General features: G+C 37.1%; 183 protein-coding genes and 1 riboswitch (2 of these 184 running past the window's edge). Of the genes, 102 read left to right on the top strand and 81 right to left on the bottom strand.

The genetic code is table 11. From position 1 onward, the window contains the following. Window positions 1-1,449: the 5' portion of a signal peptide peptidase SppA gene (gene sppA, locus O0931_RS07905; RefSeq protein WP_269415024.1), read on the bottom strand. Its footprint begins 318 nt before the window's first position; the window shows 1,449 of its 1,767 coding nt (coding positions 1-1,449); it begins with the start codon at window positions 1,447-1,449; its stop codon lies beyond the left edge, outside the window. Between the two features lie 52 nt (window positions 1,450-1,501). Between sppA and folK the strand changes: the two genes are divergently transcribed. After that, entirely contained in the window at window positions 1,502-1,996 is a 495-nt protein-coding gene (gene folK / locus O0931_RS07900; protein WP_269415023.1) for a 2-amino-4-hydroxy-6-hydroxymethyldihydropteridine diphosphokinase, read from the top strand. A gap of 15 nt (window positions 1,997-2,011) precedes the next feature. Beyond that, the gene (locus O0931_RS07895) at window positions 2,012-2,401 is read left to right on the top strand and encodes an Hpt domain-containing protein (RefSeq protein ID WP_269415022.1); all 390 of its coding nucleotides are present in this window, start codon (window positions 2,012-2,014) and stop codon (window positions 2,399-2,401) included. On the opposite strand, the gene pssA is transcribed toward O0931_RS07895, so the two are convergent. Further along, entirely contained in the window at window positions 2,398-3,087 is a 690-nt protein-coding gene (pssA, locus tag O0931_RS07890) for a CDP-diacylglycerol--serine O-phosphatidyltransferase (RefSeq protein WP_269415021.1), read from the bottom strand. The two genes, O0931_RS07895 and pssA, sit on opposite strands and share 4 nt — an antisense overlap. A 74-nt stretch (window positions 3,088-3,161) precedes the next feature. After that, on the bottom strand, window positions 3,162-4,874 hold the full coding sequence (rho, locus tag O0931_RS07885) for a transcription termination factor Rho (protein ID WP_269415020.1): 1,713 nt from the start codon (window positions 4,872-4,874) through the stop codon (window positions 3,162-3,164). A 420-nt stretch (window positions 4,875-5,294) separates the two neighbouring features. On the opposite strand from rho, the gene pyrF reads away from it, so the two are divergent. The 6 genes from pyrF (at window position 5,295) to O0931_RS07855 (ending at window position 9,797) form a co-directional block, all read left to right on the top strand. Then, window positions 5,295-6,125: an orotidine-5'-phosphate decarboxylase gene (pyrF, locus tag O0931_RS07880; protein ID WP_269415019.1), complete on the top strand. Its 831-nt coding sequence runs from the start codon at window positions 5,295-5,297 to the stop codon at window positions 6,123-6,125. Window positions 6,126-6,385: 260 nt separating this feature from the next. Continuing rightward, window positions 6,386-7,294: a DMT family transporter gene (locus O0931_RS07875; RefSeq protein WP_269415018.1), complete on the top strand. Its 909-nt coding sequence runs from the start codon at window positions 6,386-6,388 to the stop codon at window positions 7,292-7,294. 82 nt (window positions 7,295-7,376) lie between these two features. Next, window positions 7,377-7,580 (top strand): hypothetical protein, encoded by a 204-nt coding sequence (locus tag O0931_RS07870; RefSeq protein ID WP_269415017.1) that lies wholly within the window; start codon window positions 7,377-7,379, stop codon window positions 7,578-7,580. Between the two features lie 343 nt (window positions 7,581-7,923). Then, window positions 7,924-9,207: a DUF2851 family protein gene (locus O0931_RS07865; protein ID WP_269415016.1), complete on the top strand. Its 1,284-nt coding sequence runs from the start codon at window positions 7,924-7,926 to the stop codon at window positions 9,205-9,207. A gap of 48 nt (window positions 9,208-9,255) precedes the next feature. Beyond that, on the top strand, window positions 9,256-9,471 hold the full coding sequence (locus O0931_RS07860) for a hypothetical protein (RefSeq protein WP_269415015.1): 216 nt from the start codon (window positions 9,256-9,258) through the stop codon (window positions 9,469-9,471). 107 nt (window positions 9,472-9,578) lie between these two features. Beyond that, the gene (locus O0931_RS07855; RefSeq protein WP_010601800.1) at window positions 9,579-9,797 is read left to right on the top strand and encodes a PspC domain-containing protein; all 219 of its coding nucleotides are present in this window, start codon (window positions 9,579-9,581) and stop codon (window positions 9,795-9,797) included. Between the two features lie 62 nt (window positions 9,798-9,859). On the opposite strand, the gene O0931_RS07850 is transcribed toward O0931_RS07855, so the two are convergent. Further along, complete coding sequence (locus O0931_RS07850) at window positions 9,860-10,516, bottom strand: ankyrin repeat domain-containing protein (protein ID WP_269415014.1); 657 nt, start codon at window positions 10,514-10,516, stop codon at window positions 9,860-9,862. Window positions 10,517-10,984: 468 nt separating this feature from the next. Between O0931_RS07850 and O0931_RS07845 the strand changes: the two genes are divergently transcribed. Continuing rightward, window positions 10,985-13,576 carry an FtsK/SpoIIIE family DNA translocase gene (locus O0931_RS07845; RefSeq protein ID WP_269415013.1) on the top strand — a complete coding sequence of 864 codons (2,592 nt, stop codon included), beginning with the start codon at window positions 10,985-10,987 and terminating at the stop codon, window positions 13,574-13,576. Between the two features lie 58 nt (window positions 13,577-13,634). Continuing rightward, a complete protein-coding gene (gene lolA1 / locus O0931_RS07840) occupies window positions 13,635-14,285 on the top strand; it encodes an outer membrane lipoprotein periplasmic chaperone LolA1 (protein ID WP_269415012.1) in 651 nt (216 codons plus the stop codon). Between the two features lie 372 nt (window positions 14,286-14,657). Here lolA1 and O0931_RS07835 read toward each other — a convergent pair whose 3' ends face one another. Continuing rightward, window positions 14,658-15,884 carry a multidrug effflux MFS transporter gene (locus O0931_RS07835; RefSeq protein WP_269415011.1) on the bottom strand — a complete coding sequence of 409 codons (1,227 nt, stop codon included), beginning with the start codon at window positions 15,882-15,884 and terminating at the stop codon, window positions 14,658-14,660. Window positions 15,885-16,032: 148 nt separating this feature from the next. On the opposite strand from O0931_RS07835, the gene O0931_RS07830 reads away from it, so the two are divergent. Both O0931_RS07830 and O0931_RS07825 read left to right on the top strand, forming a co-directional pair. Then, window positions 16,033-16,803, top strand: a complete 771-nt coding sequence (locus O0931_RS07830) for a queuosine precursor transporter (RefSeq protein ID WP_269415010.1) — start codon at window positions 16,033-16,035, stop codon at window positions 16,801-16,803. A gap of 15 nt (window positions 16,804-16,818) precedes the next feature. Continuing rightward, a complete protein-coding gene (locus O0931_RS07825; protein WP_269415009.1) occupies window positions 16,819-17,274 on the top strand; it encodes a hypothetical protein in 456 nt (151 codons plus the stop codon). Between the two features lie 75 nt (window positions 17,275-17,349). Here O0931_RS07825 and O0931_RS07820 read toward each other — a convergent pair whose 3' ends face one another. From O0931_RS07820 to O0931_RS07810, 3 genes are all read right to left on the bottom strand, one after another. Continuing rightward, window positions 17,350-18,594 (bottom strand): homoserine dehydrogenase, encoded by a 1,245-nt coding sequence (locus O0931_RS07820; RefSeq protein ID WP_269415008.1) that lies wholly within the window; start codon window positions 18,592-18,594, stop codon window positions 17,350-17,352. 258 nt (window positions 18,595-18,852) lie between these two features. Further along, window positions 18,853-19,911, bottom strand: a complete 1,059-nt coding sequence (locus tag O0931_RS07815; RefSeq protein ID WP_269415007.1) for a homoserine O-acetyltransferase family protein — start codon at window positions 19,909-19,911, stop codon at window positions 18,853-18,855. A 35-nt stretch (window positions 19,912-19,946) separates the two neighbouring features. Beyond that, the gene (locus O0931_RS07810; RefSeq protein WP_269415006.1) at window positions 19,947-21,278 is read right to left on the bottom strand and encodes an O-acetylhomoserine aminocarboxypropyltransferase/cysteine synthase family protein; all 1,332 of its coding nucleotides are present in this window, start codon (window positions 21,276-21,278) and stop codon (window positions 19,947-19,949) included. Window positions 21,279-21,564: 286 nt separating this feature from the next. Then, a riboswitch (SAM riboswitch) is annotated at window positions 21,565-21,675 on the bottom strand. Between the two features lie 203 nt (window positions 21,676-21,878). Between O0931_RS07810 and O0931_RS07805 the strand changes: the two genes are divergently transcribed. Then, window positions 21,879-22,508, top strand: coding sequence for a hypothetical protein (locus O0931_RS07805; protein WP_269415005.1), 630 nt, complete (start codon window positions 21,879-21,881; stop codon window positions 22,506-22,508). Between the two features lie 75 nt (window positions 22,509-22,583). Beyond that, entirely contained in the window at window positions 22,584-22,883 is a 300-nt protein-coding gene (locus O0931_RS07800) for a hypothetical protein (RefSeq protein ID WP_269415004.1), read from the top strand. A 94-nt stretch (window positions 22,884-22,977) separates the two neighbouring features. Here the strand turns inward: O0931_RS07800 and queG are convergent, their stop codons facing one another. Then, a complete protein-coding gene (gene queG, locus O0931_RS07795) occupies window positions 22,978-23,916 on the bottom strand; it encodes a tRNA epoxyqueuosine(34) reductase QueG (RefSeq protein WP_269415003.1) in 939 nt (312 codons plus the stop codon). A gap of 150 nt (window positions 23,917-24,066) precedes the next feature. Here queG and O0931_RS07790 point away from each other — a divergent pair, with 150 nt between their 5' ends. Next, a complete protein-coding gene (locus O0931_RS07790; protein ID WP_269415002.1) occupies window positions 24,067-24,273 on the top strand; it encodes a hypothetical protein in 207 nt (68 codons plus the stop codon). Between the two features lie 59 nt (window positions 24,274-24,332). Here the strand turns inward: O0931_RS07790 and O0931_RS07785 are convergent, their stop codons facing one another. The 3 genes from O0931_RS07785 to O0931_RS07775 all read right to left on the bottom strand — a co-directional run bounded on the left by O0931_RS07785 (window position 24,333) and on the right by O0931_RS07775 (window position 28,136). Continuing rightward, window positions 24,333-25,841: a bifunctional GNAT family N-acetyltransferase/carbon-nitrogen hydrolase family protein gene (locus O0931_RS07785; protein WP_269415001.1), complete on the bottom strand. Its 1,509-nt coding sequence runs from the start codon at window positions 25,839-25,841 to the stop codon at window positions 24,333-24,335. A gap of 347 nt (window positions 25,842-26,188) precedes the next feature. Beyond that, window positions 26,189-27,211, bottom strand: coding sequence for a Holliday junction branch migration DNA helicase RuvB (gene ruvB / locus O0931_RS07780; protein ID WP_269415000.1), 1,023 nt, complete (start codon window positions 27,209-27,211; stop codon window positions 26,189-26,191). Between the two features lie 31 nt (window positions 27,212-27,242). Continuing rightward, a complete protein-coding gene (locus O0931_RS07775; RefSeq protein WP_269414999.1) occupies window positions 27,243-28,136 on the bottom strand; it encodes a 3-hydroxyacyl-CoA dehydrogenase family protein in 894 nt (297 codons plus the stop codon). Between the two features lie 415 nt (window positions 28,137-28,551). Between O0931_RS07775 and O0931_RS07770 the strand changes: the two genes are divergently transcribed. The 6 genes from O0931_RS07770 to O0931_RS07745 all read left to right on the top strand — a co-directional run bounded on the left by O0931_RS07770 (window position 28,552) and on the right by O0931_RS07745 (window position 41,556). Further along, window positions 28,552-31,662 (top strand): SusC/RagA family TonB-linked outer membrane protein, encoded by a 3,111-nt coding sequence (locus O0931_RS07770; RefSeq protein WP_269414998.1) that lies wholly within the window; start codon window positions 28,552-28,554, stop codon window positions 31,660-31,662. 12 nt (window positions 31,663-31,674) lie between these two features. Next, on the top strand, window positions 31,675-33,270 hold the full coding sequence (locus O0931_RS07765; protein ID WP_269414997.1) for a SusD/RagB family nutrient-binding outer membrane lipoprotein: 1,596 nt from the start codon (window positions 31,675-31,677) through the stop codon (window positions 33,268-33,270). 14 nt (window positions 33,271-33,284) lie between these two features. Then, entirely contained in the window at window positions 33,285-34,250 is a 966-nt protein-coding gene (locus O0931_RS07760; protein ID WP_269414996.1) for a DUF1735 domain-containing protein, read from the top strand. A gap of 90 nt (window positions 34,251-34,340) precedes the next feature. Further along, entirely contained in the window at window positions 34,341-35,423 is a 1,083-nt protein-coding gene (locus tag O0931_RS07755) for a TlpA family protein disulfide reductase (protein WP_269414995.1), read from the top strand. Window positions 35,424-36,846: 1,423 nt separating this feature from the next. Further along, window positions 36,847-40,026: a SusC/RagA family TonB-linked outer membrane protein gene (locus O0931_RS07750; RefSeq protein WP_269414994.1), complete on the top strand. Its 3,180-nt coding sequence runs from the start codon at window positions 36,847-36,849 to the stop codon at window positions 40,024-40,026. Between the two features lie 24 nt (window positions 40,027-40,050). Continuing rightward, the gene (locus O0931_RS07745; RefSeq protein WP_269414993.1) at window positions 40,051-41,556 is read left to right on the top strand and encodes a RagB/SusD family nutrient uptake outer membrane protein; all 1,506 of its coding nucleotides are present in this window, start codon (window positions 40,051-40,053) and stop codon (window positions 41,554-41,556) included. Window positions 41,557-41,613: 57 nt separating this feature from the next. Here the strand turns inward: O0931_RS07745 and pdxH are convergent, their stop codons facing one another. Next, window positions 41,614-42,264 carry a pyridoxamine 5'-phosphate oxidase gene (gene pdxH, locus O0931_RS07740; protein WP_269415435.1) on the bottom strand — a complete coding sequence of 217 codons (651 nt, stop codon included), beginning with the start codon at window positions 42,262-42,264 and terminating at the stop codon, window positions 41,614-41,616. 46 nt (window positions 42,265-42,310) lie between these two features. Here pdxH and O0931_RS07735 point away from each other — a divergent pair, with 46 nt between their 5' ends. After that, entirely contained in the window at window positions 42,311-42,874 is a 564-nt protein-coding gene (locus O0931_RS07735; protein WP_269414992.1) for a YqgE/AlgH family protein, read from the top strand. Window positions 42,875-42,931: 57 nt separating this feature from the next. Here O0931_RS07735 and purE read toward each other — a convergent pair whose 3' ends face one another. After that, a complete protein-coding gene (purE, locus tag O0931_RS07730; RefSeq protein ID WP_269414991.1) occupies window positions 42,932-43,414 on the bottom strand; it encodes a 5-(carboxyamino)imidazole ribonucleotide mutase in 483 nt (160 codons plus the stop codon). Window positions 43,415-43,468: 54 nt separating this feature from the next. Next, the gene (locus tag O0931_RS07725; RefSeq protein ID WP_269414990.1) at window positions 43,469-44,608 is read right to left on the bottom strand and encodes a 5-(carboxyamino)imidazole ribonucleotide synthase; all 1,140 of its coding nucleotides are present in this window, start codon (window positions 44,606-44,608) and stop codon (window positions 43,469-43,471) included. 54 nt (window positions 44,609-44,662) lie between these two features. Here O0931_RS07725 and O0931_RS07720 point away from each other — a divergent pair, with 54 nt between their 5' ends. Next, window positions 44,663-45,853 (top strand): BaiN/RdsA family NAD(P)/FAD-dependent oxidoreductase, encoded by a 1,191-nt coding sequence (locus tag O0931_RS07720; protein WP_269414989.1) that lies wholly within the window; start codon window positions 44,663-44,665, stop codon window positions 45,851-45,853. 41 nt (window positions 45,854-45,894) lie between these two features. Here the strand turns inward: O0931_RS07720 and O0931_RS07715 are convergent, their stop codons facing one another. After that, entirely contained in the window at window positions 45,895-46,611 is a 717-nt protein-coding gene (locus O0931_RS07715; RefSeq protein ID WP_269414988.1) for a hypothetical protein, read from the bottom strand. A 150-nt stretch (window positions 46,612-46,761) separates the two neighbouring features. On the opposite strand from O0931_RS07715, the gene O0931_RS07710 reads away from it, so the two are divergent. After that, complete coding sequence (locus O0931_RS07710; protein ID WP_269414987.1) at window positions 46,762-47,277, top strand: glutathione peroxidase; 516 nt, start codon at window positions 46,762-46,764, stop codon at window positions 47,275-47,277. Window positions 47,278-47,361: 84 nt separating this feature from the next. Here the strand turns inward: O0931_RS07710 and mnmA are convergent, their stop codons facing one another. Then, entirely contained in the window at window positions 47,362-48,453 is a 1,092-nt protein-coding gene (mnmA, locus tag O0931_RS07705; protein ID WP_269414986.1) for a tRNA 2-thiouridine(34) synthase MnmA, read from the bottom strand. 185 nt (window positions 48,454-48,638) lie between these two features. Here mnmA and O0931_RS07700 point away from each other — a divergent pair, with 185 nt between their 5' ends. The 4 genes from O0931_RS07700 (at window position 48,639) to O0931_RS07685 (ending at window position 54,124) form a co-directional block, all read left to right on the top strand. Next, entirely contained in the window at window positions 48,639-50,924 is a 2,286-nt protein-coding gene (locus O0931_RS07700; protein WP_269414985.1) for a GH92 family glycosyl hydrolase, read from the top strand. Window positions 50,925-51,358: 434 nt separating this feature from the next. Then, window positions 51,359-52,036, top strand: a complete 678-nt coding sequence (locus O0931_RS07695) for a response regulator transcription factor (RefSeq protein ID WP_269414984.1) — start codon at window positions 51,359-51,361, stop codon at window positions 52,034-52,036. Continuing rightward, window positions 52,033-53,289: a sensor histidine kinase gene (locus O0931_RS07690; RefSeq protein WP_269414983.1), complete on the top strand. Its 1,257-nt coding sequence runs from the start codon at window positions 52,033-52,035 to the stop codon at window positions 53,287-53,289. The genes O0931_RS07695 and O0931_RS07690 overlap by 4 nt, the downstream gene beginning before the upstream one ends. Before the next feature lie 79 nt (window positions 53,290-53,368). Continuing rightward, window positions 53,369-54,124 (top strand): phosphatase PAP2 family protein, encoded by a 756-nt coding sequence (locus O0931_RS07685; protein WP_269414982.1) that lies wholly within the window; start codon window positions 53,369-53,371, stop codon window positions 54,122-54,124. 1 nt (window position 54,125) lies between these two features. Here O0931_RS07685 and O0931_RS07680 read toward each other — a convergent pair whose 3' ends face one another. From O0931_RS07680 to O0931_RS07615, 14 genes are all read right to left on the bottom strand, one after another. Continuing rightward, window positions 54,126-56,315 (bottom strand): TonB-dependent receptor, encoded by a 2,190-nt coding sequence (locus O0931_RS07680; RefSeq protein ID WP_269414981.1) that lies wholly within the window; start codon window positions 56,313-56,315, stop codon window positions 54,126-54,128. Between the two features lie 351 nt (window positions 56,316-56,666). Continuing rightward, complete coding sequence (locus tag O0931_RS07675; protein ID WP_269414980.1) at window positions 56,667-59,252, bottom strand: glycoside hydrolase family 3 C-terminal domain-containing protein; 2,586 nt, start codon at window positions 59,250-59,252, stop codon at window positions 56,667-56,669. 262 nt (window positions 59,253-59,514) lie between these two features. Further along, window positions 59,515-60,450: a glycoside hydrolase family 43 protein gene (locus O0931_RS07670; protein WP_269414979.1), complete on the bottom strand. Its 936-nt coding sequence runs from the start codon at window positions 60,448-60,450 to the stop codon at window positions 59,515-59,517. Between the two features lie 10 nt (window positions 60,451-60,460). Next, the gene (locus O0931_RS07665) at window positions 60,461-62,395 is read right to left on the bottom strand and encodes a glycoside hydrolase family 97 protein (RefSeq protein WP_269414978.1); all 1,935 of its coding nucleotides are present in this window, start codon (window positions 62,393-62,395) and stop codon (window positions 60,461-60,463) included. A gap of 3 nt (window positions 62,396-62,398) precedes the next feature. After that, window positions 62,399-63,937: an alpha-N-arabinofuranosidase gene (locus O0931_RS07660; protein ID WP_269414977.1), complete on the bottom strand. Its 1,539-nt coding sequence runs from the start codon at window positions 63,935-63,937 to the stop codon at window positions 62,399-62,401. A 6-nt stretch (window positions 63,938-63,943) separates the two neighbouring features. Beyond that, on the bottom strand, window positions 63,944-65,944 hold the full coding sequence (locus O0931_RS07655) for an alpha-L-arabinofuranosidase C-terminal domain-containing protein (protein WP_269414976.1): 2,001 nt from the start codon (window positions 65,942-65,944) through the stop codon (window positions 63,944-63,946). Between the two features lie 331 nt (window positions 65,945-66,275). Next, complete coding sequence (locus O0931_RS07650) at window positions 66,276-68,543, bottom strand: GH92 family glycosyl hydrolase (protein WP_269414975.1); 2,268 nt, start codon at window positions 68,541-68,543, stop codon at window positions 66,276-66,278. Window positions 68,544-68,589: 46 nt separating this feature from the next. After that, window positions 68,590-70,110: a glycoside hydrolase family 28 protein gene (locus O0931_RS07645; RefSeq protein ID WP_269414974.1), complete on the bottom strand. Its 1,521-nt coding sequence runs from the start codon at window positions 70,108-70,110 to the stop codon at window positions 68,590-68,592. Window positions 70,111-70,127: 17 nt separating this feature from the next. Next, window positions 70,128-72,347 (bottom strand): alpha-N-acetylglucosaminidase, encoded by a 2,220-nt coding sequence (locus O0931_RS07640; protein WP_269414973.1) that lies wholly within the window; start codon window positions 72,345-72,347, stop codon window positions 70,128-70,130. Between the two features lies 1 nt (window position 72,348). Beyond that, a complete protein-coding gene (locus tag O0931_RS07635; protein ID WP_269414972.1) occupies window positions 72,349-73,569 on the bottom strand; it encodes an acyltransferase family protein in 1,221 nt (406 codons plus the stop codon). An 81-nt stretch (window positions 73,570-73,650) separates the two neighbouring features. Then, window positions 73,651-74,634, bottom strand: a complete 984-nt coding sequence (locus O0931_RS07630; RefSeq protein WP_269414971.1) for a purple acid phosphatase family protein — start codon at window positions 74,632-74,634, stop codon at window positions 73,651-73,653. 97 nt (window positions 74,635-74,731) lie between these two features. Continuing rightward, window positions 74,732-76,330 carry a RagB/SusD family nutrient uptake outer membrane protein gene (locus tag O0931_RS07625; protein WP_269414970.1) on the bottom strand — a complete coding sequence of 533 codons (1,599 nt, stop codon included), beginning with the start codon at window positions 76,328-76,330 and terminating at the stop codon, window positions 74,732-74,734. Between the two features lie 30 nt (window positions 76,331-76,360). Beyond that, window positions 76,361-79,393 carry a SusC/RagA family TonB-linked outer membrane protein gene (locus O0931_RS07620; RefSeq protein WP_269414969.1) on the bottom strand — a complete coding sequence of 1,011 codons (3,033 nt, stop codon included), beginning with the start codon at window positions 79,391-79,393 and terminating at the stop codon, window positions 76,361-76,363. 65 nt (window positions 79,394-79,458) lie between these two features. Continuing rightward, a complete protein-coding gene (locus O0931_RS07615) occupies window positions 79,459-80,343 on the bottom strand; it encodes an inositol oxygenase family protein (protein WP_269414968.1) in 885 nt (294 codons plus the stop codon). 539 nt (window positions 80,344-80,882) lie between these two features. On the opposite strand from O0931_RS07615, the gene O0931_RS07610 reads away from it, so the two are divergent. From O0931_RS07610 to katG, 6 genes are all read left to right on the top strand, one after another. Next, on the top strand, window positions 80,883-81,887 hold the full coding sequence (locus O0931_RS07610) for a LacI family DNA-binding transcriptional regulator (protein ID WP_269414967.1): 1,005 nt from the start codon (window positions 80,883-80,885) through the stop codon (window positions 81,885-81,887). A gap of 111 nt (window positions 81,888-81,998) precedes the next feature. Then, entirely contained in the window at window positions 81,999-83,624 is a 1,626-nt protein-coding gene (locus tag O0931_RS07605; protein WP_269414966.1) for a sodium/sugar symporter, read from the top strand. A 59-nt stretch (window positions 83,625-83,683) separates the two neighbouring features. Beyond that, the gene (locus tag O0931_RS07600; RefSeq protein ID WP_269414965.1) at window positions 83,684-85,096 is read left to right on the top strand and encodes a glycoside hydrolase family 28 protein; all 1,413 of its coding nucleotides are present in this window, start codon (window positions 83,684-83,686) and stop codon (window positions 85,094-85,096) included. Between the two features lie 290 nt (window positions 85,097-85,386). Beyond that, complete coding sequence (locus O0931_RS07595) at window positions 85,387-86,433, top strand: LacI family DNA-binding transcriptional regulator (protein WP_269414964.1); 1,047 nt, start codon at window positions 85,387-85,389, stop codon at window positions 86,431-86,433. A 52-nt stretch (window positions 86,434-86,485) separates the two neighbouring features. Further along, on the top strand, window positions 86,486-87,661 hold the full coding sequence (uxuA, locus tag O0931_RS07590; protein ID WP_269414962.1) for a mannonate dehydratase: 1,176 nt from the start codon (window positions 86,486-86,488) through the stop codon (window positions 87,659-87,661). Between the two features lie 436 nt (window positions 87,662-88,097). Continuing rightward, window positions 88,098-90,374, top strand: coding sequence for a catalase/peroxidase HPI (gene katG, locus O0931_RS07585; protein WP_269414961.1), 2,277 nt, complete (start codon window positions 88,098-88,100; stop codon window positions 90,372-90,374). Between the two features lie 77 nt (window positions 90,375-90,451). Here katG and O0931_RS07580 read toward each other — a convergent pair whose 3' ends face one another. After that, window positions 90,452-94,528 (bottom strand): hybrid sensor histidine kinase/response regulator transcription factor, encoded by a 4,077-nt coding sequence (locus O0931_RS07580; RefSeq protein ID WP_269414960.1) that lies wholly within the window; start codon window positions 94,526-94,528, stop codon window positions 90,452-90,454. A gap of 329 nt (window positions 94,529-94,857) precedes the next feature. Between O0931_RS07580 and O0931_RS07575 the strand changes: the two genes are divergently transcribed. From O0931_RS07575 to O0931_RS07550, 6 genes are all read left to right on the top strand, one after another. Further along, window positions 94,858-97,842, top strand: coding sequence for a SusC/RagA family TonB-linked outer membrane protein (locus O0931_RS07575; protein WP_269414959.1), 2,985 nt, complete (start codon window positions 94,858-94,860; stop codon window positions 97,840-97,842). Between the two features lie 4 nt (window positions 97,843-97,846). After that, the gene (locus O0931_RS07570; protein WP_269414958.1) at window positions 97,847-99,478 is read left to right on the top strand and encodes a RagB/SusD family nutrient uptake outer membrane protein; all 1,632 of its coding nucleotides are present in this window, start codon (window positions 97,847-97,849) and stop codon (window positions 99,476-99,478) included. 91 nt (window positions 99,479-99,569) lie between these two features. Further along, a complete protein-coding gene (locus tag O0931_RS07565) occupies window positions 99,570-100,685 on the top strand; it encodes a SusE domain-containing protein (protein WP_269414957.1) in 1,116 nt (371 codons plus the stop codon). Between the two features lie 17 nt (window positions 100,686-100,702). Then, window positions 100,703-101,734 (top strand): glycoside hydrolase family 53 protein, encoded by a 1,032-nt coding sequence (locus tag O0931_RS07560; RefSeq protein ID WP_269414956.1) that lies wholly within the window; start codon window positions 100,703-100,705, stop codon window positions 101,732-101,734. 134 nt (window positions 101,735-101,868) lie between these two features. Beyond that, window positions 101,869-104,409 carry a cellulase family glycosylhydrolase gene (locus tag O0931_RS07555; protein ID WP_269414955.1) on the top strand — a complete coding sequence of 847 codons (2,541 nt, stop codon included), beginning with the start codon at window positions 101,869-101,871 and terminating at the stop codon, window positions 104,407-104,409. A 13-nt stretch (window positions 104,410-104,422) separates the two neighbouring features. Then, window positions 104,423-106,852 carry a DUF4982 domain-containing protein gene (locus O0931_RS07550; RefSeq protein WP_269414954.1) on the top strand — a complete coding sequence of 810 codons (2,430 nt, stop codon included), beginning with the start codon at window positions 104,423-104,425 and terminating at the stop codon, window positions 106,850-106,852. A gap of 522 nt (window positions 106,853-107,374) precedes the next feature. On the opposite strand, the gene O0931_RS07545 is transcribed toward O0931_RS07550, so the two are convergent. The 3 genes from O0931_RS07545 to O0931_RS07535 form a co-directional block, all read right to left on the bottom strand. Further along, complete coding sequence (locus O0931_RS07545; protein WP_269414953.1) at window positions 107,375-107,668, bottom strand: hypothetical protein; 294 nt, start codon at window positions 107,666-107,668, stop codon at window positions 107,375-107,377. A gap of 110 nt (window positions 107,669-107,778) precedes the next feature. Beyond that, the gene (locus O0931_RS07540) at window positions 107,779-108,129 is read right to left on the bottom strand and encodes an oxygenase MpaB family protein (protein WP_269414952.1); all 351 of its coding nucleotides are present in this window, start codon (window positions 108,127-108,129) and stop codon (window positions 107,779-107,781) included. 2 nt (window positions 108,130-108,131) lie between these two features. Continuing rightward, complete coding sequence (locus O0931_RS07535; protein WP_269414951.1) at window positions 108,132-108,623, bottom strand: hypothetical protein; 492 nt, start codon at window positions 108,621-108,623, stop codon at window positions 108,132-108,134. 284 nt (window positions 108,624-108,907) lie between these two features. On the opposite strand from O0931_RS07535, the gene O0931_RS07530 reads away from it, so the two are divergent. The 13 genes from O0931_RS07530 (at window position 108,908) to O0931_RS07470 (ending at window position 129,449) form a co-directional block, all read left to right on the top strand. After that, window positions 108,908-109,150, top strand: a complete 243-nt coding sequence (locus O0931_RS07530) for a hypothetical protein (protein ID WP_269414950.1) — start codon at window positions 108,908-108,910, stop codon at window positions 109,148-109,150. A gap of 304 nt (window positions 109,151-109,454) precedes the next feature. Continuing rightward, on the top strand, window positions 109,455-112,124 hold the full coding sequence (locus O0931_RS07525) for an alpha-L-rhamnosidase (RefSeq protein WP_269414949.1): 2,670 nt from the start codon (window positions 109,455-109,457) through the stop codon (window positions 112,122-112,124). Window positions 112,125-112,269: 145 nt separating this feature from the next. Then, window positions 112,270-112,896, top strand: a complete 627-nt coding sequence (locus tag O0931_RS07520) for an RNA polymerase sigma factor (protein ID WP_269414948.1) — start codon at window positions 112,270-112,272, stop codon at window positions 112,894-112,896. 69 nt (window positions 112,897-112,965) lie between these two features. Further along, complete coding sequence (locus O0931_RS07515; RefSeq protein WP_269414947.1) at window positions 112,966-113,985, top strand: FecR family protein; 1,020 nt, start codon at window positions 112,966-112,968, stop codon at window positions 113,983-113,985. A gap of 76 nt (window positions 113,986-114,061) precedes the next feature. Then, window positions 114,062-117,478: a SusC/RagA family TonB-linked outer membrane protein gene (locus tag O0931_RS07510; protein WP_269414946.1), complete on the top strand. Its 3,417-nt coding sequence runs from the start codon at window positions 114,062-114,064 to the stop codon at window positions 117,476-117,478. A gap of 10 nt (window positions 117,479-117,488) precedes the next feature. Continuing rightward, complete coding sequence (locus O0931_RS07505; RefSeq protein ID WP_269414945.1) at window positions 117,489-119,018, top strand: SusD/RagB family nutrient-binding outer membrane lipoprotein; 1,530 nt, start codon at window positions 117,489-117,491, stop codon at window positions 119,016-119,018. A gap of 64 nt (window positions 119,019-119,082) precedes the next feature. Next, entirely contained in the window at window positions 119,083-120,717 is a 1,635-nt protein-coding gene (locus O0931_RS07500) for an alpha-L-fucosidase (RefSeq protein ID WP_269414944.1), read from the top strand. 19 nt (window positions 120,718-120,736) lie between these two features. Then, on the top strand, window positions 120,737-123,034 hold the full coding sequence (locus tag O0931_RS07495; RefSeq protein WP_269414943.1) for a glycoside hydrolase family 20 protein: 2,298 nt from the start codon (window positions 120,737-120,739) through the stop codon (window positions 123,032-123,034). Then, the gene (locus O0931_RS07490) at window positions 123,035-124,351 is read left to right on the top strand and encodes a gluconate:H+ symporter (RefSeq protein ID WP_269414942.1); all 1,317 of its coding nucleotides are present in this window, start codon (window positions 123,035-123,037) and stop codon (window positions 124,349-124,351) included. Between the two features lie 19 nt (window positions 124,352-124,370). After that, the gene (locus O0931_RS07485; protein WP_269414941.1) at window positions 124,371-124,841 is read left to right on the top strand and encodes a RidA family protein; all 471 of its coding nucleotides are present in this window, start codon (window positions 124,371-124,373) and stop codon (window positions 124,839-124,841) included. A gap of 5 nt (window positions 124,842-124,846) precedes the next feature. Continuing rightward, window positions 124,847-125,959 carry a D-TA family PLP-dependent enzyme gene (locus tag O0931_RS07480; RefSeq protein WP_269414940.1) on the top strand — a complete coding sequence of 371 codons (1,113 nt, stop codon included), beginning with the start codon at window positions 124,847-124,849 and terminating at the stop codon, window positions 125,957-125,959. A 9-nt stretch (window positions 125,960-125,968) separates the two neighbouring features. Then, window positions 125,969-127,039: a dipeptidase gene (locus tag O0931_RS07475; RefSeq protein ID WP_269414939.1), complete on the top strand. Its 1,071-nt coding sequence runs from the start codon at window positions 125,969-125,971 to the stop codon at window positions 127,037-127,039. Window positions 127,040-127,049: 10 nt separating this feature from the next. Continuing rightward, window positions 127,050-129,449 carry a glycoside hydrolase family 3 N-terminal domain-containing protein gene (locus O0931_RS07470; RefSeq protein WP_269414938.1) on the top strand — a complete coding sequence of 800 codons (2,400 nt, stop codon included), beginning with the start codon at window positions 127,050-127,052 and terminating at the stop codon, window positions 129,447-129,449. A gap of 15 nt (window positions 129,450-129,464) precedes the next feature. On the opposite strand, the gene O0931_RS07465 is transcribed toward O0931_RS07470, so the two are convergent. The 5 genes from O0931_RS07465 to O0931_RS07445 all read right to left on the bottom strand — a co-directional run bounded on the left by O0931_RS07465 (window position 129,465) and on the right by O0931_RS07445 (window position 133,181). Beyond that, entirely contained in the window at window positions 129,465-129,899 is a 435-nt protein-coding gene (locus O0931_RS07465; protein WP_269414937.1) for a DUF4833 domain-containing protein, read from the bottom strand. A 203-nt stretch (window positions 129,900-130,102) separates the two neighbouring features. Next, a complete protein-coding gene (locus O0931_RS07460; protein WP_269414936.1) occupies window positions 130,103-130,537 on the bottom strand; it encodes a GtrA family protein in 435 nt (144 codons plus the stop codon). Next, complete coding sequence (locus O0931_RS07455) at window positions 130,530-131,222, bottom strand: CDP-alcohol phosphatidyltransferase family protein (protein ID WP_269414935.1); 693 nt, start codon at window positions 131,220-131,222, stop codon at window positions 130,530-130,532. Before O0931_RS07455 ends, O0931_RS07460 begins: the two co-directional genes overlap by 8 nt. A 150-nt stretch (window positions 131,223-131,372) precedes the next feature. Continuing rightward, complete coding sequence (locus O0931_RS07450; RefSeq protein WP_269414934.1) at window positions 131,373-132,179, bottom strand: phytanoyl-CoA dioxygenase family protein; 807 nt, start codon at window positions 132,177-132,179, stop codon at window positions 131,373-131,375. A gap of 213 nt (window positions 132,180-132,392) precedes the next feature. Beyond that, window positions 132,393-133,181 carry an SDR family NAD(P)-dependent oxidoreductase gene (locus O0931_RS07445; RefSeq protein WP_269414933.1) on the bottom strand — a complete coding sequence of 263 codons (789 nt, stop codon included), beginning with the start codon at window positions 133,179-133,181 and terminating at the stop codon, window positions 132,393-132,395. A gap of 351 nt (window positions 133,182-133,532) precedes the next feature. On the opposite strand from O0931_RS07445, the gene xth reads away from it, so the two are divergent. Beyond that, window positions 133,533-134,303, top strand: coding sequence for an exodeoxyribonuclease III (gene xth / locus O0931_RS07440; protein WP_269414932.1), 771 nt, complete (start codon window positions 133,533-133,535; stop codon window positions 134,301-134,303). 93 nt (window positions 134,304-134,396) lie between these two features. Then, window positions 134,397-134,675: a hypothetical protein gene (locus O0931_RS07435; protein ID WP_269414931.1), complete on the top strand. Its 279-nt coding sequence runs from the start codon at window positions 134,397-134,399 to the stop codon at window positions 134,673-134,675. 87 nt (window positions 134,676-134,762) lie between these two features. On the opposite strand, the gene O0931_RS07430 is transcribed toward O0931_RS07435, so the two are convergent. Beyond that, window positions 134,763-135,062: an RNA recognition motif domain-containing protein gene (locus O0931_RS07430; protein WP_269414930.1), complete on the bottom strand. Its 300-nt coding sequence runs from the start codon at window positions 135,060-135,062 to the stop codon at window positions 134,763-134,765. A gap of 408 nt (window positions 135,063-135,470) precedes the next feature. On the opposite strand from O0931_RS07430, the gene O0931_RS07425 reads away from it, so the two are divergent. From O0931_RS07425 to O0931_RS07405, 5 genes are all read left to right on the top strand, one after another. Next, the gene (locus O0931_RS07425; protein WP_269414929.1) at window positions 135,471-136,343 is read left to right on the top strand and encodes an OmpA family protein; all 873 of its coding nucleotides are present in this window, start codon (window positions 135,471-135,473) and stop codon (window positions 136,341-136,343) included. 647 nt (window positions 136,344-136,990) lie between these two features. Then, a complete protein-coding gene (locus O0931_RS07420) occupies window positions 136,991-137,557 on the top strand; it encodes a UbiX family flavin prenyltransferase (RefSeq protein WP_269414928.1) in 567 nt (188 codons plus the stop codon). A 120-nt stretch (window positions 137,558-137,677) separates the two neighbouring features. Further along, window positions 137,678-139,000, top strand: a complete 1,323-nt coding sequence (mtaB, locus tag O0931_RS07415; RefSeq protein WP_269414927.1) for a tRNA (N(6)-L-threonylcarbamoyladenosine(37)-C(2))-methylthiotransferase MtaB — start codon at window positions 137,678-137,680, stop codon at window positions 138,998-139,000. A 240-nt stretch (window positions 139,001-139,240) separates the two neighbouring features. Then, window positions 139,241-140,389, top strand: a complete 1,149-nt coding sequence (locus tag O0931_RS07410; RefSeq protein ID WP_269414926.1) for a prolipoprotein diacylglyceryl transferase — start codon at window positions 139,241-139,243, stop codon at window positions 140,387-140,389. Window positions 140,390-140,445: 56 nt separating this feature from the next. Then, complete coding sequence (locus O0931_RS07405) at window positions 140,446-141,237, top strand: inositol monophosphatase family protein (RefSeq protein WP_269414925.1); 792 nt, start codon at window positions 140,446-140,448, stop codon at window positions 141,235-141,237. Window positions 141,238-141,483: 246 nt separating this feature from the next. On the opposite strand, the gene O0931_RS07400 is transcribed toward O0931_RS07405, so the two are convergent. The 5 genes from O0931_RS07400 to O0931_RS07380 form a co-directional block, all read right to left on the bottom strand. Next, complete coding sequence (locus tag O0931_RS07400; RefSeq protein WP_269414924.1) at window positions 141,484-142,035, bottom strand: NifU family protein; 552 nt, start codon at window positions 142,033-142,035, stop codon at window positions 141,484-141,486. An 86-nt stretch (window positions 142,036-142,121) separates the two neighbouring features. Further along, window positions 142,122-143,468, bottom strand: a complete 1,347-nt coding sequence (gene purB / locus O0931_RS07395; RefSeq protein ID WP_269414923.1) for an adenylosuccinate lyase — start codon at window positions 143,466-143,468, stop codon at window positions 142,122-142,124. Window positions 143,469-143,600: 132 nt separating this feature from the next. Continuing rightward, window positions 143,601-143,798 (bottom strand): hypothetical protein, encoded by a 198-nt coding sequence (locus O0931_RS07390; RefSeq protein WP_269414922.1) that lies wholly within the window; start codon window positions 143,796-143,798, stop codon window positions 143,601-143,603. Window positions 143,799-143,936: 138 nt separating this feature from the next. Next, entirely contained in the window at window positions 143,937-144,155 is a 219-nt protein-coding gene (locus O0931_RS07385) for a hypothetical protein (protein ID WP_269414921.1), read from the bottom strand. A 134-nt stretch (window positions 144,156-144,289) separates the two neighbouring features. Further along, window positions 144,290-144,508, bottom strand: coding sequence for a hypothetical protein (locus O0931_RS07380; protein WP_269414920.1), 219 nt, complete (start codon window positions 144,506-144,508; stop codon window positions 144,290-144,292). Window positions 144,509-144,707: 199 nt separating this feature from the next. Between O0931_RS07380 and O0931_RS07375 the strand changes: the two genes are divergently transcribed. The 4 genes from O0931_RS07375 to O0931_RS07360 all read left to right on the top strand — a co-directional run bounded on the left by O0931_RS07375 (window position 144,708) and on the right by O0931_RS07360 (window position 147,577). Next, complete coding sequence (locus O0931_RS07375) at window positions 144,708-145,274, top strand: RNA polymerase sigma factor (RefSeq protein WP_269414919.1); 567 nt, start codon at window positions 144,708-144,710, stop codon at window positions 145,272-145,274. A 5-nt stretch (window positions 145,275-145,279) separates the two neighbouring features. After that, on the top strand, window positions 145,280-146,374 hold the full coding sequence (locus tag O0931_RS07370; RefSeq protein WP_269414918.1) for a serine protease: 1,095 nt from the start codon (window positions 145,280-145,282) through the stop codon (window positions 146,372-146,374). A 164-nt stretch (window positions 146,375-146,538) separates the two neighbouring features. Further along, window positions 146,539-147,174, top strand: coding sequence for a peroxiredoxin (locus O0931_RS07365; RefSeq protein ID WP_269414917.1), 636 nt, complete (start codon window positions 146,539-146,541; stop codon window positions 147,172-147,174). A gap of 205 nt (window positions 147,175-147,379) precedes the next feature. Beyond that, the gene (locus O0931_RS07360; protein ID WP_269414916.1) at window positions 147,380-147,577 is read left to right on the top strand and encodes a cold-shock protein; all 198 of its coding nucleotides are present in this window, start codon (window positions 147,380-147,382) and stop codon (window positions 147,575-147,577) included. 94 nt (window positions 147,578-147,671) lie between these two features. Here the strand turns inward: O0931_RS07360 and O0931_RS07355 are convergent, their stop codons facing one another. From O0931_RS07355 to O0931_RS07340, 4 genes are all read right to left on the bottom strand, one after another. After that, window positions 147,672-148,856 carry a class I SAM-dependent methyltransferase gene (locus O0931_RS07355; RefSeq protein WP_269414915.1) on the bottom strand — a complete coding sequence of 395 codons (1,185 nt, stop codon included), beginning with the start codon at window positions 148,854-148,856 and terminating at the stop codon, window positions 147,672-147,674. Between the two features lie 107 nt (window positions 148,857-148,963). Then, window positions 148,964-150,229, bottom strand: a complete 1,266-nt coding sequence (locus O0931_RS07350) for an aspartate kinase (protein WP_269414914.1) — start codon at window positions 150,227-150,229, stop codon at window positions 148,964-148,966. Window positions 150,230-150,232: 3 nt separating this feature from the next. Beyond that, window positions 150,233-150,700, bottom strand: coding sequence for a GNAT family N-acetyltransferase (locus tag O0931_RS07345; RefSeq protein WP_269414913.1), 468 nt, complete (start codon window positions 150,698-150,700; stop codon window positions 150,233-150,235). Between the two features lie 8 nt (window positions 150,701-150,708). After that, window positions 150,709-151,410, bottom strand: a complete 702-nt coding sequence (locus O0931_RS07340; RefSeq protein ID WP_269414912.1) for a YggS family pyridoxal phosphate-dependent enzyme — start codon at window positions 151,408-151,410, stop codon at window positions 150,709-150,711. A gap of 132 nt (window positions 151,411-151,542) precedes the next feature. Here O0931_RS07340 and O0931_RS07335 point away from each other — a divergent pair, with 132 nt between their 5' ends. From O0931_RS07335 to O0931_RS07315, 5 genes are all read left to right on the top strand, one after another. Continuing rightward, window positions 151,543-151,860, top strand: coding sequence for a DUF4296 domain-containing protein (locus O0931_RS07335; protein ID WP_269414911.1), 318 nt, complete (start codon window positions 151,543-151,545; stop codon window positions 151,858-151,860). Between the two features lies 1 nt (window position 151,861). Further along, a complete protein-coding gene (locus tag O0931_RS07330) occupies window positions 151,862-154,240 on the top strand; it encodes an endonuclease MutS2 (RefSeq protein ID WP_269414910.1) in 2,379 nt (792 codons plus the stop codon). Window positions 154,241-154,309: 69 nt separating this feature from the next. Beyond that, entirely contained in the window at window positions 154,310-155,392 is a 1,083-nt protein-coding gene (locus O0931_RS07325) for a PQQ-dependent sugar dehydrogenase (RefSeq protein WP_269414909.1), read from the top strand. A gap of 312 nt (window positions 155,393-155,704) precedes the next feature. Beyond that, the gene (locus O0931_RS07320) at window positions 155,705-156,406 is read left to right on the top strand and encodes a CoA transferase subunit A (protein WP_269414908.1); all 702 of its coding nucleotides are present in this window, start codon (window positions 155,705-155,707) and stop codon (window positions 156,404-156,406) included. Between the two features lie 172 nt (window positions 156,407-156,578). After that, a complete protein-coding gene (locus O0931_RS07315; RefSeq protein ID WP_269414907.1) occupies window positions 156,579-157,241 on the top strand; it encodes a CoA transferase subunit B in 663 nt (220 codons plus the stop codon). A 175-nt stretch (window positions 157,242-157,416) separates the two neighbouring features. Here O0931_RS07315 and O0931_RS07310 read toward each other — a convergent pair whose 3' ends face one another. Then, window positions 157,417-158,064, bottom strand: a complete 648-nt coding sequence (locus tag O0931_RS07310) for a YceH family protein (protein WP_269414906.1) — start codon at window positions 158,062-158,064, stop codon at window positions 157,417-157,419. Window positions 158,065-158,293: 229 nt separating this feature from the next. On the opposite strand from O0931_RS07310, the gene O0931_RS07305 reads away from it, so the two are divergent. Genes O0931_RS07305 through O0931_RS07295 form a run of 3 tightly spaced genes read left to right on the top strand, consistent with a single transcriptional unit; the run spans window position 158,294 to window position 162,028 of the window. Continuing rightward, window positions 158,294-158,917, top strand: a complete 624-nt coding sequence (locus tag O0931_RS07305) for a (2Fe-2S)-binding protein (RefSeq protein ID WP_269414905.1) — start codon at window positions 158,294-158,296, stop codon at window positions 158,915-158,917. Further along, window positions 158,914-159,897, top strand: a complete 984-nt coding sequence (locus O0931_RS07300) for an FAD binding domain-containing protein (protein WP_269414904.1) — start codon at window positions 158,914-158,916, stop codon at window positions 159,895-159,897. The genes O0931_RS07305 and O0931_RS07300 overlap by 4 nt, the downstream gene beginning before the upstream one ends. A gap of 1 nt (window position 159,898) precedes the next feature. Then, complete coding sequence (locus O0931_RS07295; RefSeq protein WP_269414903.1) at window positions 159,899-162,028, top strand: xanthine dehydrogenase family protein molybdopterin-binding subunit; 2,130 nt, start codon at window positions 159,899-159,901, stop codon at window positions 162,026-162,028. A 69-nt stretch (window positions 162,029-162,097) separates the two neighbouring features. On the opposite strand, the gene O0931_RS07290 is transcribed toward O0931_RS07295, so the two are convergent. From O0931_RS07290 to O0931_RS07275, 4 genes are all read right to left on the bottom strand, one after another. Then, on the bottom strand, window positions 162,098-163,708 hold the full coding sequence (locus O0931_RS07290; protein ID WP_269414902.1) for a S8 family peptidase: 1,611 nt from the start codon (window positions 163,706-163,708) through the stop codon (window positions 162,098-162,100). Between the two features lie 154 nt (window positions 163,709-163,862). After that, window positions 163,863-164,456 carry a DUF4142 domain-containing protein gene (locus tag O0931_RS07285; RefSeq protein ID WP_269414901.1) on the bottom strand — a complete coding sequence of 198 codons (594 nt, stop codon included), beginning with the start codon at window positions 164,454-164,456 and terminating at the stop codon, window positions 163,863-163,865. Window positions 164,457-164,527: 71 nt separating this feature from the next. Continuing rightward, a complete protein-coding gene (locus O0931_RS07280) occupies window positions 164,528-164,974 on the bottom strand; it encodes a GNAT family N-acetyltransferase (protein WP_269414900.1) in 447 nt (148 codons plus the stop codon). Between the two features lie 122 nt (window positions 164,975-165,096). Continuing rightward, a complete protein-coding gene (locus O0931_RS07275; protein WP_269414899.1) occupies window positions 165,097-165,588 on the bottom strand; it encodes a YajQ family cyclic di-GMP-binding protein in 492 nt (163 codons plus the stop codon). A gap of 75 nt (window positions 165,589-165,663) precedes the next feature. Here O0931_RS07275 and O0931_RS07270 point away from each other — a divergent pair, with 75 nt between their 5' ends. From O0931_RS07270 to O0931_RS07260, 3 genes are all read left to right on the top strand, one after another. Then, the gene (locus O0931_RS07270) at window positions 165,664-166,278 is read left to right on the top strand and encodes a hypothetical protein (RefSeq protein ID WP_269414898.1); all 615 of its coding nucleotides are present in this window, start codon (window positions 165,664-165,666) and stop codon (window positions 166,276-166,278) included. 97 nt (window positions 166,279-166,375) lie between these two features. Next, window positions 166,376-168,433, top strand: a complete 2,058-nt coding sequence (ppk1, locus tag O0931_RS07265) for a polyphosphate kinase 1 (RefSeq protein ID WP_269414897.1) — start codon at window positions 166,376-166,378, stop codon at window positions 168,431-168,433. Window position 168,434: 1 nt separating this feature from the next. Continuing rightward, a complete protein-coding gene (locus O0931_RS07260; RefSeq protein WP_269414896.1) occupies window positions 168,435-169,316 on the top strand; it encodes a Ppx/GppA phosphatase family protein in 882 nt (293 codons plus the stop codon). Between the two features lie 228 nt (window positions 169,317-169,544). Here O0931_RS07260 and O0931_RS07255 read toward each other — a convergent pair whose 3' ends face one another. The 5 genes from O0931_RS07255 to O0931_RS07235 all read right to left on the bottom strand — a co-directional run bounded on the left by O0931_RS07255 (window position 169,545) and on the right by O0931_RS07235 (window position 174,543). Further along, window positions 169,545-169,910, bottom strand: coding sequence for a DUF5655 domain-containing protein (locus O0931_RS07255; protein WP_269414895.1), 366 nt, complete (start codon window positions 169,908-169,910; stop codon window positions 169,545-169,547). A gap of 9 nt (window positions 169,911-169,919) precedes the next feature. Further along, window positions 169,920-170,645, bottom strand: coding sequence for a 6-phosphogluconolactonase (gene pgl, locus O0931_RS07250; RefSeq protein WP_269414894.1), 726 nt, complete (start codon window positions 170,643-170,645; stop codon window positions 169,920-169,922). 103 nt (window positions 170,646-170,748) lie between these two features. Further along, window positions 170,749-172,263, bottom strand: a complete 1,515-nt coding sequence (gene zwf, locus O0931_RS07245) for a glucose-6-phosphate dehydrogenase (protein WP_269414893.1) — start codon at window positions 172,261-172,263, stop codon at window positions 170,749-170,751. A gap of 24 nt (window positions 172,264-172,287) precedes the next feature. Further along, window positions 172,288-173,703 carry an NADP-dependent phosphogluconate dehydrogenase gene (gene gndA, locus O0931_RS07240; RefSeq protein WP_269414892.1) on the bottom strand — a complete coding sequence of 472 codons (1,416 nt, stop codon included), beginning with the start codon at window positions 173,701-173,703 and terminating at the stop codon, window positions 172,288-172,290. A gap of 81 nt (window positions 173,704-173,784) precedes the next feature. Continuing rightward, complete coding sequence (locus O0931_RS07235; protein ID WP_269414891.1) at window positions 173,785-174,543, bottom strand: ROK family protein; 759 nt, start codon at window positions 174,541-174,543, stop codon at window positions 173,785-173,787. A gap of 158 nt (window positions 174,544-174,701) precedes the next feature. Here O0931_RS07235 and O0931_RS07230 point away from each other — a divergent pair, with 158 nt between their 5' ends. The 7 genes from O0931_RS07230 to O0931_RS07200 all read left to right on the top strand — a co-directional run bounded on the left by O0931_RS07230 (window position 174,702) and on the right by O0931_RS07200 (window position 185,948). Further along, complete coding sequence (locus tag O0931_RS07230) at window positions 174,702-175,925, top strand: sterol desaturase family protein (RefSeq protein WP_269414890.1); 1,224 nt, start codon at window positions 174,702-174,704, stop codon at window positions 175,923-175,925. Window positions 175,926-176,526: 601 nt separating this feature from the next. Next, window positions 176,527-179,709, top strand: coding sequence for a SusC/RagA family TonB-linked outer membrane protein (locus tag O0931_RS07225; RefSeq protein WP_269414889.1), 3,183 nt, complete (start codon window positions 176,527-176,529; stop codon window positions 179,707-179,709). A 10-nt stretch (window positions 179,710-179,719) separates the two neighbouring features. Beyond that, window positions 179,720-181,288 carry a SusD/RagB family nutrient-binding outer membrane lipoprotein gene (locus O0931_RS07220; protein ID WP_269414888.1) on the top strand — a complete coding sequence of 523 codons (1,569 nt, stop codon included), beginning with the start codon at window positions 179,720-179,722 and terminating at the stop codon, window positions 181,286-181,288. 16 nt (window positions 181,289-181,304) lie between these two features. Then, window positions 181,305-182,813 carry a DUF5689 domain-containing protein gene (locus tag O0931_RS07215; RefSeq protein ID WP_269414887.1) on the top strand — a complete coding sequence of 503 codons (1,509 nt, stop codon included), beginning with the start codon at window positions 181,305-181,307 and terminating at the stop codon, window positions 182,811-182,813. Window positions 182,814-182,906: 93 nt separating this feature from the next. After that, window positions 182,907-184,316, top strand: a complete 1,410-nt coding sequence (locus O0931_RS07210; RefSeq protein WP_269414886.1) for a calcineurin-like phosphoesterase family protein — start codon at window positions 182,907-182,909, stop codon at window positions 184,314-184,316. 16 nt (window positions 184,317-184,332) lie between these two features. After that, the gene (locus O0931_RS07205) at window positions 184,333-185,232 is read left to right on the top strand and encodes a glycerophosphodiester phosphodiesterase family protein (protein WP_269414885.1); all 900 of its coding nucleotides are present in this window, start codon (window positions 184,333-184,335) and stop codon (window positions 185,230-185,232) included. Between the two features lie 23 nt (window positions 185,233-185,255). Next, entirely contained in the window at window positions 185,256-185,948 is a 693-nt protein-coding gene (locus O0931_RS07200) for a GDSL-type esterase/lipase family protein (RefSeq protein ID WP_269414884.1), read from the top strand. Here the strand turns inward: O0931_RS07200 and bioD are convergent. From bioD to O0931_RS07180, 4 genes are all read right to left on the bottom strand, one after another. Continuing rightward, window positions 185,940-186,548 (bottom strand): dethiobiotin synthase, encoded by a 609-nt coding sequence (bioD, locus tag O0931_RS07195; RefSeq protein ID WP_269414883.1) that lies wholly within the window; start codon window positions 186,546-186,548, stop codon window positions 185,940-185,942. The genes O0931_RS07200 and bioD overlap by 9 nt on opposite strands. Then, window positions 186,541-187,671: an aminotransferase class I/II-fold pyridoxal phosphate-dependent enzyme gene (locus O0931_RS07190; RefSeq protein ID WP_269414882.1), complete on the bottom strand. Its 1,131-nt coding sequence runs from the start codon at window positions 187,669-187,671 to the stop codon at window positions 186,541-186,543. Before O0931_RS07190 ends, bioD begins: the two co-directional genes overlap by 8 nt. Before the next feature lie 66 nt (window positions 187,672-187,737). Further along, window positions 187,738-188,187, bottom strand: coding sequence for a DUF4890 domain-containing protein (locus tag O0931_RS07185; RefSeq protein ID WP_269414881.1), 450 nt, complete (start codon window positions 188,185-188,187; stop codon window positions 187,738-187,740). A gap of 69 nt (window positions 188,188-188,256) precedes the next feature. Next, a complete protein-coding gene (locus O0931_RS07180; protein WP_269414880.1) occupies window positions 188,257-189,033 on the bottom strand; it encodes an XRE family transcriptional regulator in 777 nt (258 codons plus the stop codon). 133 nt (window positions 189,034-189,166) lie between these two features. On the opposite strand from O0931_RS07180, the gene O0931_RS07175 reads away from it, so the two are divergent. Continuing rightward, window positions 189,167-189,517: a GIY-YIG nuclease family protein gene (locus tag O0931_RS07175; RefSeq protein ID WP_269414879.1), complete on the top strand. Its 351-nt coding sequence runs from the start codon at window positions 189,167-189,169 to the stop codon at window positions 189,515-189,517. Between the two features lie 441 nt (window positions 189,518-189,958). Here O0931_RS07175 and blaB3PEDO read toward each other — a convergent pair whose 3' ends face one another. From blaB3PEDO to O0931_RS07160, 3 genes are all read right to left on the bottom strand, one after another. Beyond that, window positions 189,959-190,816, bottom strand: a complete 858-nt coding sequence (blaB3PEDO, locus tag O0931_RS07170; RefSeq protein WP_269414878.1) for a PEDO-2 family subclass B3 metallo-beta-lactamase — start codon at window positions 190,814-190,816, stop codon at window positions 189,959-189,961. Between the two features lie 67 nt (window positions 190,817-190,883). Beyond that, window positions 190,884-194,033, bottom strand: coding sequence for a peptidase MA family metallohydrolase (locus O0931_RS07165; protein ID WP_269414877.1), 3,150 nt, complete (start codon window positions 194,031-194,033; stop codon window positions 190,884-190,886). 119 nt (window positions 194,034-194,152) lie between these two features. Next, window positions 194,153-196,597: a transglycosylase domain-containing protein gene (locus O0931_RS07160; RefSeq protein ID WP_269414876.1), complete on the bottom strand. Its 2,445-nt coding sequence runs from the start codon at window positions 196,595-196,597 to the stop codon at window positions 194,153-194,155. A 351-nt stretch (window positions 196,598-196,948) separates the two neighbouring features. Here O0931_RS07160 and O0931_RS07155 point away from each other — a divergent pair, with 351 nt between their 5' ends. From O0931_RS07155 to O0931_RS07140, 4 genes are all read left to right on the top strand, one after another. Next, a complete protein-coding gene (locus tag O0931_RS07155) occupies window positions 196,949-197,827 on the top strand; it encodes a polyphosphate kinase 2 family protein (protein ID WP_269414875.1) in 879 nt (292 codons plus the stop codon). A 130-nt stretch (window positions 197,828-197,957) separates the two neighbouring features. After that, the gene (locus O0931_RS07150) at window positions 197,958-198,362 is read left to right on the top strand and encodes a VOC family protein (protein WP_269414874.1); all 405 of its coding nucleotides are present in this window, start codon (window positions 197,958-197,960) and stop codon (window positions 198,360-198,362) included. Window positions 198,363-198,476: 114 nt separating this feature from the next. Then, window positions 198,477-199,559, top strand: a complete 1,083-nt coding sequence (locus tag O0931_RS07145; protein WP_269414873.1) for a PAS domain-containing sensor histidine kinase — start codon at window positions 198,477-198,479, stop codon at window positions 199,557-199,559. 487 nt (window positions 199,560-200,046) lie between these two features. Further along, window positions 200,047-200,229, top strand: a complete 183-nt coding sequence (locus O0931_RS07140) for a hypothetical protein (RefSeq protein ID WP_269414872.1) — start codon at window positions 200,047-200,049, stop codon at window positions 200,227-200,229. Window positions 200,230-200,449: 220 nt separating this feature from the next. Here O0931_RS07140 and O0931_RS07135 read toward each other — a convergent pair whose 3' ends face one another. The 4 genes from O0931_RS07135 to O0931_RS07120 all read right to left on the bottom strand — a co-directional run bounded on the left by O0931_RS07135 (window position 200,450) and on the right by O0931_RS07120 (window position 204,065). Continuing rightward, complete coding sequence (locus tag O0931_RS07135) at window positions 200,450-201,115, bottom strand: HAD family hydrolase (protein ID WP_269414871.1); 666 nt, start codon at window positions 201,113-201,115, stop codon at window positions 200,450-200,452. A 103-nt stretch (window positions 201,116-201,218) separates the two neighbouring features. Next, the gene (locus tag O0931_RS07130) at window positions 201,219-201,737 is read right to left on the bottom strand and encodes an RNA polymerase sigma factor (protein WP_269414870.1); all 519 of its coding nucleotides are present in this window, start codon (window positions 201,735-201,737) and stop codon (window positions 201,219-201,221) included. A 489-nt stretch (window positions 201,738-202,226) separates the two neighbouring features. After that, on the bottom strand, window positions 202,227-202,874 hold the full coding sequence (locus tag O0931_RS07125; RefSeq protein WP_269414869.1) for a phosphatase PAP2 family protein: 648 nt from the start codon (window positions 202,872-202,874) through the stop codon (window positions 202,227-202,229). 66 nt (window positions 202,875-202,940) lie between these two features. Continuing rightward, on the bottom strand, window positions 202,941-204,065 hold the full coding sequence (locus O0931_RS07120; protein WP_269414868.1) for a Gfo/Idh/MocA family protein: 1,125 nt from the start codon (window positions 204,063-204,065) through the stop codon (window positions 202,941-202,943). A 517-nt stretch (window positions 204,066-204,582) separates the two neighbouring features. On the opposite strand from O0931_RS07120, the gene O0931_RS07115 reads away from it, so the two are divergent. Both O0931_RS07115 and O0931_RS07110 read left to right on the top strand, forming a co-directional pair. Further along, entirely contained in the window at window positions 204,583-204,882 is a 300-nt protein-coding gene (locus O0931_RS07115; protein WP_269414867.1) for a GNAT family N-acetyltransferase, read from the top strand. A 121-nt stretch (window positions 204,883-205,003) separates the two neighbouring features. Beyond that, window positions 205,004-205,276 carry a hypothetical protein gene (locus O0931_RS07110; RefSeq protein WP_269414866.1) on the top strand — a complete coding sequence of 91 codons (273 nt, stop codon included), beginning with the start codon at window positions 205,004-205,006 and terminating at the stop codon, window positions 205,274-205,276. Here O0931_RS07110 and O0931_RS07105 read toward each other — a convergent pair whose 3' ends face one another. After that, window positions 205,277-205,627, bottom strand: a complete 351-nt coding sequence (locus O0931_RS07105) for a hypothetical protein (protein ID WP_269414865.1) — start codon at window positions 205,625-205,627, stop codon at window positions 205,277-205,279. A gap of 206 nt (window positions 205,628-205,833) precedes the next feature. On the opposite strand from O0931_RS07105, the gene O0931_RS07100 reads away from it, so the two are divergent. Beyond that, window positions 205,834-208,539 carry a PQQ-dependent sugar dehydrogenase gene (locus O0931_RS07100; RefSeq protein WP_269414864.1) on the top strand — a complete coding sequence of 902 codons (2,706 nt, stop codon included), beginning with the start codon at window positions 205,834-205,836 and terminating at the stop codon, window positions 208,537-208,539. Window positions 208,540-208,587: 48 nt separating this feature from the next. On the opposite strand, the gene O0931_RS07095 is transcribed toward O0931_RS07100, so the two are convergent. Then, the gene (locus tag O0931_RS07095) at window positions 208,588-209,325 is read right to left on the bottom strand and encodes a LytR/AlgR family response regulator transcription factor (RefSeq protein WP_269414863.1); all 738 of its coding nucleotides are present in this window, start codon (window positions 209,323-209,325) and stop codon (window positions 208,588-208,590) included. A 376-nt stretch (window positions 209,326-209,701) separates the two neighbouring features. Between O0931_RS07095 and O0931_RS07090 the strand changes: the two genes are divergently transcribed. Genes O0931_RS07090 through idi form a run of 3 tightly spaced genes read left to right on the top strand, consistent with a single transcriptional unit; the run spans window position 209,702 to window position 211,968 of the window. After that, window positions 209,702-210,595: a MerR family transcriptional regulator gene (locus O0931_RS07090; protein ID WP_269414862.1), complete on the top strand. Its 894-nt coding sequence runs from the start codon at window positions 209,702-209,704 to the stop codon at window positions 210,593-210,595. Beyond that, window positions 210,592-211,428 (top strand): phytoene/squalene synthase family protein, encoded by an 837-nt coding sequence (locus tag O0931_RS07085; RefSeq protein ID WP_269414861.1) that lies wholly within the window; start codon window positions 210,592-210,594, stop codon window positions 211,426-211,428. Before O0931_RS07090 ends, O0931_RS07085 begins: the two co-directional genes overlap by 4 nt. Before the next feature lie 21 nt (window positions 211,429-211,449). Continuing rightward, the gene (gene idi, locus O0931_RS07080; RefSeq protein ID WP_269414860.1) at window positions 211,450-211,968 is read left to right on the top strand and encodes an isopentenyl-diphosphate Delta-isomerase; all 519 of its coding nucleotides are present in this window, start codon (window positions 211,450-211,452) and stop codon (window positions 211,966-211,968) included. A gap of 129 nt (window positions 211,969-212,097) precedes the next feature. On the opposite strand, the gene O0931_RS07075 is transcribed toward idi, so the two are convergent. The 3 genes from O0931_RS07075 to O0931_RS07065 are packed head-to-tail and all read right to left on the bottom strand — an operon-like array spanning window position 212,098 to window position 213,426. Further along, window positions 212,098-212,835 (bottom strand): DNA-formamidopyrimidine glycosylase family protein, encoded by a 738-nt coding sequence (locus O0931_RS07075; protein WP_269414859.1) that lies wholly within the window; start codon window positions 212,833-212,835, stop codon window positions 212,098-212,100. 1 nt (window position 212,836) lies between these two features. Next, entirely contained in the window at window positions 212,837-213,040 is a 204-nt protein-coding gene (locus tag O0931_RS07070) for a KTSC domain-containing protein (RefSeq protein ID WP_269414858.1), read from the bottom strand. A gap of 5 nt (window positions 213,041-213,045) precedes the next feature. Next, a complete protein-coding gene (locus O0931_RS07065) occupies window positions 213,046-213,426 on the bottom strand; it encodes a hypothetical protein (RefSeq protein WP_269414857.1) in 381 nt (126 codons plus the stop codon). Window positions 213,427-213,556: 130 nt separating this feature from the next. Between O0931_RS07065 and O0931_RS07060 the strand changes: the two genes are divergently transcribed. The 5 genes from O0931_RS07060 to O0931_RS07040 all read left to right on the top strand — a co-directional run bounded on the left by O0931_RS07060 (window position 213,557) and on the right by O0931_RS07040 (window position 217,505). Further along, window positions 213,557-213,751 (top strand): hypothetical protein, encoded by a 195-nt coding sequence (locus tag O0931_RS07060; protein WP_269414856.1) that lies wholly within the window; start codon window positions 213,557-213,559, stop codon window positions 213,749-213,751. An 81-nt stretch (window positions 213,752-213,832) separates the two neighbouring features. Beyond that, entirely contained in the window at window positions 213,833-214,624 is a 792-nt protein-coding gene (locus O0931_RS07055; RefSeq protein WP_269414855.1) for a HipA family kinase, read from the top strand. After that, a complete protein-coding gene (locus tag O0931_RS07050; protein WP_269414854.1) occupies window positions 214,602-214,985 on the top strand; it encodes a DUF3037 domain-containing protein in 384 nt (127 codons plus the stop codon). The genes O0931_RS07055 and O0931_RS07050 overlap by 23 nt, the downstream gene beginning before the upstream one ends. Before the next feature lie 38 nt (window positions 214,986-215,023). After that, complete coding sequence (locus O0931_RS07045) at window positions 215,024-216,937, top strand: AAA domain-containing protein (protein ID WP_269414853.1); 1,914 nt, start codon at window positions 215,024-215,026, stop codon at window positions 216,935-216,937. A gap of 190 nt (window positions 216,938-217,127) precedes the next feature. Continuing rightward, window positions 217,128-217,505, top strand: a complete 378-nt coding sequence (locus O0931_RS07040; RefSeq protein ID WP_269414852.1) for a response regulator — start codon at window positions 217,128-217,130, stop codon at window positions 217,503-217,505. Here the strand turns inward: O0931_RS07040 and O0931_RS07035 are convergent. Then, complete coding sequence (locus O0931_RS07035) at window positions 217,498-219,351, bottom strand: DNA topoisomerase 3 (protein ID WP_269414851.1); 1,854 nt, start codon at window positions 219,349-219,351, stop codon at window positions 217,498-217,500. The two genes, O0931_RS07040 and O0931_RS07035, sit on opposite strands and share 8 nt — an antisense overlap. A gap of 70 nt (window positions 219,352-219,421) precedes the next feature. Here O0931_RS07035 and O0931_RS07030 point away from each other — a divergent pair, with 70 nt between their 5' ends. Then, on the top strand, window positions 219,422-219,904 hold the full coding sequence (locus O0931_RS07030; protein ID WP_269414850.1) for a hypothetical protein: 483 nt from the start codon (window positions 219,422-219,424) through the stop codon (window positions 219,902-219,904). A 51-nt stretch (window positions 219,905-219,955) separates the two neighbouring features. On the opposite strand, the gene O0931_RS07025 is transcribed toward O0931_RS07030, so the two are convergent. Further along, window positions 219,956-220,795: a murein L,D-transpeptidase catalytic domain family protein gene (locus O0931_RS07025; RefSeq protein WP_269414849.1), complete on the bottom strand. Its 840-nt coding sequence runs from the start codon at window positions 220,793-220,795 to the stop codon at window positions 219,956-219,958. A 206-nt stretch (window positions 220,796-221,001) separates the two neighbouring features. Here O0931_RS07025 and O0931_RS07020 point away from each other — a divergent pair, with 206 nt between their 5' ends. Continuing rightward, window positions 221,002-222,462 carry an SDR family oxidoreductase gene (locus O0931_RS07020; RefSeq protein WP_269414848.1) on the top strand — a complete coding sequence of 487 codons (1,461 nt, stop codon included), beginning with the start codon at window positions 221,002-221,004 and terminating at the stop codon, window positions 222,460-222,462. A 137-nt stretch (window positions 222,463-222,599) separates the two neighbouring features. Here O0931_RS07020 and O0931_RS07015 read toward each other — a convergent pair whose 3' ends face one another. Together O0931_RS07015 and O0931_RS07010 are read right to left on the bottom strand one after the other, a co-directional pair. After that, window positions 222,600-224,510 (bottom strand): DUF3857 domain-containing protein, encoded by a 1,911-nt coding sequence (locus tag O0931_RS07015; protein ID WP_269414847.1) that lies wholly within the window; start codon window positions 224,508-224,510, stop codon window positions 222,600-222,602. Then, window positions 224,507-226,480 carry a DUF3858 domain-containing protein gene (locus tag O0931_RS07010; RefSeq protein WP_269414846.1) on the bottom strand — a complete coding sequence of 658 codons (1,974 nt, stop codon included), beginning with the start codon at window positions 226,478-226,480 and terminating at the stop codon, window positions 224,507-224,509. The genes O0931_RS07015 and O0931_RS07010 overlap by 4 nt, the downstream gene beginning before the upstream one ends. 180 nt (window positions 226,481-226,660) lie before the next feature. Here O0931_RS07010 and O0931_RS07005 point away from each other — a divergent pair, with 180 nt between their 5' ends. Continuing rightward, window positions 226,661-227,608: an exonuclease domain-containing protein gene (locus tag O0931_RS07005; protein WP_269414845.1), complete on the top strand. Its 948-nt coding sequence runs from the start codon at window positions 226,661-226,663 to the stop codon at window positions 227,606-227,608. 94 nt (window positions 227,609-227,702) lie between these two features. After that, complete coding sequence (locus tag O0931_RS07000) at window positions 227,703-229,562, top strand: M1 family metallopeptidase (RefSeq protein WP_269414844.1); 1,860 nt, start codon at window positions 227,703-227,705, stop codon at window positions 229,560-229,562. Window positions 229,563-229,742: 180 nt separating this feature from the next. On the opposite strand, the gene O0931_RS06995 is transcribed toward O0931_RS07000, so the two are convergent. Beyond that, window positions 229,743-230,686: the 3' portion of a trans-sulfuration enzyme family protein gene (locus tag O0931_RS06995; RefSeq protein ID WP_269414843.1), read on the bottom strand. It continues 172 nt past the right edge of the window; 944 of the gene's 1,116 nt are visible here — the last part of the coding sequence; its start codon lies off the right edge, out of view — the gene reads right to left on this strand; the stop codon is at window positions 229,743-229,745.

The following is a 230,686-nucleotide window of genomic DNA, read 5'->3' as shown; positions in this document are numbered from 1 at the left end:
GTATGCCTTGCTCTTCTTTCTTCCATCAGCCACCCGACTCACAAAACCACTGTAAATTCTGTTTAATTCATTTTGAATTATAAACCGTTCACCCGCTGTCATCGGACGGTTGGTTGCCATTATATCTGCATACTTACCGGTTTTTACACCATCGAATGTAATGCCCAGTTTATTGGTCATCAGGTTTTGGAAATTTGGTATAATGCCAAATACGCCAATGGAACCTGTAATGGTATTGGGTTGAACGAATATACTATCTGCCGCACAACCAATATAATATCCGCCGGAAGCGGCTACATCACCAAATGAAGCGATAACCGGTTTTTCTTTTTTAGCCAATACAATTTCTCTCCAAATCACATCAGATGCTAAAGCACTTCCGCCCGGCGAATTAACACGCAAAACAATTGCTTTAATGTCATCATCTAAACGGGCTTTACGAATGGCTCTTGAAATACGTTCTGAGCCAATTTGATTATCAGAACCTTCGCCACCTGTAATTTCTCCATTGGCATAAATGACAGCAACTTTATCTTTTCCCGAACCTGTTGAACTGTTATTTTTTGCGTAATCATTTATAGAAACTGAACTGATGGCTTGTTTTTTGGTTTTTCCAGATAAAGCTTTCAATTCTTCCAGGATTTCATCCTTATATTTCAAGCCGTCAATCATTTTAAAACCAAGCGCATCTTTCGGCGCCCTGATTTTATAATTATCTGCAATGCTGTAAAGGCTGTCTTTTTGAATGTCTCTCGTTTGCGAAATATCGGTTAAGAAAGTATTGTACAGACCGCCAACATAAGCTGTAACCTGTTTGCGGTTATAATCGCTCATCTTATCTAAAATAAAAGGCTCAACAGCACTTTTGTAATTACCTACACGGATAACCTGCATTTCCACACCAACTTTTTCGAGTGTGCCTTTGAAAAAGGTCAGTTCAGAACTGAAACCTTTAAATTCTAATGCGCCTTCCGGATTTAAATAAACCTTATCTGCTGCTGACGCAATGTAATAAGCGCCCTGCGTGTAAACTTCACTATAGGCCAGTATTTTTTTATGAGATTTTTTGAAGTCGATTAATGCGTTTCTAACCTCGCGCATGGTTGCAAAACCAGCATTAGGACTGCTAACATTAAGATAGATGCATTTTACATTGTCGTCATTTTTTGCCCGCTGAATAGATTTTAAAAGGTCGTTCAAACCAATTCCATCTTTTTCTTCACCACCGACAATCGGCAGGTTACCGAATGGATTTTTAGGCGTACGTTCTGTAATTGCCTGATCCAGGTTTAGATAGAGAACTGAATTGGTGTCTACGCTAACAGTTTTATCATCATCTACCGAAGAAATGGCTGCGGCAATAATGATGAAGCAGATAAAAAACAGGATTACAATTGAAAGGAAAAAGCCCAACATTGATGCAAATAAATACTTAAAAAATTCTCTCATTTAAATGTTTTAATTTTGTGAGGTAAATATATAAAAAATACAAGCGCTTAATATGGCATTAGAGCACACAATTGCTTATTTGTTACTCGGTGGAAACTTAGGAGACCGGGAGAAAAACCTGGAACTTGCGATTCAGCTTTTAAATGAAGAAGCGGGTACTGTTGTTTCAGTTTCATCTGTTTATGAAACCGCTGCGTGGGGAAAAAAAGACCAGCCCGATTTCTTGAATCAAGCCATTGCATTAACGACGGATTTAAATGCCATGCAGCTATTGGATAAGGCTTTGGAAATTGAACAAAAATTAGGCAGGATAAGAAAAGAAAAGTGGGGTGAAAGATTGATCGATATTGATTTAATTCTATACGGCGAAGACGTAATACATATTGAAGGAAAACTTCAGGTTCCTCATCCGCACATGCAAAACAGGAAATTTGTAATGCAGCCCATGGCAGAAATTGCTGCACATGTTAAACATCCTGTTTTCGGAAAATCTATGTCAGAGCTTGCAGAAAATATTGCAGATGATTTGGATGTTAAAAAGTTGTAAGCCTTTTGACTGGATATGGACGATAACAAAACGCATAAACCCTTAGATTTTTCCTATCTTATCGAAATGGTTGGCCACGACCCCGAAACCATGATTGAAGTTTTCGAAACCTTCTTAGAAGAAACGCCGATTTATATGGCAGAACTTGAAAATGCTTTATCAAACAAAGACTGGAGGCGGGTAACAGATTATGCCCACAGGATAAAACCAACTTTAACTTATATAGGGCGTTCTGATGTTAAAGATTTCATCCAGTCTATTGAAGGTAATGTGAAGAAAGCAGCAGATTTAAATTCAACTTTTGAACAAGTTGAAAAGCTTCGGTTGGTTTTAGATGTTGTTTATATTCAGATTCAGGGGGCAATTGCAGAAGTTAAAATAAAGTATAATATTCAACTTAATTAATTCAATGTTACATTTGCCAATCTGAAATGTAATATCGACATGGCAATATAAAGCACCAAAACAAAAGGTATCGCAGCAAACTGAAGAAATGCAATTAAAACAGCTGATATGATCAGGAATAAAAATTTGATTTTATTTTTCGCCCAGCTTAAATCGTTGAATTTTAATGAGAAAATTTTTAGTTCGCTAACCAGTAGAAAACTGGTAATTGCGGTTATCGCAATCAGCAGGATAGAAGAACCGATAACCTGGGGATAATCTTTTGCGATATAAGGTAATGAGCAGATAAAAAGCGTATTCATGGGTGTGTTTAAACCAATAAAGTCGTTGGTTTGCCTTTCATCATTATTAAATTTAGCTAAGCGTAAAGCAGAGAAAATGGTAATGAAAAAACCCAGGTAAGGCATGTATTCTGAAGAATAATCGCTTACTTTCAGCAACTGGAACATAATAACTCCTGGTAAAAAACCAAAACTTACCATATCGGCCAGCGAATCGAGATCTTTTCCGATAGCCGATTTTACATTTAACAAACGGGCAACCATTCCGTCGAAAAAATCAAAAATACCGGAAAGAATTACAAAATAGGCTGCGGTTTCTAAATCGCCTTTGAATGCAAAAACAATTCCAATACAACCGGAAAACAGGTTTGCACAGGTAATTGCATTGGGGAGATGCCTTTTCATATAATTAATGGAAGATGGAAGATGGAGATGGAAGGGATACCTTAACCATTTACCATCTCCCATTTTACCTATTACTAGCTGTTCATTGAAATTAAGAATTCCTCGTTGCTTTTTGTACCTTTTATCTGAGCTTGTACAAATTCCATTGCTTCCTGGCTGTTCATGTCTGCCAGGTGATTGCGTAAAATCCAAACACGTTGCAGGGTATCTCTGTCGTGCAATAAATCATCGCGGCGAGTACTGGATGCCGTAATGTCAATAGCCGGGAAGATACGTTTATTCGATAATTTACGATCTAACTGTAACTCCATGTTACCGGTACCTTTAAACTCTTCGAAAATAACCTCATCCATTTTAGAACCTGTATCCGTTAATGCAGTTGCCAAAATCGTTAATGATCCACCATTTTCAATGTTACGGGCTGCACCAAAGAAGCGTTTTGGTTTGTGCAGGGCATTTGCATCAACACCACCAGATAAAATTTTACCGGATGCCGGAGCAGTTGTATTATAAGCCCTTGCTAAACGGGTGATTGAATCTAAAAGGATAACCACATCGTGCCCGCTTTCTACCAAACGCTTGGATTTTTCCAGAACGATATTGGCAATTTTTACATGGCGTTCAGCCGGCTCATCAAAAGTAGAGGCAATAACCTCTGCTCGTACACTTCGAGCCATATCAGTTACCTCTTCAGGGCGCTCATCAATTAAAAGAATAATCAAATAAACTTCAGGATGATTTTTAGCAATTGCATTGGCCACTTCTTTCAGCAAATTGGTTTTACCTGTTTTTGGCTGTGCAACGATTAAACCACGTTGTCCTTTACCAATTGGTGTGAATAAATCCATAATACGGGTAGAATAATTATTCGTATCCGTAAAAAGATTTAACCTTTCTGTCGGGAAAAGCGGTGTTAAATAATCAAATGGAACACGGTCGCGCACTTCGGCAGGAATTCTGCCATTGATAGTTTCTACGCGAACCAATGGGAAATATTTTTCACCCTCTTTCGGCGGGCGGATGCTACCTTTTACAGTATCACCGGTTTTTAGGCCAAAAAGTTTAATCTGAGACTGAGACACATAGATATCATCAGGCGAAGTTAAGTAGTTATAATCTGCGGAACGCAGGAAACCATAACCATCGGGCATAATTTCTAAAACACCCTCGTTTGTAATAACGTTATCGAAATCTAAATTCGAATAACTATTTTCGTTTTTATGGTGATTGCCACCACCAGGTTGTTTCTGCTGACGGTTATCGTCGCGCTGCGCCTTGTCTTTTTGTTCAGGCCTTTGCTTTTGAGTTGCAGGAATAACCTCAGCACTTTCTTCAATTAAAGCAGAAATTGGTTTACTGCCAATCTCTTCTTGTTCAGAAATTCTATCCGGCTGCCTTTCAGGTTGCTGTTGATGTTGTGGTTCATCAAATAAAGTAACCGAATCTCTTCTTCTTTCGATTGGAGCTGCAGGTTCATCTTTACTTAATCTTGCTCTTTTTTTTGCTGGTTTTTCTGCTGTCGAAGTAGCCGCCGCCGAAGCCGCAACTTTCGGCGCTTTCTCAGCTTTAACTGCTTTTGTTTTTGGAGCTGATGCAACTGCAATTTGCTCGCTTTCGCTATATGGGTCTGCACCCGCTTTAGCGGCATTTATAATTTCCTGTTGGTGTAAAAGCACTTCAACAAGGTCAATTTTTCTAAGGGATTCGGCACCTTCAATGCCATAAGATTTTGCCAGCTCACGTAATTCTGGTGTAAGCTTATCATTTAATTCTGTTTTGCTAAACATTCTAAATATATATGTTTCAAGAAATTTTTCATTTATTTATAACAGATGTTTCCTGCTATAAATCTGCACGGGCTTAAATATCTATTTGCGCAAGCCCTGCGGTTTTTATTGTGTATAAATTCTTAAGGCTATAAAACTAAATGAGCTGATTATTGGATGTACTCAAAATGTTTCATAATTGTTTACAAGCTGAATAAAAACGATAAATCGCTTTCAAAAAATGGTAACAAAAAACAAGTCTTGATAAATTTTTTCTGGGATATTCAGATAAACGGTTGAGAATTATGTTGCAATTGTATGTATTTGAAACGTAATCCGCAAGAAAAAGTTTAAAATGTTTATAAAAATAATTAATGTGAAGATATTTTTATCACTCAAAAAACTTAAAAAACCTCATATTTGCAGCAAATAAGCCACAATATGACTAAGCAACAACTTTTCGGGCAGATACAGAAAAAACGCTCATTTTTATGTGTTGGATTGGATTCTTCTTTAGATAAAATCCCTAAGCATCTGCTAAAATACGAAAATCCGATTCTGGAATTTAATAAACAGTTGATTGATGCCACAAAAGATTTATGTGTAGCCTACAAACCAAATACTGCTTTTTATGAGTGTTACGGTAAAAAAGGATGGGAAACCTTAACCGAAACCTGGAAATACATCCCTCAGGATATTTTTTCAATCGCCGATGCAAAACGGGGCGACATTGGAAATACTTCTGCCATGTATGCAGAAACTTTCTTTAATGAAAAATCTTCTGAAATGAGTTTTGATTCGGTTACGGTTGCGCCTTATATGGGTAGCGATTCAGTTACGCCTTTTCTTAATTTTAAAGATAAATGGGTTATACTATTGGCTCTAACATCAAATTCTGGTCATGCTGATTTTCAGTTGCAGGAAATTGGCGGCGATAAACTTTTCGAAAAAGTATTAAAAACCTCGCAGCAATGGGCAACCGATGAGCAAATGATGTACGTTGTTGGTGCAACTCGTGGCGCTGCATTTGCCGATGTGCGTAAATTGGTTCCGAATCATTTTCTTTTAGTGCCTGGAGTTGGTGCACAAGGCGGCGATTTACAGGAGGTTTGTAAATACGGTTTAAATTCGCAATGCGGATTATTAATCAATTCATCACGCGGAATTATTTATGCGGGTAGTGGCGAAGATTTCGCTGAAAAGGCCAGGGAAGAGGCCTTGAAATTGCAAAAAGAGATGGAGCAGATTCTGGTTAATGCTAAACTGTTATGATTTTATTTTACCACAAAGGCACCAAGAACACAAAGAAATAATTTTTGTGATTTTTAGTTTTTGTGTTAATTAAATCCGGCGATAATTTTATTTTACCACAAAGGCGCCAGGTACATAAAGAAATAATTTTTGTGACTTTTAGTTTTTGTGTTAATTAAATCCGGCGATGATTTTATTTTACCACAAGGAACAAAGAAATAATTTTTTGCCTTTGGGTCTTTGTGGTTAATCTTCTTTTCTTTGTGGTTAATTGCCCGGTTATGAAAACTAAAATAGATTTAAAACTTATACTTGCTTTAACAGGCGTTGCCTTGATTTGGGGTACAACTTACCTGGGCATCAGGGTTGCAGTCGAAAGCATTCCGGCCTGGTACGTAACGGCTATTCGTCAAACGATTGCCTCGCTAATTATTCTTATCATTCTGATAAAACAAAAAGAATTGAAATGGATTGGCTGGTCGGGTTTCAAAAGACAAATCTTGCTTTCTATGTTGATGGTGGTTATTGCAAATGGTATGACAACCGTTGCCGAAAAAACTATACCGAGTGGTTTAACCTCCCTGATAAATGCAACCTCGCCATTACTGGTTTTTTTAGGTTGTGTGTTTCTGGGTATTCAAAAACCAAGTTTAAAAGGCTTCATTGGCGTATTTATAGGCTTCCTGGGAATTGTTTTTATTTTCAGAGACGGCATTAGTGATTTATTAGAACCAGGTTACCGAAATGGGATACTATCATTAGTAATTGCCGTTTCCGGCTGGACAATCGGAACGATTTATTCCAAAAAACACAGCGGAAAACCACAGTATATATTCTTAAATCTTTTCTATCAATTTATATTCTCCGCAATTGTTCAATTTGGCTTAGCCTTAATTTTTTCGGGCAAGGCTGATGTCGGTTCATGGAAAACCGGAAGTATTTTTGCGGCAGTTTACCTGGCAATATTTGGCTCAGTTTTAGGTTATTTCTGCTACCATTATGCACTGAAGAAAGTTTCTGCATCAGAAGTTTCTATCCTTACCTATTTTAATACAGTTATTGCAATATTCTTGGGTTGGTTAATCCTTAACGAACATGTCGACCTGGATTTAATCGTTGCAACGATTTTGATAATTGCAGGCGTTTTTATAACGAATTACAAAAAGAAAACTGAAGTGAAAGTGGTTTAAAATGATTATGTTTATTCAATTAAAATTTGTTTATGAATAACCAATTTTCAATATAGATTTCGAGTCAATTGTTGCTTATGTAATGCAACTATCAGAATTTGAAAAAGATAAACTTTTGGCAGCTTTACTTGAAAATCAATTGCCAACTGTAAACGAAGAGGTTTCAGTATGTTCGCAAGCCTCAACAAAAAACAAAGAATTTGAAAAGAAGTGGAATAAAAGTTTAACTTCAGCGCAATTCAAAAATACTGCCATTCAACACCTTGATAGTTTACCTTGGAAGTAGTCGTAAATTTCCATCCCTCGGTTTTAAAATATTTTAATGAATTAATTGATAAACTATTCTATTATAGTTATTTTTTGTAGATAGAAAGCGCTATAGAATACGTAGCTAAATTAATTTCACTGGCAGAAAATCAAATTCATAAAAAGATACATCAGAAAACTCCCATCAATTTCATTATTCGGTGATTACTTTGCAAGTTTTAATATAAATCAAAGAACTACATGGTATTTTGTTTTTGAAAAGTTTGATAATCGCTATCTTATCACTTAGGTTTTTAATAATTATACCAAAGAAGCTGAAAATTTATTCTAAAACTTTTAAGAATATTTCATTATCTTTAATAATGAATTTTCCGGAAGATTTTCTACATTATGTTTGGCAATTCAGGTCGTTCGATAATAATGACCTGACAACTGCTGATGGAGAAAACCTGAAAATCCTGCATCAGGGTTTTCTCAATAAAAATGCCGGTCCTGATTTTAATAATGCGAAGGTGCAGTTAGGCGAAACAGTTTGGGCGGGGAATATAGAAATCCACATTAAATCTTCTGATTGGTTAAAGCATAATCACCAAAGTAACGCGAGTTATGAAAACGTAATTCTCCATGTGGTTTATGAAAATGATGTTGAGATTAAAAGAATTGATGGTTCTGTTTTGCCTGTTCTGGAACTAAAAAACCGTATTGCTGATGCGTTAATTGAGAAATATGAAAACCTGTTTCTGACCCTTACAGACTTTCCGTGCATTGCCCAAATTCGGCATGTCGATAAATTAATAGTCGATTCATTTTTATCCCGCACATTGGTTGAACGGTTTGAGCAAAAAACCCAGGCTGTGATGGAAACGTTAAATGAGTTAAATGGAAACTGGGATGAAACTTTTTACCGTTTCATAGCCCGTAATTTTGGTTTTAAAGTTAACGCATTGCCATTCGAGCTTTTTGCCAAAGCCCTTCCCCAACAAATTTATAGTAAGCACAAAAATAATCAGCTGCAAATTGAGGCATTGGTTTTTGGTTCAGCAGGTTTTTTAAACAACAAATTTGATGGAGAATATCCGATAAAGCTTCAACAGGAATTCCGGTTTTTACAGAAAAAATACAACATCAAACCCATTGAAGTGTCCATCTGGAAATTTATGCGGATGCGGCCACAGAATTTCCCGACTTTGCGTTTGGCACAGTTTGCAGCGTTGATTGTGAAATCAAATCATTTATTCTCAAAGGTAATGGAGGTACGGGAAGTTGCCGGATTGCGCCGGTTATTTGACGACCTGCCCGTAAACGATTACTGGAAAACACATTATCATTTCAAAAGCGAAGCAGTAAGTGTAAGCACCCAAATTGGTAAAACATCTGTCGATAATATTTTATTAAATACAGTTGCTTTATTTTTATTCGCTTACGGTAAACATACCGGAACACAATTTTACATCAGCAGGGCGATAAAATTATTGGAAAGCTTGCCTGCAGAGGAAAATGCAATTATTGAAAGATTTGATTCAGCAAATGTGAAAATAGATAACGCTTTTGCATCACAAGGTATTTTACAATTAAAAAAACAATATTGCGATCAGAAAAAATGCCTTTCTTGCGGTATTGGGATTAAAATTTTAAAGCAAGCCTGAATCCTTTAATTTAATGAAACTTTCTACCTTTAAATCCGTTTATTCATTATGAAATTCCCGCAAGAGCTCAAAGAAATTTATCCCGATAAAATTATAGAAGTAAGAGGCAATGCTGATGCTTTGACTGTAATTTTGAACGCAGGTGTTGATATAGAAAAGTTCAAAAATGAACTTAAGAAAAAGTATTCCGGTTTAGAAGAACAGCAGATTTTGTTTATTAAACATGAAAATAAACAAGATTTTGAGAAGTTGATTTTAGGGTAATCTGTTTTTTATCGGTTTTTAATCAAATATTATTGTTAAATTAGTTTTGGAAACGACTAATTATCTTTCTTTAATTTATTAAGATTCAAATAATTAAATAACTTAAAATGTTCCAAAGAATTATAACATATTTTGAACAGCAGAGTTTCGGGGTTTCTACCTACTTGGCGAACAAGCTTAATATGAGCACGGCTAAAGTTCGTTTGTTTTTTATTTACTCTTCGTTTCTGGCTGTAGGTTTTCCCATATTATTTTATTTTCTGGCCGCCGTTGTGCTCGATATCAGAACCTATATGAAAAAAATGCGGTTAAGGATTTGGGAATAATTGAGTTGCCAGTTAGCTGTTTTTACCGTTTTTTAAACTGAAAACTTAATATTGAAAACTGATTAGTCATCATCCCTCAAAATCTCTGCAATCTCATGGTAACCTTTCTCCGCTGCTAAATCGGCCGGAAGTTTTCCGCCTTCCATGCGCAAACTGACTTCTGCGCCGTGTTCTAAAAGTAAAATAATTAACTCAATATTTCCTAATTGTGCTGCGGTATGTAAAGGCGCTAAACCGGCTTTTTGGCAAACATTTGGGTATGCACCGGCATCCAGCAGCATTTTGGTAATGTTAATGTTATTGGCTGCAACAGCGGAATGTATCGGGAAAACATTAAATCCGTTTTTTGATGCCAAATTTACGTCAGCGCCTTTTAACACCAAAAATCTGGCTAAATCTTCATGACCAAAATAACACGCTAGGCCCAATGGTGTAAAACCATCTTCAGAAAACTCGTTAACGCTATCCGGATTTTGAAAAATGAGTAAAGTTGCAGCATCAAATTTGCCAACAGCACAGGCTTCAAACAAAGTCAGGTTATCCGTAAACTCAGCAATTAAATCGGCAATTTCCTGCTTTTTGTAATAGCAAGCTAATAATAAAGGTGAGATATGATGTGAGGTATCAATATTTGCTAATTTGGGATTTTGTATTAAAATTTCTTTTACGGCCTGTAAATTCCCTGCTTCTATTTGTTCTTCGAGCTGCGCTATGTTCATATAATGAATTTTGTTTCAAATAACCGATTTAAATTAACAAAAAATTAATAAAGTGCAGAAATTTTTGCTAAAATATATATACATACCTTCCGGTTTTCAAAAAATATAAAGTTTATAAAAAAATCCCGTTTTACCTCTCCAGGCAAAACGGGATAAACCTAAAACAAAATCCGCTTCATTCGAAAACGTAACAAATGTGCATTGTTGAAATAATAGACTAAATTTTTTGCTTGAGGTTTAATTACGCTTAATAATTTTATTTAATTTAAGGCTGATTTAAAACACAGCAGAAACAATTAAATATTTTAATTTCCGCTACCTTATATATTTTTTCAGGTAGAGGAGGGAATGATAAAATTGTTTGCTATAGCAGCAATCGTGAATAGATTATTTTTTTTTCATAAGGCTTTCATGAATGCTGCGCAGTTTTATCTAAGTTTGTTCAATATTAAAACATTACGATAGAAAATGGCGGTCAGGGGAAACCAGTTTAAAACCAACACATTCAGAGATAAAGGTGCTGAAAATGCGCCGGGCAGAGCGTCTTCAAGTCGCCAGCCTAAAGAAAAGAGAGAATATCTGCCGAGTTTCGACTTGCAGGATGGGCGTGCTGTAAAAATTGCAGGTTTGTTTTTTGTTATACTTTCACTTTATTTTTTAATCGCGTTTACATCGTATTTATTTACCTGGCAGGATGACCAGAGTTATGTAATTGATGCTAACGGCGGCTGGAGTAATTTATTTAAAACGGCCGAAGAACTTAAAGATTCGGGCGTAGTTATTCCTGTGGTACAAAACTGGTTAGGTAAATTCGGCGCCTTATTGTCGCATCAATTTATTTACGAGTGGTTTGGTATTGCGTCATTTTTATTCGTTTTAGCTTTCTTTATTATTGGATACAGGTTGTTATTTAAAGTTAAAATCCTATCTATTTCTAAAACATTAGGTTATAGCTTTTTCTTTTTACTGTTTATATCGTTGACATTAGGTTTTGCGCATAGTTTTTGGTCGGAGGCGCCGCATTATGTTGAAGGAGAATTTGGTTATTGGAGTAATAAATTACTCGCTGCGCAAATTGGTGCTGCCGGTGTTGCAGGATTAATCGCTTTCGCCGGATTAACAATTTTAATTATCGCTTATAATATCGATTTCAAACTTCCGGAACGTAAAAAGAAAGAAGTTTATCTGGACAACGAAACACCTGATTATGTAAACGAGGTACGCGAGAAATTTGCTCAAAACAGTGCAGCTGAAGAACCATCTGAGCCGATTGAATTTCCTATACGTGAAAAGCCACCGTTGAATAACGACCGCCGACCACAAAATGTTGTTATACAGCCAAGTCGTTATGAAGGAAAAGAAGCAGAAGAAGAGGTGATAGCGCCGGTGGTTTTATCACCGTTGGCTACGAATTTACCATTAACTACTGCAGCAGCAATGCCTTTAACAGTTGAGTCGACCGTTGAAGAAGAAAAAGAGCCGGTTTTTACCATCGAGAAAACCGAAGAAGATAAAAAATCGGACGATTTGGTTGAGCAATTCGGCAATTATGATGAGAAGCTGGATTTATCGGGCTACAAATATCCAACAGTTGATTTATTAGAGAATTACGGCACTAATAAAATTTCTGTTAATGCAGAAGAATTAGAAGCGAACAAAAACAAAATTGTAGAAACGCTTAATCATTATAATATAGAAATTGATAAAATTAAGGCTACGATTGGTCCAACGGTAACGCTATACGAGATTATTCCTGCACCGGGCGTAAGGATTTCTAAAATCAAAAACCTGGAAGATGATATTGCCCTTTCACTGGCCGCTTTAGGTATTCGTATTATTGCGCCTATGCCCGGAAAAGGTACAATTGGTATCGAGGTTCCAAATCAACACCCGGAAATGGTGCCCATGCGCAGTATTTTAAATACCGAAAAATGGACATCCAATACCATGGATTTACCGATCGCCTTAGGTAAAACCATCAGCAACGAGGTTTTTATTGCCGATTTAGCTAAAATGCCCCACTTGTTGGTTGCCGGTGCAACGGGTCAGGGTAAATCGGTTGGTATTAATTCTATTCTTGTTTCCTTGTTGTTTAAAAAACATCCGGCTCAATTGAAATTTGTACTGGTTGATCCGAAAAAGGTAGAATTGACTTTATTTAATAGAATTGAGCGTCATTTTCTGGCAAAGCTTCCCGGAGAGGCCGATGCAATTATTACGGATACCAAGAAGGTTGTAAATACGCTGAATTCTTTATGTATTGAAATGGACCAGCGTTACGATTTATTGAAAGATGCCCAGGTTAGAAATTTAAAGGAGTATAACGATAAATTCATTAAGCGTAAGCTTAATCCAAATAACGGACATCGGTTTTTACCTTTCATTGTGCTGGTTGTAGATGAGTTTGCTGATTTAATGATGACAGCAGGTAAAGAAGTAGAAGCGCCGATTGCCCGTTTAGCACAGCTGGCCCGCGCCATTGGAATCCATTTGGTTCTGGCCACACAGCGGCCTTCAGTAAATATTATTACAGGTACCATTAAAGCCAATTTCCCGGCCAGACTGGCGTTTCGGGTATTGTCAAAAATCGATTCACGTACCATTTTGGATAGCGGGGGTGCCGATCAGTTGATTGGGCGCGGAGACATGCTTTTATCTACGGGGAGCGACTTAATCAGGCTACAGTGTGCTTTCGTTGATACACCGGAGGTGGATAGGATTTCTGAATTTATCGGTAACCAACGTGGTTACGCAGACGCATATCAGCTGCCTGAATATATTGATGAAGCAGGAGAGGGTAGCAAAGCAGATTTCGATCCTAATGAGCGTGATAAGTTTTTTGAAGATGCTGCAAGGCTGATTGTCTTGCACCAACAGGGCTCTACCTCACTTATTCAGCGTAAATTGAAGTTGGGTTATAACCGCGCAGGTAGAATTATCGATCAATTGGAAGCTGCAGGTATCGTTGGTCCGTTTGAGGGCAGTAAAGCCCGGGAAGTTTTATATCCCGACGAATATTCTTTGGAACAATTCTTGAATAGCATGGACGATAAGAGTTAGATTAAACCAATGTTTAAAAATCTGCTCTAAGGTTTTAAAGAAAATATAAATAGATAAGATGAAGAAATTAATTTCAGCATTATTGGTTGTCGTTGCCTTTACAACATCAACTTATGCTCAAACAGATGCGAAAGCCAAAGCTATTTTAGCAGAAGTAAGTAAAAAATACAAGTCGTATAATATTGTAAAAACTGATTTCACTTTCACTTTAGATAATCCGAAAGCGAAGGTTAAAGAAACGCAACAAGGCACATTGTATGTTAAGGCCAATTCAAATAAATACAAAGTGGCTATGACCAATCAGGAGTTGTTCAGTGATGGTAAAAGCCAGTGGACTTACCTTAAAAAGGATAAAGAGGTTCAGGTAAGCAGTATTGATCCAAATAGTGATGCCATTAATCCGGCTAAAATTTTCACCGTTTATGAAAAAGGCTTTAAATACATTTACACAGGAGATGAAAAAGTTGGTGCAAAGACCTATCAAATGATTGATTTAACACCTGTTGATGCAAAAAAATCAATTTTTAAAGTTCGTTTAAGTATTGATAAAGCTGCTAAACAAATTGCAAATGTTGTTTTATTCGATAAAAACGGAAATAAATATACGTATAATGTGAAAACTTTTTCACCAAATGTAAATGTACCGGAAACTACATTCGCTTTCGATGCCAAGAAGTATCCGGGCGTTGAAGTAGTCGATTTAAGGTAATTTGCTTTACGCTTTACAGAATAAAATTTAGAGAAGGTTCAGTTGGAAACAGCTGAGCCTTTTTCGTTTAACAACTAAAATACCTAAGCCGGTCGGTCATTAATTTTAATTATTTAATCAAATAGCGAATATGTTCTTAGGTTTCTAAGGTGGTAAAAAAATGATAAGCAATGACTGCATTTTTAAGGTTCACCATCTAAGACACCTAAGCAAGCAGCAATAACCCCTTATTCTAAAAAAAATAGCTGTTCGAAGGTTTCTAAGGTGGTTGAAAAATTGATAAGTAGTGATGTGGTTTGCCACTAAGACACCTAGGTTTTGGCAATCGATAGCTTATTGAAGAACCTTTAAGGCAGGGTTAATCACCTGATTTTAATGCCCGACAACTGCCGTATCTGCTGATGCCTCAATTTCAGTTTTAATAAATCTTCCACCAACCAGTAAACAAAATAGAGCAATAAATGCCGCAATAGTCATAACCAAAGGCATTGGAACAACAGAATGTTCGCTAAATAAACTTACCATTACAGACGCTAAGGCACCTAAACCCATTTGTAAAGCTCCCATTAAGGCAGATGCACTACCGGCATTCTTGCTGAATGGTGCCAGCGATAAAGCTGCTGCATTTGGGTTAATAAAACCTAAGCAAGAAAGAAATAAGGCAATAAATCCAATTGTTGAATACAGGTTTAGCCAATCGTTTAAAGCAAATACCAAAAATATTAAACTAAAAGTACATTGTGCCAATAAAGCCCATGTTACAATCTTCTTACTGCTGAACCATTTTAAAATCAAGCTGTTTAACTGGCTTGAACCAATAAAGGCTACTGAAAGTAAAGCGAATATCCAACCATAACCCGTTTTACTTACTTCATAAATTTTCATGAAAACCGTTGGTGATGAAGAAACATAGGCAAACAGACCTGAAAAAGTAATTGAACTGATTAAAGCGTAGGTGTAAAACTGAGGTTCTTTTAAAACGGTTAAAAAGCTATTTAAGATAGGTCTTGGTTTTAAAGAGTAATTTGGATCAGGTTTGTAGCTTTCAGGTAATTTAAAAATAGATGCCAACAACATTAAAATCGCCATGAAACCAAGAAATACAAAAACATATTTCCAGCCTAACGCTGAAATTAAATAACCGCCGGCTGTGGGGGCAAGCATTGGCGAAACCGCTATAACCAACATTAATGAGGCAAATACTTTCGGACTTTCTTCAACCGAGAATAAATCACGGACCATCGCAACCGATGCAACTGCTGTTGCACAACTGCCAATGGCCTGTACAAAACGCAAAATAATGAGCTGATTAACATCGGTAACGGCTAAACATAAAAATGATGATAAAATATAGAGTGCTAAACCGAAATATAAAGGTTTCTTACGCCCGAATTTATCGAGTAACGGGCCGTACAAAAGCTGACCGGCAGAAATTCCAATGAAGAAACTGGATAAGGATAAGGCAACGGTAGATTCAGTGCTTTTCAAATCTTTGGCAATATCTACGAAACCGGGCAGATACATATCAATTGAAAAGGGGCCAAGCGCGGCCAATGAACCTAAAATAAGAATGAGATAGAAGTGCTGTTTCTTAGCCATGTTTTGTGAATTTTTTCCGAGGCGCAAAGATTGGGAGATTAAATTTCTAAACCTATTTTTAAGGTCGAATGATTGTAAAAAGTAACGATTTTAAAATTTAACGTAGAAAACGTGAATCTGATTTGATTTATCTTTAGATTTATGCATTATGACTTTTAAAACTAAAGAAAGCCGTTTACTTCTCATTCTGGGAAGTTTTTTTGTGGCAAACGCAATACTATCAGAATTTATAGGTGTTAAATTATTCAGCGTTGAAGAAACATTGGGCTTTAAAAAGTTCGATATCAATTTGTTTGGCGTTCCTAATTTGTCGTTTGTGATGTCGGCGGGTGTACTAACCTGGCCAATCATTTTTATTATGACAGATATTATCAACGAATATTTCGGTGTTAAACAAGTCCGGTTTTTATCCATTCTGACATCTATTCTAATTGCATTTGCATTTATTGTAGTTTGGGGTTCAATGCATTTAAGCGCCGCAGATTTTTGGGTGCATCAGAATATCAATGGTGAAGATTTGAATATGAACAACGCATTTGCAGGTATTTTCGGTCAGGGCATGTGGATTATTGTAGGTTCAATCATTGCTTTTATCATTGGCCAGTTAGCCGATGTTTTAATTTTTCATCGGATTAAAAAAATAACAGGAGAGCGGGCTCTATGGTTACGTGCTACTGGTTCGACGCTGGTTTCACAGCTGATAGATAGTTTCGTTGTTATTTTTATTGCATTTTACCTAAACCCACAATATCATTACAGCTGGCAAATGGTTGCAGCAATTGGTCTGGTTAACTATACTTATAAATTCATTGTAGCCATTTTAATGACACCAATTCTCTACATCGTTCACGCGATAATTGATGGTTATCTGGGAAAAGATTTAGCTAAAAAATTGATGGAAATGGCTGGCAGAGGGTAGTTTAATTCAGAAATTATGAAATCAAAAATTTTGCTATTTATAGCCTTCACATTTTTATATGCCTGTAAGGAAAAATCTGAGCAGGCAGCAGACAACGAACAGACCATTCAGGGTACATGGAGGTTGGTTTCAGGGAAAATTGTCGATAAAAACTCAGGCAAAACGAGTAACTATCCAATGGATTTTCAAATGATTAAAATTATTAACCGTACGCATTTCGCCTTTCTGAAACATAGTTTAAATCTTAAAGATAGTACTGGTTTTGATGCAGGTGGAGGAAGCTATAGCTTTGATGATGGCAAATACACAGAGCATCTTGAATATTACAGCAATAAAAACTGGGAAGGTAAAACATTCGATTTTAAACTTAGCCTGATAAATGATACATTAATTCAAACGGGGGTAGAAAAAGTTGAAAAAGAGGGTATAGAAAGGAGGATAATAGAGAAATATATCAAAGAAATTAAATAATGCAAAAGGTCGGACTCGCTCCGACCTTTGTGCTTAACAACAAAACAAATAAAAAAATTAACCTTATAAAATTTCTTAAAGCGCAGCCAATTCTTCTGCGTATACGTTATTGGCAACCTGCTCTTGCTTGTAGATTTGTCGGCCGGTGTAGGCCACAAATACATTTTTGTCTAAAAGCAAATCGCGGTTTTTTATCAAGCTGTTTAATTTTACCGTACCAATTACATATTTAAACTCGCTCGCAGCATAACGCTCACTGATGTTATCGAACTCTAATAGGCTTACTAAATCTTCATCAGCATAACGAAGGTAAACCTCAAGTAAAATATCTTCAGTATGTTTTACACCATTTTCAGAGTGATATTTTTTATACTCGTAACGATAATCATAACGTAAAGCAGCAATATCGGAAAGTACAGCAGCTCCGGTTGGATGGCCACCGGCACCTTTACCAAAAAAAAACTGCTTATCGGCAAAAGCCGCCTGAACAGTTACCGCATTGTATTCGTTTTCGACATTGTATAGGAAATCATCCTTAGCGACCAGTTTTGGCAGAACGTAAGTAACGATGTCTTTCGTATTTACTTTTCGGGCGGTTGGAACTAATTTAATTTTAAAGTTCTTTTCACGGGCATATTTAATGTCATGCTGGGAAAGATTTTGAATACCGATATTCAGAATCGCATCAGGATTAACGAACAAGCCATAAGCATGAGCGGTTGCAATAGCAAGTTTATATTTGGGATCGTAACCACCAACATCTAAAATCGGGTCGGTTTCGGCAAAACCCAAATCCTGTGCTTCTTTTAGTGCTGAATTATAACTCTGATTTTCATTAAATATCTTTGATAAAATATAATTTGATGAACCGTTAAAAATACCACTTAAGGCATGGAAAAGTTCATTATCATAGTATTCCTCCAGGTTTCTGATAATTGGAATACTGCCACAAACCGCACCTTCATATAATAGAGATGTTCCGTGCTTTTGCTGCAAATCGACCAATTCTTTTAAATGTGTCGCAATCATTTTCTTATTCGCTGAAACTACGTTTTTGCCATTTTTCAAAGCAGCAGTTACAATCTCATAAGCAGCATCGGCATCATTAATTAATTCAACAATGGTGTTGATTTCTGAATTATTCAGAATTTCGTTTTTGTCGGTTGTAAATAAATCTTTATTAAGTGTACGTTTCTTTCTTGAGTCTTTTATCGCTATTTTGATGATTTCAAGATTCAGGTTCTGGCTTTGAATAATATCCAATAAACCTTGCCCTACAACTCCGAAGCCAAATAATCCAATTTTTAAATTCTTACTCATGTGTTTTTATAGTATCAAGTATCAAGTAGTTAGTATCAAGTATCAAGTATCGAGTCGTTAGTGTCAAGTAGTTAATATAAAGGCCGTATACTGATTAAATTTCGCTACTCAGTTTGTTATGTTTTCTTTGCCGAAGAAGGACCGGTCAGCACGGTATTAATTTTCTGATTTTTCCGTGTTTTAGTATTTCCGTGGGCTGATTAATGTTTGAATACCTTTTAATTTTCGCTTTGGCCTTTATGTCTTAAAATTTCAGCTTTAAGCGGTGTGCTGCAGCTTAATAATCTTCTTATTCCTGCTCTCTTTTATAAAAGTGCCGATGATATTTGTTAAAGCATTTGTTTCGATTAAGAACCCGTCGTGGCCGTATTCTGAATGAATTGCAATAAATTCCGCATCTTTAATTTGATCAGCCAGGTATTTTTGTTCAGAAATGGGGAATAAGAAATCATTCTCAATGCCAATAACCAAAGTATTTGCTTTTATTAACTTCAAGGCTTCGGCAATTGATTTCCGGTTGCGGCCAACATTATGACTGTCCATTGCTTTAGTTAAATAATAATAACTGTATGCATTAAACCGGTTTATCAATTTCTCACCCTGGTAATTCTGATAAGAGGCTGCCCTGAAATTATCTGTTTTATCATTCACACTTTCCACTTGAGTGCTGCCATAGGCCGTGTAGGTTCTATAGCTTAAAAGGGCAATGCTACGAGCCGTTTTTAAGCCTTTGCTGCCGCCGTCAGGTTTGTTTGCATAAAACGTTCTATCCGTTGTAATGGCCAAACGCTGACTCTCATTAAAAGCGATTCCCCATGGTGAATGTACGGCATTGGTCGCTACCAAAATCAGATTTTCAAATCGGTTAGGTTCAATAATTCCCCATTCAACAGCCTGCTGACCACCCAGAGAACCGCCAATTAAAAGTTTAATTTGTGCTATACCTAAATGTTTTGCCAGCAATTGGTGGGCTGAGACAAAATCGCGTATTGTAAATTGCGGAAATGATAAATAATAGGGTAAACCAGTTACAGAATTTATACTTAAAGGATTGGTTGTGCCATAATTAGAACCAAGTATATTTGCGCAAACGATATAATGTTCGTTAGGGTTAAATAAAGCATTTGGTCCGAATAAACCTTCCCACCATTCAAAAACATCGGCATTTGCGGTTAGTGCGTGGCAAACCCAGATAACATTATCCTTGTTCGCATTCAATTTTCCATAAGTTTGATAGGCAATTTGCAGGTTACGGATTTTCTTGCCGCTTTCTAATTTAAATTGTTTGGAATAGCTATATGTTGATGCTGTGCTCATTATAAAAGTGTAATGTCGTAACTAAAATCTGGATATTATGCTTGTAAAGTTTCAGCGTTTGTGTAAGCAGCAATAGCGGCAAAAGCCTGTTCGAAATCTGCTTTAATATCGTCGATATGCTCAATACCAACCGAAACCCTCAGGGCATTTGGTTTTACACCTGCAGCTAACTGCTCCTCATCACTTAATTGCTGATGGGTTGTTGCCGATGGCTGAATGATTAAGGTTTTTGCATCTCCCACATTTGCCAAATGAGAAACCAGTTTCAGGCTGTCGATAACTTGCGTCGCGTTTTCTTTCGTACCATTCAGCTCGAATGACAAAACACCTCCAAAACCATTGCTTAAATATTTCTTTGCCAGATTGTTATATTTACTGCTTGCCAAACCAGGGTAATGTACTTCTTTAACAGCAGGATGATTTTCCAGCCAGGTTGCCAGTTCCAGGGCATTATCTACATGGCGTTGAACACGTAACGACAAAGTTTCCAATCCTTGTAATAGCAGGAATGAATTAAAGGGAGAAAGCGCCGGTCCTAAATCTCTTAAGCCTTCCACACGGGCACGGATAATGAATTGAATATTGCCGAAAGGCCCCCCGATCCCGAAAACGTCGTTAAAAATCAATCCGTGGTAGCCTTCAGACGGTTCCGTAAATTGATGGAATTTTCCGTTGCCCCAATTGTAAGTACCCCCGTCTACAATCACACCACCAATACTGGTGCCATGTCCGCCAATCCACTTTGTAGCAGATTCTACAACAATATTTGCACCGTGTTCTAAAGGTTTAAATAAGTATCCGCCGGCACCAAAAGTATTATCAACCACTAAAGGAATATCATATTTCTTTGCAATGGCTGAAATTTTTTCAAAATCAGGCACGCTGAATGCGGGATTTCCAATGGTTTCGAGGTAAATGGCTTTTGTTTTTTCTGTAATTTTTTGCTCAAATTCTTCAGGAACATCCGGATTGGCAAAATCAACGTGAATACCTAATCGCTTAAAAGAAACTTTAAACTGATTATAAGTTCCCCCGTAAATATGTGAAGAAGAAACGAAACTGTCGCCAGCCTCCAAAATATTATGCAATGCAATAAACTGTGCGGCCTGCCCAGACGCAACCGCTAATGCAGCAATTCCACCTTCTAATGCAGCAATTCGTTTCTCAAAAACATCAGTTGTCGGATTCATTAAACGGGTGTAAATATTTCCGAATTCCTTTAAGGCAAATAAATTAGCGCCATGTTCGGCACTATTGAATCCATATGAAGTTGTTTGATAAATCGGAACCGCTCTTGAACCTGTTGTTGGATCTATTTCCTGTCCGGCGTGTAATTGTAATGTTTCAAATTTATATGTAGTTGACATTTTTTCTAATAATTAAGTGAATGAATACTAAATGATTGAGCTTATCAGGTTTTGGTTATAAGAACTTATAATCCTAAACTCAAGATAATCGTAGTAGGGTGTACCCTTGGCAACAAGGGCCTTCCTGTTTGAGCAGAAACAAAAGAGGAAGATTTTTAAATTACAATATGCAACAGCACATACCGGTAACCGCTTGCATATCACAACAAATCAAAGAAATTTCTACCTGCTTTAGGCTTAGATCGGGTTCGCTTTGCGATTGAAGATTTAATGTTTTCATCTTTTTAATTTATATCTCCAAATAACACCATGTTACTTGGTCAGGAATTGGCACCTTCTCTTTCTGAGGGTTGCCAGTGGGTCAGGGAGCCAGTCTCTCGCCACTTCTTTATAAATCAATCCGATTAAAGATTGACTTTTATTTAGCTGTCTGCCAAATAATATTTCAAATGTCTGAATTAAATTTCAAACAACAAAATTAAATTTTGAATTTTTATTAACTAATTGTCAGCCAGGTTAATGTTTTTTAAAAATGAAACCGATGAACAGACATAATATTTAACTTCAAAACTTTATGTTTGTATTACCTATCTAATCATAATGAAAAAAATAAAATCTATCTCACTGGTATTGTTATTTGCAATATCAGGATTAACAGTTCAGGCGCAATTCGGCGGCTTGAAAGATAAATTATTAAAAGTCGGGACCGCCCAGGGTGCTAAGGCATTGGGCGTTGATAAGTTTTTAAAACAGCCTGCTGCGATTACCACATCCTTTGAAGATGTAAACCGTGAAGGTGAAAAGATGCCTGATTTCAATGCAAATGCAAAGTTTCAGCCTTTATATTTATTACCTAAAAATCCGGACGGAGGTTATGTTTTATGTGAAGGCTTTTATGAAATGACTAACAAAAGCTATTGTTTAAAAGCAGGTACTTTTGCTCCATCGAAGGGCGATGGTTACATGTTTGCTCCTGTTCTGGGTCCGAAAGAAGCGATTGTTGTTTCAATCTTAAAAAGTGCGGAAAAACATGCTGATGTTGAACAACATGATATTCAGGCATTGCTTTGGACGATTATTGCCAGAACAAAGTTTTCTGATTTCAACGGTACCATTAAGCTTACAGCGCTGAAACTTTTAACACCTCAACAGCTAACGCAATTGGAAGGCGGTGCGCTGGGTGTTTTGCCGTTTGATGTAATGGAAAAAGCCAAAGATCAATTACCTTAAGGCGTTAAAGCGGTTTTCGAAGCCGAAAACAATATACGCCAGTTGGTATCTTCCGGCAATTATACTTATGCCGATATGGAAAAATATGCTATTATAGCCGGGATGGCACCACCGAGAGCGGATGTTCCGAGCGGCATCTGGACTAAACATCCTGATGGGTATTATGTACGCTATTTTCCTTCGGGTTATTCAATTACGAAAGTTCAGGTTTACGTACCCAAAGAATTATTGGCTAATGGAAATAGGGTAATTTATGATGCGGCGGGGGATATTGCCTGTCCTGCAAATACAGGTTCACAGCGTTTAGCGCAAACCAATGAGCCATTAAACGCGAATTATGCGGCAAAATTGGTTACGATTTGTAATCCAAAATAAAATAAAGTTTAAGGTGAGATAACTTGTTTAACCATCATTTTCAAAACGTAAAGCAATCTTTACTGCCGGTTTGAGTGCTTTACGTTTTTTTTAATCAGTCTTCTGACTTCAAGAAATCGATATTTCTTTTTAAACCGGCAAATTTTGTTCTTTTAACCGCAGAGCCTTTAAAAACTTTCTTAAAAACTTCATCGGTAATTTCTGTGAGCTCTTTAGCACTTAGTTCAAGTAAGCCGTTTTCAGGTTTAAACGCTTTTTCATCATGCGCTTTGGAAAACCGGTTCCAGGGGCATACATCCTGACAAATATCACAGCCAAACATCCAGTTATCCATTTTATCTTTAAACTCAGCCGGAATTTCATTTTTCAGTTCAATGGTCAGGTAGGAAATACATTTCGAACCATCAACAACCTGCGGCGCGATTATAGCGTCGGTAGGGCAGGCATCTAAACATCTGGTACAGGTACCGCAATGGTCGGTCTGGAAAGGGTGGTCGTAATCCAGTTCCAAATCTATTATCAGCTCGGCCAGAAAAAAAAAAGAGCCATTTTGTTTACTGATGAGATTGGTGTTTTTTCCAACCCAGCCAATTCCTGACCGTTGTGCCCATGCCCGGTCAAGAACGGGCGCAGAATCAACAAAAGCCCTTCCTGATACTTCACCAATATTTTCTTCAATGAAAAACATTAAAGTTTTTAATTTATCCTTAATTACGGTATGATAATCCTGGCCATAAGCATACTTCGAAATTTTCGGCGCATCGCTATCCGCTTGTTTATCTTCAGTATAATAATTAAGAGATAAAGAAATTACCGATTTTGCATCATCTACCAATAGCCGGGGGTCTAGTCGTTTATCAAAATAATTTTCCATGTATTTCATCTCGCCATGAAGATTATTATTCAGCCAATGCTCTAATCTGGGGGCTTCAGATGCTAAAAATTCTGCTTTAGAAATACCACATGCCATAAAGCCGAGGCGAAGGGCTTCATTTTTTATAAGCATACTGTATTTTGCGGAATTATTAGACATGATTTTACAAAGATAGGGCTTAAGATTAAAACCTTTTACTTAATTTCTTGTTGTTAATTTGAAAGCTGAATTAATTAATTATGAGCCACGTGATTTTCAATTATTGAATTGGAAAGCTTTCAGGCTTATTTAACGCAATAAATTTTAATAATGGAAAATATAGATCCTAAACATACGGAAAGCGGAGAAGCTCCAAAACCGATAGAAAAAGATTATGAAAGCCATAAAGCAGATCCGGGACCTGCAAAGCCTGCTGTTACAGAGAAGGATGAGGATGGTGCAGGATCAGTACTTAAATGGATTTTACCAATTGCAGTGATTATTGGTTTAATCGTATGGTTTGCAATGAGAAAATAATAGCTTTAGTACATTTGAAATGCCGGTTAGTGATGTGACCGGCATTTTTTTGTTAATGGTTATTTTAATAATTTCGTTTGATACAAATCTCTTCTTCTGTCTTTTAAGACTTTCACTGTTCCATAATGGTGCAACTCATCTAAAAGATGTAAATCAACATCGACCACTAAAACCATTTCTGTATTGGGCGTTGCTTCAGCTTTAACTGCATTGGTTGGAAAAGCAAAGTCAGAAGGGGTAAATACGGCCGATTGAGCAAACTGGATGTCCATATTATTTACCTTAGGCAAATTACCAACGCAACCGGCAATAGCCACATAACATTCATTTTCTATGGCTCTGGCTTGAGCACAGTGCCTTACTCTCGTATATCCGTTCTGTGTATCGGTTAAAAAAGGTACAAATAGAATCTGCATACCCTGATCAGCATAGATTCTGCTCAATTCGGGAAATTCGACATCATAGCAGATTAAAACACCAACTTTACCGCAATCTGTATCAAAAACCTTAACCTTATCACCGCCAATCATGCCATAGTATTTTTGTTCATTCGGGGTGATATGGATTTTACGGTATTCATCTATTTTACCGGTTCTGTGGCATAAATAAGTCACATTGTAAAGTTTTCCGTTTTCCAGTAAAGGCATGCTTCCGGTAATGATATTTACGTTGTAACTCAATGCATATTCATGCATTTTATCTACAATTTCCTGCGTTTTTTCTGCCAGTTTTCGCATCGCCTCAATTTCCGGTAAATGGTTGTATGGCTGGAGCAGCGGTGTGTTAAATAGTTCAGGAAACATGATGAAATCGGATTTATACCCGCTAAGTGCGTCGACAAAAAACTCCACCTGTTCGTAAAATGCCAGCATATCCGGAAACAAACGCATTTCCCATTGCACTAAGCCCAGTCGTATCGTCATTGCCGAACGGGCAGAAGCGTCAACACCTTGGTAGTAAATATTATTCCATTCAATTAGTGTTGCAAATTCTTTCGATTCGTGGTCGCCGGGTAAATAATTTTTAAGTACTTTCCTTACGTGGAAATCGTTTGATATTTGAAAAGTTAGCGTTGGATCGTAAATTTCCTTCGCTTTTACCTTATCAATATATTGCCTCGGGCTCAAGGTTTCAGCATAAGCATGATAACCCGGAATTCGACCACCTGCTATTATACTTTTAAGATTTAAGCTTTCGCAAAGTTCTTTTCTGGCTTCGTATAACCTTCTGCCTAAACGTAAGCCACGATATTCCGGATGTACGAAAATTTCAATTCCATATAAAGTATCTCCGTTGGGGTCGTGAGTGGTAAAGGAATAATCACCGGTAATTAACCTGTAAGTATGTTTATCGCCGTATTCGTCGTAATTCACAATAATTGCTAAAGAACAGGCAACTACCTTATCGTCTACAGCAATACAAAGCTGACCTTCAGGAAAAATTTTAAGCAGTTTATCAATACTTGATTTTGGCCATATAGAACCTCCCATGCCGTCGTAAGCCTGGGTCATAGATTCTTTTAAGTCGGCGTAATCTTCTGAGCTTAATTTACGTAATTCAATATTCATTTTGTTTGGTTTATATGGTATGAACGGACAAGTAGGGGAAATGTTTGCTAGAAAATGGTTTCCCGGTGATATTTGCAGAAAAGGAGCGCAGATTTTCGGGGATAAGCTTATGATTCAAATAAAATATGATATTGAATATAAAATTTTTATTTCCCGCAGATTTACGCAGATAAGGAGCGCAGATTTTCGGGGATAAGCTTATGATTCAATGAAATATAATATTGAATATAAAATTTTTATTTCCCTTAGATTTACGCAGATAAGGAGCGCAGATTTTCGGGGATTAAAAATAATGATTCAAATGAAATATGATATGTTTTAAATCTGCGGGAAAAAAATTTACAACTTTAAAATAACTTCCCTGTTTGTCCCGGATAATTTTTCTTAAGGTGTTTATAAGCGGCTTCGGTAACTTCACGGCCGCGGGATGTACGCATGATGTAACCTTCCTGAATTAAAAACGGCTCATAAACCTCTTCAATTGTACCTTCATCTTCGCCAACTGCAGTTGCAATGGTTTTTAAACCAACGGGTCCTCCTTTAAATTTGTCGATAATGGTTACCAAAATTTTATTATCCATTTCATCTAGTCCATGCTCATCAACATTAAGCGCGTTTAAGGCATAACGGGCAATTTCGGTGTCAATATTTCCATTACCTTTTATCTGGGCAAAGTCTCTCGTTCTGCGAAGCAATGCATTTGCAATACGAGGTGTTCCACGACTTCTTCTGGCAATTTCGTATGCGCCTTCATCGTTAATTGGTGTTTTTAAAATATCAGAAGAACGAAGAACGATGGTGGTTAAAAGTTTAGCATCATAATACGCTAACCTCGCATTGATGCCGAATCGTGCTCTTAATGGTGCAGTCAGTAATCCCGACCGGGTTGTAGCACCAACTAAAGTAAAAGGATTTAAAGATATCTGTACGGAACGCGCGTTAGGGCCGGTTTCCAGCATAATGTCTATCTTAAAATCTTCCATTGCCGAATACAGGTATTCTTCTACTAAGGGTGATAAACGATGGATTTCATCGATAAAAAGAATATCGCCGGTATCTAAACCGGTTAGCAAACCAGCCAAATCACCTGGCTTATCTAAAACAGGACCGGAAGTAACTTTGATACCGGCGCCCATTTCATTTGCTATTATATAAGATAATGTTGTTTTTCCTAATCCGGGAGGACCATGAAGCAATACATGATCTAAAGCCTCACCACGAAGTTTTGCTGCCTGAACAAAGATTCGTAAGTTTTCCATCACTTTTTCCTGTCCGGTAAAATCTTCAAAAGCCTGTGGCCGTAAAACCCTTTCGATATCTCTGTCGGTGGGTGTCAGGTTGCTTGCTTCGGGATCAAGATTCTCATTCATAAAGCAAATATAAAATTAAATGCTAAAAAAATTAGGATTTTTTAAATTTGCCGGCAATTATCAGATCTTTTGATCCGTTAGCATATTCATAAAAACCTTCGCCTGTTTTAATACCTTTTTTACCGGCCGCAACCATATTGACCAAAAGCGGGCAGGGTGCATATTTTGGATTACCAAAACCATCATATAAAACTTTCAATATGGCCAGACAGACATCTAAACCAATAAAGTCGGCCAATTGTAATGGTCCCATCGGGTGTGCCATTCCGAGTTTCATAACCGTATCAATTTCGTATACGCCAGCAACACCTTCATGTAAGGTGTAAATCGCTTCATTGATCATTGGCATTAAAATCCGGTTTGCCACAAAACCAGGATAATCATTTACTTCAACGGGCGTTTTCTGCAAACTTTCTGAAAGCACCATTATTTTTTCAGTCGTTTCATTACGTGTCTGGTATCCCCTTATCACTTCAACAAGTTTCATTACCGGAACCGGGTTCATGAAATGCATGCCAATTACGTTATCACCACGGTTTGTAACTGCCGCAATTTGGGTAATTGATATTGACGACGTGTTTGAAGCTAAAATTGCATCAGCTGGGGCGAATGCATCTAAATCTTTAAATATTTTAAGTTTTAATTCAATATTTTCTGTAGCCGCCTCAACAACTAAATCAGCTGCTTTTACACCGGATTCAATAGAAGTGAATGTTTTAATGTTCTGTAATGTTTCTGATTTTTGTTCTTCAGTTAACGTTCCTTTAAGAACCTGCCTGTCGAGATTTTTCTGTATGGTTTGTAATGCTTTGTCTAAAGCATTTTGATTGATGTCTATCAAATTTACGCTGTATCCGAACTGTGCAAATGTATGTGCAATACCATTTCCCATTGTTCCGGAGCCTATAACAGATATGTTTTTCATTAGGTATGTATTTTAGTTATGTTTTTGTTTTATTGTTTTTATGTTTTGTTGTGTTTACCTGAAATTTTCAAAAAAAATCAATAAAAATAAACGCTCTTATTAAAAATTAATGAAAAATTCCAGATAAAAAAGGATTTTAACAATGTTAAACCTGTTTATCGGTATAAAACCGGCGTATGTCGTTTCTTAAAATTTTAGTTGTTTTCAATATTCTTTATTAGTTGTCGAATTGTTAATCATCACGTTTGTTCGAAAAGAACCAGAAATCTGCTCAGCATTTCTAACAAGATGAAAAAATTTGACTAATCATTTTTTTTGGAACAGTAAACAGCAGGAGTTCTCCGGTTCTACTCAACCATGTTATGATTAATTCTTCAAATATATTATTAACTATTTAAACTAAAATTAAATGTAAATGAAAAGAAAACTACTAAAGTGTTTGTTATTCTTTATGATCTTGCTGGCTACAAAAGTTTCCGCACAAGACAGAACTATTACCGGTATGGTAACGGCTAAAGATGACGGCTTACCCATCCCAGGGGTAAGTGTGAAAGTAAAAGGAACCGTAACGGGTGCTACATCTGGTGCAAACGGAAGGTATTCCATAAAAGTTCCGGCTGGTAAAATTGAACTGGTATTTAGTTTTGTTGGCTACAATTCCAGAGAAATTGCTGTTTCCAACAACAGTCTTGACGTTGCTTTGGAATCAGATACCAAGAATTTAGATGAAGTTGTTATAACCGCGGGCGGTGTTAAGCGGGCTGCAAGAGAGCAAGGTTATGCTTCTACAAGAATCGATGCTGAGACGCTAACTGCAGGCAAATCTCCAACACTTGCCGGTGGTTTAGTAGGTAAAGTGCCTGGATTACAGATTAGTGCTGTAAGCAGTGGTGTAAATCCAAATTATCGTTTGGTTTTGAGGGGAAACCGTTCAATTACCGGTAATAACCAGGCTTTACTGGTTTTAGATGGTGCTGTTGTTCCCAATTCATTATTAGGCAATATTAATCCTGATGATGTTGAAGATATTACGGTATTAAATGGTGCTAGTGGTGCTGCATTATATGGTTCAGATGCGTCAAATGGAGCGCTAATCATTACTACAAAAAAAGGTAAGATTGGCACACCTGTGATTAAAGTATCGAACACAACTGCATTAGAGCAGGTGAGTTTTTATCCTAAGCTGCAAAATAGCTTTGGTTCCGGATCCACATCCGGCGCTCAGGTTTATGAAGCAATTGAAAACCAGCAGTACGGGCCTGCTTTTGATGGCTCTGTCAGAGAGATTGGCCGTTTAACAGAAAGCGGGCAGCAGCAGTATACAGTGTACTCCTCTAGAAATGACAAATATGATTTCTGGGATATCGGTGTGTCCAATCAAACAGATATTTCATTGTCATCTGCAACAGAAACATCTTCAACCTACTTATCTGCACAATATTTAAATGGTGCCGGTACAACTCCAAAAGATAAGTTTACAAGAGCTTCGCTCAGGTTTAATGGTTCAAGGAATTTCTCAAAAAAGTTTTCTGCTAACTATAATGCAAGTTACATACAGAATAAATATGATATTACCAGTGCAACCTCTACGGTTTATAACAATTTATTAAATACACCCGCCCAGATACCTTTACTGGATTATTCTAACTGGCAGGATCCTACAAGTTGGGGTAATCCTGATAATTATTATAACGATTATTATGAGAATCCATATTGGGCCATTGATAACTACAGACAAAATACAAAAAATGATTATTTAACAGGTTTATTAGAGTTGAAACACAAAACGACTGATTGGCTGGATTTTACTTACAGGGCCGCATTAAGTAATCGTTATTACGAAAATAAAAATAATACAATGGGTTATACGTATACACAGTATACTTTAAGCCACTCGGCAAAGACTAATGAGGGTAGTGCGGTAAGTGATCAGATGTTATCTACAAGCAATTTCAGTACAGACTTTTTTGCCAATATCAAAAAAGACATTAAGGATTTTTCTGTAAATGCTTTACTAGGTGCTTCTTTGAAAAGTTATAATTATAAATATTTAAATGCTTCAGGTAGTGGTTTGAAAGTACCTGAATTGTATAATTTGGGAAATATCACCGGTACACCATCTGCTGATGAATCCAATTACAATACGCGTCAATATGGTTTATGGGCTGATTTAACCTTTGGCTATAGAAAATATTTATATGTGCACTTAACCGGTCGCAATGACTGGGTTTCTGTTTTAGCCCCTGCAAACAGGTCATTCTTTTATCCGGCGATAGATGTATCCTTCATTCCGACTGATGCTCTCGAATTCTTAAAAAACATTAAGGTTATCGATTACATTAAAGTTAGGGCTGGTTTATCTAAAGTTGGTAACGTGAATGTGGGTAATTCAACTAACGGAGGTGCATATTCTTTGGAGTCTGTTTTTAATTCACAAACAGGCTATGGTTATGGCACGGGGTATACGCCGAGTTCGAGGGTTGTGTCGAACAATTTAAAACCAGAAATAACCACAGGTTATGAAGCTGGTATGGATTTTAGGCTAATGAAAGGTGCAATAGATGGAAAAGTAACTTACTATAATACCAGCTCAACAGGACAGGCAATTGAAGCCGGTATTTCAGCTACTACAGGTTACACTAGTTTCTTGTTGAATACCGGAGAGTTAACGAACGAAGGCTGGGAAACTGAATTACATTTTAATCCGTTTAAAAAAGGCAACTGGAATTTAAGAATCGGCGGTAATTACACTTACCTTGATAATAAATTAGTGTCATTATCTAATGATTTAACCAGAATTGGTGCGAGTGGAAGCACAACAATTTATGGTCAGGTAGGTTCTATATATCCTGTTATTATCGGCAGTGATTATATTCGCGATACTGAGGGACGGGTTGTTGTAGATAAGAATACAGGTAACCCAGTAGGTACTACCCAAGGTAATATTCTGGGCAATACCGTTCCTAAAAACAGATTAGGACTGGATTTTCAATTGAGCTATAAAGGTTTGACTTTTTCAGGCTTATTTGAATACCGTTCGAATTATGTTCAGTATGCGAGTTCGGGTTCTACCTTCGATTTCACCGGTTCATCTGCCAGAAGTGCTTACTACAACCGGGAAAAATTTGTATTTCCAAATTCATCCTATTATGATTCAACTTCAGGTACCTATGTTGCTAACAACAGCATTACTGTATCTGATGGCGGTGCAGGTTTCTGGACAAGCAGCACACTTAATACTGGTGTAACAAGCAACTATGTTTATTCGGGCAACTACTGGAAATTAAGGGAGCTGATGTTAGCATATAAAATTCCATCATCATTACTTCACGGTTTAAAGTTTGTTAAATCTGCTACCATTAGTGCACAGGGAAGGAATTTGTTCATTTGGTTGCCTAAATCAAATCAGTATGCCGATCCGGATTACAGCAATAATGGTTCTGATAGTAATGCTGTAGGTATTACCTCATTATCGCAAACACCTCCAACAAGATATTATGGTGCAACCATATCATTAACTTTCTAATACAAAAGAATTATGAGAAGAATTTTAAAATTATCAATCCTGATAATAGCAATATTTACGGCGTCTGGCTGTAAAAAGAGTTATCTGGACATAAACACAAATACAAATGCTGCAACGTCATCAACACCTGAACTGGTTTTGCCGGCAGCACTAAACAATACGGCGTCAAATTTTATAACCTATTTTGATTTTGGTGCATTTACGGCGGGTTATGAGGCAAATGCGGGTGGCTATTCGTATGCGGGCTCAATTGTTTTAACTTATAACTGGAATGCATCTTCCAATAACGGATTATTTAATAATGCATTTTCTGATTTGCGCAGTTACCAGTACATCATTAATTCTACAACAGGTGTAACTAAATATGCGCTATACAATGCTGTAGCCAGAATTATGAAATCTTATTATTATCAGATTTTAATTGATGAATACGGACGCATCCCTTACAGCGAAGCTTTGCAAGGTTCGGATAATGTAACGCCAAAATATGATGATCCTGCAGTTGTTTATCAATCGCTGGTGACTGAAATAGATGCTTCAATTACACAACTGAAAACTTATGGCTCAAATTCAGCAGTTACTGCTTTGGGTACCGCTGATATAATGCTTGGTGGTAGTGTTACGAAATGGATTCAATTTGCAAATAATATCAAACTTCGTATTTTAACCAGAGCACAAAACAGCTCTATATCCTCATTTGTATCAACAGCATTCGGAACATTTTCTTCTGAAGGGTTTTTAACAGATGATGTAGTTGTTAATCCGGGCTATGTAAGTACCAGTGACAGGCAAAATCCTTTATGGAATACCTATCACTCTACTTATACCGGTACTAACGGTTCATACGCCGCTTCAAGAATTCCAACGACTTGGATGTATTCATTTTATAACGGAACAAAATTAAACGACGCAACTCGTGGAGGTTTAATTTATAAAAACTTTGCTTCAGGCAGTACACCGATAAATCAATTGGGCAATGAAACGAATGTTCCTTCCTGGATTTCTGGTAACAATGCTTGGTATATTGGTACCGGAACAGGTGTATCTGCAACAGAAACCCAAGGGATTTTAAAGAGCAGGGTAATGGGCCAGTTGTTAATGCCGGCTGCCGAAACTTATTTTCTTTTGGCTGAGGCAGCATTAAACGGTCGGGTTTTATCCGGAGATGCAGCCACAAATTTTGATAGTGGCATTAAAGCTTCTTACAATTATCTGCAAAAAACTGGTGCATCAACCGCTTCTGCAACTGCGGCAGCCCAAACGGCTTACTTAACAGCTTATAAAGCAGCAAATGCTAACAGTTACCTGGTTAATTACAATCTTGCTGCAACAAATGCACAAAGATTAGAAGCGATTATTACTCAAAAATACATTGCTTTAAATTTTGTTAATGGTTTTGAGGCATGGCAGGAGTATAAAAGAACAGGATATCCTACGGTTTCCGGAACAGGTGCAACCACAACATTTGCTTCAACCCAATCTATCGGAACTACAGGCGACAGGTTACCTGTTAGAAGCATTTATCCTACGACCGAGTACAATTTGAATCCTAATGTTCCTGCAGGTTTAAATCCGTTTACAAGCAAAATTTTCTGGGATAATAATTAACGATTAGAAAAAAAATGAAAAAATACTATAGCATATATTTGATGGTAATGGCATTTGGAATGTGCGTTATTTCATCATGTACCAAAGAAGAAGGAGTGTTCTCAGAGGATGGATCCAGTGGTATTATCGAATTGGCGGACTTGCCTTCAAGAACGAGTTCAACAGTTTATTCAATTGTAACTAAATCTTTTGATGCGGCTACAGAGATAGATTTTCCGGTAACGATAAATTATACCGGAACGGCCGGAGCACCAAGTGATATTACTTTAAATGTTGCCATAAACGATGCAGCAGTTACTACTTACAATTCTGCAAGTTCTACCAGTTATATCATTTTACCGACTACTTTATATACGGTATCGTCAAATACGGTTACGATACCTGCCGGTTCCAAAAAAGGTACTTTTCTTATTAAATTGAAAACGGCATCGTTTGATTTTAGTAAATCTTATGCATTGGGCATTTCAATCACATCGGCAAGTGCAGGTACAGTTAGCGGAAACTACAGTACGGGAATTTTTAGGGTAGTAGCCAAGAATGCATATGAGGCAAATTATGCGGTTACCGGCTGGCTTTTTCACCCTACAGCAGGTAGGGCTATTAATGCAACCTATGCAGTGAGCACTTTAGGGATTTCAAAATGCTCCGTACCATTTGGTGATCTTGGCGGATCAAACTATTATTTCTCGTTCGATGTAAGTGGTTCAACATTAACCAACTATGCACCGATTGGTTCTACGCCAACTGGATTAGGCAGCGGTTTTATGACTGCCGATCAACCCGGTGCGAGCGCTACATGGGTAAATTCATCCGGTGCTGCCGATAAACCAGGTACTTCGCCCTGGTTGCATTCAACTTATAACAATAGCTATGACGCAACCAATAAAACTTTCTATATGCATGCAGGTTATGTTGCATCGGGCGGTACAGGTCAGGCAAGCTGGACGCGTCAAGTTTATGAGAAGTGGGTTAGAAAATAAATTCCGGATATTTTTAGTTAATGATATTAGGGGAGGCTTCAGAAGAAGTCTCTCTTTTTATTAATTGGTGACCAGGTTATACCTTTAATTATGAAATTTAATCTGAAAAACTACTTAGTATTTATAACCATATTCTTTTTAGCGTGTGAAAAAAAGGAAAATAAAATTATTGTAAATCAGAAAGTAGGGTTAGGCGAATTTTTGTATTTATCCGTTTCGGACAATGAAGGAGATTCTAAAATAATTGACTCTTTTAAGGTGGCGGACAACAAACAGCCTACGGTTTTTTTTATAAACGATGATGCCCCGAAAATGTATTCTATAACATCGAGCTTTAACAATTATAAGGTAGACTTTATAAAAGATAATAAAGTTATTGAAGTAGATGTCGATTTCTTTGCCAGGAACAATCGGGTAAAGAATTCTCCGGCAACTCAAAGCATTATAAAATTCAATGCGCTACAGGCGAAACTAATCAGTCAGCTTTCAAAGCTGGAAAAAGCTAAAGATTTGCAAAATAGCATTGCATCCAGAAATTCTTTGCGAAAAAAAATAGAACTTAACTACATTAATTATGCTGATTCAGTAAAAAATCCGATAGCTTTCATGTTAATTTACAATAACGTCGATTTTGGAAATCAGTATAATTCTTTATCAAAATTTATGGCCAGGGCTAAAGTTAAATTCGGGTCTTATCAGCCATTTATTGCACTAGGGAAAAAAGTCGAAAACTATTTAAGTGTGATGAAGGAAGAACTTTTAGTAGGGAATAAGTTTCCTGATTTTAAATTGCCCGGGGCAAATAATGAAGAGGCGGTTTTAGCGGATAAAGGAAAATTTACATTTATAGACTTTTGGGCTTCCTGGAACCCACATAGCTTAGTTTATACCAAGCCTAAAATTGAAGTTTTTAATGTGTTTGATAAGGCTAAATTAAGAATGGTAAGTGTTGCGTTAGAACCTGACAGAAAAGTTTGGCGAAAATATCTTGAAGACAATAAAATAAACTGGCAAAATTTAATTGATATTGAAATGTGGAATGGTAAGGCAATTAATACTATAAAATTCGATAGCATTCCTTCAAATTATCTGATAGCACCAAATGGTAAAATTATTGCAAAATCAATTAAACCTGATTCATTACGCATTGTATTAAATAAGTTTGTAAAATAGAAATTTCAGGATGCAATTATCGTATCCTGAAATTTAATAACTGTTCAGTTATTACACTTTAAAATGTTGATTTACAAAAAATTATAGTTAAAAAATGTTAAATAAACCGGCGAAGATTTACGCTGATTTTGTTTATCGATACATACTAATTATTCGTCGATACACGTTTTAAAAAAGACTTATTTCCCCAGATATTTGATATATCAAGAAAAACAAAAAGCAATTAATTTGCTTTATAAGAAAGAAATAGCCGTTTAGATTTCAATGAAATTAAACGTTTTTATAAAAGTACTTCCTAGTAAATTTAGGTTAGTTAATGATTAGTTAAAATAGAGATATGGCCGGATGGCGTATCTCTATTTGTTTTTATAAGGAAGTTTCAAGGTAAATCTTAGAGCAATAGCCTTATTTTAATGATTTTTAATCTTTTTTTAACCGATTTTAATGTGGTTTTAATATTCTAAATAGGATTTGTATATAATTGTCTGTTATTTATGATTAAAATGCGAATTGTTAAGTAGTTATTTTTTGCACTAATCATTATATCTTATCTACCTGCCTGATTTGTTTTTTATTCAAAATTGACGATGTAATCGTTGCTTAATTGAATTTATATTTTATTCATTGGTCAATAATTTCTTGGTATAATGCCCGATGCGGATACAATTGAATTGGTATTATTAAAATTGTATTAAGAGATTTTATAAAGTTAAAAGAACGAATTATTGAAGTTTATCGTAAAATAATAGGATCGGTATTTAATCACTTTCAATCATTCTGATTCGCTAAAGATACTTCCCTATAAATTAGGTTAGTTAATAATTAGTTAAATAGAGATTTTGCCGGATGGCGGGTCTCTATTTGTTTTTTATGCTCATAATTCTATTCTTTTCAAAAATTTCCTTTTAGCTTGTTAACAAATAAAAGTGTTAAACTTTTGAATATTTTTTGTATAAATTTCTTTTTTTTGTTATCCTTGCGGTCGCCGGAGCTACAGTGATGTTGTATTTTATGCGAATGTTATAGTTATATTACCAACTATGTCATTGTTATAAATATATTATTGAAATTCCAAACCAAACATTCACTAACTAACTTAAAAATATATAGTTGTTTTATCGGTGTAATTTGTAATTTCTTATGGCCTAACTAGCTTTTAAAGAATTTACTATATCAGATTACATTTGTTAATTACAGCTCAAATTCAACAGCAATGTCAATTAATTTTATCAAACGAATTTTGCAGTATAAATAAAATTTATACCTGTTAAAATGATTACGTCGTATTGTTTACCTGATTAAGTTTTAATCTGTAAAATATTATGACATGTGTAAACACCTAAATTTAAAATTCAGCTGCCTGATAAACCAGATCGCTTATTTTATAAATCAATCAAATTTATTCACAACTAAATTCATGTAAATGAAAAAACAATTACTTTTAATTTTTATCTTGAGTTTTATTACGCTTAGCAGCGTTTTTGCTCAAAACAGAACAATTACAGGTAAGGTAACCAGTGCCGATGACGGACAAGGTTTACCCGGCGTATCTGTAAGTATTGTAGGTAGTCAGGGAGGTGTATCAACTTCAAATGACGGGTCTTTTAAAATTAATGTACCTGCATCAGCAAAGGCTTTACAATTTTCAATTATCGGTTTTACAACCAGAACAGTAAATCTGACAACTTCTACTATTGTTAGTGTATCGTTAGAAAGCGAAGCCAGGAATTTACAGGACGTTGTCATTAATGTGGCATACGGTACCGCAAAAAAAGGTGCAATTACGGGTTCTGTTTCTAATTTAAGCGCTGCAGATCTGGAAAAAAGAACGGTTACGAATATTACTGCTGCTCTTCAAGGTTCTGCGCCTGGTATAAGTGTTGCCGCTTCGAATGGTCAGCCAGGTAGTTCTGCAGGCATCAGAATTCGTGGTTTTGGATCTTTTTCAGCTTCGAATACACCACTTTATGTATTAGACGGGTCTGTTTATGATGGAAGCATTGGTGATATCAACCAGAATGATATTGAAAGTATTTCTGTTCTAAAAGATGCATCATCTTCTGCATTATATGGTGCGAGAGGTGCTAATGGTGTTGTATTAATTACAACAAAACGTGGTAAAATGGGCGAGCCTAAAATTGGCGCAACTGTTGTTCAGGGTTTTTCTGAGCGGGGTGTACCTGAATATGAGCGTGTAAATGCGTTCGAATATTATCCTTTGGTATGGCAAGGCATTAAAAATAACTTAATGTACACAGCCACTCCGGCTTCTACCGAATCTGCGGCTTCTACAAAGGCATCTGCTGATGTATTCACAAACTTAGTTTACAATCCATTTAATGTTCCAGGAAATCAAATTGTTGGAACAGATGGTAAAATTAATCCGAATGCCTCATTATTATATGATGATTTTGACTGGTATAAAGCAATGGCCAGAACAGGTAAAAGAACAGATGCAAATTTAAACTTATCTGGTCGGAATGATAAAACTGATTACTTCGTATCGATGGGATACTTAAAAGATCAGGGTTTTAACATTAAATCGGATTATCAAAGATTTAATGCCAGGGTTAATGTAAATTCTCAGGTTAAATCATGGTTAAAAACAGGTTTAAACGTATCCGGTTCATTTACAACTGCCAATACCGCTAATGATGCCGCTACGGGTAGTGGTGCTAGTTTTATCAATGCCTTCAGTTTTGCAAGAGGTATCGGTCCGATTTATCCGGTTCATGCTTTTGATGCTTCAGGTAATCCGATAATGAATAGCTTAACGGGTGCTCAATGGTATGATTATGGTCTTCACCCAGGTGCAGTATCTCGTCCTTCAGGAGCTTCTCCAGGCCGACATGTTGTTTATGAAACCTTATTGAATGAGTACTTAAACAGAAGAAACCAGGTTAGTGCCAGATCATATGTTGAAGTTAGGTTTTTAAAGGATTTTACTTTTGTACCAACATTCAGTGTTGATTTAAGAAACAGTAACACGAACACTTATCAAAATCCAACGGTAGGTGACGGTCAGACACAAAAAGGTTACAAGTCGCAAAGTACGAACACAATTTTATCTTATACATTTAATCAGGTATTAAATTATAATAAAACTTTTGGAAATCATACTTTCTCCGGCTTAGTGGCCCATGAAAACTATGATTATAACTACCGTACATTCAATGCAAGCAGAACAGGCTTAATATTAGAAGGAAATACAGAATTTGCTAATTTTGTTAACTCTAATAGTTCAGGTGGCCAGGCAGATAACGATCGAATTGAATCTTATTTCTCTAAATTCGCCTATAATTACAAAGAAAAATATTTTTTGGATGCATCGATAAGACGTGATGCTTCATCTAGATTCTCTGCTCAATCACGATGGGGAACTTTCTTTTCTGTAGGTGGCGGTTGGGCAATCAATAAAGACTTTTTTCAAAACGTTTCCTGGTTAGATGATTTAAGACTAAAAGCCTCATATGGACAAGTGGGTAATAATGCAATATTAAGTGATGGTAGTAACGTTTATTATGCAGACAGGGCGTTTTATGATTTAGGTTTTAGTAATGGAACCGAACCAGGCGCACTTCTAACTTCAGTTGCAAATCCAACTTTAAAATGGGAATCTCAAAATACATTTAATACTGGCGTAAGCTTTTCTTTATTCAAGAAAAGACTATATGGAGAAGTAGAATATTTTAAAAAGAATGTTAATAATTTATTATTCAGCGTTCCACAACCACTTTCTGATCCGGTTACATCAATTAACAAGAATATTGGTTCGATGTATAATGCTGGTGTGGAGATTATGCTTGGTGCTGATGTTGTAAGGACAAAAGATTTTACCTGGAATTTATTAACCAACTGGACTTTCCTTAAAAACAAAGTAACTAAATTACCGGCTGAAACACCAACAATTGTTAGCGGAACTAAAAGACGGGAGGTTGGATATGATTATTACCAATTCTGGTTAAGACAATATGCCGGTGTAGATCCGACAGATGGTGCGGCACTATATATTCCGGATTATACGACAACTATTTTGCCAGCGAATAAAAGAACTGTTAATGGTGTAGAATATGTTACCACTCAATCAAATGCTTTGTTTGACCGTTCCGGTAGTGCAATTCCTGATTTAATGGGCTCTTTCACCAATACCTTCAGTTACAAAAATTTATCATTATCCGTTTTGGTTAATTACCAAATTGGTGGCAAATTTTATGATAGTGTATACGCAGGTTTAATGACAACTTCTGCTTATGGTGCTGCCCTGCACAAAGATTTATTACAAGCATGGACTCAAACTAATACATCGAGTAATATTCCGAGAGCAGATTTTGGTAACTCAACAAATATTAGTGCTGCTTCTACCAGATGGTTAATAGATGCGTCTTATTTAGCAATCCGTAATGTTAACCTTTCTTACAGCTTACCGAAGGCCTGGCTTAGGAAAGTCGATTTAAGTAATGCAAGGTTATTTGTAACGGGGGAAAACTTACATTTATTCTCGAGAAGAAAAGGTTTAAACCCGTCAGAGTCATTCGATGGTACAAACTCGAACCTTTATCCGCAAGCAAGAATTCTTAGCGTTGGTTTAAATGCTTCATTTTAATTTTAATACTAATATCAAAAAGATATGAAAAAAATAATTTATTCAGTGGTTTTAGCCTTTTTATTTTTAGGTGAAACTGGTTGTAAAAAAGAATATCTTCAAACAACACCAACAGATAAAGTTGATAATACCTCTATATTTTCAACAGCTGCAAACGCAAGTGTTGCCTTAAATGGTATCTATCGTTATATGTTTGAAAGAACAACTACAACATCAAGTAATGCACAGGGTAAACCGGGCGTAGCCGGTATCCTTTTAGGGATTGATTTCATGGGTGAGGATGTACATCAGGCAAATGCAACCTGGTTTACTTCAACCGGCGAAGGTACCTATGTTGCTGCCCGTACGGATAATGCAGCAAGTAACCTTTATTATTATCGCACATTCTTCAGAATGATTGGTAATGCAAACTACATTATTGATAATATTGATGCTGCAGAGGGTACCGTTACCGAAAAAGCCAGGGTTAAAGCCGAAGCTTTAACTTTAAGAGCTTATGCATATTCTTATTTAGTTCAGTTTTATGGTACCCGTTATAACGCAGCTGCAAAACCAAATACACAGTTAGCCGTTCCACTACCATTAAAATCTACTGATACCAAAATGCCAAGGGTAAGTGTAGAAGCTGTTTATACAGCTATTGTTGCTGATCTAGATGCTGCAATTGCGTTAAACGCAACTGTAGTTCCAAATAAAACACATGCCGGCGTTTGGGTATCGAAGGGATTAAGAGCAAGAGTTGCTTTAACGATGCAAGATTATCCAAATGCTATCAAATATGCCAAAGAGGTAATTGATGGTAACCAATTTCCATTAATGAGTCAGGCTGATTATCAAACCGGCTTTAACAACCTGGGCTTATCAGAATACATGTGGGGTGCTAATCCAACTACTGAACAAGGTGATACATTTGGTTCATTTTATGCTCAAATTGCCTATAATGCAAATACCACTTATCAAAGGGGTACACCTAAAATGATAAACCAGGCACTGTATAACCTTATTGGTGCTAACGACGTAAGAAAGAAAATGTGGGAGCCTGCACCAACCGCGGCAAATTTCCCATTACCTACAACAGCCTTTGTTAGAAGGGCGTATATGAGTAGAAAGTTCTCTGTTAAAGCCGTAGGCGACCCATCTTTAGGGGATGTGCCATGGATGAGAAGTGCAGAAATGCATTTGATTTTGGCTGAAGCTTATGCAAGAAGCGGACAAGATGCATTAGCGCAAACTGCACTATTTGCATTGGTATCTAAACGGGATTTAACAGCGGCAAAATCAGCCAATACCGGTACAGCTTTAATTGATGAGATTATGGTTAATCGCAGAGTTGAGTTGTGGGGAGAAGGCTTCAGATACCTTGATTTAAAACGTTTAAATCTCGGCTTAGACAGAACAGCTGTTCCTAACTTTGTTGCGACTTCAGTAAACAATGTAATGGTAATACCAGCGGGAGATCCTAGATTCTTATTTTTGATCCCTCGCGATGAAATTAATGCTAACCCTAATATTGGTCCACAAAACCCATAAAAACAGCATGTCTTTTCAATAAAAAAGGTTCTCAGTGTAAAAGCTGAGAACCTTTTTTTATGGGGCTAATCTTGTTTTAATCCAGCTGCCTTTTACCAATTCAAAATTTATTCTGTCGTGCAACCGGCTTCTTCTCCCTTGCCAGAATTCTATTCGTGTTGGTTTAACTATATAACCACCCCAATGTGCAGGCTTAGCAATGGTTTTACCTTCACTTTTTGATTTCAGTTCTTCAAACTTTTCTTCTAAGAAAGTCCTGTTTGGTATTACCTGGCTTTGAGGTGAGGCTACCGCACCAATCTGGCTTGCCACCGGGCGGGTTAAAAAATAGGCCTCTGAAGTCTCTTTATCTAATTTTTCTACGGTACCCTCAATTCTTACTTGTCGTTCTAAATCCGGCCAGAAGAAAACCAGCGCCGCGTAAGGATTTCTTTTCAATTCTTTACCTTTAGCACTTAAATAATTGGTAAAAAATCTAAATCCATCTTCATCTACGCCTTTTAATAAAACAATTCTTGCATCAGGTTTCCCCGATTTATCAGCAGTAGCTAAGGTCATTACGTTGGGCTCATAAACCTGTGCGTTAACGGCATGATCAAACCATTTTTTAAATTGAACAATCGGGTTATTGTCTACATCAGCTTCATCTAATGTGGCGCTTTTATAATCCTGGCGCAGGTTTTGTAGAAATTCATTTGTAACTTGCATAAAACAAAAATAGGCATCTTTTATGATGCTGCAAATGATTATCATCATGCTTAATAATATTAAACCGAAAACTGGCCGTTTACTGATCTCCGAACCTTTTATGGCTGACCCTAATTTTAAACGGTCTGTCGTTTTATTAACCGAACATGGCGAAGATGGAACAGTAGGTTATATTTTGAATCAGTTGGGTAATTTACTTTTAAAAGATGTGGTTCAGGATTTATGGGCGGCAGATAATCTAATCTACTTTGGCGGTCCGGTCGCTTCAGATACACTGCATTTCATTCATCGTGCTTATGATAAATTACTAAGCGGTGAAGAAATGGGTAATGGTATTTATTGGGGTGGCAATTTCGAAACGCTTAAAATCCTTATCAATACAAATGCTATTGATGAAAGTGAAATAAAGTTTTTTATGGGTTATTCTGGCTGGGGTAGCGGACAACTGGATAATGAAATTAAAGAAAATGCCTGGATGGTAAGCGATGTCTCTAATCCTGATTTGATTTTTGGAAATGATGATGAAAAACTATGGAGAGATGTTATCGTAAACTTGGGTCCGAAGTATGCACATGTAAGTAATTTTCCGATAGACCCAAGTTTAAATTAAGTCGGAAAGTCAGAGGTTGGGTGTTAGAAGGTATTGAACCTGACCTCTGATCTCGGACTAAAAACTATCTGCGCTTTCCTCGACTTTTCTTCTCAACTCATCTTTGTAAGCCTGCATTTTTACGGTTAAAGATTCATCTGCAGTAGCTAAAATCTGAGCAGCCAGCAAGCCGGCATTTTTGGCGGCATTTAGTGCCACCGTTGCAACGGGAATACCGTTTGGCATTTGTAATATGGATAAAATGCTATCCCAGCCATCGATAGAATTTGACGATTTGACAGGAACGCCAATAACAGGTAATGTCGTAATTGATGCAACCATTCCCGGTAAATGCGCAGCACCACCGGCGCCGGCAATAATTACTTTTAAACCTCTGCCTTGAGCCTCTTTCGCGTAGTTAAACATTCGTTCCGGCGTTCTGTGTGCAGACACCACCGTGATTTCATAGTTAATTCCAAACGCTTTTAATACATCAGCAGCATCCTGCATAACAGGCAAATCAGATTTGCTACCCATGATTATTCCTACACTTGCACTCATGCTAATTTGTTTTATAATTTAAATCTTTGTTCTTTTTCCTTGCTATTTATTCCTTTAAGCAATTACTTTTAATGTTTTTTGTACGTATCTGGCTTTTTCAATTGCCTTTTCCCGGTCGATATCCACTATAGTTACATGACCCATTTTACGGAAAGGTTTGGTATATTTTTTACCGTAAAGATGCACAAATACACCGTCTATGGCTAAAATTTTTTCTAAGTTTTCATATTTGGCAACGCCATCAGAACCTTTTTCGCCGAGCAGATTTATCATTACAGCGTTGGTAATACTGGTGGTATCGCCTAAAGGCAAATTGTAAATCGAACGTAAATGTTGTTCGAACTGGGAAACGTAATTACCTTCAATGGTTTGATGACCGCTGTTATGCGGACGTGGTGCAACTTCGTTTACAAGCAATTCCCCATCTTTACAAACAAACATTTCAACAGCTAAAATACCCGTGATGTTCATTGCTGATGCTATATTTTTTGCTATGTTTTCTGCCTTTTGTTGCAAATTTTCTGCATAGGTAGATGGCGAAATCAGAAACTCAACCAGGTTTGCCTCCGGATTAAATTCCATTTCTACCATTGGAAAGGTCTTCATGTCACCGTTTGAATTACGGGCAACAATTACAGCCACTTCTTTCTCAAAATCAACTAATTTTTCGATAATGCAAGGGGCGTCAAAAGCTTTATCTAAATCAGCAATGCTATTAATTTTCATGACGCCTTTGCCATCATATCCGTCTTTGCGTAACTTCAATATATATGGAAACGGGATATGACTATTTTCCATGTCTTCTTTAGTGTTCACAATTTGGAAGGGCGATGTAGGAATATCATTTTCTTTGAAAAACTGTTTCTGAACACCCTTATCCTGAATTAAACGAATCACTCTTGATTGCGGAAAAACCTGCTTACCTTCTTTTTCAAGCTGTTCAAGGGCATCAATATTTACTTTTTCAATTTCGATGGTAATGATATCTGCTTTCTTTCCGAAGTTATAAACGGTATCAAAATCGGTTATCGAACCATTTTCGAAGTAATTTGCAATGTGTTTACAAGGTGCATCAGGGTCGGGGTCTAAAACTAATGAGGTGACGTTGTAATTAATTGCCTGTTGAATGAGCATCCTGCCCAATTGTCCGCCACCTAAAATACCTAATTTTAATTCGCTAATCTGTTTTGCCATGCGCTTGAAAATAATGCTATTTTTGCACAAAAGTAACCATAATAAATTTTATTGATGAATGCTGATGCAATAATTATTGGGGCAGGTGCCTGTGGATTGATGTGTGCGGTGCAGGCGGGCTACCTGGGTAAGAAAGTAATTGTGCTCGAAAAGAATGAAAAACCCGGTGCCAAGATTTTGATTTCTGGCGGCGGCCGCTGTAACTATACCAACCAATTCGCATCAGCGGAGCAATTTATCTCTGCAAATCCACATTTCATTAAATCTTCTTTTACACAGTGGACGGTTGACGATACCATCAATTTTTTTGAAACCTATGGCATTCATGGTAAGGAAAAAACTTTAGGGCAATTGTTTCCTGATGCTAAAAATGCTAGGGATGTGGTGCAGGTTTTCACTTCGATTTGTGAAGATTTTGGTCAGGAAATCAGGTGCAATGCCGATGTTAAAGACATCGAAATTACAGCTGATGGTTTCAAAGTTACTTATGAAAAGAATGGTAAAAAGATTGTGCTAACCGCTGAAAAGCTGGTTATTGCAACTGGCGGATTGCCTATTCCAAAAATGGGTGCTACTGATTTTGCATTGCGTTTTGCCCGTAAACATAATTTAAAAATCGTAGAAACAGCCCCTGCTCTGGTTCCTTTAACCATTACGGGAAAGGATGAAGAATGGTTTGCACAACTATCAGGAAACTCAGTTTTTTGTGAAGTAAGTAATGATAAAATTTCTTTTGAAGAACATATTTTGTTTACCCATTGGGGCTTAAGCGGACCTGCAGTTTTACAGATATCTTCCTTTTGGCGAAAGGGAAAAGAGATTAACCTGAATTTGTTGCCCAACCACAATATCGTTTCCCTTTTAGAAGAGGAACGTAAAATCAGCGGAAAAACACTTTTATCAACTTTTTTGAATCGTTTCTACACCAGGAAATTTACCGATGCGTTAGGAAAATTTTTGCCCTTAAGTAAAACCGTGGCCTCTTTAACGAATACGGAAATTGGATTAATTGAACAAACCATTCACAATTTTAAGGTTAAACCGGCAGGTGATAAAGGTTACGATAAGGCCGAAGTAATGCGTGGCGGAATTGATACCAATGAAATTTCTTCTAAAACGTTAGAATGCAGGAAAATTCCAAACCTGTTTTTCGGCGGAGAATGTTTAGATGTTACAGGCTGGTTGGGTGGTTATAATTTCCAATGGGCCTGGGCCAGTGGTTTTGTAATTGCGCAGCATATTTAATAAACAGCTCGCATCCGATAGATCGGATGACGACTTTATGATCACAAATAAACATCCGGCATAATTTCCCAGGCCCAGGGTTTTTTAAATGTTTTAAAAGTTCTTAATTGGGAAAAATACAGCACTTCACTTGTTGTTCGATTTGCGACGGCTCTGCTATGCAAATTACCTGTAGTTGTAAATAGTTCGCGGGTTTTAAAATCATAAACCCTTTCGGTCATATCACCTGTATTTTGATTGAAATACAAATTTATGGCACTGGTTAAAAACCAGTCTTTGTTTTCAAATTTGAAAGTATAACCCAATTCCCAGCGCCATTCGGCACCGCCCTGAAACCGTAGATATAATTGCTGATCTTTAATCGAAATCTGGTTAAGCGGGTCGCCAATTTTACCGCCTTCCCTCGCACGTAAAATGAAATCATTATTTTGAATTGATAAACGATAATTTCCGGACGAATTCTCCCTGAAAAATATGGCCAGAATACGGGGTTTTTGAGTTTCTTTAATAATGGCTGAATTATTATCACCATAAGTTCTCGTTTCGTCTGTAATTTTATCAGACTCAAAAATGATTGCTAAATCATCAGAACCATCATTGTTTAAATCTCCGTTTGCTTTTTCCAATATTGTCCAACCCTCAGGGGTAAGTTGCTCAATTGAAACACCTTGCGTTTTTATTTTTGGAAACAAGAATGTTTTTTGAGCAAATGTGATCTGCGTAATAAGCATCAGTAAAAAGAAATGGAAAACTTTCATTCGGGTAGAAGAGGTGTTGATGTCTTTTTAGAACGTTTTGATTAGGCTTTTAGTTTACGTCCAATTTATTACATGTTTATAATTTAATGACACCCAAAATACATCACCAAAAACTATTTGTGTATATATTCGTATATAAAATTAAAAACGATGATAAACACAATCCTAATCCTATTAAACTTTTTAGTGTCGACACCACCAAAAAATGTTTACGATTTCAGCTTCAAAACCATTGATGGTAAAGAAGTTAAACTTTCAAAATTTAAAGGGAAAAAAATCCTGATTGTTAACACCGCTTCAAAATGTGGTTTCACACCCCAATACGAAGATTTAGAAAAACTTCAAAAGCAGTATGGTAAAAAAGTTGTATTAATTGGCTTTCCGGCAGGTAATTTTGGCGGACAGGAATTTTCTACGAATGCTGAAATCAAAGAATTTTGCACCGGAAAATACAATGTTTCATTTTTATTAGCAGAGAAGAGCAGCGTAAAAGGTGATGATATCAGCCCTTTATTTAAGTATCTTACTACGCAAACGAACACAGAAGAGCAGGGTGACATTAAATGGAACTTTGAAAAATTCCTGATTAATGAAAAAGGGGAGTTAGTTCACCGTTTTCGTTCAAAAACAAAACCTACTGACGAAGCAATTGTAAAGAACCTGTAAGAAAATGTATAATGTAATATGGATGATGGATACGTACTTTCCATCATCCATATTACATTTCCATTTACGAGGGTTTTCTGCCACTTAAACTAAGAAACCACCACCGAGTAAATCATTGCCTTCGTAAAAAACAGCAGATTGTCCGGGTGCGATAGCAGAAACATTGTGGTCAAATACCACACGCATTTTATCTTTTTCCTGAACAATTGTACTTAACATGCCCGCATCTTTATAACGGATTTTGGTAATTACGTCGTTCATTGGTTCTTCAATACTTGCATATTTAACAAGGTTTACATTACGAACCATTGCTTCTCTGCGTTCCAACTCATCGGCTTTTCCTAAAACAACAGTATTGCTTTCCGGTAAAATCTGCGTAACAAACATCGGTTCACCAAAAGCGACACCTAATCCTTTACGCTGACCGATGGTGTAAAAAGGATAACCTTTGTGCTGACCAACCACCATTCCATTGCTTAAAATGAAATTACCGCCGGCAACCCTGTCTTCTAAATCTTCAACTTTATGTTTTAAGAACGCACGGTAATCATTATCCGGAACGAAACAGATTTCATAACTCTCAGATTTTTTAGCCAGTTCTTCCTGCCCCATATCAAGAGCCATTTGCCTGATTTCAGATTTTGCAAAACTACCCAAGGGAAATTTTGTACGGGAAAGGTTTTCCTGGGAAACACCCCACAGCACGTAAGATTGATCTTTATTTTCGTCTTTACCTTTTGAGATTACATAACGGCCGCTGTCTTGCTGGCGGATATTTGCATAATGCCCGGTAGCAATAAACTCGCAGTCCAATTTATTGGCCCGTTTTAATAAAGCTTCCCATTTAATGTGGGTATTGCACAAAACGCAGGGATTTGGTGTTCTGCCGGCCAAATATTCGTCAACGAAGTTATCGATTACATAATCGCCAAATTCATCACGGATATCTAAAATATAATGCGGAAAACCATAGTTTACGGCGAGTGTACGGGCATCATTAATGCTATCCAACGAGCAGCAACCCGTTTCTTTGCTGCTTCCGCCCGAAGAGGCATAGTCCCAGGTTTTCATCGTCAAACCGATAACTTCATAACCCTGCTCATGCAACATTACTGCTGCTACTGAACTGTCAACCCCGCCACTCATGGCTACCAGAATTCTACCGTGTTTACTCATTTTAAAACTATTGGTTGCAAAAATAAGATTTATTTACCTCATATTTTTCAAAGCCCGTCAGTCACTTGTAAAAAGCCATTTGTATTTTTTATGTGGGTTAAACGATTTAGTTTTATAATTTAATAGATTTATTTTTAAATTGATACCATCTGAATTCTGAAAAATAAGTTAAATTTTAAATTGATATGATTAAAAAACTTATCCTGTCTTGTCTCCTGTTCGCTGCCTTTACCGTATCTGCACAGCAGAATTTAGTGCAGTACGTTAAACCGATTATTGGTACATCGAAAATGGGGCATACTTATCCCGGCGCAACCGTGCCTTTTGGTGCAGTGCAGTTAAGCCCTGAAACCGATACTTTATCTTACGAAGTAAACGGTAAATACAATGGCGATGTTTATAAATACTGTGCAGGCTATAAATATGAAGATAAAACGATAACAGGTTTTAGCCATACCCATTTCAGTGGTACAGGTCACTCAGATTTAGGTGATTTTTTGATCATGCCAACTCAAGGTAAGTTACAAATGAACCCTGGTACCGCTGCCGATCCTAAATCAGGCTATCGTTCTGCTTATACGCATGCTAATGAAGTTGCAGAGGCTGGTTATTACAAAGTAAAATTAGATGATGATAATATTCTTGCTGAACTTACAGCTACAAACCGGGTAGGTATGCATCGGTATACTTTTCCGAAGTCCGATCAATCGCATCTGATTTTAGATTTAATGGCCGGAATTTACAACTATGAAGAAAAAACGGTTTGGACATATGTTCGGGTGGTTAATGATACTTTGGTTACCGGCTATCGCCAGACGAACGGGTGGGCGAGGACGAGAACAGTTTACTTTGCCATGAGTTTTTCAAAGCCTTTTAAAAGTTACGGGCGTAAAAGCTACGATCCGAAGCAAGCTTACCGTGGTTTCTGGGGTAAGTTTAATCAGGATAAAAACTTCCCCGAAATTGCCGGAAAGAAAATAAAAATGTTCTTCGATTTTGACACGCAGGAAGGTGAACAGGTAAAAATCAAATTTGCCTTATCGCCGGTGAGCCAGGAAAATGCTCTGCAAAACATGCGTGCAGAAATTTCAGGCTGGGATTTTGATAAAGTTAAGGCACAGGCACAATCTACCTGGAATAAGGAGCTGAATAAGATTCAGGTAACGACCTCAAATAATAATAAAATCAATTTTTATACGGCCCTTTACCATGCTTTTATTAATCCGACAACTTATACAGATGTAAATGGCGAATATAAAGGCTTAGATCAGGGCGTTCACAAAGCTGATGGTTTTACCAATTACACAACTTTTTCCCTTTGGGATACTTATAGAGCCCTGCATCCTTTTTTTAATATCATGCAGCCGGGCCGAAGTAATGATATGGTGAAATCGATGATGGCACATTATGATCAAAGCAGTTTACATATGTTACCAATCTGGTCGCACTATGCAAATGATAATTGGTGCATGAGTGGTTACCACAGCGTTTCAGTAATTGCTGATGCGATTGTAAAAGGTACTTATAATGGTGATCCAAATAAAGCTTTAGATGCCTGTGTTACTACCGCAAAACACCGCGATTATGAAGGCATAGGTTATTATATGGATTTAGGCTACATACCAGCTGAAAGAAGTGGGGTTTCGGTTTCCAATACTTTGGAATATGCTTACGATGACTGGGCCATCGCACAACTGGCAAAAAAGCTGAATCGTACAGCTATCTACAACGAGTTTATTAAACGCTCCGGCAACTGGAGAAATAACTATGACGCGGCTTCAGGTTTTATGCGCCCAAAACTGGCTGACGGAACCTTTAAAAAAGCTTTTGACCCGAAAGATACTGAAGGACAAGGTTTTATTGAAGGCAATAGCTGGAACTATAGTTTTTTTGTACCTCATGATCCGTCGGCGATGGTCGAAGTTATGGGTGGCAAGAAAAAATTCGCTGCTCGGTTAGATTCCTTATTCAGCATGCACTTGCCAGATGAATTCTTTGCCCATACGGAAGACATTACCCGCGAAGGCATTATCGGCGGTTATGTTCATGGTAACGAACCTGCGCACCACGTCGCTTATTTATACAACTGGACAGATAATGCTTATAAAGGTCAGGCACAAATCCGTCATATTTTAAACATGCAATACAAGCCAACAGCCGACGGTTTAGGCGGTAACGATGATTGCGGACAAATGAGTGCCTGGTATATGTTTTCATCGTTGGGCTTTTATCCGGTGTCGCCTGGTTCTGATGATTATTCTTTGGGAAGCCCGTTGATTAGCAACGCTGTTTTAAACTTAGAGAATGGAAAAACATTTACCATTGAAGCGATTAAACAAAGTGATAGAAATGTTTATGTTGAGAAAGTGCTGCTTAATGGAAAGGAAATTAGCAATCATCAGATCAAACATAGCGACATTATCAACGGCGGAAAGCTAACTTTTTACATGTCGGCGAAACCGAAAAAATAATTTAATATAAGTTGGCTCCGCTTTTTATTTTCAAGAATGGGTTGATTATATTTCAAAAGTTTATTAAATGGTGATGCCAGGTAAAAGGATGCAAAAACCCCTTATACCTGTTCACCTCAAACCGTCATGCTTGCGCCTGCCTTCCACAGGCAGGCAGGCGGGGATCATAATGCTTTAGATAGATTGTTGTGTTTCGCTTGGGTACAGTCTTGATCAGGCAGGTCGCCGGTAAGTTGAAAGTTTGTTCAAAGCTTTAACGTTTTTCCTTCCATCATTTCCTATGCCGGATAGCAGGGTGCAAAAACTTATTTTCTATAACTCCTTCAAATCGTCGTTCTCGCGCCTGCGGGAATCTTATCAATCATATAAAATAGGCTTCAATATTCCTACAGATTTCAATTCTAATATCGTATTTAATTTGCTATTTTACATAAATGAAAATCCTGATAGTTGAAGACGAACTGTCCTTACTGGACAGTATGCTGACTTACTTTACCGAAGTTGGTAATATTTGCGAATCGGCATCAACATATCTGGCTGCATCGGAAAAAATAAATCTTTATAGTTACGATTGTATCCTGCTTGATTTAGGCTTACCCGATGGGGAAGGCTTAAATTTGCTGAAGGAACTAAAAAAACTAAAAAAAAATGATGGTGTGTTAATTATTTCAGCAAGGCATTCATTGGATGATAAGCTTTCGGGACTTGATTTAGGTGCAGATGATTATTTGGTTAAGCCTTTTCATTTATCAGAATTAAAAGCCAGGGTAGCGGCTATTGTAAGGAGAAAGAAGTTCGATGGTAATAATGTTATCACCTTTAATGAAATCAGTGTAGACATTACTAAAATGGAAACTTCTGTTAAAGGGCAAATTATAACCCTAACCAAAAAAGAATATGATTTGCTTATTTATTTCCTTTCGAATAAGGGGAAAGTCGTAACCAAAAATGCAATTGCGGAGCACCTTTGGGGCGATGAAATGGATATATCTGACGATTTCGATTTTATTTACACGCACATCAAAAATCTTCGTAAAAAAATCATTGAGGCTGGTGCAAGCGATTACCTGCAATCTGTTTATGGTATTGGTTATAAGTTTGGTAACGTATGAAATTAGCAGACAGATACAATCGTGTTAACTTAATTACGGCGCTGATCGTATTGTTAATTACAGGTATTATTTATTATGTGGTTATTCACTTTATTTTTACGGAAAAACTGGATAGAGATTTAACAGTAGAAGAAGATGAAATAAAACAATATGTTGCTACCTATCAAAAACTACCGCTGCCTGCAAGTTTTCTTGACCAGCAAGTTCAATATAAATTATTAAACAGGGATGATAAAGAAAGCAGGTTTTTTAAAAATACCACTTATTATAATTCAAAGGAGAAAGAATCAGAACCTGGAAGGAGTTTAATTACAACATTAGTTCAGGGAAATAATTTATATGAAGTTACCATAACCAAATCAAGGTTGGAGGCAGATGATTTAGTTCAAATCATATTATTAATTACACTCGGTGTTACTTGTTTGCTTTTGCTGAGTTTAATTTTGATAAACCGCTTTGTTTTAAAACGGTTATGGATGCCATTCTATGCTATTTTAGAACAAATGAAGGCTTTCAATCTGGTTAAAATGAGTGAAATAAAGCTGAATTCTACAGATGTTGATGAATTTAAAGAACTCAATACATCTGCAGTTCAGATGGCTTTGCGTGTAAGGCAGGATTACAAAGAGCTTAAGAATTTTACTGATAATGCCTCGCACGAAATGATGACACCTTTGGCGGTAATAAACTCTAAGCTCGATACACTATTGCAAGCAGGACCGATTACGGAACGACAAGGTGTTTTAATGGAAGATATTTACAATGCCATTAATCGCTTAACAAAACTTAACCAATCGTTATTGCTATTAACAAAAATTGAAAATAATTTAATTTCAGATGTTCAGCTTGTAGATTTTAGGGAAGTAATTACAGAAAAATGCAGACAATTCCAGGAAATTTTAAAGAAAGAAAATCTTAGTTTAAATATCAATTTAAAACCTTGTGAAATAGAGATGAGCCGTTATCTGGCCGATATTTTATTAAATAATTTACTCGGAAACGCAGTTAAATACAATCATACTAAAGGTTTTATAACTATAAATCTGGATAATGATTTTATAGAAATAATCAATTCAGGAAAGAATTTTTCGTTAACAGATCAGCATTTCGACAGATTTTTTAAATCTGCGTCTTCAGAGGGTATGGGCCTGGGGCTTGCAATAATTAAACAAATTTGTACCCTTTATAATTTTTCAGTTACCTATTCTTTCTTTCAGGAAAATCATTGTTTTAAAGTTTTATTCAAAAATTAATTCAGCTACAGTTTTGCTTCATAATTGGCTTTTACTTTAGCTTAAAAAAGCAATGTATAAAACGTCAATATGCTGCATCATGCTAGGCCTTGTTTTTCAGAGTGCCTTCTCACAACAAGCTGATTCCTTACACTTTAATAAACAGGAACCTCTTTATTTATATGAGCCTGTTGAGCCTGTTAAATTTAAAGTTGCGCCATTAATTATCCCTGCTGTGCTTATAGGATATGGTTTTGCGGCAGTACATGACAATGGAGCGCTAAAACAACTGGATTTGAGTACAAAAGATGAATTACAGGAAGATCATCCGCTATTCGCTGCTCATGTAGATGATTATGTTCAGTTTGCACCCGCCTTGGCAGTTTACGGTTTAAACTTAGCAGGTATAAAAGGAAAGCATAGCCTGATGGATGCGACATTTTTATACGCCACATCTGCAGCGATTATGGGCATATCTACCCATTTTGTTAAGCAGGCAGAACATCGGTTGAGACCAAATGGTTCAGCATATAATTCCTTTCCTTCAGGACACACGGCTTCTGCTTTTGCTGCAGCTGAATTTTTAAAACAGGAGTATAAAGATGTTTCACCCTGGTATGGTTATGCAGGTTATTTTGTTGCGACAGCAACAGGTACCTTAAGAATGTATAACAATAAACATTGGTTTAGCGATGTGGTAGCCGGTGCAGGGTTTGGTATTGCATCAACTAAAATTTCATATTTCGTTTATCCCTATATCCGCCAGTTATTCGCTGAAAAGAAAACGCAAAACTTTACCGTAATGCCGTTTCATCAGGATGGTGCCAATGGATTAATGCTTTATGGCAGGTTCTGAATTATTCAGCTTTGGCTCTGGCAAAAGGCAGGAGTCGTATTGCCAGGTTAATTACCCGTCCATCAAGCGGTGCCCAAAGGGGTTTATATACCGGATTTGTAATGGTCCCTGTATAAATTTTTTCATATTTACTCTGGCGCTTATCGAAGAGGTTTTCAGCGTTTAAAACCAGGCTGAATTTCGGTCCGAATTTGCGCTCAATCATAGCCGCCATAAAAACATAATCTTGCGTTTGCGCTTCGCCATCTCTGAATTGTTTACCGTTGTAAGAAGCTTCAATTCCAAAACGCCAGGCAATTTCGATCTCGTAAACCAAAGTACTGGCAGCCCGGTTTTTTGGTGTTAACGGAACAAATTGATTTTCGTTTAAATATTTTCTTTTAGCATCGGTAAATGTATAACCAAAATATATTTCCCAGCTACTCAATTTCATTTGAATATAACTATCAAAACCTTGCGTAACTATCGGCCGGCCGGCATTAAAAAAACTCAGTGTTCCATTCGATTCTTCGAAACCGACAAACGGGTTATTCACTTTGGTTAGAAAGAAAGCATGATTTATGAAAATATTATGCTCATCATCCCAGCTGTATTTATAATTCGCTTCTAAATTTCCCCCGAAAGAACGTTCTGTTGTAGCATTCTGGTTTAGCGGATTTATTTTATCAATATCGTAATCTTTTATTTGAGGCGTTAACGGATTAGGCGATTTGTATCCCGAACCAAAGCCACCGCGAATACCAAATTTTTCGCTTAAACGATGGAATATGGCGAGCCTTGGTAAAACAAAATTGCCATAATCATTATGATCAAAGCGTAAGCCGGCTTCTATTTTACTGCTTTCTAAAAAGCGCCAGCTATCCTGTATAAATATGCCTTCGATATGATTTTTAATCTGGCCAATATTAACCGGCGTAGCAGAAGAAGGTTTAAAATTATCACCAACCAGGTTTACACCACCAATTAAAGTATGTTTATTAAGGAAAGCGGATAGGGAAGCCTCCGCATAGTAATTTTGCTGAGTACCATTAAACATATAGGTATTTGTTGTAATGTTTCGCTCAAAATTTGTAAATGTACTCTTAACTGTACCCGTTAAAACCTGATTAAATCTGTGGTCTGCAATCAGAGTGAAGGTATTCCGGTTAAGTTTATTGGTTTCGAAATAAGGATGTGAGGTGTTACCTTTTCCATTAATTGCCAGCATATCGCCGCCCGTACGTTTTTCGAAATTTCCCGACCAACCTAAAGAAACGCTACTGTTTTCCGTTGGATAAAAGAATAAAACCGGATGAATTAATGTGCTGTTTAATTTGGGCACATCACTTAAGCCGTCTTTATCTACATCAACCTCTTGCTGAAGGGTTTTTCCGGCAAAAAAAGTGAAACCTATGTATTTCCATCGCTTCGCCAAATAAGCATTCAGGTTACTTTCTTTTAAGGTAGACGTATTTAGTACAACAGATGCATCAGGTTCAAACGTGGGCTTTTTAGAAATAAAGTTGATGAGTCCGCCGATTGCACCGGCACCGTATAAGGTTGATGAAGAGCCTTTAATCAATTCGAGCTGCTTTAAATCAAGCGGCGGTATAGACAGTACACCAAAGCCACCGGAAAAGCCTTCGTAAAGTGGCATACCATCACGAAGCATTTGAGTGTATTTTCCATCTAATCCCTGAATCCGAATGTTGGAATTACCCGAAACGGCAGACGATTGTTGTATCTGAACACCACTGATATCGCCCAGTATACTGGCTACATTTCCGGGTTTCACCATGCTTTCTTCATTCATTTCTTCCAGGCCAAGCACCTCAACTTTTGTTGCAGCGTTTTCAATTCTTTCGTTATTTCTGGTTGAAGCAATGATGGTTACTTCTTCTAATGCTTTTTCATCAGCGGTTAACGAAATTTTATAAATTGTTGTATCAGGAAGCAATATCGCCAGTTGCTTTGTAGAAAAGCCAACTGTTTTAAAAACTACCGTATCATTCCCATCTTTTAAATTATTTAATATGGCAAACCCGTTTTTATCACTTTGTGTAATCTTTTGAGGATTTGATTTAAGGTAAATGGTTACCCCTGGCATGGATTGATTATCTGAAGCATTTTTAACCAATACCTTGAAGTTATTTTGTGCGAAGGCAGTTTGAACGGTTGCTAAAAATAGAAGTAGTTTGAAAAACGTTTTCATTAATTGTTTTTCTTCAAATAAAATACAGAAATCTGTTTGAAATCTGTAGCAGGGTTAAAACTGCCGTCCACCTGCCGGCACTTTTCTACTTGAATGGAATGGATTTAAGAGCGTTGATTGATTAAAGACTTAGAATTCATAAATAAGCTTGTTTAACACCTCTTATTTTTTGTCCATGAGTCGTCATTCTCGCGCCTGCCTTCCGCAGACGGGCAGGAATCTTAAAGTGGATGGTTCAGAAACTGCCGTCCGCCTGCCTTGCACCTTCCTCCTTAAAGAGGAAGGATTCAAGAGCGGGGTTATCAATCCCATGGTCTATGCGCACAGACCATGGGCTAGATGTATGCCTGTTTATTTTAAATTAACGACCGAATGTAAGCGGATATCTTTCGATGAAGAACCAATATTTATCATCACATTGCCTTTTTCTGTTTGCCAGCCTTGCTCAAAAGACCAGAATGAAATATCATCCTCATTCAATTTAAAATCTACTTTTACTTTTTTGCCTTTGGCCACAAATACTTTTTTAAAACCCTTTAATTGTTCTAAAGGCCTTTCTTGTTTTGCATCCGGATAACTGGTGTATAACTGTATAACCTCTTCACCATCCATGTTTCCGGTATTTTCAATTTCAAGTTCAACCGCGAGGTATTTTTTTCCATTTTCCGCGATTCTTTTAACCTGCAAATCCGAATATTTAAAAGTGGTATAGCTAAGTCCGTATCCAAATTCGTAAAGTGGCTTCCCCGGGTAGTACATATACGTTCGCCCTTCAGTTATTTCGTACCGGTTCATTGCCGGTACGCGTTCCAGGCTTTCATAATAGGTTAGCGGTAATTTCCCTGAAGGATTATATTTGCCGAACAGGGCGGATGCAATGGCATTTCCAGCTTGTTCTCCGCCGAAATAAATGTTTACTATTCCGGGGATATTTTCCTTTATCCAGCCTATCGTATGCTGACTTCCGGTAACCATTACGACCACAACGTTTGGATTAGCCTGGTAAACGGCTTTCAGCATCGCCATTTGGTCACCGGGAAGTTCAAGACTTTCCTTATCATGGCCTTCCCGTTCATTATACAATCCGCTTCCGATTACGGCTACCACAACATCACTTTTCTTTGCAGCCGCTATTTGTTGGGTGTAAATTCGCTCTTTAGCAAAAGGAGTTTTCCACCAAAACCGGCAAACCGCGTCGCTACCTGTATCATAATACTCAATTTTTACAGGATATTTTTTGCCGGCTTCCAGTTTTACCCGGAAGCTGTCTAATATTTCGCCCCTGTCTTTCCAGCTGTCTATCACCATTTTGCCATTAAACCAGGTGCGTGAACCATCATCAGAACTAACGGCTAAGGTATATTCACCGCTTTTTGCCGGTACCAACCAACCGGTCCAGCGGATGGATTTTTTCCCTGCCGGAATAAACGGGTCAGGCGGGTTCTCCTTGGTGTTGAAATTCACCTGGGCATCGATTCTTTTTTTTGGCGTGCCTTCTAAAAATTTATTGTCAAAATATTCTGCATCAAGTCCGTTTTGCCCGCTTGCAGATACCAGTTCGTCGGAAGGAATCATTTCGACATTGAACAGATCTAATTTTGTAGGTGCATAGTTTATGGTCACCGTGTTACCGACAAGATTTTTTATGCCTTGCAGCGGTGTTACAGGTGCATTTAAAGGAACACCACTGTAGCCGCCAAAAACATTAATATCCGCATTATGGCCAACTACTGCGATGGATTTTAGCTTTTGAAGCTGTAGCGGCAATATGTTTTTATCGTTCTTTAAAAGTACAATACTTTCTTTGGCAGCATCCAAAGCAAGTTTCTGATGTGCCGCATTTCCGATTACGGAAGGACTGATGTTATCATATGGTCCGGAACCTGTTTTATCAAACAGCCCCAGACGAAACCTTACCCTCAAAACGTTTTTTACTGCCTGGTTTATCTCTGCGTCCGTAACCAGTTTTTTCTGCCAGGCCAATTTTAAATATTCTTTAATTAAATTACAACCGGCAGCACATTCCATATCCATACCGGCTTTAAGTGCAGCGGCGGCAGCTTCTTCCATTGATGCGGTAAACTGGTGCTTGCTGAATATGTTACAAGCGGCACCACAGTCGCTCACCACATAGCCATCAAATCTCCATTCTTTTCGAAGTACATCGGTTAATAACCACCTGCTCGCTGTTGATGGTATCCAGTTCACTTTATTATAAGCCGACATGATGCTTTGCGCATTGCCTTCCATAACACTACTTTTAAAGGCCGGAAGGTAATATTCTCTTAAAGTTTTTTCAGAAATAATCGAATTTGCAGCAAGACGGTTATTTTCTTCGTTATTGGCCGCGAGGTGTTTGGGTGTTGCTACCACTTTGATGTGGTTAGGGTCATTACCTTGCAGACCTTTAATGTAAGCGACTGCAAAGCGTGAAGTAAGGTATGGGTCTTCTCCATAGGTTTCGGCGGTACGTCCCCATCTTGGGTCGCGGGCCATGTTTATGGTAGGCGACCATAAGGTAAGTAAGTCACTGAACGGCGCATTCTGATTTTTCCCTTTTCCCAGTTCATTCCATTTGCCGCGGGCTTCATCGGATATTGCAGTTGCAACGCTATTTACCAAAGCCGGGTTCCAGGTAGCAGCCAGGCCGATAGATTGAGGGAAAACAGTAAATTTACCGGGACGCATCACACCATGTAAGCCTTCATTCCCGTAATAGTATTTGTCAATTCCAAGCCGCTCTACTGCTGATGAAGTTTCTGACAACATACCGATTTTTTCATCAATTGTTAACCTTTTCACAACATCCTGCAACCTGGTTTCGATTGGTAATTTTGCATCATTAAATGGAAACTTATTTAATTGCTGGCCAAAACCTAAAAATGGTAATAGGCAGAAAAGAGGTATGATTAGAAAAAGTTTTAGCTTGAAATTCATTTGGTTAAAAATCAGTTTTACGTTTTAAAGTTGCTGTTTTGAGGTGTCAAAGCTTAGTTTTTTTCCAGATTTATTTACGTAAACGATTTAGTAAAAACAGACAGGCTAATGCTCAAGCTCTTTTATAACGAGCTTGGAAAAATACATCGTTTAAAACGATTAAATCGTCATGCTATTTTGCACTCGTTATAAACGAGCGCAAGCAAAGAATCGTTATGCTATTTACACTCGTTACAAACGGGCGCAAGCCAACTTCAGGGGCTTATTGCTTTTGTAATTTTTCGAGTTCCTTTTTCGTTATCGTTATGATGGTTCCATGTCTGAGCCCTTTTGGCAACGATATTTTATCTGAAACGTCTGTCCAGGTTTTTAAATCTTCAGATTTAATTGCGCCGTACTTATGCTCGGTATATTTATCAAAATATACGATCCATTCTTTACCGATTCTCAAAGAGGTTGGCCCTTCGGCCCAATAGTTTCCTGTAATCGGTTCGCTTGCTTTGGAGTAAGGTCCTGTCAGGTTATCACTATGTGCAATTTTGATGTTTTTTTGAGCAGGTTCCTTTGTTTCATCTTTTAAAAACATAACAAACCTGCCATTATCGTGAACAATTGAGGCATCTATTACATTAAATCCGGGCTCGTACAGCAACTGTGTTGGGGAAAAGGTTTTAAAATCCTTTGTGGTTACATAATAAATCCTGTTGTTATTACCCTCTTCTTTTTTTAATAAAGTCTCCGGGAATTTTCCTTTAATGGTACTGGACCAATAAATCATATAGGTTTTCGTTTTGTTATCAAAAGTGATTTCCGGCGCCCATGAATTCCCTACACCAGGTTCCTTTTCCATAACGGGTAGAAATTGCTGCGGACTCCAATTTATTAAATCTTTGGAGCTTGCATAACCAATACCGTTAGATTTCCAGCTAACTGTCCATACCATGTGAAAAAGACCATCTGCTCCTCTTAAAATACATGGGTCTCGCATGAGTTTATCCTTACTTACCATAGGCGTCAGAAATGATTTGTCATTTTTAAGTGCTGCCCAGTTATAAGCATCAGTACTGTAAGCAAGGTGCAATCCATCTTCACCATTATCTTTGAAATAGGCAAAAAGATAAATTCCTTTTTTTGATTGTGCCTGAACATTCATCAGAATGCTGATTAGCAAGGTACAAATAATGAGTATTTTTTTCATTTTGATTGGTTTATTCAATTGTGATTACGAATCCTCCGAAAGGTTTCATTGTGATTTCTTTAGTTGTATTAAGTGGTGCATCACTTTGTTTAAAAGTGAATTTTTCCGTACCATCTTCTATTATTTTTGCGCTTTTACCTCCATATTTTGATAAATCTAATGCGATTTTTTTAGAATTTCCTTCGCCATTTATGCCGGCCAGGTACCATTTGTTGCCAGCCTTTCTTGCCATAACCACAAACTTACCCGGATAACCATCTATTAGTTTTGTATCTGTCCAGCTCGATGGGAAATCTTGAAGAAAACTTTTAATATACGATGGCATTCTTTCCATTCCATCAGGTGCTTCGGCCAAATGCTGAATTCCGGATTGGAAAATAACAGGTAGCGCCAGCTCAAAAGCACTGGTCGTTTTTTTATCAATTTTAGGGATTTCATATAAACGCATCGGGGTAAAATCCATAGGGTCGAATACGTTCCTTGTAAACGGGATTGTAGTGGCATGCAATGGTTCTTCATCGGCATTCTCTTGTTTGAAAGTGATAAACTCCATGCCTTTGATAGATTCCATGGTCATCAGGTTTGGATAGGTACGCTGCCATCCTCTGGGTAATGTTGCTCCATGGCAGTTTACACTCAGGTTAAACCTGGCTGCATCTTCAAAAATTTCGAGGTAATATTTAATCATTGATTGACCATCGCCACCAAAAAAATCGACCTTTATGCCCTTTATGCCCATTTTTTGTAAAGTTGCAAACTCCTTTAAACGGTTTTCGCGTGTGGTCAGTTTATTCTTTGGTGTGTATTTTACCGTATTCCAGTCGCCGGCAGAATTATACCACAATATTAAGCCAACATTTTTTTGTTTTGCATAACCGGCCAATTCCTGCATTTTATCATAACCAATTTTTGTATCCCAGTCTACATCGATAAGCGTATATTCCCACTTCATCTCCGCTGCAAAATCGATGTATTTTTTTTGCGTGTTGTAGGTTATAGAGCTGTCTTTCAGCATAATCCAGCTCCAGGAAGCTTTTCCCATTTTAAACAAATCGGGATTTATTTTTGCTTTAGCAGGATACGCTAAATCTGTACCTAAGGTTGATTCTGTTATCTTTTTGAGACTGCCTACAGCAATAATACGCCAGGGTGTAAGCCAGGGCAGTGCAGACTCAGGATTTACGTTTTGACCGGTAAAAGCCTCCCTCTTATCCGGAAAACCAACCTTATAGTTTCCATCAGCTGATTTTTGTTCCAAACGGGTAGCGCAATAATTTTCATCAAGACCGGTTTCTGAAACCAGTAACCAGGTATCTTTATATTTGAAAAGGGCAGGGTATACCCAACCCGCTTGTGTTGGTGCGGGTGTTCCGACATTAATTTCTTTCTGATAATATTCTTCATAAGATGGATTGGTACTTTCCCAACCAGTTTTGGCTACAGACATCGGCTGCATCCAGGCTTTGGTTTGCTCAAAAAAGTGGAAGGAACTTTTCTCATCGGTAATGTTCTTCAGCTTGGCATCTTTTTCCGGGAAATAATATCGAAAGGCTACACCGTCATCCGATACCTGAAAAATAACATCGATCTTCTTTCCTGAAGAATTTTTTAAGTGAAAAACCTGCTTGTTAGCGATATAATTATGATTTAACCGCTTGGCATTTTTAAGGATGTAAGCATCTTTAACAACTTCATTTTTAGAAACGGAAAGTAAAGAAAGTCCTTTCGACAAATCTTCATCTCCCCGGACAACACCAAGGTTTGAAAGTTTTAAAAGCTGCTCTGAACCTTTCCGTATGGTGTAAAATACATTTCCTTTGTTAATCGAGACCTCAGCCGTGATTGTTTTATCCGGACTTGAAATATCAAATTTTGTCTGCGCCTGTGTGAGTTGTGATGAAACCAGGATCGCCGGTATCAGCAGTAAAAAATATCTATTTATCATGTTTTATTTTAATTCCAGTACAACAACGGATTGTGATGGTAATTCTACTTTTAGCAGATTGCCTGATTTTTTTGCGCCAGAAAACTTTGAATTATGAATTTTATCCGGGCTGGAAAAGGTATTTATATCTGTAAGTTTCGAAGATGTCAATATCTGACCAGTTACTGTTTTCCACTTTAAACCTTCTAAATCTGTACTTAATGAAATTTTATTTTTAGGGTCTAAATTTACTAATGAAATGTGAATAGCGCCAGTAGAATCCTGAGAAGCGGATACATTCAGCGCCGGAATTTTATCATTTCCAACCGTGTATTCAGGACTGGCAAATGTTATCGGCAGGTATTTGGCATCCTGGTGAACTTTATATAAATCGAAAATGTGATAAGTAGGGGTTAAGACCATTTTGTCTTTTTCAGTTAAAACAAGTGCCTGCAATACGTTTACCGTTTGCGCGAGATTAGCCATTTTTACCCTGTCGGAATGGTTATTGAAAATATTTAAGGTTGTACCGGCGATAAGTGCATCCCGGAGGCTGCTCTGCTGGTAAAGGAAACCTGGATTTGTTCCGGGTTCTACATCTGTCCAAATACCCCATTCATCTACTACAAGGGCGACTTTTTTCTTTGGATCGTACTTATCCATTATGGCCGAATGTTTTGTTACGAGTTCTTCCATTTTTAAGCAGTTTTTCATGGTGCTGAAATATTGTTCCTCATCGAATTGTGTTGCGGAGCCTTTTGCCTTCCAGTTGCCTGTTGGTATTGTGTAATAATGCAACGTAAGTCCCCACATTCTCGAGCCAATATTTTTCATACAGGTTTCTGTCCAGTTGTAATCATCTGCATTTGCGCCGCTGGCAATTCTTTTTAAAGGCGCACCGGCATAATCCCTGGCGTAGGTAGCATACCTTTTATACAAATCGGTATAGTAATCAGCCGTCATATGGCCGCCACATCCCCAGCTCTCGTTTCCAACGCCCCAGAAAGTAACTTTCCAGGGTTTTTCCCGGCCGTTTTGCGCACGAATGGTTGCCATCGGACTAACGCCATCAAAGTTTAGGTATTCAACCCATTTGGCCATTTCCTCAACGGTACCACTACCAACGTTACCTGCAACGTAGGGTTCGCATTTTAGCATATTACAAAGTTCCAGAAATTCATGTGTGCCGAAACTATTGTCTTCCGTAACGCCGCCCCAGTTGGTGTTCACCATTTTAGGTCGCTGGTTTCTCGGGCCTATACCATCTCTCCAGTGGTATTCATCGGCAAAGCAACCGCCCGGCCAACGCAGGTTTGGTATGTTTATTTTTTTTAGTGCATCAACTACATCGAGCCTGATCCGGCCTTTATTAGGAATTGAAGAATTTTCATCAACCCAGAAACCATCATAAATACATCGGCCAAGGTGTTCAGAAAAATGCCCGTATATATGTTTGCTAATTACCTGCTCACCAGCTTGTTTAACTGTTAATTTTGCCTCGGTTTGCGCATTTGTTTGAATCGTTAAGCATATAGCGCCAACGAATAGCCATATTTTTTTCATAAACATTTATTTGGTAAACGGGATTTTAATTACGCTGAAAGAGTAGGGCTTTAAGGTAAGCGCCAGTTTTTTATTTTTAATGATAATGGGATTTCTTTTTGGACTTATCGCGTCAGGATTTTCAAAAGAATTCAGCTGATTTAGATTAGAACTCGAAAGTTCGTCTACAAAGCCTTTCGTTTTTAAACTCCGCTTGCCAGCTAAATTGAAATCAATGTTTTGTGCTTTGTCTGTCGTATTGGAGATTTTAATGATAATCTCTTTTGAAATTTTATCAGTTACGGCTGAGGCATACAAGCCATCCTGACCGGTTATATTTTTGCCGTCAAGTTTTGCTGCAATTACATCTGTACCTTTGTTGGTTGAAAAAAGTTTTTGAACATAGTAATCGGGTGTTCCGTAGGTGTTCAGGTTATCTACCCAAATCATATCCGGGGCCCATTGCCAGGCATCTATATGGGCAAAAAGCGGTGCGTAAGATGCCATTTGAACCACATCTGCGTTTCGCTCCAGCCCGGTCATGAGCGAAGCAGCTGCCAAAGCACTTTGCCAGTTGTTTCTATTGCTTCCAATTACATTTCTATCGGCATGAACCGCATATTCGCCAACAAAAACTTTCGAACCATCTCGTGGATAATCGTCATAACGGCCGGCATTTTTAAGGAACCAATCTGCAGGACGATAATAATGTTCGTCGATAAGGTCGGCTTTCGAATTTCTAAGTGATGTGTTTAATAAGTTAAATCTATCGCCTTCCGGATCCGTCCCTGAACTGTTTATGAGTTTAAAATCAGGATATTTAGCTTTTATTGATTTAGTGAAAATGGCCAGTCGTTCTAAATATTGCGGACCCCAGTTTTCGTTTCCGATGCCCATCATTTTTAAATTAAAAGGTTTTGGGTGTCCTAAGTCGGCCCGCATTTTCCCCCATTTGGTATTGGTATCACCATTTGCAAATTCAATCAGGTCAAGCGCATCCTGAACGTATGGATCAAGCTCATCTAAAGCTGCAACTTCTCCGGTGTTGAACTGGCAGGCCATCCCGCAGTTTAAGATCGGAAGCGCATCAGAACCAATGTCTTCTGCCAGTTGAAAATATTCGAAAAAACCCAATCCGAAACTTTGGTAATAATCAGGTGCGGGGCGATGGGCAAATTCTACATTCCAGCGGTTCATAATCAATTGCCTGTTTTCAATCGGGCCAATGGTTTTTTTCCACTGGTACCGGTTTGCCAGGTCAGTTCCTTCAACAATGCAGCCACCCGGGAAGCGTATAAAGCCAGGTTTCATATCGGCAAGCATTTTAACCATGTCTGCACGTAAGCCTTGCGGACGGTTTTTCCAGGTATCGCCGGGAAACAACGATATCATGTCTAAATCGATTTGTCCCTTTCCATCAAATAGTATGGTAAATTTTGCTTTAGCATCCGTTTCTTTAGCTGTAAAGCTTGCAGATTGTTTTTTCCACTCGTTTCCTGAAGTTTCCGGGGCTAAACTTCCTTCTCCAATAATTTTATTATCGGATGATATTAATTGCAGACGCAGCTTTATGCCTGGCGCTTTCTGGCGGTACATAACCGAGAAATCATAACGAAGCCCCTTCTTTACGCCAATCCCTTTAAAGCCTTCATTGCTTAGGCCAAAGTTTCCTTTTTCGGTATTAACCTGAATGTACCTCGGATTGGTTGTATTTTCTTCCTTACGGTTTACCACCAGTAGTTCGCCTTCGTTTGCTTTTGGTCGCTGCACTGTCCAGCCCATTAATGGTTTGGCAAACTCGAAAGATCTGTTTTTTAATAATTCGGCGTAAACGCCGCCATCGGCGCCAAAATTAATGTCTTCAAAAAATACACCCCACATATTCGGTTGTACTTTAGCAATTGAGTTATCTGTATTTATGGTAATTATTTTTGCCGTTTGAGCATGGGAATTGAAAGCACTTATGCCGGTTAAAATGCAGATAATGAGGGCGTAAAATACACTATTTGGAGTGTTATTTGGTTTCATAATGATAATATTTGGAAAGAATCGTGTAGTAAAAATAAAAATTTTAAAATAATAAACGTCATTTATACGATTATTATTTAATTAAAATGTTATCCTCCCGTTTGTGTGGTTCTTTTTTAGCTACTCGTGACCACTGCTTTAAGATTCCCAATCATTTGGGAATGACGACTTGCTGAGGCGACTTGCCGAGGCATACTCGTTGACTTTCTCAATCCGTCTCTCTCAGTCCGTCTTTCCCGCGTAGGCGGGAATCTTAAAGCAAGAGAAAGATGAAATCCATTGCTTTAAGATTCCCAATCATTTAGAAATGACGATAACTCCGAAATTAGTACTACTTGTTTTTCGGTTTTTCAGTCAGGTAAAAAACCATTTCACCACCTTTAATCAAATCATTATGGCTAATGTAAGTTCCGCTAAAAGTTTTTCCGTTTAAAGTGATTTTAGAAATATAAATAGAATTATTGCTGCTTTTGATTGTCCTGATATTTAATTTATTTCCATTATTAAATGAAATGGTACTTTGCTTAAATGAAGGACTTGTTAACTGATAATTCCCCGAAACGGGATCAACCGGATAAAAGCCCAGCGAAGCAAAAACATACCAGGCCGACATTTGTCCGGCATCATCATTGCCGCTTAACCCGCCTTTACCCTCGTCATATTCTTCATTCAAAATACGGTTAACCTGCATTTGTGTTTTCCATGGAGATGCGGTGTAATTGTATAAAAATGGAATCTGATGACCCGGTTCATTTCCATGCCAGTATTCTTTCTTATCAAACAAAGAATCCAGTTCATTTTCAAGATTTTTACTTCCACCCATTAGTTTTATGAGGCCAGGCATATCATGTGGTACATAAAAAGTGTATTGCCGAGGTGTACCCTCGGTAATGTAAGGTTCACGGTGATCGGGATAAAAAGGTTTATACCAATTGCCATTTTTAAACTTTCCTCTAACCATCCCAACTTGCGGGTCGAATATGTTTTTATAATTTAACGATCGCTTAATTAATTGGTTATAGTCGTCTTTTTTACCTAAATCTTTTGCTATCGTTGCCAATGCATAATCATCGTAAGCATATTCTAAGGTTCTGCTAACCTGTTCTTTTTTATGAAATGCATTTGGGATGCTGTCTTCCATAGGGATGTAACCATATTTAAGGTAACTATTAATTCCGCGTCGGCCTTTACCATTTAAATAATCTGCTGAATCGGGCATTTGAAACGCATTTTGCCTCATCAGGCGATAGGCCTCTTTTACATCAAAATCCCTGATTCCCTTATTGTAAGCTGAAGCGAGAAAGGCTGTCGCATGATCACCGATCATCGCTGCGGTATAACTGTTCCAGCAAGGGAAAATCGGTAACCAACCACCTTGCTGACCTTTTAAAACCAATGAATTTGCAAATGAATTTGCTAAATCGGGTTTTAATAATTCGATTAGCGGAAGTTGTGCGCGATAAATATCCCACATCGAAAAATCATCATAATAATTGCCTTTGCTGATTTTTTTGCTTTGATAATTACCTGCAAATTGTGGATATGAGCCATCCGCATCATTAAATAGCCGGGGATGCTGCTGCGCATGGTAAAGTGCTGTATAAAAGATTTTTTTCTTCTTTTCATTCAAATCAGAAACCTTTATTTGCGATAATGATTTTTCCCAGACGGCATTTGTTTTAGCCAGAACGGTTTCAAAAGTATCGTTTTTTATTTCACTTTCGAGGTTGCGTTTCGCTGCATCAATACTGGTGAAAGAAGTGCCTGAATAGATTAGGATTTGTTCGCCTTTTTGTAGTTTAAAACCAGCAAATGCACCGATGTTTTTTTGATTACTAATGGTATGATTTTCTGAAACATTTCCCTCACTGTACACGCCACCGGTATTAAACACTTTTTTTATCCGGATAAAAAAATAACCGCTAAACCCTGCAGCTTCACCCCATCCCTGGTAAATCCTGTGAACGGGATTGTAACCGGAAATTTCACCTTTCGCCTTATCTATGTGAATGTAGCCTTTGTTTTCATCGCTGTTTGGGCTTACCAGGAGATAAATGCTGTCCGTCTTCATCGCAGTAATCCTCATTACGCCACACCTAAGTGTTGAGCTCAATTCAATTTGTAATTTATACCTGTTAAAATTCAGGCGGTAATAGGATGGGGTAGCGGCTTCATTTTCATGTACATAATCTTCAGCATAATCAGTAGAAATGGTTTTAAGTTTGCCCGAAATCGGCATAATGGTGAAACTGCCATAATCCTGTGTGCAGGAACCACTTATCCAGTGACTTGCCCTGAAGCCGTAAATCTTTTTATTGTTGTAATAGTACGGTGCCAGGCATTTGGTTTCTGTTAACTGCGTTTGTGGTGTCCACTGGGTCATGCTAAAAGGCGGTGCTACAGCCGGAATGGTATTGGCCAGGCGTTCGGTTTTGTCTTCTATGTGCTGGCTTGCCATTGTGGTACTGGCAGAAGTGCCTGAAAATGGCTGGACATATTTTATTAATGCTGATTGCTGTGCATATACGGAACTGAAATTCAGTATTGCAAACACCAGAAATAAGTACTTTTTATATACTGAACTATATTTTTTTGCCATTTTTTTTAAGGTAAATAAATGCATGGTAATTTCTTCAGTCTATTAATTATGGTAGTTCTTTTATCGATTCTTTTTTATTGAAAGGCAATTTTGTGTTCTTTATGGACACCTCGCTGGTGTTTTTCAAGACAATAACATTCGGATGTTCAGATTTATCAATTTTTAACCCATCTAAAGCTATGGCTTTTACATCATCAAAAATAACGGATGGTCTGAAATCACTTTCTTTATAACTTAATTTTACATTTTTAAAAGAGATTCCTTTAGCGTGCCGAACGTAAAATCCCCATGCAGGTAACTCGCCGAACATGCTGAATTCAGGATATCCGGATTCATTTTCAGTTACCTTATCCAGCTGATCGACAGGAATATTTGCTATTTCCTTTGATGCACCACCACCATAAGTGATTTCAATATCCTCCAGCAATACATTTTCAACCAGGTGCCCTGGTATTCCGGTAATGGATGACGGAATTAAGTTATGCGGAGGTACCTTTGGCAATGGTCCTTCGATCGGATAGCCTGCATCGGGCTTTGTATTAGGTATATCTGCCTTGAGGTTTGCGATGCGAATGTTTTTGATGCTGCTGTATTTATCTGTCTTATTTCTGTGGCCCAGGCGGATAAAAATTGCATTTCCGGTGTATTTTGCAACAACACCTTCTATATCAACGTCTTCAATAAACCCTCCGTCGACAGCCTCCAATGCAATTGCTGAACGGTAAGTATTATAAACGGTTATGTTTCTAACTTTTATATTTTTAAAACCACCATAGGAGCCGGTGCCAAGTTTGAAGCCACTTGCACTTGATCGGATTATGCAATTTTCTACATATACATTTTCACAAGTGCCTGAAATTCCGCCTTCTGATTTCAGGCAAATACCGTCGTCGGCGGCATCAACATTACAGTTTGTGATGCGAACATTTTTACTGTTTACAATATCAATACCGTCATTATTCCAGTATTCGGTACTTTCAACGGTGACACTGTCGATATTTAACCGGTTACACCTAACAAAATCCTGCACCCAACCCGCGCTGTTTTTAAGCTTAACGTTTTTCACAGAAATGTCTTCACAATCGGTGAAAGCGATTAATCGTGGTCTGTTGCTTTCAGAAGGACGCTTGACTTTCCAGGTGTCATCCTGCAAAGTGCCCCGGTGCAGGAGCGTTAATAAATTTTTAACCACTTCACGGCCTCTTCCGTTAATTATTCCATTACCATTGATGGCAATCGAATGTTGTTTTTTTGCATAAATTAATGCCTGCGCATTTTTCTGTCCATAGTCTAACCTGTTTACACTCCCTAACAGTTCTGCACCCTCATGCAGGTACAATTCAACACCCGATTTGATTTCAATAGGCCCGGTAACAAATTGCCCGTCAGGGATAATTACCCGCCCACCATTTTTTGCAGCGGCGTCGATCGCGTTTTGAATGTTTTTAGTATTTAAGTAACCCAAACCGGCTTTTGCGCCAAAATCGATGATGTTAAAGGTTTTGGTTTGAGCAGATGCATTAAAAGCGGATAGTAATAATATAAGCAGGTAGCTAAGAAGTCTCATAGTTTATGTGTTAAAAATTAGTTTAATTTATCCGCGTAGCTTTCAATTAGCGCACGATATTTTTTATGCATTTCTTTTGCCGTATTTACCGGATTGCCAACGGGTTTTGTCGGATAATCTTTTCTTTGATTGACCCATTTCCATTCCCATGCGCTGATATCCCCGTTAAATGTATTCAGGTTAAACTCTTTTTGATGAATTAAATTTTCCTGAATACCTGAAAAGAAAAGCTGCCACCTGGGTTTGTAGAAATCACTTAATAATCCGCTCCATTGCCTGCAGGCATATTCATTCAGCGGATTTTTTGCATCACCCCAAAGGGTTATCAAATCTTTTGCATTCATTTCATAACGGGCTTTTTCTTCAGGATTTGTGCCCCAGGCCCTCGCATCTGCCACCCATGGACCTAACATAAAATCTTTCCTTGTAGCAAGCAACTTGTCCATATCATCAATAAGTTGAAGAAATTTTTCGCTTTCGGCTTTAAATGCAACCAAATCTTTTCTCCTGTAAGCGGAAACAAATTTTCTTTGAATTGGTAATGCAAAGTTTGCCAGTACCTGGCGGGTAACATCTACAACGTCATATTGAAAACCTTCGCTATTCTGGCAGAAAGGTGCTGCTTTTATCAGTTCGTCCCATGCCGGAAGTAAGTCTTCCTGCTTGTAATTTAAAGTCGTTTTAGCCCAGCGGCTAAGCGAATCGAATGTAGGCCGGGCCTGTATTATTGATTCTGCACCATCTCGGATGTATTTGTCTGCAGGGACAGTATAAACCGTTTTTCTTAAGATATTCCATGCTTTTAAAGCATTTTGATTTTTATTGCCGTAGCGGTTAAGCACAAATTGTGGTAACCAAACATCGAGATTTACAGGTTTCGACTGCCATACATTCGCCATCATCAATTCGTATAAAACGGGGTTTTGCTCAATGCCCTCCATGGTCAGTCCAATGCCCTTCATTTTACCGCTTTGCGGATGATTCAATGCTTCTGCAGGCGCAGTGGCAACTACATCCATTCTCCCGAATAAATTCGTATTTCCGCCAAAATTATGAAGCATGTTCCATATCCATGGTTTTCCATAAAAACCTTCGGTACGTTTCCAAACCGGTTCAATTTCTGTTGCTAAATCCAGCAAAATCATCTTATCGTTTGGAACGGCTTTTAAAAGTGCTTCTGTTTGAGGTTCTTTCCAAAATTTACGGTCACTGTAGAAAAGCCATCCCTGCATTACCCAGATTGCTTCAGGATCGGCCTGACGCATCCCGTCGTAAACCCTGGCGCTTAATTTACTTAAAAAATCAGGGTCTGATGAAGGCGGTTCATTTTCGTTAAAGGTATCGGCTGAATAAAGGTGATCGGTACCCAATAATTCAGTTTGTTTTTGAAGGAATTTTTTCCCGATTACTGCAAACATCGGATCTTCAGAATCCAGGATATAGGTGTCTGCAAATCCATTTGTCCAGTTGGTGGCTTTAAGCTTCGCATTCGGGAATTTCTTTTTGAAAGCTGCAGGCACATGCCCGGTAAAAGCCGGAAGTACGGGCTTCATGCCAAGCGACCGCTGCCTGGCCAATATTTTCTTTTGCAGTTCGAAGTGACTTTTCATCCAGCTGAGCGGGAGCGGACCGCCCCATCCATCGATATTACCCATCCAGAACCAGGAGAAATAAGCAGGGCCCGTGAAAAAATCTTTTAAGTCATTATCGGTAAAGCCCATTTCCTTATACAAAAGATACCAGGTATATTCTTCACCCGTTATGGCCAGCGGCATATTAATGCCATGGAGGGCCATCCAATCGATTTCTTTTTCCCATCTCGGCCAATCCCACCAGCTCATACTGTAATTAAAAGTGCAGTAATTGAGGTAGTAGCGATATTCGTAGGGTGTATTTCTCCTGACTTTAGTTTCTATTATCGGCAATTTTGCCGGTAATTTTAAATTGGTGCCATTCCAGGTAATCTGGCAATGTGCATATTCAGTCAGGTAATGATAAAAAGCCGAAGCAAGTGCTACTCCGCTACTGCCTCTTAAAATAATTTTTTGGTTTTTGCCCTCAATTTCGAAAACATCCTTGCCGTTTTCCGTCCCGATACTTTCTGTTAAAAATAAATGGTGTTGTTTGGGTAAAACCCTTTCAATAAGCGCATTTGATGATGCAAGATAGGTTTGTGCTTCAGCGCTTAGAAAAGTAAATGCCAGTACTGCGGCTAACAGGTATAATTTTAATTTCATTTTAAATTTTTAAAAATAACTTCCTATCGTAGAGCAACTTTAATAGGAATAACTGTATGAGCAATACGCCAAACCATAAAATTGCCTGTTGTAAAGTTAAAGGCATTATTTGTATAAGCCCTCCGAAAATAAATTGTGAAGTCGCTTCAAAATTAAAAAGCCCGTGTGCGCAAACATATATCAGGATAGAATTTGTTCCTATCCAAACAAACGGCAGACTCCATTTTGCATAATGGCGCACATCTATCACATAGTAAAATATGCTAAATAAAATTACGCTCCAGCCGCCGGCAAACAGTACAAAGGAACTTGTCCACATATTTTTATTAATCGGGAAAAATAAGCTCCACAGCAGTCCTGCCGAGAGTAAAACCAATCCGGCGATAAGTAAATAAAAAGCTTTTTTTGAAGGTGTTAGTTTTTGGGCGGTTGAAATTAAAAAGGAACCTGTAAACACACCTGATAATGCAGAAGCAATTGCGGGAATGGTACTGAGCAATCCCTCAGGATCATAAACGATTCTGTGCAGTTTACCCGGAAGAAGCATCTGATCGATAAAGGCGGCAAGATTGCCCTCGGGTGTTAAATAACCACTTCCAAAACCAGGAACAGGCACCAGCCTCATAATAAGATAATAGCCACCCAGAATAGAAACAAACCAGATAATTTGTTTAGGGAGTGAAAAGTTAAGGTAAATTAAGGCTGCGAAAAATGTGGAAAGGGCAATCCGTCCGAGTACGCTTGCAAAACGGGTATGCTCATAACCATTAAATTTCAATAACCCGTTCACTATCATGCCGAGTATAAGCAGTATCAATGTTCTTTTTATCAAAGCAAAATAAACCTGTTTCGATGCATTATCTTTACTGTTTTTTGCAGCCATGTATTTTTGATAGGAAAAGGGCATCGATACACCCGAAATAAATATAAACAGCGGAAAAATTAAATCATAAAAAGTAAAACCATTCCAGGGGGAATGGTGCAGCTGATTACTGATTAATATAAACAGACGCTCAAAAAATGATAAGTTTCCGTTAGTTGAAATCGTCCAGTCGTACTGGTTTCTGATAAGGGAATGTTTTGCCATCACACCAGTAGCCAGCCCGTGGAAAATTTGTTCTCCGCTGATGATCCAAAACATATCAAAACCACGCAGTGCATCTAAAGACAGAAGTCTTTTGTTTGCTTTGAACGATTCTTTTTCTGTCGGGGATAAAGCCATGATATGATATGCGATGCTTGAGTGCGCCTGAGTTTTGTGTTAAATATTTTTAAATCAGGATAATAGGCATAAAACCTAAAATTATTTTTTGATAAGGGTACTGTAAATAATATAACCCTCTTCGTTTATCGTTTGCACCAGTAGCTGCCCTTTAGTTACCGAAAAAAGCATAAAACCATATTCCGATGCGACCATCTGGGCATCCGGTATCATTTTAACAGGTGTTTTTTCTGATGCGGACCCTGAAATGAAATAATGGGTTTTACCTTCCGGCTTTATGTATTGCAGGCTGTGTTCATGGCCTGTTAAATAAACATCGACGCCATATTTATCGAAAGTTGATTTTAAGGATGAACGTACGGCTTTGGTATCATACGCCTCTGTACGGCCGCCACCGGTATAGATAGGGTGATGGCCAACCACTATTTTCCATTTAATGGATGGGTCGGTGTCGCTCAATGTTTTATTAAGCCAGCGTTTTTGAGCCGTGGTGTCCTGTCCTTTAACATTTGGTCCGTATTCGGTATTTTTATAGTATTCGGGAATTAATGGATTTGTATCGATAAAAGCGATTAATACCTGCTGATTCACATCGCCATTTATGGCAAACTTTTTTGAATAATAACGTGCCGGCATTTTCCACCTACGGCTAATTTTAGAGTAGGCCACTTCAGCGTCAGGATTTGATTTATAGTCGTGGTTGCCCAATACAACATACCAATCCCATTGTAATGAAAATGCCGTATAAATATCTTCATAGGAATATCTGAAAAGCGGGTCATTTTCACTGATTACGCCACTCGGGTAAAAGTTATCACCAGTGGATATAATGAATTGTGCTTTAACATCTGTAGCGGTCTTACCCATTTGCAAGGCAACAGGTTTCTGGTGGTCGGCACCGTTTCTGCCCCAATCGCCCATAGCGATAAAATTGAGGGCAGCATCCTGTCTAATTAACGTTTTTGTTTTTGCCTTATTGGTTAAAGAGTCTCTTAAAATAACCTGAGCATTTGCGGTAACCAAGAAAGCATTAAAATAAAATAATAAAAGTAAGTATTTGTTCATCTAAGTGGCTATAATTTGAACATGCAAGGTATTAAAAAGAACTAAAAGCCCCTGAAGTTAAGCAGGAGCTTTTAGTTTTTATTCTGAATTGAGATTGTTAATTATATCCCGGATTTTGCTTTAATTTTGGATTTAAAATAATTGCCGAAGCCGGAATAGGGAATAAACGATGGAAAGTTTGTGCATCGGTTTTAAAACCCCAGGTACCTTCAAACTTACCGAAACGGATCATATCGTTACGGTGCCAGCATTCCCAGGCCATTTCACGGCAACGTTCCTTATACAAATCTTCTAAGGTCACGCTTGTCCACGCAGGAGATGTAGTACGTACCGCACGTAACTGGTTTACCAATGACAATGCTGTCTGACCCTGAGTTGGTGTTGCGCCTCGAAGAATGGCTTCTGCCTTCATCAGCAATATATCCGAATACCTGAATACCGGAACATCATTGTTCTGATTTCGGTTTGCTGAAGTACTGTCGCAATAAAACTTGTTGTTACGGTAACCCATGTTCCATGCAATTTCATCATTACCCGCATCAAACGGACGGGTCGCATCGCGAAGTGTAACGTTCGGTGTAATATCCACTTGATAGGTAAGGGGAGCAGATCCGTCAGAACCAGTATAAAACTGATCGTAACCTTTTTTTGTTGTCGAAACCATTACCGGTTTACCGGCATTATCGAACTGTAAACCTTTTATCCATTGTGCGTTACGTTTGTCGTTCGGATCATTAAAGTTTGCATAGTATTCAGGTAGTGTACTCATCGGCGCACTTGGTGTATGCTTAAGACTGAATTTTGCCTGTAATGAACGCGGTAAAGAATAACGGGCATAGAACATATAACCGTTTGTATAGCCCGGATCGTAAGGGATGGCAAAAATAAATTCTTTGGTTTGAGGACCATTATCGATAAAAAACATTTTGCGGTAATCGCTTTCCAAGCTGTACGGACTGCCGCTTGCCGTCATAATGGCATCGCACATGGCAACAGCATCATTATAACGTGACGTTCCGATATATACTTCGGCGTTTAAATACATTTTTGCTAATAAAGCATATCCTGTGTATTTATTTGGCCGGCCGTAGGTTGAAATTCCGGTTGCCGGATTCAGGTTTGGTAATGACTCTTTAACTTCTGTTTCTATAAAATTGAATACTTCACTGCGCGATTTGGTTTCCGGCGGCGTAACATCACCGAATTTAGATACAATAGGTACGTTTCCCCATAAATCCATCATCAGGTAAAGGCATATTGCCCGCATGGTACGCACTTCTGCTACTGCTGTTCTTTTGGCAGGCGATTCCTGTGCAACATCTATTAAACTTAAACTCTGGTTACATTTACTTATGGTCGTAGAGAGCCAGTTCCAAACGCCACTAATGTGAGCGTTATCCTTATCCCAGGTATGCTTTTCATGCTGCTCATAACGGCCGCCATCGTACCAGTTACCTCCGCGGGCCGGCATGATGGATTCATCCGTACTGATGGATTGCATAAAGAAATACTCCACCGCATAACTTTGTCTGAACTGGCTGTACGTTTGACCGGCAAGTTGTACAAAATGCGCTTCTGTTTGTGGAAAATTTTCTGGCGTAAGCTGTGTTTTTACTTCAACATCAAGCTTTTGGCAGGAAGAAAAACCCATGCTGCAAACAAATGCAGCTAAGGTGTATTTTATAAGATTTTTCATCTTTTTAATTTTTTATAAGTGATAATCCGCTTAATTAAATGATACATTTATACCAAAAAGAAAGGTTCTCGTTTTCGGATAAAAGTTATTTGTATCTACGCCAGGAGCAATACCGCCTTGGTTAATCTCCGGATCGATTCCTTTATATTTAGTGATAACAAAAAGGTTATTGCCTGTTGCATATACGCGTAAAGATCTTACACCCGGTATGCCTTTTCTAAAGGTATAACCTAATGTCGCATTGTCCATTCTTAAATAGCTTCCATCTTCAATAAAACGTGATGAATATTTATAAGAGTTAAAATCTGCAGGCGATTCATCAGCAACCTCAACCGGGATATTTGTAAATTGTGCAGTACTCGGGCGGAATAAATCTGCCCTGGTAATATTCATAATTTTATTACCTAATACGGCACGCATGAAAATGTTTAAATCAAAATCTTTGTATTTAAATGTATTAACCCAGCCTAATAAAGCTTTTGGTTGCGCACTTCCCGCATAGTAATAATCTGTTTTGTTTAACAATCCGGTGGTTTTAATGTTGCCGGCAGCATCATAGTATTGAGATACACCCGCCGCATTTTTACCTGCATATTTAAAAGTATAAAAAGTTCCGATTGGCTGGCCAACGGCAAGTATCTGCACGGTTGAACCGGTTTGACCAGCACCATCAGGCTGTACAATTAGTACATTATCAACGGTAAAACGGCTATCGGATAAACTTACAATTTTGTTGGTGTTGTGTGCTAAATTTAAGCCTGTTGTCCAGGAGAAATTATCTGTAGCAACCGGTGTTGAGTTTAAGGCAAATTCAAATCCTTTGTTACTCATCTTGCCTACGTTAGCAGTAAGAAAACCTGCAGGATAAATGTTCGGATCTACCGGATAAGTATAAATCAAATCTTTAGTAAGCTTGTTATACCAATCAAATGAGCCGTTTATTTTTCCTTTAAAAATTGTGAAATCAAGTCCGATGTTGGTTGTAGCAGTTTTTTCCCACCTTAAATCAAGGTTTTCATTTTGAATGGCACCAAGAGAGTTTTCATTAACACCGTTATAATAAAACTGTCCGTTTGCCCCAAATATCAATTTTGTAGTTAAAGGACTAAAACCTGCAGAGTTACCCGCTATACCATAACTACCACGGATTTTTAAACCCGTTACAAAGGTTTGATTCTTCATAAATCCTTCCTGATCGATGTTCCATGCACCACCAACTGAAGGAAAATACCCCCATTGTTCGTTTAAGCCGAAAACAGATGATCCGTCACGACGAATCGATGCCTGCAACAGGTATTTGTTTTTATAGTTATAATTAGCCCTTGCGAAGTCGGAAATTAACAACACTTCCTGGTAAGTATCCCCGCCATAATTCACCCTGAAATCGCTTACGCCATAAGGATTACCCAAACTAAGGTTGTAATAGCTTACATTATCAATCGGGAAATTTGTTGAAGATGCCTGTAATCCATCTCCGTTAACCGATTTTTGATAGGAGTAACCGATAACAGCATTGATGGAGTGGTCGCCAAATTTTCTATCCCAGGTTAAATAAGTTTCAAGGATTTTATTGGTGTTTTGATAAGCATTTCTAACCGCAACACCATTTTTACCAACCAATGAAACCGTTGATGGGTTTGCCGGCGGGTCAGGCGTGCTTCTTACGTTGTTATATCTCGAGGTATAAATACTGTTGTAGTACGCACCGTAAACCGTTTGAAAATTCTGATAAGATGCAACCACATCATAAGAAAAGCCAAATGGCAGTTTTAAATTAGCGGTGAAACTTCCAAGTAAATTTTTGTATTTAAGGTTTTCCGTCGCATTATCTATCATCGAAACCGGGTTATAATAACTGGTTTGCGTAAGGTTATCAAAATAAGATCCGTCAGGGTTTTTAACCGGAGCCGTAGGCAGATAGGTTAACATCTGAGACAATACCGTATTACGATAAGGAACTAAGTCTGAATTGCTGACAGAATTGGTTAAGGTTAAGCCGAGTTTTAATTTATCGTTAATGGCTTTCTGTTCAACGCCAACTCTTCCGATAAAACGATCAAGGCCGCTACGCTTAATAATACCTTTTTGATCAAAGTAATTTAAACTGGCATTATAAGTGGTTTTGTCGCTGCCACCACTCATTGCGATATTATGGTTGTATGAAATGGCGTCGCTGCGCTGAACTTCATTTTGCCAGTTGGTATTTGCACCCTTGTCATTCGCAGGGGTAAGTGCCTGTCCTGTCCTGGCCAGGAAACTACGCAATTGATCAGCATCCATCATTTTATATTGGTTCGAAACATTTTCTACACCAACATAAGTACTATACGTTAATTGAGGCTGACCGCTTTTACCTTTTTTCAAGGTAACCATAATCACACCGTTTGCGGCACGGTTACCATAAATAGCTGCAGCAGCAGCATCTTTTAGCACATCAATAGATGCGATATCATCTGGTGCAATAATAGAAATATCGGCACCCGGAACACCGTCGATTACGAATAACGGTGATTGTGCGCCCTCGCGAAGGGTAGAGGCACCACGTAAAACAATAGCTGCCGCCCGGTTCGGATCGCCACTGCGACTAATGTTTAAACCCGGTACTTTACCTTGCAGCATTTGTCCGACATCACTAATCGCGCCTTTATTTAATTCATCACCCTTAACGGTAGAAATAGAACTGGTTAGCGCTTTTCTGGAACTTTTACCATAACCAACCACAACAACATCGGTTAATGATGCGCTGGCTTCCTCGATGGTTACTTTATAAGTTGAAGATGTACCCACGGTTACCTCCTTGGTTTCAAAGCCCATAAAAGTAAATACCAGCTTGTCGCCGGTTTTAGCCAGTATACTAAAAGCACCTGCATCTCCGGTAACAGTAACTTTAGTGGTGCCCTTTACTGCCACCGAAGCCCCCATAATTGGCCTGTTCTGATTATCCGATAAACTTCCTGTGATTTTTCGTTCTGTTTGCGCCCTTACAATACTGAACGACTGGCCGATAAGTAAAAGCAGCAATAACAGGCCGCTATACTTTAAGCGTGTAAATTTAAATCTCATAATGTTTGTAGAGTTAGGTTCATAATTGTTTATTTATTTGGTTATAAAATATTTAGTTAAAATTTTTAAAATTTAATGTTTGCAGGCAAATATTTGGCTACGAGTGCTTCATAATAAGGCTTTAATTCTGCCCAGCTTTTTTGATTAGGGTTTTTAGAATAAAGATCATAAGGATTAAATAACCTAACCCATTTAAATAGCTCATGGTCTTTTTCATTCATTAAATGATCATATGCATTTTCCCGGTGCTGCGAATAAAAAGAATGGTAACGAAGCATGTATAAACCTGGTTCGGGTATATAGGGTTTCATCATATGGTAGACATATTCATCATGTCCCCACGACATATCTACATTATCAAGCCCGCAGTTTTGGGTGTACACACCAAGTTTTGTCTGATACGTTTCATTTTGATAGTCGGGGTTGTCTTTAAAAAACTCAGGATAAACAATCTTATCTGAATAAGCACATCCAACAGGAAATGTATCGCCTACAACCGCCCACTGAGGTTCGCCAAACAGGCAGAGTACTTTGCCCATATCGTGAATTAAGCCAACCAAAACCATCCAATCCGGGTGTCCGTCGTTTCTGATGGCTTCTGATGTTTGCAATAAATGCTGCATCTGGTCGAGATCGGTATCCGGATCGGAATCATCTACCAGTTTATTTAAGAAATCAAATGCACTCCAGATTGGCATTTCACTTTTATCAAACTTCAAATAATCTGCTTTTTTCTGTTTTACGAAATCGTAAGTCTGATACTTATGGTTTAGGCGATAAAATTCTTTAACGCTATCTTTTTCAGTTTCTTCGTAATTCCGGAACTGTTCTTCTTTTTTATCGGTATTTATATTTGACGGGTCAGGGTAGCGGACTAATAAATCATCTTCCCACTGATCTAAATTATCCAGAGGATTATTATCCTTCGAAATTGTGTTTTGGGTTCTCATAAGGCCAGAAATTAATTCGGTTAAAAATTTTCTTTGGTTTTAATTTTTTAAAGTTGAGTTTTTGAAAACTTATTTTTTTACTTTTTGCCGGTTTTATTTACGTAAACGATTAAGTAAAATTTATAAAATACCTTAGAAAAAGTTGTGAAAATTGAGGATGCCGCGTTAAAAAACAAATAACAAGAACAGGTCGATTTATTTATTTGAAGGTATTAAACGTAAAAATATTGAGGTAAATGACTAAATAAACGTTACTGTTACGATTATTTTATATTTTCGTAGCATTCCGATTTATCTTTATATAATATGTGAAGAGTTTCGAGAGATATCCAAATATTAATTTATGAGCATCCTATGTTTGAACAGGTAGTACATCTTCATAGTTGCAGGTTTTTCTTTAATGCTTAAGAGAAATCCAATAACATAATATTTAAATTTTGCGATTAAAATCGGTATAATATCTATAATTAGATGTATATTAAGGATGGTTTTGCTTCAAAGTAAAACCTGATACAAACCAACAAAACAAAAATAAAGAAATGGCAGAGGGCGTAAATATTAAAAGACTGGCACAGGAGTTAAACATTTCTATAGCAACGGTTTCAAAAGCGCTTAATGATAGCTATGAAATTAGTTTAAAAACAAAAAACAGGGTTTGGACGCTGGCAAAAGAACTGAACTATACCCCTAATCCTGCTGCAAGTAACCTCAGGAGCCACAAAACCAAAACAATAGCAGTAGTTATACCTTGTGTTGCGAATAATTTTTTTTCCTTATCCATTAAAGGAATAGAGGAAATCGCCAGGCAATATGGTTATCATGTGTTGATTTACCAGACCCATGAAAATATTAAGATGGAAATAGAATTTACCAATAGCCTGCTTAGTGGCCGGGTTGATGGCATTCTGACATCTGTTTCCAGTAGTGAACATAATAGTGAATATTATAAAACGCTTGTTAAAAAAGTTCCGCTGGTTTTTTTCGATCGTGTTTATGAAGACCTGGAAGCCGTTAAAATTACAACTGATGATTATGACATTGCATTTGAAGCAACAGAGCATCTGATTAAATGTGGTTGTAAAAGAATTGCTTATTTATATGGACTGGAAAATCTTCCTGCCGGTAAAGCAAGGTTTAATGCTTATCAGGATGCTTTGAAAGCCCATAATATAGCCTTAGACGATGAGCTTGTAATCCGTTACCATGAAGATGAAGATGTAAATTTTGAATCTGTTAAGCAACTGCTGAAAGCTGTAAAACCCGATGCTCTTTTTTCATCTATTGAGGAATTTATTATTCCCAGCTATTTAGCCTGCAAAGAACTGAATTTAAATGTTCCCTCAGCTGTTAAAATACTAAGTTTTTCAAATATGGATACAGCCAAGATATTAAACCCATCCTTAACTACGATAACCCAACCCGCATTTGAAATCGGTCGCGAAGCCGCAAAATGTTTATTTAAAATACTGAATAAGAAAGAGCTTGAAGAGCGAAGCATTGTTTTGAAATCGATTTTAATTAAACGGGAATCAACAAATATTTAGCAGACTGAATTAATTAATCCGAAAACGTTTACGTAATTAAATAAATTGATTCGTATAGCGAGATTGGGATTTTTTCTGATTTTTAAAAAAACCAAATAATAAACATTATTTATGAACCACCTGTCAGCATTCGACTATGCCGTTTTCCTTTTTTATTTTGTTATCGTTTCCGCCTATGGTTATTGGGTTTACCGTAGTAAGAAAAAACGTACCGATACAAAAGATTATTTTCTTGCCGAAGGTTCATTAACCTGGTGGGCAATAGGGGCATCCATCATAGCGTCTAATATTTCCGCTGAACACTTTATCGGTATGTCGGGTTCTGGTTTTGCCATGGGGCTTGCCATAGCCAGTTACGAATGGATGGCTGCGGCTACCCTGATTATTGTAGCGGTTTTTTTCCTGCCCATATACATTAAGAACCGCATTTATACAATGCCTCAATTCCTGTCTACCCGTTACAATAATACCGTAAGTACACTGATGGCCGTTTTTTGGTTGCTTGTTTATGTATTTGTAAACTTAACATCCATCTTTTTTCTGGGTGCCATTGCCATCGAAACCATCACAGGTGTTCCATTTAATATCTGTATTATATTTTTAGCTGTTTTTTCAGCTATAATTACCCTGGGTGGCATGAAAGTAATTGGATATACAGACGTGATTCAGGTTTTTGTTCTGGTTATAGGCGGATTAATTACCTGTTACATGGCACTGAAACTGGTTTCAGAGAAACTGGATACATCGAGTGTTTTTGCGGCAATTCCACTTTTAAAAACGGAAGCATCTGATCACTTTCACATGATATTTTCTAAAGGGCATAAATTTTATAATGAACTCCCGGGCATTGCCGTGCTGGTTGGCGGCCTTTGGATAAATAATTTAAATTATTGGGGTTGTAACCAATATATCGTTCAGAGAGCTTTAGGTGCTGATTTAAAAACTGGACGAAGCGGATTAATTTTTGCAGCATTTTTAAAGCTGTTAATACCTGTAATTGTGGTTATTCCGGGTATTGCAGCTTACGTACTCTATCAACGAGGCTATTTTCAGTCCGAAATGCTCGATTCTACAGGAACGGTAAAGCCTGACCATGCTTATCCGGTGTTGATGAACTTGTTACCTACCGGAATTAAAGGGCTCGCTTTTGCAGCGCTTACTGCGGCCATTGTGGCTTCCCTTGCAGGAAAATGTAACAGTATCGCAACCATCTTCACGCTGGATATTTATAAAAAATTTATTCGTCCTGCCGCTTCTGAGGCAAAAATGGTTTCAGTAGGTCGTTGGTCGGTAGTCATCTCATCTGTAATCGCCATCATCATCGCACCTGCTTTACGCAGTTTTGATCAGGTTTATCAATTTATACAGGAGTATGTCGGTTTTATTTCTCCGGGTGTATTTGCTATTTTTCTGCTCGGCTTTTTCTGGAAAAAAACAACCTCGCGTGCGGCATTAACCGCTGCTTTACTGACCATACCGCTTTCTATCTTATTGAAATTTTTACCGGTTTTAACCAATGGTGCAATAAAAGCCATTCCATTTTTAAACAGAATGTCGTGGGTGTTTATCATCATCATCGGATTAATGATTATCGTAACCTTAACCGATCCAAAAAGTAAAAACAATCCCCAGGGATTGGAAATCGACCGCAGTATGTTTAAGGTTACCCCTTCATTTATTGTAGCCTCGGTAATTATATGCGGCATACTGGCAGCACTCTATACCGTTTTCTGGTAATTTAATTCAGTAGTAGGTGTTGAGAAATTAGTTGATAATATTTTATACAGATAATAAAAATGAAAATAAAAATCTTACTTTTTTTTGTACTTGTATGCTCCGGTGCAATTGCGCAGCAGAAATATAATATTAAAAATTACGGTGCAAAAGGAGATGGAAAAACGAACGACGCGCTTGCCATACAGAAAGCCATTAATGCATGTTCGGCTGCCGGTGGCGGACAGGTAATTGTTCCTTCCGGATATACATTTTTAGCCGGTCCTTTTAATTTAAAATCCTTTGTCGATTTCAGGATTGAAGGTGGTGCAAAAATACTGGCAAGCCCTGATGAAAAATTATATACCAAAAGCGCCTTCCGTGATAATAAAGGTGAAGGAACCATCTGGATTGGTGGTGAAAAACTGGAACAGGTAAGCATTACCGGAACCGGGATTATAGATGGAAATGGAATTTCTTTTATGGGTGAAGAACTAGACGATTCTTATGTTTTAAAACCGTTCAATGTAGTCGACCCCCGTCCGCACCTGCTTACCCTGCTGGGTTGTAATAAATTGAATATCGATGGCGTTACCTTTCAAAATTCCGCTTACTGGACCATACACTTAATTGGCTGTAACGATGTGTCCGTTTCAAATATCACGCTGCTGAATAGTATTAAAATCAGGAATAGTGATGGTATTGATCTCGACCACAGTAAAAACGTAAGGATTACGAATTGCTACATCGAATCTGGTGATGATTGCATTTGCCTTAAAAACAGAAGAGAATTCGAAGAATATGGCCCTTGCGAAAACATTGTAATCAGCAATTGTACCATGACTTCCAGCTCCTGTGCCATAAAAATTGGTTCAGAAAACATGGACAGAATTAGCCATGTACTTATTAACAACTGTAATATCCGGAAGAGCAACCGGGGTATTGGCATTCAAAACAGGGATGAAGGTACTGTAAGTGACGTTATTTTTTCCAACCTGTTAATCGAATCGAAACTATTTTCAGATGTATGGTGGGGAAAGGCCGAACCAATTTACATTACCGCTTATCCAAGAGCAACAAGTAATAATAAAGATGCCGGCTGGCGATTGCCGAAAGGACAAACGACAGGTAAGGTTGGTGCCGTAAAAAACATTTATTTTAGTAACATCCGGTGTACGGGCGAAAGCGGTGTTTACATTAGCGGTGCATCGCCTGATAAAATTTCAGATATTTATTTTGATCAGGTTACCGTTCAAATGGATAAAACCACAAACGTGCCGGGTGGCATATACGATCGCAGGCCAAGCAATGTTGAAGGATTGGTTAAAAGCCCGATTGCCGGGTTTTATTTCGAAAATACCGGTTACATAAGTCTGATTAACAGCAATGTAGTTTGGGGAGTAAATAAGCCTGCCTATTCCGGTAATGCACTGGAACAGAAAAATGTAAGTAAGCTAAACCTTAAGAATTTTGATGAAAGAAATATTGATAAATAAGATTTGTATTTAATTGCAGGCTTTATACCTCAATATTCCTTAAAATTCAATCTAAAACGTTGTTTATACTTAAACGTTTAAGCAAATAAATTCAGTTTATCTTAACTGATGGCCTATTTTTTTTTCAATTTAGCTAACCAGAAAGGCAAATTTTTAATGATGTTAAATTTAGCCATTAGGCTATTTTGATCAATTATTTTGCGGTTTTTATCATTTAATTGTATTGCGGAAGAAATAGATATAATTTACAGAAATTGCTATAATCAAAGAACAAGAATAAATATTCGAAAGTGAGAGAAAAAAAATTATCTATTATTGACCTGGCAAAGCAATTGGGAACTTCTGCAACAACGGTTTCCTTTGTTATAAACGGAAAAGGTAAGGAAAAAAACATCAGTACGGCGCTTATTGAAAAAATTGAAAGTCTGGTAGCTGAGTTAAATTATCAACCCAATGCATTGGCTAAAAGTTTTCGTACAGGCAAAACAATGACAATAGGTTTTATTGTAGATGAAATAGCGCAGCCTTTCTTTTCAGGTATTGCCAGGTTTATTGATGAAAAAGCGTCGGCCTATGGATATAATATTTTATTCAGCAGTACGAAAAACAGTAAGAAAAAAGGGAGTGAAATTCTGCAGGTTTTTAATGAAAGATGCGTTGATGCCTTTATTATTGCCTTACCCAATGGTTTAGAAAAAGAGGTTGAGCAAATTATTTCAACTGATGTCCCTGTGGTGCTTTTTGACAGGTATTTACCGGCGCTCGAAAGCGATTATGTATTAATAGATAATGAAAATAGCGTTATTGAAGCGACAAACCACTTAATTTCAAACGGTTGTAAACATATAGCTTTTGTTACGATAGAAACCGACCAGATGCAAATGCTCGACCGAACCATCGGATATGAAAAAGCAATTAAAGCAGCCGGTTTAGAATCATATCTGAAAAAAATTGATTATCAGAATAAAGCACATAGTGTAAGCGAAATTGCAGACTTTTTGAAACAGAACAGCCAACTGGATGCCATAATTTTTTCCTGTAATTACCTCAGTATGGATGGATTAGATGCAATAGCAACCACTAATCTGAAAATTGGAGAAGACCTGGCGATGGTTTCATTTGACGATTTGGATGTGTTAAGGTATTTTAAACCTGCAATTACTGCAGTCATTCAGCCATTAGAAAAAATTGCAGATAAGATTATCGAAATTTTAATATACAGGTTAAGGGATAATGCAGTAAAAGATAAATTAAAAGTAATTCTTAATACTAATCTTGAGATTCGGGCATCGTCAAAAGCTAAAATTACGACAGCAGTTGATGTTTTAAATAAGTAATTTCTTTTGATGTAATCCTAATCAATTTATTGTATTTTCAGCTATATAATTTATGGAAACAAAATATAAAAAATTAGAACAAACGTGGCGTTGGTATGGCCCAAATGATCCCGTTACTTTACAAGATGTAAAACAGGCAGGTGCAACCGGTATTGTTACCGCCTTACATCACATTCCCCATGGAGAAATCTGGCCATTAGCCGATATTCAGGAACGAAAATCAATCATTGAAGCCTCCGGCTTAACCTGGTCGGTTGTAGAAAGTGTACCTGTTCATGAAGCCATAAAAACCCGCAGGGCAGACGCTGATAAATACATTGAAAATTATAAAATTTCACTTCAGAATTTAGCTGAATGTGGCATAAAAACTGTTTGCTACAATTTTATGCCGGTTTTAGACTGGACCCGTACGCAACTGGATTTGGAAATGACTGATGGTTCAAAAGCATTGTATTTCAACTGGATTGATTTGGCTGTATTTGACTTGCATATCCTTAAAAGGGCAGGTGCGGAAGAAGATTACCCGCAATCCGTTCTGAAACGGGCAGAAGCCAAGTTTGCAACGCTAAATCAACAACAATTAGATGATTTGAGGATCAATGTTTTAATGGGCATCCCCAATGAAAAGGAAATTGAGCTGGAAACCCTTCGCAGTAGTATAAATGAATATAAGCAAATCGGTTTTAATGGTTTAAGAGAAAACCTGGTCTATTTCCTTTCTTCTATTGCAGGTGTATGTGAATCGGCAGGTATTAAAATGACCATCCATCCGGATGATCCGCCTTATCCGATTTTGGGTTTACCAAGAATTGCAAGTACAATAGATGATTTTAATTACATTTTAAAAAATGTGGATCTGCCTTTTAACGGGGTTTGCTTTTGTACAGGTTCTCTGGGCGCAGGGGTTGACAACAATGCTTTGGAAATTTTTAATGCGGTAAAAGAACGGGTTTACTTTGCGCATTTACGTAATGTAACCAAAGATGAAGACGGCAGTTTTTACGAAGCCGACCATTTGGGTGGCGATGTAAATATGTATGAGATTATGAAAGCTTTATCAGAAGAGAATGCTTTAAGAGATAAAACGATTCCTTTCCGTCCTGATCACGGTCACCAGATGCTGGATGATTTGGCAAAACAAACAAATCCCGGTTATTCGGCAATAGGCCGTTTAAGGGGACTGGCCGAATTAAGAGGACTGGAAGTAGGTGTTACAGGAAATTATTAAAACTAAATTTTAATTGGGTTTTTAGGCCAGGGCAGTCGCCACCCTGATTAGATAACTATAGGACCAGGGTGACGATTACGCTAAGTTTATTTATCCATTGCTGAAACATCAACTGAGAAAAAATATCTCTAATGCCTTAATCAAAAGCAATTTATTAAGCTTAAATTATTAAAACCATTAATAAATAAGATTATATAATGTGAAATGGCTTAATTTTCTTAATGGTATTCATTCTTCCGGACACCTATCATGTCTAACCGATAGAAAAAATCGTAAAAAATAGAAGGCAAAATTCTTGAAGCGATTTCCTTGCTTAATAGATTCTGACTATTCCACTATAGAATTAAATGATTATAAATTCAGCTTTAAAATCATAATTTTATATTGTTATTCAAATGTCGATTAGAAAAAAAATTAAAATATAAAATCTATTAAAATGGAAAACGAATCAAATGATATCAGCAAATGTCCATTCCATAACGGAAGCATGAAGCATAACGTTGGTGGTGGCGGTACCAGGAATAACGACTGGTGGCCAAACCAGTTAAAATTGAATATTTTACGTCAGCATTCTTCATTGTCTGATCCAATGGATAAAAGTTTTAATTATGCAGAAGCCTTTAAATCGCTTGATTTAGAAGCGCTCAAAAGTGATCTGCATGCGCTGATGACAGATTCGCAGGATTGGTGGCCTGCTGATTTTGGCCATTATGGAGGTCTTTTTATCCGGATGGCATGGCATAGCGCAGGTACATACCGCGTAGGTGATGGCCGTGGTGGTGCGGGGGCAGGCCTGCAGCGCTTTGCGCCGCTGAACAGCTGGCCGGATAATGTGAGCCTGGATAAGGCACGCAGGTTGCTATGGCCAATTAAACAAAAATACGGGGCTAAAATTTCATGGGCGGATTTAATGATTCTTGCCGGAAATATCGCTTTAGAATCAATGGGCTTTAAAACCTTCGGTTTTGCAGGTGGACGCGAGGATGTATGGGAAGCTGATGAATCGGTGTATTGGGGATCAGAAAAGACCTGGTTAGGTGGTGATATCCGTTACGCACATGGTTCTGATGGCGCAGACAAAGGGCATGGCGTGTTGGTAAGCGATGATGACGCCGATGGAGACATCCATACCAGGAATTTAGAAAAACCCCTCGCTGCTGTACAGATGGGATTGATTTACGTAAACCCTGAAGGACCTGATGGAAATCCTGATCCGGTTTTAGCTGCAAAAGATATTCGCGATACTTTTGGCCGTATGGCAATGAACGATGAAGAAACGGTGGCTTTAATCGCCGGCGGACATACGTTTGGTAAAACCCATGGTGCTGCGCCTACAGAACATGTGGGGAAAGAACCTGAAGTAGCAGGAATTGAAAGCCAGGGATTTGGATGGAGCAATAGTTATGGTTCGGGAAAAGGCGCTGATGCGATTACCAGCGGACTGGAAGTAACCTGGACAACAACGCCTACGCAATGGAGCAATAATTTTTTCGAAAATTTATTTGGATTTGAGTGGGAATTATCGAAAAGCCCTGCTGGCGCACACCAGTGGAAAGCTAAAAATGCTGACGCCATTATTCCGGATGCATTCGACAGCAACAAAAAACACTTACCAACTATGCTTACCACCGATCTTTCGTTAAGGTTTGACCCTGCATATGAAAAAATATCAAGACATTTCCTGGAAAACCCGGATGATTTTGCTGATGCGTTTGCCCGTGCATGGTTTAAGTTAACCCATCGCGATATGGGTCCGGTAACACGTTATCTTGGTCCTGATGTTCCGCAGGAAGAATTGCTATGGCAGGATCCTATTCCTGCAGTTAATCATGCTTTGATTGATAACGGGGATATTGAATCGCTGAAAAAAAGTATTCTGGAATCAGGTTTAAGTATATCTGAACTGGTATCAACGGCTTGGGCCTCAGCTTCTTCTTTCCGCGGTTCTGATAAACGTGGCGGGGCAAATGGTGCCCGTATTCGTTTGGCGCCTCAAAGAGACTGGGCGGTAAATAATCCTGCTCAATTGCAAAAAGTATTAAATGTGCTGGAAACAATACAACAGCAATTTAATGATTCACAGTTAAATGGCAAAAAGGTTTCTCTGGCCGATTTAATTGTATTGGGTGGTTGTGCTGCAGTAGAAAAGGCAGCCAGCGCTGCAGGGCATAATACCGTTGTTCCTTTTACGCCTGGCCGTATGGACGCTTCACAAGCGCAAACAGACGTAGAATCTTTTGGTTACCTGGAACCAATTGCCGATGGTTTCAGAAATTATCGTCAATCAAAGTCTCAGGTTCCTACCGAAGCATTATTAATTGATAAAGCGCATTTGCTTACGCTGACTGCACCTCAGTTAACGGCACTTTTTGGCGGACTTCGGGTATTGGACATCAATTTTGACGGTTCTAAAAGCGGCGTTTTTACAAATACTCCGGGCAAGCTTACAAATGATTTCTTTGTTAATTTACTGGATATGAATACTGCATGGAAGGCAACTTCAGATGATAAAGAAGTGTATTTAGGTAGCGATCGCAGTACTGGCCAACCGAAATGGACAGCAACACGTGCCGACCTTGTATTTGGTTCAAATTCAGAATTAAGGGCAATTGCTGAAGTTTATGGAAGTTCTGATGCTAAAGATAAGTTTGTTAAAGATTTTGTTGCTGTTTGGAACAAGGTGATGAATTTAGACAGATTTGATTTGGCTTAACTGGAGACTAAAATATAAAGCCATTAAAAGGTATTGTCATAAGTTGACAATACCTTTTTTATTAAATCGGTTCTTGTTTAACTTTCACTTTTATCAATCTTTTGAAGGTATCCGGTAGGGGTAACTCCAAATTCTTTTTTAAAAGCTTTGGTAAAATAAGATTGGGTCTGAATACCAATCCGATACATGACCTCTGTCATCAGTACATCTTCAGTTTTCATGATTTCAATTGCTTTCCTGAGTCTTGCAGATCTTACAAATTCGCCAATCGATTGGCTGGTAATTGACTTTATTTTTTGATAGAGCTTTGTTCTGCTCATACCGATTTCCCTGCATAAATAATCAATATCCATTTCAGGATTTATCATCTGTTCATCAATAATGGTTATAAGTTTTGCCAGGAAGGCTTTATCTTTTTCCGAATGAGCGAGCGCTCGTGGTTCAGTTTCTCTATTTTTTAAATAATGATCTTTTAATTTTTGTCTTTGCTCAAAAATATTTTTGATGGTAATTTGTAATAAGCTGATGTTTATCGGTTTAGTAAAATATAAATCTGCACCGGATGTAGCACCATCTATTTCTGCTTCGATACTATTCTTAGCCGTTAGCATCAAAAACGGAATATGACTGGTTTCAATATCATCCTTAATAATTTTGCAGAATGCTGTTCCACTCATTCCGGGCATCATTACATCACTTATAATAAGATCAGGTAAATATTTTTTTGCCTGTTCCAAACCCGAATGGCCGTCAAATGCTTCTGTTATTTTATAAAAAGGGCTTAAAGTTTCTTTTAAAAAGGTTCTGAGTTCTTCGTTGTCGTCAACTATAAGAATCGTAGTGTCTGAATTTTCCTGGTGATAATCAACTTCAGGCTTCTTTTTTTCTGTTTCTGAGTTGTATGTAATGCTTTCTAATCTTGTTCCTCCAGATTCGGTGCTTTGATTAAACTGTTCATCCAAAGCGTAATCTTTTTTATCACTCGGAATACCAATGATGATTTCAGTTCCTTTATTTCTTTCGCTCGAAACTTCAATTAATCCCTTGTGCAATAAGGTTAAGCTTTTCACAAATGCCAAACCGACACCAGAACCTAAATGCGTTTCCGTAATACGATAATAACGCTCAAATAAATGTTGAATAGATTCTTTAGAAATGCCAATCCCACTGTCAACCACCCTGAAGTATACATAAGAATTTGCCTGATAATCACTTTTAATACTAAGTTGATTCTCGAATTTTGGTTTAAAATTATGTAGTGAGGTTAATACCTGAAGCTTCAGTATGCCTCCGGGTTTGGTATATTTTAAAGCATTATTTACCAGATTTAAAATGATTTTTTCTATAATTTGTCTATCGAACCAGATATCTGTCGGAAGATCATCTTTTTCTACTGTAAACCGGATATTTTTATCGCCCGCCATATCTGAAAATTCTTCCGCAACTTCATCAATAAAAAGATTTAAATTTCCATTTATTGCATTAAGTTTCAGGGCACCGGATGCTGTTTTTCTAAAATCCATTAACTCGTTAATCAACCTCAGTAAACGGTTTGCATTTCGGTTTATGGTATGGTAATAGTTATGGAAAGCTTCATGTGTATCTTCTTTTAATAAACGCTCAATCGGACCCAAAATTAAAGAAAGTGGTGTGCGGAACTCGTGTGAAATATTCGTAAAAAACTGCAGCTGCGTTTGATGTATTTCTTCCTTTTTATCTTCTTCGATTTTTCTTAATTCCAATCGCCGTTTAAAGCTTAATCCTAAATATGCAAGGTAACCGGCAAGCAGAATGGCCAACATCCTGAACCACCATGTAGACCAAAATGGCGGACTGATGATTACTTTTACAGATGCACCTTGATTATTCCATACATCATCATTGTTTGATGCTTTTACCCTAAAAGTGTATGTTCCGGGATCTAAATTGGTATAAAAAGCCTGTTTAACATTTCCAACATCTATCCAGTCTTTGTCTTCTCCATCTAATTTATAGGCATAATTGTTATTCTCGTTAGAAACATAGTTTAATCCGGCAAAACGGAAAGAAATGGTTGCCTGATTATAATTCAGTTTAATCTCTTTAGTATAACTGATGTCACTTTCAAGTACCGAATCATCGGAGTTTGGCAGGATTTTTTGGTTAAAAATTTGAAATTCCGTGATGTAAACCGGCGGAGCAAACTTATTGGTTTCAATATCATCTGGAAAAAAAGAATTGAAACCATTTACACCACCAAAATACAGCTCGCCATTTTTTGTTTTTAGGCAGGAGTTGGCCTCAAATTCTAAGCCCTGTAAACCATCACCGGTATTGTATTTCTTAAAATTATGGTTTTTTGGATTAAATTTAGTTAAACCATTTGATGTTGATATCCAGAAATTACCTTTAGCATCTTCAATAATTCCTTTCACGAATTCAGTACCTAAGCCTCCTTTTGTGGTATACAGGTTAAATTGATTCTTTGCCCGATTGAAACGGTAAAGCCCTGCCTGACCAATCCATAAATCTCCTGCACTATCTGAAAAAATTACCCTTAAATCAGGCAGTTTCCCGCCGGTGATAAAGTAATGCGTAAAAAGCTGTGTATTTAAATTATAACAGTTTAATCCGCCATCGTCGGTACCAATCCAAAGGTTTTTATACCGGTCTTCATTGATAGAAACAATATTATTTCCCATCAGTTTAGTACCTTTTTTACCATCATAAATACGCCTGAACTGTTTTGTCTTGGCATCAAAAAGATTTAATCCGCCATAGTATGTTCCAATCCATATGTTTCCATTACTGTCTTCAAACGTCTTTTGTACGTAATCAGAAGAGATAGATCCCGGGTTTGCTGTATGGTTATAGCGTGTAAAAGTTCCATCACTATTCATTAAATTTAAGCCACCTGCCCATGTACCAACGAATAGGCTTCCGTTTCGTGTCTGCGTAATATCCAGTATGGCATCAGCCCCGATACTTCTTGAATCAAACGGGTTATATCGATGGTGTTTAAAAGAATGAGTAACTTTATCGTAAATATCGAGTCCACCTCCGTCAGTTCCAATATAAATTTTTCCTGCATTATCTTCACAGAAAGCCCTGACATCATTATAGCTTAAACTATTCTTGCTGGGCTCCTGGCGAATCAATTTAAATTTTTCAGCCTGCGGACTATAAAGATTTACACCGCCACGATGTGTACCAATCCATAAATTACTTTGTTTATCTACAAATAGTGCAGATACAGTTCTTTGCGATAAACTCGAGTTATTTCCTGGCTCATTTTGAAAATGATTGAATCGCGCTGAAACCGGGTCAAAAATATCTAAACCTCCATTAATACCGCCAAGCCATAAATTTTTATACTTATCGAAAGCAATGGCCCTTACTAAATTGCTGCCTATGCGGTTTTTATCTTTTTCGTGATGCTGGTAAATTTTGATAGTATTTGAGCTGGGCTGAAAACGGATAAGTCCGCTTTCTTCTGTTGCAAGCCAGTAATTACCATCAGCCGATTTTTTAATCGCCCTGATAATGTATTTCTCTAACCCGGCAATAGATTTTGATTGATTTGTTTTTAAGTTTAGAACTTGTAACCCGACATCGGTAGCCATCCATATATTATCTGAGGCATCGCAATACAAATCGTGTATAAAATTTTTTCGAATGAGCTTAGGATCTGATTCGTAATAATAAGGGGCGAAAGAATTTGTATTTTTATCGACCAGGTTAAGCCCACCGCCGTAAGTAGCAACCCAAACCCCTTTATCAGTTTCTTTAATAGAAGTGACGGTGTTTTTATTCTCCCCGGATTTGTAGATAGCGAAATTATTCTTCTCCGCATTAAATTTATTCAGACCATCGGAAGTACCGATCCATAGGTTTTTATTTTTATCTTCAAAAATACACCTGATGAAATTATCACTTAAACCGCTTTTTGTTTTATCATGCCTGAAAACAGTTATCTGGTTACCATCATATTTGTTTAAACCATCTCTGGTGCCAAACCAGATAAAACCACGATAGTCCTGAAAAATACATTCTATCGTACTGTTAGATAAACCGTCTTCTAAATTAATGTGCTTGAATTTTAAATTTTGCGAAAAAACATTTTCGATCGTGAAAAGTAAAATAACAAAATAATAAATTTTGATTCGGGTGGTCATTCAGTATTTGATCAGACAGTTAAGAGCTAAATATAAGTGATTTCTATTTATTCACGGTTATCCTTAATCAGGTTGTTATTGGAATACGTCGGGGGCGGCTATCAGTATAATCTACAGGTCGTAATTCCATACCCGAAATAAAATTTGAAAGCGGTGCATGAATGCGATTTAAGCAAGAAATGCTCCAATGAAAGAACGGCGCTGTCAATTGCTTAAAGTACTCTTAATGCATAAAATATGTCGAATAGCACAAAAGAAATGTACGATAGAACAAGTGCTTGAGCGCGAGAAAAACGTGATTTGTACCATAATTCTAACCAACATATTCTATGCACATTTTTACATCTTTTCTCAAGGGTAACAAGCGGACGTTGATGCTTTTACTATTGATTTTTACAAGCGGATATCTTTTTGCACAGCAAGCAACCATTACCGGAGTTGTTAAAGCGGCTACCGATAATTTAGGAATGCCGGGCGTAAGCATTCGTTTAAAAGGAACAGTAATTGCAACGGCTACAGATGCAAATGGAAATTTCAGTATTAAAATTCCAGCTAAGGCGGGGATTTTGGAATTTACCTCCGTGGGTTACAAAATACAGGAAATCCCTGTTTCTCAAACAACTTCATTAACCGTCACTTTAAGTGAAGATGCTTCCAATTTAAGCGATGTGGTCGTGGTTGGATACGGAACAACCAGAAAACAAGATTTGACTGGTTCTGTTGCCGTAGTAAGTGTTAAAGATTTTCAAAAGGGAAGTATAACTACGCCTGAACAAATGCTTTCAGGTAAAGTTTCAGGTGTGGCAATTACTTCTAACAGCGGTCAGCCTGGAAGCGGAAGCACGATTCGTATTCGTGGAGGTTCTTCTCTAAATGCAAGCAACGACCCATTATTTGTTATTGATGGGGTTCCATTAGAAAATGGAGGGGTTTCTGGTGCTTCTAACCCCCTGAGTTTCATCAATCCTAATGATATTGAAACGTTCACGGTTTTAAAAGATGCATCAGCAGCAGCCATTTATGGTGCAAGGGCTGCAAATGGTGTCATCATCATTACTACGAAGAAAGGATTAAGTGACGCTTTAAAAGTAAGCTTTAATTCGGTAAATTCTCTTTCTGCATTGACTAAACAACTAGATGTCTTAACAGCTGATGACATCCGAGCTATTGTAAATTCAAAAGGAACGGCAGCACAGAAAGCAAAACTGGGTACAAGTAATACCAACTGGCAAGACCTCATTTACCAGGACGGTTTCTCTACCGATAATAACATCAGCATAAGCGGGGGGATAAAAAAATTACCGTATCGGTTATCAATCGGTTATCAAAACCAGACAGGTGTTTTGAGAACAGACCAATTGCAGAAAACTTCAGCAGCAGTTGTTTTTAATCCAAGGTTTTTTGACGACCATTTAAAACTGGATGTTAACCTTAAAGGAAGTATGCAAAAAACACGTTTTGCCAATACCGCTGCAATTGGTGGTGCAGTTAGTTTCGATCCGACACAGGCTGTTTACACCAATAAACCGGAATATAATGGTTATTGGGAATGGCTGGATCCTACTACGCCAACCGGTTTGGTTAACCTGGTCGGACGTAACCCGGTTGGTTTACTGGAACAAAGGGAAGACAGGGCAAAGCCCATGCGCAGCATCGGTAACATTCAGCTGGATTATAAATTTCACTTTCTTCCCGAATTACACGCCAATTTTAATGCAGCTTATGATGTAGCTTCTGGTAAAGGAACTGTTTATGTAGATCCAAAAGCAGCCGAAACAATTTTAAGCAATGGCGTAAATAACCAATATAAACAGAACAGAAGAAATACCGTTCTGGATTTTTACCTGAATTACGTTAAGGAATTTAAATCGATAAAAAGTAGAGTTGATGCCACCGCAGGTTATTCGTATAACGATTACTTAACCACTCAATATTACTACCCTAGTTTTGATGCCAATGGAAATAAGGTAGCTAATTCTGATCCTGCTTTTGCTTTCAATAAGCCGCAATACAGATTGATTTCTTACTTTGGAAGATTAAATTACAGTTATGACGACAGGTTTTTGCTAACCGGAACAATTCGCCGGGATGGCTCTTCACGATTTGGCCCGGCCTATAAATATGGTGTTTTTCCATCGGTAGCTTTAGCCTGGACAATTAAAAACGAATCGTTCTTAAGAGATAGTAAAACCATTTCGGCTTTAAAATTTCGTGTAAGCTACGGCATAACCGGTCAGCAGGATGGTATTGGTAACTACAGCTATATGTCTACATACGGTTTGAGTTCGTTAAATGCGTCATATCAGTTTGGAAATACGTTTTATCAAATGTATCGCCCCAGTGCTTATATCGCTAATATTAAATGGGAAGAAACGGCAACAGCAAACATCGGTTTAGATTTTGGATTGTTGGATAATCGCATTACGGGTAGTGTCGATTTTTATAAAAAGAAAACCAGCGATTTGTTAAACTTAATCCCGCAACCGGCAGGAACAAATTTTTCGGCTAACGCAATTGTAAATGTTGGCGATATGGAAAACAAAGGTGTTGAACTTACCTTAGATTTTAATCCCGTAAAAGGAAAAGATTTTAACTGGGATTTTAGTTTCAATGGAACTTATAATAAAAATACCATTACTAACTTAACCATTGTACCAAATGATCCGAACTATGCAGGGTTCCCGAGTGGAACAATAGCCGGCGGTGTTGGTGGACAGAATGCATTTATCAATGCTGTAGGCGGACCAAAAAATACATTTAACTTATTCGAACAAACTTATGACCAGAATGGGAACCCGATAGAAGGTGTTTATGTAGACCAAAATGGAGATGGCTTAGTTAATGAAAATGATTTTAAAAAAGGTAAACAAGCAGATCCAAAGTTATTTTTAGGTTTTAGCAATAATTTGAGCTATAAAAAATGGAATTTATCTTTTACGCTGAGGGCAAATTTAGGCAATTACGTATACAACAATAACTACAGTCAGAATGGGAATTTAAATCAGATTCTGGGAACCGCCGTGATTTTAAATGCTTCGCCAAACTACCTTACAACTAATTTCAAAACGCAACAATTGCTGAGTGATTATTATGTGCAGAATGCATCCTTCCTTAGAATGGATAACCTGAATCTGGGGTATTCTTTCGGGCAGGTACTGAAAACCAGGGCAAACCTGCAATTAACGGCAAGCGTTCAGAATGTATTTGTGATTACAAAATACCAGGGGCTGGATCCGGAAGTGGCATCCGGCGTGGATAATAATATCTATCCGCGACCAAGAATATTCTCTTTAGGCTTAAACGTTAATTTTTAAGACAATGAACCACTTAAATAAAAAATATATGAAACCACGTGTTTTACAGATATTCATACTGACTTGCGCTGCTGTAATTTTTACATCATCATGCAATAAATTAGATTTAGTGCCCACAAACGATCTGACTGCTGATAAGGTGTATACCTCGGCGTCGGGTTATAAACAAGCTTTGGCTAAGGTTTATGGTGCTTTTGCATTAACAGGAAATGCATCAGTGGGGCAACCGGATATTCCGGCAGAAATTATTAAAGATGAAGGAAACTCAGATTTTCTTCGCCTATACTGGAATTTACAGGAATTAACCACAGATGAGGCGGTCTGGTCGTGGCGTAATGATGCGGGCATTCAGGGTTTGCACGAACTAAGCTGGTCGTCAATCAATTCAATTATTAACGGGCTGTACTATCGTTCGTTTTTCCAGATTACCCTTTGTAATGATTTTATCAATCAATCATCGGATGATAATTTAAATAAAAGGGGAGTTGTAGGTGCAGATGCCGATCAGGTTCGGAGGTTTAGGGCAGAGGCGCGCTTTATAAGGGCTTATCAGTATGCTGTTTTGATGGATATTTATGGTAACCCGCCAATGGTAACTGAAGCTACTCAAATCGGCGGTAAGGATTTGCCTAAACAAATCGCCCGTAAGGATTTATTTGCCTACGTGGAATCGGAATTAAAAGCGATTGAAAATGATTTGGCTGCACCAAAAGCAAATGAATACGGCCGTGCAGACAGGGCAGCTTCCTGGGCTTTACTTTCAAGAATATATTTAAACGCCGAAGTATATACAGGTACCGCCAGGTATACGGACGCCATTACCTACTGTAATAAAATTATAGCAGCGGGTTATACCCTTCATGGCAATTACCGTGAATTAACCATTGCAGACAATCATTTAAATACCGACGAAAATATCTTTACCATTAATTATGATGGAACGAGCACTCAAAATTACGGCGGTACAACATTCCTGATGCATGGCCCTGCACATGTGCCGGCTACGGTTTCCGGCTCCAGCGGCGATTGGGGCGGGCTAAGAATTACACAGCAATTTGTTAATCTGTTTGCCGATAAAACGGGTGCTACTGATACCAGAGCACAGTTTTATATGTCCGGGCAAAACATGGATGTGGAAGATTTATATGTATCGAATGATGGTTATTCCAGTACAAAATTCAGAAATAAAACCCGGTCTGGCGGACCTGCACCACATCAGGATGTGGCTAAAGATTTTTCAGATATCGATTTTCCGTTATTTCGCCTGGGTGAAACTTATTTAACTTATGCGGAAGCGGTTTTACGTGGCGGTTCGGGAGGAAATTTGGCAACGGCATTGGATTATATAAACAAGCTACGTACCCGGGCGTATAACGGGAGTTTAAGTGGAAACATCACATCGACAGCTTTAACAACCGATTTTATTTTAGATGAACGTGGACGTGAACTTTGGTATGAAGCTGTTCGCCGGACAGATTTAATCCGTTTCAATAAATTTACCACGGCTGCGTATTTGTGGGCCTGGAAAGGTGGCGTTAAAGGGGGAACAGCTGTAAACGGCAGATATAATCTTTTTCCATTGCCGCCTACAGATCTTTCTGCCAATCCAAATCTTCGTCAGAATACAGGTTATTAACCCAAAATAATGAAGCTACCCTGATTTTAGCGTTACAAAACGATTAATCAAATCACAATAGTTTCGACACAATGAAAACACCAATAAAAAGATGAAAAAAATATCAATTCAGATTATATACGCCTTTCTTTTAACCAGCCTTTTTCTGGGTTGCAAAAAAGATGCAAGTACAAATATTGTTGTACCGCCAAAGGGTAGTTCAATGGTTTTTAAAAGCTCGGTATCAAGTGTTGTTTTAACGGCTGCAACAGATGCAAGTAATGTAGTTACATTCAGCTTTAATGCGGCAGATTTTGGAGTTAGTATAGTGCCCACCTATTCATTGGAATTTGATTTACCGGCTGATACCAGCGGCGCAAATGCATGGGGAAATGCTGTTATCGTAAAGCTTCCCGCAGGAACATTAAGTAAAACCTATTTAGGTGCAGATTTTAATTCACTCTTATCAAATCAGCTAATGCTGCCAACAGGTGCGGTAAGCACGCTGGTCGTAAGACTAAAAGCAGAAGTTAATCAAAATACCGGCGCTGCATCAGTAATTAAACCGATTTACTCCAGTTTAACTTTAACAGTTAACCCGTATAAAGCTACAATAGAGTATCCCGCATTAATGGTAAGGGGAGGTAATTCATGGAAAACACCAGCAGTCAGAACCAATGGTTTTGTTTTAACTTCTTCTAAATTCAATGCAAAATATGAGGGTTACCTAAACTTACCAAATGCGGACGGATACGGTGGCGATGCCTTTCAACTGGTCTCTTCAAAGGATGCAGCCAAAGTTTATGGCTGGGGCGGCACTGCTACAACGATGAGTTTGACCGGAGGTAATTTGTACCTTACACCTGCGCCTGCTTATATGAAAGTTAATGCAGATGTAGATGCTTTAACCATCACTTACACGCCAGTTAAGTTCTTTATATCTGGTGACGACAATGGATGGAGTACTTCTGCCACGCCGCTGGTATATAACGCAACAACCATGAAGTGGGTTGCCTCAAATGTATCTTTAACAGCCGGTAAAACATTTGTTTTTACCGCTAACGGAAGTTATGACATCAGTTATAAGGTAGATGCAACCGGTGCATTGGTTTTTGCAGGTGCACCAACCTGGGGTGGTATTAACATCCCGATTACGAAAACAGGCGTTTTCACGGTTACCTTGGATTTAAGTGCCGGAGATGGTAATTATACTTATTCTATAAAATAGAAAGGATGTTAAAAAATATGAAAAAGATTAGCTTTGCCTTTTTGCTGACAATACTCAGTTTTGCCTGCAAAAAATCGGCGATAGGCGAAACACAGATTTATCCGTCGCCGGATCCGGTTGGAACCTATGCATTAGGTGCAGATGTAAGCTGGCTGACAGAAATGGAAGCGACAGGCAGGAAATTTTATAATGCATCAGGCGAGCAGCAAGACTTACTTAAAACATTAAAAGATAAGGGCATTAATACCATTCGCCTCCGGGTTTGGGTAAACCCCGTTTCAGGTTATTGCAATACTGCTGATGTACTGGTAAAAGCAAAAAGGGCAAAAGCCATGAATATGAGGTTATTAATTGATTTCCATTATAGCGATTCATGGGCAGATCCGGGTCAGCAAAATAAACCGGCCGCCTGGGTAAATCAGGATTTTGTCACTTTAAAAACTTCCGTTTACAACCATACAGTAGATGTATTAACCACATTAAAAACAAATAATATCATTCCGGAATGGGTTCAGGTTGGCAACGAAACCAATAACGGGATGCTGTGGAATGATGGAAAAGCATCCGTAAATATGAAGAACTTTGCTGATTTAGTACTTTCCGGTTATAACGGCGTAAAGGCTGTTAATTCGTCAACTAAAGTGGTGGTTCATATTTCAAATGGATATGATAATAGTTTATTCAGATGGATATTTGATGGATTGAAGGCCAACGGTGCAAAATGGGATGTAATTGGCATGTCGATGTATCCCTCTGTAACAGACTGGTCTGCAAAAAATACCCAGTGTTTGGCAAATATGACCGATATGGTTTCCCGTTACGGCTCAGAAATAATGATTTGCGAAGTGGGCATGCCGGTTTCGGAGGCTGTTGCCTGTAAAGCTTTCATTAAGGATTTAATTGTAAAAAATAAATCTTTAACAAATAATAAAGGCTTAGGTGTTTTCTATTGGGAACCCCAATCTTACAATAGCTGGAGCGGTTATAAACTCGGTGCTTTTGATGATACCGGAAAACCTACAGTTGCAATGGATGGTTTTATGCCTTAACGTTAGTTTTTTGCATTAAGATTTTCTTTCGCCTCCATCAGGAAAACGAAGGTATACTTGGTGGTGTTGGCGTGTGATTATTCCCTGATTGATGGCGGATCTTTATCGTAATCTTTAATGTATTATTTTTACCTATGTTTTTATTTAAAAAGAAATTACTTCTAATTGCTTTAAGTATCTCGGCGCAAATTGCCGTTGCACAAAATAAAGAGGGGATTTATGTTGATGCTTCCGGAACAATCCGGTGGGAAAAAGACAATAAAGAAGCTGCATTTTTTGGCACAAATTATACGGCACCTTTTGCCTATGGAAACCGGGCAATAATCAGAACTGGACAAACTGCAGAACAGGCAATTAAAGATGATGTTTATCATTTCGCCAGATTAGGTTTCGATGCTTTTCGTGTTCATGTTTGGGATCAGGAAATAGCTGACGCGGAAGGGAATCTGATTAATAATGAACATTTACGTCTTTTCGATTTTCTCATCGCGGAACTTAAAAAGCGAAAAATTAAAACTTTGATTACGCCCATTGCTTTCTTGGGAAATGGTTATCCGGAAAAAGATGAAAATACAGGCAGTTTTTCTTATAAATACGGAAAGCAAAAAGCTTTAATAAATGAAGATGCATTTAAAGCCCAGGAAAATTACCTCAGGCAATTTTTTAAGCATAAAAATCCATACACCGGTTTAACCTATCAGCAAGATACGGATGTGCTGGCCGCCGAGGTAAATAATGAACCGCATCATAGCGGACCAAAAGAACGCACCACAGAATACATTAACCGAATGGTTGCCGCTATCAAAAGTACAGGCTGGACGAAACCGATTTTTTATAATATAAGCGAATCGCCCTCATATGCAGATGCTGTTGTTAAAGCAAATGTTCAGGGGCATAGTTTTCAATGGTACCCAACCGGATTAGTTGCCGGACATACTTTACAAGGTAATTATTTGCCAAATGTAGCAAAGTATAAAATCCCTTTCGACACTATTCCTGCATTTAAAAACCGGGCAAAAGTAGTTTATGAATTTGATGCAGGCGATGTAATGGCACCAATTATGTATCCGGCAATGGCCAGAAGTTTTCGGGCTGCAGGTTTTCAGTGGGCAACGCAGTTTGCTTACGATCCAATGGCAACAGCCTATGCCAATACAGAATATCAAACACACTATTTAAACCTGGCTTATACCCCGTCAAAAGCAATAAGCATGTTAATTGCTTCGAAAATTTTTCATCAACATTCCAGATTGGATAGTTTGAATAATGGCAACGCTTTCGGCGTTTTTAAAATTGATTATGGAAATTTCCTGAGCGAGATGAACAGCAAAGATGAATTTTATTATTCAAATTCAACCAGCGCAAAAGTTGCTGATGTTAAAAAGCTAAAGCATATTGCCGGTGTAGGCCGTTCGGAAATTGTTCATTATCAGGGTAAGGGCGCTTATTTTTTGGTTCAGGTAACAAAGGGTGTCTGGCGGCTGGAAGTTATGCCCGATGCCATTCAGATTCGTGATCCTTTTGAAAAGGCATTGCCCAAAAGAGAAGTAACCAGAATTAACTGGGCAACCTTGCCAATGGATATTAACCTACCGGATTTAGGCAAAGATTTTACGGTAAAAGGTTTAAATAAGGGAAATGAGTTTCACGCAGAAGCGCTTAAAAACAGGCTTAACATTACTCCAGGCACTTACCTGTTAATTAGAAAAAACTTAAAAACAAGCCTCAATGCGGAAAGCAATTATAAAAATATTGCTTTGGGTGAATTTGTTGCGCCAAAAGCTTCACCCGAAGGCGTTTTTGTAAAACACCAATCATTATTAACGGTTTCAGAAGGTGTTTCTTTAAAAATCAATGCTGAAATTGTAGGCCTGAACCAGAAAGATTCTGTTTTTGTTTTGTTGAACGCCGGAAACCCGACGAAAAATATTCCAATGCAAGAACTACAAGCTTACTCTTTTTCAGCAGAGGTTCCCGCATCGCTGGTAAAAAACGGTATATTAAAATATCAAATCATTATCCGTAAAGCCGACGGCGATTACTTAACTTTTCCGGCAAATAAAAATATAAATCCCAATGCCTGGGACAATCCGGAACCTCAAAACTATCAAACCTATGTAGCCGGAAAAGGTGCAATTATAGAAATTTTCAATCCGGAAAGAGATGGAAAAAATATCAACCTTTACAATTCCGATTGGGAACACAATAAAGTTGAATACATTTCATCAGAAAACCCGTCAGAATTGAGTTTGAAATTGGCAATGAATCAGCCGAAAGCCAATCAATTAATGGGATTTCAAAGTTTCTTCGGTGATAAAATAACAGGCAGATCTACTGAAATTGATAATTTAAAAACGTTGGTTATCAAGGTTAAATCTAATGTTGACGGTGCAAAAATAAAAATTGGTTTAATTGATGCAGATGCGCATTTTTTCTCATCAGAATGTACTGTAAAAAAAGATTTTCAAACCATAGAAATTCCACTTAATCAATTAAAAGCAGATAGTCAGTTATTATTGCCCAGACCATATCCCGGCTTCCTGCCGTTATACTATCAATCTTCAGGTCAATCTGCCTTTAATTTAAAAAATACTGAAAAAATAGAAGTTACCTTTGGTTACAATTCAAATGCAAAACCAGTTAACATTTCTATAGAATATATTTACCTAAAATAAACATCACAAATACATGTTCCGATTCAGAAAATTACTTCTTACGCTTTTTATTATTGGCTTTTCTTATCTAAATGCTTTTAGTCAGCGAACTGAAATTTTGCTTGACGAAGGCTGGAAATTTTCGAAAGGAAGTTTTCCAAATGCTGCAATGCCCGGTTTTAATGATTCGCGTTGGGAAACCGTGTCTGTTCCGCACGATTGGGCAATTAGCGGGCCATTTGATAAAGAGATAGATAAACAGGTAAATATTATCACGCAAAACGGGGAAGATAAGCCAAGTGAAAAAACCGGTAGAACAGGTGCGTTGCCCTATATTGGCGAAGGTTGGTATAGAAAAAGCCTTAATTTACCGGTAATCAAAGCAAACCAGAAAGTGTTGTTACAAATTGATGGTGCCATGAGCGAACCACGTGTTTACCTGAACGGAAAGCTCGTCGGTCAATGGAATTACGGCTATAATTATTTTTACATCGATATCACCAACGAAATTAAACCGAATAATAATCTGCTTGCAATACACCTCAATAATAAGGCAAAATCCTCACGCTGGTACCCTGGAGCCGGATTATATCGTAACATTCATTTGATTATTAAAGAAGAAAATAGTGTCGACCAGTGGGGGATAAGCATAACAACGCCAATCGTAAAAAAAGAATTTGCCAAAGTTAATATCAAAACGAAATTAACCGGCGCAAATATTCGTTTAGTTACACAAATTCTGGATGCTTCGGGTAAGCAAGTGGCGATAGATACCGCTAAATCTATCTTTGGAAATGAAGCAGACCAAACTATCCGGCTTTCCAATCCAAATCTCTGGAGCCCCGAAACGCCTTATTTATATACATCTGTTTCAAATGTATATGAAGGGAATGTATTGAAAGACGTGGTGAAGACGAGATTTGGTGTTAGGGAGATCAGCTATCGGGCCGGAACAGGGTTTAGCCTGAACGGTGAGGTTAGAAAATTTAAAGGTGTTTGTTTACATCATGATCTTGGTCCATTAGGATCAGCAATTAATACGGCTGCTTTGAGAAGGCAATTGACAATTTTAAAAGAAATGGGTTGTAACGCCATCAGAAGTTCGCACAATATGCCGTCGCCGGAACAATTGGAATTATGCGATGAAATGGGCTTTATGTTCCTTGCCGAAAGTTTTGATGAATGGGCCAAAGCAAAAGTTGATAATGGCTATCACTTATATTTCGATACCGATGCGGAAAAAGATGTTGTTAACCTGGTTCGGGCAACTAAAAATCATCCCTGTATTGTAATGTGGAGTTCGGGAAACGAGGTACCGGATCAATTTGGTGCCGAAGGTGTAAAAAGAGCTAAATGGCTTCAGGAGATTTTTCATCGTGAAGATCCGACCCGCCCGGTAACCGTAGGAATGGACCAGGTTAAAGCAACCATGCAATCTGGTTTTGGTGCGTTATTGGATGTCCCGGGATTAAATTACAGGGTACATCTTTATCAGGAAGCATATAATGCTTTTCCACAGGGATTTATCTTAGGGTCGGAAACTGCATCAACTGTAAGCTCCAGAGGGATATATAAATTTCCGGTTGTAAAAGGGATAGATAAACAGTATGACGATTTGCAAACTTCCTCTTATGATATGGAATATTGCAGTTGGTCTAATCTTCCTGACGATGATTTTGTTTTGCAGGATGATAAACCCTGGGTTATCGGAGAATTTGTTTGGACAGGTTTCGATTATTTAGGCGAACCAACACCTTATGATGCCAGCTGGCCGGCAAGAAGTTCTTATTTTGGAATGTCTGATTTAGCAGGTTTACCGAAAGACCGCTATTATTTATATAAAAGCAGATGGAATAAAAATGAGCCAACACTTCACTTACTTCCGCACTGGAACTGGGCGGGGAGGGAAGGCCAGATAACCCCTGTTTTTGTATATACCAGTTACGATAGTGCCGAACTTTTTTTGAATGGTAAAAGTTTAGGGGTTAGGAAAAAAGATAATTCCACACCTCAGAACCGGTACCGGTTAATGTGGATGGATGTTAAATATGAACCCGGAACTTTAAAAGTTGTTGCCTTCGATAGTAATGGTAAAGCGGTAAAAGAAGAACAAGTCGTAACTGCAGGTAAGCCATATAAAGTTGTTTTAACAGCTGATAGAAAAGAAATAAGTGCAGACGGAAAAGATTTATCCTATGTAACGGTTTCAGTAGTGGATAAAAACGGTAATCCTTGTCCTACAGCGACCAACGCCTTAAAGTTTGATGTAAAGGGCGCCGGAAAATTTAAAGCAGTTTGTAATGGCGATGCAACATCCTTAGAATCATTTGTAAAACCTACGATGAAATTGTTCAGCGGTAAACTTGTAGTGCTGGTTCAATCTGATAAAAAAGGTGGAATAATAGAATTAAGCGTTAATGGGAAATCATTAAAGAGTGAAAGCATTAAAATTATTTCGAAATAACCATTTCCAACGAAGGCTTATCCGGATTAGATAAGCCTTCGTCTTTGTATGAAATCCGACTTACCTGTTGATCATTATGTCATGCTGAGCCTGTCTAAGACCTTTTTATAGTCGATAACAAAAAATATTTCTCCTTCAATCGACTTCGATCAGTGCAAGCTAGCTCAGGATGGAAATTTTTTTTAACCTAGCGGTTGGTGTCTCACCGACCGAAATGTTAAGCCTGCGGCACCATAAGTGTTCGGAAGAGTTGAAACATCACTTAATACCTTAATCAAAAACAATTATTGAGTTTAAATCATTAAAAACCAATAATCTATCGGTTAGTGTCTCACCAACGTCAATCTTAAATTGACGTTCCCTTAACTCGTCATCCGATAGTTATCGGATGCGAAGCTGATTCTTCATTAGCTTTGGCAATCGATTTCTCACCAACCAAAATCTTATTTAAACTGTTTCGTGAAACATAATCATCAGACCGCATCTTCATTAAGTAGTTATGATTAATTGGTTTTTAAAAGTTCAAAATCTTTCCAAACTCAAAATTTGTTCTTTATATTTTGCAGGGAGCAATAAATTTCTCAAATGCCTGCTTATTTTATACTTTCTCGATGCTTTATATATCCAAAGGGTAAAACCTATCCGTTTTCCTTTTTTTAACCGAAGTAATTTGCCTACTTCAGCCGGTACTAGAAGGCCTTGCACCCCCGTCATCAGTGAAAACCTGTACCAACCTAAATGCTTTTGGTATTGTTTAAACAGATCTTCCGAAAAGTGACTATAAATCAGGTTCTGCTGTAATTGTTGTTTATGCATTATTTGCCAATCCTTAAATCCGGTTGGTAACCCCTTTATTTTCATTCTTACGCCAACCTTAAAAAAAGTATTAAATATTTCCTCTTTTTCTGTTAAAGTAAGCCTTCTTTCTAAAACTCAAAAGCGCGGATAGAATAATTAATTAGCATAAACAGAACATCTCTGTAGGCCCAGTCCGGAATTTCGGTTTTTCTTGCGGCTTCAATCTGTTTATGTATCGTCGCGATTTGATCTATCGACTGGTTGGCTTCATCCAATGTTGAAAAAACTATTCTTTGCGCGTAAACAACTGTCGAAAATAATCTTCCCAGCGGATCTTTTGGGAGTTTACCGGTAAAGTATAACCAATCAACGGCTTTATTTAAGCTAAATTCCGCTGCGGCACCGGCAAAAATAAAAAGCACGGTATCGGTACTTCCCCATATTTTTCTAACTACGGAAGAGTTATTTACAAAATTCATGGTTAACAATTCGTTTCCAAAGCTTCAATTTTTTTTATGTCTCTAAGGCACAGAATCAGCGGAATAATTCCGAATAGTCCGAAAGAGCAATCGATTATTTGCCAAAATAGTGGGATTTGACGGATGTTTCCGGCAATTAGTGCCAACGGGATAACTGATAAGCAGCAAATTATACCGAACTGGATAATCCATTTATTTTTTTTAGGATCTTTTAGCACTCCGATAAAAAGAATAGCCAGCATAATATGAGCAAAAGCTAACCAATCTGTACCATAATTTAAAAAAGGATAATCTACATTGGTGCTTTTTAGAGCCTGATAAACAGTTAAAAACCATACTTGAAGTGCGACAGGAAAGGTTTCATTGTGTTTAACCAGGAAAGCAATTTCTGTTTCCAGTGGAAATGCGGTTAATCCACTCACTGCCAATCCAATGATTATGATAGCGATGTAAGTTTTAGAACGTAGTCTTAATTTTTGGTCTAGCGTAACCATATGAAATAATTAATTTATTTTTTTAAAAGTACTTTGTTTTGCAAAGTAAAATATAAATCATCATTTTCAAAAATTATTTTGAATTTACCGCATTGGTTTTTTCATATTTGGTTTCTATATATAAAATTCCAAATTAATTGGGCTATAAATTTTTGAGTTGATTCGACAGTTCTTAACGAAGCAGATATGGCTTTTTTTCGGAAATCGGTTAAAAGAAAGAATATTAATAAAATAATTCCTATTTCTGTATGATTAATGAGTAAAAATTTTAATTTTGTGTATTAATGGAAAAGCGCAAAACAGATCTTAAAACATTTTTAACCCGGGTTAAGCAGCTTAGAGGATTTGGAGATATGGATGCTTATAAAGCGGCAGCTGATTTCAAAAAAATATCAGAAAATGATGCAGATGAAAGTATTTCTAATATCATTAAAGACTTTTCAGACATATCAACATATGATAAGGGTAAAAGCGCACTGATTAATAAAATCGAATCTGAATTAAAGAAAACCAAAAACTCAATTTAAATTCCTGTTATAATTTAATTTTCCAGTCAGGTTAGCAGGTGTTTTTTCAGAATATATTGAGTTTATCTGATTTTACCGTGTTAAAGCCCTTTAATTCCTCTTCAAATAGAATCTATAGTAGAAATATTTCAGCTTAAGTGCAGTACTTTAACATTAGCTGGAACAACTCACCGGATCAATACTTTTTGAGAAAATTTACGCAACGTTGATTTTAATTATCGTCATTTAAAAAAATATAATTCTGCTATCTTAGTCGCCTGTTATTAAGATAAAACTTTTGTTTTTATCTTCTAGCTTATCAATTATGAAAATAACAAAACCAATTTTAGCTTTTACAATTTTAAGGCTGAGTATTTTTTTTGTAAATAACGCAGCCTTTGCCGCCCAGCCAGCTGAATTAAAGTGTGAGTACCTGGTCAGGCCTATTGGTGTTGATAATCCAAAACCGCGTCTTTCCTGGTTAATGAACGATAACAGACAAGGTGCGTTCCAGCAAGCTTATCGTATATCTGTTGGCACTGATTCTGTTCAATTGCTAAACAAAACAAGTATTTATTGGGATTCAGGCAAAGTCAGATCTTCCAATAATTTAATAACTTATAATGGATCGGCTCTTCGTCCTTTTACTAAGTATTACTGGCGACTTGAGCTTTGGGACAAAGATGGTAAACCGGTAAAGATTGTATCATCGAATTTTGAAATGGGGGTGATGCTAACAGAAAATTGGAAAGGCACGTGGATTAGCGATAGAAATGATATAAATATACTGCCTGCTCCTTATTTCAGAAAGGTTTTTCAACCGGCCAAACCGGTTAAATCAGCAAGGGCATACCTGGCAGCAGCAGGTTTATATGAATTATATTTAAATGGCAAAAAGGTTGGTAATCACCGCCTTGATCCAATGTACACCCGCTTTGACAGGAGGAACTTATATGTAAGTTATGATGTTACTGCTTACATTAAACAGGGGAATAATGCGGTTGGTGTTCTACTCGGAAATGGCTGGTATAACCATCAATCTTTAGCGGTTTGGAATTTCGATAAGGCACCCTGGCGGGCGCGGCCCACGTTCTGTTTTGATTTAAGAATAACTTATTCAGATGGTACTGTCGAAATTATTAAATCAGGTTCAGATTGGAAAACAAGCTTAGGGCCGATTATTTCCAACAGCATTTACACCGCCGAGCATTACGATGCCCGTTTAGAACAAAAAGGCTGGAATACTGCAGATTTTGAGGATTCAAAATGGCATGGTGTAACATTAAGGGCTGCTCCATCAAAAAATATTGTAGCACAGGTGATGCATCCAATTACAAACGCCGAAGAAATTACCGTGAAAACCATGCGCAAATTCGATGACACCACTTATGTTTTTGATTTGGGGAGAAACATCGCAGGTGTAAGCAAAATAAAGGTTAAAGGTGAAAAGGGAACGGTAATTCATTTAAGGCATGCAGAACGTTTGTATGCTAACGGCCATACTGATATGTCAAATATAGATGTTTACCATAGGCCAAAAGATAAATCAGATCCCTTTCAAACGGATATATTTATTTTAAAAGGCGAAGGTGAAGAAGAATTTATGCCGCTGTTTAATTATAAAGGTTTTCAATATATTGAAGTAAACAGTTCTGCACCAATAAATCTGACTGAAAAAAGTTTGGTTGGATACTTTATGCATAGTAACGTACCTTCTGTAGGTCAAATTTCTTCATCCAGTACGCTTGTAAATAAGTTGTGGTGGGCTACGAATAATTCTTACCTATCTAATCTGTACGGATTTCCTACAGATTGTCCGCAAAGAGAGAAAAATGGCTGGACAGGCGACGGTCATTTTGCAATAGAAACGGGGCTTTATAATTTTGACGGGATTACGATTTATGAAAAATGGATGGCCGACCATCGGGATGAACAACAACCGAACGGTGTTTTACCAGATATTATTCCCACAGGAGGCTGGGGATATGGTACCGCAAATGGCACCGACTGGACCAGTACAATAGCCATTATTCCATGGAATATTTATATGTTTTATGGGGATAGTAAACTGTTGAAAGATAATTACCGGAGCATCAAAAGTTATGTAGACTATGTTGAAGGAACAAGTAAAAATTATTTAACAACTTTCGGGAGAGGAGATTGGGTTCCAGTTAAATCGACCTCAGATTTGGAGTACACTTCGTCAATTTATTTCTATATTGATGCTGATATTTTGGCGAAAGCTGCTAAACTTTTCGGTAATCAAAATGATTACTTACAATATCGCGCTCTTGCTGAAAAAATTAAACAGGCAATAAACGCTAAATTTTTTAATAAAGCTACAGGTATTTATGGTACAGGCATTCAAACTGAACTCTCGATGGCGTTACAATGGAATATAGTTCCCGAGGAATCGAGACAAATTGTTGCCGATAACCTGGCTGCACGGGTAAAGGCAGATGGAATGCATATCGATGTTGGTGTATTGGGCGCAAAATCGGTTTTAAATGCCCTGAGCGACAACGGTCATAGTAATATGGCCTATAAATTGGCAACTCAGGATACCTACCCGGGATGGGGCTGGTGGATTGTAAACGGGGCAACCACTTTACACGAAAACTGGGACATTAACGCAACCAGAGACATTTCAGATAACCATATGATGTTTGGTGAAATCGGTGCCTGGTTTTTTAAAGGAATTGCCGGAATCAAAATTGATGAACAACATCCGGGATTTAAAAACATTTTGTTACGGCCTCATTTCGTTGACGGATTAACACATTTTGAAGCATCTTATAAAGGGCCCCATGGTCAGATTTTATCATCATGGAAAAAAACAGCTAACAAAATCAGCTATCATGTTATTATTCCGGCAAATTCAACTGCAAGTGTCGAAATCCCGGTTATCGCAGGGAAAAAAGCTTATCTTAACGGTAAGGCAATTAATAATCAAATTGATGTTAGGGCCGGCGAATTTACATTCGAAATAAAATAATTCCATTTGATTTATATAACATTACAGGCATACAAATCAGGACGAATTTTAATATTTTTAACTAAATTCTTTAACTGACAAGATTTTTTCAATATTTAAAACCTTTACCATCATCATTTTTTAACTTTGATGCAAATTATTTTATATGTCATTTAACCATATTCCGGATAATGAAGCCAGTAATATGGAATGGAACGCCTTTAAAAAAGGGGATTGGGAAGCATATAAACAACTCTACAATAGTCATTTTAAAATATTAAATAACTATGGCTATAAATTTACACGGGATAGCAGTATGATTGAAGATGCGGTACACGACTTATTTGTAAACCTCTGGAATAAAAGAGAACAGTTGGCAAATCCCGTTTCCGTTAAAAATTATTTGTACAAATCACTCCGGAATCTTTTATTCAGGAAGCTGGATAAGCAACAAAGATTTGTAAATATAGAATCTGATGAGGATTACCCATTTAATTTCGAAGTTTCTTTTGATACAATTTTAATTGAGAATGAGTCGGAAAAAGCTTTGCAAAGAAAAATAAAAGAAGCTGTACAAAGTTTACCGGCAAGGCAACAGGAAATCATCTATCTGAAGTTCTACGAAAACCTGAGCTACGAGGAAATCGCTGATATTATGAACTTGAATATAAATTCTGCGTATAAACTGCTCTATAAAGCGGTCGGTAAACTTCAGGAAAAAATAAAACATTCCGATTTGTTAATTATTTTGTGTCTCACGCTATCAGAAAGCGCGATTTCAAAAATAAATTAATTTTTTTTCAAAAAGGAAGGGATAATTTATTGGGGTCTGTGTATATAGGAGATATAACATCTTTCTCCTATGGATTTTTTAAAATATATTAATTACAGTTTTGAAGATTTTCTAAATGATGATGCATTTTTGCAATTCGTTAATGAGCAAAAAAAATCAGATTTAGCGGCTTGGAATAAATTTAAAACAGACTATCCGCAGCGAACTAAAATTGCTGAAACTGCATTTAATGCCATCATAACTTACCGTACGCAGGATACATTTTTCAATGAAAGTGCACAAGCTAAAGTATTCGATAGAATTACTTCAACAATTTCCAATCAGAAGCAATCCCGAAAAATAATTAAATTTCCGCTTTTTCTTAAAGTGGCTGCGGCATTTACAGTCATATTCTTATCTGTATTTATCTATAATAATTTCATTAATAAAGAAATCCGGGAAACAGATTTTGGAAAAATAAGAACAGTTGTCTTGCCTGATGGATCTGAGGTAACGCTAAACGGAAATTCTAAAATTACCTATGCTAAAAATTTTAATAAAGGAATCAGAGAAGTTTGGATTGACGGTGAAGCACTCTTTAAAGTTAAACACCTTAATATAGATACAAATAACATCAAACCTGAAGAGAAGTTTATCGTTCATTGCAGCGATATAAACATCGAGGTTTTAGGTACAGTTTTTAACGTTAGAAACAGACATGAGAAAACTAGTGTAGGCTTATTAAGCGGGAAAATCCGCATTGATTATAAAGACTTAACTAAAGTTAAGAAACAGTTTATCATGGCGCCAGGCGATTTTGTAAAACATGGGGAAGGAAACAACTTAATCCACCAAAAACTTGAGGATCCGGAGCGTTTAACTGCCTGGACAACTCGTCAACTGGTATTTAAAAATGCAACGCTGGAAGACATCAGTCTTGTTTTGACAGATGATTTAGGATATCATGTTAACATTGACGAAAAATTAAGTAAGCAGAAAATAGAAGGAGAGATCAGTGTAAATGATGTTAATGACCTCATTCGAATATTAAAAACAACCTTACACCTTAACATAGAAACTGAAAATAAAAACATTACCATTAAAGAATAATCCTGTTATTGAATTTAAGCGCTTAAAGTCAATAACAAACAAATCAACTAAATAAACCAATTTAACTAAACAAATTATGAGATTACTCTACTTTAGCAGGGCAGTTAAATACTGTTGCCTTACTATGCTGTTCAGTGCATGCGCCTTTTTTTGCTCTGCTCAGCTAATGGCCAGAAATATGACCCGTTCCAAACAGGTTAAAGTACCCCAATTAGCAACTGAAGTTAAAATTTCGTTAAAAAATGCAATTGAACTTATTAAAAATAAGTTTGATATTAAAATCGCCTATAAAGAAGGTATACTTGAAAATAAATTAACAAATGTCAGCCAGTCGCAAATTATGTCGGTTGCTGATGCAACCACAGCTTTAACATTGAGCTTGAATGGTTTATTGCTGGATTTTAACAAAATCAGCGATTCGCAGTATGTTATTGTTGATACAAGAAGTGGAAATCGTGCCGATGTTATCAAAGGAACGGTTTTATCAGCAAACGATAATACGCCGCTTATTGGTGCAACGGTATATATAAAAGGTACTAAAACGGGTTCTTCAACCGATGCACAAGGTCAGTTTAGCATCACAATTCCGGCAAATTTAAAAGGGCAGGCAATTGTGTTAACCATTGCCTCGGTTGGTTACGAAAGTCTGGATTTACCAGTTTCGGACATCAATGCGCCGGTTTCAATTAAACTCAAAGAAAGCAACAGCAACTTAAATGAGGTAGTTGTTACCGCTTTGGGTATTAAAAAAGAGAGTAAATCGTTGGGTTATGCGATAACTGAAGTAAAAGGTTCTGAATTTACACAGGCAAGGGAAAATAATATTGCCAATGCCCTAACCGGTAAGGTTGCGGGTGTTAATGCAACCGGTTTGTCAACAGGACCAGGCGGTTCCAGCAGGGTAATTATTCGGGGTAACACCTCATTTAACGGAAACAACCAGCCACTTTATGTTGTAAATGGAATGCCGATTGACAATACAGTGCCGGGCGGAAGTGCTACAACAAACGGAATAACGACAAATGTGGATAGAGGTGATGGTATTTCAAGTATAAATCCTGATGATATTGAAACCATTACCGTTTTAAAAGGTGGCGCTGCGGCGGCCTTATATGGTTCCCGTGCAAGTAATGGTGTTATCTTAATTACGACTAAAAAAGGTGTTAAACAACGTGGAATAGGTATAGATTATAATTCTACCTATACAATTGAAAATGCAATTAACGATAACGATTACCAGTACGAATACGGACAAGGATTAGGAGGGGTAAAACCTTTAACAAAAAATGATGCGATAGCAACAGGTCGTCTTTCGTTCGGCGCTAAAATAGATGGTTCTGATTATGTGGCGGCCGATGGTTTAACACATCCTTACAGTGCCGTTACCAATAATATCCAAAATTTCTATTCAACCGGTACAAATTTTACCAATACAATTGCTTTCTCTGGTGGTACTGATGGAATTGTATATCGTTTATCATTGGCAGATTTAGATAGTAAAGGTATACTCTCGAGTACTAAATTTAAACGTCAAACGGCTAATTTAAACATCAATGCTAAAATAAGCGATAAAATCAGGGTTGAAGGTTTGGCACAATATAACTTGGAAAGGGGATATGGAAGGACATCGGCAGGTGATGCATTAGGTAATCCGAACTGGACACCTTATGAGGTTGCAAACACAGTTGATGTGAGGTGGTTGGCGCCTGGTTATGATGCTGCAGGCAACCAAACACCATGGAATGATGCCGGCATTGCAACCAATGGTTATTTTGTAATGAACAAATATGTACAAAATGATACCAAAAACCGTTTTATCGGACAAGGGTCGATTACATATGATGTGGTGAAAAATTTCTCTTTAAAAGGCGTTATCAGCCGCGATTTTTACAATTACGATTATGTAAATATTTTGCCAACCGGCGATATCTATATTCCTAACGGAGAATATGCAGCAATTAAATCTGATGTGTCAGAAACCAATGCTTTATTAACCGGAAACTATAAAACGCGTATTGCACAAAAATTTGGTATTTCGATACTGGGTGGAGCGAACAGCAGAAGGTTTGTAAATAAGCAGTTGAATATGAACGGTTCTAATTTTACCATTCCTTATTTCTATAGTTATTCAAATCTTGCTACCGCCACTACAACACCAACAACTTCCAGATCCAGGATTAATTCTGTATTTGGTTCAGCGGATTTCGATTATAAGAGTATATTATTCTTAACCTATACCGCAAGGAACGATTGGTTTTCTACATTAAGTCCTGAAAACAACAGTATTTTGTATCAGAGTCTTGGCGGTAGTTTTGTGGTATCTGATGCATTTAAATTGCCTTCATCTATTGATATTTTCAGATTAAAAGGTTCATGGGCAGAAGTAGGTGGTGGTGAAGCAGACCCATACAAAATTAATTTATCCTATAGTAATGTACCAAGTTCCGGTTTACCATTGCAAAATGTAACCACCAACAATATCACAAATCCAAATTTAAAACCATATACCATGACAACCTATGAAGGTGGTTTTGAATTGAAAATGTTTAAAGGCAGATTAGGTTTGGATTTTACAGCCTATACCCGAAAAACCACAAATGATATTTTGAACGCAGCTATTTCTTCAACTTCAGGTTATAGCAATGCTGTACTTAATGTTGGTGAGTTGCAGAATAAGGGTATTGAGTTCTTATTAACCGGCAGCCCGGTTTCAGGAGAAAAATTCGGATGGAACATCAGCTATAACATCGCTTATAATAAGAGTAAAGTAATTAAACTTGTGGATGGTACAAATACTTTCCAGGTTGCAAACTCGGTTGGTAACTGGGGTTATATTAACCAGACCGTTGGCAGTTCTTACGGAACAATTGTAGGTACCAGGATGCTGCGAAATGCGGCCGGACAAATTGTATACAATTCAACAACAAACCGCCCGGTTGCTACAGGTTTACAGGAACTTGGAGATGGCGTGCCACCTTTAACAATGGGCTTAAATCAGGATTTCAGATTTGGCAACTTTACCTTTAGCTTCCTGCTTGACGGTAAATTCGGTAATAAGATTTTATCTATAAAAGAAGTTTACGCAACCCGTTTGGGCTTGCTGAAAAGTACTTTACCTGGTCGCGAAAATGGTTTAACATTAACGGGTGTTGATCAGGCCGGAAATCCTTATTCGGCAGTAATCCCGGTAAGTAATTTACGTGCTTACTATAACGACTTGAGGGCCTATTCTGAACTATTTGTTCACGATGGAAGTTTTATAAAACTACGCCAGGCAATTTTATCGTATAATATTCCTGTTAAAGATTTTAAACTTGTTAAAATACAATCTGCCAGTTTATCTTTTGTAGCAAGAAATATTCTTACGCTATACAAAAAAACGGATAATTTTGATCCGGAATCGAGTTTTACCAATGGTAATGCACAAGGTTTTGAATCGATTGGATTACCAAGAACACGCACTTTCGGTATGAACTTAATGGTTAAATTCTAAAGCTTTAATAATGAAAAAATATTCAAATAAATATAAAGCAGCTATTTGCATGTTATGGTTAAGTGTAATCTTAGCTTCATGCACAAAAGATTTTCAGGAAATTAATACGAACCCTGAAGCGTCCACGACCATACAACCGGCTTATGTTTTCACAAAAGCGCTTTATGATGGTGCAAAAAACAACCTGAATTTATTACTTGGAACCATGCAATACACCACCAGTTTTAATGATGTAGCAGGTTTTGGTTCCAAATATGTTTCCAGTCAAAGTCAGCAGTCGGCAGCAGTGTTTAATAACGCTTATCCAAATGAAATTAATGAACTTGCGCTGGTAATCAATGCGGTTAAAGCCGACCCGGAAAAAGTAAATTTATTGGCTACGGCCCGTATCTGGAAAGCGTATTGCTTTAGCCGGCTTACAGATTTATATGGCGATGTTCCATATTCAGAAGCTGCTCAGGGATATACGGCTACAAACTTTAAACCTGCTTATGATGCACAAAGAAACATCTATCTGGATTTATTAAAAGAATTGGATGAATCAGCATCAAGCTTAAATGCTTCAAAGGCCACTTTTGGCGCAGCAGATCTGGTTTACGCAGGTAATACGGTTAAATGGAAGAAATTTGCCTATTCATTAATGCTTCGTTTAGGCATGAGAATGACTAAAGTAGATGCGGCGCTGGCTGAAACATGGGTTAAAAAAGCAATTGCTGGCGGGGTCATTACAGATGATGCCGATATTGCTAAAATTTCTTATTTAAGCGCAGGTCAGGACATCAATAAAAATCCAATCGCCTTAGCATTATGGAACAGCGATTACATCAAAGCAGACGGAAACAGCAATGCTGAAGGTGGAAAATATCAGGATACGTTTATTACATATATGAAAAATAATAAAGACCCTCGATTAGGGATTTTATCTGTCGTATATGTTAATGGTGTAGCGGATACATCTGCTGCTATTCAAAAAGGAATGCCTGCAACATTAAATGCAAAACCGGCAAATTTTGTTACCTATTCAGAACCTAATCAGAAAACTGTTCTTGCATTGGGTGGTGCGAAACTTATTTTTACAACGGCTGAAACAAATTTTCTTTTGTCTGAGGCAGTTTTACGTGGCTGGTATACCGGTAATGCATCCACATTATATGAGGCAGGTATAAAAGCAGCCATGAAACAATGGGCAATTATTTCACCTACTGATGGTGTTATAAGCGATTTACAAATCAATACATACATAAAATATCACCCGCTGAATGCCGCAGGAACTTTAGATAATAAATTACAACAAATTTATACTGAATTCTGGTTAGCCTTATTCCCTGATGCACAGGAAGTATTTGCGAGCTATCGCAGAACCGGATATCCGGCGCTGGTTCCGGTCGTTTATGTTGGAAATGCAACCGGAGGGAAGATTTTCAGAAGGATGCTTTATCCGCTTTCAGAACAAAATTTAAATGCCGCATCACTTGCAGCAGCAATTGCCCGTCAAGGTCCGGATGATTTCCTGACCCGTATCTGGTGGGACAAATTGTAATAATTAATTTTTCAGAATCCTGCAGTGCATGAATTTGCACTGCGGGATTAATTTTATTTGCCTGATGATATACCGAATACTTATTTTATGCCTGTTCTTTGGCACCACTGCTTCAGCACAAAAAAATGACGTTGTTGAAGATGAAACTTCCAGTACCTACAATTTAAACAAGCCTGAACGCGAAGAATGGCTCAGAAATACCGGAGCCGGTTTGTTTATTCATTTTAATGTCGATGCGCAATTAGGAATTGTAATCAGTCATTCACTGGTTGGTGCTTCTGACGATTACACAGAACGTTATTTCCGGGATTTGCCAAAAACATTCAATCCCTCTTCATTCAATCCAAAAGAAATCGCTGAACTTGCTAAGCTTGCAGGTATGAAATACATTGTTTTTACTACAAAACATCATGCCGGTTTTTGCTTTTGGGATACTAAAACCACAGATTTTAAAATTACCAATACCCCATATAAAAAAGACTTACTTAAAGAATTTGTAAATGCTACCCGGGAAGCCGGATTAGATGTTGGTTTTTATTTTTCTCCTGAAGATTTCAACTTTCTTTACAAGCACAAAATACCTATCAGCAGGAATATTACTAATCTCGACGCCAAAACGACTAAGGAATATGCAGAATATAACCGTAAACAAACGGAAGAATTGATGCAAAACTATGGTAAAATTGATGTTTTGTTTATCGATGGCGACCCTAAAGAAACCGTTAAGGAAACGGCATGGAAAATGCAACCCAATATTTTGATAACCCGTGGTGCCATTTTAACGCCTGAACAAACTTTACCAGGTGCGAAAATTACGCAGCCATGGTTATCTCCCGTAACGATTGGCACTGCATGGCAATATCAGCCTACAAACGAACGCTATAAATCTGGTTCACAATTAATTGAATTGCTTATTGAAGCCAGGTCTAAGGGTGGCTCTCTTTTATTAAATGTCGGGCCGAAACCGAATGGTCTGTTGGCTGAAGAACAGGAAGACCGGTTACGTGAAATGGCTGGCTGGTATTACATTAACCATGAAGCAATGGATGATGTACGGAGCTGGGTCGTGAGCAAAGAAGAAAATATTTACTTTACCAAAAAAGATCCTGGTGTTTTATTTGCAATTGTTATGGATTCCAAAGATTGGAAAGAAGGAGAACGCAGAACTTTTCTATTACATTCCGTAAAATCATCTGCCAATACCAATGTCAGTGTTTTAGGCCAGAACAGCAAAATTATAGAGTACAAACCTAATTTAGATGTCTCCTGCAAATTTAAGCAAACAGAAAATGGGCTGGAAGTGTCCGTTGTTAAGGCACAACGCATTTACGATGATCACCGTTGGCCAAATCCTGTTGTTATAAAACTTGAAAATGTAAGTCCTGTTTTTGAAGAAGCAGCGATGGTCCAAACCAATAATTTCAGGCTGGTTTCCGGGGCAGTAGAAATGAATGCTAAAATTCTTAATTATAAAGATATTAAACCAAAACGCGCGAGATTTTATTACCGTCCATATCGCGGTCAGGTAGAAACACTCTATGCTGAACCCTGGAAAATGACGCCTTGGCTGCCGATTAAGCCGGACGGAACTTTTATTGGTACCGTAAAATTAACAAAGGGTGCTTATGAATATAAAGCGGTAGCAGAACAGCAAAACGTTGTTATAGAAGGCGAAAATAAAGTTTTAAGCTTACCTTAGACTTTATTATAATTTCGTTATGATAAATATTCTTTTTTATAAAATACCTGTTTTTTTTAGGTGCTTAATTTTAAGGCTGCTCATCTTAACAGCTTTACAGTTAACTCTTTTAGAAGCGTCGGGTCAGAATTTAATGGGTTCTGGTATTATTCCCAAACCCGTCAAAGAAATCAGGAAGGATGGGTTTTTTACGATTAAGGCGAATACTAAACTATTTTTTTCTGATAATCAGCATGTTAGTTTAAGTTTTTTCAATCAATACTTAAGAGACTTAACCGGGTTTTCGCTGTCAAAAAGTAATTTAACAGAAGGGAATGGTATCAACCTGGTTATCGATTCTGCTTTAAAAATTAAACCAGAAGGTTATACTTTAGTTATTACGACCAAAAGAATTGATATTAAAGCAATTGATGAAAGCGGTTTGTTTTATGGTTTGCAATCTTTAATGCAACTGATAAAAAAGAACGGGAAAGCAATAGCAGTTCCTGCTTACTACATTAAAGACGAACCCCGCTTTGCTTACAGAGGAATGCATCTTGATGTTGCACGGCATATGTTCAGCGTGGCCACAATAAAAAAATGGCTTGATGTACTGGCCTTTTATAAAATCAATACATTCCATTGGCATTTAACGGATGATCAGGGTTGGAGAATTGAAATTAAAAAATACCCTTCATTACAAAAAATATCAGCTTTTAGGAAAGAAACCCTGATAGGGCACAAACGTGCAAATCCGCATGTTTTTGACGGCAAACGATATGGCGGTTTTTATTCACAGGAAGAAGTTAAGGATATCATAAACTATGCTGCAAAACGACAAATTACAACAATTCCTGAAATTGAAATGCCAGGGCATGCGAGCGCCGTGCTTGCAGCATACCCAAATTTAGGTTGTACAGGCGGGCCGTATGAAACGGCGACCTTTTGGGGTGTTTTTGACGATGTGTTTTGCGCCGGTAATGAAGAGACCTTTAATTTTTTAGAAGGTGTTTTGGATGAGGTGATTGCGTTATTTCCTTCCAGATACATTCATATTGGTGGCGATGAATGCCCTAAAACAAGGTGGCACGATTGCCCGAAATGCCAGAAAAGGATTAAAGAAGAAAAACTTAAAGATGAACATGGACTGCAATCGTATTTTATTGCGAGGATGGAGAAATACCTTAATGCCAAAGGCAAAAAAATAATTGGTTGGGATGAAATACTGGAAGGCGGACTCGCACCTGATGCAACGGTGATGAGTTGGACAGGTTTATCGGGTGGAATTGCCGCGGCAAAGCTGAAACACGATGTAATCATGACACCTGAAAAATTTGTCTATCTGGATTATTACCAATCGTTAAACAAAAGCGAACAAATCGCTGCAGGTGGCTATTTACCACTTCGGAAGCTGTATGATTACGAGCCAATGCCTGCCGAACTTGGTGCAGCTGAACAAGGTTATATTAAAGGCGTTCAGGCAAATGTATGGTCGGAATATATGGCTGAAGGTAAAAAGGCAGAATATATGATTTTCCCGAGGGTTATTGCTTTAGCAGAAATGGCCTGGTCGAAGAAAGAAAACCGAAATTATACTGATTTTTTAGTTCGTTTAAACGCCGGCCTTAAATTTTTAAACGGTATAAATTACAGTTCATCATTCTATGAAATTACAGGAAAGTCTTCGCCGGATGGTTTTAGTCTTCAAACGGATATGCCTGATGCCGAGATTCGTTACACGGTAGATGGAAGTGAACCCACAATGAATAGCAAAAAATATACGTCGTCTGTAAAACTTGAAAAGTCTGCTACCATTAAAGCTAAACTTTTTAAAGGCCATTATCCGGTTGGTAAATTATATGAACAGCAAATTATCAGAAGTCTGGCATCAGATAAAACCATCTCATTAAAAAATTCAGGTAATGGCAACTATAATGTTGATAAACAGGTTTTAGTTAATGGGATTCCGGGTTCGCCCATATACAATAACGGTGAGTGGTTAGGATTGAGTGGAACCGACTTCGAAGCCGTTGCAGATTTAGGTACAGAAATTATCATTAAAGAAATCTCAATAAATGTTCTCAATTATCAATGGCAAAAAATGCATCCGCCGAAAGAACTTATCATGGAAATATCTGCCGACAATATCAATTTTAAAGAGGTGGCCCGTCAAACCAGTTTTAAGCTCGAAGGCCTTAATGTTGTGTTAAATAAAATTAATCCGGTAACAGCAAGGTACGTTCGTATTAAAGCTACAAATGCAGGCATCATACCAGACGGATTCTACGGCGCAGGTACGAAGGCCTGGTTAATGGTTGATGAAATAATTGTAAATTAAATGACTATACTAATCGTTTTACTCTGTATTGCCTTATTAATTGTACTGATTTCGGTATTTAAAATTAATGCGTTTCTATCATTTCTCATTGTTTCCATCATTGCCGGATTGGCATTAGGCTTACCACCTGCTAAAATACCGTCAAACATAGAAAAGGGCATGGGCGATGTATTAGGCTCTTTAACCATCATTATTATCGCAGGCGCAATGCTTGGTAAATTGGTTGCTGAAAGCGGGGCCGCGCAAAAAATTGCCCAGGTTAGTATGAATATTTTCGGAACGAGATATATCCAATGGGCAATGGTTTTAACAGGCTTTTTAATTGGTATCCCGCTTTACTATGGAATAGGTTTCGTTTTGATGGTTCCATTGATATTTTCTGTGGTTTATCGATATAAATTACCTGCACTATATATTGGTTTACCCATGTTAGCTGCTTTATCTGTTACACATGGTTTCTTGCCTCCGCATCCATCGCCCGCTGCATTAGTAATTCAATTCAAGGCAGATATGGGCTTAACCTTATTTTATGGTTTAGCTGTTGCAATCCCTGCAATCATCATAGGCGGACCTATTTTCTCCAGAACACTTAAGGCCATCCCGGCAAGTCCAATGGCTGCTTTCAGTGCAAAAGAATTATCTGAAGAGGAACTTCCAAGTGGTTTTAAAAGTTTTTTTACTGCACTGCTCCCGGTAATTTTATTAGCTGCTGCCTCATTTCTGCCAATGATTTTGAAGTCAGATTCAGCCATACTTCCTTATATTTTATTTGCAGGAAGTCCTTCAATAGTCATGTTAATTGTCTTAATCGCCGCAACCTGGCTGCTTGGTTTATCACAAGGGAAAAAGATTACAGAAATTATGGCCATTTATGGGGATGCCTTAAAAGATATCGCTATGATTTTATTAATCATTGCCGGCTCTGGTGCGTTAAAACAAGTTCTAACGGAAAGTGGTGTAAGCAATCAAATTGCCGATTACCTTCAGAATGTTAAAGCGGAACCTTTATTTTTGGCTTGGATGATTGCCGCAATTATCAGATTTTGTGTCGGATCTGCAACTGTTGCAGGCTTAACCACCGCCGGAATTATTTTCCCGCTGATGGAACATACGCATACCAATCCAAATCTGATGGTTTTGGCCGTAGGTGCAGGAAGCCTGATGTTCTCCCACGTTAACGATGCCGGATTCTGGATGTTTAAAGAATATTTCGGTTTAACTTTGAAAGATACATTCAAGTCCTGGGCCCTGATGGAGTCTATTGTTGGCGCTGTAGGCCTCGCAGGGGTACTTTTATTAAATAGTATAATCGCTTAAAAATTAACATATACATACAATGGAAAATTTAACTCCCGACGAACGCTTCGAACAATTAAAACTTAATTTGCCACCTGCTCCCGCACCACTAGGCGTTTATAAACCTTGCCTGGTAGATGGAAAATACCTTTATTTAAGTGGTCATGGTCCTGTTCAGGATGATAAATCTTTGATCATCGGCAGAATCGGTTCTGACCTCACACAGGAAGAAGGTAAACTTGCGGCTCTACAAGTTGGTTTAACCATGTTATCAACCATAAAATCCAACATTGGAAGTTTGAACAAAGTTAAACGTGTTATTAAGGTTTTAGGTATGGTAAATTGTACGCCGGAATTTGAAAAGCATCCCTTTATTATTAATGGTTGTAGTGAGCTTTTTGCTAAAGTTTGGGGTGAAGAAAATGGTATTGGGGTAAGAAGTGCTGTTGGTTTTGGCTCTTTACCCGATAATATACCCGTTGAGATTGAAGCATTATTCGAACTCTCTTAAACCTTATGGAAAAAAAAGAATGGTATTCATTGCCAAACAGGCAGAGCATAGAAACACCTTCACTTATTTTTTATGAAGAGCGAATCTGCGAAAACATCAAAATCATAAAAAATATGGTTGATGATTTGGATAAATTGCGACCTCATGTAAAAACACATAAGTGTTTGGAAATTACCAATATGTTAATTTCGGGGGGTATTAATAAGTTCAAATGTGCAACAATTGCCGAAGCAGAAATGCTTGGAATGGCAAATGCTAAAGATGTATTATTGGCTTACCAGCCCGTTGGAGAAAACATTAACCGTTTCTTTAAACTTAAGCGTGAATATAGTAATACACATTTTAGTTGCCTGGTGGATAATCTGGAAATTGCGCAAAAACTGGCAAAAAAAGCATCGTCAGAATATACTACAGTAGATGTTTACATAGATTTAAACGTTGGTATGAACCGAACCGGAATTTTACCTGAATTCGCTTCAACTTTGTTTAAATTATTAATTTCCATTTCCAATATAAAAGTAAGCGGTTTACATGCTTACGACGGCCATATTCACGATGCTTCCATGGAAATCCGTAAGCAAAAATCTGAACCGGTTATTACCTGGCTCAAACGTTTAAAAGAAGAATTTGAAAGCATTACCGGAAATAAATTGACCGTTATCGCAGGTGGAACGCCAACCTTTCCAATTTATGCTGATGAAACAGACTTTGAATGCAGCCCCGGAACTTTTATCCTTTGGGATAAGGGCTATCAGGACGCTTATCCGGAACAGCAATTTTACACTGCGGCGCTTGTGGCCAGCAGAATCGTTTCTAAACCCATAAATGGATTAGTATGTACCGATTTAGGGCATAAGGCGGTTGCCGCAGAAAAAAAATTAACAAACAGGGTATTTTTTGTTAATGCACCAGGTTTGGTCGTTCAAAGCCAGAGTGAAGAACATTTAGTTTTGAGCACTGATGAACCTGAAAATTATAAAATAGGCGACATGCTTTATGGATTGCCATATCATATTTGCCCTACAGTTGCCTTACACGAAAAAACGATTTGTTTGGGTGCCGATAAATCTGTTCGATACTGGGATATTATCTCCAGAAAAAGGAAAATTACCATTTAATATTCAACCATGTTTACCATAGATGCGCATTTAGATTTAAGTATGAACGCCCTTGAATGGAATCGCGATTTGACACAAGATGTCGCCGATATCAACCGTAGGGAAGAAGGATTAAAGGATAAACCCGATCGCGGATTGGCAACCGTTTCATTGCCTGAATTGCGAAAAGGAAATATAGGCCTCGTAGTAGCGACTCAAATAGCCCGTTACGTAGCGCCGGATAATCATTTGCCCGGTTGGCATTCACCAGAACAAGCCTGGGCACAAACGCAAGGTCAGCTGGCCTGGTATAAGGCTATGGAAGATGCCGGTGAAATGTTCCAGGTGAATAACATCGAAACCTTGGAACAGCATTTAGCTTTATGGAACAACGGACAGGCAAATGATAAAAAACCTGTTGGCTATATTTTAAGTTTGGAAGGTGCCGATTCATTTGTAACAGTAAGCCATCTGGAAAGGGCATGGCAAAGTGGCTTAAGAGCGGTTGGACCTGCGCATTATGGCCCCGGGCGTTATGCACAAGGAACGGATGCAACCGGAAAAATGACCTCTATTGGCCACGATTTATTGAAAGAAATGGAACGATTGAATATCATTCTGGATGCGACACATCTGTGCGATGACAGTTTTTGGGACGCAATGGGTCGTTTTAACGGTCACGTATGGGCATCACACAACAATTGCCGCAGTTTGGTTAACCACAATCGCCAGTATAGTGATGAACAAATTAAGGAATTGATTAATAGGGGTGCTGTAATTGGCGGCGCATTAGATGCCTGGATGATGGTTCCAGGCTGGCAGCGGGGGATTTCCCAACCAAAAGCCATGAACTGTAACCTGGAGGTGATGATAGATCACATCGACCATATCTGTCAGCTGGCAGGAAACGCAGAACATGTTGGAATCGGTTCTGATTTAGATGGCGCTTTCGGTAAAGAGCAATGCCCTTATGATTTGGAAACTATTGCCGATTTGCAAAAAATTCCTGATTTATTTAGAAAAAGGGGATATAATGGTACCGATATCGAAAATCTGATGCATGGCAATTGGTTGCGTTTTCTTAGAAAAGCCTGGGCGTAATTTTATTCACATGAAGAAAAATATAAAAACAATATTTTGCCTGGTATCGGTTATTTCGATTTTTAATACAAAGGTTTTTGCACAATCAAAAACGAACATACCCTTATATAAAAATTCTAAAATGCCTGTAGAAAGCAGAATTAAAGATTTGCTTTCCAGGATGACTGTTGAAGAAAAGGTAGGGCAGATATCGATGCCTTTAGGCTGGCCCATGTACTCAAAATCAGGGGATAATGTTGAAGTAAGTGAGACTTTTAAAAAATCACTTAGAGAAGAATATACCGGCATGCTTTGGGCAACGCTGAGGGCCGATCCATGGACGAAAAAAACACTTGTAACAGGTTTAAATCCTGAATTGGCTGCAAAGGCGACCAATGCGATTCAAAAGTATGCTGTAGAAAATACACGTTTGGGAATTCCGATTTTGCTTTCTGAAGAATGTCCGCATGGACACATGGCAATCGGCACAACGGTATTTCCGACTTCAATAGGGCAAGGAAGTACCTTTAATCCCGAGCTGATTAAAAAAATGGCGACCGTAATTGCGGAAGAAACCAGACTGCAGGGTGGGCATGTGGGTTACGGACCGGTGCTAGATTTAGCCAGGGAGCCAAGATGGTCTAGAGTAGAGGAAACTTACGGGGAAGACCATGTTTTAAACAGCAGGATGGGTGAAGCGATGGTACAGGGTTTTCAGGGAAATAACCTGAAAAGTGGTGTCAATGTAGTTGCTACGCTAAAACACTTTGCAGCTTATGGCGCACCCGAAGGAGGTCACAACGGTGGCAGTATTAATGTTGGCTTAAGAAGTTTAAACCAGTTCTATTTGCCTCCGTTTAAAGCATCGGTTAAAGCAGGTGCATTGTCGGTAATGACGGCCTATAATTCAATCGATGGAATTCCGTGTTCATCAAACGAATTTCTGCTGAATGATTTGCTTAGAAAAGAATGGAATTTTAAAGGATTTGTTGTTTCAGATTTAAACAGCATTTCAGGTTTGAAAGCAAACCACCATATTGCAGATAACGCAGCTGAAGCCGCCGCATTATCAATTAATGCCGGTTTGGATGCCGATTTAAGTGGTATAGGTTATGGTAAAGCGTTGCGCGATGCGATAAAAGCCGGAAAGGTTTCTATAAAAACTTTAGATACGGCCGTAAGCCGCGTTTTACGAATTAAATTTAATATGGGGCTTTTCGAAAACCCATATGTTAATCCTGAAACCGCGAAACTCAAAGTCAGAGATACCCAAAAGATTGCTTTGGCCCGGCAGGTCGCCAGGGAATCAATTATTTTGTTGAAAAATCAGCATCAAACACTTCCTTTAAGTAAAACCTTAAAAAATATCGCGGTAATTGGTCCGAATGCGGATAATATTTATAATCAGATTGGCGATTATACTGCTCCACAGCAGGAAGAAAATATTGTTACTGTTTTAAAAGGAATTAAAAATAAACTATCGGCAGAAACTAAAATCAATTACGTTAAGGGGTGTGGAATCCGGGATACGAGCTCGGGTAATATTGATGAAGCGGTAAGCATCGCAAAAAAATCGGATGCCGTGGTAATTGTTTTAGGTGGTTCGAGTGCCCGTGATTTTAAAACGGAATACATTGAAACCGGTGCAGCCAAAATTAAGACAGCTGATAAAGCATTAAGCGATATGGAAAGCGGAGAAGGGTACGACAGATCTACTTTAGATTTATTGGGCGACCAACTGAAACTGCTGAAGGCTGTTGTTAAAACGGGTAAGCCTGTTGTTCTGGTTTTGATAAAAGGCCGCCCCTTAAATTTAAATTGGGCATCCGAAAATGTTCCGGCAATAATTGATGCCTGGTATCCTGGCCAGGAGGGCGGCAACGCAATAGCTGATGTTATTTTCGGCGATTATAACCCGGCCGGGAGATTACCGATTTCTGTTCCGAAATCTGTCGGACAGTTACCTGTTTATTATAATGCCCGGTTTCCGGAAAAGCATGATTATCTTGAAATAGATGCTAAACCACTCTATAGTTTTGGCTATGGCTTAAGTTACACAACATTTGACTATCAGAATTTAAAAATTGAGTACAAAGCAGATAAACCAATTGTAAACGTAAGTTTCGATTTGAAAAATTCAGGTTCTTTTGATGGAGAAGAAGTTGTTCAATTGTATTTGAAAAGCAAAACTTCTTCCGTGGTTTTACCTTCAAAACAGCTTAAGCAGTTTAGAAGGATTTTTTTAAAAGCCGGTGAACAAAAAACATTAAATTTTATCCTGAATAAAGACGATCTGGAAATTTACAATAACAAAATGAAATGGGTTGTAGAGCCTGGAACGTATCAGTTAATGGTTTCAAGTTCGTCTGATAACATACGCTTGGAAGGCCAGTTTGTCATAAATAAAAATAGTTTTTCAGTCGAAAATTAATTATAACTGAGCGTATTATTTTATATAAATACGCTCAGTTAATGCTTTGCCTGATGATTCCTCCGTACCTTCAACTTCAGCATATTTTACGTTGGGCAACCAGAAAGAACCTCCTTCAATCCGAACGAAGAGCCGGTTTATTTTCATCGTTTTATTGTTTAAGCTAACGGTTACGCAATATTTCTTATCTGCGTTTTTGTAAAGGTAAAGCGGCAATTTTTTATATGAAACAAAACGTATTTCATATTTATCTTTCGAAATTTCTTTGGTGTCAATACCATATGCAAATTTTCTCTGGATATAACCCAGTTCCTTTTTTTCTCCGTTTTCTGTGTAGCGAATCCAATAAATGCGAATTGGGTTTCCCTTTCTCAAATTCCCTTGCTCATCAAGATTAAGTGCATAAACAAGTGTATTGGTATTTGGGTCGCGTTGAAGATAGAATAACATATTCTCAACATTTTTTGGCGTCGGAAAAGTTATTGGAGAAGGGTTTTTCGTTTGAGCATATGTTTGTACGGTGGCGAATATCAATAATGTAAAAAAGGAAAAGACTAACTTTCTGCTATTTATTTGATATCGTAATAATACAGGCATAATTGGCGTAGATTGTTGCTTCATTTAAAAGTGATGACATTTTGGAATGAAATCAGTTAATCTGAAGCCTTAATTTTTGTCGTTTTATTATTTGTATCAAAAACCCAGAATTTCATTAAAGGATAATTAAACCCGTAAGATACCAGACTATCTATCAACAGCCTGCCTATTCGGTAATCGATGTGAAGGGATTGATGCAGAAAATATGTGCCGGTTGATTTTAAGGAAATGCTGCCAAGTACAACGCCAAAAAATCTAAAAAACTGTGTTTTAGCGGCAACGGTATAATCCCCCTGATTTTTAAATGCCCAATTTCGGTTTATGTAAAAATTAACCATCCCGCCGAATGTTCCGGAAATTAATATGGATATGGTAAAGTGAATATGGAATATTTCGGTAAGCAAAATCATTAAACCATAATCTGTAATCCCACCCGAAAAAGCAGATACCTGCGCTTTAAGAAAAATTTGGACGGATGACCACTTAATCATACTTTTCTTTTTTGTCTCTGATGTCACCTGACTTCAGAAGTTTAAAGGAATCTAATATATTAATGATGAGCAGGAAAATCGTTACAAGGACAGCTAAATAGCGAATAGATCCGGGAATTAAAATTTCGAACAGTAAAATTAAACCGATAATAATCCGCAATTCGGTAGGCCCCATTTTTCCAGAGTCAATTTTATAAGCATCAGTTATTTTATACCTCAACAAGGAAATAATCATTGCCCAACCATAAAAAACAACGAAAAGAAATCCAAGTACTTTTGATTCGTCTGGTGCATAGAAATAATAGCCCAATCCGATTAGAATTATGCTCAGCCAATCCATTATAATGTCTAAAGAAAATCCATACCATTTTCTGGGTATACCCCGGTAATAGGCCAGTCTTCCGTCGAGTGAATCACCCAGCCAGTTTATGGCTAAGCCGATAAGGCCAATGGAAAGATAAATCCTGCCTAAAAAGAGCGCCAGGATAAATGCCGTAAAAACAACCAGTGATCCAAACATTCCGATAGCGGTCATGCCGTTTGGCGATATATTTAAAGGGATTTTTCTTAATAAAAAAAGGATTAAGCGTTGCTCATTCTTTTTTAAAATATTTGTACGTTCCCTATCCGTAAATACTCTTTTACCATCACTGCATACTTCTGCTCTAAGCAATTTCAAATCCATTATATCCAATTATAATACCTGATATAATTACAGTTTCCGGTCGATAAAGTTTTACAGCCAGTTTTCTTGGAATATTTTTGAAGTATCCAACCTGCGTTTTTAGTCTGCCCGATCTAATCAGGTAGCTAAATAATAGTACCAACAGCATGCTTACTTTACAATTCCCGCGAAGCGCTGGTAAAAAACTGTTGGACTGTTTTCGTTTTTAGGTTCATATTTACCGGCAATAATTGGGACATAAATCACCCTTCTTCTGCTTTCTTCACCACGAACAGAAGATTGGGCAACCCGGTGCCATAAACGTCCGTCGTGTACAGTAAGATCACCAGCATTAGGCAGTACGGAAACCTCATTTTTATCCGGGTTGTTATCAATGAAATATTTCTTTCTGAACAGCATTTGATAAACACTCTGTCTGTGCGTTCCGGGAATGATTTTTAAGCCGCCATTCTCTGTTTTTTGAGTGCTCAAATGGATGCCTACATTTAACATGGGATTTAGTTTAGTTCCGTAAAAAATATCCCTCAATCCATCGGTATGCCAACCCATTTTACTGAATTTACTTTCAGGCCCATTGATATAATGATTAAAAACCATACCGTCTTTTTCTTCGGTTCCCAACCGTGCACCATTTCCTGCCAGTTCAAGCAACGCATTAAAACGGGGGTCGAGCAAAAGGCCACTTAATGTTTTATGGTGTTGGTTAATAAAAGCAAAGCGCTGAACAATAGGTGTACCGTCAAGGTCTTTTCCAAATTTGATAGGCACACCATTTATTTTTTTTGTGCCGTTGCTAATCCAGCTTTTTTCAACTTGTTTAGAAGCGTTTATAATGGCAGAAACCGTTTCTTCTTCAATAAAATTTTTGAAATGAATAAATCCATGTTTATTAAAGAAATCTAACTGTTCCGGAGTAAGTTTATCAGATAAGGTGAAGGTGGGATACGATGTAGCCATGAGTAAAGATTTAAAGATTTTAAAAAAAGAATTAGTAAAAAACAATTATGCACAACAACAGTACATTCGCATTCGCGAGTGGCTCTGTACTGTTGAAAAATAAAACGCAACGGCTTTATTATACATAATCTATAGATTTAGTAGTATTTAATACAAACGTAACATTTTTTTAATATGTAAAAGAATATTAATTCAATTATTTTAAAAAATAATTTAGGTTTTATAAATGCCCGCTGCCATTTTTTCAATAAATGCCTTTGGCAACACCCTGTTGGCATACACGCTGATGAGATTCGTAAATCCCGGAACAATTTCTGATTTTTTACCTAGCATTCCTTTTACTGCAATTTCAGCGACGACATCAGGCATCATATTAAATTTTTCGGCCATTTTACTAAAGGCATCCATCCCGGCCCGATGGGCAAAACCTGTATCCACAGGTCCGGGACTGAGGCAGGAAACAGAAATAGCTGTATTTTTTAATTCAAATCGCAACGCCCTCGTAAAAGAGAGTACAAATGCTTTGGTTGCCGAATAAATAGCTAAGGTGGGCACAGCCTGATAGGCTGCCGTACTCGATACGTTTAATATGTACGATTGATTTTCATTCTGAAGTATTGGAAGCAGTAAATGGCAGAGCTTCGTAACTGCATCCATATTAAGCCGGCACATCTCCATTTGTTCGCTTAATTTCAATGCCGTGAAATTTCCCCAGAGTCCGTAACCTGCATTATTAACTAAGGCATTGAGCCTATAATTTTTTAAGGATATATTTTCTGCAAGCTCTTCAGGTGCATTTGGTTTACTCAAATCAATAACAATTGTTTCTACGTTTACACGGTGAGTCTTGGTAATTTCGGTTTTTAAAATGTTAAGTTCATTTTCAGAACGTGCAGCAATTAGTAAGTTAAAGCCTCTTTTTGCCAATGAAATAGCAATTGATTTTCCGATGCCTTTGCTTGCCCCGGTAATCAGTGCATATCTTTTTTCTGCTTCAGCCATATTTTGGGTATTAGATTTGGTAAATATCTGATAATACCCGGTATTCTAGAGTTTTATTTCAGGTTTTTATTTTAGAAAGTAAATTTAATACATTCAAATGCTTTACATATTAATGTAGTTAAATGCTCACATTAAAATAAGCATGGAAAATTGTCAGTACCACTAAAATGCCTGTTATAGCTTCTAATACGATTAAAGTTTTGTTCTTCATATTATTTAGATGTTGGTTTACAGTGTAATACGATAGAAAAGTAAAAAATGCTACAAACAATCAGATTAAGCTAAATAATGTTTTTCCTTTCGTTTGAGTTTTCATAATATTATGCATTCGAAGTTTTTAATTTAAAATCAATGAAAATCGCTACCTATAATGTTAATGGTGTTAATGGCCGCCTTCCTGTTCTGCTACGTTGGCTTGAAGAAACCAAACCCGATATTGTGTGCCTGCAGGAACTTAAAGCGCCTGATGAAAAATTTCCGCTGGAAGCGATACAGGCGGCTGGTTATAATGCGATTTGGCACGGACAAAAAAGTTGGAACGGTGTTGCCATACTGGCCAAAGGTAAAGACATAAAGGAATTAAGAAGAGGTTTACCAGGCGACGATGAAGATTTGCATAGCCGCTATATTGAGGCCATGATTGATGATCTGGTTATAGGATGTCTTTATTTGCCGAATGGAAATCCGGCTCCGGGGCCAAAACTCGAATACAAATTAGCCTGGTTTGAGCGACTTAAAAATCATGCTGCTAAACTATTAGATTATAATCTGCCTGTTGTACTCTGTGGTGATTATAACGTAATGCCAACTGAACTGGATGTTTACAAACCTGAACGTTGGGTTGATGATGCACTGTTTCGCCCTGAAGTGAGGGCGGCATTCCATGACCTGGTTGCACAGGGTTGGACCGACGCCATCCGAAAACTTTATCCGGATGAAGTGATTTATACCTTTTGGGATTATTTTCGCAATGCCTACGGTCGCAACGCAGGCTTAAGAATTGATCATTTTTTACTAAGCCCTTTACTTAAAGACAGATTATTGGCCGCGGGTGTGGATAAAAATGTGAGAGGATGGGAAAAAACAAGTGATCATGGACCGGTATGGATAGAGATCGAATAGAATGTTCTGCAAGTAAAGTTTTTGTATTCTATCTGTTACAGGTTAAGGGAGATTTAAATAAATTACTAATTTAAACCATCAAACCTTAAACTTATGGATACCCTAAAAGACGAAAAGAAAATTAAGGCCTTCCTGAACAAAATTAAATCTAAGTGGCCTGGACAAATTGAACGATTTGAATTTAAAACTGCAACAGTGATTTATGTGTACCTTAAAGAAGGAATTTCGAGTATCGATTTTCTGGGCAGTTTATCCCGAAAGGTTGAAAAATTAGTAGACTTTACAAGGCCAATAATACTTTATCATATAGAGCACAACGGAATGAACTTCCGTTCTCACCCGATAAACTGGTATTCATCTTTGCGCAGCTAAATCGATGAAAATGCGGAATAAGTGGTGTTCTGCATCAACAATATTTGATAAGTTTAATCAGTAATTGTTGTTAAATTTGTTTGATAATTACCTGGAGAACTTCTTCGCCGCAAATTTGTTAAACTTGGGAGCAGGCTTAGCTGCACCATCTTCAGCTATTTTTATGGTTAAAGTGTTTCCTTTAAACGATTCTCCGTTTAACATCGAAATAATATTCTTTGCATCAGCAAGCTTCGGAATCTCCAGAAATGCATAACCTTTACAACGGCCGGTTGCTCTATCCCTAACAATTTTAATGGTATCTATTTCACCATGCAGGCTAACCAAAATAGCCAAATCCATCTCCTGAATGTTATCCGCTAAACCACCAATAAAAATTTTAGTCATAAATAGAGTTATAATCCAGGTAATAAAAATTGATTTTGTATGCTAACAACAAAAATGTACTGTTCTTATAATTGTTGCAAAATAAAACATTTGCACTTTAAAACAAAGAAATTGATAAACAGACTATCAATTAATTTAATTAAGCAGAATTAAGATACAAATAAATTCATTATTCCTGATTTGTTTATCTTCGTTTATATCCTTTTACGTTATAATTTCTAATATCATTTTAAATAATTTTAATCAGAAAATTAAAGTTTTAAAGTTTAGCTAAAATTATATAGAAAGTACTGTTGCAAATGGCTGATTAAAAGTTAATAAAGCTTAAATTTTAGATCAAAACTTTAAAAGGGATCGGTTGTTGTAAATGATCATATAAAATATAATCTTAAAATTAAATAAGAAGTTATGAAAATTTACAAATCAATTCCTATAACGCTTCTTGCAATCATAATCCTGTCAGGATGTGTTAGTAACAAAAAATATACTGAACTACAAGCTACATTTGATAAGCTCCGGGAACGTAACCAGGAACTTAGTAATAAATACCAGGATAGTCAAAGAGAATTAACCGGTGCAAATAGCAGGGTTAAAAGTTTAGAGGAACAAATTGCATCAGAAAAGGCAAATGCGGTTGCATTACAGGATGCGCTGACAAAATGTTTGAATTCCAGTAACCAGGGAAATGTTAATATCTCGAAATTGGTAGACGAGATTAACAGTTCAAATAAATACATCAAACAGCTGATAAATGCTAAAAACAAAAGTGATTCACTTAATATGGTGTTAACTAATAATTTAACACGTTCACTGAGCAGAGAAGAATTGGGGGATGTTGATGTACAGGTTTTAAAAGGCGTAGTGTATATATCACTGGCTGATAATATGCTTTATAAATCAGGAAGTTATGAAGTATCTGATAAAGCTGGAGAAACTTTGAGCAAGATTGCTAAAATTATTAAAGATTACGATACTTATGATGTGCTGATTGAAGGTAATACAGATAACGTTCCAATTGCGCAAACAAACATTAGAAACAACTGGGATTTAAGCGCTTTACGGGCGTCTTCAGTGGTTCAGGTTTTGCAAACCAAATACGCAGTGGATCCTAAAAGATTAACGGCCGGCGGTAGAGGAGAGTTTAATCCTGTGGCTGATAACAGTACACCTGCCGGAAAATCTAAAAACAGACGTACGCAAATTATTATCACTCCGAAATTAGACCAGTTTATGGAATTAATAGGTAAAGCGCCTGAAACACCGGCAGCGCCGAAACAATAATTTTCATTAAATAAAGTGAGCGCCTCAACTTATGTTGGGGCTTTTTTTTTTGCTTGATAAAATTGCAAATACAGACTGTAATTTTAGAGCATGTTTATATACCTATCAAAACCCCGCACAATAAATCTTCAAGATAAAAATGTACAAATAATTTGTTATTTCTTTAAACAGTTCTTCTGTTAACGGTTGGAAACATTTAGGCTTAAAAAATATTTAATTAGTATCAATATTGTTATTCTAAATTGTAAAACTAATAACGATATTATGGTTAATTTCAATAAATAGTAAAACAAACTCAAATAAACGTAATATTTATTATTGAATATAGTATTTTAAAAAATACACCAAATAAATATTTTAAAGTCAATTTTGCATCACTTAGTGTAATATACACGCCTTCGATATAAAAAAGTTTTACCTTTAAATATTTTAATTAATTAATAATCAATAGGTTGTGTTTTGATGGTGAAAATAATTGTGTATTATGTACAATTTAACATCTCAGAATGATCTTTTTTTAAAAAATTATATATATTTGTTCTTACCCTTTCGAGGGTATGTTTTTCATAGGTAGATGTAGGGTCGAATACTTGTATTCGGCCCTTTTTTGTTTCATATAGTTTATAAACCTTATTTTTGTTTTCATAATGGGTAAGAAAAAAGTAGTAATAGCAGTTACGGGTGCCAGTGGTTCAGTTTATGCAAAAGTTTTGTTCGATAAGCTAACAAACCTAAATGAACAGACTGAAGCAGTTGGAATAGTAATGAGTGATAATGCCAAAGAAGTTTGGCGGTTTGAACTCGGTAATCAAAGTTACAGCGATTACAATTTCACATTTTATAACAAAAATGATTTCAATGCGCCCTTTGCATCTGGTTCCGCCAAATATGATACAATGATAATTATGCCTTGTTCTATGGGTACTTTAGGCAGAATAGCCCATGGTATCTCTAACGATTTAATTTCCAGGGCTGCAGATGTTGTGCTGAAAGAACGAAGAAAACTAATTGCGGTTGTTCGGGATACGCCTTTTAGTTTAATTCACATTAATAACATGAAAATTATAGCTGAAGCCGGAGGAATCATCTGTCCTGCAAATCCGTCTTTTTATAGTTTGCCTGAAACAATAGAAGAAGTTGCGGAAACGGTTGTAAACCGCGTTTTAGACCTCGCAGGTTTCGAACAAGAAAGTTATCGCTGGCAGGAGAAGTAAGGTATCAATTAACAGTTTTCAGTTTGTAATTAGTTACTAATTGAAAATTGACAAATTCCAAACCTAGCGGGAATTGAAAATTGCTAACTGAAAACTTATTTTGCTATCTTTGCAGGCTAAATGAAAAAGGTCGCATTTTATACATTAGGTTGTAAGTTAAACTTTTCCGAGACATCAACAATTGGTCGTTTATTTACCGATGCAGGTTATGCTGTTGTTGATTTTCAGGATGCAGCTGATGTATATGTTATTAATACCTGTTCAGTTACCGACCATGCCGATAAAAAATGCCGTAAGGTAGTTAAAGAAGCTTTAAAATATTCTCCAAATGCATATGTTACGATTGTTGGTTGCTATGCACAGTTGAAACCTCAGGAAATTTCCGAAATAGAAGGTGTTGACATGGTTTTGGGTGCTGCTGAAAAATTCAGGATCGTTGAATATATATCCGATTTAACGAAAAATTCTAAAGCGGTTGTTCATCAGCAGAATATAGAAAAAGTAAATCATAATTTTATCGCTTCTTACTCGATTGGCGATAGAACCCGTACCTTTTTAAAAGTACAGGATGGCTGCGATTACCCATGTACCTATTGCACTATTCCTTTAGCCCGTGGTGCCAGTCGCAGCGATACCATTGAAAATGTTGTTAATCGTGCAAAAATGATTGCCGATAGCGGTGTTAAAGAAATCGTTTTAACAGGCGTAAATCTGGGTGATTTCGGTATACGCAATGGCCAAAGGGAAGATAAGTTTTTCGATTTGGTTAAGGCGCTTGATGAAGTGGATGGTATTGAAAGAATCAGAATTTCTTCTATAGAACCTAATCTTTTAAGTAACGAGATTATTGAGTTTGTATCAACTTCTAAACGGTTTGTACCACATTTTCACATTCCCTTACAATCCGGTTCTGATAAAATATTAGGCTTAATGCGTCGACGTTACCGGAGAGATTTATATGTAGAGCGTGTGGCCAAAATTAAAGAAGTAATGCCTAACTGTTGCATTGGTGTCGACGTTATTGTTGGCTTCCCGGGCGAAACAAAAGAAGATTTTTTAGATACTTATCAATTCTTAAATCAACTTGATATTTCTTATTTACACGTATTTACGTATTCGGAACGCGAATTAACCGCTGCTGCGGAAATGAAAGGCGTTGTTGCCGGCAGCGAACGTAATGAGCGTAGTAAAATGCTCCATATTTTATCTGATAAAAAACGTAGGGCTTTTTATCAGTCTCAAATTGGCAGCGAAGCTGAAGTGCTTTTTGAAGCTGACCAAAAAATGGGTTACATGCATGGCTTTACTAAAAACTATGTTAAAGTTCGCGCTAAATACGACCCAATCATGGTAAACGAATTAAAAGGTGTTAAACTTTTAGAATTAACCGCCGATGGTGAGGTTGAAGTTGCTGAACTTGAAACAGTTTATGCGCATCATTAGTATCAAGTAATAAGTATCAGGTATCAAGATTTGAGTATTCGATTATTACATATCGTAAACTTTTAGCCGTTAGCCTTTCCGCTTTGGTCTTAGAGCTTTCCGCTTTAACCTTTCAGCTTTCCACTTTGATCCTTAGTCTTTTTGCTTTATTCTTTGGTCTTTCCGCTTTGGTTCTTAGTCTTTCCGCTTTGGTCTTTAGTCTTTCCGCTTTCTTTACTATCTTCGCTTCAAATTATTTGTATGTTTCCTACCGTTTCACATTTTTTAGAATATCTTTTTGGTATTAACCTACCGCTTCCATTTAAAACTTTTGGCTTATTTGTGGCGCTGGCATTTGTTGCCGGTTACTGGGCATTTTCGCAGGAATTGAAACGAAAAGAAGCTTTAGGTGTGCTACATTCTTTGAAGAAAAAAGTAATGGTAGGTTTACCTGCTACAACCGGCGAGCTTGTTCTAAACGGCTTGTTCGGCTTCATTATAGGTTATAAGCTTGTTTACCTGATAACCAATTATCAGCTGGCTGCAGATAATATCGAACTTATTTTACTTTCCGCTAAAGGGAATGTTATCGGAGGGTTATTTTTTGCCGGATTATTTGCCTATTGGGATTACAAGGAGAAAAACAAGGTAAAATTAGCTAAACCTAAAGAGGTTGAAGTAACGGTTCATCCTTACCAGATTATGAGTAACCTGGTGGTTTGGGCAGCTATTTGTGGTTTTTTGGGCGCAAAGGTTTTCGATGGTTTAGAGTATTGGGACGACTTTGTGCAACATCCGATTGATAGAATATTCTCTGCCGGTGGTTTTACTTTTTATGGCGGCCTGATTTGTGGTGGTGCTGCGGTACTTTACATCGCGAAGAAAAATGGAATAAAGCCTTTACACATGCTTGATGTAGGAGGCCCGGGCATGATGTTAGCCTATGCAGTAGGTAGAATCGGTTGTCATTTATCTGGTGATGGCGATTGGGGAATTGTAAATCCCAATCCTAAACCCTTTTCGTGGTTACCAGATTGGCTATGGTCTTATAAATATCCAAATAATGTAGTTGGCGAAGGTATTCCCATTCCTAATTGTTCGGGTAAATTCTGTAATGAACTTGCTCAGGGCGTTTATCCCACGCCGCTTTACGAGGTAATCGTTTGCTTGATTTTGTTTGCATTTCTCTGGAGTATAAGAGACAAAATAAAAGCTCCGGGTTTAATGTTTGGTATTTATATGATATTAAATGGCTTGGAACGTTTCTGCATTGAATTAATTCGTGTGAACTCCAAATACCATGTTTTTGGTTTATCATTTACGCAGGCAGAAATGATTTCTACATTCCTTGTTATTGGTGGTATTGCTTTAAGCTTTTATGCGCTTAGAAATAAAAACAAACTCGCTTAATTTTCAAATTATATCATTTAACCTCAACAACCTGAATGGTTTGTTGTTAATCAACCATGAATTACGAATTACTGTGTAATAAAGTCATTTCAATTGTAAAGCTTACCGGAAATTTTATCCGTAAAGAAGCCATGCAATTCGATGCAAATAAAATTGAGTACAAGGGTTTAAATGATATGGTTTCCTATGTGGATAAAACTGCAGAACAGAAACTGGTTCAAAACCTGGAAAAGTTAATCCCTGATGCAGGTTTTATTACCGAAGAAAAAACCATTAACAGGGCAGGTAAAACTTACACATGGATAATTGATCCGCTAGATGGCACAACCAATTTTATTCATGGAATCCCTGCATACGGCATTAGTGTCGCGCTTTATGAAGACGGATTACCGGTTTTGGGCATTGTTTACGAGTTAAACCGGGGTGAAATGTTTTATGCTTACAAAGGCGGTAAAGCTTTTCTAAATAAAAAGGAAATTCAGGTTTCTGTAAATCCGGATCTTAAATCGAGTTTATTGGCTACGGGTTTTCCATACTATCAGTTTGATAAACAACCCCAATATTTAAAATTATTGGAAGAAATGATGCAGAAAAGTCATGGCGTTCGTCGCATTGGTGCAGCCGCAATAGATTTAGTTTATACCGCTTGTGGCCGCTTCGATGCTTTTTTTGAATATAACCTACAGCAATGGGATTTTGCTGCAGGCTGTTTCATTGTTCAGCAAGCCGGGGGAGCAGTTTTCGATTTCTCAGGCGGAAATGATTATTTTACAAAAAGGGAAATCCTGGCGACAAACGGCAAATTAACGAATGAAATGCTGGAAGCGATCAAGAGGCATTTCAACTGATTTTGCTTTCTCTGTAGATCGGTATCGCATAGTTGCTAATTCAAAAGTCGTCATTCTCGCGCAGGCGTGAATCTTAAAAAGCTTAATACTGGAATTTCGTGGTTATAAGGCTTGATCAGTAAAGATGATTCTGCCTAATCCCTGTAATCTGCGGGAGAACAAAATTACATCATCCACAAAAAAATAAATCGACATAATACAAAAATAGCCCGCTGATGAGCGGGCTATTTATTTTAAAATGTAAAATTACAAAGCTTCCGAAACGACTTCAGTAACTTCAGGAACCATTCTTTGTAATAAATTCTGAATGCCTGATTTTAATGTAATGGTAGACGATGGGCAGCCACTGCAAGAACCACGAAGTTCCACAGTTACTACGCCTTCATCAAAAGATTTATAAGTTATAGCACCGCCATCTTGTTCAACAGCAGGACGAACATAATCGTGCAAAATTTGCTGAATCTTAATTTCAGTTTCCGAACCTTCAAAAGCAGGTGCTTCCTCGGCTGTTGCTTCTTTAATTTTTAATTCAGATTCAACGGCGCCTTTTACAAATTCTTTTAAAATAGCTTCAACGTCCGCCCAGTCAGTGTCATCGGTTTTGGTAATCGTAACGAAATTACTGGCGAAAAACACTCCCGAAACAAAATTAAATTTGAATAGCTCTTTAGCGAAAGGTGAATGTTCCGCACTTTCTTTTGTCGCAAAATCTTCACTTCCGTTAATTAATAACTTATTAACCATGAATTTCATGGTTGCCGGGTTAGGCGTTTGTTCTGTATATACGTTAATGGTCATGTCTTAATCAATTAGAATAAACAAAATTAACAAATACTGATTAATAAAGCTTTTACAGGCTGTCTGTTTAGCGTCAATTTAATTGACTAAAAAACGCCGGTGTAGTTAAATGGGGTAATGGTTCTTAACTGGACTTTGATGGATTCAGAAACCGCCAAACCCTCAATAAATTCAGCAATGCTTGCTGCATTGATTTTTGAATTCGTTCTTGTTAGCTCTTTTAAGGCCTCATACGGGTTTGGATAATTTTCCCGTCGCAATACCGTTTGAATGGCTTCTGCAACAACCGCCCAGTTATCATCTAAATCTGCATGTAAAGCTGCTTCGTTTAATAAAATTTTATTTAAACCACGTAATGTAGCATTTATCGCGATTAAAGTATGACCAAATGGAACACCAACATTTCTCAAAACTGTAGAGTCGGTTAAATCTCTTTGTAAACGGGAAATAGGAAGTTTAGCTGCAAAAAACTCAAATAATGCATTGGCAATTCCTGCATTTCCTTCCGCATTTTCAAAATCAATCGGGTTAACCTTGTGTGGCATTGCCGAAGAACCGATTTCCCCTGCCTTAATTTTCTGTTTGAAATAATTTTTAGAGATGTAAGTCCAGATATCTCTGTCTAAATCGATAATGATGTTGTTAATGCGTTTCAATGCATCGCATTGTGCGGCAAACTGGTCGTAATGTTCAATTTGAGTGGTATGTTGTGCCCTTGTTAAGCCTAAAGTTTCATTCACAAATTTATTAGAAAAATCAACCCAGTTAACCTGGGGATAGGCGATGTGATGCGCATTGAAATTTCCTGTTGCACCCCCAAATTTTGCACTGTTCGGAATCGCTTTCAAACTTTCCAACTGGATACTAAGTCGTTCGGCAAATACTAAAAACTCCTTGCCCAATTTGGTTGGAGAGGCTGGCTGGCCATGCGTATGTGCCAGCATAGGAATTTCTGCCCATTCAACAGCCAATGCATTAATTTTTTCGATTAATGAGGCAACTGCCGGATAGTAACTTTCATTTAAAGCCAGCTTTATTGAATAGGGGATGGCTGTATTATTTATATCTTGCGATGTTAGCCCAAAGTGAATGAATTCCTTATAATCGTTAAGAGCTAAAGCATCGAATTTGCTTTTTATAAAATATTCAACAGCTTTAACATCATGGTTGGTTACTTTCTCTGTTTCCTTAATTTCCAGTGCATCAGCTTCTGAAAAATGCTGATGAATTTTTCTCAACTCAGCAAAAAGGTTTTTATCGAACTTTTCCAGACCAGGCAAATTAATTTCGCAAAGGGCGATAAAGTATTCTATTTCTACAAAAACACGATATTTTATCAAAGCCTCTTCTGAAAAGTAAGCGGCTAAACCTTCGGTTGTTTTTCTGTAACGACCATCAACTGGTGAAATAGCTTGTAGTGATGTTAAGTTCATTATGCGGAATATAATTTTGTCGCAAATTTACTACAATTGATGGATTTCAAGGACTAAAAGCGGTAGAAAGATTACCCAAAATAAAAATGGCCCCTGCGAAAGCAAGGGCCATTTTTATTAAGTAAAATCAGACTACATTTTTTTAGTTGTATCCATTTTAGTTGTGTCCATTTTGGAAGTATCCATTTTAGAAGTATCTTTTACTGTTGTATCAACAACTGTTGAATCTACTGCTGTAGAATCAGCACCTTCTGCTTTTTTTTCTGAACAAGCAACTACTGATAAAGATAAAGCTAAAGCTAAAAAGCCTAATTTGAATGCATTTTTCATTTTGTTTTGTTTTTTGTTGTGGTTTTTAATTAATTAATTACTAATTAATGCAATTATATTAAAAAGGTAACCCATTTTAACAAAAAAAAGACTTTAAATAAAATTTAAAGTCTTTTAGTATGAATTAAACGTGAAAAACTAGTGTTTAACCTCAGTTTTTTCAGTTGTTGCTTTAACTGTAGTGTCTTTAACTGTAGAATCTTTAACGGTAGTATCAACTGCAGTTGTATCTGTAATAATTGTAGAAGAATCAGTTACTGTTGTATCAGCGCCACCTTCTTTTTTTTCTGAATTACAAGCTGCTACTGATAAAGATAAAGCCATAGCTAAAAAGCCTAATTTGAATGCATTTTTCATATTCGAGTTTTTTTTGTTTTAAGTGATTAATTACTGTTTATACCATATTTTAAAAAAGGTAACCCAAAAAAATAAAAATAATAAAAAAGGCTTCGGGATATCCCGAAGCCTTTTTTATTATGAGTAAAGGTAAACTAGTGTTTAACTTCAGTTTTCTCAGTAGTAGTTTTAACTGTAGTATCTTTTACAGTTGAATCAGTTACTGTAGTATCTTTTGCAGTTGTATCAGTAACTACAGTAGTAGAATCAGTTGCTGTAGTATCAGCACCGTCAGCTTTTTTTTCTGAGTTACAAGCTGCTACTGATAAAGATAAAGCTAAAGCTAAAAAGCCTAATTTGAATGCATTTTTCATTTTTTGAATTTTTTAAGTATTAATTAATTTATCATTAATGCCGCAAAGGTAAAAAGGTAACCCGATAATTTTTAAAAAAGTGAAAATATTTTTTTTCGATTGGGTTACCCTTTTATATGGTGTGTATTAATGCTTGTTAGTAGCTATTAATTTTTTTATCTAATATTGGGTTACTATTTACAGAAAAAAGTATTAATTGGTGAATAACGGTTTAAAGAGTTCAGTTACAACAGATAGGGAGTTTATTTTAGGCATCTTAAATAACTCCGGAGATACACTTAACAAGTTATATAAGACACATTTTGCAATGGTTTTGCAATTTATCCTCAATAATAATGGCGATGAAGACGATGCAAAAGATGTTTATCAGGAGGCAATTATTGTATTATATAATAAGGTTAAGCAAGGAGATTTTGAACTTAGCAGTAAGCTGAAAACATACATTTATTCGGTTTGTCGTCGAATTTGGTTAAAAAAATTAACTCAAAATAGCAAAAAGACAGGAAACATAACCGATTATGAAGATGTGTTTGAAGTTGAGGAAGATGTAGAGCATCATGAAGAAAAAGATGCAGCTTTTGTGAAAATGCAATCTGCTTTAGAACACCTGGGTGAACCTTGCAAAACCATTATTCAGGATTTTTACATACATAATTTATCCATGCAGGATATTTGCGAAAAGTTTGGTTATACCAATACTGATAATGCAAAAACACAGAAGTATAAGTGCCTGCAGCGGTTAAAGAAAATATTTTTTCAACATTAATTGAAATGAGAAACGATTTAGAGTTAGATGCAATTATTGAAGATTATCTTCTAGGTAAACTTAATCCACAGGAAACGGAGGCTTTTGAGCAGTTGCGTCGTAGTGATGCAGCTGTAGATCATAAAGTTGTTTCACACAAAGTGTTTTTGCATACAATGGAAGAATATGCACAACAATTGCTTTTAAAAGAGCAATTGGATAGTATTCATTCAGAAATTGATGTAGATAGCCTTGTTGCGCAAGTTGCACCTCATCCATCCCGCATTGTTCAATTGTGGCGTAAACACAAATCTGCCATTGCCGTTGCCGCTTCATTTATTGTTTTATCTTTTGTTTCTATTTATTCAATACAGCATAATAGCCAACAGACAGATAAATATGTACAATTAAGCAATCAGGTAACCAACGCAATAAAAACTCAGAATAATTTAATCAGGAAGATTAATACAAATAATAATACCGTTCCTAATAAAGCCGGAAACCCTGGTCGATACGGTGGAACTGGTTTTGCGATTTCAACGAATGGTTACATCTTAACAAATTTACATGTTATAAATGGCGCTGATTCTATCTATGTACAGAATAGTAAAGGCGAATCTTTTAAGGTTAAAGCCGTTTATACGGATACACAATATGACATGGCAATTTTAAAAGTCAGTGATAAAAACTTTTCTTATTTATCCTCTTTACCTTATACCATTAAAAGAAGCAGCAGCAGTATAGGCGAAAATGTTTATACACTTGGTTATCCAAAAGATGATGCGGTACTGGGCGAAGGCTATGTAAGTTCTAAAAATGGCTTTATTGGTGATACAACTCAATACCAGGTGGCCATTCCGGTAAACCCGGGAAACAGTGGCGGTCCGCTGTTAGATAATAATGGCAATCTTGTGGGTATCATTAGCGGCAAACCTGATCAAACTGAAGGTGCAGCATTTGCTATAAAATCAAAATATATATTAGAGGCGATGCGTGCGATTCCCCAGGATTCTTTAGGTAAGAAACTTGTAGCGAATAAAAAGAGCTTATTATCAGGATTAAAACGTACACAGCAGATAGAGAAATTGCAGGATTATGTTTTCATGATTAAAGTTTACTAATTAATTCTCCCAAACAAATTAATATACTAAAACCTTGCTGGTTAAACCCTTCAGGGTTTTTTTTATGCTTTTATAATTTGGATGTCTAAAAATTATATTAAGTCTATATATTTAATATACTATTTATTAGCTTTGTTTAAATCAACTTAAATAAAATTAATATTATGAGTATAAGATTAGGCGACACTGCACCAAATTTCCAGGCAAATACATCTATAGGTGAAATTGATTTCTACGATTACCTCGGCGATAGCTGGGGTGTATTATTTTCACACCCTGCAGATTATACACCGGTTTGTACAACAGAATTAGGTCGTACGGCAGCATTAAAAAGTGAATTTGAAAAGCGTAATGTTAAGGTTCTGGCCATTAGTGTAGATTCTGCTGAATCACATAAAGGCTGGATTAATGATATTAACGAAACTCAACATACAACTGTTGAATTTCCAATAATTGCCGACCCCGATAAAACCGTGGCAAATCTTTACGATATGATTCATCCAAATGCATCCGAAACCTTAACGGTTCGATCTTTATTTGTTATCAGTCCGGATAAAAAGGTTAAGTTAATTATTACTTACCCGGCTTCTACAGGCCGAAACTTTAACGAGGTTTTGAGGGTAATCGATTCCCTTCAATTAACGGCGAATTATAGCGTTGCCACGCCGGCAGACTGGCAGGATGGCGAAGATGTTATTGTGGTAAATAGTATAAAGACAGAAGATATACCGGCAAAGTTTCCAAAAGGACATAAAGTTATTAAACCATATTTGCGTACAACACCTCAGCCAAACAAGTGAAATATTTAAACACTCAACTATATAATTTAGGATAACTTCGCTTGAATTCGATTGCATTATATCTGTAAATTATTATATTTGGTAGTTTTGTTTCCGTATTAACGCTTATTCTGGTTGTTTTATTAATTTAATTCCAATTAGTTGTAGAAAATTTAGAAGCAGAACGATAAGGGTTTTATTTTTTATACAATTTTTTATTTTTTTTATGGCTAACGGAAAAGTTAAATGGTTTAATACTCAAAAAGGCTTTGGTTTTATTGTTCAGGAAGACAATAAAGATTTATTTGTGCATTTTAAAGACGTTTTAGGTGGGATTGATAGTTTGAAAGAGAACGATCAGGTAGAATTCGAAGTTGCAGAAGGTAGAAAAGGTCTGCAAGCTGTAAATGTGAAGAAAGTTTAAGCGATATTTTATAAATTGTAAATGCTTAAGTAAAGAGGCTGTGTCATAAGTCAATTTATTCTTTGACAACCGGAGTTTATGAGACAGCCTCTTTTTAGTAATATTGAATTATTGATGCTTTAATAATTATATTTTCCCCTTTGTTTTTCTTGGTAAAAATTAAAAAATCGACTTTATCAGGTTTAATCTTATATTTTTTCATCAGATCTTCCGGTTTGGCCGGATAATTTCTGACAATGACATTTCCAGTCAGAGATTTTTGTTTTTTCATATCGCCGGTTGATAATATTTCTTTAATTTCAAAAATTCGTCCGGGAAATTTATTTTGAATAATACCTGATGTATACAGTTGAGTTTGTGGGTGAAGCTTTGACAGATGATAGTGTTGCCCGATTAAGTTAAAAGCGCCTGTTTTTAGCAAGGCCGTATCCGGTTCATATAAATACATTCCTGCATTAATGGTATCTGTAAAGCTAACATGTTTATTTTCAGATTCTTTCTTAAAGCTAAATTTCTTTTCTTCGTGATTTAAAGTTACCGCAATAATCTTTGGCGTTTCTGTATAATCCCTGTCAATTACCCATAATAATTCTTTACATTCATTTTTCACGCTTACCACATGAATTTCACTTACATGGTTTAGCTCCTGTAATCCTGCTGAAATATCCAGTAATGGGGCTGTTTTAATGATTATTCTATCTGCCTTTGAGATCAGTAAATCGAGATTATTTACCACATCAGGTGTACAATCTTTAAGCAAAAAAACTTTGCCTTTTTCCGCTCTTCTGGCCGGGTCGACATAAATCGTATCAAATTTGTCGGTTGTGTTTTTCAGTAATTCAATTCCATCAACCGGTTTAAATTCAATATTATTTGCCTTTAAAACCCTTGCATTATACGCTGCTATTTTTGACAGCTCAGGGTTTATTTCGCAATGTGTTACCAGACTTATTTTTCCGGCGAAATAATAAGTGTCGATACCAAAGCCGCCGGTTAAATCAATTAGTGAATTGCCCTTGGCCAGTTTCGATTTGTACTTAGCGGTAATCTCAGAGGATGTTTGTTCGATGGAAAGTGCAGGCGGATAATAAATTCCTTGCGTATTAAACCATGTAGGTAACTTTTTCTCAGATTTCTTTTTTGAAGTGATTTGATTTGCCAATTCTGAAGCACTCAGGCTGCTAAATGGACTTTTAGCTAAAGCAATTTGATTTACATCCGTATTTAAATGTAAAGCAATGTAATCCTGAACTGCCTTTTCTAAAATTTTATTGTTCATCGTATACTTTTGTCCGCCACGATGAGGTACTAAGCAATCTTAGCGTATGGGACATAGCTAACGTTGTAGGATTGCTTCGTGCCTCGCAATGACGATGAGTTGAAAAATTATACTTTATCCTTCATCACCATCTGGCAGGTGTGCCTGCTTTTAACTTCAAGCAATATATCTTTATCTGTCGCAACCCGATCGATTGTTTGCTGGTTGTAATAACGAATGGTTACCAGTTCCAAACCTTTGTTATATTTAACATTAAATTGTGTTGACAGCGCTTCAATTAATTTTGCAATCTTCTCTTCATTATCATCCACACTAACTGAAAAACTAATTGCAGAATTCAGCATGGTATTAATTTTGATTTTGTGTTGGTGGAAAAGTTCAAAGATATTACTCAGGTTTTCTTCAATTATAAAAGAGTAGTCTTTCGGGAAAATTGAAATAAGGGCCTGATTTATTTTGAAAATAAAAGATGGAACAGGTAAAGGGTTATTATCTTTTGTGATGGCCGTTCCGCTGCCTTCCGGTTGTATAAATGAACGGACAAAAAGTGGTATTCCTTTGTTTTGAAGAGGTTTGATGGTTTTCGGGTGAATAACCGTTGCACCATAGTAGGTGAGCTCAATCGCGTCGTGATAAGATAGCTGCGGGATTTTTTCGGTTTCATCGAACCATTTTGGGTCGGCATTTAATACCCCGGGAACATCCTTCCAAATGGTTAAAGCTGCTGCGTTTAAACAGGACGCAAAAATTGCTGCCGAATAATCAGAACCTTCCCTGCCTAAAGTTGTGGTATAATTTTCACTGGTTCCACCGATAAAGCCTTGCGTAACAATTATATTTTTTTGCATTAAAGGCAGCAAATCTTTTTGAATAATCTGATTTGTTTTAGCCCAGTCTACCTTTCCTTCACGATAGGTATTATCTGTTTGGATGTAATTCCTGGCATCGACCCATAGCGTGTTGTTATTGGTTTCATTTAACCAGGCAGCAACAATTTTTGTTGAAACGACTTCACCGATGGAAACAATCTGATCGTAAATATAATCCTGATCATTATCGGGTTCATCTTCAATCAACCAATCAATTTCTACAAATGTGTTGGCTACATCATCATAAACCGGGTTGGTTTTTCCTTTAAAAAGTTCTTCTATAATATTAAAATGGAAATGCTTAACCTCATCAAAAATGGTGTGTGCATTATCATTCTGTGAAAGATAGGCAGCTGTTAATTCTTCGAGCTTATTGGTTATTTTACCCATTGCCGAGATTACGATAAGCAATTCGCCTTTTTTATAATCGCGAACAATATTGGCGAGGTTTCTTACCCCATCAGCATCTTTAACCGAAGCACCACCGAATTTAAAAATATCCATAATTTAAAATGCCTTTACTTGTTCTGTAGAGAAAGAGGCGTTTAACCAGCCTTCTTCCAGTTGAGCATTATATTTGTTGTAAAAATTGATGGCCGGCGCATTCCAGTCTAATACCTGCCAAACCATTCCGCTATAATTGCCGTTTTTAGTTTCTTCGATTACTTTTTCGAATAGTAATTTTCCAATTCCCTTTCCTCTGTATGCTTCGGTAACGATGAAATCTTCGAGGTATAAGCGGCAGCCTTTCCAGGTAGAGTAACGGGTATAATAGAGTGCAAAGCCAACAATCGAACCGTCTACTTCTGCTACGAAAGCTTTCCAAACGGGGTTTAAGCCAAAACCTGCTTCAATAAAATGATCAAGTGTTACCGTTACTTCGTGGGGGGCGCGTTCGTAAACAGCTAATTCGTTGATTAGTTCTAATAGTCGCTGGCAGTCATCGGCAACTGCAGTTCTTATATTTAAGTTCATGTGTTAAATTAATTCGCCGAAATATCAGCTTTAAAGTGTTTAATAATTCTTTTGCCAAAAATTCCACTGCCGATTCTAACCATTGTACTGCCTTCTTCAATGGCAATTTTATAATCAGCACTCATGCCAGTCGACATTTCCTTAAATGCATCATCTTTCCGGAAAAAACTTGCTTTTATGCCGTCAAAGAAAACTTTTAGTTCATTAAACTCAGTTGCAATCTGCTTTTCGTTTTTGGTGTTCGTTGCAATAGCCATTAAGCCTGTAATCCTGATGTTTTTCAATTCAGCATATTCCGCTGATCGAAGAAGTTCAATTAGTTCATCGTGGCCCAAACCAAATTTCGTTTCTTCTTCAGCAATATAAACTTGTAGCAGACAATCTATAACACGTTTATTTTTAGCCGCTTGTTTATTGATTTCCTGTAATAATTTCAGGCTGTCAACACCATGAATCAGGCTGATAAAAGGGGCAATATACTTCACCTTATTACTTTGCAAATGGCCAATCATGTGCCACTCTATATCCTGAGGAAGCTGAGACTGTTTATCGACCAGTTCCTGTACCTGATTTTCTCCAAAAATTCTTTGTCCGGCATTGTAAGCCTCTAAAATAGCCTCGTTGGTTTGCGTTTTAGAAACTGCAATTAATTTAACGCCATCAGATTCTACTTCGCTTTTATATTGTTTAAGATTATCAGCTATGCTCATTTATAACTATTTTTGCGTAAAATTAATAACCTTGCCGCAATTTGGGCAATAAATAATATTTTAAATTCAGAAATGAGTAGATTGATAAGTGTTCTAATAATCATTGCTGCATTCACTGGTTGCAAACCTAAGATGCCGCAAAACATTATTCCTCCGGATAAGATGCAGAATATTTTATATGATATCCATGTTGCTGATGGTTACATTTCGAGCATATCAATTCTCGATTCATCAAAAAAAGTAGCTGCATCCTATTACAAAGGTATTTATAAAAAATTTGGAATTGATTCTGCCAAATATGCGCAAAGCATGACCTATTACTATAAACATCCAAAAGACCTGGATGAAATGTACAAGGTAATTGCCAAACGCCTGGCCAAGCAACAAAAGGCCATGGAAAAGGCAGATTCAATAGCAAAATCAAAAAAAGTCGTTCCCGCTGTTAAATAATATGTTATATCCCGAAAATTGTTTAGAGCGTTTAGGCTTTATAGAAATCAGGCAGCTGATAAGTAAGCACTGTTTAAGTCCGATGGGGCAAAGCATGGTGCAGAAGATGCAGGTGATGAACCGCTTTGACCAGATTGATAAATTTCTTCGCCAGACGAATGAATTTAAAAGCATTATACAAAACCAGGAGCCCTTACAGATAAATACCTTTTTTGATATTAAGTCTCTGGTTGAAAAAATAAGGGTTGAAGGAACCTATTTGCAGGAGGAAGAATGGTTCCAGATTTATACATCCCTGCAAACAGTTTTTTCTGTACTTAGGTTTTTTGAAGAAAGGGCAGAGGTTTACCCTACGCTGGAAGCTTTGTTTGAGCATTTACCCATTGAAAAAAATATTCTTCGTAAAATAGAACATGTAATTGATGCAAAAGGCAAAATAAAACCTAATGCTTCGAAAGAATTACAAGAGATAACGGCTTCCATTTCAAAAACTGAACAGGACGTTCGGAAGCGGATGGACTCCATTTATAAACAAGCCATCGCGAATAACTGGGTTGCAGATGGAAGTTTGACCATTCGTGATGGCAGAATGTGTATCCCGGTTTTAGCCGAAAACAAACGGAAACTGAAAGGTTTTGTTCATGATGAATCGGCAACGGGCCAAACGGTTTACATTGAGCCTGAAGAAGTTTTTACGCTAAATAATAAACTCCGGGATTTAGAATTTGATAAACGCAGGGAAATTATTAAAATATTAATTGCCCTAACGGATGAGTTGCGTCCTTATTCGCCGCTGCTGTTGTCTTATCATGGTTTTTTAACCAAGTTAGATTTTGTTCGCGCCAAAGCTATGTTTGCGATAGAAGTTGAAGCAGAAATGCCTGGCTTATTAAAGGATCCAAAAACTAAACTGATAAATGCGAGGCATCCCTTACTGATGCTCTCTTTTGCCGCCGAAAAGAAAACGGTTACGCCTTTAAATATTCACATCGATTCAGAAACGCGTGTTGTTTTGGTTTCGGGGCCAAATGCAGGTGGCAAATCTGTTTGCATGAAAACGGTTGGTTTATTACAGCTGATGCTTCAAGCCGGATTGCTAATTCCCGTTGATGCAAATTCAGAAGTCGGTATTTTCGAAAACATCTTTGCCGATATTGGTGATGATCAGTCTATTGAAAGCGATTTAAGTACCTACAGTGCGCATTTGAAAAAAATGCGCTATTTTGTTGAACATGCATCGCCCAAAACGATGGTTTTAATTGATGAGTTTGGAACAGGTACCGATCCACAATTTGGAGGGCCGATGGCTGAAGCTGTTCTGGAAGTACTGAATAATAAAAAAGTAAGGGGTGTAATTACGACCCACTACTCAAATCTTAAACTTTTCGCAGGTAATACCCAGGGATTAGAAAACGCTTCGATGTTGTTTGATAATGCCAAAATGAAACCGCTTTATATTCTGGAAATGGGAAAACCCGGAAGTTCTTACGCATTTGAAATTGCCCAGAATATTGGTTTACCTAAAGAGGTGATTGAACTTGCCAGGCAAAAAACAGGTTCAAATCAAAATCGGGTGGATACCATGCTGGTTGATTTGGAACGGGAGAAGAAAACCATTTATGATGCCAAGGTTAGCTTAGCCAATCAACAGAATAAGGCAAAAAACCTGGTTGCTGAAAATGAAAAGCTCAGGGCATTCCTTGACGAGAACAGGCGCGTTTTAATTAAAGAAGCTAAGCAGGAAGCTCAAAATATTATAAGAAATGCCAATAAGCTGGTAGAAAACACAATTGCTGAGATTAAAGAAAAACAGGCTGATAAGGTTGCGACTAAAGAATTGCGCCGGAATTTGCAGCAAGAACTGGTAAAAAATACCATTCCGAAAGAAAAACCAAAACCTCAGCCTGTGGTCGTGGGCGGAGAAATTTCGGTTGGCGACTGGGTGAAGTTTATTGACAGCGAAACTACTGCAACAGTATTGGAAATTAACCGGAATGAACTGGTTTTGGCTATTGGTGATTTGCGTTCGAATGTAAAAAAGAACCGTGTTCAAAAGATAAGCAACAAAGAGGCAAAAAAGGTTGCACAAAGCAGTGCCGGTTCATTCGCTGGCAGAATGAATGAAGCCGTTTCAGGATTCAGGGCAGAATTGGATCTTCGTGGCAAGCGTACTGAAGATGCTTTATTTGAGGTTGAAAAATACCTGGATAAGGCCATTATGTTAGGTTTTCCCTCTATAAAACTAATTCACGGAAAGGGCGATGGTATTTTAAGAAAAATGATTCGGGAATACCTTAAGAAATACAGCCAGGTTAACCGAATGGAAGATGAACATCCGGATAGGGGTGGTGATGGCATTACTTACGTTTATTTGAATTAGTACGCCGCTATATACCTGCCGGTTAAAACCATATGCCTGTAACGTTGTTATACTTAAAACGTTACGATTATGAAAACAATTTTTACCTGCCTTGTTGTACTCCTGCTATTTACAACCTGCAAAAAGAATAATAGTAATGACAACGGAAACCTGCCCGATGTTGAATTAAAAAACAGAGTAGTGGTTTCAGGTTTAAGGTTTCCATGGGGTATGGTATACGGCCCTGATAATTTTATCTGGTTTACCGAAAGAGGCGGTAAAATTAGCCGGTTAAATCCTTCAACCGGACAAATTTCAGCTTTGCTAACCATTTCTGAAGTTCGCGAAAATGGTGAAGGCGGCTTACTTGGAATTGCGTTAAATCCCGACTTTTCCACTAATCCGTGGGTGTACGTTGCCTATAATTACGGAAGCAGTTATAAGGAAAAAATTGTTCGTTACACTTATTCTGGCGGCGCGCTTAACAGCCCGCTCACAATAATTGATAATATAGGCGCTTCTTCGACACACAACGGTTCAAGATTATTAATTTCAGGGGGAAAGCTGTTCATATCTACAGGCGATGCTTCGGATACCAATACACCTCAAAATGTAAACTCCACCTCCGGAAAAATTCTCCGGGTAAATCTAGACGGAACCATCCCTTCAGATAATCCGTATGCCAATAACCCGGTTTGGTCTTACGGACATCGTAATCCGCAAGGTTTAGTTCAGGTAGGAAGCAAAATTTTTTCTTCGGAACACGGACCTGACTCTGATGACGAAATTAACATTATTGAAAAAGGCAGAAACTATGGCTGGCCAAATATAAAAGGTTTTTGTGATGAAGCGGGTGAACAATCTTTTTGCTCCGCAAACAGCATTGCTGGACCATTAATTATCTGGACGCCAACAATTGCACCAAGCGGTGTGGCTTATTATAATTCTGATTATATTCCACAATTTAAAAATTCGTTATTGCTTGCGGTATTGAAAAATACAAAACTAATGCAGCTTAAACTGGATAATGCACAAACAAAAATTGATGGGACTAAAGATTTTTATGTGAATGCTTATGGTCGGATGAGAGATGTTTGCATATCACCTGAAGGGAAAATATATGTTTGTACCAGTAATGGCAACGACGATAAAATTATAGAAATTTATAAATAGCTATTTTTTATCCTTACCAGGACATTTTTTACAGCGTTTTCCTTTTTTATATTTTTCACAGCATTTTTTGTGCTCGGCTGTACAGCTGAATATAAAACCCATTCCCTTTTGTAATTCGGGGTCTGTTGGTATGCGGAAATCCTCGTTATCTCTTTCGTTAAACATCTCAATACAAAGGTAATGTTATTTAGATTAATTCCAAATCGTTATTCTTTAAAGGTGTTGCATATTTTTTAACCGATCGATTTCCACTAATGTTTTAAAAAGCTGTATGCTTTATGTAATTTAGCGGCCTAACCAAGATTCATAAAGATGATAAACAAAGTTGTATCAGGGGCGGAAGAAGCCATCCGCGATATTCCTGATGGTGCTACGCTTATGTTAGGCGGTTTCGGTTTGTGTGGCATTCCTGAAAATTGCATCAATGCCCTGGTCGATAAACAAATCAAAGATTTAACTTGTATTTCAAATAATGCCGGAGTAGATGATTTTGGGATCGGATTAATGCTGAAGCAACGCCAGGTAAAAAAAATGATTTCATCATATGTAGGTGAGAATGCTGAATTTGAAAGACAACTTTTAAGCGGAGAGCTCGAAGTAGATTTAATTCCGCAGGGGACATTAGCCACCAGATGTTTAGCTGCAGGTTATGGAATGCCTGCAATTTTTACACCCGCAGGGGTTGGAACGGAGGTAGCTGAAGGCAAAGAGATCAGAAATTTTGATGGAAAAGATTATTTAATGGAATACGCCTTTGATGCGGATTTTGCTCTAGTTAAGGCCTGGAAAGGGGATACCGCCGGTAATTTAATTTTCCGTTCGACCAGCCGGAATTTTAATCCGGTAATGGCAATGGCAGGAAAAATTACAATTGCTGAAGTAGAAGAACTGGTTGAAGCAGGCGAATTAGACCCAGATTATATCCATACGCCGGGAATTTATGTTCATAGAATTTTTCAGGGAAAAGATTATGAGAAAAGAATTGAGCAAAGAACTGTCAGGAAAGTTCATTAGTTCATTTGTCATTAGTTCATTGGTTATTCGTCATGCGTTATTCGTTTATTGGTCATTCGTTCAATAGTCATTGTTTTTAATCAAAAATTATTGTTTCGCATAGCCGTTAACCTTGGTCTGTAAACAATTAAACAATTATCCAAATCACTTTTTCAAAATTGCTCATTTAACTATGTCATTCTCAAAAGAAGAAATTGCACAGCGCATTGCTAAAGAAATAAAAGATGGTTATTATGTAAACCTGGGCATCGGTATTCCAACCCTGGTTGCAAACTATATACCGAAAGACATCAATATCGTATTGCAATCGGAAAACGGCTTGTTAGGTATGGGCCCGTTTCCTTTTGAAGGCGAAGAAGATGCCGACTTAATTAACGCCGGCAAACAAACCATCACGACCCTGCCGGGTTCATCCATATTTGATTCGGCCATGAGTTTTGGAATGATTCGGGCGCAGAAAGTAGATTTAACCATATTAGGTGCAATGGAAGTTTCTGAAAACGGTGATATTGCAAACTGGAAAATTCCGGGTAAAATGGTTAAAGGAATGGGTGGCGCAATGGATTTAGTGGCATCAGCCAAGAATATTATCGTTGCCATGCAGCATGTAAATAAAGCCGGGGAAAGTAAATTATTGCCGAAATGTACCTTGCCGTTAACTGGTGTGAAATGCATTAAAAAAATCGTGACCGAACTTGCTGTTATGGATGTTTTACCGGAAGGCGGCTTCAAACTACTGGAACGGGCACCAGGTGTAAGTGTCGATTTTATTAAACAATCTACTTTAGGAAGATTGCTTATCGAGGGCGACATACCTGAAATGAAATTGAATTAATACTTCAACTGCTCAAACCGTCTTTTCCACTCAGGTGGGAATCTTAATGCGATAGATGAGGAAGTGCTTACCCATTCTTACTCTAAAAGCCAACTTTCAGCGTTAAATTCGCAAAGAACAAAAAAAGGCGAATTGGTTGATGATTGGATTGAATTATGAAGAACACTCAGACTAATTATTTATCCATCAGCAGATTTACTAATTCTTTTAATTCTTCCAGCTCCTGTTCTAATTTCGTAATACGGCTTTCTAATGCTGAACCATCTGCAGCATGCCTGACAGGTATTTCTTGTTCAGCTGAACTTTCTTCTGCCTGCTGACCTAATAGATGAATAAATCTGGCCTCTTTTTGCCCTGCTTTTTTAGGTAACTGCTTAACATAGGCCGGTTCTTCTTCAGAGAGTTTTTGTAGTTGTTCTAAAACTTCTTCTATGCTGTCAAATTCATAAAGCCGTCCCGAATTGCTGTTAATTTCACCCGGAGTTAATGGTCCGCGTAAAAGTAAAAGGCATAGTATGGAAAGTTCGGATGGTACCAGCGGATAAACAATTCCCAGGTTATGTTTGTATTTAATTACCCTGCTCGAACCTCCTGTAGCAGTTGATATTAAACCTTTTATTTTAAGCGAGTTTAGCGTTAAGTTAACCGTTTCGTCATCGTAATTTACAACCGGATTTCTCGAGCTTTTTTGATTACAGGCTGCTGTTAAACTATTTAAAGTCATCGGGTAATAATCGGGTGTGGTCCGGCTTTTTTCAATTAACGAACCTAATACACGCTGTTCTTCTGCTGATAAATCGGGTAGCGGCTTAATATCTTCCATAGGCTAAAAATAGAAATTGAGTTTACATTTTGGAAATTATTTTGTTATTCTTCCTAATCATCTTTCCATTATACGGAATTAAAAATTCAGTATGATAAAGCTTATAATATACTTATTCAAAAACAGGTACATAAATATTACTCAATAGAATTATTCTAAATTTATAAATCGCAGGATTTTACATTTTAGAATAACGAACTTAGAGGAACAACAAATAAAAACATATTTTATGCAATCATCTGATAAGGAATCAAATCAGGGCGATACCAGGAGAGACTTCTTAAAGAAAAGCTCACTGATAACAGCTGTCGCTTTAACACCTTCTGTTGCGCTTAAAGCTGCTGAAAACCAGGTCGATGAACGGTTCGCAGAACTTTTTGAAAAAATTCCGTTAAACCTGACCGTGAATAATAAAGCGTATAAAACGTCAATTGAGCCAAGAGTAACCCTTTTAGATTATTTGCGTGAAGAACTCCATTTAACTGGAACAAAAAAAGGTTGCGATCACGGGCAGTGTGGTGCCTGTACGGTGCATGTGGATGGAGAAAGGGTTAATTCTTGTTTGAGTTTGGCTGTGATGAATGAAGGCAAGAAAATTACAACAATTGAAGGCCTGGCTAACGGTGAAGAATTACACCCAATGCAGGCAGCATTTATTAAACACGATGGTTTCCAATGTGGTTACTGCACGCCTGGACAAATTATGTCGGCAGTAGCTTGTGTTAAAGAAGGACATACAAACTCAAGAGCAGAAATCAGTGAATATATGAGTGGAAATATTTGTAGATGTGGTGCTTATCCCAATATAGTTGATGCAATAGTTGAGGTTTCGAAAGGAGGAAATAAAGCATGATAAACTTTCAATACCTCAGAACAAGTTCTAAAAAATCAGCTTTGGCTTTATTGCTAAAAGATAAAAACGCCAAGTTTATTGCAGGTGGAACCAACCTTATTGATTTGATGAAGAGAGGCGTTTCAGCGCCTGAAAAACTTATCGATATCAATCACGTTCCTTTAAAGCAGATTGAGCTTGTTGGCGATAAAATTATAATTGGTGCGTTAGCTTCAAACACAGCTGTAGCAGAAAATGAATTGATTAAGGAAAAACTTCCTTTATTGGCAATGGCGTTAAACGCAGGTGCTTCTGCACAGCTCAGAAATGTGGCTACTGTAGGCGGAAATATGATGCAGCGTACACGTTGTGGCTATTTCTACGATACCGAAATGCCATGTAATAAACGCAAGCCTGGCTCTGGTTGTGGTGCAATCGGAGGTTTTAATAGAATGCATGCTATTTTTGCTACATCTGATAATTGCATCGCAGTTCATCCCAGTGATATGTGTGTCGCTTTAGCTGCTTTAGATGCCGTTGTTGTATTGGCTGGTCCTAAAGCAGAACGTAAAATTTTATTTAAAGATTTTCATCGTTTAGCAGGAGATACACCGCAGCTGGACAACAATTTAAAAGCAGATGAAATGATTATCCGTTTGGAAATTCCTTTAAATAATTTAACGGTAAACGCTCATTATTTAAAAGTTAGAGATAGGGCATCGTATGCTTTTGCCTTAGTCTCTGTCGCCGCAGGATTGGAAATTTCTAACCATAAAATAACCGACGTGCGTCTGGCCATGGGTGGCGTAGCACATAAACCCTGGCGATTAACTGCATCTGAAAATTTCCTGAGAGGAAAAGAGGCAACAATTGAAAACTTTGAACAGGCCGCAAAATTAGCAATGACTGGTGCTAAAGGCTTCGGGGAAAATGATTTCAAACTCCAGATGGCTCCAAATACAATTATTGAAGCATTAACCATTGCGAAATCTAAAGCGTAACATGGAAAAACGAGTTTTAAAAGATGAAAATGACCGGGTAGACGGCATTTACAAGGTTACCGGAAAAGCTAAATATTTTGCAGAATACGAATTGCCTGGTTTAACTTATGGTGTTTTAGTAACAAGTACCATTACCAAGGGCAAAATCACTTCATTAGATACCAAAGCTGCGGAAAAAGCACCCGGGGTGATTTCTGTATTATCCCATTTAAATAAGCCATCGGCGCCGGCTTACGAGCAGGAGGGTGGTCCGGCAATGAAGATCTTCTATACCGATAAAGTATTTTATAATGGTCAGCCAATTGCGATGGTTGTTGCAAATACATTTGAAAGGGCTACTTACGCCGCCTCATTAGTAAAGGCAACTTATGCAAAAGAAGATTTCAATACTGATTTCGAAAAAGCAGTTAGCGATGCAAAAGCAAAAAAATTACAAGGTCAGCCAGATTACAAGCGTGGTGTTGAAGACGCTTATAAATCAGCAGAAGTAATGATAGAGGCTAAATATCATCTGCCGATTGAAACACATAATCCGATGGAATTACATGGAATTATTGCCGATTGGCGGCCAAATAACCAGGTTATGGTTTATGCAAAAACGCAAGGGGTAAAAGCTACACAAGGTACAATTGCTAATGTTTTTAAAATCCCAATCGAAAATATTCAAGTAAATTCTGAATTTGTGGGTGGCGGTTTTGGTATGGCTTTAAGAACCTGGTCGTTGGAAATTGCTACGATAATGGCTTCGAAACATGTCGCTAAGCCTGTAAAACTGGTGATTACCAGGATGCAAATGTTTACCATGGTTGGAAATCGTCCGGCGGCGGTACAAACCATTGGACTCGGCGCAAATAAAGATGGTAAATTAACAGGTATTACACACAGTGCTTTCGGCGAGACTTCCGTTTATGAAAATTTTACTGAAGGTGTCGTTAATATGGCCAAGTTTATGTACCAATGCGATAATGTAAATACACGGTATACCGTTGTTCCTGTAGATTTAGGTGTGCCCATCTGGATGCGCGGGCCGGGAGAGGCAACCGGTGCATTTGCTTTAGAAAGTGCGATTGATGAAATGGCCCATGCTTTAGATATGGATCCGCTTGAATTTCGAATTAAAAACGACCCTGAAAAAGACCAGCAAAGAAATAAGCCATTTTCCGATAAGAATATAAAAGAGGCCTATCGCATAGGTTCCGGAAAAATTGGCTGGAGCGAAAGAAAAAATAAACCCGGTAGTCTGGTAAATGGTCAATGGAAGAGCGGTTATGGCGTAAGTATCGGTGTGTTTAACGCAAACAGGGGCAGAGCAAGCGTGAAAGGTATTTTAAAAGCCGATGGAACTTTGGTTTTGCAAAGTGCAACCAGTGATATCGGACCTGGTACAGGAACCGGAATGACACTTATTGCGAGCAAGTTGTTGGGGATTCCCAATGATAAGATTAAGTTCGAACTGGGCGATTCTTCATTGCCTCCAGCACCAAGTCAGGGTGGTTCCGCTACACTTTCCACCGTTGGTTCTGCAGTAAATGATGTTTGTGTTGCCCTGAAATCGACCATAGCCGAACTTGCTGCAAACTCAAATATGGATGCCACTTCAAATTTTATTGATGTGCTAAAGAAAAATAACCTTCCATCAATTGAGGTAACCAAGCAGAGCCAGGCAGGAAAAGAAAGGGAGGATTATTCAATGTATTCGTTTTCCATCCACTTTGTGAAAGTAAAAGTGCATAGTTTAACCGGTGTTGTTAAGGTTGATAAAATTGTTTCAGTTGGTGATTCAGGAACTATTGTAAGTCCGAAAACGGCCAGAAGCCAAATGGTTGGAGGTGCTGTTGGTGGTGTTGGTATGGCTTTAACGGAAGAATCTATTATAGATCATCGTTATGGACGATACATCAACAATAATTTTGCTGATTACCATGTTCCTGTTAATGCAGATATTCCTGAAATTGAAGTTCATTTCATTAATAAACCAGATCCATATATAAATCCGATGGGCGCTAAAGGAATGGGAGAAATTGCTTTAATTGGTTTCTCAGCCGCTGTAGCAAATGCGGTTTTTAACGCAACAGGCAAAAGAATCAGAACTTTGCCGATAACGCCGGATAAGATTTTAGCCACATCTTAAAACAAAAAAAAATACAAAGGTCGAATTTCAACTGAAATTCGACCTTTGTATTTTAACAGATATTTTTAATTATTTAGTTGTCGTTTTACCATCATATGTAGCAGCCAGTTTTAATGCATTGTAAGCATTAACAATTCCGCCACTAATGGATAAATCAGCAAAAGGAACAGACACTTTTGGTGCATCTTCACCTTCTCCTTTTTTGTATGAAACATTGTGGTTTACCTTAACCACAGATTTCACAATAATTTCTTTAACCTGGGCTGCCGTTAATTTTGGGTAATAAGAACGAATTAAGCCGGCTAAACCCGCAACAACCGGCGAAGCCATACTTGTACCATCTAAATTTTTATATTTTGAACCCGGAACGGTTGAATAAATCTGAACACCAGGTGCAAAAACATCGACCTGAGTTTTACCAAAATTTGAAAAACTTGCCTTTAGGTTTTCATCATCTTTAGGCCCAGACGCACCAACGGTAATCCATGAAGCAATGGTTTTCTCATCTAAATCTTTGTGGTTAGGGAAATTGTTCTCTGTATCAATATCTTTATTTTCATTGCCGGCCGCCTGAACAATTAATACATCTTTTGAAGCTGCATATTTCATGGCTTCATTAACCACGGCTTTATCCCAGCTATAAGCTTTACCAAAACTCATATTAATTACTTTTGCGCCGTTATCAACCGCATAGCGGATAGAATTTGCAACATCTTTATCGCGTTCATCACCGTTTGGTGTACAGCGAACGCCCATAATTAATACATTATCGGCCACACCATTTATACCGAGCTTATTGGTTCTATCAGCAGCTATAATACCCGCAACATGAGAACCATGCATAGCATCCGGACCTTTTACGTCATTATTGCCGTAGAACTTTTCTTTATCGTTATTCGGATCGTCACCAACAATATCACGCGGGTTATAATCCAGGTTTAAATTATAATTGGCCTTTTCTGAATAATATTTTACACCTTCAGTAATCTGGTCTTCATAAAAATCGGCAAAGCTCCCTTTTTTTAGTTCTTCAGCTAATACTTCCTGAATGCGTGCATCGGCGTTTGATTCCGGTTTGAATTTCGCAAAATCTTCTGCCGTTGGGTTTGTCTTGCCTATTTTTTTAACTACGGCATCTAAAGCATTTTTAAAGCCTGATAATCCAGCCAGATTTGCATTGGCTTCGCCGAGCTGCTTTTCTAAATCAGAGCGCATAACTTTAAAAGCTTCATACTCTTTTTTATCTTTTTCAGTCACGTTTGCATCAGTTGTGTTGGCGAACCTTGCCATATCCCTGCGAACCAAACGGGTTAATTCAAGCGTTTCATGGTCAACAGAACCTTTTGGACCGCCAATAAAATTCCAGCCATTAATGTCATCTATATAACCATTTTTATCATCATCCTTTCCGTTTCCTGCTGTTTCTTTCGGATTAACCCACATAATCCGCTTCAAATCTTCGTGCTGATTATCCACACCGCCATCATTAACTGCAACAATAACTCGTGTCGATTTTTTACCTTTAAGGAGTTCCTTATATGCTTTTTCGGTGCTGATTCCAAACACAGAATCAGTTTTTAAATCGAGATTTTGCCAGTTCGCTTTTTGAGCATCGGCAATAAATGGCATTGAAATAACAGCCGTAGTAAGTAGGACTTTAAAAATTTTATGCTTGTTCATTTGTAATTTTTTGTATTTAACGGCAAAATATAACTTTAATTTTCTTCAAAATAGAAAAGCACATTTAAAAATGATGTTATACGAACATTTTAATCAAAAAAAAGCAGCATCCGTTATTAAACGAATCCTGCTTTGAAATTTATAATCGTGTTGGTTATTTCATTGCTAAGGCAATTTCTTTTGCTTTAGCAGTATGTCCTTCGATTACATTCAGGGTTTTTGTTGCCCAGGTCTTTAAATCGGTGTCTTTATTTTGTTTACCCTGTTCAAACAGCTTAACTGTTTTTTCATGGTCGGTTACCATCATGGCGATATAATGTTTGTCGAATTCGGTTCCGGTCATCTTTTTCATTGCATCGACATGAATCTGATCTTCGGCAGGTAAGGCATCAGGTGTAATAATTTTCTTTTTTGCCGCTAATTCTTTCAACTCCTTATTTGCTTTGGTATGGTCGGTAAGCATTTGCTGCGCAAAATTTTTAACATCAGCACTTTTCGCATTCGTTAGTGCAATTTTTGCGGCTTCAACTTCCATAATTCCTCCAGCTGCAGCTTTCTTTAAAAATGTAGCGCCTTCTTCATCTAGAGAAGCTTCGGTACTCTCCGAACCGGTAACATGAACGCCATTAACCATGGTGGTGTCTCCAGATACGCTATCTTTTGTTGTTGAAGATTTCTTATCTGCGCTTTGGCAGGCCTGAAAAGTAATTGCTGCAGAAAAGGCTAAACCTAAAAATATCTTTTTCATTTGTTTTCTATTTCGTTTGATTAGAAAACAAGAAAGCTTGCAAAAGGTTTTTTTATAGATTAGCGTAGGATTTAATCTTTTCTTGCGCTGTAAATATTTTCAGTTACAATCGCCATTTGCCTTTCCGGATTTTTTAACGCTGAAAAACCAAACTGACGATATAATTCGTGCGCATCTAAAGTTGTCAGCTGATAACGTCGTAAGCCTTGTAAATCAGGATGAAAAATCATGAAAGCCATTAATTTTTTAGCTAAACCCAAGCCACGATACTGTTGCGCCACATAGACATCGCACAGATAAGCAAAAGTTGCCTTGTCAGTTACCCAGCGGGCGAAACCCACCTGTTCATTATCTTTATAAATGCCAAAACAAAGTGAATTTTCGATGGATTTTTTTACAGTTTCTAAAGGAATGTTTTTTGCCCAGTACGACACTTCGCTCAAATAATGATGAACAGCGTCAATTTTTATAAGCTCCTTATTGTCAGAAAATATAAATCCGTTTTCACTTATTTCCATAGCTAAAGATGTAAAGTGGTTTATGGGTGATATAAGATGGACAATGGCTGATGTATGGTGGGTGGGTTTATAAAACTGATCAATGAACAATAGCGGATAACGAAAAACGATTAACGAAAGCCTTAATTACGCATATTGATGTATTGCAGTGGCTGGCCAAAATCTTCATTGCGGCAAAGATTAATTACGGCTTGCAAATCATCAATTTTTTTTGCGGTCACCCGAACCTGGTCATCCATAATAGAGGGTTGAACTTTTAAACCACTTGTTTTGATTTTCGCAACAACTTTTTTCGCAGCTTCTTTATCCAAACCTTCTTTGATACTGATTTCCTTGCGAATCATATTTCCTGATGCTTGTTGTTCATCTCCGAAATCCAAACTTTTCGGGTCTAAATTTTGTTTCATCATTCTGGAAATAATAGAGCCTTCAATCGCTTTTAAACGCATGTCATCTTCAGTAACGATGGTAATAACATTCGTCTTTTTATCCAAATCGATGGTGCTCTTTGAGCCATTAAAGTCAAATCGGTTTAAAATTTCCTTTTTGGCGTTGTTAATCGCATTGTCTAGTGTTTGCGCATCAACTTTACTCACAATATCAAAAGAAGGCATGTTTTTAGCTTTAAAGTAAAAAAATAAGTAGATTTAATAGATAATTACTGATGTCACAAAAAAACGAAAAATATTATGAAAACCAATAAGGCAAATACTCAAAAAAAGACAACTAAAAAAGATGCCAAGAAACAATTAGAACAATCTTTAACCGCTCAATTTTTGGAAGTAGTTAAAAACTTGGGTCACGATGCTTCAGAGATAAGTTCAGAAATCGGAAAGGCCAGCAAAAGAGTCGCAAAAAAACTGACCAAAAAATTTACCGTAATTAAAGCAGATGTAGGACAAAAAATTGATGACTTAATTCATTCTGCCAAACCGGCTAAGAAAGAGGCCAAAAAAACTGTAGGCAAGGTAGCCAGTAAGGCTGAAAAAGTTGTGAAAAAAGCAGTTTCAAAAGCTAAGCCTGTTGTTCAGAGCGTGAAAGTTGCTGCCATTGCAACTGAAGAAAAAGCAGAAAAGGCGATAGCGAAACCTATAGAAAAAGCAACTTCAGCAGTTAAGAAAGCCGCTCCTGTAGCTAAGAAAGCCGTAGCAGCAGCGGCCACTAAACCGGCAGCAATTAAAAAAACTGAAGCCAAACCACTTGCCCGCACAGCAGCAAAGGCCGCCCCGGTTAAAGCTGAAGCGGCAAAAGCGACAAAAACGACAGTTTCAAAAGCAACACCTAAAGTTAAGCCGGCTAAATAGTTTATTAACATTAATATGGTTGTGAATTAACACCTACTTAACAAATAAATTTGCAGTTTTGAGTATCCCTGTTACGCAGGGATTTTTATTTTTTTAAATGAGCAAAAAGAAGATACCTTTTTTTAATCGCGAAATAAGCTGGTTATATTTTAATGAACGCGTACTTCAGGAAGCAGCCGATGAAAGTGTACCTCTAATAGAACGTATCAAATTTTTATCAATTTTCTCATCCAACCTCGAAGAATTTTACAGGGTTAGGGTTGCCACGATGACCCGCTTAACAAATCTGAATGAAAAAGCTAAAGCCCTTTTAGGTTTTAACCCCAAGAAAATACTAAATGAAATTAAAAATATTGTTGTCAGGCAGGAACGTAAATTTGAGCAGCTTTTTCAGGCAACGCTAATAAATGAATTGGCGCAACATCGAATTTTCATTCTTAATGATACCCAGCTTAACGTAAGCAGGGGCGGCTTTGTTAAAAATCATTTCAGGGATAAAATCCTCTCTAATCTGGTTCCGATTATGTTGGATATGGATAAACCTTTTCCCGAATTAAAGGACAGGTTTCTGTATTTCTTTGTTAAATTATCCAGAAAGGATATTAAGTTAAAAGAGAAATACGCCTTAATTGAAATTCCACCGAATTTGCCACGCTTCCTTGTTTTACCTGAAACTAATGGTTTAAAATTCATTATTCTTGCAGAAGATATTATTCGATATTGTTTAGATGATATTTTTTATGTTTTTACCTATGATAATTTGGAGGCTTACTCGATCCAGCTTACACGGGATGCTGAATTAGATATTGATAAGAACATCAATGATAAGTTTATCGAAGACTTAAAAAGCAGTTTAGAAAAACGTAAGAAAGGTAAGCCTATGCGTTTGCTTTATGATTCGGCAATGCCGCTGAATATGCTTACCGTTCTGGTAAACAAATTAAAGCTGGAAGCAGAAAGTTTAATCCCGGGCAATCGTTACCATAAATTCGGCGATTTTATTGCTTTTCCTAATGTCGGCGGTAAAGAGTTGGAGTATGCGCCTAATGTACCATTAAAAGTTCATGGCCTACACCGTACAGAAAGTGTATTTGCGAAAATTGCACATAAGGATTATCTGGTTAATTTACCTTATCAATCTTACGATTATATTATTTTGTTCCTGAGGGAAGCTGCAATCGATCCAAAAGTTACGGATATCCAGATTACGCTCTATCGTTTGGCGGAAAATTCGAAAGTGATTAATGCTTTAATAAATGCCGCAAAAAACGGGAAAAATGTTTCCGTTTTATTAGAACTTAAGGCCAGGTTTGATGAGCAGGCAAATATTTTCTGGACCAGCAGACTGATGGAGGAAGGCGTAAAGGTTAATTACGGATTAACGGATTATAAAGTACATTCCAAAATTTGCCTGGTTAAGCGTATTGAAAAAGATAAGCCGGTGTATTATGCCAATTTAGCGACAGGGAATTTCAACGAAAAAACGGCAGGACTCTATTGCGATCATAGTATTTTTACCGCAAAGAAGGAAATTACGAATGACTTGGTAAAGCTTTTTGACGCTTTAATGAAGCGAACCGTAACCAAAGGATTTAAGTATTTAATTGTTTCGCCACTGGAAAGCAGATCCAAACTAACCAATTTTATTAACCGAGAAATCAGAAATGCCAAAGCCGGAAAGTTGGCCTATATTCTTTTAAAGGTTAACAGTTTGGCCGACGAAGGGATTATAAGCAAACTTTATGAAGCGAGCAATGCAGGTGTTAAAGTTCAGCTCATTATAAGAGGAATTTGTTGCCTGGTTCCCGGTGTTAAAGGCTTCAGCGAAAATATTACAGCCATAAGCATTATCGATAAATTTCTGGAACATGCCAGGGTTTATATTTTTAGTAATAATGGTAAAAATGATATGTATTTATCATCTGCCGATTTAATGAGCAGAAATTTCGAACATCGGGTAGAGGTTGGTTTTCCGGTTCTGGACCCTGAGGTGAAACAGGAAATTCAGGATATTATTGATTTGCAACTGCAAGACAATACAAAGTCCAGACAAATAAACGCTCAAAATAATAATAAATACCACAAAAACAGGTTAATCAAAAAAACACGTGCACAGGTAGATATTTATAATTACCTGAAAACCAAGCATCAATAATATGTTAAGATACGCAGCTATAGATATCGGTTCGAACGCGGTTAGGTTACTCATCGCTGATATCAGTAAACAGGATGGTTTATATAAGTACAAAAAAAACACACTGATTCGTGTGCCCTTGCGTTTGGGCGATGATGCGTTTTTAGACCAGCATATATCGCCGAAAAAAGCCGGCGATTTGGTTAAAACAATGACTGCTTTTAAGAACTTGATGGATGTTTATCATGTTACCGAATATCTGGCATGTGCAACATCGGCCATGCGCGAAGCTTCAAACGGGCAGGAAATTGTTAAACTTATCAAAGATGAAACTTCGCTTACACTCGAAATTATTGAAGGTCAGCGGGAAGCAAATATTATTTATGCCAACCATATTGAGCAGGATTTAGATGAAAATAAAACCTACTTATATATAGATGTTGGCGGTGGTAGTACAGAACTTTCGGTTTTTGTAAAGGGCGTACCCGAAGCATCAAAATCATTTAATATTGGTACCATACGAATGCTCGATAACCAGGATAAAGAAGAAACCTGGGAGGAAATGAAAGACTGGGTAAAGGAACATACGAAGGCCCATAAACACCTTGCAGGTATCGGAACCGGTGGTAATATAAACAAGCTTTTCCGCATGGCTGATGAAAAAGATGGCGCACCCATGTCGTTACAAAAATTGAATGCCCTGTATAATCGTTTAACAAGTTATTCTTTAAAAGAAAGGATTCATGTTTTAGGTTTAAATCCGGATAGGGCTGACGTAATTATCCCTGCCTGTGAGATTTATTTAACCTTAATGAAATGGACGGGGATTAAACAGATTTATGTGCCTAAGGTGGGTATGGCCGATGGTATTATCAAGCTCTTAATCGAAGAAAAATTGGATTAATCATTGTTGAGGTTTGATTGTTATTTTATAACTACGTACTAATCTTCTTTGAGAACCGAGCTTGAATTGTGTACCGGTGCGAAGACTGCCTACTGTAGGCAGGCAATCTTTTTAAAGGGAGACGACGAGCTAATAAAGATTTGATTTGTCGGCTAAAACGCCTTCCTGGAAAGACGACCTTTTTCCGGTTGGTATAGCTATGGTATTATTAATTTAATGAAAGTTATATTAATCATTATTAATGCCTGAAATTGCCATTTTCATAAAACTTTTAACTTCTTCGTTTACATCATCTTTATAATAAATTCGGAGGTGATGGTTATATTGATGAGTACCCGGAACCTGCGCAATTTTGCTAAAACATAAGTTATCTTCGAAAGGTTTGTTAAAATGAAATACAACGTGGATGAAATTTTTTCCTAATTGTGTGATGTAAACATAATTATGTTTACCTTCAATTGATATCATTGATTTTAAAGGACGGATATTTACATCAGATAACCTGCTGAACTCATCAATAAAAAAACGGAATAACTCGATAGTATATTCCGTTTTTCCGTTTAAAAAGCCTGATAAATCATTTTCTTCAGACATATACCTTAATTAATCTTCGAGTAATTTTGTTGCAGCTTCATCTACAAACCAGGTTAGTTTTCCATCAATCGGATTAATTAACTGCGCAGGATAGGTGTCAAAATCTTTTTGTTCATCACCAATCACGTGACTTAAAGCAGCGGCCTTATTCTCGCCAAAGGCAAGGAAAGCAATGTTTTCAGCTTTATTAATCAATGGTGCAGTGAAGCTGATGCGGTAGGTGTTTAATTTTTCTACAAACACTGAAGCCACAGTCACTTCTTCAGCTTTTACCAAATTTGTATGCGGAAAAATTGAAGCAGTATGCGCATCATCGCCCATGCCCAGTAAAATTAAATCGAAAACGATATCATTTCCGTTAAAGTGCTTATCGATTGCTTTTTTATATTCAATTGCGGCTTTTTCCGGTGCTAATGTTGTATTAACATAAAAAATATGATCTTCGGCAATATTTAAATTATCAAAGAAATTTTTCTTTGCCATTAAGCCATTGTAGTTTTCATCATCTGCAGGCACATTACGTTCATCACCGAAGAAAAAGTAAACTTTTTCCCAATCAATTCTGTCTTTGCAATCTATCGATAAAATTTTATATAACTCCATTGGCGAATTACCACCGGTTAAAACAAAATTAAAACGGTCGTTTTCCTCAATCGACATTTCTGCAATTTTGATTACATAATCAGCTAAATCCTGATTTAATTCTTCAAGTGTTTTGTAAATGAGCAGGTTCATATTTTTAATATATAACGTCATTGCGAGGCACGAATCAATCTTTTTTTCAGGATAGATTGCTTCGTGCCTCGCATCCGATAGTCATCGGATGACGGGTTGATTATTATTCTTTATTTTTCAATGGCAGATTAAACCAATGGAAACCATCTCTTGCAATAAGTGCCTCTGCTTCTTCAGGTCCCCAGCTATCAGCCGGATAATTCGGGAAATTGATCGATTTTTTACTTTCCCAAGTATTTAAAATTGGCATAACCAGCTCCCATGCAGCCTCAACCTGATCGCCACGCATAAATAAAGTCTGGTCGCCCATCATTGCATCGAGCAATAGTGTTTCATAAGCCTCCGGGGTATCGCCTTCATAAGTTCCTTTATAATCAAAAACCATATCAACAGGATTTAAAACCATGTCCAAACCAGGCCTTTTTGCCTGTACCTGTAAACGAATGCTCATTTCCGGCTGTATGCTGATAACCAATCTATTTTGCACCCAGTTTTCGGTTACATTAGATGAAAATATCTGGTGAGGAACATCTCTGAACTGAATTGTAATTAACGATGAAGTTTGGTTTAAACGCTTTCCGGTCCTTAAATAAAAAGGAATGCCCTGCCATCTCCAGTTATCGATATGGAATTTAACAGCGGCGAAAGTTTCTGTATTGGAATGTGCATCAACACCTTTTTCCTGGCGGTAACCAGGAACTTCTTTACCTTCAACCCAGCCTTTACTGTATTGTCCGCGAACGGTTCCAAAACGGATATCTTCTGAAGAAAAAGGACGCATGGCCTTTAAAACCTCAACTTTTCTGTTTCTGATTTCATCTGCATCAAAAGTGATAGGCGCTTCCATGCCGATTAAGCAAAGCAATTGTAACAGGTGATTTTGAATCATGTCTCTCAATGCACCGGCACCTTCATAATATCCTCCACGGTCTTGAACGCCCAATTGCTCCGTAACTGAAATCTGAACATGGTCGATGTACGATCGATTCCATAAGGGTTCAAATAATGAGTTTGCGAAACGGAAAGCCATCATATTCTGAACCGTTTCTTTACCCAAATAATGGTCGATACGGTAGATTTGTTTTTCGGTAAAGATGGTGCTTAAAAGTTTATTCAATTCTTTGGCCGATTCCAGATCATGGCCAAAAGGTTTCTCGATTACGATACGACTGTTGTCTTCGTTTTGCGTTAACTTGTATTTTTGTAAACATTCTGCAATAACCGGGAAGAAGTTTGGTGCCACAGCCAGATAGAAAATCACCTGTGTATTTGCGCCATATTCTTTTTGATACTTATCTACTGCGGCTTTTAGGTTTTCGAATGTTTTAGGCTGCGCAAAATCTGTCGGGCAGTAATGAATTGTATTGCCAAAATCTTCCCATTTATCTTTTTTAACTTTTCCTGAACGGGAAAATTCGTTTACGGCATCTTCTAAGGCTGCTTTGTAGCTATCATCTGTAAATTCGGTCCGCCCTGTTCCGATAACTGCGAATTTAGCAGGCATATAGCCTTCGATAAATAAGTTGTAAAGCGCGGGAGCGAGTTTGCGTTTATTTAAATCGCCTGTACCTCCAAATATTACAAATATTGTCGGATTTAATGCGGTATTTGATTTCATTTTTTTGTTTTTAAAATCGGTGTTTTAGGATAATTTATTCCAGTCGGCATGGAATACGCCTTCCTGATCAATACGTTCAAATGTATGTGCGCCGAAGAAATCTCTTTGCGCCTGAATTAAGTTTGAAGGCATACGGCCAGTTGTTATGGTATCGAAATAGGTTAGGGTAGAAGCGAAAGCAGGAATACCCAAGCCTGAATTTATACATGCGGAAACCGTTTTACGCGTTCCGTTTAATGTGCTTTTTATAATTTCCCTGATGCCTGCATCTCCAAAAAGATGTTCAAGGTTATTGTTTTTTTCGTAAGCCTGGTAGATATCCTCTAAGAATTTAGCCCTTATAATGCAACCACCTCTCCAGATTTTAGCAATTTCATGCAATTTTAAATCGTATTGATATTCTTTAGAAGCCTGCACCAGCAAATGCATGCCTTGGGCGTAAGCACTAATCATGGAAAAATAAAAAGCATCTTCCAGTTCCTCAATATTAACATCGATTTTGGTATCCTTTTTACCATATGCATCCTCAAGCGCTACCCTTAACTGTTTGAATTTTGATAAGTCACGGTTAGACACCGCTTCGTTAATGGTTGGAATTGGTAATTGCAGTTCCATCGAAACTTCTGACGTCCATTTTCCGGTTCCTTTTGAACGGGCTTCATCTTTTATCCGGTCTAATAAATCAATTCCGGTATCACCATCCTTAAAAACGAAAATCTCAGCCGTAATTTCTAACAAAAAAGATTGAAGCCGGCCTTCATTCCATTTTTTAAACACCTTATAAATATCATCGTTAGCATAACCCAAGCCATTTTTAAGAATTCCATAAACTTCAGCTATAAGTTCCATGATTGCATATTCAATACCATTATGCACCATTTTAACAAAGTGGCCGGAAGCACCGGGACCAATATAGGTTACGCAGGGATCATTATTTACTTTAGCCGCAATAGCATCGAAAATATCTTTTACAACATTATAAGCTTGCTTATCGCCACCTGGCATCATGCTTGGTCCAAAACGTGCGCCTTCTTCGCCACCGGAAATGCCCATTCCAAAAAAATGTAAACCATCTTTTTCCAGTTCATCAACCCTACGGTTGGTATCAGTAAAATGTGAGTTTCCGCTGTCTATAATAATATCACCTTTACTTAAAAGTGGTTTTAATTCTGCAATAACACTATCTACAATAGGTCCTGCAGGTACTAATAAAACCAGAGTTCTTGGTGTTGTTATACTGTTAATGAAATTTTCGATATTATCAAAGCCTTGAAGATTATGGTTTTTACCCTCTTCTTCCAGCTTTGCAATCATCTTATGATCTTTATCATATCCGGTTACCGAAAAGCCTTTGTCGGCCATGTTCAGTAAAAGATTCCGGCCCATTGTACCCAGGCCTATCATGCCCAATCTATATTGTTTTGAATCGTTACTTGCCATTTTTTGTTTTTTGATATATGTTCAAAATTAGGTTTTACAAATTAATATTCTTATTTAATGATGTCGTAAAAATGTATAAACCTATTTCTCTGGTGTTAATGTGTTAATGTTATTTCCATCAGCTAATTTCCAAAGTTTTGCGCCACCTTTAATTCCATCCCGGTTCGACACTACTCTGATGTTATCTTCCAGTTTAAAATCAATTTGTTTTGAGTTACCTCCGCCGATGTATAAGGTGTCATAATTAAAAACGGTTTTATAAATCTCGATAACTTTTTTTAAGCGTTTATTCCACCGCTCAGCGCCGATTTTCTCAAAGGCTTTATTTCCGATATAATCGTCATAATCCTCCTCTTTATTGATTGGAAAGTGCGCAAGTTCCAGGTGAGGAAGTAAATTGCCGTCGAATAATAAGGCTGTACCGAATCCGGTACCAACAGTAAACACAATTTCAAAACCTTTACCTTCAACTACGCCAAGCCCTTGTTGGTCGGCATCGTTAACCAACCTTACTGATTTTTCCAAGGTATTTGCAATGCGTTGTCCTAAATCTATATCTTCCCACTTGTTTTTAGCAAGATTTGGGGCTGTTTTAACAATTCCATTTTTAACATAACCTGGAAAACCGACTGAAACTCTGTTATATGTATTTGGGAGCGGCTTAATAAGTTCGACAATACCGGAAAGAATATCTTTTGGTGTAGCACCATCAGGGGTTTTTAATTTCAGATACTCGGATAGCATATTGCCGTTTTCATCTAATAAGACCGTCTTTATACTCGTACCGCCAATATCTATGGATAAAACATTGGTATTTTCAGCTTGTTTTTTTGTCGCCATAATGATGCTTTTTGTAAGATCGAAGTTCTGCAAATAAATTAGAACAACAAATATTAAATGCATTTGGAAGTAATTTATGTGTAAATAAATAAACTACTAAGTCTATGTAATTTGTAGAATATTTTTAAGTTTGTATCGTTATGAAATAAAAATTTGCGATGAACAATATAAATTACCTTGCATTTGCTATTCCTGCGTTCTTCCTTTTTGTTTTTATGGAGTACAGGTTGGCCCGACAAAAGAGAAAGAGTTCCATATTTAAATACGAAAGTACTGTAGCTAATTTTAGTGTAGGTATTGCAGAGCGACTATTAAATTTATTTATTGCAGCAAGCTTTTATCAGGTTTACAATTGGATTTATAACCACTACGCCTTATTTGATATTCCAAATGAGTGGTATGTATGGCTATTTTTACTTTTAGCAACGGATTTTGTCTGGTACTGGTACCATCGCTTAGGACATGAAATTAATTTTCTATGGGCTGCCCACATCGTGCATCATCAAAGTGAAGAATTTAATTTATCGGCAGCAGCCAGAATAACAACCATTCAGGCGGTTTTTAGGAATGTATTCTGGTGCATTTTACCATTAATCGGTTTCCATCCGGGTATGATAATCGTAATTCTGCTGGCTCACGGGGCATATTCATTTTTTACGCATACGCAACTTATTGGCAAAATCGGCTGGCTGGAGCATGTTTTTATTACACCGTCGCTACATGGTGTTCACCATGCATCAGATGAAAAGTATCTCGATAAGAATTATGGAGACGTATTTGTTTTTTGGGATAAACTTTTTGGTACCTTTCAAACCGAAGAAGAGCCGCCAAAATACGGTTTAACGCATCCTATCAAAAGTTATAGTTTCATTTGGCAACATTTTCATTATTACCTCGAAATTATAGAAGCTTATAAAAGGGCAGATGGCTTTAAGGCGAAATGGATAGCTGTTTTTGGAAGTCCGGCATTAATGGATCAAAACATCAGGCCTGAATTAGAATTGAAATACCTGCAGCATAAAAGCAAGGAAAAGAAAATAAAATTCAGAGGCTATGTTAACTTTCAAATGATTTTAATTGTAGGCTTGTTAACATTTATGACACTATTTTTTGAATCCATAACGTCGTTAATTGCCATAGCCATTTTAATATTTATAATGATTACATTAATTAATATTGGCGCACTTTTGGAACAAAGAAAATGGATTTATTATTTAGAATGTTTCAGATTGATATCTGTTTTTGCCTTTATTTTTTATTCTTTTAATATTTTTAAATTCCTGATTTTCCCTGTTGTATTATTAATTATACTGGAAAGAACATTTTCGCTTAGCAGTCTGTATAATAAGTACGTTCTAAAGTATAAGAAAACTACTAATTAAGGGTTTCTTTATCTTTCGATTTTGTATTTCAATGTTATTGTTACAATAGCTTGATTTCGTATTATTTTTTTATGTTTTACACCTTTTTTGGTAGGGTAACAAAATTATTACGCCTTGTATTGTTTTATAAAAAGAAAATTATCGCTCAAAATTGTTTAATTAATTTAGTTTTATAAACGATTTTTCTTCTTTTTTCATAAAATTCAAACCAATCTGCACTTTAGTTTAACTTGTATTTACGCGCTGATTCTTGATTTTAATAAATTGTTTTTAGTTTCGATTTGTTTTGTTAATTTTATTTAACGAAACATTAAATAATATAAAAACAATAAATCGCAAGATTATGGGCTTTGCTTCCTTAATTTTAACGATGAGTTAATAGTTATTTAACGTGGGTGAAGTTATTTTGCCGGCATCCGGATCAAAATAATTAATCCTGTTTCCTAAAATACTAACCGGATATAAATAAACTATGAACGAAATTTCTACCCAACAGAAATCCAGATTTCAGTTTTTGCGGCCTTTAAAGGATCGCATACCTGATAATCTTCAAAAACAAAATCAGATTTTTATTCCCTGTCGCAGTTTAATTAAGATTTCATTGTTACTGTTTTTAGCTTTACCTTTTTATGTAAAAAAAGTATCAGCACAGCAACCTGCACAAAATATAATAATTAAAGGGACGGTTCTTGATGAGGATGATAATCAACCTTTGGTTGGAATAACCATAACGGATAATAGTAAAAAAGTATTAGGTGTAACCAATAACGACGGGAATTATTCAATTTCAGTACAAAGAGGTACCACCGTTGTCTTCAATTTAATCGGATACACGGCGATAAAACGAGTATTTGATAAAAGTGAAAATAATATTACTATTCGTTTAAAATCGTCTTCAAGTCAGTTAAATGATGTTGTTGTTACCGCTCTGGGTATAAAGCGTGAGGAGAAATCCTTAGGATATGCTACAACAAAAGTAGATAGCAGTGCTTTTACAAATGCCGTTGCCAGTAACTGGACAGATGCTTTGTCGGGGAAAGTTGCGGGTTTGAACCTGGTGCGTAATAGCGGTCCGGCAGCTTCCAATAAAATTATTTTAAGAGGCGAGAATAACTTAACCGGTGATAACGAAGCTTTAATTGTTATCGATGGGGTTGTCGCCAGTAGTTCTGCCCGCCGTACAGCTGCATCTTCAGGCGGCGTTTACGGTACATCCGGCGATATTATGCCTCCGGATTTTGGTTCTGCTTTAAACGATTTAAATCCTGATGATATTGAAAGTGTTACCGTGTTAAAAGGTCCGGGCGCATCGGCACTTTACGGACAGCGTGGTGCGAATGGTGCAATTATCATCACGACTAAATCCGGCAGTAAGAACAGTAAAAAACTTAATATTACGTTTACGTCTAACAGCACCTGGGAACAGGTAAGTAATAGTCCTGATGTTCAAAACCAATATGGGCAAGGCCAGTTTGGTGTTGGATATTTTTCATATGGTGCAACCGAAGACGGCCCCAGCACCAATGCGACAAGTGCAAGCTGGGGTGCGCCTTTTAACCAGGGCGGAATGTATTATCAATATGACCCGGTTACAAAAACAAGAGGTTTAACCAGAACACCCTGGGTAGCTTACCCAAATCCTGTTGATGCATTTTTTCAAACCGGTTTCGAATCTTCAAATTCTGTTAGCTTAGATGGAACATACAGAAAAGTTGGAATGCGTTTTTCCGCGAGTCATGGCAATAACGAATGGATTGTACCTAATACTGGTTTAGAACGCACATCGGCTTCATTTTCTGCAAATGCAGACGTTACGAAAAAATTAAGTGTTAATTTCAAAGCCGCTTACAATAACCGGCACAGCGACAATTTACCTGCAACAGGTTATGGTAATCAATCGTTAATGTATTGGTTTATGTTTGCACAACCAAATGTAAATACAGATTGGTACCGCGATTATTGGGCGCCTGGAAAAGTTAATACTCAATTCGTAAACATTACGACAACCAATCCTGAAAGCCCTTATGCAATTTCTGAGCAATACTTAAATAAGCAGCGCAGAAATGGTGTTTTAAGTAGTTTGCAAGCTAATTATAAGTTTACAGATGAACTTAGTTTACTGGTCCGTGGTTCAATAGATTATAACCATGATGTTCGCGAAACGCAGCGCCCCTGGGATGCTGCAGGAAATAAATTTGCGCAAGGTTCTTACCGCGTGCAAGACATTAATTCTTACGAGGTAAATGCAGATTTCTTACTAAAATATGATAAGAAAATATCAGAATCGTTTAGAATGATTGCCAATGTTGGCGGTAGCCAAATGCGTAATCAATACAGTAAATCAGAACTTCGTGCCGATGGATTGGTTGTTCCCGGTGTTTACAGCTTAACAAATAATGCAAGCCCGTTGGTTTCGGTGCCGGATACGGCCCGCTATAGAATAAATAGTTTTTATGCAGCTATATCATTCAGTTACAAAAACTATTTATACCTGGATTTAACCGGGCGCCAGGATTGGAGCAGTACGTTAGCCACACCTTTCAGAACCGATAACGTTGGCTTTTTCTACCCTTCGGCAAGTGCATCTTTCGTGTTGTCAGATTTTTGGAAACTACCATCACAAATTAGTTTCTTCAAATTAAGGGCTTCGATTTCGCAGGTTGGCAGTGGCGGTACCACACCTTATCGTACTGCTTACAATTATAGTTTAGCCTCAAACGGTATTTATCCGGATAGTGCAATGACTAATCCAAGTGTATTGCCAAATCCAAACCTTAAACCCCTTAAAACTACAACAATTGAGTTGGGTACAGAACTCCGCTTATTTAAAAACCGGTTAAATTTCGATTTTGCTGCGTATTTAGGGAATACAAAAAACCAGATTCTTAGCCGTATTGTAGATAGGGCAACGGGTTATAACGTAGCGGTGTTTAATGTTGGTAAGGTAGAAAATAAAGGTATAGAGCTGGCTGTGAATGGTACACCAATACAGGCGGGGAAATTTAAATGGGAATTGACAGGAACATTTACAGCCAACCGCAATAAAATTGTAGAACTTGCTGATAGTTCAGTTGTATTGCGAACCGGTGCTTTAGGCGGCGGACAAATTGTTGCGAACGTTGGTGGCAGTATGGGCGATTTGTATGGAAACGGCTTCCTGCGCTCACCAGACGGGCAGATTGTTTACGATGCTACTACCGGTAACGCAAAAACATCCACCGGATTGGTTTACCTGGGTAATACGATGCCGAAATTCAGATTCAGCTTCGGCACCACACTTACTTACGGTCGTTTTAGTGTAAACGGACTATTTGATGCGCAACTTGGTGCGGTAGCACACTCACTTACCTTCTCCAGGATGGCTGCCCTGGGTAAGCTTAATTTAACCTTACCAGGAAGATATAACGGAGTTATCGGAGATGGAGTTGTTCAGAATTCAAACGGAACTTACCGCACAAACGATGTTGTGGCAACCAACCTGGAAAGTTTCTATACTTCATTGTATGGTTCAGACCAGGCTGAAGGAAGTGTTTTCAGAACAGATTATTTAAAATTCAGGGAGGCCAACGTAACCTTCGCCTTTGGCGGGATTTTCTTAAAGAAAATTGGTTTCACCAAATTAACCATCGGCGCTTATGGACGTAATTTATTTATCTGGTCGCCATGGCCGGCCTTCGATCCGGAATTTGGGACCTTATCAGGAACTGATATTGTTCAAGGTTTTGAAACGGGTCAGTTGCCTGCTACCAGGACTTATGGGGTACGTTTAGTTGTGGGCTTATAAAGAATAGATTATGAAAACGATAAATAAAATAACCAGTTATATATTATTAGCAGTTGTAAGTATTTCAGCTTTCTCCTGCAAAAAAGACTTCAATGAAGTCAATACCGATCCGATTGGAAAATCGACAGTTTCTGCAAGTCAGCTTTTAGCGCCGGCCCTGGTAAATATTCTGTCTGCAAACATGGTTAGAAACAGGAATTTTAATAATGAACTCATGCAGGTAACAGTCGATATAAGCGATGCGGAAGGAAAAGTTTTCAGGTATGATGTACGACGTACCTGGGCAGATTATACCTGGAATGTATGGTATCCTGAATTAACCAATTTGAGGGATATTTACACAATTGCCAACAAACCGGAATCGCTGAATTCATCTTATAAAGGCATTTCGTTAATTACCCAGGCATGGGTATTTCAATTGCTTACTGATGTTTATGGCGATGTACCCTATACGCAGGCCAATCAAGGCAAGGATGGTGTTTATGAACCTGTTTTTGATAAACAAAAAGACATCTACCTTGATTTATTCAGCAAGCTTGAAGAAGCCAATAAATTATTGGCCGAAGGTAAATCTATCACCGTTAGCAGTGATCCGGTTTATCAGGGCGATATCAATAAGTGGCGTAGATTTGGTAACTCTTTGTATTTAAGGTTATTATTGAGAATTTCTGGTAAAGCAGAAGTTAGCGCCCAGGCGGTTGCGAAGATTAAAGAAATTGCAGATACCAATAAGGGTAATTATCCGATAATGGAAAACAATACGCATACTGCAAAAATTTTGTGGAACGGGACCAACAGTAGTACTGCGGTATACTCCTCGCCATTTATGATTAATGTAAGAGCCGTTGATTTTAGAGGACCGGCAATTACTGATTTTTTCCTGGGTAACTTGGGATTTTGGAAAGACCCCCGTATTGATCCGGCTTTCGGAACAAATGGTTACAACAGATTTGGAATAGCTGCAGGTCCGGCAGGATTAATCGGCGTTCCGAGTGGTTACGATACGGGTACATCAATACTTAAGCAGTCTTATTTTTATTCTGATGCGCAAAGTGCAGCAGTTACTTTACAAACAGACCCATACACCGGTATTATTATGAATTGCGCTGAAGTAGATTTTATTTTGGCAGAAGCTGCAGCTAAAGGATGGATTACCGGAACCGGAGAAAACTACTATTTAAAAGGAATTGCAGATGCAATTAACTATTGGTTGCCTGCAAGATTTACATCTACTACCGATCCGGCTTTCACTAGCTATGTAACTGGTGCCGATATTAATTGGAACAATAGCCTGCCTTTAGATAATACAGCAACAAATGCACCTAGTAAAATGCAGTTGATACATTTGCAGAAATATTATTCCATGTTCCTCGTCGATTTCCAGCAATGGATAGAGTATCGCAGAACAGGCCATCCATTTATTCCGAAGGGAACGGGATTGGCGAATGGTGGCAGAATGCCGGCAAGATTAAATTATCCTTTAGTTACTCAATCCACAAACCCAACGAGCTATAAAAATGCACTCGCAGTTCAAGGTGCTGATGATATTAATACATTGGTTTGGTGGCAAAAACCTTAATCATATCACAAATAATATGAAAAAGATAATACTTTATATCGGTACACTAATTTTTATTTGTGGTACCTGGATGGGATGTAAACGCGAAACCGATTATATCGGGGTAACTGTTAGTCCTTATATTTCAAATTTCGATTTGCGCAAGCTTTTTAAAAACGCCGATGTAACACTTAATAACGAAAATTTAGGCGGTGCTGATTTTGTTAAAGGTGTCGTCATTTCTAATCAGGCCGGTGGTAATCTTCCTGCAGGTTTGCTAATCTTACAAAACAGCAGAATTGCAGGTAATGGTATTGATTCGCTTAGAGGCATTGCCATTAATTTAGGTACTGACGCAGCGAAATACATTCCCGGCGATTCGGTTCATGTAAGGATAACCGGCTCAACCTTAAAAAGGATAAATGGAATTTTACAGCTTACCGGAGTAGCCGCATCAAATATTGAGAAAAAAGCGTCGGGCCGCAACATCATTACCAGGGCTGTAAATTCAGCTTCTTTAGCTGGCAGACCCGAATTTTATGAAAGTACTTTAATCACGATAAGTAAGGGAAATGTAGAGCCTGTTCCGGCTTCCGGAGAAAGTGTTGCCGGCAATAAGGTAATTAATGATGGTTATGGTTCGACGACGGTACATACCGAAACTTCGGCAGCATTTGCCAATCAGGAATTAACACCATTTGCAGATTTTACCGGGATTGTATTTAAAACAGCCACAGGGCTTCAGCTTTGGCCGAGAACTTTTGATGATATCTTCCCGCTTGCTGTTATCAAACCATCGGCATTGGTGATTACGGGTTACTTAACCGATCCAAATGGCGCTGATAACAATTATGAATACATTCAATTTAAAGCGACGAGAGATATTGATTTTGCAGTCACGCCTTTTTCTGTCGTTACCTGTAATAATGCGGGTATTTTAGCTGCACCAGCAACAGGCTGGGCATTAGGTGGTGTTAGGACTTATAAAATAAACATAACGACCGGTACAGTTAAAAAAGGTCAGTTCTGTTATGTTGGCGGTAACAAAAATATCTGGGGTTCGGGTTCCACTAATATTTCATCCGCTGTTTGGATTAGCAGCACTCAATATTCAACGGTTAATAGTATGGATTTCGGAACTGCAACAGCTAACTTGTTGGCTAATAGTGGAAACGTTGCAGGTGTGGCGGTATTCGACGGAATTAAAGTCGATGGAAATAGTATTCCGTTAGATGTGATTATGTATGGCGGTAATGGAGCAGTTTATGCTGCAGGTCCGCCTGAAGCCGGTTACCGAATAACAAATACAGATAAATACAGTACCATTCAAAACAGAAAGGCTGTCGCATTTTACGGAGCTGGAACAAACACAAGCAAGTTTGCTTTCCCTTCTAACGCAGGGAATTTCACGATGCTTGGTGGTGTTTACGATACTAAAACCGGATTATGGAGTACAGGCAGAACAGCGCAATTTATTACGTTAACTGCAACTTCACCGCTATCAACTATCGAAACCGCGACCGGTTTCACCACCATTGTAAATTAAGTAATCCTAAAACATAATTGTTTATTGAGCCTGTTGGAATTTAAAAAGTTCGACAGGCTCATTTCGAAAACATAACATCATCCTACAAAAAATATGAATAGAAGATCATTTATTCAAAAGACAACGCTTTTAGGAACAACACTATTCGTAAGCCTTAAAACTTTTTCGTTTTCAAGTTTATTAGAGAACAAAATTTCAGGTAAAATAATAAGTAAAGGCAGAGGCGTAGCAAACGTGGTTGTTTCTGACGGGTTTAATGTTGTTCAGACTGATAGATCGGGAAATTATGCCATTGATGTAAATCCAATGGCAAAATTTGTTTGGATAAGTACGCCATCAGGCTATGAGTTTAAAACTGAAAGTTATGTTGCCAAACATTACGAAAGTGCATTAGGGAAAACCAATCTGAATTTTGAATTAACACCGTTAAAACAAAATGACAACCGACATAATTTTATTGTTTGGGCCGATCCGCAGGTTAAAAACAAAAAAGATGTTGCGCAAATGATGGAAACCGCTGTTCCTGATACGATAGCGGTTATCAAAGCTATGGATCCGAAAATTCCGGTTCACGGAATTACTGTAGGCGATATCGTTTGGGATAATCATACGTTGTTTACTGATTACAATAGTGCTGTTACCAAAATGGGAATTCCTTTTTTTCAGGCATTAGGTAACCATGATATGGATTATAGAATGGGCGGCGATGAAACTTCTGATAGAACCTTTCAGGAACATTATGGTCCAACTTATTATTCATTTAATCGCGGAAAGGCACATTACATCGTTTTAGACGATGTTCGTTATTTAGGTACAGAAAGAAATTACGATGGTTTTATATCGCAAATCCAGTTAGATTGGTTGGCAAAGGATTTAAAATTTGTTCCGAAAGGTGCTTTACTGATTATTAACCTGCATATTCCGGTTCATAATGCGGTGAAGAATAATGCAGATTTTTATGCCGTTTTGCAAGGATTTACCAATGTTCACATCATGTCAGGGCATACGCATTACAATCGTAATGTGATAACGAACGGTATTTTTGAACATAATCATGGAGCAGTTTGTGGCGCCTGGTGGACAGGTCCGATTTGTGAAGACGGAACGCCAAGGGGCTATGGGGTTTATGAAGTTAACGGAACCGAATTGAAATGGTATTATCAACCAACAGGTTCAACCAGAAAAGAACAGGTTCATATTTATGTGGATGAACTGACGAATCAAAAAAGACTTATTGCCAATGTTTGGAACTGGGATCCGATGTGGAAAGTAGAATATGTGCTTGATGGTAAACCGATGGGTGTTTTAGAACAGCAAAAAGGTTACGATCCCTTATCGGTAAGTTTATATAAAGGTGATACCTTACCGGCAGGAAGAACATTTCCCGAGCCAAGTAAAACAGACCATTTATTTGTTGCACACTTTGAGCCTTCAGTTAAGAAGGTGAAAGTAATAGCAACGGATAGATTTGGTGAAAAGTTTGAGGCTGATTTTACGGTTTAAATAAAATAATATAAATATGAAGATTTCGAAATCATTAATTGTGATTTTTATGACTGCAATTACACTCCATGCGGATGCTCAAATCGCAAAATTCCCTGCATTCAGTGCAGAAGCACATCGCGGAGGGAGAGGTTTATGGCCTGAAAACACCATTATTGCAATGCAAAATGCAATGAAAATTGATGGCATTACAACACTTGAAATGGATACCCACATCACAAAAGACGGTAAAGTAGTGGTTACACACGATGATTACTTAAGTCCTGGTTTTATGCTTACACCTGATGGAAGAGAAATTCCGGCAACCGATGCCAAAAAGTACCCTGTTTTCCAGATGAATTATAGTGAGTTAAAGCAATTTGATTTAGGGACAAAACCATTAGCCGGTTTCCCGAATCAGCAAAAAATTAAAACACATATTCCATTACTTGCAGATTTAATTGATGCCGTTCAAAAAGACATCAAGGCAAATAAAACAAAACAATTCTTTTATAATATTGAAACGAAGTGTGATGCAAAAGGCGATGGGACAACTAATCCTGAGCCGGCAGTTTTTGTTAAATTATTAATGGATATCATCGAGAAGAAAAAAATAAAACCTTATGTTGTGATCCAATCTTTCGATAAAAGAACCATTCAGATTATTCACGAAAAATACCCTGATGTAAAAACCTCATTTCTGGTGGCAAATAAGAAAACCTACGAGGAAAATATTGCAGATTTAGGTTACAAACCATTTATTTTAAGTCCGGTTTGGCAAATGGTTAATGAAGATTTAATTAAAAAAGCCCATGCCGATGGCGTTAAAGTTATTCCATGGACTGCTAATAAAATCGAAGAAATGAATGCTTTACGGGCAATGGGTGTTGACGGTATTATTTCTGATTATCCGGATGTACTGGTTCAATCAAAATAATTACCTTTAAATAAAATCTGTGTATGAAATCCTTCTTAAATAAATTCTTCTTAATAGCCTGTGTAACTATTGCATCGGGTATAGCTGATGTAAATGCTCAAATCGTAAAATGGGATAGTACGTATCGTCCTGCTAAATATGTCGAGCAAGTTGAAAAATTTAAGGCAGAACCAAAATCTAAGAAAGATTTCATATTCCTGGGAAACAGCATAACCGCCGGAACAGATTGGGCCAAACTTTTAAACTTACCGCAGGCAAAAAACAGGGGTATTTCTGGTGATATCACCTTTGGCGTTTTAGAAAGACTGCAGGAAGTTATCGATAGAAAACCCGCTAAATTGTTTATTTTGATTGGTATAAATGATATCTCGAGAAACATCCCTGACAGCCTGATTCTTCGCAACTATAAAACGATGATAGCGAGGGTAAAGAAAGGCTCCAGTAGAACCCATATTTATTTTACGACACTTCTTCCGGTTAACAGTTCATTCGAGAAATTTAAAAATCATTATGGTAAGGATAACCACATCCTCTGGTTAAATGAGGAAATCCGAAAATTTGCTTCAAAAGATGTTACCGTTGTCGATTTATATCCTGTTTTTGTTGATGATAATAAACATTTAAAGGCAGAATTAACAAAAGACGGATTGCATCTTATCCCCGAGGGTTACAAAGTTTGGGCGGATTACCTTAAAGCAAACGACTATTTAAAGTGATAGCAAATCACAGGAAAGCTTAATATTCTCTTTATTTACATTTTCAAACTGAGGAATGTAACCAAGGTAATTGATATTGGTATATTGCAAAATATAGCGTTGTGTTTCAAGGTTGCCCTTTCCGTTAAAAATGATGCCCTTTATTTTGATATTATATTGATTAAGCAAGTTTATAGACATTAAGGTATGGTTAATACTTCCAAGATAATTTTGAGAAACCAGGATTACTTCAACATCTAAAGCTTTTATCAGATCTATTAAAAGTTCTTTTTCATTTAATGGAACCATTAATCCGCCTGCACCTTCTATAATTAAGTCATTTTCAGTTTCCGGAACTTTAATTTTACTTAATTCGATTTTTATATTGTCTAATTTTGCTGAAAAGTGGGGAGATAAAGGATTGGTTAACCGGTAACTTTCCGGGTAGATAAATGTTTTATTGTTCGTAATTAAGTTCTTGACAGTAAGACTGTCGCTAAAATCTAAATCACCCGATTGAATTGGTTTCCAGTAATTTGCTTGAAGTTTTTCGGTAAGTACTGCACTAACCAAAGTTTTTCCGATTCCCGTGCCGATCCCTGCGACGAAATATTTAGCCATTGTTTTGTATCTCTTTTAAATTTTTAATTAATGATTTAATTTCCTCATCCGCATTGTAACTGTGCAGGCAAATTCTTAAACGTTCTTTTCCGGCAGGAACTGTCGGACTTAAAATAGCCCTTACGTCAAAACCTTTTGACTGAAGATTTGAAGCGGCTGTTTTGGTTTCTGCATTAGATGAAAATAAAACACCTTGTATAGCACTTTGGCTGTCTAATGCGTTAACGCTGTTTTTATTAATTAAGTTAGTAAATAATTTTATCTTATTCAATATAAGTGTGTTATCTGTTTCTTTTAGCAACAGGTAAGCGCATTTTACGGATATAATGTTATGAATTGGAGCTGCGGTTGTATATATAAAGGAACGGGCAAAATTAATCAGATAATCACGAACAATTTTTTTGCCTAACACAATCGCTCCATGCATACCTAGTGCTTTGCCGAAGGTTACAATTCTGGCAAAAACCTTGTTTTCTAAGTTAAAATAATTAACCAGACCTTTGCCATGTTCGCCAAAAATACCTGTTGCATGGGCTTCGTCTACGATTAATGCAGCACCATGTTTTTCGCAAAGCAATGAGATTTCTTTTAAAGGCGCAAAATCGCCATCCATAGAATAAACACTTTCTATAACGACGAAAATATTTCCTTTTGATATTTTTAGTTTATCTTCTAAGTCTGCTAAATTGTTATGCAGAAATTTATAGCGCGTAGCATAACTTAGTCTGCAGCCATCAATCAGGCTGGCGTGGATGAGCTCATCCGTAATAATGGTATCACCTCGCTGCGGAATACATGAAAGTAAGCCTATGTTGGCATCATAGCCGGAATTAAATATTAACCCGCTTTCGGCCTGATGAAAATCGGCAATAAATTGTTCGGTTTCTTCTACATAAGCCGTATTTCCGCTTAACAAACGGGAACCGCCGGAGCCATTTCTGTAGTCCTTTACTAGATTAAGCTGCTCTTCAATCAGTTTTTTCAACTCAACAGAGCGGGCAAACCCGAGATAGTCATTCGAACAAAAATCTACAGGAGGGAAGGATGTAATAAGTTTTCGTATGGATAAATCCTCATTTCTTACTTCGAGTTTGTTAATAATAAATCGTTCGATTTCATTCATTACGCCAAAAATAAAGAAAGCGTCCCGATAAACGGAACGCTTTGCAATATTTCAAATAATTTTATCTTAACCCTGAGCAGGCGGGCTCGAAACTACGGGTGCTTTATCTTTTCTGTCTCTTCCCATTCCTTTTCTCATTTTGCCTCCTTTTTCTTTAGCTTCGGCTCTAAATGCATCTAACTTAGTTTTTTGTTCATCAGTTAAAACTTTATCCAGATCAGCTTTACTTTTTTCCAGATCTGCTTTACGATCTTTCATCTTTCCCTTCATTGCATCCCTATCTTCATTTCTAAAAGCATCCATTTTTTGCGCACGCGCGAGTTCAATTGCATAAACCTTTTGCTTTTGATCGGCAGTCAGGTTTAATTTCTTTTCCATCACGCCGGTTGCTTTTTCAGCTCTTTGTTCTGCTGTAAGCTTAGCCATCGGTCTTTTTGCTCTTCTCGTAGAATCCTGGGCAAAAACGGCAGTAAAACCCATCACTGCAATCGCCATTGTTAAAATTAGTTTTTTCATTTTTATATGTGTTTTAACTAATAGATACTAAAATGGCTCACTGGTTTAATTTGTACTTGTTAAAAGATGTTAATTCTTGTTTAACTGTGAAATTGATTTCTGCATCTGAGACATCATTTGTGTTAAGGTTTCAATTGTCGGATCCGGCGTTGGTTCAGGTAATGACGTTGAAATATAAGCCTTTGCTTTCCAGATTTCAAGGATATCGTCTGCTGCGATGGTATAGGGATCATAAACTTTATTATCTGAAATTAATTTCAAATCTTTATTTTCCCTGAAACGGTTTCCGGCTCTTTTATATACCACACCTTCGTTTTTACTGATTATTACATACGTTTCACCGGTTTTTACTTCGTTCCAGTTATCTAAATATTCACCAATAATTACGCTCCCGGGTTGAACAGGCAGCATGCTATCGCCCATAATTTCAAAAGCACGGAACGTTCCCTGGCGTAAAGCCGGAATGGGTAATTGAAATTTAGGTAAATCACTTATGTATTGAGGGTCGGAAAATCCATTTAAATAGCCGGCACTTGCTTTAACCGGAACCAGTTCTATATTCTCTCTGTCATTTGCATCAACTGAAATACTGAGCACCCTTAGGTTGGAACCTGAGCTTTTAGGTTTAGGTTTCCAGCTGTCAGAAATCTTTTCATTGATAAATTCATCAATGGTTAAATCAAAATATTCAGCTATTTTTTTTAGTAATTCATATTTAGGCTCAGCCCTGTCTTCTTCATACGCACCAATGAGCGACCTTTTGATTTCCATAATATCAGCGAATCCTTGCTGTGTATGGCCTTTTTTCTTCCTTAGGTACTTTAAATTATTTGAAATATTTGACATAAAAATAAATTTTAAAATAAATTTGGAATTACTAAAATAGTTAGTAATTTTATGCTCATAAAGTTAGTAATATTATTTTGATTTGCAAGAGGGTATACTAAATAGTTTAGTTTTAATTTTTAAACACGTTATTATGAAAAAGTTTGTTTATATCGTTACTGACAGAAATCGCACAAGCCTGCATGTTGGCATGAGTTCAGATTTGATTAAAACATTAGATTTTTACAAGCAGATGCCAAACTTATTTTTCGATAACGGAAAGCAGTTAACCCGGCTGGTTTATTTTGAAGAATTTAAAACTGAGGGGCAGGCGCTAAGCAGATTTAAACTGGTTAGCCGATTTACCCGTATGCAAAAAGAACGTTTGGTCAGATCCTGTAACCCGGATTGGATTGATTTAACTGTTGGTTTGGATTTTGAAAATATTTTGCTGCATAGAAATATGACCAATCAGGTTAATATTGCCTTTAATAGCTTGTCTTAAATTTGTTAAATAACACAATTAGCTTCCTCTATAAAAAGAGGCTTTTCATGAATGTGAAACGTTATCTTGAGGGATAATTTATTTGATAAAAATTAATGCTATAAAAATATTAGGACATAAAATGCTCTGGATTTCGTCATCCGATAACTATCGGATTCGAGCGAAATACAACGAAGTCGAGAAATCTGTCTAAATGGATCTTTCAATCCTGCTAAGCTTCATCCGATAGCTATCGGATCGAAATGACGACTTTTCTTTTGATTTGTCAATGTTAGCAGCTACTAATTGGAGCCGAAGCGAAAGTCTTAAGAGAAAGCTTTTTGAAGCGTTTCGATGCTTCGGTAAATCCGATAGCCATTTTGTTAGCGCAGGCTGAGCTTAACGTGATGATATTTTAAGATAAATTGGTTTATGAGACAGCCACTTGTAAATTTAAGCAGGTTAATTTTTTATTTTCTCTAAAAAAATATTTTCCAGGTCTTTAAGATTTTCAAAAAATAAATTTTTATCCATAAAAACTTCCGGATGATAAGCTTCTCCCGGCTTACGTTTGCTGTGAAGATCGAACTGACTTGCATGAGACGCAACCCAAAGATTAAAATCGATACTTTTCATTGCTTTAAAAGTTTCAGCATAATCGCTTTGAATACCTGGATAAGATGTTATGTCCGAAAATTTTCTATCAACAATTATAGAAGGCATATTGGCAATCAAAATTTTGTAATCTGAATTTTTATCTTTTGTATTAAATGTAAAACTACATGAGCCCTTAGTATGGCCGGGATGATGAAGCATTGTTAAAGTGGTATTGCCTAATTTGATTTTATCGTTGTTTTTCAAAAGGAAGTCGGGTTTTACGGGTTTGAAACTTACACCATATTTTCCAAGCTCATAATCTGACTCGCCGCCGGTTTTAAGAACACCTGCATCTTGCTCATCAACATAGAGTTTGGCACCCGTTTCTTCTTTAATATCGGCCATTGCGCCCATATGGTCGAAATGTGCTTGTGTTAACAGTAATATTTTAATTGATTTATAATCAAAGCCCAGTGTTTTTATATTCGCCTTGATTATCGGAAGTGAATTGGCCAAACCTGTATTTATTAATATATTTCCTTTGTTGGTTACGATTAAATAAGAAGCCAAATCATAAGTGCCAACGTAATAAAGGTTACCAGCTATCCGGAAAGGTTCTGTATTTATAGACCATTCTTCAGGATTATTAATCGGCTCTGTCACGGTTTGGGCAAAACTCAGCATCCTGAAAGACAATAAAACGAGCAGAACTATTTTTTTCATATATAATTTCAAAATCAACTTTCAGCAGGAATTGTTAGCCTGATTGATAAACATTGTTTAATCTTGATTACCAGCCTGGCGCAAAGGTTAAACCAAATACGCCGGTCTTCACATCTTTCCGTTGAAATGGTATTGCATAATATGGTTCCAACACGAAATACCCGAATACGTTTACACGTAATGAAACACCTACACTCATTACCGGAACCCGTTCGTTACTGGTTTGATTGACGCCTACAATTTGTCCGTTTGCATCCAAAATAGGTGTTGTGGTGTAAGTTGGTTCGCTTTTGAAAGCAACTTTAGTATCGTTTGTCCAGGCCACTCCGGCATCAAAAAATAAGTTTAAATCAGTAAATAAAAACTTAGATGGTATAGCGGTTAATTTTTTCGGACCTGTGAACGGCAAACGAACCTCGAAATTGAAAACAGCCAGCTTACTTCCGCTTAACTGGTTAATATCATAATTGTTTCCAATAGTAGAAGAGCTGTTTTTATAAATCGAATTGGCTTCGTAACCCCTTATCAAATATGGATAACCAACATACATTGGATATAACCTGTCTGCATCCGTACCGATTCTTAAGGTATTATAAGAACGTGCAGCTATGGTTATTGGCTTAATCCGCCAGTATTTACGCAAATCGGCTGTGATACCCGAAAATTTATAGGTTCCAAAATAGAGCTCTCCGCTTACCCGGTACCTGAATCCATCAAGCGGTGCCGTTAAGCCAAAAATTGAATTATCGCCAATAAAACCGGCATTTAACTGGTATAGCGTAAAGGAGTTAAACGGTACGCCATAATCAATGGTGGCTTGTTCATTGGAAACTTTACTCCTGTCTGAGCCCAGATAATAACCATCTGTGCTGTAATAATTGCTATAGCGATCGATGCGGTAACTGTAATGTGAAAAAGCACCACCTAATTCGAAACGATGAATTTTACTGAATGGATAAGAACCAAATAGTTGTACCTGATCTTCAAAAGTTCTGATAATATCGGTACGGTAATTAATTGCATCTATTGTTGTGTTTCCATTCGGAAGCTTTTCAAAACCATAAGAACTAAATCCTGAAACATAGGGAATGTGAGATACTGCGGCACCCCAGTTTATTCTGCTTTTTTGGTTAATGTAACCAACGAGTCCTCCAAAATCGTAAATCTCTCCGTTAACGGATAAGTTGGCAATAATCTGGTTTGTTCCGAGTATATCGCTAAACATACCAATAATTCCGCCCTGTACGCCGGTTCCGAAACGGCTTGTTGAAACACCAACGCCACTGTTTGCCAGATAATCCAGCCTGAACTTAGGTTTATAAGGCACTGTTTTCATTGAATCGGCTACAATTTTTTCAAATCTATCGAAGTTATTCAGGTTGGAATTGATAATGTTTACGCCAATATTTTCCATTGGAGGGAGTATAGCTGCATCAAAATTTTCTTCCTGATTATTTATTCTCTTTGGCTTGAAGCTATTCAATTTTGCATTATACAGGGTATAACGCTGATAGCGGTAATAGCTATAAACAATATCATTTGTTTGTGAAACTGAAATAGCGGGAGAGAACTCCGTAATGCCGCTGATACCGGTAAAATAATCTGTTAATTGATCAACAGAATTATCCGCAAAGGTGTATTTGTACAGGTTTCTAAAACCATCTCTGTTCGATAAGAAATAAATGTTTTTACTATCGGGTGAAAATTGAGCATTTAAGTTATTGGCGCCAGGAAAAACATTAAGATTACTAACTGTTTTAGATGCAATATCAAAAATCGCAAGATTTATCGGATGTACAGCCGTAATGTTTTTGTTTTGAATCGCACTTCTGTCTGATGAAAAAACCAATTTGGTACCATCAGGTGCATAACTTGGCGCATAATCTGAGTAAATGTCGTTTGTGATTTGAGTAACTTGCCTGGTATCCAGATTATAAGAAAAAATATCACTCTGGCCTTCAACCATTCCGGAGAAAGCAATATCTTTTCCATTAGGAGACCATGTAAGGTTACCAAATTGTGCAACATCGCCCATAGCCGTTTGCGATACAGTGGAACCATTACTTACATCAATAATCAATAGCTGGTTTTTACCATGACTGAAAATACTAAAGGCAAATTGTTTGCTGTCGGGAGACCAGGCGCCTGCTGATTCTATAAAGTTAAAATCATCAATATGTCCGTTCGAAATCTGGCTACTGAGTTTTCTGATTATTTTTCCTGTTTTTGCATCCGCAAGAAATAAATCGATGCCAAATAAATCTTTTTCAGACATGAAGGCAACATATTTTCCATCGGGGCTAATTGCAGGGGCCACATTCATATTTCCTGCATTTTTATTATCGATAATTTTTGTTCCGGTAATTTTTATCTGCGAACTATCGGCTTTTAACATCGGTTTATAATGTGCGTCAATGGCATTTTTCCATAAACCCGATAATGTTTTATCATCATAGCCGAAGGTATACCTTATCGCATTTTCATAACCATATTTCGCGGTATTTTTGAATAAAGGAACAATGGTTGTATCACCATATTGAGAACCTATATAAGTCCAGAAGGCTTGTCCATACCGATAGGGGAAGTATTTATTTGAGTTTGTTAAATCTTTTAATGATGGTATATCCCTGTTTAGCATTGCATCACGCATCCACATTGATGTGAAGGCATCGCGTTTTCCGATGGATAAATATTCTGCCATCCCCTCAACCATCCATAAAGGTGTTTGTCCGACATTCTCCAGACTTATAGAATCTTTTTCAAGTAGTAGGTGATATTGAAAGGCATGTACCAATTCGTGGCCCAATACGTGCCTCGTCTGACTATTAAGCTCCATTACAGGCATAATAACGCGATTTTTTAAGGCCTCGGTAACACCACCTGTACCAATTCCGATTTCGCCGTTGAGTGCTGTAGTTTGTTGAAAATCAGGATGGTTGTTATAAAGAATAACAGGGTTTTTCTTCATAAATGTATCCCTGAAAACTTCCTGATGCATTTTATACCAGGTTTCGGCATCCTGAGAAAATTTCTTTAACAAACTTTCATTTTTAATGTAATAATAAATTTCAAAATGCGGTGTTTGTAAAACCTTAAAATCCAGATTTTTATACCTCACTTTGTTTTGTCCAAAGTATTGTGCCTGTGCAGAAAAAGATAATATGATTAAAAGCAAAGCAGGTAAAAACTGCTTCAAAATAGTAGCGCTTATTTTCATACGTTTGGTTTTTAATTCAGTATATTTAATAAAAAGGTATGGTAAAAGATTAGAAATTAAAAATAGCAATTGTTTAAATCACTATTTAAATTTTAACAATTTTAAAAGAGTAAATAAAATCAGTTATTATCATTTTTCTTCTTTTCCCGCTCTTCTTGTCTTTGTTTTCGTTTAAGTTCCCGTTCCTCTTTTTTTGTCAGCGGCACCACTACTGCGGGCTGAATAGGAGCGGGCTCCGTTTTCTTTTCTTCTTTTTTTACCTCAGTTTCCGTAGCCGGCGTTGTCGTGTTTGTTTCAGGAGCGGCTGGATCTGCGATATCTGTAGAATCGACCAAAACGCTATCTGTCGAAGTCGTATCTTCAACAATTCGTGGACTCGGACAATTTATTGTTCTGGTTATCTCAACAGTTGCTTTAGGAAACGGGCCATAAGTATAGCCGGAAGTTGGGTCGTGGTACACCTTTTCCATAAACTTAGCAAAAATAGGTAATGCAGTTCTTGAGCCTTCGCCTTGTTCGCCATTCTTGAAGTGTGCGGTACGTTCATCGCAGCCAACCCATACGCCGGTAACCAGATCTTTAGTAATGCCCATATACCACGCATCAACATAATCTGATGATGTACCGGTTTTACCGCCAATCTGATTATTTTTTTTCCACAAATCCCATTCCCATAGCGCCTGTGAAGTACCACCCGGTTCCTCCATACCTCCACGGAACATATACAACATTAACCAGGCTATTTCTTCTGTTAAAGCCCTTTTGGTTTTAGGTTTAAAATCGTCGATCACATTATTATCCTGATCAGTAATTTTCTCTACTAAAATTGGTTCAGTTTTAACACCTTTATTTAAAAAGGTGCTGTATGCTTTTACCATTTCATAAACCGTAACATCGTTAGAGCCTAAACTAACCGAAGGAACAGATTCTAAATGACTGTCAATACCACATTCATGTGCCCATTTAACTACATTATCCCATCCAACTTTTTCAGTTACCTGTGCAGTGATGGTATTTACTGATTTTGCCATTGCCCAGCGCAAACTCATTTCCCGGTAAGTAACGCTATAATCGGCATTTTTCGGTTCCCAGTATTTGGTTTCCCCTTTATCCTGGTAGGCAATTTTAACAGGCTTATCTGTAAGCTTATCACAAGGATTCATGCCTTGTTCGAGCGCTGTTAAGTAGGCAAATGGTTTAAAAGTAGAACCGGCCTGTCTCTTGGCCTGATTTACGTGATCATATTTGAAAAATTTATGGTCAATGCCGCCAACCCATACTTTAATTTTGCCGCTTGCAGGTTCCATTGTCATCATACCGGTATTCAGTATTTTTCCATAATAGCGGATAGAGTCCATCGTCGAAAATAGCGTATCCCTGTCACCTTTGTACGTAAAGATTTGCATCCTCTTTTTCTTATTAAAATAGGCTGTTACGGAATCCGGATGATTAGGAAATTTCTTTTGAAGTAAGCTGTATACTGGCAAATTTTTCATCGCTCTATCCGGATAATCTACCTTTTGTTTTTCGGAATCATACCACGGGTCTTCATTGCCCCAAACGCTGTAAAACCGGCGTTGTAGTGTTTTCATCTGCTCTTGGACGGCTTCTTCAGCGTATTTTTGAAGTTTTGAATCAATCGTGGTGTATATTTTTAAACCATCTTCGTACAAATCGTAGCCATTATCTTTGCACCATTTTTCGAGGTATTTCGCAACTGCAGCACGTAAATAAGAATCGCCATCACTGCCATCTTCCATTTTACCTTCCTTAAGCTTAATCGGTTCTTTAACTAATTTCGTCAGACTGTCTTTACTTAAATATTTATATTTATTCATTTGGCTCAGCACCGTATTTCTTCTTACTAAAGCCCTTTCCGGGTTTTTTGTCGGGTTATAAAATGTTGTTCCTTTTAACATGCCAACAAGCAAGGCAGATTCGGTTGTCGATAAATCTTTTGCTTCCTTATCAAAATATATACGACTCGCAGTTTTAATTCCGTAAGTATTATTTCCAAACGAAACCGTATTCAGGTACATGGTGATAATATTGTTTTTTGAATAATTGGATTCCAGTTTTACTGCGGTCATCCATTCCTTTAATTTAAAAACTACTGTTCTTATCAAGGGTACTTTAGATAGTAATCCCTGAGATTTATTATATCTCGTACGATATAAATTCTTTGCCAGTTGTTGCGTAATGGTACTTGCACCACCGTCTTTCCCAAAACCGATAACCGCACGGCCTACGGCTTGAATATCAATTCCCCAATGCTTGTAAAAACGGGCATCTTCAGTGGCAACCAACGCATTTAATACACTGGGCGCAATTTCATTATAATTTACGGGCGTTCTGTTTTCCTTAAAATACCTTCCGATTAACTTTCCATCTGAAGTGTATAATTCAGAACCTACCCTCAATGTGGGAATTTTAATGTCGTGATAACTTGGCGAGTAACCAAACAGCCATAAAAAGTTAATTTGAAGCGCTGAAAAGAAAATGATTATAAAAAAAATACCGATTGCAGAATAGCGTAAGTACTTGTTTTTTATCTCTTTGAACATATTGGTTAAGATGTTGTATCGGGTAAATGCTTTGGCGTTAAATATAAAAAACTCTGAATGCAAATTAACGTATTTAATTTACTTATTTTTAAGACCCTGTTTAATTTTATATAGCGAAAAATGTTTACTATTTATTTTTTAGCAAAATGAGGCAAATGTTACAGAGATAGCAGGCCTATCTCAAAATATTTAACGATGTTGCAGCCGACCTGCGAAGCAAGTTTGAAGACCGTTGAAGCCATAAAAGCTGCTGAAAAAAAGAAGCATAAACAAATTTTTAACTAAATTTTAAACAGGCGCTCAGTCCTGAATTTAAATAATTGATAGCTGAATTAGAATACACATACCGATATGAAAAACGAATTTAAAAGCCTGATTGTACATGGAAATAAAAAATTTTCGATAAAAAATACTAAAACCGATTATACCGGTGGATATAATAAAGAAAAGGCAAAAGATGCTTTGATAAAATCGAAAATTGAGGTTAACCAGCTGCAGGAAAAACTTTATGCATCAAGTACCCATTCTCTTCTGATTATTTTTCAGGCGATGGATGCAGCGGGAAAAGATAGTGCAATAGAGCATGTAATGAGCGGGCTGAACCCGCAAGGCTGCCAGGTTTTTAGTTTCAAGGCGCCTACTGCTGAAGAGTATGAACATGATTTTTTATGGCGCCATTACAAAGCATTACCGGAAAGAGGAAGAATAGGCATTCATAATCGTTCGCATTATGAGAATGTTTTGGTTTGTAAAGTTCATCCGGAATACATTTTAAATGAAAATATTCCGGGTTATGCTAACGTGGAAAAGATTGACAAGGATTTTTGGAAACAACGCTATCAAAGTATCCGCAGTTTTGAAGAACATTTAACCGCAAACGGAACCGCGATATTGAAATTCTTTTTAAATGTTGGTAAAGATGAACAGAAACAACGATTTTTAGATAGAATAGAAGACCCTTCCAAAAACTGGAAATTTTCTTCGGGCGATATTAAAGAAAGAGTTTTATGGAATGATTATATGACGGCCTATGAGGATGCAATCAATGAAACATCGAGCAAAGATTCGCCCTGGCATGTGATTCCTGCCGATAAAAAATGGTTTGCACGTTTAGCCATAAGTGAAATTATTGAAGATAAGTTAAGAAGCTTAAATATAAAATTTCCTGTTTTAGGTGAAGAAGATCAAGGTAAGTTGAACGAAACAAAAATGGCTTTACTGGCAGAATAATTGCTTCCTTTAAGATGACTAAAGATTAATTAACAAATTATCTATATTTATTGCCCAAATCCAGATGCTTATGAAATTTTATGCCTGTTTTATTTTAGCGTTAATCGCTTTAAACCCCCTAGAAAAATCCATGGCCCAAGAAGATAAAAAACAACCTGCAGCAGTTTTAAATCATATAGCAGTTTATGTAACCGATTTAAAGTTAGCAACAGATTTTTATGAAAGTGTTTTTAATTTACCTCAAATCCCTGAACCGTTTCATGATGGCAAACATACCTGGTTCAGCCTGGGAAGTGCCGGACAATTGCATTTGATACAAGGCGCGAAATCCAAAGAAATTCATGATAAGAATGAACATTTATGTTTCAGCGTAACATCGATTGATGATTTCATTATTAAATTAAAAACTAAAAATATAGCCTTTGAAAATTGGCCAGGTGCAGAAGGAGCAGTTACTTTGAGAATAGATGGTGTAAAGCAAATTTACTTCCGGGATCCGGACGGACATTGGCTTGAAGTAAATAATGACAGATAATTTTTTGATTGATAATCGTATAAATACTTATTTTAGAAAAATAAATACCTGCATAAAAAAAGAATTGAATCTAATAGGTAATTTGTATCGCTTATTATTTATAAGTTAAGAATCATGCCCGAACTAAATCCAGAACTTTTCTGCCGTATTGGCGATTCATCAAGAGACATATTTCTGATTTTTGATGTCAAAGAAAATTACTTTTCCTATTTAAGTCCCGCATTCGAACCTATATTCGAAATTCCCATTGACCATGTTAAAACAAATCCATCATTGCTTTTAACATTTGTTCACGATGAAGATAAAGCCCATGTTTTAGATTGCTTTAATGAATGCACCCATGAAGATGCATCACATAAATATGAATTCAGGATTGTTTGTAAGGAAGGACAAACGAAATACATCCGCGTAAGTGTTTATCCGATTATTATAGATGGTAATCTAACTCAACTTTCCGGAATTGTAGAAGACGTTAGCATATCTAAACACAATAATTTCCATATTGAAAAGATTAATGCACGGAAAAATACTGCATTAGAGATTGTGTCTCACGATTTAAAAGAACCTCTGGCCATGATTAGTATGGCAGTTTCTGACTTGTTAAGTAATAAATTGTTTAATGGACAGGAACGGATTCTGAAATCATTAACATTTATTAAAGATATGTGTGAGCGAAATATTCTTTTAATCAGGAATTTGATTAATCATGAGTTTTTACGTTCATCAGAAGTAGAAATCCGTAAAGAGCGTACAGATTTAGTTAAAGAGATTAAAGATGTAATTGGTTTTTATCAGCATGCAGAATTAAACTTGTTTAGAAATTTCGAATTTGTAAGTTCTGAACAAAAACTTTATGCGAAAATAGATAGCATGAAGTTTATGCAGGTAATTAATAACCTGATATCGAATTCAATTAAATTTACACACACAAACGGTAATATAAAAGTTGTCGTAAAAGATAAGGTTGAAACGGTGTTAATTATGGTTAGTGATAACGGAATTGGTATTCCCAAGCATTTACAGCCATTTTTATTCGAGCGCTTTAGTATTGCAATGCGTGAAGGTTTGCATGGCGAAGATTCCTGGGGATTAGGTATGGCAATTATTAAATCGATTGTAAATTTACACGACGGAACAATCTGGTTTGAAAGTATGGAACATGCCGGAAGCACTTTTTATATCGAAATACCGAAGTGATTTAATTCTCGCTATTTAACCTGATTTTTTTTATATTAATTAGTCTTATTTCAGGCTGAAGACATCAAAAGATACATCTTAAAAAAGATGGTTTGATATTAACCTTAGGTTATAATATACCTCGGTTATCAGAGCCTATCTATTAATTTAAATTTTTATTTGACGTTTTGAACTTTATTTACAGGCAATAGTCTGTTCAAAATTTAAGTATTTACAATTATAAATATGAACGATTTATTTGTTCATTATTTAATGATTATTGTTCAGTATTTATGATTGCCGTCTATTCACTTTATTCAAACCAAATAAAGTTTTAACATTTTATCTATTTTGGCGTTAATCATACATCGCTTATCAGGATTGGAAGCAATGATTAATTTAGAGGATTGCAGGTTATTTTGTAACCTGCAATTTTTTCTTTAGTTATTAGTCATAGCCAGTTTGATATCTAATAGCCAGTTTGATGCTTAATAGTTATTTAATTATCATGAAAGAAGTTAATCGGAATACCACCGCCTGGGAATTGGAAAACATAAGAGAAGGAGATACAATAAGCCTGCACAACGGGAAATGTGGCGAAGTTGTTAAAATACAGATTATACCCTGTAAAGGTCAGAAACAATATTTTTATAAATTGAAAAATGATGGGACAATTTTCATCATTAAATAACATCTAATATTAAAAAAGAAAACCCCGCATATAGCAGGGTTTTTTTTTGGTTCAATATTTTTGGTATGGTGTGCCTGCCCTTCGCGGATACCCCGCTCACAGGACTTATTTTCGGTGGAAACTTTTAATGATAACAATTTATGCATTGAAAGGTTTTTTACCTAAAATAATTATAAACACCTGTTGAAAACTGTTAATAACTCTAATTACACACGTCTCATTAATCGATTAATTCCGAAAAAATAGGATCGGTATAATCTGATACAACTTTTAAAACATTCGGGTAGTTTTTAAATTCTGCTGCGTCATGGGCTGTATTTAAGACGATACATTTCATGCCGGCATGGAGGGCGGCTTCAACGCCTTTAGGGGCATCTTCCAAAACTAAACAACTTTGGGGTGAAATCCCTAGAGCTTCGGCACCTTTTAGAAATGTTTCAGGATTTGGTTTACTTGCTTTTACGTCGTTCGCACTCACAATTGTTTTAAAATAAGATCTGATATTTAATCCATCTAAAACGAAATCTATATTAAAAGGAATTGCTGCCGAACCAATTGCCATTAAAATTCCTGATGTTTCAGCTTTTATAAGGAATTGGTTCAAACCTTTTATTAAACATAAGTCAGGAAGATAGTCCTCTTGATAAATTTTTTCTTTTTTTATAGAAATTTCATCTATCTGTTGTTGTGTAAAATAAGTATTTCCAAATACCCGTTTGAGCAGTTCATCATTTTTGCCATACATCTGTTTTTTAACATCTTCATAACTGATGTTCGCATTTAAATCATCATTTAAAATTTTATACCAGGCCTTATTATGATAATCCATATCATCAATCATAGTCCCGTTTAAATCGAAAAGAAGTGCTTTGGGTTTAAAATGCATAGTTATTTTTTTTGCCTAAAGGTAAAATTCCTTTTATACGGGCACAAAAAAAGCTCAAACATTTTGTTGGCTTGAGCTCTGTAATTCAATTTCTTAAACATTATTAACTATTTGTTTCTTTTGCATAAGTTTTTAAATACTTTTTAAGCATTTCTCTGGCTACAAATATTCTGGTTTTAACAGTGCCTAAAGGAATTTGAAGCATATCTGAAATTTCATGGTACTTATAGCCTTCAAAATAACGTACAAATGGTGTATGATACGCTTCGGGTAAACTTGCCAGTGCTTTGTTTATATCGCCAACTACAAATTTGCCTTCAGCATAATTTCTTGTTGCACTATGTGCCAGATTAACAGAAGAAATTTCATCAGTTTGAGTAATTAACGCCCTGGTTTTAGCTATTCGTCTGTAATTGTTAATAAACGTATTTCTCATAATAACAAATAACCAGCCTTTGATATTAGTTCCTTCCTGAAAATTTTCATAGAATCTAATGGCCTTAACCAAAGTATCCTGAACTAAATCATTAGCATCTTCTACGTCATTTGTAAATTTCAAAGCATGCGACTTAAGTGAAACTGAGTGCGCGTTTACTAAGTGGTTAAATTCGAATGTAGTCATGATTTTATAGGTTTTAGGTGTACCATAAGTTAACAAAACTTATACCACGACTATCGTTTCTTTGTTTAAACTGAATTGGGAATTAGTTCATAAATAGGGTTTATGGCGATACAAGTGGGTATTGGTAAATATTAGTCAAATTATAGAACGGGCAAATGGCGTATAAATACGCGTATTTTTAGTGTTTCATTCGTATTTACGTATTTGTTGCATTGTACTGTTCCTCAGGCATTAATATTTAGCATAAGCTAATAAAGCCTGTTATAGGGTTAATGCATTAAACAAGTAAACAGCCTGAAAGCATTATAATGAAGTATTGTTTAAAAATATCTGAGATTTAAAAATCTATTAGGTTTTCGCAAGCAGCATTACATTAAAACACATTGCGTCATTTTTGGGTACGAAACCCAAACTTTAGCCCGAATGAAAATAAAATCAGGTAAATGATAAGTTTAATTTTAGAAATAGCTTACACTAAATAAGTCTTACTTATTTAGATGAATCTATCTGCCTGTTCCTATTCAGGTAGAAATAAGCGAGCGGATACAGGCAAATGAGGCCTAATAAAAATCCTCCTAAAGTATCGGTAAACCAATGTGCACCGAGGTAAATTCTCGATGGTGCAATCATAATAATTAAGAAAATAGCGATAATCGTGATTAAACGCCTCCAGCCTGTTGCTATGGTTGTCAGATTTCTCATTAGAATAATTAAAAAACCGAAAAACAATACATAAGATAAAACATGCCCGCTTGGAAAACTTTGAAATCTGTTAACTTCGACTAATCTTACATAAAAACTTGTTGGTCTTGGTCTGTTGATTATATTTTTCATTCCCAAAATAATTAACCCGGAGCATAAAACCAAAGCAATAAAATAGCTTTCTCGTTTAAACTTATTGAAATAGAAAATTGCGGCAACCACTAAAACCGACACTAATGACCATGGTAATTCTCCAAAAAGACTAATGGCGAGCATCAGGTAATCCAGCCACTTTGCCTGATATTTCTGAACGGCCAATGAAACGTCAACATCAAAAGGGACAATCGGATTATAGGCAATAAAAACGCTAAGTGTAACAAAGCCGGTTAAAAGAATAAAAAAAATTAAAATTAAAAGTTTCGGGTTTTTAAACATACATTACTGAATATAAACCCAAATCTATAAAATTTATCATTTTCTGCTTTCAATCAGAATGATTATCTATTTAATTAAAACTTTCTTTCCAGTTTTCGCGGAAATTTTTGCAGCTTCTAAAATTTTAACAACAATTAAGTTATTTTGTAAAGATGATAAATCATTAACGGGCTGAATTTCATTTCTTAAAACCGCTGCTAAATAGCCAAGATTGTTTGAATAGGCAGGTGCAAGTGCTTTTGCTTTATAGATTTGATAATCTGATTTCCCATTTTCTTTTAACCTCAGGGTTTGTTCATTAACGGCCTGGATATAACCCGTTTTTCCGAAAACTTCCATGTCTTTAATGCTGAAGGGCCAGTTCCATGACGCTTCCACAATTCCGGTAGCATTGGGATACGTTAATAAGATTGTAGCATCATCATCTACATCAGGATAAATTTCTGGTTTTATATGGTGTGTAATTGCCTGAACCGAAATTGGTGCTTGTCCATTCATTAACCAGGTCATAAGGTTTGCGCCATAACAACCAAAATCAAATAAGGCACCGGCACCATTCTTTTTTGGATCCGTTAGCCAGCTAAGGAACTCATTACTAACACCTATTTCCTTCGGACCCTGATGACCATCGTGGACAATTATTTTTCTAATGTCGCCAATAAGCTGCTGCGCTTTGATGTTTAAAAATGCTTCCTGATTGCTGGGATACCATGTTGTTTCATAGTTCGTTAGTAAATGAATTTTGTATTGATTTGCCAGCTGAGCCATTCTCTCGGCTTGTTTTACTGTTGTAGCTAAAGGCTTTTCTACCATAACAGAAACGCCTAAAGGTGCTGCCGCTTCAACAACAGATAGGTGATCACTTACCGCATTATAAGCTAAAATTGCTTCCGGCTTGCGCTTTTTAAGTAATGATTTAACATCCGCGAAGAATAAGCTGTCACTTAAATTATACCTTTTCTTGAATCTTTCGATTAATACGGGGTTATCTTCTGCGATACCGATAATATTAACTTCACCTTTCTGGTAATTGTTCATAATCATATATACATGATCATGATTTAATCCGGCAATTGCTACATTAAGTTTTGTTTGTGCATTGCTTTTTATGAATGAAATTAAAAGAATGATAACCAGTAAGATAAATCTGAAAGAAAGAGATGATTGCTTAAGCGAAAAATTTCGGGCCATAGGTTTTAACTTGCAAATAGGTAAATAATCATCCAAGGTATAGAATAAATGAATTATTTCTAAATGCTGGTGAAATATATAACAACCATTGTAATTAAATTATAGCATATTTAACACGGAAAATTTCCGATAAAGCACTGATAATTTAAAGAAACGCTAAGCCTCAAAAATAAATCCTGAATCTTTACTATTATGGTTTCATCACGGAATTTTACTTTTCCGTCAAGTATTTAATACTTTCTGTATAATACATTAGTGTAATTAAAAGGCTTTTACAATCTTTTGCCAGATTTATATGAATATATGCTTAAATCATCAGCACGAATAACCTTTGTTATTGCTGGAGCAAGTAAAAGTATTTAATAAACTAAAGCATATTGCTAAGCCCTACATTTACCACCACTAATCATTTATGCACTCCTTTACAGGGGAGGGCGTAAATGTTTTTGATTATCATTTTTTAGATTTATTGTTTAAATTTAAAATAATACTTTTCTGAAATTTAACAAAAATAGCCATGGACAATATTCAATTATTTATAAACGAAAACCGGGAAGGCGTTTTTTTTATAATTAGTAATGGAGAAAAAGTAGGAGAAATGGTTTTTAGTCTTTCAGAAACACACCTTATTGTTTATCACACTGAAGTTGCTCAAAGGCCGGAGACAAAAGGCTTTGGTCGTAAATTGTTAGATGCTATGGTTGCATATGCCAGGGCGCACCAATTAAAAGTAACTCCTTTATGTCCATATGTTAATGCTCAATTTAAAAAAAACGCGAAAGAATTTTCTGATTTGTGGACGCCCGACGAAGATTAATTGTCGTGAATTAATTTTTTAAAACATTTGGATGATACAATTGTAATATACTATAAAGTGCTAATAATCTGAGCTTTTGCTTTTTTCTTATAACTTAATAAATACTTATAAATTGAATGTTATGAATAATAATGGAAAGTTAGAAATGAATTGTTCGATGACTGAAAAAGTTATTGAATTGCACGATAAAGGCTATAATTATGATTTTTTATTGATTGACAATAAAATTTTACTTTGTATGCAAACCAATAACAGATTTTCAGTTAAGGACGTTATGGTTAATGCGGTAAAAAAAGCATACGATAATTTCTCTCATTCCTACAAACATATCCACACCATCGAGACAACGAATGGTGAAAAAGGTGTTTTACTGGCAGATTCTATGTTTAACTAATTATTTTACGATAATTTGCTTCGGTTCAGTGACGATGATCTGAAATTTTCCCTTAAATTCTGTAATGGTTCCGGTTACACAAAGGTTATTTCCAATGTACATACTTGCGGGTTCCGAAGAGAATTTACCGATATCTTCCTTATTAACAACCAGTGTTAAAAGTTCTTTCGGATAATTTCCACCCAGGTTGATCAGGTTTAATTTTTCGAGCGATTTTGTGCCATATACGGAATCGCAAACGGTTACCGTTTTTCCAACATACAACGATGCATCTTTCGCTAAAATTAAAGTCTGACTTTTCGCAAAATAGCTTATAAAAGCTAAACAGGTTAAAAGGGATAATTTTTTCATTGGGGATGACTTAATAAATTTAAACATTTAATAATGTTCATTTTCTTACAAAGATAAATTTAAGGTTTATATTTCAAGATAAATCAATTTAAATTAGCGTCATTTTCTAATATCAACAATAATTTTACCCTAATTTATTATTTAAAGCCTATTCATTTTAAAACATTAAATTATATTTATCGGATAATAACTACCTAACCAAAAAAATGAAAATTTCATCAGCATTATTTTCCGGAATAGCCTTTACGATACTTTTATCTACTCAGCTCATTAATCGTTCTGTAGGCGATAATAATTTTAATCAAACCAAAAATAATAAACTTAAAATAGATACACCCGATCAGGATAGATTTGTAAAGGTTAATCTTGTTCAGGGGCAGTTCACTGAACCAACCGAGATGGCCGTTTTACCAAATCTTGATATACTGGTTGCGCAGCGGAGAGGCGAACTGATGTTGTATAAAAATCAATCGAAAAAGCTTATTCAAACGGCTAAATTAGATGTCTATTTTAAAACAGGCTCGTCAGATGTAAATGCCGAAGAAGGCTTATTGGGCATAACAATTGACCCTAAATATGCTTCAAACCAATATGTATACCTGTTTTACAGCCCTACAGGTAAATCTGTTAACAGGTTGTCGCGGTTTAAGATGGTTAATGATATGTTAAGCATGTCATCCGAAAAAGTTATACTCGAATTCTATTCGCAAAGAGAAATCTGTTGCCATACCGGCGGCTCATTGGCATTTGGTCCTGACGGTTTATTGTATATTTCTACCGGAGATAATTCAACACCTTTTGATGTACCCAAACAGGAGTTTGTTAATAAAGGCTATGCACCTTTAGACAACAGGCCGGGTCTGCAGCAATATGATGCAAGAAGATCGGCCGGAAATACCAACGATTTGAGAGGAAAAATACTCAGGATAAAAGTTAAAGAGGATGGTACCTATACAATACCCGAAGGAAACCTATTTCCTGAGGGAACAGCAAAGACCCGTCCTGAAATTTATGTAATGGGAAATCGTAACCCTTATCGTATTTCCGTCGATAAAAAAACCGGCTTTTTATACTGGGGCGAGGTTGGCCCTGATGCAGCCAATGATGATGATTTGCGTGGCCCCAGGGGTTATGACGAAGTAAACCAGGCCCGGAAAGCCGGCAATTTTGGCTGGCCATATTTTATAGGAAATAATTATGCTTATAAAGCATATGATTATACGAATGGAAAAAATGGTGCAGCTTTCGATGCGGTAAATCCGATCAACAATTCACCGAACAATACAGGTCTGGAAAATGTTCCCGGGGTAAATCCGGCATTTATCTGGTATCCTTATGGTGAATCAAAAGAATTTCCGCAGGTGGGTTCCGGCGGAAGAACGGCAATGGCCGGACCGGTTTTATATAACAAGCCGGGTGTTTCGCCTTATCCTGATTATTACAATGGTAAGCTTATTATTTATGAATGGGTTAGGGGTTGGATTAAAGCTGTTACCATGGCGCCAAATGGTGATTATTTGTCAATGGAACCCATTATGTCCAATTTATCTTTTTCGGCACCCATCGATATGGAACTTGGGCCTGATGGTAAAATTTATGTATTAGAATATGGCAAAGGCTGGTTTTCTAAAAATCCTGATGCCGGAATTGCAAGGGTTGATTATTTAAAGGGTAACCGCCCTCCGGTAATTGATCGTTTAACAATCGATAAACCAAGTGGATTGCTTCCTTATAAAATGATTGCAAAAGTTAAAGCCACTGATGCTGACGGAGGTAAACTAACCTACCTTTGGAATTTAGGAAACGGCATAAAGAAAACGACAACCGTTCCCGAATTACAATATACATTTACAAAATCCGGCGCATATCCCATTAGTGTTCAGGTTATTGATAATGAAAAAGCGACTACAAAAAGCGCTGTGGTAAGTGTTTTTGCAGGAAACGAACACCCAAAGGTTTCTATTTTAATTTCAGGGAACAAATCATTTTATTTCCCTGGAAAAGCAGTTAATTATCAGGTTTTGGTTTCTGACAAAGGCGCAGCGGTGGGTAAGGAAAGAATTTATGTTTCGAACGCTTACACCGAAGGCGCTGATTTGGCAGGCGCACAATTAGGTCATCAGCAGGCTGCTCAAACATTAATAGGTAAGTCATTAATGACGAAATCTGATTGCAGTACATGTCATAAAATTTCAGAAACATCTATAGGGCCGGCATTTGATAAGGTTTCTGCAAAATATCAGAAAGACCCCAAAGCGATTGAATACCTCGCATCAAAAGTAATTAAAGGAAGTAGCGGGGTTTGGGGGGAAGTTCCTATGCCGGCACATTCTGCAATGAAAGAATCGGAAGTTAAACAGATTGTTGAATGGGTAATGAGTTTATCTGCAAAAGGAAATGCCGTACCATCGTTACCTGCTTCCGGAAAAATTATACCTCCTGAAATCATTAATAAGAATAAACCTGTTTTAACCTTAAAAGCAAGCTATTCGGATTTAGGAGCGAAAGGTTTAATACCGTTAACAACGACCACCACATTTAATTTAAAAAGTAATATTATAAATTTTGCTGATGTTAAAGATTTTTCAGGCTTTAATGTAAGAAATAATGGCGCATTTAATTTACCGGGAAATGCAGGTTGGTTGAAACTTGGTTTAATTGATTTAACGGATATTTCGGCAATTAAAATTAATTCTTCAAGTCTGGTTACGGAAGTTGATTATGATGTTGAAATCAGATTAGATGATGAGAATGGTAAATTATTAGCAAAAAATGTATTGAGCAAATCTACTTTCCCAATTGAAAATAGTGCTGATGGGAAGTTTCATAATGTGTTTATCATATTCAAATCAAATAAACCGGCCATTAAGAATAGTCTTTTTGTAAGAACAATAACTATGGAAGCAAAATGATGATAAATAAAAAGGTTACGAATATCTCGTAACCTTTTTTATTTGCCGCTAGTTATCAAAGTTACTGTTTAATAGGTTTTGCTTTAAAAACAGGAGAAACGACTCTTTATATTTATTAGCAAGCTGAACTGAAATTCCGCCGGTTAATACAATCTGATCATCTAAAAAGCTCTTGATGTGTAATTTTGAAATAATTGCGTTTGTATTAACCTGTATAAAAGACGAGTGGTTTCTGAGCAAACCAAGCATTTTATTGAAGTTTACTTTAAAACTCATATAGTTATGATCATAAATTCTAAAATAAACGACTTCATTTATTTGTTCCATGACAATTAAATTGTCGTATGTTATTTTAGCTAAACTTTCAGGCTCATCCTGAAGCAAAACTGATAAAAAATCATCTTCCACAGCAGAAGCATTTGATTTTTCATTAGGGTATAAATTGTTAATTATTTCCGTAAAATGAAGCATTGTATAAGGCTTCAGTAAATACGCATCAGCGCTAACGCCGAAGGCATCAAGGGCGTATTTTGAATGCGCAGTGGTAAAAACCAAATGCTTTGTTTTTTGTCTAAGCAGGGAAGCAAGTTCTATACCTGAAAGGGTAGGCATTTCAATATCCATGAAAATTATATCAACTTTATCGGCAATTGAAATATCTGTTAAAGCTTGAATCGGATCAGTAAAACTTTTAATTAATTGCAAATCTGGCAAACTTATTAAATAGGAATTAAGGCCCTCCAGAGAATTCGGATCATCATCTATTGCAATACAATTAATCGGCATGTTAGTATAGGATTTGAGATTAATTTAAATTTTTCTTTAATAAAAAAATAATATATACATAAAGCGTCTTTTTTTACAAAGAAATTATGCCATTTTATTAATACAAAAATAAAATTAAAGCTAATTTAAGTATTATCTTTTTAAAAGAATGCTTTTTTATAGTAATTTTTATATTAACAGGTTCATAATCATTGTTTTAGTTTTCTGTAAAAGATTATTGCTGTGGACATAAGGTCAGTTTTAATTATAATCAATTAGATTAGCTCTATTATAACACCCTTTTTGTGCAGATAGTTCAAAAAAAATTAGCCCGTTTTTGTCACAAACTTATTAGATATTGTTTTGTTTAAATTTTAAATTGATATATTTAAACAAAATGCTTTATTCGATATCTGATCTTGAACAACTTTCGGGCGTCCAATCCCACACCATTCGGGTTTGGGAGCAACGTTATAATGCATTAAAACCGATGCGGACAGAAGGCAATACGCGCCTGTATGATGATGCGGAGTTGAAAAAACTTTTAAATATTGTAAGTTTAAATCAATCAGGACTAAAAATATCAAAAATATGCAGTTTATCTGATCATGATTTGGAATCGTTATTGGATAAGCAGGTAAATTTTAATCAGGGATGTTCTAAATTCGATTACTACATCACACAGCTTGTTAAATCCGGTCTGGCCTACAACGAATATTATTTCGATAAACTTTTAACTTCCTGTATTAATAAATTTGGCATTTCAGATGCCTACCGGAATATTATTTATCCACTCCTGGTCAGGCTGGGTTTAATGTGGCGCAAGGATGATATATGCCCCGCCCAGGAACATTTTTTAACGAATATTCTAAGAAGAAAAATTTTTTCTGCAATTGATAAACTGTCTTTAAAAGATGTAGGTCAGGAAACCTGGTTACTCTTTTTACCGGAAGATGAAGATCATGATATTGGATTACTTTTTGCCAATTACCTTTTAAAAGCAAACCATAAAAAGGTAATATTTTTAGGCACAAAAGTACCTTTAAAATCAATAAAAAAGGTTTTGCAGGAAAATAACGTAGATAATATATTGTTTTTTCTTATAAAACTAAGGCCCAAAAAAGCCGCTCAAAAATATGTAGATGATTTGCAGAAAATCTGCGGTCCGATAAAAATAAACATGGCAGGTAATACACATATAATTGAACAATTAGCGCTACCCGGAAATTTTACCCGGTTTTATTCTGTTGAAGCATTTGAAAATATAATCCAAAATCCAGCTACTATATGAAAGACATATTTGATACCTTATCAGCCGAATGCAGTAAAATAACCACGAAAAGATATAGTACAAGTTTCTCTTTTGGAATATATTTTCTGACTAAAGAGCTAAGACTACCCGTTTATTCTATATACGGTTTTGTTCGTTTAGCTGATGAGATTGTAGATAGTTTTCATGATTACGATAAAGGGTACCTGCTTAAAAAATTTAAAGAAGACACATTTGAGGCAATTAAAGCAGGCATTAGTTTAAACCCTATATTAAATTCATTTCAGAGTGTGGTTAATAAATACCAGATAGACCATCAGTTAATACATTTGTTTTTAAATAGTATGGAAATGGATTTGGAACATAAACAATATACACCTGAGCTGTACGATACCTATATTTTAGGATCGGCAGAAGTTGTTGGTTTAATGTGTTTAAAGGTGTTTACAAATGGCGATGAAGTTGAATATGAAAGGTTAAAACCCTTTGCAATGAAATTGGGTTCCGCTTTTCAAAAGGTTAATTTTTTACGCGATTTAAAAGCGGATAACCAGTCTTTAAACAGAACTTATTTTCCGAATGTTAATCTGGCTGCCTTTTGCGATCGTCAAAAACAGGAAATTGAAAAAGAGATAGAACTGGAGTTCGAAGAGGCATTAATTGGAATTAAAATGCTGCCGCCTTCTTCCAGGAACGGCGTTTACCTGTCTTATATTTATTATAAAAAACTTTTTACTAAAATTAAAAGTTTAACGGCCGAAAGAATCATGAACGAGAGAATCCGAATATCAAACCATCGTAAAATCGGGTTGATGTTCGATTCAATGATTCGCCATAAATTGAATGTAATATAGATTTATCTTAATTTTATACTGATGATTGAACAAGTTATACTTGTAGATAAAAATGATGTACCCATCGGACAGATGGAAAAAATGGAGGCACATAAGAAAGGTGAACTCCATCGTGCGTTTTCAATCTTTATATTTAATTCGGAAAATAAATTATTATTACAGCAAAGGTCGGCTGGTAAATATCATTCCGGGGGATTATGGACAAATACCTGTTGCAGTCATCCCCGCGCAGGAGAAAGTAATGAAGCGGCTGCAAACAGGAGGTTGAAAGAGGAAATGGGCATGAATTGCCGTTTAACCTATGCATTCAATTTTACTTATAAAGCTGAATTTCCGGATGGTTTAATTGAACATGAACTGGACCATGTTTTTTTTGGTTATACTGATCAGTTGCCTGAAATAAATAAGGATGAAGTTGAGTCATTCAGATATATCGATTTAAGTGCACTGGAACAAGATATAAAACAGCAGCCTCATTTATATACACCCTGGCTTAAAATATGTCTGGAAAAGGTTATGGAAGCTTTGAAAATCAGCTAAAATAAAAAACGGGCATACAACTTTCGTCGTACACCCGCATCTAAATTAACGCTCTCGAGACAAAGATATAGTTACTTTTGATAAAAGCGAATTTTTTAACGTTTCTTTACTTTTCTTTGATTCTTTCGTTTAAGAATATTTTTTCTGGCAATGATCACAAAAGAAACTTCGCCTTTTCAATTTACCTGAATTTACTTTTTTAAGCTTGTGTTTTAACGGGCACTCTTTTTTTGAATATACTTCCCAATGCTTTTTTAGGGTTCCGGCTTTCTTCCATGTTAAAAAATCAAAAGCATAAAGCCTGATTTCTTTAACTATTAATTTGAGTTTAGCATCAGGAATATCTTTGATTTTACTTAAAGGATGAACTTTTGAACGGTATAAAACTTCATTTTTAATGATATTGCCTGCACCCGAAAATATTTCCTGGTTTAATAATTCATCGCAAATAAATGCATCCGGTACCGCTGTTAATTTTTTGATGGCTTTCGCAGGCTTCCATTCATCAGCCATAATATCGGCTGTAAAATCATATTCATTATTAATGTCGCCCTCGATTAATCTGATATCACATGTATAAAAATTAACCTGATGATTTCCGAAAGTCAATCCCAATTTCAATGACGTTGATTTTTCTGCATCAAATAAATATGTGCCAAACATCAATAAATGAATTCTGACAGTAAAGTCGTCAAAAAGGATTAGAAAATGTTTGCCCCAGGTTTTAAAGCCCCTTACTTTTTTATGAAGCAATAAATCTTTATCTATGGTTTTAACATTTCCGGAAACCTCCAGAATCTCTTTATTTTTTAAATGGAGTTCTTGAATAACTTCTCTTAAAATTACTATTGATGGTCCTTCGGGCATATTAAACTTCGTCTATTTTTTCAAAATCAAATTTATCTTTAATATAATGGTTGAAGTACCTGCCTTTGGAGCCTGCAGCTTTTAACATTTCAAAAGTTCGTTTCGGAACATTGAGGTATTTATAAACCATTCCGGTGATGAAGATAATTTTCAACGTTTTCAGGTCCTTATTATAGCTAAAGTGGTTTATAACGGTTGATGGCATATAAACTATTTTTCTTCCAATTCTGATTCTTCTTTTGCTACTCTTATTTTTTCCTTTTTCAGATCAATCCGTATCAAATTATATAAACTCATGTAAATGTTTGCAATCCATACTACAGAAAAACCGGCAATAACATATCCTCGCCAGTCCGGATAAATCAGCGTATATTTTGTAACAATCAAAAGGAGGATGGTAACATAATGACTAAAACAATATTCGCACGTAAATACGTAAAAGAACTTTCTTTTATACAGCTTATTACAGCTTTTTGATTTACTAACACAAAATTCCCTGGCTTCTCTAAAAATCTCTTCTTTGGTAACCGTCCATGCAATGCATGATACAGGGATAGCCAGTATGAATAAATAATAAATATGTTCTGCCATTTATCGTACAGGATTGAAGACCTAATTAAAACCGATAAATCGATTAAAGGTTTTTACCTGTAGTAATTAGTGGTCGTTTGGCGTCAAAAACATTCTTAATCGACGCTTGTTTATAATAAAATATTTAATAATGGAAAGAGCAGAAATAAAATCTCTACTAGAGGTTATTGATCAGCAGGTAAGTTCGGCTATTCTTGGCGGAATGGACGAGCAATACGAAGAACTTGAAAATCTCGGTTACATAAAAATAAATCGGGAAGCCGTTCAATGGTCATCATCAATTACACCTGCAGGTATGAATTTCCTTCATAACTACGATAATTAGACGCCGTAAAAGACGGTAGCTTCCCAATTCTTATTGAATATCTTTATATGGCTTATTTCTTCTAAATTTGCATATTATTTTATGAAAGATATCCAACTGAGAACGGTAAGTGTGACCAGGTACGTTACACCTTTAAGGGAGGGCGGTTCTATGCCTGCAATTGCCGAAGCGGATGACGGTTTCTTGTATGTTTTAAAATTTCGGGGCGCCGGACAAGGGGCAAGATCGCTAATTGCTGAACTAATTGGTGGTGAAATTGCACGTATTTTAGGCTTACGTGTACCTGAACTTGTTTTTGCAAATTTAGACGAAGCTTTCGGAAGAACGGAACCAGATGAAGAAATTCAGGATTTACTGAAAGCCAGTGTCGGTTTAAACATGGCATTACATTATTTATCTGGTGCAATTACTTTCGACCCGACCGTTACAACAGTAGATTCAAAACTTGCTTCTCAAATCGTGTGGTTAGATTGCCTCTTAACCAACATGGACAGAACCTGCCGCAATACCAATATGCTTTCATGGCACAAAGAGTTGTGGCTGATAGATCATGGCGCATCATTATATTTTCACCATTCCTGGCAAAATTGGGAGGAGCAAGCCAAACGGCCATTTGTATTGATAAAAGATCATGTTTTATTACCCTGGGCAAGTGAACTGGAAGAAGTAGATGCAGCTTTTCGCTCCATTTTAACACCAGACCACTTTCAGGCAATTGTTTCCCTAATTCCGGATGCCTGGCTTGAAGGTGAAAATGTTTTTGAAACTAAAGAACAACATCGGCAAGCCTACTCGAAGTTTTTAGAAATCAGGCTATCCAATTCAGGTATATTTTTAAAAGAAGCACAGCATGCAAGAGAAATATTTATTTGAGTATGCTGTAATCCGTGTTATGCCCAGGGTAGAACGCGAAGAATTTATTAACGTTGGTGTTGTTTTATATTGCGCACCACAAAAGTTTTTGCGTAGCATTTTTGTATTAAACGAAAATAGAATAACTGCGTTTGCACCTGATTTGGATTTGGAGGAAATTAAAGAAAATCTCCTGGCTTTTGACCGTATAAGCATGGGTGCAAAAGGTTCCGGTTCTATCGGTCAATATGATATGGCTTCGCGTTTTCGTTGGTTAACAGCAACAAGAAGCACAGTTGTACAATGCTCAAAAGTGCATCCTGGTTTTTGTGTTGATGCTGAAGAAATGCTTCTGAAACTGCATGAACAATTGGTTTTGTAATTTTTATTTCAATAATTTCTAATATTAAGCGCCAGTCCTTGTCAAAAGAATATTTTAAAAAACTTCAGGAATTGCTCGATTCCGAGCGAAAAGCTGATTACGAAAACTTCTTAAAATTAACTGAAAATACATCTGCAGCAGACAGACGCACCTTAGGTTTAACCTGGTATCCGGTTGCAATTAGAAATACTGAAGTTGGCCGTGGCGATTACCTTAATATTGAAATTGAACGTACAACGCACCAGGATCTATCACAACAATTCCGTTTTGGTTCTGCCGTGGTTTTATTTTCCAATCATGATGCTAAAACAGATAGGATAGAAGGAACGATAACACATCTGAATCGTAATAAGATGAAAGTTAATTTACGTGTAGATGAATTACCCGACTGGACTAGAGATGGTAAGCTTGGCGTAGATTTACTTTTTGATAATAACAGTTATGATGAAATGCAAAATGCCTTAAAACAGGCAATGCTGCTTTCTGAGGATGATTCGAAAAACAGGTTAATACAAATTTTAACAAAAGGAGATAAGACAAGTTTCGACCGGGAATTGCCAAATTTTGTTTCTGATAAATTAAATTTATCCCAACAGGAAGCAATAAATATGATTCTTTCTGCCGATGATTTAGCGGTTATTCACGGGCCACCCGGAACAGGTAAAACAACAACATTAGTACAGGCCATTAAAGCCTTAAGCAAGCAGGATAATCAAAAAATATTGGTTGTTGCACCAAGCAACACAGCAGTAGATTTATTAACCGAAAAGTTATCAGAAGAAGGCCTGAATGTAATTCGTGTTGGCAATCCCGCTCGTGTTTCCGAAAAGTTAATTCATGCTACGCTTGACTATAAAATGGCCGGACATCCCGAAATGAAATCCATAAAAGCTTTAAAAAAGCAGGCCAACGAGTACAAAAACATGGCTCATAAATATAAGCGGAGTTTCGGGAAAGCAGAACGCGATCAAAGAAAAGCATTATTTGATGAAGCGCATAAAATCGGTCGGGAAATAGAAAATGCCGAACGATATCTAATGGATAACCTTTTTGATCATGCGCAAATTATTACGGCAACACTTGTAGGTGCTAATCATTATACCGTTAAAAGTTTAAAGTATAAAGCCGTTGTAATTGATGAAGCCGGACAGGCATTAGAACCTGCCTGCTGGATCCCGATTCTAAAGGCCGAAAAGTTGATTTTAGCAGGAGATCATTTTCAGTTACCACCGACCATAAAATCAGGTGACGCAGGTCGAAATGGTTTAAGCACCACCTTACTCGAAAAATCCATACAGCTTCATCCCGAAAACGTGGTTTTACTAAACGAGCAATACCGCATGAATAATCAAATTATGGGTTATTCTTCCAAAGTTTTTTATCAGGATAAATTAGCTGCGAATCAATCGGTAGCAAATCATATTTTATTTCCTGGCGATGAGCCGCTGATGTTTATCGATACTGCTGGCTGTGGTTTCGATGAAAAGGCAGATGGTACGAGTACCACCAACCCGGAGGAAGCAGTTTTTCTGTTGAATCACCTGACGGGTTATGTTGAAGAAATGGAGCAATACAATCCGGCAGCTAAATTTCCATATATAGGCGTTATTTCTCCATACAAACAACAGGTTCATTTACTCAAAGAACTGATGCTTTCAAATCCGGTTTTAATGGCCAAAGCCGATAAAATTTCTATAAATACGATCGATAGCTTCCAGGGACAGGAACGGGATATTATTTACATAAGTTTAACCAGAAGTAATCACGAAGGTGCTATTGGCTTCTTATCTGATACACGAAGAATGAATGTGGCCTTTACAAGGGCAAAGAAAAAGCTGGTTGTAATTGGTGATGGCAGCACACTATCGCGGTTTGCATTTTATGATGATTTTATGAAATATGCTGAAGGGTTAAACGCCTACCATAGTGCATGGGAATTTATAAATGTATAATTATTGAAGGGTTCAAATGTATGTTTTGACCCGATTAAAATGTTATTTTTGATTAATCATCCCATCGGTAAACTTCATCTGTGTTATAAAAATCACGTTTATGATGTGGTGAAATAATTATGAATTTTGCGATTGGGAGTGGACTGCTTTAAAAAGCAAAAATTAAAAGATATCCAATCTAACCAAGGCAATGAAAAAGCATCTTAAAATTTTAATTGCTGACGACAGCGAGTTAATGAAGTCGCTGATGCGTAGTATCTTACTGAAATACCTGGTTAATCCCGTGGTGATGCAAACTGAAAATCTTGAAGAAACATACAAGGTGCTTGATGAGGAAAATTTTGACTTATTATTGCTGGATATCAATATGCCAGCCGGCGATAATACGCCGCAAACTGTCGCAGAAATAAAGCAAAAATACCCGGATTTAAATGTTGTTATGTTCAGCGGGAATGATAAAGAAACCCTTGAACCCTTATATACAAAAGCCGGTGCATTCGGATTTATCAAAAAAGATGAAAATATAAATTGGTATACCAAAGTGTTTTTTGAAACCTATTTTAATTAACTTTTTCTGGCTTAGCTGCTTCCAGCTTAGCAGATATCGTTGCGCCGGCAATTAATAATTCGTTGGTAATTGTCTTAGTATATTCCGTTATTTCAGCCTTAAAATCTTTAACAGATGCGCCTGTTCTGATTTCTTCCAAACGTTTTTCCCATTGCCCTGTTAGTTCAGCCTGGGCAATTTGTTTATCCTTAACAACTTCGTAAACGGCCAGGCCTTTATTTGTTGGTACAAGATTACGTTTTTCCCTGCTGATATATTCCCTTGTAATTAGTGTCTCAATAATCGATGCCCTCGTTGCGGGTGTTCCTAAACCACTGTCTTTCATTGCATAGCGCAATTCCTCGTCTTCAATTTCTTTTCCAGATGTTTCCAGGGCTTTTAATAAAGACGCCTCATTATACATGGCCTTCGGTTTGGTTTGCTTTTCTAATAAAGCTTTTTCAACAATGGGCAATTGCTCCCCTGCAGCCACCTTAGGTAAGGCAATATTATCTTCTTCTTTTTTGTCGTCTTCCTTTTCATTAAAAACAGCACGCCATCCTGCTGAACGGATTACAGTTCCATTGGCCGTAAAAGTAGTTGAAGATTCAATGGTAATTTTTGTTATTTCTTTTATGCACTCCTGGTGAAAGGCTTCTATCATTCTGCCAACAACCATATCGTACACAGCTTGTTTATCCGGACTTAAGCCATATGCTTCTTCGCCTGTCGGTAAAACTGCATGGTGATCGGTTACTTTTTTAGCATTAACACTTCTTTTATTTAAACTTATGGTTTGTAAAAACTGTGCCTGTTTTCCAAAATCTGGATGATTCGTAAATTTTTCAATTAATGCCGGTACGCCGGCAAAAACATCATCACCAATGTACCGGCTTCCGGTACGAGGGTAGGAAACCAATTTACTTTCATAGAGGTTCTGAAGAATATTTAAGGTCTGATCGGCTGTATAACCCTTTTTCTTATTTGCCTCCTGTTGTAAAGAACTTAAATCATGTAAAAGTGGTGGCGGTTCTTTTCGGGGTTTAGCTTCTACCGCCGTAATGTTTCCGCCATTTGGAAAACCAGCGGCAACATCTTCAACAAGTTTAAAAATGGCTTCGGCTTCTTCCTTATTGGTATAATTATTTGCAGAAATTGCTTTAAAAGTCTGTTCATCCTTTATAAGCTGAATACTGATTTGAAAATACGTTTGAGGCACAAAATTCTTGATTTCCAGAAAACGGGCGCAAATCATTGCGAGGGTAGGTGTTTGTACACGTCCAAGGGATAGCACAGTTCTGTTACCGGCAGATATGCTCAATGCCTGTGTCGCATTCATTCCGACCAGCCAGTCAGACTCAGAGCGGCAATGTGCAGAATTAAAAAGTGTATCGTAATCGGTACCCGGTTTTAAATTCCGGAAACCATCTTTAATGGCTTCATCCGTTTGTGAGGAAATCCACAATCGTTTAAATGGTTTTTTGCATTTCAGGTAGTAATAAATATACCTGAAAATAAGCTCACCTTCACGCCCGGCATCCGTTGCAACGATAATTTCTGTCGCATCATCAAAGAGTTTTTTAATGGTATCCAGTTGTTTCCGAACGGCCGGATCTTCTACAAATCCATCTTTGGTTTTTATCTTTCTCACGGCCAGTTTAAATTTTGCCGGCAGCATGGGTAAATGTTGTTTCCTCCAGCCGATAAAGCCGTAATCCTGGGGTGGTGCCAATTGTAATAAATGCCCGAATGCCCAGGTAAAAGAATAGCCTTTTCCCTCAATATATCCGTCTTTTCTGGTGGTAGCGCCGAAAACTTTGGCAAGCTCGCGACCAACAGATGGCTTTTCTGCAATTACAATCTTCATTAATAAGTTTAGCTTTTAGGCCTCAAAGATGATTAAAATTATTTTCCATTCCTAAAACATACGAAGTCTAATGATGCGAATTTATTTAAGACTTCGTAAGTTTACCCGGAAAATGGATAAAGTTTACGAATTAAGAAACTGTGAAATTAAAGTTCGCCTCGATGAAGGTTTAATTCGTGTTTACAGCGATAAGGGTCTATGGTGTTACCTTGATAATAACATCAGGTTAAGAACTTTAGAACTCGCTAAATTCATTAAAATTGATTATCAAAAAGAGGTTAATAAAACCTTAATGATTTCTGAAAGTTCATTAATGGTCGAAATATGGGCTCATGTTTACAGTGATTATTTCGGACTGCTGATAAAAAGACATTTGAAAATTAAATGGGTTCAAAATCTGCTTCAAAAGGGAATTGAGCGGGCCGAAATAATCGATTGCGGCGAAAAGAAATTCGATAGCAACAGGTGGGTCTGGGATTTTCTTTCGCATTTTGAGCAAATCATTTCTTTATTTCTGCCCAAAAATATCAGTAATAAGAACCTGAAAAACTGATTTTGGTTAAAATTAATGTCATAGCAGGAAAGATTGCCCCGTCGTTCCTCCTCACATCCTATAGCTATCGGATGACAAATTGTTGAATGTGGTTAGCCAATCCATATTCGAAGCCAATACTTCCTGCTGATTTAAGGCCTCACTGGCAGCCAGCGTTTCATTTAAATAAGTTGATGTGTAGTACTGAGATGAGCTATTAATGAACAAAACGGTTTTATCAGAAATGGTGTTAATGACCTGATTAGCCAGTTTAGATGAAACTGCGGGGCAGCCCTGGCTTCTCCCTAATCTTCCTAATTGATTAATACTTTCCTGGCAAACATAATCTGCACCGTGTACAACAATCGAACGTTCGCGGGCATTATTATTGAAACCATTATCCATACCGTCGAGTTTTAAAGAACGGCCATGCTTGCCAAAGTAAACTTCTCCCGTTAAATAAAAACCCAGGCTGCTTGTATTGGAGTTTTTAGCATTCGAAAAATAAGAGGGTTTATCCCCTCCGCTGTTTTGTCCGTGAGCAACCCACGTATTTAATATTAATTCTTTCTTATTAATATCGATAATATAAAGCCGTTTTTTGCAGCTCTCCTGGTCAAAATCGGCAATTGTTAAAATGGATTTTGTATGCAATAAACCAAGAGATTTAATATTGTAAAAGCCGGTAAGTGCTTTTTCGAACACAAAAATATTCAGACCGGCTGAATCTAAACGAGCCTGATGATAAAGGTTTAAAATGTAATTGTTGTAAAGGCTATCGCCCGATAAACTGTTAAATTGTTTAACTGATTTTTGTTCATTCTGTGGTTGCTCCGCCGCTTTCCAACTCGTTCCAACAATGCTGATGCCCAATAAAAGAGACACAACAATGCCCATACCTTTTTTACTCATCCGGGAATATTTGTGTTTGATTATGAAACACTTATACGTATAATCAATTCAAATATTATCATACCGGATGCTTATCAGACAGGTCTTTGACATTGATATGACCTCCTTGGATGTTTTATAGCTTTAGAGAATACGATTTGGCTGACAAATTTTTAAAAGAAATAACAATTAGCTGCTCAAACTGTTAATTTAACACAGGATTGAAAATGAAAATATTATTAACAGGCGCAAACGGGTATATTGGTACTAGATTGTTACCATTATTACTGGAAGAAAAGCACGAAGTGGTTTGTTTAGTCCGCGATAAAAGACGTTTTGCAAATCAGTCTGATTTAAGTGAACAGGTTACTATCGTAAGTGGCGATTTATTGGATGAAGACAGTCTTTCAGAGATTCCTGATGATATAGATGCTGCCTATTACCTGGTCCACTCCATGTCATCAAGTGGTTCTGAATTTGATGAAATGGAGAGAAAATCTTCATCAAATTTTTCATCTGCAATAAAAAAGACCAGATGCAGTCAAATTATTTACTTAACCGGAATTGCTAACGATGAACATTTATCGAAACACCTGGGTTCGAGGTTAGCGGTTGAAGACGAATTGAAATCTTCAGGTGTCGCCTGCACTATTTTAAGAGCCGCAATAATTATTGGTTCAGGCAGTGCATCTTTCGAAATCATAAGGGATTTGACAGAAAAAATTCCGGTTATGATTACCCCTAAATGGGTGAAGACTAAATGCCAGCCGATCGGAATACGGGATGTACTGGCATATTTAACCGGTGTGCTCCACCATGAAAAAGCTTATAACCAAACCTTTGATATCGGCGGACCCGACATTCTTACCTATCGTGAAATGATGATGGGCTATGCGAAAGAACGAGGTTTGAAAAGATGGATTTTTACAATTCCGGTATTAACACCCAGGTTATCTTCTTTATGGCTGAATATGATTACGCCAGTACCATATGCATTAGCCAGAAGCCTGGTTGATAGTATGAAAAACGAAGTAATTTGTAAAGATAACAGGATACAGGATGTTGTTCCGAGAAAATGCTTAACCTATGCCGAATCGCTGCATTTGGCGTTTGAAAAAATAGATCAGAATTCTATCGTTTCCAGTTGGAAGGATGCTTTAAACAGGGGCTACCTTAGTTCCAATTTTATGGACCAGATAAAAGTACCACAAAACGGAACTTTAGAATATAAAGTAAAGATGCCATTCGAACGTAAAGCGGAAGAAGTTTTTGAGAATATATGGAGCATTGGCGGCAACAGGGGTTGGTATTATATGGATTGGCTCTGGCAGTTCAGAGGATTTTTAGATAAACTATTTGGCGGCGTAGGAACCAGAAGAGGGCGAACCAGCAATGTGGATATACAGGCCGGCGATGTTTTAGATTTCTGGAGGGTTTTACTTGCAGATAAAAAAAATAAAAGACTGCTCCTGTATGCAGAAATGAAAGTGCCCGGCGAAGCCTGGTTAGAACTAAAATTGATTGAATTTCATAATCAAGCATTTCTATCCCAAATTGCTACTTTCAGACCAAAGGGTTTATGGGGGCGCTTATACTGGTATGCCATGTGGCCTTTTCATATTGTATTGTTTAAAGGCATGGCTAAACAAATTACAACATATAAACCTACTGATAATAAGCTGGCTTAAATCCTTACTTTTGCTGCTTAAATAATTTATAATGCCTGACAAAGACAATGATTATTCTTTCTGGACTAAATACAAAAGATTTGCCTCAACAGAAATTCTCATGTATTTAATTATGATAGTCGGCATTACGCTTGGGATTATTTTTTTAAGCTGAATATGAGTTTTAAATTATCGGCTGTATTTACTTCATTTATAAAATTATAAAAGTCTGAATAGCTTTCCGGCGGAAATGTGCCGTCGTTTATAACCAGTTTTCTGTGATAGGTTAGTTTTTTGCCTTCGAGTACCGTTTTACAGGTATATTCACCGAATATGGTTTTTAAGCTTTTATCACTATCGGGCAACAAGTTCGTTTGTATCGTTTCGGGAAGATTATAGATAATAGTATCTTCATCAGTAGAACCACGGCTGATGTACACCGGCTTTGTTCTGTTTCTTACTTCAGGAATGTTAGGCTGCACGTTAAATGCATTTACTTTTAAAAACAATTTGTTGTTGTTTAAACCTGCGTAATGGGGGATATCCAGGCTTAAGTTTTCCGTTACTTCAGGGTTAAGGCTTTTCTTTTGATTGTAATTTATGGTGTTAAAATAAATATTATCTATATCATAAATACCCGATAACAGTTTTTTCTGTTCGGTAAGTGGCTTGTCGATAATTTCCTCGTTATCATCATATTGTGAACCCGCGAATGTGGTTGTCATTTTTCCGGATACATCACCGTTTGCCAGGATATTTAAATTTGCACTGCGAATCTGAAAGTTATCAGCCGCAGTTAGTTTAGGCGTCTTCAATAACTTCCCGCCATCTTTAGTACAAGCTAAAACTATTCTGTCGTCGGTAAATGTACTTAAGAACCCAAATGGAATTTTCTGGTCGGTACATTCCAGCCAGGTGGTATCGCCTTTTAAAGGCATGCATAAAATGACGTGGTTTCCCTGTATCATGTCGGCAAAGCCGGGGTCGAAACTCACTTTTTTACTGCCGGCTTCAACAACACAGTAATAAGATTCAATTCCGGCAACATCAAGAAGACTTTGCGTGTAATTAACCAGCGCTTTACAATCGCCGTAACCGAGCATATCAACCTCGGCTGCGCTTGCAGGCTGAAAACCGCCAATGCCAACCTGAACGCTGATGTATCTGGTCTTCTTCTGCATGTATTCATAAATTTTTCTGGCCTTATCTTTATCTGTTTTTTCAGCCGCAACCAATCCAGTTATGGTTTGAATCGTTGTTGGTGGCAAGGTTTTCCTGTTTTTTAACAAATCTTCATAATTCCATTTTCCCAATTCCTGCCAGTTTTTATAACGCCCCTTATGGTCGTAATAAATGAAATCTTTCGCCGCTATTTTTACAGCTGTCTGGTAAGTTGCCCTGTCAGGACTAAAAGGCTCAGGTTTAACAGCAAACAGGTTGTTTATTTTCCAAACCATTACCTTTTGCTTGTCATTTATGGTTTCTTCCGGCTTACCTTGAAAATTTTGTGTTTTAATACGAAGTTCATCACTTGGTTTGCAGATAAAAGTGTAACTGCCTTTTTCAACAGAAATATCATCAGCGGGCTGAGGAATCCATTCGGGAATGATTAAATTTTGTTTATACCTGATTTCATAATTGTAAACAACTGTGTAGGGATATACATTTTCTGAAGGTAAATAATGTTTAACGCGGTCATCAACGAAGAGTGAAAAGCCATCAGCCGCGCTTTCATCACTGAAATTACCCTGATTAAACTTTTTGGTTAAGATACCTGCAGCATTATAAACTTCGCCCTTTATGCTTTTTATTAAGGTACTTTTATCGTAAAACAAAACCAGCCGGGCTTTCTCTTCGCCATTTTTATTCAATACGGTTACCGCCTTTTTTACATTTAAAATAACGTTGTCGGGTGCGCGCATATCAACTGTTGTTTCCTCATTTCTGATGGTCGCATTCGCCCGGTTTTTTAAATTGGAAGGGATTAAATCTGCATCGTAGTTATCCTGTGAAAAAGCGGTAATTGCAAAGAATAACAGACTAAAAAAAATCGTTGTTGATTTCATCATTTAGTCTGTTTTAGTGAAACATCTGCTTTCTCATTCTGAATGATTTTACTGTAAAATTCCTTTAAGTAAGGGTACTCTTCTGCCTCATAAATGGCTTTATTAAATTGTAAAATCTGGCTGAAAGAAAAAACATCATCTTCAACAAGCGTTTTCAAGACGTATTTTCCACCGGCATTTGGTAATCCGATGGCTAAATCTTTTGGCTTTTCGTTGATTGTATATTTGCCTGGTAAAGCAATATTGATTGTTACACGTTCATCTGAAGCAGCGCCTAAATCGACAGGATATGTTCTTACATTAAGATTAAAAGGATTTTTTGTTACCGGATTTATAAAAAATGGATTGAAATATAAATCACCTTCAGTTGCATTGGCAACAGGCGAAAACTCGACCTCGTAAGTTTCTGTTAATGCGTTTTCTACACTATCAATATTTTGGATTTCTTGTTTCAGGATTTTGATTTTAGCTAAACGATCATCCAATTTTTCTACATATTCATCAGGAGAATTGTATTTTTTTATTTCCTTACGCTTAGTCAGTGCCGCATAACCAGTGCTATGTGTTATAATTGTTCCTTTTATTTTTCCATCAATACCCAGTTTACCTTGCATAATGTAACTTGTTGATGTTTTACGACCGGCAACCATATCTATCCAATAGGATGGTTTTTTTAAGTTAATCACCCTGCCCTGATCATTTACACACCTTAAAGGCAACAAGCCAAACGGAGCCAACGGTTCAGTGGCATCGAGCAGGTAACTTGTGCCGTTTATATTAACCTTTGCGATCAGGTAATTAAAATCACTCATTACCGGGTATAATTTATTAACTACGCCATTATCACGGGTAGATAATATAACTGCTTCTGCATCAAGATTTGCAGCCGATAAGGCAGAAATTAAACTCAGGTTTACATCAGCAACGTTGCCTGAATGCATATCCAGTGCTTTTTTAATATTATCTTCACTGTATTTACCATAATAGTTATTCCATTTTATCTGCTTTTTTATATATTCATAAATGGCTTTGGCCTTGCTCAAATCATCAGTAGAATTTTTAAGGATTGCAGGCATTACATCCTTAAATAAATCTTTTCTTTTCATTTGGCTACCCAGGCTTTTCTCGCTGGTTAGTTCGTAATCGATGTCTTTCCAGGTTTTAGTATATTTCTGATTGCCGCCACTTAACATTTGCTGTTCTGATAATTCAAAGTAAATAGCAGATTTAAAGTTGCTTGCAGCCGTCATGTAATCTTCCTCAATAAATGCAGGAATGTTTTTCATGATATACCAGATCTTTGAACAATCTATAGGTGTACCGCTGATGCGCATACATTCTTTGGCAACTTCACTTTTCGTATCACTTAATTTATAAAATCCCCGTAATGAAACATTGTAATTATACATTGCCGGAACATAAACCAGGTATTCGCTATAAACTTTAGGAATATCGCTCTGGAATTCCCATTTTTTAAAATTGAAAAGGTTAGGCGATTCAAGTCGGTAGCTATATTCTATTATCGAGCCGTCTTTAATATTTGGTAAAGTAAATTTGGTTAAAACGGTGTATTTAGACCTGTTTTCGGTAAAAATCGCTTTTTTATCCATCACAGATTCTACGAACCTGCCATTTTCATAATTAAATGTCGAAGCCCTGATGGTACTTATTAATTCTTCACGCGTACCGTCTTTATAAGTCGGGATGATGATATTGGCCTGTTTATAACCTTCTTTATTGTAGATTTTAATTTTTACATGGTATTCAAAGATCAATTCGGTAATACCCTTCGAATCATTGAGTTGAATGGAAGCTGTTCCAAACTCTTTTAATACTACTGCATTTGCATTGCTGTCTATTTTGTTCCTGTCGAATTCTACATCGTCAAGTGTAATTGCCCCGAAATTGAAGTTTTGAGCATAACTGGTTGCAAGGGAAAAGGACAGGATAAAAAGCAATAAAATTTTTTTCATTAGAGTTTGGTTAATTTGACGCAATTTAAATTTACGCCGCTATATTCAGAAATAAATCGGGAATTAAATTTTAAAATTTGCACACATATTTTACAGAAGTAACCAATCCTTTTTAGCACTTTTGAGGAAAGAAATATTTACGATATTCAAAATTAGATATCTCAATCTCATCATTAAATAATGAAATTAAATTTAAAACGCCCCTTAGCTTTTTTTGATCTGGAAGCAACCGGTATAAACGTTGGTGCCGACAGGATTGTAGAAATAGCCATCTTAAAAGCCATGCCTGATGGCACAGAAATCATTAAAAGCTGGCGTGTAAATCCTGAAATGCCTATTCCGCTGCAAACATCTTTAATTCACGGAATATATGATGAGGATATTGCCAACGAACCTACCTTTAAGGAACTTGCTAAGGATATTGCTGAATTTATAGGCGAAAGTGATTTAGCCGGTTACAACTCAAATAAGTTTGATATCCCGATGTTGCTGGAAGAGTTTTTAAGGGCGGAAGTTGATTTTGACATGAATGAACGAAAATTTGTTGATGTGCAGAATATTTTCCACCAGATGGAACAGCGTACCTTAAAAGCAGCTTATAAATTTTATTGCAATGATGATTTGGTAAATGCCCATGCTGCAGAAGCGGATGTTATTGCAACCTATAAAGTATTGCTTGGTCAGCTGGATATGTACCAGGATAAAGAATTTGAAGATAAGCAGGGTGTTAAGAGTAAACCTGTAGTAAATGATGTAGACGCCCTGCATATTTTTACTAATATTAATAAACCGGTAGATTTTGCCGGAAGATTGGTTTATAACGATAAAAATGAAGTTTGTTTTAACTTCGGAAAACATAAAGGCAAAACCACTGCGCAAGTATTTAGTGTCGAACCAAGCTATTACGCCTGGATGAAGCAAGGTGATTTTCCGCTCTACACAAAAAAGAAATTGGATGAGGAATGGGCAAAATTTAATGCAAAGAAAAATGAAAACAGGCCGCCAAAACCCCAAAATCCTGCGCCCGCAAATAAACCACACTACAACAAACCCAAAGTTGATGAAAAACCTGCACAGCCTATAAACACAGATATGCTGGAGCAGTTAAAAATGAAATTTGGAAAATAAGCCAAAAGACCAAAGATGAATTTTGATTGCTGAATGGTTAGCGCGCAGATGGAAAACTGACAATGAAATCTACTCCCTTTGATTTAATAATTATATGAAATTTTTAACAATATTGTGCATTTTCCTGATTTCGTCGGTATACGCAAATGCTCAGGTACAACTTCCGGTTGAACCTGTTTTTCAGAATACCTACCAAAAAGGAACCAGAAGTACGGATGGAAAACCCGGTAAAAAGTACTGGCAAAACAGTTCCGATTATAATTTGAAGGTCGATTTCAATCCGGTTAGCCGATTGTTAAAAGGTACTGTTGATGTTGTTTACAGGAATAATAGCCCTGATACTTTAAAGGAAATCTGGTTTAAGCTTTATCCGAATTTATATAAAAAAGGAACACCCAGAAAAGCACGGTTTGCAGAAGCCGATTTAAATGAAGGTGTAGCAATTGAAAAACTTGCTGCAAACGGTAAAACGATAACGGATTTTAATATCGACGGTACCAATATGACCGTTAAAATTCCTGCTGTTTTGCCTGGCAAGACCATAAAATTTGCAATTACCTACAATTATATCTTAAATAAAGGTTCGCACATGCGTACCGGACAAGTAGACGAGGGTTCACATTTCGTTGCCTATTTCTTCCCAAGAATTGCCGTTTATGATGATGTTGATGGCTGGAATAAATATCCTTATACAGGCGCAGAAGAGTTTTATAACGATTTCGATAATTTTAATGCAGAAGTTACTGTTCCGGGCGGTTATGGCGTTTGGGCAACGGGCGACTTAAAAAATGCTTCGGATGTTTTTCAGAGAGAAATTGTTTCGAGAATGTTTTCGGCCGAAAAAAATGATGCAGTTATTGATGTAATTACAGCAACTGACCTCGCTGCAAAAAAAGTAACGCAGCCTAATGCTTTCAATACATTTAAGTTTGAAGCTAAAAATGTTACCGATTTTGTTTTTGCTTTAAGTGATCACTATTTATGGAAATCTTCCAGTTTAATTGTCGATCCTTCAACAAAAAGACGTACCCGGGTGGATGCTGTTTTTAATCCAAAGCATAAGGATTATTACGAAGTAATTGATTTTGCCCGGAAAACGGTGGATGCAATGAGTTATAAATTTCCGAAATGGCCTTATCCTTACAATCATGAAACGGTTTTCGATGGACTCGACCAGATGGAATACCCGATGATGGTGAATGATAACCCGGTTGATAAACGCGAAGATGCAATTACTTTAACCGATCATGAAATTTTTCATACCATGTTTCCATTTTATATGGGCATTAACGAAACCAAATATGGTTGGATGGACGAAGGATGGGCTACAATAGGCGAATGGTTGATTTCGCCAATGATCGATTCTACAATTGTGGATGAATATGGCATTCAGCCAACAGCTTCGAGTTCAGGTGGTAAAGATGATACACCAATCATGACTTTAACACCTGATTTAAAAGGTTCCGGCTCTTTTACAAACTCCTACCCAAAACCAGGCCTGGCCTATTTATTTGTTAAGGATTACCTGGGCGATGAATTATTCACCAAAGCATTACATACTTATATTAAAAACTGGAATGGCAAACACCCTATGCCCTACGATTTCTTTTACAGTATGAATCAGGGAAGCGGCAAAGATTTAAACTGGTTCTGGAAAACCTGGTTTTTTGAAGGTGGTGTTGTTGATTTGGCAATTAAATCCGCAACCAAAACAGATACGGGTTACGCAATTGTTATCGAAAACAAAGGCACCAAAGCTTTGCCGATTGATTTAACGCTAACGTATGATGATGGTTCTACAGAAAAAAACCACAGCAGCATTGGTGTTTGGGAAAAAGGCAATAAGCAGGTTACAATCGATGTTAAGACAACTAAAAAGTTAACTAAGGTTATTATGGGCAACCCGCATACACCTGATAAAGTAAAATCTGATAATACTTTTTCATTGAATTAATTGAGTCGTAATACTTTGTACGAAGCATTCTTGATGGCATACTTTGGTAGAATTTGTTTTTTATTCACCACCTTAGGACCTTAGTTAACCTAAGAAAATGTGCTGTTTAACTTATGTTTTATTCTGAAGTGCCTTAGGTGGTAAAAAATAATCTGCGAATCTGCAGCAAATAACTTGAATTTATGTTAATGCTTGTTCCAAATCAGCAATAATATCATCAACATGTTCTAAACCCACAGAAATTCGTAACAGGTTTTTCGGTGTTTTACTATCTGGCCCTTCAACCGAATAACGGTGTTCGATTAAACTCTCCACGCCGCCTAAACTGGTTGCCTGCGCAAATAACCTTACTTTATTGACCACTTTGCTTGTAACATTCACATCGCCTTTAACCAGAAACGACATCATCCCGCCAAAATCTTTCATTTGTTTTTTAGCAATTTCATGCTGAGGATGTGTTGCCAATCCGGGGTAAAAAACAGCCTCAACCTTTGGATGATTTACCAGGTATTGTGCAACTTTTTTCCCGTTCTCGCAATGACCTTTCATACGGTAAGCCAATGTTTTTATGCTTCTGCAAAGTAAGAAACAATCGAATGGCGATGGTACTGCACCGCCGGTTTGCTGAATGTTTTTGATTTTATCCCAAAGTTCATCTTTTTTAGCAGTTACTAAGATGCCGCCTAAAATATCGCTATGGCCACCAAGGTACTTTGTACTGCTGTGCATAACGATATCTGCACCCAATAAAATCGGATTCTGTAGAATAGGAGAGGCAAAAGTACTGTCGCAAGCTAAGGTAATATGATGTGATTTTGCAATTTTGGAAATTTCTTCAATATCTGTAACTTTTAATAATGGGTTTGATGGCGTTTCAATCCAGATTAATGCCGTATTCTGTTTTATGCTCGATTGAATCAGGTTTAAATCTGTTTGGTCGATAAAATCAAATTCCAGGATTTCGTTAAAAATAGTCAGCAACTGTTTTTTTATCCCCCAGTACATATCATCTGGTGCAATAATATGACTTCCCGGCTTTAAAGCCTGAAACAAACTCATACCGCAATTATTTCCGGAGGCAAAAGCTGCAGCGTCTTCCCCGAATTCTAACTGCGCTACAGTAT

The organism is Pedobacter rhodius (assembly GCF_027213645.1).
In the GTDB taxonomy this organism is placed as follows: domain Bacteria; phylum Bacteroidota; class Bacteroidia; order Sphingobacteriales; family Sphingobacteriaceae; genus Pedobacter; species Pedobacter rhodius.
Note: the sequence above shows the minus strand (reverse complement) of the source record. Positions and strands in the feature narration are given on the sequence as shown.

Excerpts from the sequence above, each read along its gene's own strand:
- O0931_RS07325 (WP_269414909.1), top strand. The coding sequence starts at position 154,310 with ATGAAAACAATTTTTACCTGCCTTGTTGTACTCCTGCTATTTACAACC.
- O0931_RS07875 (WP_269415018.1), top strand. The coding sequence starts at position 6,386 with ATGAAAACTAAAATAGATTTAAAACTTATACTTGCTTTAACAGGCGTT.
- O0931_RS07610 (WP_269414967.1), top strand. The coding sequence starts at position 80,883 with ATGGCAGAGGGCGTAAATATTAAAAGACTGGCACAGGAGTTAAACATT.
- O0931_RS07350 (WP_269414914.1), bottom strand. The coding sequence starts at position 150,229 with ATGGATATTTTTAAATTCGGTGGTGCTTCGGTTAAAGATGCTGATGGG.
- O0931_RS07330 (WP_269414910.1), top strand. The coding sequence starts at position 151,862 with ATGTTATATCCCGAAAATTGTTTAGAGCGTTTAGGCTTTATAGAAATC.
- O0931_RS07410 (WP_269414926.1), top strand. The coding sequence starts at position 139,241 with ATGTTTCCTACCGTTTCACATTTTTTAGAATATCTTTTTGGTATTAAC.
- O0931_RS07165 (WP_269414877.1), bottom strand. The coding sequence starts at position 194,033 with ATGAAAATAAGCGCTACTATTTTGAAGCAGTTTTTACCTGCTTTGCTT.
- O0931_RS07720 (WP_269414989.1), top strand. The coding sequence starts at position 44,663 with ATGAATGCTGATGCAATAATTATTGGGGCAGGTGCCTGTGGATTGATG.
- O0931_RS07270 (WP_269414898.1), top strand. The coding sequence starts at position 165,664 with ATGAAAACCAATAAGGCAAATACTCAAAAAAAGACAACTAAAAAAGAT.
- O0931_RS07135 (WP_269414871.1), bottom strand. The coding sequence starts at position 201,115 with ATGCATTTTAAACCCAAAGCACTTCTTTTCGATTTAAACGGGACTATG.
- O0931_RS07065 (WP_269414857.1), bottom strand. The coding sequence starts at position 213,426 with ATGGCAGAACATATTTATTATTTATTCATACTGGCTATCCCTGTATCA.
- purB (WP_269414923.1), bottom strand. The coding sequence starts at position 143,468 with ATGAACTTAACATCACTACAAGCTATTTCACCAGTTGATGGTCGTTAC.
- O0931_RS07490 (WP_269414942.1), top strand. The coding sequence starts at position 123,035 with ATGACTATACTAATCGTTTTACTCTGTATTGCCTTATTAATTGTACTG.
- O0931_RS07820 (WP_269415008.1), bottom strand. The coding sequence starts at position 18,594 with ATGAGTAAGAATTTAAAAATTGGATTATTTGGCTTCGGAGTTGTAGGG.
- O0931_RS07005 (WP_269414845.1), top strand. The coding sequence starts at position 226,661 with ATGAAATTAAATTTAAAACGCCCCTTAGCTTTTTTTGATCTGGAAGCA.
- O0931_RS07095 (WP_269414863.1), bottom strand. The coding sequence starts at position 209,325 with ATGCCGATTAATTGTATTGCAATAGATGATGATCCGAATTCTCTGGAG.
- purE (WP_269414991.1), bottom strand. The coding sequence starts at position 43,414 with ATGAGTGCAAGTGTAGGAATAATCATGGGTAGCAAATCTGATTTGCCT.
- O0931_RS07455 (WP_269414935.1), bottom strand. The coding sequence starts at position 131,222 with ATGGATTTGAAATTGCTTAGAGCAGAAGTATGCAGTGATGGTAAAAGA.
- O0931_RS07305 (WP_269414905.1), top strand. The coding sequence starts at position 158,294 with ATGCAATCATCTGATAAGGAATCAAATCAGGGCGATACCAGGAGAGAC.
- rho (WP_269415020.1), bottom strand. The coding sequence starts at position 4,874 with ATGTTTAGCAAAACAGAATTAAATGATAAGCTTACACCAGAATTACGT.
- O0931_RS07495 (WP_269414943.1), top strand. The coding sequence starts at position 120,737 with ATGATAAATATTCTTTTTTATAAAATACCTGTTTTTTTTAGGTGCTTA.
- O0931_RS07635 (WP_269414972.1), bottom strand. The coding sequence starts at position 73,569 with ATGGCTTTATCCCCGACAGAAAAAGAATCGTTCAAAGCAAACAAAAGA.
- O0931_RS07435 (WP_269414931.1), top strand. The coding sequence starts at position 134,397 with ATGGATACCCTAAAAGACGAAAAGAAAATTAAGGCCTTCCTGAACAAA.
- O0931_RS07770 (WP_269414998.1), top strand. The coding sequence starts at position 28,552 with ATGAAAAGAAAACTACTAAAGTGTTTGTTATTCTTTATGATCTTGCTG.
- O0931_RS07430 (WP_269414930.1), bottom strand. The coding sequence starts at position 135,062 with ATGACTAAAATTTTTATTGGTGGTTTAGCGGATAACATTCAGGAGATG.
- O0931_RS07480 (WP_269414940.1), top strand. The coding sequence starts at position 124,847 with ATGGAAAAAAAAGAATGGTATTCATTGCCAAACAGGCAGAGCATAGAA.
- O0931_RS07580 (WP_269414960.1), bottom strand. The coding sequence starts at position 94,528 with ATGACCACCCGAATCAAAATTTATTATTTTGTTATTTTACTTTTCACG.
- lolA1 (WP_269415012.1), top strand. The coding sequence starts at position 13,635 with ATGAAGAAATTAATTTCAGCATTATTGGTTGTCGTTGCCTTTACAACA.
- uxuA (WP_269414962.1), top strand. The coding sequence starts at position 86,486 with ATGGAAACAAAATATAAAAAATTAGAACAAACGTGGCGTTGGTATGGC.
- O0931_RS07050 (WP_269414854.1), top strand. The coding sequence starts at position 214,602 with ATGCAAGAGAAATATTTATTTGAGTATGCTGTAATCCGTGTTATGCCC.
- O0931_RS07545 (WP_269414953.1), bottom strand. The coding sequence starts at position 107,668 with ATGCATAAACAACAATTACAGCAGAACCTGATTTATAGTCACTTTTCG.
- O0931_RS07550 (WP_269414954.1), top strand. The coding sequence starts at position 104,423 with ATGTTCCGATTCAGAAAATTACTTCTTACGCTTTTTATTATTGGCTTT.
- O0931_RS07690 (WP_269414983.1), top strand. The coding sequence starts at position 52,033 with ATGAAATTAGCAGACAGATACAATCGTGTTAACTTAATTACGGCGCTG.
- O0931_RS07200 (WP_269414884.1), top strand. The coding sequence starts at position 185,256 with ATGAAATCCTTCTTAAATAAATTCTTCTTAATAGCCTGTGTAACTATT.
- O0931_RS07025 (WP_269414849.1), bottom strand. The coding sequence starts at position 220,795 with ATGAGTAAAAAAGGTATGGGCATTGTTGTGTCTCTTTTATTGGGCATC.
- O0931_RS07130 (WP_269414870.1), bottom strand. The coding sequence starts at position 201,737 with ATGACTACATTCGAATTTAACCACTTAGTAAACGCGCACTCAGTTTCA.
- O0931_RS07015 (WP_269414847.1), bottom strand. The coding sequence starts at position 224,510 with ATGATGAAATCAACAACGATTTTTTTTAGTCTGTTATTCTTTGCAATT.
- queG (WP_269415003.1), bottom strand. The coding sequence starts at position 23,916 with ATGTCTAATAATTCCGCAAAATACAGTATGCTTATAAAAAATGAAGCC.
- O0931_RS07700 (WP_269414985.1), top strand. The coding sequence starts at position 48,639 with ATGATTAAAAAACTTATCCTGTCTTGTCTCCTGTTCGCTGCCTTTACC.
- O0931_RS07460 (WP_269414936.1), bottom strand. The coding sequence starts at position 130,537 with ATGATTAAGTGGTCATCCGTCCAAATTTTTCTTAAAGCGCAGGTATCT.
- blaB3PEDO (WP_269414878.1), bottom strand. The coding sequence starts at position 190,816 with ATGAAAAAAATAGTTCTGCTCGTTTTATTGTCTTTCAGGATGCTGAGT.
- O0931_RS07320 (WP_269414908.1), top strand. The coding sequence starts at position 155,705 with ATGATAAACAAAGTTGTATCAGGGGCGGAAGAAGCCATCCGCGATATT.
- O0931_RS07260 (WP_269414896.1), top strand. The coding sequence starts at position 168,435 with ATGTTAAGATACGCAGCTATAGATATCGGTTCGAACGCGGTTAGGTTA.
- O0931_RS07860 (WP_269415015.1), top strand. The coding sequence starts at position 9,256 with ATGAAATTCCCGCAAGAGCTCAAAGAAATTTATCCCGATAAAATTATA.
- O0931_RS07620 (WP_269414969.1), bottom strand. The coding sequence starts at position 79,393 with ATGAGATTTAAATTTACACGCTTAAAGTATAGCGGCCTGTTATTGCTG.
- O0931_RS07220 (WP_269414888.1), top strand. The coding sequence starts at position 179,720 with ATGAAAACGATAAATAAAATAACCAGTTATATATTATTAGCAGTTGTA.
- pdxH (WP_269415435.1), bottom strand. The coding sequence starts at position 42,264 with ATGCAAGTTACAAATGAATTTCTACAAAACCTGCGCCAGGATTATAAA.
- O0931_RS07520 (WP_269414948.1), top strand. The coding sequence starts at position 112,270 with ATGTCATTTAACCATATTCCGGATAATGAAGCCAGTAATATGGAATGG.
- O0931_RS07465 (WP_269414937.1), bottom strand. The coding sequence starts at position 129,899 with ATGTTATTCTATCTTCAACGCGACCCAAATACCAATACACTTGTTTAT.
- O0931_RS07560 (WP_269414956.1), top strand. The coding sequence starts at position 100,703 with ATGAAAAAGATTAGCTTTGCCTTTTTGCTGACAATACTCAGTTTTGCC.
- O0931_RS07845 (WP_269415013.1), top strand. The coding sequence starts at position 10,985 with ATGGCGGTCAGGGGAAACCAGTTTAAAACCAACACATTCAGAGATAAA.
- O0931_RS07710 (WP_269414987.1), top strand. The coding sequence starts at position 46,762 with ATGATAAACACAATCCTAATCCTATTAAACTTTTTAGTGTCGACACCA.
- O0931_RS07785 (WP_269415001.1), bottom strand. The coding sequence starts at position 25,841 with ATGAATATTGAATTACGTAAATTAAGCTCAGAAGATTACGCCGACTTA.
- O0931_RS07155 (WP_269414875.1), top strand. The coding sequence starts at position 196,949 with ATGAAAAACGAATTTAAAAGCCTGATTGTACATGGAAATAAAAAATTT.
- O0931_RS07485 (WP_269414941.1), top strand. The coding sequence starts at position 124,371 with ATGGAAAATTTAACTCCCGACGAACGCTTCGAACAATTAAAACTTAAT.
- katG (WP_269414961.1), top strand. The coding sequence starts at position 88,098 with ATGGAAAACGAATCAAATGATATCAGCAAATGTCCATTCCATAACGGA.
- O0931_RS07125 (WP_269414869.1), bottom strand. The coding sequence starts at position 202,874 with ATGTTTAAAAACCCGAAACTTTTAATTTTAATTTTTTTTATTCTTTTA.
- xth (WP_269414932.1), top strand. The coding sequence starts at position 133,533 with ATGAAAATCGCTACCTATAATGTTAATGGTGTTAATGGCCGCCTTCCT.
- pyrF (WP_269415019.1), top strand. The coding sequence starts at position 5,295 with ATGACTAAGCAACAACTTTTCGGGCAGATACAGAAAAAACGCTCATTT.
- O0931_RS07685 (WP_269414982.1), top strand. The coding sequence starts at position 53,369 with ATGCTAGGCCTTGTTTTTCAGAGTGCCTTCTCACAACAAGCTGATTCC.
- O0931_RS07340 (WP_269414912.1), bottom strand. The coding sequence starts at position 151,410 with ATGAGCATAGCTGATAATCTTAAACAATATAAAAGCGAAGTAGAATCT.
- mnmA (WP_269414986.1), bottom strand. The coding sequence starts at position 48,453 with ATGAGTAAACACGGTAGAATTCTGGTAGCCATGAGTGGCGGGGTTGAC.
- O0931_RS07100 (WP_269414864.1), top strand. The coding sequence starts at position 205,834 with ATGAAAATTTCATCAGCATTATTTTCCGGAATAGCCTTTACGATACTT.
- O0931_RS07215 (WP_269414887.1), top strand. The coding sequence starts at position 181,305 with ATGAAAAAGATAATACTTTATATCGGTACACTAATTTTTATTTGTGGT.
- O0931_RS07085 (WP_269414861.1), top strand. The coding sequence starts at position 210,592 with ATGAAAGACATATTTGATACCTTATCAGCCGAATGCAGTAAAATAACC.
- O0931_RS07105 (WP_269414865.1), bottom strand. The coding sequence starts at position 205,627 with ATGAAAAAATTATCCCTTTTAACCTGTTTAGCTTTTATAAGCTATTTT.
- O0931_RS07895 (WP_269415022.1), top strand. The coding sequence starts at position 2,012 with ATGGACGATAACAAAACGCATAAACCCTTAGATTTTTCCTATCTTATC.
- O0931_RS07400 (WP_269414924.1), bottom strand. The coding sequence starts at position 142,035 with ATGACCATTAACGTATATACAGAACAAACGCCTAACCCGGCAACCATG.
- O0931_RS07830 (WP_269415010.1), top strand. The coding sequence starts at position 16,033 with ATGACTTTTAAAACTAAAGAAAGCCGTTTACTTCTCATTCTGGGAAGT.
- O0931_RS07695 (WP_269414984.1), top strand. The coding sequence starts at position 51,359 with ATGAAAATCCTGATAGTTGAAGACGAACTGTCCTTACTGGACAGTATG.
- bioD (WP_269414883.1), bottom strand. The coding sequence starts at position 186,548 with ATGGCTAAATATTTCGTCGCAGGGATCGGCACGGGAATCGGAAAAACT.
- pgl (WP_269414894.1), bottom strand. The coding sequence starts at position 170,645 with ATGAACCTGCTCATTTACAAAACACTTGAAGAATTAAATCAGGATTTA.
- O0931_RS07160 (WP_269414876.1), bottom strand. The coding sequence starts at position 196,597 with ATGTTCAAAGAGATAAAAAACAAGTACTTACGCTATTCTGCAATCGGT.
- O0931_RS07205 (WP_269414885.1), top strand. The coding sequence starts at position 184,333 with ATGAAGATTTCGAAATCATTAATTGTGATTTTTATGACTGCAATTACA.
- O0931_RS07230 (WP_269414890.1), top strand. The coding sequence starts at position 174,702 with ATGAACAATATAAATTACCTTGCATTTGCTATTCCTGCGTTCTTCCTT.
- O0931_RS07600 (WP_269414965.1), top strand. The coding sequence starts at position 83,684 with ATGAAAATAAAAATCTTACTTTTTTTTGTACTTGTATGCTCCGGTGCA.
- O0931_RS07790 (WP_269415002.1), top strand. The coding sequence starts at position 24,067 with ATGGAAAATATAGATCCTAAACATACGGAAAGCGGAGAAGCTCCAAAA.
- O0931_RS07675 (WP_269414980.1), bottom strand. The coding sequence starts at position 59,252 with ATGAATTTCAAGCTAAAACTTTTTCTAATCATACCTCTTTTCTGCCTA.
- O0931_RS07140 (WP_269414872.1), top strand. The coding sequence starts at position 200,047 with ATGAAAGAAGTTAATCGGAATACCACCGCCTGGGAATTGGAAAACATA.
- ruvB (WP_269415000.1), bottom strand. The coding sequence starts at position 27,211 with ATGAATGAGAATCTTGATCCCGAAGCAAGCAACCTGACACCCACCGAC.
- O0931_RS07445 (WP_269414933.1), bottom strand. The coding sequence starts at position 133,181 with ATGGCTGAAGCAGAAAAAAGATATGCACTGATTACCGGGGCAAGCAAA.
- O0931_RS07570 (WP_269414958.1), top strand. The coding sequence starts at position 97,847 with ATGAACCACTTAAATAAAAAATATATGAAACCACGTGTTTTACAGATA.
- O0931_RS07280 (WP_269414900.1), bottom strand. The coding sequence starts at position 164,974 with ATGGAAATAAGTGAAAACGGATTTATATTTTCTGACAATAAGGAGCTT.
- O0931_RS07235 (WP_269414891.1), bottom strand. The coding sequence starts at position 174,543 with ATGGCGACAAAAAAACAAGCTGAAAATACCAATGTTTTATCCATAGAT.
- O0931_RS07040 (WP_269414852.1), top strand. The coding sequence starts at position 217,128 with ATGAAAAAGCATCTTAAAATTTTAATTGCTGACGACAGCGAGTTAATG.
- O0931_RS07870 (WP_269415017.1), top strand. The coding sequence starts at position 7,377 with ATGCAACTATCAGAATTTGAAAAAGATAAACTTTTGGCAGCTTTACTT.
- O0931_RS07630 (WP_269414971.1), bottom strand. The coding sequence starts at position 74,634 with ATGAACAAATACTTACTTTTATTATTTTATTTTAATGCTTTCTTGGTT.
- O0931_RS07180 (WP_269414880.1), bottom strand. The coding sequence starts at position 189,033 with ATGTCAAATATTTCAAATAATTTAAAGTACCTAAGGAAGAAAAAAGGC.
- O0931_RS07725 (WP_269414990.1), bottom strand. The coding sequence starts at position 44,608 with ATGGCAAAACAGATTAGCGAATTAAAATTAGGTATTTTAGGTGGCGGA.
- O0931_RS07505 (WP_269414945.1), top strand. The coding sequence starts at position 117,489 with ATGAAAAAATATTCAAATAAATATAAAGCAGCTATTTGCATGTTATGG.
- O0931_RS07800 (WP_269415004.1), top strand. The coding sequence starts at position 22,584 with ATGGAAAAATATGCTATTATAGCCGGGATGGCACCACCGAGAGCGGAT.
- O0931_RS07605 (WP_269414966.1), top strand. The coding sequence starts at position 81,999 with ATGAACCACCTGTCAGCATTCGACTATGCCGTTTTCCTTTTTTATTTT.
- O0931_RS07535 (WP_269414951.1), bottom strand. The coding sequence starts at position 108,623 with ATGGTTACGCTAGACCAAAAATTAAGACTACGTTCTAAAACTTACATC.
- O0931_RS07010 (WP_269414846.1), bottom strand. The coding sequence starts at position 226,480 with ATGAAAAAAATTTTATTGCTTTTTATCCTGTCCTTTTCCCTTGCAACC.
- O0931_RS07175 (WP_269414879.1), top strand. The coding sequence starts at position 189,167 with ATGAAAAAGTTTGTTTATATCGTTACTGACAGAAATCGCACAAGCCTG.
- O0931_RS07645 (WP_269414974.1), bottom strand. The coding sequence starts at position 70,110 with ATGAGACTTCTTAGCTACCTGCTTATATTATTACTATCCGCTTTTAAT.
- O0931_RS07120 (WP_269414868.1), bottom strand. The coding sequence starts at position 204,065 with ATGGCCCGAAATTTTTCGCTTAAGCAATCATCTCTTTCTTTCAGATTT.
- O0931_RS07735 (WP_269414992.1), top strand. The coding sequence starts at position 42,311 with ATGCTTAATAATATTAAACCGAAAACTGGCCGTTTACTGATCTCCGAA.
- O0931_RS07070 (WP_269414858.1), bottom strand. The coding sequence starts at position 213,040 with ATGCCATCAACCGTTATAAACCACTTTAGCTATAATAAGGACCTGAAA.
- O0931_RS07650 (WP_269414975.1), bottom strand. The coding sequence starts at position 68,543 with ATGGCAAAAAAATATAGTTCAGTATATAAAAAGTACTTATTTCTGGTG.
- O0931_RS07825 (WP_269415009.1), top strand. The coding sequence starts at position 16,819 with ATGAAATCAAAAATTTTGCTATTTATAGCCTTCACATTTTTATATGCC.
- O0931_RS07540 (WP_269414952.1), bottom strand. The coding sequence starts at position 108,129 with ATGAATTTTGTAAATAACTCTTCCGTAGTTAGAAAAATATGGGGAAGT.
- O0931_RS07310 (WP_269414906.1), bottom strand. The coding sequence starts at position 158,064 with ATGGAAGATATTAAGCCGCTACCCGATTTATCAGCAGAAGAACAGCGT.
- O0931_RS07525 (WP_269414949.1), top strand. The coding sequence starts at position 109,455 with ATGAAAATAACAAAACCAATTTTAGCTTTTACAATTTTAAGGCTGAGT.
- O0931_RS07035 (WP_269414851.1), bottom strand. The coding sequence starts at position 219,351 with ATGAAGATTGTAATTGCAGAAAAGCCATCTGTTGGTCGCGAGCTTGCC.
- O0931_RS07425 (WP_269414929.1), top strand. The coding sequence starts at position 135,471 with ATGAAAATTTACAAATCAATTCCTATAACGCTTCTTGCAATCATAATC.
- gndA (WP_269414892.1), bottom strand. The coding sequence starts at position 173,703 with ATGGCAAGTAACGATTCAAAACAATATAGATTGGGCATGATAGGCCTG.
- O0931_RS07715 (WP_269414988.1), bottom strand. The coding sequence starts at position 46,611 with ATGAAAGTTTTCCATTTCTTTTTACTGATGCTTATTACGCAGATCACA.
- O0931_RS07380 (WP_269414920.1), bottom strand. The coding sequence starts at position 144,508 with ATGAAAAATGCATTCAAATTAGGCTTTTTAGCTTTAGCTTTATCTTTA.
- O0931_RS07300 (WP_269414904.1), top strand. The coding sequence starts at position 158,914 with ATGATAAACTTTCAATACCTCAGAACAAGTTCTAAAAAATCAGCTTTG.
- O0931_RS07660 (WP_269414977.1), bottom strand. The coding sequence starts at position 63,937 with ATGAAAAAAATATGGCTATTCGTTGGCGCTATATGCTTAACGATTCAA.
- O0931_RS07775 (WP_269414999.1), bottom strand. The coding sequence starts at position 28,136 with ATGAAAAACATATCTGTTATAGGCTCCGGAACAATGGGAAATGGTATT.
- O0931_RS07510 (WP_269414946.1), top strand. The coding sequence starts at position 114,062 with ATGAGATTACTCTACTTTAGCAGGGCAGTTAAATACTGTTGCCTTACT.
- O0931_RS07835 (WP_269415011.1), bottom strand. The coding sequence starts at position 15,884 with ATGGCTAAGAAACAGCACTTCTATCTCATTCTTATTTTAGGTTCATTG.
- O0931_RS07020 (WP_269414848.1), top strand. The coding sequence starts at position 221,002 with ATGAAAATATTATTAACAGGCGCAAACGGGTATATTGGTACTAGATTG.
- O0931_RS07565 (WP_269414957.1), top strand. The coding sequence starts at position 99,570 with ATGAAAAAAATATCAATTCAGATTATATACGCCTTTCTTTTAACCAGC.
- O0931_RS07365 (WP_269414917.1), top strand. The coding sequence starts at position 146,539 with ATGAGTATAAGATTAGGCGACACTGCACCAAATTTCCAGGCAAATACA.
- O0931_RS07345 (WP_269414913.1), bottom strand. The coding sequence starts at position 150,700 with ATGAACTTAAATATAAGAACTGCAGTTGCCGATGACTGCCAGCGACTA.
- O0931_RS07625 (WP_269414970.1), bottom strand. The coding sequence starts at position 76,330 with ATGAAAAATCTTATAAAATACACCTTAGCTGCATTTGTTTGCAGCATG.
- O0931_RS07295 (WP_269414903.1), top strand. The coding sequence starts at position 159,899 with ATGGAAAAACGAGTTTTAAAAGATGAAAATGACCGGGTAGACGGCATT.
- O0931_RS07110 (WP_269414866.1), top strand. The coding sequence starts at position 205,004 with ATGAATAATAATGGAAAGTTAGAAATGAATTGTTCGATGACTGAAAAA.
- O0931_RS07755 (WP_269414995.1), top strand. The coding sequence starts at position 34,341 with ATGAAATTTAATCTGAAAAACTACTTAGTATTTATAACCATATTCTTT.
- O0931_RS07355 (WP_269414915.1), bottom strand. The coding sequence starts at position 148,856 with ATGAACAATAAAATTTTAGAAAAGGCAGTTCAGGATTACATTGCTTTA.
- O0931_RS07615 (WP_269414968.1), bottom strand. The coding sequence starts at position 80,343 with ATGAGAACCCAAAACACAATTTCGAAGGATAATAATCCTCTGGATAAT.
- O0931_RS07750 (WP_269414994.1), top strand. The coding sequence starts at position 36,847 with ATGAAAAAACAATTACTTTTAATTTTTATCTTGAGTTTTATTACGCTT.
- O0931_RS07210 (WP_269414886.1), top strand. The coding sequence starts at position 182,907 with ATGAATAGAAGATCATTTATTCAAAAGACAACGCTTTTAGGAACAACA.
- O0931_RS07290 (WP_269414902.1), bottom strand. The coding sequence starts at position 163,708 with ATGAACAAGCATAAAATTTTTAAAGTCCTACTTACTACGGCTGTTATT.
- O0931_RS07030 (WP_269414850.1), top strand. The coding sequence starts at position 219,422 with ATGATGCGAATTTATTTAAGACTTCGTAAGTTTACCCGGAAAATGGAT.
- O0931_RS07500 (WP_269414944.1), top strand. The coding sequence starts at position 119,083 with ATGATATACCGAATACTTATTTTATGCCTGTTCTTTGGCACCACTGCT.
- O0931_RS07805 (WP_269415005.1), top strand. The coding sequence starts at position 21,879 with ATGAAAAAAATAAAATCTATCTCACTGGTATTGTTATTTGCAATATCA.
- O0931_RS07760 (WP_269414996.1), top strand. The coding sequence starts at position 33,285 with ATGAAAAAATACTATAGCATATATTTGATGGTAATGGCATTTGGAATG.
- O0931_RS07420 (WP_269414928.1), top strand. The coding sequence starts at position 136,991 with ATGGGTAAGAAAAAAGTAGTAATAGCAGTTACGGGTGCCAGTGGTTCA.
- O0931_RS07315 (WP_269414907.1), top strand. The coding sequence starts at position 156,579 with ATGTCATTCTCAAAAGAAGAAATTGCACAGCGCATTGCTAAAGAAATA.
- O0931_RS07115 (WP_269414867.1), top strand. The coding sequence starts at position 204,583 with ATGGACAATATTCAATTATTTATAAACGAAAACCGGGAAGGCGTTTTT.
- O0931_RS07555 (WP_269414955.1), top strand. The coding sequence starts at position 101,869 with ATGTTTTTATTTAAAAAGAAATTACTTCTAATTGCTTTAAGTATCTCG.
- ppk1 (WP_269414897.1), top strand. The coding sequence starts at position 166,376 with ATGAGCAAAAAGAAGATACCTTTTTTTAATCGCGAAATAAGCTGGTTA.
- O0931_RS07150 (WP_269414874.1), top strand. The coding sequence starts at position 197,958 with ATGGCCCAAGAAGATAAAAAACAACCTGCAGCAGTTTTAAATCATATA.
- O0931_RS07335 (WP_269414911.1), top strand. The coding sequence starts at position 151,543 with ATGCCGCAAAACATTATTCCTCCGGATAAGATGCAGAATATTTTATAT.
- O0931_RS07680 (WP_269414981.1), bottom strand. The coding sequence starts at position 56,315 with ATGAAAACGTTTTTCAAACTACTTCTATTTTTAGCAACCGTTCAAACT.
- O0931_RS07475 (WP_269414939.1), top strand. The coding sequence starts at position 125,969 with ATGTTTACCATAGATGCGCATTTAGATTTAAGTATGAACGCCCTTGAA.
- O0931_RS07060 (WP_269414856.1), top strand. The coding sequence starts at position 213,557 with ATGGAAAGAGCAGAAATAAAATCTCTACTAGAGGTTATTGATCAGCAG.
- O0931_RS07360 (WP_269414916.1), top strand. The coding sequence starts at position 147,380 with ATGGCTAACGGAAAAGTTAAATGGTTTAATACTCAAAAAGGCTTTGGT.
- O0931_RS07640 (WP_269414973.1), bottom strand. The coding sequence starts at position 72,347 with ATGAAATTAAAATTATACCTGTTAGCCGCAGTACTGGCATTTACTTTT.
- O0931_RS07665 (WP_269414978.1), bottom strand. The coding sequence starts at position 62,395 with ATGATAAATAGATATTTTTTACTGCTGATACCGGCGATCCTGGTTTCA.
- O0931_RS07530 (WP_269414950.1), top strand. The coding sequence starts at position 108,908 with ATGGAAAAGCGCAAAACAGATCTTAAAACATTTTTAACCCGGGTTAAG.
- O0931_RS07670 (WP_269414979.1), bottom strand. The coding sequence starts at position 60,450 with ATGAAAAAAATACTCATTATTTGTACCTTGCTAATCAGCATTCTGATG.
- O0931_RS07370 (WP_269414918.1), top strand. The coding sequence starts at position 145,280 with ATGAGAAACGATTTAGAGTTAGATGCAATTATTGAAGATTATCTTCTA.
- idi (WP_269414860.1), top strand. The coding sequence starts at position 211,450 with ATGATTGAACAAGTTATACTTGTAGATAAAAATGATGTACCCATCGGA.
- O0931_RS07655 (WP_269414976.1), bottom strand. The coding sequence starts at position 65,944 with ATGAAACCAAATAACACTCCAAATAGTGTATTTTACGCCCTCATTATC.
- O0931_RS07810 (WP_269415006.1), bottom strand. The coding sequence starts at position 21,278 with ATGTCAACTACATATAAATTTGAAACATTACAATTACACGCCGGACAG.
- O0931_RS07275 (WP_269414899.1), bottom strand. The coding sequence starts at position 165,588 with ATGCCTTCTTTTGATATTGTGAGTAAAGTTGATGCGCAAACACTAGAC.
- mtaB (WP_269414927.1), top strand. The coding sequence starts at position 137,678 with ATGAAAAAGGTCGCATTTTATACATTAGGTTGTAAGTTAAACTTTTCC.
- O0931_RS07055 (WP_269414855.1), top strand. The coding sequence starts at position 213,833 with ATGAAAGATATCCAACTGAGAACGGTAAGTGTGACCAGGTACGTTACA.
- O0931_RS07865 (WP_269415016.1), top strand. The coding sequence starts at position 7,924 with ATGAATTTTCCGGAAGATTTTCTACATTATGTTTGGCAATTCAGGTCG.
- O0931_RS07575 (WP_269414959.1), top strand. The coding sequence starts at position 94,858 with ATGCACATTTTTACATCTTTTCTCAAGGGTAACAAGCGGACGTTGATG.
- O0931_RS07075 (WP_269414859.1), bottom strand. The coding sequence starts at position 212,835 with ATGCCCGAAGGACCATCAATAGTAATTTTAAGAGAAGTTATTCAAGAA.
- O0931_RS07765 (WP_269414997.1), top strand. The coding sequence starts at position 31,675 with ATGAGAAGAATTTTAAAATTATCAATCCTGATAATAGCAATATTTACG.
- O0931_RS07090 (WP_269414862.1), top strand. The coding sequence starts at position 209,702 with ATGCTTTATTCGATATCTGATCTTGAACAACTTTCGGGCGTCCAATCC.
- O0931_RS07285 (WP_269414901.1), bottom strand. The coding sequence starts at position 164,456 with ATGAAAAAGATATTTTTAGGTTTAGCCTTTTCTGCAGCAATTACTTTT.
- O0931_RS07815 (WP_269415007.1), bottom strand. The coding sequence starts at position 19,911 with ATGAGCACAGCATCAACATATAGCTATTCCAAACAATTTAAATTAGAA.
- O0931_RS07515 (WP_269414947.1), top strand. The coding sequence starts at position 112,966 with ATGGATTTTTTAAAATATATTAATTACAGTTTTGAAGATTTTCTAAAT.
- O0931_RS07385 (WP_269414921.1), bottom strand. The coding sequence starts at position 144,155 with ATGAAAAATGCATTCAAATTAGGCTTTTTAGCTATGGCTTTATCTTTA.
- O0931_RS07405 (WP_269414925.1), top strand. The coding sequence starts at position 140,446 with ATGAATTACGAATTACTGTGTAATAAAGTCATTTCAATTGTAAAGCTT.
- pssA (WP_269415021.1), bottom strand. The coding sequence starts at position 3,087 with ATGAAAAGGCATCTCCCCAATGCAATTACCTGTGCAAACCTGTTTTCC.
- zwf (WP_269414893.1), bottom strand. The coding sequence starts at position 172,263 with ATGAAATCAAATACCGCATTAAATCCGACAATATTTGTAATATTTGGA.
- O0931_RS07145 (WP_269414873.1), top strand. The coding sequence starts at position 198,477 with ATGCCCGAACTAAATCCAGAACTTTTCTGCCGTATTGGCGATTCATCA.
- O0931_RS07000 (WP_269414844.1), top strand. The coding sequence starts at position 227,703 with ATGAAATTTTTAACAATATTGTGCATTTTCCTGATTTCGTCGGTATAC.
- O0931_RS07450 (WP_269414934.1), bottom strand. The coding sequence starts at position 132,179 with ATGGCTACATCGTATCCCACCTTCACCTTATCTGATAAACTTACTCCG.
- O0931_RS07855 (WP_010601800.1), top strand. The coding sequence starts at position 9,579 with ATGTTCCAAAGAATTATAACATATTTTGAACAGCAGAGTTTCGGGGTT.
- folK (WP_269415023.1), top strand. The coding sequence starts at position 1,502 with ATGGCATTAGAGCACACAATTGCTTATTTGTTACTCGGTGGAAACTTA.
- O0931_RS07255 (WP_269414895.1), bottom strand. The coding sequence starts at position 169,910 with ATGTCTGAAGAAAATGATTTATCAGGCTTTTTAAACGGAAAAACGGAA.
- O0931_RS07745 (WP_269414993.1), top strand. The coding sequence starts at position 40,051 with ATGAAAAAAATAATTTATTCAGTGGTTTTAGCCTTTTTATTTTTAGGT.
- O0931_RS07190 (WP_269414882.1), bottom strand. The coding sequence starts at position 187,671 with ATGAATGAAATCGAACGATTTATTATTAACAAACTCGAAGTAAGAAAT.
- O0931_RS07850 (WP_269415014.1), bottom strand. The coding sequence starts at position 10,516 with ATGAACATAGCGCAGCTCGAAGAACAAATAGAAGCAGGGAATTTACAG.
- O0931_RS07390 (WP_269414922.1), bottom strand. The coding sequence starts at position 143,798 with ATGAAAAATGCATTCAAATTAGGCTTTTTAGCTTTAGCTTTATCTTTA.
- O0931_RS07185 (WP_269414881.1), bottom strand. The coding sequence starts at position 188,187 with ATGAAAAAACTAATTTTAACAATGGCGATTGCAGTGATGGGTTTTACT.
- O0931_RS07470 (WP_269414938.1), top strand. The coding sequence starts at position 127,050 with ATGAAGAAAAATATAAAAACAATATTTTGCCTGGTATCGGTTATTTCG.